Raw genomic sequence first — 230686 nt, forward strand, 5'->3', positions numbered from 1 at the left:
GTATTGGTTTATCTTCATTACCAGCAACAACAAAAGACCCATTATTAAATGTATTTCATGCTGTATCGGAAACAATGTTCCGTGTAACACACATCATCATGAAATATGCGCCAGTGGGTGTATTTGGCTTAATCGCTGTAACTGTTGCAAACTTCGGTTTTGCTTCGCTTATTCCATTGGGTAAATTGGTTGTATTGGTTTATGGTGCAATCTTATTCTTTGCTTTAGTGGTTTTAGGTATTACTGCAAAAATGTTCAGCATCAATATCTTTACTTTGTTTAAGATTTTGAAAGACGAATTAATTTTGGCGTATTCGACTGCAAGTTCGGAAACAGTTTTACCGCGTATTATGCAAAAAATGGAAGCTTATGGTGCGCCAAAAGCGATTTCTAGTTTCGTAATTCCAACTGGTTATTCATTTAACCTTGACGGTTCTACGCTTTACCAAAGTATCGCAGCAATCTTTATTGCACAGCTTTACGGCATTGAAATGTCAATCAGCCAACAAGTGATTTTAGTTGTAACGTTAATGATTACTTCTAAAGGTATTGCAGGTGTTCCTGGGGTATCATTTGTTGTGTTATTGGCGACATTAGGTAGTGTTGGTATTCCTGTAGAAGGCTTAGCATTTATTGCTGGTGTTGACCGTATCATGGATATGGCTCGTACTGCGTTGAACGTTGTAGGTAACGCGCTTGCTGTACTTGTAATCAGTAAATGGGAAAAACAATACGACTATGAAAAAGCTGCTGCTTATGAAGCATCTCTTAAGTAATAGAGAAGTTTTTTAGTCGAAAAAAACCCGCGAACATCGCGGGTTTTTTTATTGGGTTATTTCAATACACTTTGATATAGCTCAAGGGTTTGGTCACACATATCTTTTAAACTAAACATTGTCACAGGAGCGACTGTTTGCGGTTGTTCAATATGATTCTTTACTGTTTCTACTAAAGCTTTTTCATTTTCTGCTTCAACAAGGCCTTGCGGGTACACATGAGATAAAATCTCGGCAACACCGCCACGGTTCCAGCTAATGACCGGCGTGCCTACCGAAAGGGCTTCCAATGCTGTTCTACCGAATGTTTCTGCTTGATTGGATAGAGAGAGCACTATATCGCTAAAAGCGAGCCATTCGCGTATATCTGAGCGATGTCCTACAAAGGTAATTTTATCTGCAAGTCCTTTGCTTTGAATGGTGTTTTGCAACTCACTTAAATAGGCTTGTTTTTTTACATCAGCCCCACCCACAACAACAGCATGCAGTTGAGGATATTGTTCACCTAGTTTTTGCATCAGTTCAATTAAACTTTCATGTCCTTTTAAACGAGTAATACGGCCAGGTAGGCAAAGTAAAAATTTATTTTCGAGTTCAGGAAAGTCATTAAAGACTTGGTTAAACCACTGTGCTGAAGGTTGGTAGTTATGTGGAAAAGCGGTGGGGTCAATGCCTCGATAAATCCGGACAATATCTTGTGGTGGACAGTTTTTATAATGGTCTGTGATGTATTTAACTACGCTGTCAGAAACAGCGATCACTTTTTCTGCCTGAGTCATGATCGCACTATAACGATTAACTGAATAGAAACCATGTACCGTGCTAATGAGGTGAGGGCGTTTATTCGCTGGTATTTTTCTTAAAGCGAAGTGGGTTAGCCACGCAGGTACGCGAGAGCGCACATGTACAATGTCTGGTTGGTGCTCTTCAATAAGCTGACGTAATGGTCGAATTTGCCATAGGCTTGATAAAGACTTTTTATGGATAGGTAACGTTAAGTGAGTGGAACCTTCAGCTTCAAGTTGTGAGACTAAACGCCCGCCATTAGACACAACCAGAGAATGATGACCTTGTGCAACCAGTGCACGTGCAATTTCCAGTGTGCCGCGTTCTACGCCACCGCTATTAAGTTCTGGGAGAAGTTGCATCACTTTCATTGTTTTTTGCCTTATACGTTCATAAAAGATGGATCATCCATAGATACATCATCTCAAACTAAATCATTATCCAGAGTTTACTATCGTGATAGCGACATGGATGACGCTGTTGCGTTGTGTTACAAGGATGTAACATCAGCGGAACAAAGGATTTTTGCTTACTTTTTATCCCTAAAAAGTAAGGTCTGCCTATCCGAAAGTATTTGAATATCACTTTAAATCGAGGCTGTGCCTATTACTAATCTAAAATTATTACAGCCTTATCTTAATAAATCTCTTCATATCCCTCAGGACGTGTCTTAAAACGACGGTGAAACCACATATATTGAGTTGGTGCGATACGAAGCTGGTTCTCAATAATCTTATTCACACGCGTTGCATCATCGACTTCATCTTCACTTGGCATATTGTCAACCGCAGGTTCAATCAAAATATGATATTTAGGGTCTTGTACATTGCCATGACGATAAAAATATAAAGGAACAGCAACCGCCTTCGAGATTTTTAATAAACGACGGTGAGCGGTTACAGTGGCAGCTGGGACTCCAAAAAATGGTGCCATAACACCTTGTTTAAGCCCAAAGTCTTGATCGGGACTATACCAAATTGCATCACCCTCTTTAAGATGACGAATCAAACCACGCATGTCATCATGATCAATTTGTGCTTTATAAATTGTGCCGCGGCAACGATAAATTAGCATATCGAGGAGGGGGTTATTTTGAGGGCGATACACAACATCCGGCTCGAAATATTGGGCACATACATAACCACCTGCATCGAGTAAAGTACTATGTGTACCAAGCAATAAAACACCTTTGCCTTGAGCTTGAGCATTGGTAATGTGTTCTAAGCCTTCAATAGTGACACGGTTTTTAAACCAGTAAGGCTTATACCATGCGTTTAAAGTTTCAAATACCCCAAGCATCATATCCACAAAAACTTGTTTTGCTTGTTGCTGTACTTTTTCAGGTGTCCATTCTGGAAAGCAAACTTCTAAATTACGAATTGTGGTTTTACGACGAGATTTTAAATATTTCCAAGCGATATTTGCCAACCCGTGAGCCAAACGCCATTGAATTGCCCACGGTAAAATAGCCAAAAGCATCAGGAAAGTAATCGCAATCCACACACCCCAATATTTAGGCAACAAAAAGGACCATTGAAACTCACCGGGCGTATAAGGCTGCTTTTGGCTCATAACGATATAAAGAATTTAAAAAGTTAAAACTGCCAAAAGTGTATCACGAACTGAATTTATCGTCGTAATACACAGGAGTAAATTGAAGGTTTAGACGCGATAAAGAAAAATAAAGCGGGTTATCGGCGGTGTTCTAGAAGAATACGAACCGCAAGGCCGGCTAATACTGTACCCATGACCCAGCGTTGAATGCTTGCCCAAAGTGGTTTTTTTTGTAGAAAAAGAGCAATGCTACCAGCAGAAAATACAATCAGCGCATTTACTGAAACGCTTACAAAAATTTGTATAGTCCCGAGTTGGATAGACTGCGCTAAAATACTGCCTTGTTGTGGGTGAATAAACTGAGGTAATAAAGATAAATACATAATCGCAATTTTAGGATTAAGTAAATTAGTCAAAAAGCCCATTAAAAATAACTTTAATGGTGAGTCAACCGCTAAATCTTTAACATTAAAAATAGGTGTGGCATTGGGGCGTAAAGCTTTCCATGCTAACCAAAGTAAGTACATCGCACCGGCAATACGAATAGTGTCATAGGCATATGGAACTGCGACCACAAGTGCCGTAATCCCGAAAGAAGCGCAGAGCATATAAAATACAAAACCAACCGCAACGCCACCGAGAGAAATAAAACCTGCGAGTTTGCCCTGACTAATGGAACGAGAGATAAGATAAATCATGTTTGGGCCAGGGGTGAGTACCATCGCCAGACAAATGAATCCAAATGCCAAAATTTGAGAGAGATCTAGCATGGAAATATCCTTAAATATTATTATACTGATAGGTATAACATAATTGTTTTGTATACAGCGAAACTTTATTCATTGTCTTTTTGAATCAAAAAATAAGAATAATTCAGTATGATATGAATATCTTGAATTTATAGAAATTTATGAGAAATCTCCATATTGATGCCACAAAAGGTGTCTTAATTTTTCTGGTTGTATTGGGTCATTACCTTGAAAGGTTAATTGGCTGGAACGAACCTCTAAATCAAGCGATTTTAGGGAGTATTTACTTTGTTCATATGCCCGCTTTTATTTTTATATCGGGAATATTTTTTAAAGAAGAGAAAATCCTAGAAAAGTTAATTTACTTTTTATCGTTATATTTACCGTTTCAGCTTTTATTTCAATTGCTTGATGCTTTTTATAATGGAAGTCTTTGGAATGGAACATTTCAATTCTTATGGTTTGCTAAACCTTATTGGGTGCTTTGGTATTTATTTAGCATGGGAATTTGGACGCTTTTAGCTTTTTTCCTAAAAAAGACAGCATATCCAGTTCTATTTTCTATTATTTTAGCTTTACTTATTGGATTTTCACCTATCAATAATTATAGTTATTCAATAGGTAGAATTTTCGTATTTTTACCTTTTTTTATGACTGGGGCGATCTATGGTAAAACTATTTTTCAGTATATTCCGCAGTTACCTTATGAAAAATTATTTGCTGTTATCACATTATTAATAATTACTATTGTAGCCGCTATAAGCCATTATAGTTATTATTGGTTATTTGGGAGTCTATCTTATATTCAGTTACATGTAGATTTATGGCAAGGAGTGCTGATCCGCAGTGTAATTATGTTGCTATCGGCTATGGGTGTTTTGAGTTTATTTGTATTCACTCAAAATTTTAAACAACCTTGGATTGGTTTAGGTCAAAAAACACTGCCAGTTTATATATTGCATGCTTTTGTAATTATTGTTTTGACCCATCAGTTAAGCATTAAATATTCGGTAGAGATTAATATTTTCATTAGTCTTGTTTTGGCTGTCCTAACTTGCATGGTTTTACAGTTACAGATATTTGAACGTTTAATTCGCTTCATCTCTTTATTTGTATATAAGCCTTTTATGAAATTACTAGAAATTCTAAAACCAAAAAAAGGGCTTTAATTAAAGCCCTTTTTATTGATTAACTGCCTTTACTCATTTGCTCAAGTTCATCCCAGCGCTCTAACTTTTCAAGGAGTAATTCTTCAATTTCTGCTAGACGCTGGCTTGCTTTGGTTGCCGCATCGGCATCCGTTACGAACCATGACCCGTCAGCAAGTTTGTCAGAAAGTTCAGCTTGCTCATTTTCTAACTTTTCAATTTCTGCCGGTAATTGCTCAAGTTCACGTTGATCTTTGTAGCTTAATTTGACCTTTTTTACGTTCGTTTGAGCTGCATTTTTTTCAGCTTCTGCTTTAGCCTGAGCTTTTTTTACATCGCCTTTTTGGTCAACGACTCTCTCGTTTGGACGCTGAATCAAATAGTCCTGATAACCACCGATATATTCTGCAATACCGCCTTTGCCATCAAATACCCAAGTTGATGTCACAACGTTGTCCATAAAAGCACGGTCATGGCTAATTAGGAGCAAAGTACCTTTATATTCAGACAACATCTCCTCAAGTAGCTCAAGTGTGACCATATCTAAGTCATTCGTTGGCTCATCCATTACAATCAGGTTCGATGGCTTGAGCAATAGTTTTGCTAACAGGACACGATTACGCTCACCACCAGAAAGTGCTTTTACCGGTGTACGAGCTCGTTCCGGAGAGAATAGGAAGTCTTGTAAGTAACTGAGAATATGGCGACGTTGACCATTTACATCAACGAAATCTGAACCTTCAGAAACGTTTTCAGAAACCGACTTTTCAAGATCAAGCTGATTACGTAATTGGTCGAAGTAAGCAATTTCAAGCTGAGTTCCTGTTTTGACAACACCTTCGTGCTGAACTTCGCCTAAGATCGCTTTAATTAAAGTAGTCTTTCCTACGCCGTTATCACCGACCAAACCAATGCGGTCACCGCGCATAACAATGGCAGAGAAATCTCTAATGAGGGTTTGTCCATCGTAGCTTACGCTTAGATGTTCAATATCAAATACAAGTTTGCCTGAGCGTTGTGCTTCTTGAACGCCCATATTGACTTTGCCTTGTTGGAAACGGCGAGCTTTTGACTCTTCTCGTAATGCTTTAAGGGCACGAACACGACCTTCATTACGTGTACGACGTGCTTTAATACCTTGACGAATCCATGCTTCTTCTTCGGCAAGTTTCTTTTCAAACAAGGCATTTTGTTTTTCTTCAGCTTCAAGTTGCTGAGCTTTGAGGTCAAGGTAACGAGAATAGTTTCCTTCATAGCTGCGTAATATGCCGCGATCCAATTCCACAATACGAGTTGCAAGGCGGTCTACAAAAGAACGGTCATGCGAAATAAAGAGTAAGGTTAAATTATTTTGATCAAGCAGGAATTTCTCAAGCCACTCAATACTTTCAACATCTAAGTGGTTAGTTGGCTCATCGAGTAATAACACATCTGGTTGGGTAAGTAGGGCGCGGGCAAGTAAAACACGACGTTTACGACCACCCGATAGGTCGGCTAGATCTGCATTCGGATCTAACTCCATTTTACCTAAAATCGTGTTGACCTTATTTTCTAATGCCCATCCATCAAGTTGGTCAAGTTTATGCTGTAAAGATCCCATACGATCGCAAGCTTCCATGTCACCAAGTACACAGGCATCACTTGCTTCATGATAGGCTTTAAGTACGGCAGCAGCTTCTCCTGCACCTTCTGCTACAATATCTGCAACTTTGCCCGATGACATTGGAACATCTTGGGCTAACATAGAAACAGTTAAACCATTTTGGACAGAAACTTCACCAGAATCTGGTAGTAGGCTTCCCTCAATGAGTTTAAGTAAAGTAGACTTACCTTCACCATTACGACCAATTAAACAGACTCGTTCGCCACGTTCTAGGTTGAAGTTCGCGCCATCGAGCAGGGCAGGTCCGCCAAAAGCAAGTTGGACATCCCTTAAAGTAATATAGGCCATAATGTTTTCCAAAATCTCAAATGAGGACTTAAATGACTAAACCACCATATCATGATGATCAAGCGTCATTTTCCGCACCCATTGAAGATTTGCAAGTGCGAATTGCATTTTTAGATGATTTAGTTGAGGAATTAAATCAGCAACTCGCGATTCAAACTCTAGAAATAGCTGATTTAAAAAAACAAATGCAATTACTTTATCAACGTGTGGAATCTGCAGATTTATCAGAGGGTGTTGCACCTTTTGATCCATTAACGAATAAACCACCGCATTATTAATTAAAATGGCAAGCGTTAAGCTTGCCATTTATTTTTCAAAAGTACGACTTAAAATCCGTGTAAAACGATTTTCCCTTTGGTTGAACCACTTTCAATTTGCTCATGAACCTGTGTTAAGTTTTCAGCATTAATTGGGCTTAAAACCTGAGTCACAGTTGTTTTGATTTTACCTTCATCCACCAGTTTACTGACTTCATTTAGTAGCGCACTTTGTTTTTCCATATCTTCCGTTTGGAACATTGAGCGCGTAAACATAAACTCCCAGTGGACTGAGACAGACTTAGATTTAAACGGTTTAATATCTAACTGATCAGGGTCATCAATAAGTCCAAAATGACCTTGTGGAGCAATTAACTCTACGATATCTGATAAATGTTGATCTGTTTCAGTGGTTGAGAATACATATAAAGGTGCACTTAAACCTAATTGTTTAATTTGTGCAGCTAAAGGCTGACGGTGGTTTAATACATAGTCAGCACCTAGTTGTTCTACCCATTCTTTTGTTTCGGGGCGTGAAGCTGTAGCAATAATCGTGAGGTTAGTTAATTGCTTAAGAAGCTGAATGGTAATTGAACCTACCCCACCAGCTCCACCAATCACTAAAATAGTCGTATTAGCAGGCGCAGTCTTTGGAACTTGTAGACGATCAAATAACATTTCCCAAGCTGTGATTGCTGTTAAAGGAAGAGCCGCAGCTTCAGTTGCTTCTAAAGTTTTTGGTTTATGACCGACAATACGTTCATCAACTAATTGCAATTCACTATTACTGCCTTGGCGATTTAAAGCACCTGCATACCAAACCACATCACCAATTTTAAATTGAGTAACTTTATCGCCAATCGCTTCTACCGTGCCTACAGCATCCCATCCAAGAACTTTCCAGCCAGATTGTTCAGCACTTACATTTTTACGTATTTTGGTATCGACTGGATTTACTGATACAGCTTGAACACGAACAAGTAAATCATGTCCTTTAGCTACTGGAGTGTCGAGTTCAATATCTACGAGTGCCTCTGGCAATGTAATAGGCCCCGCTTTTTGATATGCCACAGCTTTCATAATCATCATTCCTCTTGTTGAGAGTTTGATCATAACGTAAGCTTAAAAATAGTGACTACAGACAAATAACGCTCATAGTGTCAAAAAGGATACTGTAAAATGGCAAAAGCTCGACATTCAAGTTTTGACTGCTCACCAGGTTGTTCAGTTGAGGCCGCAATCAGTTTGATTGATGGCAAATGGAAATGTGTCATTCTTTGGCATTTATTAAATGAAGGAACTTTACGATTTAATGAAATTCGTAAACGAGTTCCAAGCATTACACAAAGAATGCTGACCAATCAGCTTCGGGAGTTAGAACAAGATGGCATTATTCATCGTGAGGTTTATCCTCAAGTGCCTCCTAAAGTGGAATATTGTCTAACTGATTTAGGGCGCGGGCTTGAGCAGATACTTCTTGCTTTAAAAACTTGGGGAGATGCGCATCTGGATCAGTTTGGTAAGTTAACTACTCTTGAAACTGAAAAGAGCGCCTAAATATTCTGCCTAGATTGTTAAAAATATCTATGAGGAAATGTTGTAGTTTTTAGCCTTGTCGGTTAATTGGACATTATTTTTATGATGTAACTTGCGTTTTCTGGTCAGCTTATGCAACTCTAATAAAAGAGATTAATAGGTTTTGCTATGGACAATATCGGAATTTGGGTTACCGTTATCATTGTTCTTTTCGTGCTAGGCTCCATTTTTGGTTTAAGAGTGAGTCCACGTGAAAAGGCGCTGGGAATTATGCGAGACAAAGCCCGCAAAATGGGGCTACATCCACGCGTAATTGCTGCACCTGAATGGACACATGTCCCGATGGCAACTGAAAAGCGTGCCAGCATGGTTGCTTACTATAGTGTATTGATCCCCGATGCTCGTTTACCGCTCATGCGTGCTCGCGTTATAGACGGAAAATTAAAAGTTGTGCAAGGCGATGAGAAATTTAATGATTCTCCCATTGCATTAAAAGGGATTTATGCTATTGATATGCAGGCAAACTGTGTAGGCCTTTATTGGGATGAGGAATCGGACCTGAAAGCTACGCAATTAGATGAGATGAAGGCTTATCTGTTGGCCTTGGCTGAAGCCTGATTTTTAAATTTATTGGTATAGGAATAACATTTTATATGGCGAATACCTCGCGCTCTGCATCTCAAAGCACAGCATCTTCTGCCTCTGCTGCACATAAACGTGCCTTAGTGATTGTGGAGTCGCCTGCCAAAGCGAAAACCATCAACAAATATTTAGGTTCGCAGTACATTGTTAAGTCTTCTGTAGGTCACGTACGTGACTTGCCAACAGGCGGCAGTAAATCAACAGAGAAAAAGCCGGCTGCCCGGACAAAACTCACTGAGGCTGAAAAAGAACAAAAAGCGAATCAGGCTTTAATCAATCGTATGGGCGTCGATCCGGAACATGGATGGCAAGCGCATTACGAAGTTCTGCCTGGCAAGGAAAATGTTGTTGCTGAACTCAAGAAACTTGCTAAAGATGCAGATGCAATCTATCTCGCAACGGACTTGGATAGAGAAGGGGAAGCAATCGCTTGGCACTTACGCGAAGTGATTGGTGGTGACGATAGCCGTTATCATCGTGTGGTATTTAACGAAATTACTAAAAATGCCATTCAAGAAGCATTTAAACAGCCAACACGTCTCGACTTAAACCGTGTTAATGCACAACAAGCACGTCGTTTCTTGGACCGTGTAGTAGGCTTCATGGTTTCGCCATTACTGTGGGAAAAGATTGCCCGTGGTTTATCGGCAGGTCGTGTACAGTCTGTAGCGGTAAAGCTTGTTGTTGAACGTGAACGTGAAATTCGTGCTTTTATTCCAGAAGAATATTGGCAAGTCTTTGCAGACACTAAAGCTAAAAAAGATGACATTCGTCTTGAGGCTGTAAAACAGGCGGGTAAAACGCTTAAATTAAAAAATAAAGCTGAAACAGATGCCCTGTTAGATGTATTAAAAGGCGCTGAATATAAAGTTGCCCAACGTGAAGATAAACCAACTAAGGTGAATCCAAGCGCCCCATACATCACTTCGACTTTGCAACAAGCTGCAAGTACACGTTTAGGTTTCTCTGTAAAGAAAACCATGATGTTGGCGCAGCGCTTGTATGAAGCTGGTTTCATTACTTATATGCGTACTGACTCAACGTTTTTGAGTGATGATGCTGTAAGTATGGTACGTGCGCATATTGAAAGCCAATATGGCGAAAAATATTTACCAGCTAAGCCAAATCGCTATGGTAATAAAGCAGGTGCTCAAGAAGCCCACGAAGCTATTCGTCCATCAAATGTTGCGCTGACTGGTGATCAACTTGCTGGTGTAGAACGTGATGCACAGCGTTTGTATGATTTAATTTGGCGTCAGTTCGTAGCTTGCCAAATGACTCCGGCAGAATATTTATCTTCAACTTTAACAGTTGAAGCTGGCAATGTGGAGTTAAAGGCAAAAGGCCGTACGCTTGTATTTGATGGCTTTACTAAAGTTCGTGGTGCCAACAAATCTGATGACGATATCATTTTACCTGCAATTAAAGTGGGTGAAATTTTAAAGCTAGAAAAGCTAGATCCAAGTCAGCATTTTACCAAACCACCAGCTCGTTTTACTGAAGCATCTTTAGTAAAAGAACTTGAAAAACGTGGTATTGGTCGTCCGTCGACTTATGCTGCCATTATTTCTACGATTCAAGAACGTGGTTACGTTAAGTTAGAAAATCGCCGTCTCTTTGCCGAGAAAATGGGTGAGATCGTAACAGATCGTCTTGATGAAAGTTTTAATAACCTAATGAATTATGCATTTACCGCAGATTTAGAAGGTCAGCTCGATAAAGTTGCAACAGGTGAGCGTAACTGGAAGGAATTGCTAGACACATTCTATGGTGATTTTAAAAAGCGTTTGACCAATGCTCAAGGTGAGCAGGGAATGCGTCGTAACCAACCAGTTGAAGTACCAGCAGTACATTGTCCCGAATGTTCGCGTCCAATGCAGATTCGTACGGGCACTACAGGCGTATTCTTAGGGTGTTCTGGCTATAACTTGCCGCCTAAGGAACGCTGTAAAGGGACCTTGAACTTAACGCCAGTTGAGTCTTTAGCAGCGTTATCTGATGACGATAGTGCTGAAACAGCAGACTTGATGTCAAAACATCGTTGTCCGAAATGTGGTACAGCAATGGACAGCTACGTCATTGATGGTGGCCGTAAGTTACATGTTTGTGGTAACAACCCGGATTGCGATGGCTATGAGCTTGAAGAAGGCGAGTTCAAGATCAAAGGTTATGATGGCCCAACCATTCCTTGTGATAAATGTGATGGTGAAATGCAGCTTAAGACTGGTCGCTTCGGCCCGTATTTTGCTTGTACAAGCTGTGACAATACTCGTAAAGTCTTGAAAAATGGTCAACCTGCACCACCACGTGTAGAACCAATCAAGATGGAACACTTGCGTTCAACCAAACATGATGATTATTTTGTGTTACGTGATGGCGCGGCTGGTCTGTTCTTGGCTGCAAGTAAGTTCCCGAAAATTCGTGAAACACGTGCACCAAAAGTTGCTGAGCTTCGTAGTGTAGCTGATCAACTTGATCCAAAATACCAGTTTATTTTACAAGCTCCAGATGTAGACCCTGAAGGTAACCCAACCATTGTGAAGTTTAGTCGTAAGAACCAATCACAATATGTGGGTTCTGAAACACCAGAAGGTAAACAAACCAAATGGAGCCTAATTTATCAAGACGGTAAATGGATTGAAGGCTAAATAAGACAGAAAAAAATGCTAGCTCAGCTAGCATTTTTTACATCTACAACAATAAAAGAAAATTTTAGTTTTTATGGGGAAAAAGGATGTGGAAAAACATTCGGATTTTATGTCTATTAATTGTTTTATTAATCGTTGCAGTTCAAGCGTGGCGTGACCAAAACCAAGACTGGAATCAGCCTATTGTGGTGGTATTACACCCAATAAATGCAGATGGCTTACAAACCACACAAGCTTATATTCATCAGTTACAAAACACTGACTTTCAGACGCTTAAAAGCTATTTAAGTGAATGGTCGCAACATTATCGGGGGCAATCAGCAAACTTTGAAATACGTTTGGGGCAACAGTTACAGCAGCGTCCACCTGAGGTGCCACAAAATGCCGGTATTTTTCATGTGGTTTGGTGGAGTTTAAAGTTTCGTTTTTATGCATGGCGACAACAACAGCCTGAAGATAATGGAGCATCGCTCAAACTTTATTTAAATTATTATGATCCCAATTATCAAAAAGTTTTGGTGCATTCGACTGCTTTAGAAAAGGGCCGTATTGGTAGTGTTAATTTGTTTGCTACACGTGGGCAAACATCACAAAATCAGGTTGTAATCGTTCATGAACTATTACATGGCTTTGGGGCAAAAGATAAATATGATTTAAAAACAGGTCAGCCCATATATCCATTAGGATATGCACATCCTGAAAAAGTACCTCTTTATCCACAAAAGCGAGCAGAAATCATGGGTGGTCGAACACCATTATCTGAGCAGACCAGCAAAATGCCAAGTGATTTACAAGAAACTGTCATAGGTTTACCAACAGCTCAAGAAGTGGGGTGGCTGAAATAAAATTGTGGATAAATACTGTTTTATCCACATCAATTGTTAATAAACGATGCACATCTTATACAGACAATAAATGTGAAGTACATCACTATAATGACATTATATAAACTTCCTAATACCTGATAATAAGAGTCGCCGTCATGAAAACTGTAGGTAATGATTTGGTTCGTAATCAGCTACATGCTGATCGTAAATGGTATCTAATATTAGGCTTTGTGCTCATTATTTTCGGTTTGGTGTTATTTAGCTCACTGCCATTTGCCACATTTTCGGTTGTTTTTCTGTTTGGTATTTTAATGATGGTGGGCGGTGTATTGCATTTAATTGCTGCCTTAAGTGTATTTAAAGGCGGTAGCCGATGGCTGTGGGCACTTTTTGGCGTGCTGTATTTAATGGCAGGCTATTATGCATTTTCTACGCCTGTTACTACGGCTGTGGTTTTAACAAGCTTATTATCAATTGCTCTGATTATTGCGGGTGTAATCCGCACTATAAATGCATTTTTACTAAGACCAATTGCAGGGTGGGGCTGGACCTTATTTTCAGGATTATTAACCCTCGCTACAGGTATTTTAATTTTAGTTTCTAAAGATTCTCCGTTTTGGGTGTTAGGAATGTTTTTGGCAGTAGATATTTTATTTCAGGGCATTAACTTTTTAGGACTCGCTTCTGCGATTAAGCATTTACCTTCTAGCTCAAAAACAGTTTCTTAAAATAAATAACGAACAAAAGAGCACTTAGGGTGCTCTTTTTTGTTTTTAGTGAGCGAAGGTCCATCTCATGGCATGGGTCTGTTAAACTAAGCCTTGGTGTTTTAGCGATATGTGTTATGAGTCTTGCAAAGTTAATTAATGAATTAAATGCTCAGCAAAAAAAGGCAGCAACGACTACGGCTCAAAACTGTCTGGTTTTGGCTGGAGCAGGCTGTGGCAAGACTAAAACTATTGTTGCTCGCGCAGCTTATTTAATTGATCAAGGTTTGCCTGCAAATCAAATCCAGATTTTAACGTTCACGCGCCGTGCTGCGAGTGAAATTGTGGCAAGGGTTGAACAGCATGTTGGGGCACAAGCCAAGGGCCTACGAGCATCAACCTTTCATACCTTTTGCATGTACTTGCTGCGTCGTAATCCACAAGCGTTTGGTTTAACCCAATTTAGTATTATTGATCGTGATGATCAGTTACTCATGTTTCGCTTATTGAGAGGCAAAGACAAAGATAATGTTTTGCCTAAAGCGGCAGAGCTGTGTGATTTATATTCTTATGCCCGAAATACGCAATCTAAGCTTTCTGAAGCGTTACTCAAGCAATTACCTGAAGCATATGAATATAAATCGCAAATTGCTGAGTTAATGAAAACCTATGAACAGCGTAAAAGAGAGCGTAATTTTTTAGACTATGATGACATTTTGTCGATCGTTGCTGTTCATTTACAAAACTCCGAAGCATTGACAAACTGGGTTGCTGGTTTCTGCCAAGCTTTGTTAGTTGATGAGATGCAAGATACCAACCCTTTACAGTGGGCACTTTTGCAGCCACTGATTGGTAAGGTGAAATTATTTTGTGTGGGAGATGACGCCCAGTCGATTTACGGTTTCCGTGGGGCCGATTTTGAAAACATTCATTCTTTTAAAGAACGTATTCCAGATGCAGTGATTCATACTTTAGATTTAAATTACCGGTCGACTCAAGAAATATTAGATTTATCAAATTGGTTACTCTCCCACAGTCCAATCGATTATCAAAAACAGTTACAGGCTCATCGTGGCAAAGGACAAAAGCCACAACTCCATTTGTTTGGTAATGAATTTGAAGAAGCCAACTGGATTGCACAAGACTTAATAGAGCGACACCAACAGGGTGCAAATTGGTACGACCATATGGTGTTAGTCCGCTCAGGCTATAGCGCACGCTATTTGGAAGGAGCATTTATTGCCGCTGAAATTCCGTATCGTTTTATTGGTGGCGTAAAGTTACTTGAATCAGCGCATGTAAAGGATGTGCTCAGTTTATTACGTATTGTGAGTAACCCACAGGATGACTTGGCTTGGATGCGCTTTTTAACCTTATGGGATGGTATTGGAGATGTGGGTGCCAGCAAGTTAGCGCAAGAGTTAATGAGCATTAGTGAGGTCGAAGAGCGTTGTCAGCGTTTGGAGCGTCATGGAAAAGTTCCTTTACAGGCCATTTTGATTTTGAAACAGCTTGATGTGCTACAGCAGCATGTTGAGGCAAGCATTGGTCTAGCACTAGATGCATTAAGTGAACAGTTAGAGCAAAACTATAAAACTAAAGACTGGCCACGTCGTGCTAGGGATTTCGACCTAGTTAAACAACTTGCGCGTAAACATGCATCTCTTGGTGAGTTTCTTGAAGAATATGTGCTTGAACCAATTTCAATTTCTGAAATTGAAAAAGCGGGTGATGATGATTTAGTGACCTTAATTACAATTCACTCCGCTAAAGGTGCAGAACAGAAAGTGTGTTATGTGCCACATGTCTCACCAAACCAATATCCCTATGCGCGTGCACAGGGCGATTTTGATGAAGTCGAAGAAGAGCGCAGAGTATTGTATGTTGCATTAACACGTGCGGAAAATGAATTGATTTTGACGAAGCAAAATCTCAATACATGGTCACAAGACACGTATGACGAACAAGGCCGCAAAATCGAAAGCTATTTTCTAAATGATTTACCTGCTCATCTGGTTCAGGCCAAAATTCATCGTCAGGTGCCACAGCCATTTGCCAAAAAGCAATGGAATACTTCACGAACAGTAAACTTAGGTTTTGGTATCGATCTTGACTAAATTACTGTATAAGACACTGTGAATACTCAAATGTATATTGGCCTTTCTTTTGATGGTCAATGAAGGTTGGAAAATGAAAATATTAGTTCGTAATTTAGATCGTTCAGTGACTGAAGCTGAAGTTTTAGAGCTGTTTAAAGCTTATGGTAAAGTTGAGTCTTGTGTCGTTGTAACCGATAAAGATACGGGTAAATCAAAGGGCTTTGGCTTTGTCGAAATGCCGAATCCGCGTGAAGCCATTAAAGCAATCAAAGGACTAAATACACTTAAAGTAAAAGGTTACGGTATTCGGGTTAAGGCAGCTGAAGAGTAAGGCTTTTATGCAACAATTTTTAGCTCTTTCTGTGGTTGCTCCAAATGGAACACGTATAGCTCAGGGAATAAAAACACTTGAAGTTCGTTCATGGGTCCCTGCACAGCTGCCTCTTAAAGATCTATTCATTGTTGAGAACCAAAATTTTTTAAAGAATGATGGTGATGAGGGATAACGTAAAATTTATCAAGTCTCTCTGGATTTACCATAAATAACGTTGATTTTATCAATGGAGTCGTTAAGCTAAGAATAGCCATATAGATGGCAATTTTAGAACAGGAAAGTTTAGTTATGTCACGTGTTGCTCGTTATCATGCCGATCGTACCAATCAAAAACTCTATTTTGCACGCTTAGCGTGTCAACAAGCAGAGCAAACTGATCATGTACAGCAGGTACAAGCGTATCGTGAAGCAGCTGTATTTCATTTACATGGTGCAATGTTGGCATTTTTGCAAGAATTGGTACGTTATTACCGTTTAAATGACTTGCAACCGACATTAAAATCTATTGAAGAGCATATGGCGGCAAAAGGACAAGTTTCTCCGGAAGTTTCTGTTTTGCAGCAATTGGCAAAAGATGGCTTCGTTGCAGAATTAAAACGTGCTTACCGTATGTGCCAATATGCACCGGAACCTACTGAACCGACACCGGAAGAAGAAACTTCTTCTAATTTGATCATTAAAGTGACTCAGGGACCACAATCATGGTTACCTGATGTGAAAATTTTGCGTGAATGGCATAGAGAGTTAAGTCATTTAATTGATGGTTTTCGTAACGAAATGGTCGAGTTCTAAAATTAAACTATCTGAGCGCTTGAAATTTAATCCCAGTGCGCCTATATAAATAAGACGAGAGATGCAAAGTGCAAGGGTGCTTTGCCACCATGTTGAAACATGGAGGAAGTATATGTCTATACAGCAATTGAAAGAGTTATTTGGAAATCAAGAAGCAGTGTTGGAATTAGTCCAACTAGAAGGTGGTGAGCTCGCCTTGCGTAATGCTGGTTCTGAAAAAGAGCCCTTGGTTAAAATTCAGTTTAGTGATGAACTAAAAGCAATATTAGGTGAACAGACGCCTATAGTTGCACAACATATGATTCAAGCTGCTTTGTTTGGGCTGTTAGAAAAGCAGGTCAATGAATGGCAGGCTGAAGTTGTGGATGAGCAGCCTAAATTCTTAAGTTAAAAAAAGCGTACTCTTGAGTACGCTTTTTTTGTATGCATTAATGATGTGTAGACTGATGCGCAAGTTCGATTTGATTTAAAATATGATGGCTCATATTCTTAGCCATTTCTTCTTTCGCATAGAATACTTCACCAATGTGTTCGTCTCTAATCACTGCGGCTTCTTCTTTACTTTCTGCACAAATTAAAACCTGAATTTGAGGATTCAATTGCTTCGCAATATCTACAATGCGGTGAATATCTAAGATATCCATAGGCGAAATTACTAAGAGTCGTGCGTGCATGATATGTGCTTGAATTAAAACGCCAGGTTCGGTTGCTACACCACTTACAGCCGCAATATTTGCCTGACGTAGTTTTTCTACGATTTCACGATTCTCTTCTGCAATTACGACTTTAATATTTTGATTAATTAAATTTTCAGTAATACGTCGTCCAACGCCACCATACCCTACAATCACCACTTGATCGCGTAGATAAGATTGATCGACTTCATCTGGCAGCATAGCTAATGGGTCGCCACTACGTTCAAGAAGTCGTGCTAAATGAGAGCGTTCACGAATCCAACGTTGTACCGGCTCAATTGCCGAGAAGATGAAAGAGTTCAGTGTAATTGAGAATAATGCGCCTGCTAAAATCAGGTTTTGAGCTTCTAACGTTAATAGACCTAAAGAAACACCAAGGGTAGCCAAAATAAATGAAAACTCACCAATTTGAGCAAGGCTGGCCCCGACTGTTAAAGCAGTATTGATTGGATAGCGGAAGAATAAAACTAAGGCCATTGCAGCAAGTGTTTTACCCACCATAATAATCGCGATAACAGCCAAGATATGTAGTGGACGTTCAATAAGGATATGTGGATCAAACAACATTCCTACTGAAACGAAAAATAAAATCGAAAAAATTTCACGTAGTGGTAGCGTTTCTTCTTCTGCGCGATGGCTAAAATCTGATTCTTTAACGACCATTCCGGCAAAGAATGCCCCTAATGCCATTGAAACTCCAAAGATGGCATAAGAACCATAGGCAATCGATACAGCCGCAGCGACTACAGTAAGTGTAAAAAGCTCTCTTGAACCTAAGCGAGCAACAAACTGCATAATAATAGGCACAACGCGCTTACCGACAATCAGCATAAAGGCAATAAAGCCAATAACCTTTAATAGAGTGATTCCAAGTGTTAGCCAGATGTTACCTTCTGCGCCTGCTGGAGCTTTTCCACCCAGTAAAACAGCTGTAGCTGGAAGAAGTACTAAAACAAGTACCATGACTAAATCTTCAACTAATAGCCAGCCCACAGCAATTTTGCCGTTTACAGAATCTAGAAGACCACGGTCTCCCAAAGCTTTTAATAATACAACTGTACTCGCACATGACAGGCTTAAGCCAAAAACGAGTGCGGAGCCAAAGCTCCAGCCCCATAACATTGAAACGCCAATACCCAGTAAAGTTGCAACAGCAATTTGTAAGATTGCACCTGGCAAGGCAATGCGGCGAACAAGTAAAAGATCATTTAAGGAAAAATGCATACCAACGCCAAACATGAGGAACATTACACCGAGTTCAGCAAGTTGGTTTGCAAGATGAATATCTGCTTCAACACCAGGAGTATTAGGACTAATAATAATTCCGGCAATGAGATAGCCAATAAGAGGGGGAAGTCGTAGTCGGGCGGCAATATAGCCAAAAAACAGGGCAACGCCGAAACCAACAGCAAGTAAAATAATTAAATCTACGTCATGCGGCACTAAAAACTCCTTTTACGTGAGTTAGGCTAAAGACAAGCATAAGAAATGCCAAGGCGGAATATGTGGAAAGTTTAACAAAAAGGCAGGTATAAAAAAAATGCAAAAAAAAAACGACTTCATAAAGAAGTCGTTTTTTTTCGAGGCTAAAATTATTTGATTTTAGCTTCTTTGAAAATCACGTGTTGACGGATTTTTGGATCAAATTTTTTGATTTCCATTTTTTCCGGCATAGTACGTTTGTTTTTAGTCGTGGTATAGAAGTAACCTGTACCAGCTGAAGAAACGAGGCGAATCTTATCACGCATTGCTCAGACTCCTTAGATCTTTTGACCTTGAGCACGAAGGTCTGCAACAACCTTTTCGATACCCAATTTGTCAATAATACGCATACCTTTAGTGGTTAAACGAAGACGTACAAAACGTTTTTCGCTTTCTAACCAGAAACGGTGGTGGTGCAGGTTCGGCTCGAACCGGCGCTTGGTTTTGTTGTTGGCGTGTGAGACGTTGTTACCAACGACTGGACGCTTGCCGGTAACTTGGCAAACCTTAGACATGGTGTAACTCCATTGATTTAGCCAACAGCAAATCTGTGGCCAGTCATACTAAATGTAAACGGATGAATTCATTCAAGGGGCGTTTTATACCAAAAATACGATTAAAAGACAAGCGAAATTGGTAAAAACGAGGCATGATCTAGTATAACAGATCATGCCTTGATCAGTTAACGCAACAAGGTTTTCGAAATGAAGCGATGAATCGGTTTATTGAACGGTGGAAGAATATATTTCAAGCTATAAAGTTTTGGATTTGACATGACCGAACGTTCATGCGAAAGCCCAAAAAAGCCCTCCGGTCCGTGATATTTACCCATACCTGACGCACCAATACCGCCAAAAGGTAAATCATCTTGTGCTACATGGGTAATCACCATGTTAATTCCGAAATGCCCTGAATGAGTATGCTGAGAGATATAATCGGCGCGTGCCTGATCATAGTCAAAATAATACATCGCCAAAGGACGTGGTCGACTATTAATAAATTCGATGACTTCTTCGATTTGGTCATATTCTAAAATTGGTAGAACAGGACCAAAAATTTCATTTTGCATAATATCCATTGCAGTTGTTACACCAGTAACCAGAGTCGGTGCAATTTTGCGGACATCATCTAAAATTTCATTTTGAGGATTAATTTCAATAATACGAGCACCCTGATCACGGGCATTTTCTAGATAGCCCTGAATACGGTTGTACTGCTTATCATTAATAATAGATGTGTAGTCTTGATTGTTACGGAAATGAGGATACATTCCAGCCACAATCAATTTAAAGTTTTCAATGAACTCGGCAGTTTTACCACGCGGCAAGAAAATATGGTCTGGCGCAACGCAAGTTTGGCCTGCATTCCATAATTTACCCACAGCAATACGCTGTGCGACATCTTTCATGTCTACGGAAGCATGTACAAGCGCAGGGGATTTACCACCCAACTCAAGAATGACTGGCACAAGGTTTTGAGCTGCAGCCGCCATGACTGTTTTACCGACAGAAGTCGAGCCTGTGAAAATCATTTTGTCAAAAGGCAGGTGACTAAACGCATCAGAGATCACACCACCGCCATTAACCACAGCAACCAATTCTTGTGGAAAAGCTTCAGAAAGAGCATTTTCAAGAACCTGTCCAAAATTTGGAGAAGCACTCGAAATTTTGATCATGGCATGGTTACCAGCCGCCAAAGCACAGATGAGTGGGCCAACGGAAAGTAGTAATGGATAGTTCCAAGGTGTAATAATGCCAATAACACCCATTGGTTGATATTGTACCCAACCTTTTGCTGGCTGATGTAATACACTGATATGGCGTTTTGATGGTTTCATCCATCCGGTCAGGTTCTTACTGTAATACTTGATTTGTTCAAGACAGGTAAGTAACTCACCAATTTTGGTTTCCATAATGGCACGATTGCCATAATCAAGGTTAATTGCTTCGGCAATCTGATCTTGATATTTTACCAAGACTCTTTTAAGACGAGCTAAACGATCAATACGCTCTTTAGCAGTGGGTACCGGATGACGTAAGTAGGCAATCTTTTGCTGCTCAAGCAAATCATGTAAATGCTTAACATCATAAGGAACCTGAGTCTCTGGATTTGTTTTTGTTTGACTGTTCATCGGTACTTACCAAATATACTGATATACTTATTTTTTAGAGTAAATACTCTAAAGAGTCAAGTTGGTTTCTGTGTGCAAGTCTTAACCATATGAATTAACGAAGGTTATTAAAATGTCTCTACCTAAAGCTCTGAAGACAAAAGACCGGATTTTACAAATCAGTTTGCAGCTTTTTAATGAGCGTGGCGAACGGTCTGTCACTACCAATCATATTGCTGCAGAGTTGGGGATTAGTCCTGGAAACTTGTATTACCACTTTCGAAACAAGCATGAAATCATTAAGGAATTAATGCACCAATATCAGGTTGAGACTTTAGAAATGCTCTCTTTACCTGAGGACAGACCATTAACGACCAATGACAAAATTAATTATTTTCAGGTACTCAGTGGTCAGCTATGGAACTATCGTTTTATCCACCGCGATGTTTATCACTTAGTTGAAAGTAACGAAGACTTTAAAAAGATCTATCCTCGGTTTGCAGGGCAGGTCATGCAGCAAGGGCAAAGAATTTATCAGGCCTTTGTTGATGCCGGGCTTATGAAAATGACACCTTCGGAAATTGAAGCGCTCATTATTAACCTCTGGATTGTCTTAACGAACTGGACCAACTTTCTATATATGTCCGGACACATTAGTGACAATAACCACCTTGAAGAAAAATGGGTTTGGCAAGCTTTACGTCAAATGGTTTTTTTAGAAGGCCCTTATTTAATGGGGGAAAGCCGCGCGACTTATGAGCAATTATTGGAGTCACTTGGACCTTCTGATCTTTTTGCCAGCTTATCGTCCCTAAAAGATGAATAGTTGTGCTTGTTTATTTAGAGCGCTAGAATACTCGGCTTATCAAAATTTTGTCTCAATTAAGTGATATTAACCAAATGAATATGACCACTGCCAATACAGCCCGTTTACTGATTACTTGTGAAGACAAGCCTGGGATCGTACAGGCTGTATCGAGCTTTTTGTACCATCAGGGTGCAAACATTACCGCGCTTGATCAGTATGCGACGGAAGCTCAAGGCGGACGTTATTTCATGCGTGTTGAATTTGAACTTGATCATTTACAGTCTCGTAAAGATGCTTTAATTCAGACTTTCGCAGCAAATGTAGCGGAACGTTATGGCATGCAATGGCGTCTTGCTTTTGTTAATGATATTAAAAAGGTTGGTATTTTAGTTTCTAAAGTTGACCATGCTTTGCTTGAGCTATTATGGCGTCATGCACGAGGTTCTTTACCGTGTGAAATTACTCACGTAATTTCTAACCACGAAGATTTACGTGAAGCAGTTGAAAACTTTGGTATTCCATTTACAGTCATTAAAGTAACCAAAGACAATAAAGCAGAAGCTTATGCTCAAATTCATGAAATGATGCAAGGCAATGACTTATTAGTTCTTGCACGTTACATGCAGATTTTAAGTGAAGATTTCGTTTCTAAATGGGAAATGAAAATTATCAATATTCACCACTCATTCTTACCTGCTTTTGTGGGCGCAAACCCATACAAGCAAGCATATGAAAAAGGTGTAAAGTTGATTGGTGCAACAGCTCACTATGTGACTGCTGACCTAGACCAAGGCCCAATTATTGAGCAAGACGTTGAACGTGTGAGCCATGATTATAATGTTGAGCAGTTACGTGAGCTTGGCGAAGATGTTGAACGTAATGTATTAGCTCGTGCTGTTAAATGGCATTTAGAAGACCGAATTATTGTAGATGGCAATAAGACTGTTGTTTTCTAACAACTTATATTCCTTTAAAAGCATGCTTTTGAGCGTGCTTTTTTTATGGCTAAAATAAATTTAAAATGTTATAACATAACTAGAGTCTGTTGCTCTATAGATTACTTTTAATATCTAGCTACTTAATTATTTTTTAAGCTGAGCGCGATCTGATAAGTGAAAATAGGGAACTTACAAATTTTAGTGCGTTGTCTAAGCATGAGAAAACTAAGGTGATATCACTTTATCAAGTTAGACCTCGCGATAATGAGGAATGTTTTCATAAAAAAGTAGTTGCAAATGAAAACACTTCTCATTTATTATTGTGGCACTTTATTGTTCTATCCGATGTTTGAAATCGTTTCTATAAATTGAAAGCCGAAATCATCATCCATTAGGTAATTAGATTCTTATGAGTCAATCTTCCGCAGCCTTAAACTCTCCCAATCCGATGAAAAAGAAAGTCATCACGGCACTAATTGCGGTTGCAATTGGTCATATCGGGGTCTTATGGGCAGTCAGCCACATTAAGCCTGCTGAACTAAAGCCAATTGAAAAGAAACCTTTACAAGTCCGCTTTGTAAAAATTCAAGAGCAACCAAAACCTTTACCACCAAAACCAAAAGAACCGCCTAAAAAGCCGGAACCTAAAAAAGAAGTGAAAGAGGTTAAAGTTGTTGAGAAACCTGTAACTCCACCTAAGAAAGTGGAAAAAATTCAGCAGGTCAAAAAGGCTGAAACACCTAAAGAAACAGTAAAAACAGAACCTAAAGTTGAACCGAAAATAGTAACGCCAGCGACTACTGTGACTGAAAAAGTCGTTGAAAAGCCAAAGCCAGTGGTTCAAGAAGCACCTAAAGCTCAACCTGCTCCAGATCCATCGCCAAAACGCGTTTCAATTGGTGGTTCGGGTGTACAGTGGAGCCGCTCACCACGTTTGACTGTTTCACCAAAAGATTTACAGGGCGAAGCACGCTCGGTTGTTGTACTTATTGAAGCCGATGAGAAAGGCAAGATTACTAACGTGCGCGTAACCCGTAGCAGCGGTATTCCAAGTCTAGATGACAAGGTAGTCCGCGCTGTACGTAGTGCAAAATTTAAACCTTATATGGAAAACGGTGTTGCTTATCCAATTAAAGCAGAGCAACCGTTTGACTTAACCCCTTAAACGAATTTGAGTCCCAACGGCTAACCTTAATCAGGAGTTCGAATATGAACTTTTCAATCTATTGGCAACATGCAGATGCAGTGAGTAAAACCCTGTATTTCATCTTATTGGCAATGTCGATTGCTACCTGGACAGTTTTCATCTTACGTTTGATGGGGACTCGCCAACTAAAACAACAAGCTTATGCTCAACTCTCTCAGGCTATTACTTCGCTCAAAGCAAAGTTACAACCTTTGAGTTTTGAACAACGTAAAGCAGTTGCAGAGCAAGCATTATTGCGTCAGATTTCTGCTGAGAAAGCCAATGCTGATAAAGGTATTTCAGTTTTAGGAACAATTGCTTCAATTGCACCATTCGTTGGTTTGTTTGGTACAGTATGGGGTATTTTCCACGCGTTAGTTGCTGTTGGTAAGAGCGGACAGGCAGGTTTAGCTCAAGTGGCTACACCGGTAGGTGAAGCACTTATTATGACTGGTCTTGGTCTAGCAGTTGCGATTCCAGCGGTATTGGCTTATAACATCTGTGTACGTGCGAATCGTGGCCTTGCTCATGATTTACAAGATCAAGCACACAGTTTGTTAATCGACACCATGTTGCAGCAAGACTCAACTGTAAAGTCTGATGTTAAAACTGCACAGCAAAGTTATGTTGGAGGTCAAGCTTAATGGCTTTTCAATTGGGTGAAGACCACGATAGTGGCATGAATGAGATGAATCTCATTCCGCTAATCGACATTATGTTGGTGTTAATGATCATCTTTTTGGTCACAGCAACAGTTGCCAACCCATCGATTCCATTAACGCTTCCTAAAACAACTGCTGAAATTATTGATCCACCACCAAAAGCAATTACGATTAGTATCAATGCAAATGGTGAAGTGGCTTGGGATACTCAAGTAATTAGCCTTGATGAGCTTCAAAAACGTTTCCAAGAAGCAGGTCAAGGTGCGGTTAAACCGACAGTTCAACTTCGCGCTGATAAAGAGTCGAAGTACGATACTGTTGCTCAGGTAATGTCTCGCGCCAGTGAAGCCGGACTGAGCGATATTGCCTTTGTAAGTGAAAACTAAAATCTAGTTTCACGTAATAAAAAAGCAACCAATTCGGTTGCTTTTTTATTTTCTCATTTATTAATTTTTCATGAGATGTTGGAATTTACTATGTAACTTTAACAGTTTAGGGGGAATTGCAAAGTTGCAGTAACCTTGTGAAGGGTTCTTTTCATAGTAATTTTGATGATAGTCTTCTGCTGGATAGAACGTAGGAGCAGGAGATAATTCAGTCACAATATCAAGATCGTCATCTTTTAACGTCTGAATGGTGTGTTCTGCTGCCTGCTTTTGCTCTTCATTAAAATAGTAAATAACAGAGCGGTATTGAGTACCAATATCATTACCTTGGCGGTTTAAAGTCGTTGGATCATGCGTTGCAAAGAACACATCAAGTAACTGGGAATATGTAACTTGTTGTTCATCAAAGTCGATAAGAACCACTTCAGCATGCTGAGTGTCACCTTGACATACTTGCTCATAAGTTGGGTGAGTTGTATGCCCACCAGCATAACCACTTGTTACTTTTTCTACACCACGTATTTGTAAAAATACGGCTTCGACGCACCAAAAACAGCCGCCGCCAAATAATGCCTGTTGCATTGTTTTTTCCTCTATTTCCTGCCTATTACAATAGGGTTTATCTAGTTAGATTACAAAGTAAAGCGTGTATAAAAAAGTAAAGAAAAGTGCATTACTTATTTCATTTTACTTTAGGTAAACCCTGTCGAACAATTTGAGAGAAATGCTCACTGCTTTGGTCTGCAAATTGTTCAAAATGTTCAGTACGTGGGTTAATGTGTGCAATTTGATACCACTGTTTCAAGCTAATATTTTGATCGAGTGCTTTAAGATCATATAAATAATTAGGTAAGTAACCAGAGGCAATTAACCGATAATCTTTAGGAAGCTGATATGGGTTAATGGCTTGAACCATATCAAAAATTAAAGTTGTACAATTACTTGTGAGGGTATTGTACCACTTTGGTTCTGCGCGTAGTTCATCTGCTTTTTTAAGATATTCTAAAAATAGCGCTTTTTGCTCAGAGCGAGGCATATTGACCGGGAAATTATAAACTTGCTCTTTACGGATATTGCTACGCGTGTAGACAATATCTTTTTCATCAGATGCAATTAAGCTCAGTTCATATTTTCTAAAGAAGCCGCCAATTGCTGAAAACTCTTCAGTCTTTTCTTTTCGAATTTCGATCGAAAAAACTAAAGGTTGTTGATTTTTAAATTCGAAACTGACTAGCGTATGGGCAATTTGTGGCCCCATCCAGTAAGAAGTAATAATATTTATGCCATTTAACTGGTTCAGGTCAAAAGTACGGGTTTCCCAGCGAACATCATAGGTTCCATCAGGATGCCAGTTGAAGTTACGGACATTATGCAAAGTAATAACATCGCCGTGTTTTTCGTAACTTAGCATATTGGCAACTTCAGGGTTCCAGTCACGGTCTTGACGTGCAGTAATCGAAAAGTACCAAACCAAAGAGCAGGCAAAAGCTAACAGGTAGATTAAAACGTCTGTACGACGGCTAATGATATGCCCATTAAAATATAAACCCGCCATACTTAAAGCAAAGGCAATCCATATGCCAATAATAATACGGCTGCCTAACCAGCCAAAAGGTTGTTGGACCCATAGGGCTAAGCATACCCAAATGCTGGAAAGCACAATAAACAACGTGAATAAACTATGTAAAGCGCCGAAGAGGAGAGCGATAATAAATTCACGTGTTCCGATATTGTGCATAGGCGACCAGAAAATTATTTTTTATAAGTGGCAAATTCGAATGAAGTTCCTGATTTTTCATCTACTTGCTGTTCGCTTGCAGTTTTGTGAAATTCACTCGGTATTGTTGGATAATGTGCATCACCTTGTACATCTAAGTCAACATGAGTGAGCTCAAGACGGTCTGCAATTGACAAGGTTTGCTTAAAGATTTCACCACCACCAATAATGAATAAAGCTTGCTTTTCGGTGTTTTTGGCATCTTCTAAAGCAGCATTTAAAGCATCTTCAATTGAATACGCAATTTTTACGCCGTCAAAATGCCAGTTAATGTCACGGGTAATCACCCAGTTCACACGGTTCGGTAGAGCACGACCCATGGACTCAAGCGTTTTGCGGCCCATGATCACCACACCACCTTGTGTGATTTCTTTAAAATGTTTTAAATCGGCAGAGATATGCCATGGCAACGCATTGCCTTTACCAATACAGTGATTTTTGTCCATTGCGACAACGTGGACAACTTCTACATTTTGCCATGCCATAATCTTATTCTCTAAACCGTAATCTAATGAAATTTAAGCCGTCGTTATACTGCAACTGGTGCTTTAATTGCCGGATGTGACTCGTAACCTACAATCTCGATATCTTCAAATTTGAAGTCGAAAATATCTTTAACTTCTGGATTAAGTTTTAATTGGCAAAGTGGTAATGGCTCACGCGTCAATTGTAGTTTTGCTTGCTCAAAATGGTTGGCATAAAGATGAGTATCGCCACCTGTCCAAACAAAATCACCAACACCTAAGCCACACACTTGAGCAATCATATGGGTGAGTAGGGCATAGCTGGCAATATTAAATGGCACGCCTAAGAATACGTCAGCACTACGTTGATAAAGCTGGCATGACAACTTGTTGTCTTGTACGAAGAATTGGAAGAGCGTATGGCAAGGCGGTAAAGCAACTTGTCCGGCCTCATTTGGGTTCCAGCCAGAGACAATTAAACGGCGTGAATTTGGGTTAGTTTTAATTTCATTAATTAACCATTTAATTTGGTCAAAACCATCTTGGTTATAAGTACCATCGGCATTTTTTGTTGCGCCGAAATTACGCCATTGATGGCCATAAACTGGGCCAAGCTCATGTTCTGGGCGGCCGAAACGGGCAGTTTGTTCTGCTGTTGCCCATTCATCCCAAATGGTGACTTTATTGTCTTGTAAGTACTTAACGTTAGTATCGCCTTTTAAGAACCAAAGTAACTCAATCACGATAGAACGAAAGTGAACTTTTTTTGTGGTGAGTAAAGGAAAACCCTTAGAGAGATCAAAACGCATTTGATGACCAAATACAGAACGGGTTCCTGTGCCTGTACGGTCGCCTTTGTCACCGCCATTATCAAGGATATGTTGTAGAAGGTCTAAATATGCACGCATAACACTCTCGAGTTCGGATTAATTTCCATAAAATAAAAGGGGAGACGGTTCATGGATTAATAAACCGTGGAAGATAATAGCATGCTTTAACGATAGGTGTAAGCGTCCGCTGAATCCCATACCTATTTTTTAATTCGATTTAGGTTTCCAGCAGTGCGGCAGTAACTCTTCAATCTGGGTCACTTTATGTGTCGGTAACCTTTTCAGCACATCACTTAAATAGGCATACGGATCCAGCCCATTCAGCTTTGCTGACTGGATTAAAGTCATGATGTTTGCCGCTCGCTGACCACTGCGCAGCGAACCTGCAAACAGCCAGTTCTTGCGCCCCAACGCCCAGGGACGCATCTGATTCTCTACCCAATTGTTGCATATCGGTAGATTGCCATCATCCAGATAGCGGCTTAAGGCTGGCCAACGCTTCAGAGTGTAATTGATGGCCTTGGCGGTGGGAGAACTCGATGGCACTGTCAGATGATGTTGGTTGAGCCATTCATATAGTTGTTGCATCACTGGTTGACTATGCTGTTGTCGGTATTCGCGGCGGTCTTCCGCTGTACCATCGGTCTTTTTCCTGAGTTCTGCTTCTATCGCATACAGTTTCTGAATCAGCACCAATGCCTGTTCAGCGACCTGACTTTTCCCGGTCACATGCAGTTCATGGAATTTACGACGTGCATGGGCCATGCAGCCGACCTCTATGACCTGGCCTGATTTAAAGCGTGCTTTATAACCACTGTAATCATCACAGACTAGATTGCCCTGCCAGCCTTTCAAGAACTCTGCAGCATGCTGGCCTGAACGACTATCCTGAAAGTCATAGATCACCGCCTGAACTGGATTGTACTGTGTGGTGGCATAGGCCCAGACATAACCTTTCTTCGGTTTTTTCTCATTCTCACCCATCCGCATGATGGTGACCGGTGTTTCATCTGCATGCAGCACCCGCTGTTGCAGCACCACCTCTTTTAAGGCATTGGCCAGAGGTTCCAGTTCTACACCGCAGCGACCTATCCAGTCAGATAAAGTTGATCTAGAAAGTTCGATTCCCGCCCGCTGATAGATCAGACGTTGACGGTACAGCGGCAAATGATCGGCATACTTCGATACCAGCACATGGCTGAGCAATTCAGGTGAAGCAATGCCTTTATCAATCACATAGGCGGGCATCGCTTGCTGAGTCAGAGTGTCACACTGATCACAGACCCATTTACCACGCACATGCTGTTCCTTATAGAACTGTGCCGGTCTGAAATGCAGTTTCTCACTGACATCTTCGCCGATACGACGGAGTTGGCATCCACAAGTGCATTGGGTTGATGCAGGTTCATGCTCAATACGGATGGTGTGTAGATGATCTGGCAGTGGTCGACGTTTAGGTTTATTGGTTTTGGCTTTCTGTGTCGCTGCATCGGTTTTATCTGCATTTAATCGTTCTAATTCCAGATCAACAGCAGCAATATCTTCTTCAACCGCTTCATCCCATAGGTGGATTTGTTTTGCCGTTAAGTGTTCATTCTTTTGGGCGAATTTGTGCTTTTTAAACAGCGCCAGTTCATGCTCGTATTTTTGATTGAGAATAGAAAGATGTTGAACTTTGGCATCCAATTGTTGGTTTGATTGTGCTAGAGACTGATGCTGCATCGCCAACTGTCTGGTGAATTCCAGCAGTTGTTCATGGGTCAGTTGGCTTAAGTCAGGCAGCGTATTCATGACCGCAGTATGCCTGAGGTCATGAAGAGAATGAAATAGAACGTTTGGAGGATGGCAGAATGGTCGAGCTTGGTTTAGAGCATATTCACCACTTGCTGCAATCCAATTCTCTGCCAGGGCAAACCTTGGATTAATGCCTGTAACTGTTCCGGGCTGAGGGCCACGGTTTCACCTTGGTGAACTTGAGCCCAGTGAAATTTACCCTGTTCCAAACGCCGGGCACACAGCCAGATGCCCAGTCCATCATGTACCAACACTTTCATACGATGACCACGTTTATTACAGAACAGGTAGGCGCAATGCGGTTTGATGTAGCCAAAGGCTCTCACCACCTGAGCCATGACAGTATCCATTCCTGCTCGCATATCCATGGGCTGGGTAGAGAGCCAAATTTCATTGATACGGATCATGTTGCCAGTGCCTTGAGTAATTCTGCCAAGGCAGGTATTTCTGATGTCTGCCATTTTAGCTGAATATCATTATTCGTATGAGGCACGGTGATACACAACGTGATCCTCTCATCAATAGGTTGGCTGATTGCAGCAGTGTAAGGCAAAGCAATAAATGCTGGATTCACATGAGTAGGATCCTGCACGGCACCCTCATGATGGCTGAAGATCCTGATCCAACGACTGACAAGGTTGGCATTAATACTATGTTGCAGTGCGACCGAAGCGATCGAGGTATTAGGATTTTTACAGGCATTGACAATACTGAGTTTGAATTCTTTGCTGTATGTTCTGCGTTTTTTAGCAACAGGAGGTGTTGCTGAATATATATCCATGTTCATGGATTAAGTCCCCACTTGTTTTTAGGTGGGAACTAAATTAAGGCTTATAGGACCGCTTGGTAAGGCTGTGTTAGCCGGATGCTTACCGATAGGTAGGAAAGAGAGCTACATTTACTGTTTAAAAACGTTTGGCCCGATTTTGATAAATCGAAACAAGAAAAAATCCAACCAGTACAAAGCCTAAAGCTTGTAGTGTTGCGATCCAATTGTGTTGAGGGGGCAGTAACCACATTATAATAGCAACAATAATGAGAGGGTAAATTCTAAGCAGAAACTGGAGCTTAAGTTTATATGAACTGTGCTCTGGAATTTTTGTTTGTAAATATTGCCCGAAATGAAGCCCGAATCCTAACACGAGACTAAGAACAGTGTAAGTCGGCGATAAAGGCTGTACTTGATTGGCTGCATAAATTGCAGCACAAACGACAATAATGAAGATGAGTTTGATGTGACGCGGTGCGTTATACCAATAAGCCAACATAAAAATGAGCCTATTTGTTAAATAACGATTGGGGTGAAAAAATAAAAGCAGCAAGCGCCATAAATGCGATTCCTTGAACGCCCCAGATCAGTAAGTTAGGCATGGTTTTTACAAAAATAAGTGCAAATAAAAGAGCGATAGGAACCCACGTAAATAGGCGGTAAAGTAAACCAGTCGGGTTACTTTGAGCAAAATGCAATTTAAAGTAACGGCAGATTAAAAAAATAACCCCAGTCCCTGTAAACATTAAAATGGTATCTAAAGGCAATGGTTGATATTGATATAACCCAATACAGATTAAGAGGGTAATAATTAAAATGATTAATTTTTTAAAAGTCGGGACTTGTGTATTAAACCAGAATTCCAGCATGGCGAATCTTCTTTCTTGGGAGATAAAAACTGTAGCATAAAAAAGAGGAGCCGAAACTCCTCTGATTTAGATGTTAACTGTTCTTTTGAGGGCCCCAGTCATAAATTTTCTTTTGGTAGGCATACCACATCATCCAAAGACCTATCAGTAGCATTGGAACGGTGAGGATTTGTCCTTTCGTCATCCAGCCAAACAAGATGAAACCTTGGTCGGCATCCGGCTGACGGAAGAATTCCATCACAAAGCGTGCAACACCATAACCCATTAAAAATAGAGCAGATACAGCCATACGTGGGCGTGGTTTTGAGCTAAACCACCACAAAATAATAAAGAGTAATAGCCCTTCGCAAAGCGCTTGGTAGATTTGAGAAGGGTGACGAACCAGATGTAATGGATCGGTTGGGAAAATCATTCCGAATGGATAATTCGGATCTGTAACCGCACGACCATATAACTCTCCGCCAATAAAGTTACCAATACGTCCGAACATTAAGCCTGTCGGTACACATGGGGCAACAAAGTCGAGTGTCTGGAACCATGTTTTTTGATATTTTTTACACCAGAATAGCATTGCGATCATGACGCCTAAGAAGCCGCCGTGGAAGCTCATACCACCTGTCCAGACTTGGAATAACCAGATTGGGTTTTCAAGGAATTTATCAAACTCATAGAAAAGCACATAGCCGATACGTCCGCCGAGTACAACACCTAAGGCGCCGTAAAACACCAGATCGGAAACCATGTCCGATGTCCAGCCATCACGCTGTTTGGCACGGTAGGAAGCAAGCCCCCAAGCACATAAAAATGCCAATAAATACATGAGTCCATACCAATGGACTTGAAGAGGTCCTAGATGTATTGCGACCGGATCGATATTAGGATAGGTCAGCATTGCTGCTCCTTGATCTTACGTTTTGACAGATTGTAGCGGAATGATGTGAAAAATGTTGTACATTCAATGTGTAAACATAGGGAACAAGAATCAATGTGTATTGTGGCTTTAGCATGGCATGTTCTGGATGATATGCCCTTGTGTCTGATTTCAAATCGTGATGAATTTTATCATCGACCAACCGCATTGTTGCATCAATGGGAACATACGCCAATCATTGCAGGGCAAGACTTACAGTCGGGTGGTACTTGGATGGGTGTTACGCCGCAGGGCCGATGGGCTGTGTTAACCAATTTCCGTGATGGACGTGATAAAAAACAATATGAGACCTCTCGTGGTCATTTGGTTCAGGCTTTTTTAGAGTCTGATTTGTTACCGATTCGCTTTGCTCAGCAATTAGAACAACAGCAACAGAACTTTGCTGGTTTTAACCTGTTTATGGGAACTGCTGATCAGGCGGTCTATATGAGTAACCGCGGTGAGGCTCCTCAAGTATTAGCCAACGGCGTATATGTGGTTTCGAATGGTTTAATGTCCGATCACTGGGAAAAAACCAGACATTTACGTACACGTTTTACGCAAGAGTTCCTGCCTATGCATCAGCACAAAACAGAAGAGTTAAGTTTGCAGCATGCAGCGTGGGATATTTTAGAAGATGAGCGTAAGGTCACCACAGCATTGTTGCCAAACACGGGCATTCAGCCGGAAATGGAAGAATTATTGTCATCGACTTTTATTCAAAGCCCCGTATATGGAACACGGTGTTCGAATTTTTTAAGAATGACCAATAATGAATGGATATGGTTGGAAAAGACCCAGCAAGGTGAACATAGTGGTCAAATTGTGCAGCAACAGGTGCTTTTAAACCGTTAGAAAAATGCCGATCAAGTGATCGGCATTTTTTTGGTAAATCAATTAACCGGCAATAACGCCGCCATCTTTACGGGTAATCACAACAGTTGCTGAGCGTGGGCGCGCAGTTTTATTGCTTGGGTCTTTTTGTGTGGCAGGCCAGTTACTTTCTGGTTTCGCGTAACTTGGTGAATCTTCACCAGGGTGCTGAACATTAATGAAAATTGCTTTGTAGTCAGGAGTCATGGCAATACCAGTAATTTCACATTGCTTTGGTCCGACTAAGAAACGACGTAATGTTGCGTCTGTAACTTTGGCACCTGTTATGGTCTGCTGACCATTTGAAGTTGTTACTTTACCACCATCACCGATTTGACCCGGCAGAGCTGCAAGCATCATACAGTTAGTAACATCAGTGTAAGCGCCGTCATCGGTTTCAATCCAGAGAACACCGCGTGGGTCAAACCACATACCATCCGGAGATGAAAAATCATTGTTATCTGTTAAGCCGGATAAGTTGATGTTTGAAGCCATTGCTGCTTCTGCGCCAAATAAATAGATATCCCATTTGAAGGTTTCAGCAGTTGTTTTGTCATCAGTTTCTTTAAAACGGATGATATGACCGTTTACGTTTCCTTTTTGTTCTTTTGTGCCTGCATATAGGTCTGTGTAGTTACGTGGATTGGCTGCATCAGTTGCATAGTCTTTACCACGATTTGAGTTATTGGTGAGTGTGACATAGATTTCACCGTTTACTGGGTTGACCGTACACCATTCTGGGCGGTCCATTTTTGTTGCACCTACAGAATCCGCTGCTAAGCGTGCAAATGTAACAACATCTGCCTGTGACTTAAACGGGTAAGTAGTGTTGCTTTCATTTAAGCCATTTTTGCCATAAGCAAGTTCAACCCATTGACCTGAACCATCGTTATTAAACTTAGCAACATACAATTTGCCTGCATTCATGTATTTGTCGCCAGCTGTATAACCACCGTTTATATCTTTGGTGTCCCACACAGCGGTTGAAACGAATTTATAGATGTATTCACCACGAGAGTCATCACCCATATAAAATGCTAATGGTTGACCTACTACGGCACGGCAAGCACTGTCTTCATGTGCGAAACGGCCTAATGAAGTACGTTTAACCGGATTTTGGCGTCCATCAAATGGATCAATCTCAACCATCCAGCCAAATGTATTTGGCCCATTTCGGTAATCTTGGGTAGCTTGAGCTGCTTTTACATCGGCATTCCAGCGATCATACAAGTCTTGTGACTCTACTTGACCAATTGCTGTTTCCCAGCCATAACGCGAACTTGATCCTGCTTTTAAACCATAACGTTTAAGCGCAATAATTTCTTCGGGAGTGCGTAGAGTATCATCAGTCGTACTGCGGGCAAAGTAACCAATAAAGTTTTCTTCAGTGGTTAAATAAGTGCCCCAAGGTGTATAACCGTTACCGCAGTTATTATGAGTGCCACGTGTTTGACGTCCAGCAGGTGAGAAGCGAGTTGCAAGCAGGCTTGAACCCGCTGCAGCACCTGCAAACTCCATAACTGTAGAAGCTGTAATACGACGGTTAAAAATAGAGTTTTTAATAATTTCTACTTTTTGAGTGGTTGGATCTTTTTTAATATGAATTACAGAAACCCCATGTGCATTGGTTTCACGAATGACTTCATCTTCAGGGCGGCGTCCATCCACTTTTGTAGGACCTTTGGGATGAAGGAAGGTCTGATTAATATATTCGTGATTCATCACCAACAAACCTTGTGCTGACACAGTCTCATCAAAGCGGTTTGTTGATGTGTTTAAGCCAAAATAATGCATGCCGTCATGGCAGTCGCCAGAGCGAAACTGGAAGCTTGGACCAGATGGAATATTATTGTCGTCCCAATCTCCAACTCTTGGATTGATTGAGTCACCTAAAGCGTAGATAACATTGGCTTCATAACCTTCCGGTACAGTCACAATATCATTTAAATTTTTAGCTACGGGCGTAAATGTAAGTTTTTCCGGTTTTTTATTTGGGTCTACAGGTGTGGTTCCACCATTATTAGAGCCAGAGTCATCATCGTTATCATTACAGCCAGTTAAAGTAGAAGCTAAAGTCAGTGCTACTGCACCGCTTGCTGCTTTGGTGATTAAACTACGACGACTGATGTGTTGTTCTAAAATGTCACGAAAGTGGATATTGTCAGAAGTATTATTGTCCAATTCTTGGTCTTCATGATATGGCGTCAGCTCTGTCATGGGAAATTCCTAAGTTAATAAAGAGATTGTTCTAAAAGTCTTCATGAGCTTAGTTTGTGAATGTGACGAGGCTTTGACGTTTTGATGATAAGTTAATGAAATATTTGACCGTTTAGTGAAAGGTTGAAGGAATTTTATTTTTTAATGAGACTTTAAAAATAAAAGAAACCTGCATAAAGCAGGCCTCTTTTATAGTGTTGAAAGAAATTATTTCTTCACAACAGATGGTGCAATTGGGTCGGCAGTGATATAGCCAACTGCTGCTGCAAATTTATTACTGTAATTTGTATTAATTGCAGTATCAATTTGAGCAAGTAAATCTGCGCTAATACCAGTACGAACACCATCTTTTTCTTTATAGAAACGGTTCCATTCGTCTCCAGGATGCTGGAAGTTACTCATGATGTAAGTCCAACCATTTACCTCGTCGACTGCATGTAGACCCGTCGATTCAGCACCTGCCGGTGTAGATAAAATACGGATGAGCTGTTTGGTATCAACGTTATAAGCCCATAAGAAGTTATTTAAGTGGTTACCAGAGTCTTCGCCGATAAATAAAGTGCGAAGTTTTTCTGAGAACTTCAAGTTATCAGGGCTAGCAATTTGCTCTGGGTCAGCGGTGTTCCCTAAGCTGTCAAAGCTAATATCTTTACCTTTAATGAGAAGGTTAGATTGGCTAGGTACCCACTCACTATTGATTGCAACATTTGAGCTGTCTTTCTGGCCACCAGTTAATGTGTGCTCCAAAATACCACCAGCAGTGATTTTCGGGAATTTAACGTTGTGCTCAGCAAGATAACCGCTACCACCTTCAACCATTGAATCGACAATATTAGCTAAAGCCGAATAAGCTTTTTTATCTGCAATATTTACTGTTGTGCCTTCGTTTTTGGTCAATGCCATTGAAGCACCCATGTAAGCAGCATAACGGTGTGTTTCAAGGAAAGCCGCTGCAAGTTTAGTTCTGTCGCTATTATCTTTAAGCTTGAGATATACACCAGTTTTACTTAAATAAGTAAATTTAAAACCTTGAGCGTCCAATTCTGCTTTTTGGGCAGCTTGTTGTAGTTTTAAACGCTCTTTTGCAGCTTTGGCTAAAGCTTGTTGTTCAGGAGTACCTTTGTCGCCTGCATCAATAGCCTCTTTCTCTGCTGTTGTTGCATCGCTTGGATATTTAGCAATTTGTAGAACTGACTCAAAAATATCAGTTCCTTTAATGCCGCTCTTGATGAGGTTTTCAATCTCGGCACTTGTTGCATGACCAAGTCTGATCCAAGAAATCTGACCAGTCGTTGTATCACTAAGTACTGTTGTATATTTTGCAACGTAGAGTGTACCTGCAGATAAATCTTTCTCCTTATCTGCAACGAACATAAATAGGCCGCCGTTGGTATAGTCATCACCCATTAACACAGTGCGGTTATCCGGGAAAACCTGTACAAGTTCGTGTGAAATACGGCCTAAACAATAGTGCTTTGTAACGCGACCAGTACCATCTGCATTTACGGTAATTTCTGGCAAGTGGCCATAGTTATATGGATTGGCAATGTTTTCATCGCCATATATATTTTTACTGAAGGCTTTAAGTGTTGAAAGTGATTGACCTAATTTTTGGTCAAAAGCATCTGGTTCGTATTCTTCACTAGAAAGATGAGTTCCCCATGGAGATAAACTTGCACCACAAGTAATCCATAGCCCATGTGCACTTGAAGTATCAACGTTATGGTATTTAATTAAAGTTAAGTGACCTGTCTTTGGATCTTGATCTAAAGTCAAGACAGCAATCGGAGATGATAATTTACCGTAAGTATCACCACCATTTTGGTCTTTTGATAAATATTCAAATTGAACCACATGGAACACTGGGTTACCGGTTACACCTAATGCTTTCTTGTCAGCATCTGTGAAATCTTTGCCTGTTGCTTGTTTGAAACTAATGAGAGAACTACCATCTGGGCAGTCAGAGAAGAATTGACGTTCTTTACCTGCAACTGATTTATCAATAATTGGCTTATTATTAATATCGTAATAACCACCCGCGATGACTTTTCCTCCTTTACCATCAGGCACTTCTGTACCTGTTAAGAAGAATGGTTTGTAAGCGAGTTGATATTCTGTTTTGCTGCCGTCTTCCCATGAAATAGCAAGTTTTGATGCACATGCTGTTGTGGCAATATCTGCTACCGTTGAAGGAGCTGGCATTGAAGTGAACGTTGCATTCTTAAAGTTAATTGGCTTTGACGGAGTGACAATAGATGAGTCGTTATCGCTATCGTTACAACCTGCTAACGTTGCTGCCGTAGCCATCGCACCTAATGGAAGAAAAGGGATCCCCGTAAACCATTTTAAAATATCGCGACGTGTTGGGTGGTTAGAAGCAGTGGTCATAATAAATCCGTAACTTTTGTGTGTATATTTGTTGAGTCGATTCTATGGATTGAGAATGACACTTTTCTTACATTTTTAAGTCACTTTGAAGACAGTTTATTGCTTTGTAGATTAAAAAGCGTTCTACATAAAAAAGCCTGAACTTAGAAGTTCAGGCTTTTTTATATTATTTTTATTCAGCAGAATGGGTTTTTCTCTTTTCAAGAATTTTGCCGAAGAGTAAGCCTATTTCGAAAAGTAGCCACATTGGAATTGCTAGCATCACCATCGAAATCGCATCGGGTGGGGTAATGAACATCGCTACAAAGAAACATCCTACAATAATAAAACGTCTTTTTTCAGCAAGGCTTTGCGTATTTACCACACCAATCAAAATGAGTAGCAAGGTCGCGATAGGAATTTCAAAAGTGACACCAAACACTAAAAATAGCTTTAAGCAGAAGCTTAAATAACTATTAATGTCGGTCATTGGTGCTACTGTTTCAGGTGAAACGCTAATAAAGAAATGTAATATGGCAGGCAGGGTAATGTAATAAGCAAAAGCGACACCTGCATAAAATAAAATAATACTACCAATCAGTAACGGCAGCGCTAAATGACGCTCTTTTTGATAAAGCGCCGGGCGAACAAAAGACCATATTTCATAAAGAATAAATGGCATTGCCAGCATGAGCGCAACAAATAAATTAAGTTTAAATGGCGCCATAAAGGTTGCTGTAACATCCGTTGCAATCATGGAAGATGAGGCAGGAAGTTGTAACCTTAGAGGCTCAGATAATAATTGATAAGTATGATTTCGAAAGGGCAGTAAACAAAAAAATAAGAATAATGTTACCCCTACAATCCTAAATAAATGACGTCTTAAAACCACCAAATGATTCATGATTGGCATTTGGTCTAGGTTTTCTTGACTATTTACAGCGGTTGAAGGCAGTTGGTTCATACGGCAATCTTCAATTCAACAGGAGATGTTTCTGAAATATCAGTTTGAGGAGCCAAAGGCGTAACTTTAGTCAGATACGGCACTTTGTAATGGCCCGATATAGGAGTACATTTCCAAATAGGCTTTTGTGTTGTTTTAGCTGTTTCAGTTGTTTCTAAAGTTTCTGAAACCTGCTGTTTTTGTATTTCTTCAAGCTGTTGTTGTACTTTACGTTCCAATGCTTCAATACGGTTAAGTTCCTCTTGCATTTCTTTGCGGAACTCAGACAGACGTAGCTCCTGATCAATCTCGTTTTGCAGATTCGTAATATAGCGTTTTAGTCGAACATACCAGCGACCTGCAAAGCGTGCAGCTTCCGGAAGCTTCTCTGGACCTAAAACTAAAATTGCAATAATTGCAAAACAGAGTAACTCTGTCATTCCTACATCAAGCATGGGTCAAACCTTTAGCTTTTCACTGATGTGCTTTCAGATGTTTTAACTTGTGCATCAATTGTACGAGGGCTATTTAAAGATGCAGCTTCGTCTTCTTCACGAACTGACTTTTTAAAATCTCTTACTGCACCGCCTACATCTTTACCGATATTTTTTAGCTTAGATGTACCGAACAATAAAATAACGACAATTGCGAAAATAACGACATGCCAAATAGATAAACCAGCCATGATTTTATACCTCTTTTTAGTTCGCTTTATATCAACAGGTTGCCATGACAGGAATGTGACATTTATATTTCATTTTTAAGACAATATTTATAAGTAGACACTTACGATCAGATTTTTAAAAATATTTTTTGGGAGGATTTTTAAATTTTATCGAGCTTCGTTCTTAGACGAATTTACTTGAAATAGATCATACATTTCAAAATCAAAAGGTGTAGCATAACAAGCTGATTTTGACGAGCGAGAGGAGAGAGCGTGGCATTATTACTGCCTGTATTGGCATTTATCACAGGACTTCTACTTGCTCAGACCTCCATTTCAGAAACCGTAAAACCTATTCTCTCAGCTTGGCTTGCACGACTCCTGATTCCGATTGTGATTATTTACAACATGGTCTTTTATCAATCGGGGAGCTTGAGCTTAATGCTTTTTAGTTTTGGTTCGGCGTTCATTATTTTCTTTGCTTATTTGGCTTTATTTAAAGACCGCTTATTGGCGCTTTGCGTAAGTTATACCAACATGGGGTGGCTTGGTTTTCCTTTCGCTATGGCTTTATTCGGTCCTGAAGCAACTGCTCCAATTGTTGCTTTATATATTGGAATGTCGCTTTTTGGCAATGCTTGGGCTGTGACTGCCGTTACTACGGCACCGCAAAGTAAGCTCAATATATTAAAAAAGGTTTTAACTTCTCCGCCTTGTATATCGATATTCTGTGCTGTTGTGCTCAGACTTTTAGGGGCCCAGCATATCGAAAGCTCTGCTATACATTGGGTTTATGAGGTTGCTAAATTTGCAATGACTTTTGCAGGTATGTGTGTGCTTGGAATGTGGCTGCGCCGTACCAGAGTTTATACAAAAGATTTAATTTACAGTACAAAAGCTCAAGCATTTAAAGTGGCCTGTGGATTTGTACTTTGTGGATTAAGTTATAGATTTTTGCCGATTCCAAATATAAATCAGCACATCGGTGTAATGTTTTTAATGTTCTGTCTGCCGCCAGCAGCCAATATTGTAGCTCTGGAAACCCATTATCAAGGCACGGGTAGATCTGCGGCTTATATCGCTTCAGGGACGATTGTGAGTTGTGTGTGTATTGCGATTTATGCAGTGTTTTTACATCTTTATTTCTAAGTAAGATGTTTAGATCAGACAGCCTTTTAATAGTGGTTATATGCTTATTTTGTGTATATAGGCAATATTTACTTTTGTTTCGTCAAAAGTAACAAAACCATTTGTCGAACTGACGACACATCCTTGATGTCGCAGTTCGACGGGCGACATCCATGTCGCCTAGCACGATAGCAAATGGCTTTAACGTTAAACTAAATAAATGCTATATAAAGTTTTACTTCTGCAAGCTCTCTCTAAATAACTGCATCGCTTGTCCACGATGACTAATCTTATTTTTTTCTTCTTTAGACAACTCAGCGCTAGAAACTTGTAGCTCAGGCAACCAGAACAGTGGGTCATAACCAAAACCATTTTCACCACGTGGCGCTTCTAAAATTTCACCATGCCAGATGCCTTGGAAAATTTGTGGCAATGGATCTTCCGCATGAGTCACTAAAGCAAGTACGCACACAAACATACCTTCAATCGCTTCACCATTTTTACGAAATGGCAAAAGGTCATTTAATAATTTGGCATTATTCGCTGCATCGTCACCATGTTCTCCAGCATAACGTGCTGAATAAATACCAGGTGCACCCCCTAAAACCGGAACACAAATACCGGAGTCATCAGCCATAGCAGGTTTCCCTGAAATTTTAGAGGCATAACGCGCTTTAATAATGGCATTTTCAATAAAGCTTAAGCCGTCTTCAATGGCGTCGGGAATATTAAGGCGACCTTGAGGAATAATTTCTACAGGTAACTTGAGCTGTTCAAAAAGTTTTTCAAACTCTGCGACTTTACCTTTGTTGTTACTTGCAAGGACTAAAGAGCCCTGATCAAACCAATGTGGGGTAGACATAAGATAAACCGATCTAAATTTTGCGTATTTTAACCCATTTTAAAAATTATATAGCTGAATTATGAATATGATTGAATAGAACATTTTTTCCTATTAAAAATGATTCGGGCTGTATAGTTTTCTGTCTCGATCAAAGATGTTTGTTGTGGGAGCTTACTTTTGCAATCAAAAGTTACACCTCCAAAAATTGAAGGGAGATTGAAGTCAATATAAGAGATAGGGTAAAAATGCTCTTGGGAATAAAGAGGGAGTTGAAAATGAAATTTATTGTTTGACTTTATTTGTATATCACTGATTTCGGTATCTGTATTCTTTCTGAGTGTTGGTAGCATCAAGATCGTTTCACGTTGTAGATGGGTTGTGATAAACGGGAAAAAGTAATCAGACTCATACATCCCATAAGCTGCTGAATTTATTTGTTCTAACTCTTTCATGAAATCCTTTTGTGTATAGCCATTTTTATAAGAAGTAATTTGAATCGTGAAATTTAACATTTGAGAATGATCGAAAAAGAATGGCTTTAGTATCTGAAATATAATAAGACCACTAACTATAATAAAAATACTGATATAAATTGACAGTTTAAATTCATTCTTATTAAACATTAATTTTCTATTCTCTATAAGTACTGATTTAACAGCAAAATTAGCCTTACGGTTTTTTATATGATACAGAAAAGAACTATCGCAATAAAAAAACCGACTCTCACAAGTCGGTTTTTAGATCTTTCAATAGATCTAAGCAAGATTATTGTGCTTGAATCCATTTATCCGCGCGGTCACGTGCCATACGGATTTGCTCTTGAGTTAAGTTTGCAGCAAGAGCCGTCTTTTTACCTTCAGATAAGCTAATCACTTTATTGTCGAGCATGCCATCACGAGTTGAAAGTTCATACCACTGGTAAGCACCTACGTAGTTTTTCTTTTGCTCTTCCATCATCGCAAGGTTATAGCTTGCACGGTTATCGCCGTTACTTGCCGCTTTTTCGAAATATTTACGAGCCATAGCTTCGTCTTTCTTAACGCCAATACCATCTGCATACATACGGCCAACATTTAATTGCGCAGGTGAAAGACCTTGATCAGCAGCAGCTTTAAACCATGCAAATGCTTGTTTATCGTCTTTTGCTACATCTTTGCCGTATTGATAACGTGTACCAAGATAAAACTGTGCTCCAGCTTGACCAGCTTGAGCCGCTTTTTGAAGGTCATGAATCCCCATTGTGGAGAAGCGCGCAGCTTGGCTCGCAACCGATTGTGGCTGGGCGATATAATCTGCATGAGCCTGCATACTTAGCAGTCCTGCAATTAGTGTGCTAAATAATGTCTTTTTCATAGTGCACTCACTCGATAAATAGCGACTTCACCAAACAAATTCGGAACATGTTTGCTTAACAGGCTTCCCTGCTGGTTTCCATTGACGGCGAGTCGATTAATAATTTGTATTTGATTTTCCGCACATAGTGCTTCGAAATCTTTAAACGTACATAAATGAATGTTGGGGGTGTTATACCACATATATGGTAGAGCATCCGATACAGGCATCATCCCTTTTAATGCTAGAAAAGAGCGAGTCTTCCAATGCGCAAAGTTTGGAAAAGTAATAATAGCCTGTTTACCCACACGCACCATGTCTCTTAATAAAACATCGGGTGCATCTACGGCTTGCAAAGCCTGTGCCATAACCACATAGTCAAAAGACTGGTCGGCAAAACGGCTCAAACCGAGATTCAAATCTTGTTGAATAATATTTAACCCGCGACTGACGGCAATTGCAATCTTTTCTTGATCAATTTCTAAACCATAAGCACGAATTTGATGCTTTTGGCTCATATGAGCGAGTAATTCACCGTCACCACACCCTAAATCGAGTACGCTAGAGCCGGGTTTAATCCACTTTTCTGCCAGTTGTTGATCAATACGCATTAGCTTGCCTCCAGTGATGTCGATTTTAAATGTTCTTCACCGCCTAAGAAAGCGCGCAGTGTTTTGACATACAGTGGAATCGGGAATAAAAACGAGTCATGACCTTGTTCAGCATCAATATCGAGGTAACTTACCGGCTTATGATTGGTAATGAGTGCATCTACAATTTCTTGTGAACGGCTTGGTGCAAAACGCCAGTCAGTGGTGAATGAGACAATCAGGAACTGACATTTGGTCTTACTCATCGCTTCTGTAAGCGAATGGCCGTACTCACGCGAAGGATCAAAGTAATCCAAAGCTTTGGTCATAATTAGATAAGTATTGGCATCAAAGTTACGGCTAAACTGTTCACCTTGATAACGCAGATAACTTTCAACCTGAAACTCGACATCAAAACCATACATAAACTTGCCGGATTTTAAATCACGACCAAATTTTTGTTTCATGGCTTCTTCAGAAAGATAGGTAATATGGCCGACCATACGAGCTAAAATCAAACCACGTTTTGGATAGCTATCATTTTCCAAATAACGACCATGATGGAAGTCCGGGTCAGACAGAATTGACTGACGTGCCACTTCGTTAAACGCAATATTTTGTGCTGAAAGCTTTGGCGCACTGGCAATAACGACACATTTTTGTAAACGGTCAGGGTAATCTACCGACCATTGTAGTGCTTGCATGCCCCCTAATGAACCGCCAACGACTGCATACCAAACGCTTATTCCTAAACGATCAGAAAGCATGGCTTGAGTTTTAACCCAGTCGCGTACCGTTACTAATGGGAAATCTGGTCCATAAGGGCGATTGTCATTTTCAGGATTTGGTGAAGTTGGACCGGTCGATCCGCTACATCCACCAATATTGTTGAGTGCAACTACAAAAAATTTATTTGTGTCGATTGCCTTACCCGGGCCAATACAGCTATCCCACCATCCAGCTTTTTTATCATCTTCATGGTGATAACCCGCTGCATGATGATGTCCGGAAAGGGCATGGCAGATTAAAATCGCATTTGATTTATCTGCATTTAAAGTGCCGTAAGTTTCAACCATTAACTCAAAGCGCGGTAAAACACGGCCACATTCAAGATGTAAGGGTTCTTCAAATTGGAACTTTTGCGGAGTGACTAACCCCACTGAGTCAGCTGGAAAAGACACGGGAACATTTCGCCTTTTAAATCTTTCAGGAATAAAAAGAAAGGATACCAAGCTAGGTATCCTTTCCAAAGTCTTTTTTTTAATTAAACAGCGGCGGCAACAACCTGATCTGTACTTAAAACACCTTGATCAATCAAACGGTTGGTACATGCAATAATAGCTTCAATAGATGAAGTGATTGTGTTGTCGTGAACACCTGCACCAAATGAGCCTCTGCCTGTACCTTTCACTTGAAGTTCAATTAAGGTTAATGCTTTGGCATTTGCACCTGAACTAATACTGCGTTCTTCGTAGTTCAATACATCAATTGGTAATTGAAGTGCATTTAAGAATGCAGAGATAGGACCATTACCTTCGCCACGTAATTGTTGAGTTTCACCTTCAACATCAATCTCAAGTTCAATAATTTGAGTACCATTAATGTCAGATAACTTATAATTTTTGACCGTGTAATGATGGTTTTTCACTTCAACATACGTGTCTTTAAATAAAGTCCAGATTTGTTTAGCACTAATCTCTGTACCATTCTCATCAGTATATTGTTGAACAACCTGACTAAATTCGATTTGTAAACGACGAGGCAATACAACGTTATAGTTTGATTCTAATAAGTAAGCGATACCGCCTTTACCAGACTGACTATTTACACGAATGACAGCATCATAGTCGCGGCCCAAATCTTTCGGGTCGATTGGTAAGTAAGGCATATCCCAGATTTCTTCGTTTTTCTGGTATTCAAAGCCTTTTTTGATTGCGTCCTGATGCGAACCAGAGAATGCAGTAAATACCAAGTCACCTGCATATGGATGACGAGGGTGTACAGGTAAACCAGTACATTCTTCAACCGTTGCAATGACTTCATTAATATTAGAGAAATCTAATTCTGGCGCTACACCTTGGGTGTACATGTTCAATGCAATTGCTGCAACGTCAACGTTACCGGTACGTTCGCCGTTACCAAATACGCAGCCTTCCACACGGTCGGCACCTGCCATAATGGCAAGTTCTGATGCAGCAATACCACAGCCACGGTCATTGTGACAGTGAACGGAAATAATCACGCCATCACGACGTGCCAAATTACGATGCATCCATTCGATTTGGTCTGCATAAACATTTGGTGTGGAAACTTCGACAGTCGCAGGTAAGTTCAAAATAACTTTATGATCTGGGCGTGCATCCCAAATTTCTGTAACCGCATCACAGACTTCTTTTGCTACTTCTAATTCAGTTGCAGAGAAGCATTCTGGGCTATACTGGAAAATCCAGTCAGTTTCAGGATATTGCGCAGCATATTCTTTCACTTTCTGAGCTGCATTCACCGCCAACTGTTTTGCGCCATTAACATCTACATTCAACACTTTTTGACGGAAGGTTGGAGAGTTAGAGTTATAAATATGCACAATTGCACGCTTAGCACCTGCTAAAGCTTCGAAAGTACGCTCAATTAAATGGTCACGTGCCTGAACCAATACTTCAATGTATACGTCATCAGGAATATGATTTTCTTCGATCAACATACGAGTAAAATCGAAGTCAATTTGAGATGCAGAAGGGAAGCCGATTTCAATATGTTTAAAACCGATTTTTACAAGCATTTTGAACATTTTGAACTTTTGTTCCATGTTCATCGGTTCAAAAATTGCTTGGTTACCATCACGTAAATCCGTGCTCATCCAGATTGGCGCTTTTGTAATTTCATTATTTGGCCATTGGCGGTCTGGTAAATCGACTCGCTGGTACATACGGCGGTATTTTTTGCTAGGGTCAGCCAACATCATGAGAAAACTCCTTATCTCGTAGCACGGTTGCGTTAAGTATCGTGTGAAAGGCAACGTCTACAGTTATATATGGTATCTAATACAGAAAAATTAAAGGGAATTTGAAAAGGTCTGCTCTAAAATACAGACAAAAATTTATACGCGCGCGAGGCGCAGCATCAGGAGTTCGAGATGATGTCTTGCTTGAGTAGGCTGGGCAAACAAGTAATTCGTTTTCATCTATAGACCATGAAATAGTAAGTTTGGTGGTTTGCAAATATGCTTATTGTTTAGATATACCACATCTAAACGATGATTACACGTTGTGCAAAAGTCTTATAGAGATTTTAATTTCAGTGTTTAGAAAATAATTTTCTAATTTTGCATTGTTTTATATTTTGTCGAAAATAATTTTCATTATTTTGCCTTATTGAGATAAAAATAATTAATTAGCTCAAATAAGGCAAAAATAAATAGTGTTACAGCTCTGACCACATACGGATTAGGTTGTGATAAATATTAGTTAATTTCATGACTTCAGAATAGCTATCACCATGTGATTTACGGAGTTCACGAATACTTTCATCTAAACTAAATAAAAGATGCCGTTTACTATCGTCACGTACTAAACTTTGAACCCAGAAAAAGGAAGCAAAACGAGTACCTTCTGTAATACTACTCACTTCATGTAGACTGGTAGATGGGTAGAGAACTACGTCACCAGCAGGTAATTTAACTTCGTGATAACCATAGGTATCTTCAATAACCAGATCACCACCTTCATATTCATCTGGCTCACTTAAAAATAATGTACATGATAGATCTGTACGAATTTGTTCCGCTGTACCACGAATAAGGCGAATTGAGTTGTCTACATGAAAACCAAAACTTTCATGTTCATCATAACGATTAAAAAGCGGTGGAATAATTTTGTGAGGCAGGGCCGCGGCCTGAAACAAAGGATTTTGCCAAATTGCTTTGATGACGATATCACTTAAATGATGAGTAAGGGGGTCTTGTTCTGAGAGTTGCTGATTTCTTTTCACCGAAGCAGACAAGGTGCCAGCAGTCACTTTTCCACCTACCCAATTGGCTTCTTCCATGAGCTTACGAAACTCGGCAACTTGCTCTTTGCTTAAAACATTGGGGATATGATGAATCACGGCAAACACCTTTTTAATAGATACTTCATTTGTAAAAATAGCCTCATGACGAGGCTATTTTATATGAACTTTAATTAATTCCATAAATAAATTATGGAATTTATCCTTAGTATTTAAAGTTAATCGCTAAGACAGCATTACGACCATTACCTTCAAATGCGTAGTGAGCTGCATGCGCACTAGTGAAATAGCGCTTATCAGAGATATTGTTGATATTAAGCTGCAAATTCACATTCTTATTAACATCATATTTAGCCATAGCATTGTAAATGGTATAGGTTGGCAGATATTTCGGAGCAGTTGTGTTCACAAAAACTTGATCGCGATATTCAACACCAGCACCTAGAGTCAATTGAGGCATTACTCGGTAAGTAGACCATAGGGTAGCGCTGTTTTTCGCTACAAATGGGAGAGGTTTACCTTCTTGAGCAACTGCATTATAGGCAGCTTCGGTAATTTCACTATCTAAATAGCTATAGCCTGTAGAAACATCCCACTTATCGGTAATTTTTCCGTTCAGACTAATTTCAAATCCATCAACTTTACTTTTACCTGCATTGGCAGTTGTAGTAGGGTCAATTTGGATACGTGTATTTTGCTTTTCAGTACGGAAAACTGCTGCTGTTAAGTTCGCACGGTTATTAAATAAGTCCCATTTTGTACCTAACTCGAAAGTACGTGCTTCTTCTGGCTTGAGAGCATTTGCACTCGCACTTGCAGTACCTGAGTCGCTAATAGAATCTGAACCTGTGTCACCCTCAGCAAGCACACCTACTGGGTTTGCTGACGTAGCATAGCTTAAATAAATACTACCATCTTCTGTTGGTTTAAAAACTAAACCAGCTTGGTAAGAGAAGTAGTCTGTATCGCTTTCTAATTTATCACCAGCTTTATGAGGAGTACGTCCATCTACATCCTTATTATATTTTTTCTCAGTTTCAAATTTATCCCAACGCACACCTAAGTTAAGTAACCATTGGGGATTAAATTCAATACTGTCTAAAGCATAAATGCCTACATTGTGACTACGAGTGGTCGATTGTGCTGTGATAGATCCACGCTTATCTGTGAAGGCACCATTGCCTGGATTATTTAAACTTGTACACCAGCCATTTGCCACAGCAGCAGCTGAAGTACAGTTTTGAATATTGCTGTCTAAAATGGTCGATGTGGTTTCACCAGCAGCATTAGTAAAAGTATGTACACCTTGATCTGTTTCTTGGAAGCTCCATTCAGTACCGACATTAAAAGAATGCTTTAATGAACCAGTATTAAATTTGCCTCTTAGGGAAAGTTGATCACTATATGCATCGGTATCGAGAATACGACTTAAAGCACGACGAGCAACCGTACCTCTATAAATGTTACCTTTTGAGTCATCTGCGTTGGTATAAACATAATCTGATTTAGATTTGTTGTAAGTCGCTATATTCGATAACGTCAGGTTTTCATTAAAGTCATGTTCTAATTTAAAGGTACCGATATGGTTTTCACGTTTGTCAAAATCACGTGCTTTCCAACCATAATAAGTTCCAGCTTTTACATCAACAGGCTTACCATCCCCAGGTGTTACTGTAACCCCAACAGGAGGCTTTGCTGGGTTTGCATTGTTAAAAGGAATGCCTGCATCAGGTTCATCATTGCTACGTAAATAATAGTAGCTTAGTGTTCCGCGTGTTGCTGTATCTAAGCCAAAAGTAATACTTGGAGCAATACCTACACGTTTATATTCAGCACCATTACTTTGGCCGGCTTTCTCATTTTCGTGGCCCATAATTACTACACGGCCAGCAATACCGTTACCAAAATCTTTGTTCGCATCTAATTGAATATGACGATAGTTGTCGGTACCGCTTTGAACACTACCTTGATATACATCACCTTCATGAGCAACTTTAGGGATGAGGTTAATACTGCCCCCAACGCTACCACCACCACCAAGAGCAGAAGAAGATCCTTTAATGACTTCAACTTGCTCAATAGCAAACATATCTCGATTCTGAGAAGTTGTATTACGAACACCATCTACATAAATAGAAGATTGACCGCTATAACCACGAATGTAAGGCATATCTGTAAACGGGGTACCGCCTTCACCAGCACCTAATGTAATACCAGGTTCATAGCGTAACGCTTCGAGTAGGGTATTAGAGTTTGTATCTTTAATTAATTTTTGAGAAAGAATAGAGACTGATTTTGGTGTGTCTTTTAGAGGAGCTACGAATTTAGAGTTTGCAGACTGATCTACTTTTAAAGATTCTTCTTGAGTCGCTTTAGTATGAATTGTTGGTAATTGTGAAACTGCTTCTTGCGCCATGGCTGTTGTTGCTATCATCGAGAGAGATGAGGCGATTGCAGAGGAAACAATTTTTTTACGTGTTCTAATCAATGACATGACTTTCAGGACTTAAATATAAACGTTATGCGAATAATAATTCTTATTTATATGTACAGTTTGTGTTAATTGGATTTGCCGATAGAATTGTGAAGGAAATGTGAAAGTTTTAATCACTTTTAGTTGCAAAATAGCTCTAATTGATTGATTAAACTTAACTGTTTGCAAAAACGATAACTTTATTAAAATTAATTGTAATTTTAGATTTGTAAAGAATAGTTAAAAAATTACTTTTGCTTAACGTTGCATTAAAAAAAATTAAAAAATCATAAAATTACTCTGAAATTTCCTAAAAATACGTCCTTCAATTTTATGATCTGATCGGTTAATTTTGTATATCTTAAAAGTTGTCATATAATACAGCACTTTTTTAAAAACTGTTCCTACTAACTAATTTTTATCGAGGAAGCCATGCAAGTAACGACTGAAGCGGTTTCGGGCGTTGCCCGTCGTTTAAATGTTTCTGTACCGACGAGCCGTATTAACGAGCAATTTGAAGCTCGTTTGAAGCGCACTGCCAAAACTGTGAAGATCAACGGCTTCCGTCCGGGCAAAGTACCTGCAAACGTTGTTCGCCGCGAATACGGTGCAAGTATTTATCAAGAAGTTGTGAATGACATCATTCGTGACAGCGTATTTGAAGCAATTCAACAAGAAAAAATCAATGCGGTAGGTATGCCGAACATTGAGAAAGTTGAACATAAAGAAGATGCTTTAGTTTTTGAAGCAACTGTAGAAGTTTATCCTGAAGTTGAAGTAAAAGCATTTGACGGTTTGGAAGTTGAACGTAAAACAGCTGAAATTAAAGACGCTGACGTTGACACTATGATCGAAAACTTGCAAAAGCAACGTCAAACTTGGGCTGTAACCAAGGGTATGGCGAAAAAAGACATGCAAGTGACTTTTGACTTCGAAGGTTCTATCGACGGTGAGAAGTTCGAAGGCGGTTCTGCTGAAGACTTTAAACTTGTGTTAGGTTCAGGCCGTATGATTCCTGGCTTCGAAGACGGCATCATTGGCATGAAAGCTGGTGAAGAGAAAGTTATTGATGTAACTTTCCCTGAAGATTACCAAGCTGAAAACTTAGCGGGTAAAGCAGCTCAGTTCAAAATCACTGTGAAGCAAGTTGAAAAGCCTAAACTTCCAGAGATTGATGCTGAATTCTTAAAAATCTTCGGTGTTTCTGAAGAAGAAGGCATTGAAAAATTAAAAGCTGACGTTCGTAAAAACATGGAACGTGAAGTTCGCAATGGTTTACGTAACCAAGTTAAACAAGCTGCATTTGATGCTCTTGTTGCTGCTAACGAAATTGAAGTTCCAGCTGCAATGGTTGCTCAAGAAATTGACCGTCAACGTCAACAAATGGTTCAACAGTTCACTCAACAATTTGGTGGTGCAGGCGCGCAATCTTTTGACAAGAGCATGCTTCCTGACGAATTGTTCAAAGAACAAGCAGAACGTTCTGTTAAGCTTGGCGTATTGGTAAGCAAAGTATTAGCTGATGCTAAACTTGAAGTTGACCAAGCACGTGTTGATGCTTACATCGACGACATGGCTTCTTCTTATGAAGATCCAACTGAAGTGATTGAATACTTCAAAAATGATGCTCAACAACGCGCTCAAATTGAAGCTGTTGTGTTAGAAGATCAAGTTGTTGATCACATCTTAGCTTCTGCTAAAGTGACTGACAAAGCAGTATCTTACGAAGATTTATTGAAAGAACAACAAGCTCGCCGTATGGGCTAATCTTTTGAGAAGTCAGGAAAAGGCGCTTTAGGCGCCTTTTTCATTTTTAGGTATATGGTTAATTTGAGTACGTCTTAAGTACTTAGGTATAAATAATATAATATTTCAGTGCGAACCTTTTGCAATTTGAGAAATTATCCCGCATATTGTTGCCATAGGTTAAGTCACAAAAAATTTAGGAATAAATAACGTATGTATGTTCCAACAATTGAAAATGCTTTAGTTCCTGTTGTGGTTGAACAATCTTCTCGCGGCGAACGTTCTTTTGATATTTATTCACGACTTTTACGTGAGCGCGTCATTTTTCTAACTGGTGAAGTTGAAGACAACATGGCAAATTTGATTGTTGCCCAAATGTTGTTCTTGGAAGCTGAAAACCCAGATAAAGATATCCATCTTTATATTAACTCGCCAGGTGGTTCGGTCACTGCTGGTATGGCGATTTATGACACGATGCAATTTATTAAACCTGATGTAGTGACATACTGTATGGGGCAGGCTGCATCTATGGGCGCATTCTTATTAAATGCTGGTGCTAAAGGTAAACGCTATTGCCTTGAAAATGCACGTGTAATGATTCACCAACCATTAGGTGGATTCCGTGGTCAAGCATCAGATATTGAAATTCATGCTCGTGAAATTTTATTTATTAAAGAGCGCTTGAACCGTTTGATGGCAGAACACAGTGGTCAAGACTATGACACGATTGCTCGTGATACCGATCGTGATAACTTTATGACTGCACAAGCAGCAAAAGAATATGGCTTGGTCGATCAGGTATTAAGTAAGCGTCCATAAGGGAAAATATTAAGTGGCTTGAGTTGTTGGAAAACGCCTCCATATAGTCATTTAACCCTATCGCTTGCCCTCATATTTAAGATTCTATTTGTGGAGAGAATATGTCCGAACATCCTCAAGGACAAAAACATTGTTCATTTTGCGGTAAAACGCAGTCTGAAGTCGGGAAACTGATTGCGGGCGAGGACGCATATATTTGTAATGAGTGTGTAGATGTCTGCTTAGACCTTGTACAAACCAGCCAACAGGTTGAAGCAGGTGACTGGGCGAGCAAGGCATTGCCAAAACCACATGAAATACGTGCTGCGCTTGATCAATATGTAATTGGTCAGGATCTTGCCAAAAAGACATTATCTGTTGCCGTTTATAACCATTATAAGCGTTTGAAAGTCGGGCAATCTGGTCATGTGTCTAAAGATGTGGAAATTGCTAAAAGTAACATTCTACTGATTGGGCCTACCGGTTCAGGTAAAACATTACTTGCTCAAACATTGGCTCGTTTGTTAGATGTGCCGTTTGCAATGGCAGATGCGACTACTTTGACGGAAGCGGGTTATGTTGGCGAAGACGTTGAAAATATCGTACAAAAGCTTTTGCAAAAAGCAGATTACGATGTAGAAAAAGCTCAAAAGGGCATTATCTACATTGATGAAATCGACAAGATTACACGTAAATCTGAAAATCCGTCGATTACTCGTGACGTGTCTGGTGAAGGTGTACAACAAGCTTTGCTTAAGATGATTGAAGGTACTGTAGCCTCAATTCCACCACAAGGTGGACGTAAGCATCCACAGCAAGAGTTCATTCAAATTGATACCTCAAATATCCTATTTATTTGTGGTGGTGCGTTTGCTGGACTGGAAAAAATTGTACAACAGCGTCAAGAGAAAGGTGGAATTGGCTTTACGGCTGATGTTAAAAACAAAGATGAAACCAAAAAACTTGCTGAATTATTCCGTCAAGTTGAGCCAACTGATTTAGTTAAATTTGGTTTAATTCCAGAATTCATTGGCCGTTTACCAGTGATTGCAACGCTTGAAGAGCTTGATGAAGAAGCATTAATGCAAATTCTAACTGAACCGAAAAATGCATTAACTCGTCAGTATCAATACCTGTTCAATATGGAAAATGTTGACCTCGTATTTGAAGATTCAGCTTTACGTGCAGTGGCTAAGCGAGCGCTTGAGCGTAATACCGGAGCTCGTGGCCTACGTTCGATTTTGGAAAATGTTTTACTTGAAACGATGTATGACTTGCCAAGCCGTACAGATGTAGGAACAGTTTTCATTAATGAAGCAGTCATTAATGGTGAAGCTGAACCTGTTTATAAGTCAGAACGTCAGCCTAAAGAAGCAGTAACACATGAAAGTGTTGCTAAGGCAGATTTAAAAGTAATTGATTCGAAGTCTGCTTAGATTTCATTCATCTAAAAAGCATGAATTGCCTCGGTGATTCATGCTTTTTTTGTTTTCAATTCATGTAGGTGGTGTTAATCTAAAAAAACAAAATACGCATAGTTTTGCGATATAGAAAAATCAAAAGAAAACGCTTTGAGGGATGTCATGCGTTATTTAATTATTGCTTTAAGTTGTGCCGCATTACTTGCAGGTTGCCAAAGTTCATCACACTTAGAAAAGAATTCAGGTGAGCTGACCGCCACTTTACCTAAAGTTGATGTTGATAAAGAACCCGGTTTATTGGATCAATATCGTTTAGGGGGCTTCACTGTAGGGGGATGGGTAAATCAAAAGTTAGGTCAGACATTTGCGCCAGTTAAACCTCAAAATGAGCAGGCAGCAGTTGTCTATCTTTACCGTCCAGACACGAAATGGAATCGTCAAGAAATTGCAGCCATCAATTTATTTGTAAATGGTAAACGAATTCCAAGTTTATTGCATAACCATTATTACTGGATTGAACTGCCAGCAGGAACTTACCGTATTTCAGCAAGCCGCCCTTTGTTGGGGATTCATTTTCAAGAACCTAAATATATCGATATTACGGTAGATGCAGGCGCATCTTATTATTTGAAGTATGATGAAGAAAATAAAATGGACCGTAGTGAGCACACGGGTCCATTTATGTTAATGCAAGATAATATTGGTCGTAGAGAAATTGCATTTACCGAGCTTAAATCTTCTAGCTACAATTTTGTTGCTGAAGATGCTTCAGGAAAAATACGTCATAAGCCCCAAGAATTAAAACCTGCTAAATATAATGAAAAGTCAGATGTACATCTGATAAAACCATTTAAATTGTGGAACCCTTTAACGTGGTAACAATTTGAGGTCGATAAAGAAAAGTTAAGACTTTTCTTTATCTTTCATTAAGGGTGCAATAATTTTTAGCATTTCTTCTTGCATATGATCTCGTGCTTTAGGGTCATTAAAAGTTTGCTGTCCTAATTCCATCATATATTCTGAAATTTGCCCCATAATCTGTACATTTTTACGGGTAATTGATTGACCTTCTGGGGTTTTCAAAAACTTTAAATTTGCTTGGATTTCTTCTTCGGTATACGTTTTTAAATAAATATCTTGTAAGGCTTGAGTCGTTTTAGGGCTGCTAATCAGCTGGTTACTCGAATCTTTTAAAAGTAAGCCTAACTTTTTCGCTGCCTCTTTTTCTTTCGGGCCTAAAGTTTTGATGCCGGTAATATTGCTAATGATCTGTTCAGCTTGTTGATCATAGTAAGGCGTTAACTCATTGATTGATTCTTTCAATAGATAATCAATTTGGCTCATTTGCATGAGTTCTTTTACTGAACTTAACTTGGCAGGAGAAGCAAATAAGCTTGTGGTAATACAGCTTAGGCAGAGACTGATTGAAAGATTTTTAAGAATAGGGCGAATAGTCATGAAATGACCTATATGCAGTGTAGGGCGGGTGGGTATATTCATTAATAGCACAGATTGGCGAACCAATTGTTACAATTCTTTTCAATTTCAAAAAAATATTAAAAGGCATAAAAAAAGCACCGAATCCGGTGCTTTTCTTGATTAGCCAGCTGCGGCATCGACTACTGGAATTTTACCAATTTTCGCTTGCCAGATTTTTGGAGCTACTGCGTGAATTGATGTACCGTTTACATCAACTGCAACAGATACAGGCATATCTTCCACTACAAATTTGTAGATTGCTTCCATACCCAAGTCTGCAAATGCAACCACTTCAGCTTCGCGAACAGCTTTAGATACGAGGTAAGCTGCACCGCCAACTGCCATAAGGTAAGTTGCTTTGTTGTCCTTGATTGCTTCAATTGCTGTAGGACCACGATCAGCTTTACCAATCATACCGAATAGACCAGTATGCTCGAGTACTTTACGTGTGAATTTGTCCATACGTGTAGCCGTTGTAGGACCCGCAGGACCAACCACTTCATCACGTACCGGATCAACAGGACCAACGTAGTAAATAAACTTACCTTTAAGATCAACCGGTAATTCTTCACCGTTGTCGATCATTTCAACCATACGTTTATGTGCAGCGTCACGACCTGTGTACATTGTACCGCTAAGAAGTAATGTGTCGCCCGGTTTCCAAGAATCCATTTCTTCTTGAGTAATGGTATCAAGGTTTACACGTTTAGATTGTGAAGCATCCCAAGTTACAGATGGGTAGTCTTCAAGTTTTGGTGCTTGAATATGCGCTACACCTGAACCATCAAGCTGGAAGTGAGCGTGACGAGTCGCAGCGCAGTTAGGAATCATACCTACTGGTTTGCCAGCAGCGTGACATGGGTAGTCTTTGATTTTAATATCAAGAACAGTGGTTAAACCGCCAAGACCTTGTGCACCAATACCAAGAGCGTTTACTTTTTCAAAGATTTCGATACGAAGTTCTTCGATTTTGTTCTCTGGTCCACGGCGAAGTAATTCGTCCATGTTGATTTCTTCCATGAGTGCTTCTTTCGCAAGCATCATGGCTTTTTCAGCAGTACCACCAATACCGATACCGAGCATACCAGGAGGACACCAACCTGCACCCATAGTTGGAACAGTTTTAAGAACCCAGTCAACAATCGAGTCAGATGGGTTAAGCATCGCAAGTTTAGATTTGTTTTCTGAACCGCCACCTTTAGCAGCAACTGTAATATCTACTTTGTTACCTGGTACGAGTTTGTAGTGAATAACGGCAGGGGTGTTGTCTTTTGTATTTTTACGACCAAATGCAGGGTCAGCAAGAACAGATGCGCGAAGAACGTTGCTGTTTTCAAGGTAACCTTGGCGAACACCTTCATTTACTGCATCGTCTAAGCTCATTGTTAAATCAAATTTAACATCTAAGCCCACTTCAAGGAAAACGTTAACAATACCAGTATCTTGGCAAATTGGACGATGACCTTCCGCACACATGCGAGAGTTAATTAAAATCTGTGCAATTGCATCCTTTGCAGCTTTGTTTTCTTCGCGATCATAAGCACGGCTCATCGCTTGGATAAAGTCTTGCGGGTGATAGTACGAAATAAACTGTAGGGCGTCCTTGATTGATGTAATCAAGTCATCTTGTTTGATAATCGTTGTCATACCAAAAAATCTCTTGAGCGGGCTGTTAGCTAGCGGGCTAAATTATATGACAAAAAGACAATCTTGTGGGGGATTGGTTGATCTTTTGACCGAAAGTCGAATAACACAAAGGCTAAGTTATTTAAAATTAAGAACAACCTAGAATCAGGCTTATTTCTTAAAAAATAAAAAAAGCCATTTGAGCGGATATCAAATGGCGAGAGGTAGAAAAGATTAAATGATATTAATTATTTGGCAGCAGCTTGCTGCTCGGCCTGAATGGCTGTTAATGCGATAGTAAAGACGATGTCATCTACTAAAGCACCACGAGACAAGTCATTGACTGGCTTATTTAGGCCTTGCAGCATTGGGCCAACGCTAACTACATTTGCTGCACGTTGTACTGCTTTGTAAGTCGTGTTACCCGTATTTAAGTCGGGGAAAATAAATACATTGGCACGGCCAGCAACGCGTGAGTCTGGCGCCTTTTGGCGTCCTACACTTTCAACTGAAGCCGCATCGTATTGTAGTGGACCGTCAATCAGTAAATCAGGCCGGCGTTGCTGTGCAATTTGAGTTGCTTGTTGCACTTTTTCAACATCAGCACCAGTACCAGATGTACCAGTTGAGTAGCTGATCATGGCAATACGTGGGTCAATTCCAAACGCTTTTGCAGAGTCAGCAGACTGAATCGCAATTTCGGCAAGTTGTTCGGCTGTAGGGTCTGGGTTAATTGCACAGTCACCGTAGACATAGACTTCATCCGGTAAAAGCATAAAGAAAATGGATGAAACCAGTGAGTACGCTGGAGCGGTTTTAATCAGCTGGAACGCTGGACGCACTGTATTGGCGGTTGTATGAACTGCCCCCGAAACTAATCCATCCACATGATCTAGAGCTAGCATCATGGTGCCGAGAACTACAGTATCTTGTAATTGCTCTTTAGCTTGTAGGTCGTTGAGTTTGCCTTTGCGGAGTTCAACCATTGGTGCAATATATTGGTCACGGATCTGATCTGGATCAATAATTTCTAACCCGGCTGGTAACTCGATACCACGTGCTTTTGCTACGTCATGTACAGCTTCTGGTTTTGCTAACAAAATACAATGCGCAATACCACGAGCCTGACATATAGCAGCAGCTTCAATAGTGCGTGGCTCATCACCTTCTGGAAGGACAATCCGTTTTTTAGCTGCAATCGATTTTTGTACCAGTTCATGACGGAATGCAGAAGGGGAAAGGCGTGGTGTAGCACCGTTATTACTATGCTGTTTAAGCCATTCGACATCTATGTGACTTGAAACAAATCGGGTCACTTGTTCGGCACGTTCAGTGTCATCGGTTGGAATTTCATTACCAAAATCGGATAGGCGCTGCGCAGTTTCTAGTGTATTTAAATGGGTATGTAAAATTGGCAACCCTTGTTTGATAGCACTTTGGCAAAACTCTAAAAGCTTGGGAGCAGGAGCTTCACGCTCAGTCAATACCAAGCCTGCCAGTGGAATGCCATTACTGGTGGCGAGACTACTTGCCAGTAATACATCGGTACGTTCAGAGGCGCTAATGATCAGTTCGCCGGCAATGAATTTATTCAGTTCATATTCAATGCTTGAAGCAATTAAACTTGAGTGCAAAATACGACGTGTTTTTGCTTCACCTTGATTTACCCATTGGCCATCAATCACGCTGGCGATGTCTAATGTTCTAGGTACACTTAAGGTATTACTAAACGGAACTAGACCAATAATTGGTAAATCGCTTGATCCAAAGTAGCGGTTATATTTTTGCAATTCTGCCGTAAATTTTGCGATGTCTTCGGTTGGACGTAACGACGGGTCAAATGCGACAGGTATTTGAGCTGTTTCTTCAGACAACCCGCGTGTACGCATAAAGAGTACGCCAGCTGTTCGGTTAGAGGTTGCACCGCCAAACTGCCGTAAGTGAGCTTCAACTTTCTCTGCTGTTTTACGTGGGTTTTGAATATCTGCTGTACTGACTAAAACCACTTCAGCATCAAGCGCTTGTGCAAGGCTTGCATTAAGTTCACTGGCAAAATGGTCTTGCCCATTTGGTAATAAGCCTTCAACAATAATCACATTATTATCTGCTGCGATACTGCGATGAAGACTTACTGCTTCTTCAAGTAACTCATCGACTTCACCAGCCGCAATGCGTTGGGTTAGCTTTTCATGAGAAATGGATTGAACAGTTTTGCTTTGAAATAAATGACCAAATAAAGAGGTAGTTCGGTCTAAATTTTCTTGATCTACCTGAGAGAACGGTTTTAAAAAGCCTGCTTTAATCCCATTACAATCAAGTGCATAAATCATACCTAAGCAGGCAGAGGTTAAACCAACCCCTTCACCTGTAGGAATTAATAAAATTGTATTCATATAAACCTATAAATAAATGAATAGCGTTTTTGACTTCTGTAATTAAGCAAGGCTAACTTCAGGAGATGTATTTTGTGAAACCTCTACAACCTGACGAGTTTCTTTGGCAATACGGCCTTCTTCATCGGTTGGAATCACCCAGATTTGTGGGCCTGTGCCGCTATCAATACGGCCTTCTGTACCACGTTTTAAATTGTTGTTCTGGTCTTTATCGAGCTGTAAACCGAAATGAGGTAAATAAGCTAGAGTTTTTTCACGAATATAAGCAGAGTTCTCACCAATACCGCCTGTAAAGATCAAGCCATCAATACTTGGTAAACCACAGCTTAGGGCAGCAAGTGATTTTGCAAGGCGATAGCTAAATACTTCAATCGCAAGGCAAGCATCTTCATTGCCATTTTCAGCAGCTTCAATCACTGTACGCATATCGTTAGAGAGTTGTGATAAGCCAAGTAATCCACTTTCGTTATTTAAAACTTTATCGATTTTTGCTAAGTCCCAGCCAAGATTTTTAGCAAGGAAGCTGTGTAAGCTTGGATCGACATCACCACTACGTGTTCCCATTACAACACCTTCAAGTGGAGTAAGGCCCATAGAAGTATCAACACTTTGTCCATTCCACACTGCACAAGTCGAGCTACCATTGCCCAAATGTGCTGTTAACCAACCGCCTTTTTGGAATTTTCCTGCCAGTTCACTGCCGCGGTCAGACACATAAGCATGGCTTGTACCGTGGAAACCATAGCGACGAACATTATGTTCTGTATATAAAAACTTAGGGATTGCATAACGGTATGCATGTGCAGGCATAGTTTGATGAAATGCGGTGTCAAATACGGCAACTTGAGGTAATTCAGGGAATAGGCGCATCGTTGCTTCAATCCCGATTAAGTGAGCAGGATTATGAAGCGGTGCAAGCGGAGTGGCTGCACGAATACGTTCTACAATTTCAGGGGTGAGTAATTCAGCTTTGGTAAGGCTTCCACCATGTACGACACGGTGACCGATTGCTTGAGGTTTATAGTTTGCAAGACGTGCAAGTAAAGTTTCTAAAGCTTTGGCGTGGTCAGCATAAGGAATTGAAAGCTCTAGCGGTTCTCCACCGACGGTAATCCCTTTAATACGAGCATCAGCTGCCCCTAAGTTTTCTGCTAAACCGTAAATACGATCTTCACGACGCTCTGAAACCAGTGCGTATTTAATAGATGAAGAACCGCAATTAATAACTAATACTGATGTAGCCACGTTGAAATACCCAAGTCCTGATATAAAAATAGTTTTCCTAACTTCCTGATCAAAAGGCATTAATTGTGTGATGCATTAAGAGCAGGTTGTGATGTTTTAACATGTGTTGTTTTTCTGTCCAAGATAGACTTTAGCCCATTAGACTTAAGCACTATCGACCATTAAATTTTTTATAACTAATATTCGCTCAGTATAAAGCTTAACCACTGTATTTATTGTTTTTTTGTAGAAGAATTAAACAGTTTTTTGTATATATTTATGAAAGGTAGATTTCTATTTAATGTATTTTTCAAATATTTGGTATAAATTTTTTAAGAAAAAAGAAGTGCTGTTATTTTAATCAAACTAGAGGGGAGTATTACAAATAATATACGTAAATGAAATTAAATTTTAATCGTTTATATATAGGTTAAAATGAATAAATCATAAACATTTTTAATATAAAACTTAGTATAAAAAAGTCGGTATTAATACATTTATAAGAATATTTTATTGCTTTGATATTATGAGAATTTTCTCATAGTTAATAGAGGCAGATATACCAATAAATATAGTCAAAAATAAAACCAGCTTCTCGTTTAAAACTTAAACATAATTTGTATTTAATACCGATGCTCGAGTATTACCGTAAAGTTGACTAGGGCTTGCATGTCGCTTTTTGCCTTAATAATATTGTTCCTTCCCCTTATCAAATGATGATGAAATATATCATTTGGTCTATTTTTATGTTCCGGCTTATCCGGTTGTACAGGAGCGTCCAGCATGGACTTGCCGAATCCAGTATTGGCAAAAGTTACTGAACGTGTAATTGCGCGTAGCCAAAAAACTCGTTCTGCATATTTACAACGTATTGAACATGCGCAAGGCAAATTCCCAGCTCGTGGTGCACTCTCATGTGCCAACCTGGCTCATGGTTTTGCTGGCATGGAAGATAATGAAAAATTAATTATTAAAGTTGGCCGTGAACCAAATATTGGCATTGTGTCTTCATATAATGAAATGCTTTCAGCACATGCCCCATATAAAACATTCCCTGACATTATAAAAACAGCTGCACGTGAAAATGGTGGTGTTGCACAGTTTGCGGGCGGTGTACCGGCAATGTGTGATGGTATTACTCAAGGTAATGCCGGTATGGAATTATCACTATTTTCACGTGAAACCATTGCGATGGGGACTGCGATTGCACTTTCCCATAACATGTTTGATGCCGCATTGTGTCTCGGGGTATGCGATAAGATTGTTCCGGGCTTACTGATTGGTGCTTTGCAGTTTGGTTATCTACCAACCATTTTTGTCCCTGCGGGGCCAATGAGTAGCGGTTTGTCGAATGATGATAAAGCTAAAATCCGCCAGCAATTCGCGACAGGTCAAGTAGGACGCGATGCCTTACTTGAAGCTGAATCGGCTGCCTATCATGGTCAGGGCACATGTACATTCTATGGTACTGCGAACAGTAACCAAATGTTGATGGAAGTGATGGGCTTACATTTGCCAAGTGCGGCATTTGTTCATCCTCATACCCCATTACGTGATGCTCTCACTGCCGAAGCTGCTAAACGTGTACTTGACTTAACTGCCGAGCGAGGCAACTACACGCCGATTGGCCATGTTATTGATGAAAAAGCCATTATCAATGGCATTGTGGCTTTATTGGCTACAGGCGGTTCAACCAACCATACGTTGCATCTTATTGCGATTGCACGTGCGGCTGGCATCTTAATTGACTGGGATGACTTTGATGAGTTGTCTGCTGTTGTTCCATTGCTCGCAAAAATCTATCCAAATGGCAAGGCCGATGTAAACCATTTCCAAGCTGCGGGTGGGGTAGCCTTCCTTATTCGTAACTTACTTGAGGCTGGTTTGTTACATAACGATGTGACGACTGTCGCTGGTAAAGGTTTACTGCATTACACCAAAGAACCGAAATTGATTGACGGTAAGCTCACTTGGGTTGACGGGGTAGTTCAAAGCCTTGATGACAAAGTACTCCGTAGCATTGATGCGCCGTTTCAGCCAGATGGCGGCTTGCGCTTAATGCAAGGTCGCCTTGGCCGTGGTGTTATCAAGATTTCTGCGGTTGCGCCAGAGCACCGTAAAGTGAAAGCACCGGCAATTGTTTTTGACTCGCAAGAAGCGGTACAGGCAGCGTTTGATCGTGGTGAATTGCACCGAGACTTTATTGCGGTTGTTCGTTTCCAAGGTGCGCGTGCTAATGGTATGCCTGAGTTGCACCGCTTGACTCCTGTGTTGGGTGTTTTACAAGATCAAGGCTTCCATGTTGCATTAGTAACTGATGGCCGTATGTCTGGTGCTTCAGGCAAAGTACCGGCAGTCATTCATTTGTCTCCAGAAGCATTATTGAACGGCCCGATTGGCAAAGTTCAAACTGGGGATATGTTAATTATTGATGCTGAAGCTGGTGTACTCGATATTGAGTTAGATGAGCAGACTTGGCAATCACGTCCTGTTGCTCAACCAGAACATCAGGCAGAAAACGAAGTTGGTTTTGGCCGTGAATTATTTGGTGTGTTCCGTGCGGCAGCAGCGCCTGCTGAACATGGCGCATCTGTGTTTGGTGCACTTGTTGGCGAAGAGCCACAAGGGCAGATTTAAGACAAAGGAATTACAAAGTAATGAGCAAGATTGAAGATGTTGTCAAATTAGGTCCAGTAATTCCGGTGTTGGCTTTTGACTCTGCCGAACAAGGTGAACATGTATCACGTGCGTTGCATGCTGGTGGTGTAAAGGTACTGGAAATTACTTTACGTACAGCAGCTGGGCTTGCTGCCATTGAACGTGCATCTCAGTTAGCAGATGACATTGTGGTGGGTGTGGGAACAATTACCAAGCCTGAGCATTGTGCACAAGCTAAAAAAGCTGGTGCTAAATTTGGGGTATCACCTGGTTTGACCAAAGACTTGCATTTGGCTGCACAAGATGCAGGTTTACCTCTTTTACCAGGCGTAATGACACCGAGTGATCTCATTCAAGCGATTGAGTTGGGCTACGACATTGTGAAGTTTTTCCCTGCTCAACAGGCAGGTGGGGTTGAGATGCTAAAAGCATTTTATGGTCCATTTCCAAACTTACGTTTCTGCCCAACAGGTGGAATTACAGCAGAGACAGCTCCAGATTTCTTAAAGCAACCTAATGTGGTGTGTGTAGGTGGGTCATGGTTAACGCCTAAACCTGTTGTCGCTGCACAAGATTGGGCTGAAATTACCCGTTTAGCCCAAATTGCAAGTCAGTTGTGAGTTTTACGAAAGTAATTGTGGTTTAAAAATCTAAAGTGTCTTTTAGGTGCTTTAGATTTTTTGTGATGCTGTGACTGGCGGTTGCCAGTCATACTAAATATAAAAAATGAGTGCTTCAACAATGAGTATATCTCTGGTTGAAGACCTTTATTTAGGCAGTGCCTAGATAACATTATTCCAAGGAGAAAGTGTCACATGGAGACGGTTCAGGGTGGCATGTTGCTTGTCTATACTTTAATTGCGATCATTGCTTTGATTGTCATGATCGCGAAGTTTAGAATTTACCCCTTTTTAGTTCTTATTATTGTTTCTCTTGGTTTAGCTCTTGCAGTTGGCATGCCAATGGACGGGATTGTTAAATCATATGAAGCAGGTACCGGTAAAACACTAGGTCACCTTGCGATTGTGATTGCGTTAGGAACCATGCTTGGCAAGATGATGGCTGAGTCAGGTGGTGCAGAACGAATAGCAATTACTTTAATTAAATGGTTTGGTGAAAAACATATTCACTGGGCCATGATGTTCATTGCGTTAATTGTAGGGCTTCCGGTATTTTTTGAAGTTGGTTTTGTACTTCTTATTCCAATTGCATTCAATATTGCCAAACGTACAGGTAAATCATTATTAATTGTTGGTTTACCTATGGTTGCGGGTTTATCGGTCGTACATGGGTTGATTCCACCGCATCCAGCCGCTTTGCTTGCGGTACAGGCTTACCATGCCGACATCGGTAAAACCATTATGTACAGTTTGTTGGTTGGCGTCCCGACGGCGGTTGTTGCAGGTCCATTGTATGCATTATGGATCAACAAATATGTCAAATTGCCTGAAAATAATCCTTTAGCAAAGCAGTTTGTTGAAGCAGATGCTAACAACACACGTGAATTGCCGAGCTTTGGGATTACCTTATTTACGATCATGCTACCGGTTGCATTGATGCTAGTTGGTAGTTGGGCAGATGTTTTCTTTGCACCAAAAACGTTCCCAAATGAGTTATTACGCTTTATTGGTACTTCTGATATTGCATTGCTTATTGCTGTTTTGGTCAGCTTTATTACTTTTGGCACCATGCAGGGTTTTAACCGTGAACAAATTGAAAAATTCTGTGGTGGATGTCTAGCTTCAATTGCGGGTATTTTGCTGATTGTTGGTGCTGGTGGCGGTTTCGGCGGTATTTTAAGAGACAGTGGAATTTCTAATGAAATCGTCTCTACTGCTTTAAAAGCAAACCTTTCACCATTGTTATTAGGATGGCTTGTTGCTGCTCTCATACGTCTGGCAACAGGTTCGGCTACTGTTGCGATGGCCACGGCTTGTAGCATTGTTGCACCTATTGCGGCAGCAGCAGGTGTAGTCGTTAGACCTGAACTTTTAGTATTAGCGACAGGTTCTGGATCATTAATTTTCTCGCATGTAAACGATGCTGGTTTCTGGCTAATCAAAGAATATTTTGGAATGACAGTTGGGCAGACACTGAAGACTTGGTCTGTACTGGAAACAATTATTTCGGTACTTGGTTTGTCTTTCACATTGTTGCTTAGTGCTGTTTTGTAATTAGAGGTAGGTAATCCATGATAGTGATAGCAATGGGTGTTTGTGGCACAGGGAAAACCCTTATTGGTGAGTTGTTATCAGAGCGTTTGGCTTGTGAGTTTCTTGATGGCGATACGCTTCATTCAGCTGCAAATAAAAGTAAGATGAGCCAAGGTATCCCTTTAACCGATGAAGACCGCTTGCCGTGGTTGCAAGCTATTCGTCAGGCAATTGAAGCAAAACAAAGAGATGGTGAAACGGCTGTGTTTACATGCTCATCTTTAAAGCGGATGTATCGCGATATTTTAAGAGGGCAGGACCAGAATGTTAAGTTTGTATATCTAAAAGGTTCTTATGAACTATTACAGCAAAGACTTGCAGAAAGATCTGGTCATTTTTTTGATCCGGCATTGTTACAAACCCAACTAGATACATTAGAGGAACCTGATGTGAATGAAGCAATTGCTATTGATATTGCTCTCACACCAGAACAGATCATTGAACAGGTTATCCAGAAGCTAGGGGTAACTGATAGTGTGTGTCGGGGGTAAATTCAACTAGAAAATATCGAAACTATCCATGCTTTAAGAATTCACCTTGTGGTCTACGGTTCAAGCAAGGTGAGTACTGATAATAATAGTGGTATTGATCCGAAGAAGAACTGATTACAGTGTACGGTTCGGGGATATATAAAGACATACAAATAATAAGGTATTAAGAAGAATGAATCAGTTAAATAATTTACAGCATAAATTTCCAGTAGTGGACGGTATTCCTGAAAGTGTACGTTTGCCATCTCAAATTCATCAGCGTGTTTCACTCGTGGATGGTGAGTTGAAGTTATGGGCTGGTGCAACCAAGAAAACATTATCTCCGATCTGGATTCAGCAGCCTGACGGTAGCCTAGAGCAAGTTGAACTTGGTAGTTATCCAGTCATGGGCGAAAAGGAAAGCGATGAAGCATTAGAAGCAGCGGTACGAGCTTATAACAATGGTCGTGGCGAATGGCCAATGATGAAGGTTAGTGAGCGTATTGCATGTATGCAAAATTTCATTCAGCGCATGGTAGAGCAACGAGATCTGATTATTAAGCTGATCATGTGGGAAATTGGCAAGAGCTTGGCTGATTCAGAGAAAGAGTTTGATCGTACTATCACTTACATGCGTCAAACCATTGATGCCCTGAAAGATCTGGATAATGCCAACTCCCGCTTTGTAATTGCTGAAGGCACCATTGGTCAAATTCGTCGTACTCCATTAGGTGTTGTGTTGTGTATGGGACCATACAACTACCCGCTGAATGAAACCTTCGCAACCCTGATACCGGCTATGCTGATGGGTAATACTATTATTTTTAAACCACCTCAATTTGGAACTTTACTATTTGAACCATTGTTAGAGGCATTTCGTGATTCATTTCCAAAAGGGGTGATCAATACCATTTATGCACCAGGTTCTCTAGTGGTGCCGCATTTGCTGGCATCTGGGCAAATTAATGTACTGGCACTGATTGGTTCTAGTAAAGTGGCTGACCACTTGAAAAAACAACATCCAAAATCTCACCGTCTGCGTGCGATTCTGGGGTTGGATGCAAAGAATGCAGCTATCATTTTGCCAGATGCTGATTTGGACCTGACAGTGAAAGAGTGTCTGTTGGGTGCATTGTCATTCAATGGTCAGCGTTGTACAGCTTTAAAAATGCTAATGGTGCACCGCTCGATAGCCGATGAGTTTGTTAACCGTTTAACGACGGAGCTGGCTAAACTGAAAGTAGGTATGCCGTGGGAAAAAGGTGTATCTATTACGCCGCTACCGGGCATGCACCGTACAGCCTACATGACTGAAGTGATTGAAGATGCGGTGGCAAAAGGAGCAAAAGTGGTTAATCCGGAAGGTGGTGAATTCTGCAAAACCATGTTCTATCCGGCCGTAGTTTATCCAGTGACTGAGGGGATGAGACTGTATCGCGAAGAACAGTTTGGTCCAGTGGTACCAGTTGCTGTTTATGATGATATTGAAACTGTATTGGATTATGTCACTACTTCTGATCATGGTCAGCAGGTGAGTATTTTTGGTAGTGACCCAGCGCAAATTGGCCATTTAGTAGACACACTCGTACATCAAGTTTGTCGTGTAAATATCAACTGTCAGTGTCAACGTGGTCCTGATGTATTCCCATTTGGGGGTCGTAAAGATTCTGCAGAAGGTACACTTTCTGTGCATGATGCGCTTCGTGCATTCTCGATCCGCTCTATGATTGCGGCTAAACAGACGGATGACAGTAAAGGTATGCTGGCTTCTATGGTGTCTGAGCACTATTCGAAATTTGTGAATACCGACTTTATTTTCTAATTGATCTATGGTTAAAAAACCAGCCTTCGGGCTGGTTTTTCTGTGGGAAATAACAAAATAAAAACGCCTGATATGGATCAGGCGTTTTTATTTAAGTAGGAGGCTTATTGACGAATTTGACCGTCACCTAACACAATCCATTTTTGAGAAGTTAAACCTTCTAAGCCAACAGGACCGCGTGCATGAATCTTATCTGTTGAGATACCAATTTCAGCACCTAAACCATATTCAAAGCCATCGGCAAAACGAGTTGATGCATTAACTACGACGGAGCTTGAATCTACGCGAGCCAAGAACTGACGTGCCAAAGTATAGTTCTCTGTCACAATGGCATCGGTATGATGCGAACCATATTTGTTGATATGGTCAATGGCTTCATCAATACCGCTCACCACTTTAACTGCAAGAATCGGCCCTAAATATTCGGTATACCAATCTTCTTCTGTCGCAGGTTTGACAGTAGTACCCAAAATACGACGTGTTTCTGGGCAACCACGTAACTCAACTTGTTTTTCAGCATAAAGCTCAGCAATGTGTGGTAAGAAAACTTCTGCAATTTTTTCATCGACAAGCAGAGTTTCCATTGCATTACAAACGCCGTAACGATGTGTTTTAGCATTCAAGGTAATTGGTAACGCTTTTTGTAAGTCCGCTTGTGCTTCTACAAACACATGACAGTTACCATCAAGATGCTTAATCACAGGAATGCGAGCTTCGTTGGTTACACGCTCAATTAAGCTTTTACCACCACGTGGAACAATGACATCTACATACTCAGCCATGGTAATGAGGTGACCAACCGCTGCGCGGTCAGAAGTTTCAATCACTTGTACTGAGTGCTCAGGTAAACCAGCAACTTTTAAGCCATGCTTCACCGCTTCTGCGATTGCTTTATTTGACTCAAGTGCTTCTGAGCCACCACGTAAAATAATGGCATTGCCCGATTTAATTGCTAAAGATGCAGCTTCAAGTGTGACATTTGGACGTGATTCGTAAATCATACCAACGACACCTAGAGGTACACGCATTTTCCCAATTTGAATGCCTGTGGGGCGATATGCAAGATCCGTAATTTCCCCAATTGGATCAACAAGCGCGATCACATCTTTTAAACCTTGCAACATCCCTTTAAAACGTGCGGGCGTAAGCTCAAGACGATCAAGTAAGGCGCTGTCGAGCTGGTTGCTACGGCCTTTTTCCATGTCGATTTGATTCGCCGCCAAGATAGCTGCTTGGTTGTTTTCCAAAGCAGTATAAATAGCAGAGAGTGCATGATTTTTAAGTGAGGTAGAAGCACTTGTTAAGACGCGTGAAGCATCACGTGCTTGTTGCCCAACTTTTTGCATATATTGTTCAATTGAATCTTGCATAGCATTTTTTAATCATTTACCAATGACTACGATAGTAGCAGTCAAATGCGGAACAATGAATGGCTTTTTTTCAAAAATGTGACCGCTATAAAAAAACATTTAAATATTTTGCAAACTATTCGCGGCTTAAACAGGATGAGCGGTCAATTCAGCGATTGCGTATATTTCAGACAATTGTTTAGAATGGACTTGTGCAATACAAACTAATACAAATTTTAAAGATTTGTGCATAAAAGATTACATGTTCAAGAAGGAACTCTTGCAGCATAAAAAAATTACAGCAAGGAGGAAGCAAGGATATGAATTCCATTATTCAAATGGATTCGGAGATAAACCAAGCTTATGCCGGTTTTGGGTTTTTCGATATCTACCATAGAGATAGTTTTAAACAGCCAGCTCGTACCACATGGATTGACGGTTGGAAAATTGAATACATGGCGATTGCAGACCCACAAACGATTCACAAAACACCGATTGTGATTGTTGGCGGTGCTTTTCAAAATTTTAACTCGTATAAATATTGTGTTGAACAACTATTTGAAAGTGGCCCGGTGATTTTAATTGACTTGCCATCTATGGGCGCAAATCAACAAATTACCAACCGAGATACCGGAATTTCTGCTGGAACATTAGAGCTTCCCGATTTGTCGGAAATGTTAGGACGTTGGCTAGATATCGTCGGAATTCAAAAAGTTTCTGTAATGGGAATGTCGTTGGGTTCAGTTGTTGCTTCTTGTTTTGCTTATCATCGTCCAGATTTGATGGACCGTATGATTTTAATGGGTGTCATGCAAAAGACCCGTAAAAGTTGGCGGATGATTCTGGAAGAGTCGCTCAAACTCATGCAAGAAAATCGTATGGAAGAGTTTGGGCAAGCGGTAATTTTATATTTGGTGAATCATGCCAAATTAGATAAAACACGTATGTCGCCTACAGCTAAAAAATTATTTTTTAGGCAAATGGCAGAGTTTACGGGTACTGAACGAGAGCGTTATGAAATTAACTGTAATCGCCTTTTGCGTTTAACAGATGTACCTATTCCAGAATGTAAGACACTGGTCGCAGCAGGGCAGTACGATAGTTTTACTTTGCCTCATGAAAATGCCAATTTTGCTTTGCAATGTCCGGATATGGAATTTGCTCTGATTGCTAACGCTGACCATGTGCCGCAGCTCCAGCGCCGTAAAGAAACTATGAGTTTGTTCACTTCATTTTTGAAGGGTGAATCTATCCAAAATCTGGATGGCATTATTCCAATGACGCGTGAGCAAATGCAAAACATGGAACGCCGAGGTGAAGAGCGTATAACAGTTCTCCAGCCTAAAACGAAACTGAGCCACCGTGAATGTGAAACAGAGGTGCCAGTAACAATTGTTGACGTGACTTTCTTTGGGATGTATTTGAAGTTAGATGATGTAGCACAGCTTGAGTTTGTAAATGAATACCCACGTGATTTGGCTTTACATTTAGAAGATGAAGAGGGTGCTTTCTCGATTGAGTGTTTAATTTTTGAAGCTACTGAACAAGGAGTCCGTGCCTTATTTAAACATGGTAGCTTTGAGCTTGCTGACCGTTTAAGCCGCTTCATTGCTCGCCAAAAGCAAGCAGCTTAACCTTTAATTCTTTTATGATTTGGAAGCCTCAAAACTCACGAGGCTTCCATTTTTTTACTTTAATTGAGCATGGATAGTCCAGACTAAGTCACCTAAATGCTCTTCATCGCTGTCTTTAGAAACTTGTCCAAAGAATATTTGCGGTTGTTCAACGTTAACTTGACTAAAGCCTGCATCTTTAAAAAAGTCTTTCACTTCTAGTGGAGTCTTAAAATGAAAACTAAATGAGCTTCGAGACATAAGTTTAAGTAATTTACTACTGTTCCAGATAATACTAGCAAGTTTGTTTTTAACGGGTTCAGGATACAGGTCGGTTAAATAATGAAGCTTTTTAAAGGAAGCACCATAGTGGGCAATGGATTGGATCAGTTGCTTTAATAAGTCTTTATCAAAATAGTTAATTAAACCTTCACTAATTACAACCAGTGGGCGGTTAGAGTCAAACACTTCAAATGCTTGAGCAAAGGCTTCGGTAAATAAATCGACTGATAAAACCTCAGGTGCATTTTTTTCAATTTGTTGTAGTGCATTTTGTTTTGTTTGAGCCATATCAGGTAAATCAAGCTCTCGATAGCTAATGGAAGGATAATGCTGCCTAAACCACCAACCACGTGGTGATAAACCACAAGCAATTTCAAGCACCTGTAAATCAGGGTTTTCTTGAATTAACTTCTCTAAATCATGATCAAGCATGGTATGGCGCTGTTTAAGCGTCGTGCGCATGCTGCCGCCCACATATTTCTCTGCCCAAGACTCTAATGGGTGAACTAAATATGCCAGTGATTTGCCTTTACTGGTGGCAAGTGCTTCATGTGAGATCCCCATTTGATACCAGATATAGCCTGTATAGTGGGCTGTAAAAGAAATGTGGCGGTGTTTTGAAAGGTGTTGTGTCATTCGTCCTGAACTCGATTTATTGTTTTTGTGTGATCTTCATTATTAATAACAATGAAGAGGTTCTAATGCATTGATGGTGAATGAACCTGCATGACGGAGTCCTGTCAATTAGGTTGGCATTCTGGGATGAACTTTCAGTTGGAGTTACTTTTCTTTCGGGAAAAGTAACCAAAACCATTGTCATACGCAAAACCTGTTCACTTTCTGCATCTATCAAATATATTGAAGCAATCAATATCCTTCAGCAGATGAGCAGGTTGCGTATGACTTATCCGCGTATCAGATAGTGAATAGGTTTTTGTAGCCAATTAAAATTTTTACTAACTTAAATCGAATTCTTAAACTCTTCAATGGCTGTTTTGACAGCTTGCCAGTCATTTCCAAGCGATAAAGTTTCACCCACTTGGATTTGTGGAATTCGACCACGCATACGTTCTAAACGCTCTTGATTTGGTAGTTCTAAGTTTGCAATACCATCGAGTGCTGTACATGCTGCACTACGGTCATTACACACTAGCCCCATATCACAGCCTGCTGCCAGAGCTGCTTGAATACGCGCATCTGCACCCCCAGCGACACAAGCAGCTTGCATGCTTAAGTCATCGGAGAAAAGTACGCCATTAAATTTCAAGCGATTACGAAGGACTTCTTGAATCCAGAAAGGTGAGAAACCTGCCGGATTTGGGTCAACCTGATCGTAAATTACATGTGCCGGCATGAGCGCATCTAGCTCAGGCATAAGCTTGATAAAGCTTTGCATGTCATGGTTATAAATTTCGTCATAGCTACGGCTATCGATTGCAGCTGCGACATGTGAGTCAGCTTTTACCGATCCGTGACCAGGGAAGTGCTTACCGGTATTTGCCATGCCGGCTTTTTTCATACCGCGCATAAATGCACCAGCAAGTGGAGCGATATCTTCGATATTTTTAGAGAAGCCACGGTCACCAATTACATCGCTAATTGCATTCAGATCTAAAACTGGCGCAAAACTAAAATCGATCCCCACAGCCAAAACTTCAGTTGCCATTAACCAGCCGCACTGTTCAGCTAATTCAAGTGCTTTTTGAGGTTGAGTGATATAGAGCTCGCCAAAACGGCCCATGGCTGGCAATAATGTAAAGCCAGATTTTAGACGTTGAACGCGACCACCTTCTTGGTCGACAGCAATCAAAATATCTGGGCGAACTTGGCGCATATGGTCGGTTAAAGCACGGACTTGTTGTGGTGATTCAATATTTCGTGCAAATAAAATCATGCCACCGACTTGCGGAGCTTGTAATAGTTCAATATCTTCTTGAGTAAGTTCTGTGCCGGCTATGTCCAGCATCAACGCGCCAATCATATTGGTTCCATTTGAATTTTGATTGAAAAACAATAAGCGAATTTTGCAATGATTTGCTACATTTTGTCAGTACAGAATATGATAAAACTACACGGTATAAACAATTTAGTTGGTTAAGATGTTGAATCTGCTTAGTTCATATCGAAAACAGAGCGTGTAAGATACGAACACCCAAGGAAGTATTAAGAATTTATGAAACTTCAAACTATAGCTTGTGCAGTAGCAATCGCGACTGGCGGTTTATTCTTCTCTCATACGATGAACGAAGCAAGAGCAGCAACCAATACTGCTGCTGTTTCTCAATCGATCCAGCCAACGCAAGAGCAAGCCTTGGTGGCTCGTCAACTGGCAACTTTAGTAGACCGCCAACATTATTTAAATATGCGTCTGGATGCGAACACATCTAACCGTATTCTTGATATGTACTTAGACAGTCTTGATCCGGACCACTCATTATTTTTAGACGCTGAAGTTCAAAACTATAAAAAGCTCTATGGTTCAAATTTTGGTGCTTCATTAAAAGCGGGGAATTTAACTGGGCCATTTGCTATTCACCAGCAATATCGTGAGCGCTTAAAACAGTTTTATGAGTTCATGCTTGCTGAGTTGAAGAAACCACAAAACTTAAAACAGCCAAATACTTTTATTGAAGTAGATCGCGAAAAAGCACCGTATTTTAAAACTTCAGCTGAGCAGCAAAATCACTGGCGTAAAATGCTGGTTTCTCAGTTAATTAATTTAACGATTAGCCGTGAAGAAGAGCAGGCGAAACAAAAGGCGTTAAAAGAAAACCCTTCACTTGCTGATGGTCAAGACTTAACAGGCCCAGAAGATTTAACGCCAGCTCAGACTTTGACTAAGCGTTATACGCGTCAGCTTGAAAGAATTAGTCGTGTGAAAAGCGACGATGTGTTGGATAAAACATTAAATGCAATGTTGGCAACTTATGATCCGCACAGTAACTATTATCCGCCAATTGATGCGATAGAGCTGAACCGCCAAACAACCTTACAACTTGAAGGTATTGGGGTATCGATTCGCCCAGAACGTGGTAATGAAGATTACACCAAGATTGAAACTATTGTAGAAGGTGGTCCTGCAAGTAAGTCTGGTCAAGTGAAATCAGGAGACCGAATCGTTGGTGTCGCTCAAGAGGGCGGCAAAATGATCGATGTGGTCGGCTGGTCGAGTTCGGAAATTGTTGGGTTGATTCGTGGTAAGCGCGGTACAAAAGTAACGTTGAAGCTTCTTGGTGCTGGTGCATCAATGAGTCAAGCACGCAATGTGACTTTGGTACGTGATGTTATTCAAGAAGAAGATGCCGGTGTTCGTTCACGTACAGTTGAAGTGACACGTGATGGTAAAAAGCATCTATTAGGTGTGATTGAAATTCCATCGTTCTATTTTGACTATCGTTCACGTCGTGCTGGTCAGCAATATCGCTCAGTTTCTGAAGATACTGCAAATGCGTTTGAGGCATTAAAAGCCAAGAAAGTTGAAGGTATTATTATTGACTTGCGTAATGACCCAGGTGGTTCATTAGAAGAAGTTGCACGTATGCTCGGACAAGTGATTAAGTCAGGTCCAGTTGTGCAAATTCGTGATGGCAATGGCAACGTAAGTGTATTTGAAGACAACGATGGTGGTCAGCAAATCTATACAGGTCCACTCGCTGTATTGGTGAACTTGGCATCAGCATCTGCAAGTGAAATTTACTCTGCTGCAATTCAAGATTATGAGCGTGGCATTATCATTGGTAGTACAACCACAGGTAAAGGTACAGCTCAGGTTCAACTCGATACTTTGGCATATGGTCAAGCAACCTTAACTCAGCGTAAATTCTACCGTGTAACGGGTGGTAGTACACAAAACAAAGGTGTAGTGCCAGATATTAAGCTTGTTGATATCTACAACGAAGAGTTTGGTGAGCGTAAATCGAAAAATGCGTTGAAGTGGGATACGATTCCGACTGCACCATTTAAGCGTGAAGGTTCAGTGCAGCCATATGTAGCGAAGCTGTCTCAACTTTCGGAACAACGTGTTGCTGTTGATCCACAGTTTAAGTATTTAAATAAACGTACGGCAATTGCGAAGGTTACGAGTGACCAGAAACAAGTTGTGCTTGATATTGATAAGCGCCGTGCAGAGCTTTTGAGTTTAGAAAAGCAAACTTTAGATGCTGAAAATGAACGTCGTATAGCAACAGGTCAAAAACCTTTCCCTAACTGGGAAAGCTATCAGGCTTCTCTAGATGCTCTAGCTGAATCTCGTGCCAAAATGAAAGCTAATCAACGTCCTGCGTTGCCAGAAGAAGAAACGTTCGTAAATGAAGCTGCGAATGTATTGATGGATTATGCGAAATTGCAGAACCGTTAAGTTCTCTTGTCTGCTTTATGAAAAAGCACGCTGTTCTCAGCGTGCTTTTTTAATTTTTATGTCAGTAAACTGTCATGCATTTATCATCAAAGTGTCAAGAAAGCTGCTTAATCTTTAAGCATGAAAATAAATATACTGATGGATGGCGCTATGCAAGGCTCATACGCGACAGCACTATTAAAACAACAGCAACTTCCTGAAAGCTTCCAATTCTATTTTAAACAAAAACAGCATTTGTCTAATACTCAGGAATTGCACCAACTTCACGAGTTGGTTCGTCCTCGTTTAAAAATTGCGATTGTGACAGAAACATGGCCGCCTGAAATTAATGGTGTAGCACTCTCTTTGTTGCAGTTATGCCAAGGTTTACAGAAACAAGGGCATAAAATTCTACTTGTTCGACCTGAGCAAAAAGCCAAATGTCATGATTTTTTGCCAGAACAAGAATGTCTGGTCATGTCACAAGCGATTCCAAAATATCCAACTTTGCAATTTGGCTGGCCCCAATATTTAAAAGTTTCAAAAGCTTTTGAAAAATTTGTGCCAGATGTCGTACATATTGTGACTGAAGGACCGTTAGGTTTAACAGCCATGCAAGCCGCAAAAGCCAAAGATATTCCGGTCTCTAGTGGTTTTCATTCGCCGTTTCAAGATTTTAGCAGGTTCTTCGATTTGGCCTTTTTGGTGAAGCCGATTCAAAAATACCTTTGCTGGTTCCATAACAATACTCAAGTGACCTGTGTTCCAAGTAGAGATACGGAAGAGGCTTTACGCGGTTTTGGCATTACATGTCCTCTAGTTGTTGTTGGGCGAGGAGTGGATACTACTCGGTTTTCACCAAAACATCGCTCAGAAAACTTACGCCAGCAATGGGGCGTTGATTCCGATACACGTGTCATGTTGTATGTAGGTCGTTTATCACCGGAAAAAGAAGTCCAGCTGATCGTTGAGAGTTATGCAGCTATGCAAAACATTCAGCAACAGAAAACTAAACTGGTTGTGGTGGGAGATGGCCCGGATCTTGCTCGATTAAAAGCACTACCTGAAGCGAAAAATATTATTTTTACGGGTAGTTTGCGCGGGCACGATTTGGCAGTCGCATATGCAAGTGCCGATGTCTTTGTATTTGCAAGCCAAGTTGAAACGTTTGGTAACGTAGTTTTGGAAGCAATGGCGAGCGGTTTGCCAGTTATCGCGTATGATTATGCATGTGCACACCAGTATTTAATACATGGCGTAAACGGTTGGTTAAGCCCGCTTGGGCATAAGAACCATTTTATACAACAAATTTATCAGCTTCCTTCAATACAACAACTTAGAGAAATGGGCATACAAGCCTGTCATAAAGTACAGCAAAGCGGTTGGCAACTTCCGGTACAGCAATTAGAACAGGCATTTTATCAGGTAGTGAAGGAACCCTCGGCGGACTTCACCTAAGTATCCTAAAATAGGAGAACAACCATGAAATTTAAGAATGCAAAAATAAAAATACTCGATCTCGATTTACGAGGCTGCTTATATCTCAATAATTTCTCTCATTCACAGCGTGTGGCATTATTCTTCAAAATTATTAGCCGTGCTGGTGACGGACCTTTTTGGTACCTCATGTTGGCGATTGTATGGGGAATGCAGGGCATTACCTATAGCTTGCAAATTATCTATTTGCTACTTGGTGGTTCGGTTGGAACAGCAATTTATAAATTCTTAAAACATAAAACCACGCGTCCACGTCCTTACCAAGTACATCAGGTGATTGTTCTCGGTGAAAGACCACTCGATCACTTTAGTTTTCCATCAGGTCATACGTTACATGCTGTCATGGTGACAATTGTGTTGGGGTATATCCAACCTGTGTTGCTTGCAGCGATGTTGCCGTTCATGGTGCTTGTGGCATTGTCTCGTATGGTACTTGGACTTCACTATCCGAGTGATGTGATTGTGGGCGCACTTATTGGTGCAGCAGTAGCAAGTCTGATTATTTTTGTCGCGCCATTATTGGGCATTGCTTTATAACGAACAGTAATTTTTATCAGCTTAAGCTATCGATTAGGTTTGTGGATTTGCTAAAGTACGCAGTTCTTGATTTAGCAGATTAAACAGATAGGAGCCGCTATGGGCTTACGTTGGACAGATACGATTGATATTGCCATTGAATTGTCAGAAGCACATCCAGAAGTTGATCCGCAATGGATTCGTTTTACCGATTTACATGCATGGGTTTGTGCGTTACCAGACTTTAGTGATGACCCAAATAAATCAACCGAAGGATTGCTAGAAGCTATCCAAATGGCTTGGTTGGATGAAGTTCGCTAAAAACAGTAGAAAAAATCGCAACTTTTACACATTCAAAGCTGATTATTGCCTATGACATCGGTATAATGCGGCAAATTTTTTAAAGTTTAAATCTTAAAATAAAGGAGCCACTCATGGCAATTGAACGTACTTTGTCTATCGTAAAGCCAGATGCTGTGTCTAAAAACCACATCGGTGAAATTTTTGCTCGTTTCGAAAAAGCGGGTTTAAAAATTGTTGCGACTAAAATGAAACACCTTTCTCAAGCTGATGCTGAAGGTTTCTATGCAGAGCACAAAGAACGCGGTTTCTTTGGTGACTTAGTTGCATTCATGACTTCTGGTCCAGTTGTTGTATCTGTTCTTGAAGGTGAAAACGCAGTTCTTGCTCACCGTGAAATCTTAGGTGCTACAAACCCTAAAGAAGCGGCTCCTGGTACTATCCGTGCTGATTTCGCTGTAAGCATCGATGAAAATGCTGCTCACGGTTCTGACTCAGTTGCTTCTGCAGAGCGTGAAATTGCTTACTTCTTTGCTGACAACGAGATCTGCCCACGCACTCGTTAATCGAAAGCATTCAAACCAGATAAGTGGTATACTACTTATCTGGTTTTTTTATTCTCTCAAGAGCATATTGTTTGATTCTTGAACAATATATTCTTTTTTTGACATGGTTTAGGTAAATACACATGAGTTCTGCAGTGGTCGTTTCATCTGAAAATCTTGATGGACAGCAGCAATCTTCGTCCACGCCAGCATCGCCTGCTGCCGAAAAAGTGAATTTACTCGGCATGTCACGTGCTGAATTAGAAAAATTCTTTGAAGATATTGGTGAGAAAAAGTTTCGTGCCGGTCAGGTTATGAAATGGATTCATCAATACTTTGTTACTGATTTTGCTGAAATGACCAATATTTCAGGTAAATTACGTGCAAAGCTTGAACAAATTTGTGAAATTAAAGCCCCTGAAGTGGTACACCGTCATTATTCAAAAGACGGAACACGTAAATGGGTGTTTCGCGTAGGTGAAGGTTCTGGCTCTTTAGTAGAAACTGTATTAATTCCTGCCGAAGATAAAACAGGTTCACGCAAAACTTTGTGTATTTCTTCACAAGTGGGCTGCGCATTGGACTGCTCATTTTGTTCAACAGGTAAGCAAGGTTTTCAGCGCGATTTAACGCCAGATGAAATTATTGGGCAACTTTGGATGGCAAACTATTCCTATATGGAAGAAGTGCCTGTTGCTGAGCGTGAGCGTTCAGTGACCAATGTCGTGATGATGGGTATGGGTGAGCCATTGCTCAACTACGATGCCGTATTAAGCTCAATGCACATTATGCTCGATGACTTTGCTTATGGTATGTCAAAACGTCGTGTGACTTTGTCAACGTCAGGTGTTGTGCCAAAAATTGACCAACTTGCGAAAGATATTGATGTTGCTTTAGCAATTTCCCTACATGCGCCAAATGATGAATTGCGTAATGAACTTGTGCCTATTAATAAAAAATATCCATTGGCTCAGTTGATTGCGGCATGTCAGCGTTATATTGCCAAAGATGGTAATGAAAGCGCACGTAAACATGTGACCATTGAATATGTCATGTTAGAAGGTGTGAACGACCAACCTGAACATGCACAGCAGTTGCTTAAATTACTTAAAAACTTACCAAGTAAAATTAACTTGATTCCATTTAATCCGTTCCCTCATGCGCCATATGGACGCTCAAGTCGAAATCGTATCATCTCTTTCCAAAAAACTTTGTCTGATGCAGGATTTGTGTGTACGATTCGTCAAACACGTGGTGATGATATTGATGCCGCATGTGGACAATTGGTCGGCCAAGTTGCTGACCGTACGCGTCGTGCTGAGCAGTGGCAAAAGAAAGTGGCTCAACGACAAGAGATTTTACGTACACAAGGATAATATTGAGGGCAGACTTTGAGTACTCCGAAGTTGAAGATCATGTTATGTATGGGGGTTGCTGTTGCACTTTTGGCAAGTGGTTGCCAGACTTCGCAAACGGTTAAAAAGGACCCGGAAAAAGCAGTAAAAGTGCGTACGCAGCTTGCTGCCGAATACATTCGTTCTGGTGACTTGGATTCTGCAAAGCGTTCTCTTGACCAAGCGTTAAGTGTCGATAGTCGTGATGCAACGGCAAATATGATGATGGGTATTTTATTGCAACAAGAAGGCAGTAAATCCAATTTAGAAAAAGCGGAACATTACTTTAAGCGTGCAATTTCGTCTGAACCAGACAATGCTCAGGCACGTAATAATTATGGTACGTATTTGTACCAAATGGAGCGTTATAATGATGCTATTGAGCAATTTCGTATTGCTGGTGCAACATTAGGCTATGATCAACGTTACCAGGCTTTAGAAAATCTGGGGCGAATTTATTTAAAACTAGGCGATATTGCGAGTGCTGAAAAAACATTCAAACAAGCACTTCTTGCTAACCGCGACTCTTACATTTCAATGTTAGAGTTAGCAGAAATTTTTTATTTGCAGCAGCAGATTCCGGCTGCTACACAAATGTATGAACAATATGTTCGTACAGTGGGGCAGAAAAATCAGGGTGCACGCGCACTTTGGATTGGTTTAAGAGTGGCTCGAGCCAATGCGGATAAAATGGGAATGCAAGTTTTAGTAAACCAGTTACGTGCTTTATTCCCGGAAAGTCCAGAATATCAACGTTATTTGCAATTACAGTATAGTACTGAGGCCGTATGGAAATAAATCCTAATTCACAGCAGCCAACTGGCTCAAGCTTACCGACTTCTGCTTTAGGAAATATTCAACGTCCTGGTGAGTATTTACGTCAAATTCGTGTTTCTCAGAAAAAAGAATTAGAGCAAGTATCTTCAGATTTAAATATGCCGCTGAAAACGCTTAATGCGTTAGAGCAAGACGACTATAAATCTTTGCCAGAAGCGACTTTTATCAAAGGCTATTATCGTTCTTATGCGAAGTATTTAAATACTGATGCAACTGCAATTATCCAGCGTTTTGATGAGATTTATGCAAACGATACTGGGCTTTTGCCAAATCATGCTTTAAACAACTCACCAATTAAAATCATGGGTAAATTACCGGGTTCTAATAGTGATCGTAACAAAAAATGGTTAAAGCGCGCACTGCTTGCAATTTTGATTATTGCTGTCGTGTCATTAATTGTGATGGGTGTCCTAAAATGGACCTCAAACAAAGAAGATGCTGAGCTGCCAAAAGCAAATCAGTCTAATGTTGAAGTTTTACCTATGAAAGGGAATGCCTCTGCAACAGTGGGTGACCAATTGGTGTTAAACTTTAACCGTCCAACTTCTGTTCATATTGTAGATGCAACAGGGAAGGTTTTAGCGACGGGTCGTCAGGCATCGACTTTAACCTTAAATGGTGAGTCTCCATTCCAGATTCGTCTTGATGATGCAACGGCTGTGTCATTAAGTCTAAACCAAGAACAGATTTCATTGTCTCCATATACGGTAAACGGTAAAGCTGAATTCCGTTTATCCCGCTAATACCATGAGTTGAGCGATACAATGATAGAGAACCCAATTAAACGTCGACCAACACGTAAAATCCGTGTTGGTTCGGTCTATGTCGGTGGCGATGCACCTATTAGTGTGCAAAGTATGACAAATACCGAAACTTGCGATGTTGACGCAACTGTGGCTCAGATTGAGCGTTGTGTTGATGCAGGTGCAGATATTATGCGTGTTTCAGTGCCTTCTATGGAAGCTGCTGAAGCCTTTGGTGCAATCCGTAAGCGTGTTTCAGTTCCATTAGTAGCTGATATCCATTTTGACCATAGAATTGCTTTGGCAGTTGCAGATTATGGTGCGGACTGCTTGCGTATTAACCCGGGCAATATCGGTTCAGACCAGAAAGTACGTGAAGTTGTGGCTGCGGCACGTCATCACGGTATTTCTATGCGTATTGGCGTGAATGCGGGTTCTCTAGAAAAAGATTTACAGAAAAAATATGGCGAGCCTACAGGGCAGGCACTTCTTGAGTCAGCTTTACGTCATATTGATATTTTAGACCGTCTTGACTTCCATGAGTTTAAAGTCAGTGTAAAAGCATCAAATGTGTTTTTAACCATGGATGCTTATCGTTTACTCTCTCAACAAATTGATAATCCATTACACCTTGGAGTGACTGAAGCTGGTATTTACCGTACAGGTACTGTGAAATCAGCGATTGCTCTTGGTGGGTTATTGATGGAAGGCATTGGCGATACGATGCGTATTTCGCTTGCTGCTGAACCTGAAGATGAAATCAAGATCGGTTTTGATATCTTAAAATCGCTTGGCCTACGTTCTAACGGTATTAACTTTATTGCTTGTCCAAGTTGTTCTCGCCAAGAATTTAACGTGATTCAGGTGATGCAGGCTTTAGAAGAGCGTTTAGAAGATATCCGTACACCAATGGACGTTTCGGTTATTGGCTGTAAGGTAAATGGCCCAGGTGAAGCAAAAGAAGCAGATATCGGGGTCGTTGGGGCTGCGCCTCGTTCATTGGTTTATCGTAATGGTGAGAAAAGCCATTTAATTGATACCAATCAATTGGTTGATGAAATCGAAACTATGGTTCGTCAACGTGTTCAAGAGCTTGAAGAAGCTAAATCTAAAGAAATTATTCGTAGTTCATCATGAGTTCAATTGTCGCAATCAAAGGTTTTAATGACGTTTTACCAACGCAAACAGCAGCGTGGAGACGTCTCGAGCAGCATTTAGCATCTTTAATGGATGCTTATGGTTACCAACAAATTCGTTTGCCGATCGTTGAACAAACGGGACTGTTTAAACGTGCTATTGGTGATGCTACCGATATCGTAGAAAAAGAAATGTACACATTCTTCGATAAAGGAAACCCACCTGAATCACTGACTTTACGTCCGGAAGGAACAGCGGGTTGTGTTCGTGCGTTGGTTGAACATAACTTGTTGCGTGGTGCTACGCCACGTGTGTGGTATATGGGACCTATGTTCCGTTATGAAAAACCACAAAAAGGCCGTTACCGCCAGTTCCACCAGTTTGGTGTGGAAACTTTTGGTGTAGCGACTCCTGATATCGACGCTGAATTGATTATGTTGACTGCCCGTTTGTGGAAGCGTATGGGTGTTGATCACATGGTTCAACTTGAGTTGAATACTTTGGGTGAAACAGATGAGCGTACGGAATATCGTAATGCTTTGGTTGCGTTCTTAAATGAACATAAAGATGCTTTGGATGAAGATTCACAGCGCCGTTTAACAACAAACCCATTACGTATTTTAGATTCTAAAATTGAGTCGACTCAGAAAATTCTGGAAAATGCGCCGAAATTACATGACTTCTTAAAAGAAGACAGTTTAAGCCACTTCCAGCAATTACAAGATTATTTGACTGCCGCAGGCATTAAATTTGTAATTAACCAAAAATTGGTACGTGGTCTAGATTATTACAATAAAACTGTTTTTGAATGGACAACAACAGCATTAGGGTCGCAAGGTACAGTATGTGCAGGTGGACGCTATGATGGTTTGGTTGGCCAGTTAAAAGGTAAGGCTGATCAGTCTGTTCCAGCGGTCGGTTTTGCAATGGGGATGGAGCGTTTATTGCTTCTACTTGAGCAAGTTGAACAGGCTGAAATTGTACGTGACTGTGAAGCGTTCTTGGTTGCGGAGCCTGCTTATCAATCTAAAGCTTTAGTTCTAGCAGAACAATTACGTGACCAGTTAGAAGCTGCGAATAGTAACATTCGCATTAAAACTGGTTCACAAGGCAGCATGAAGAGTCAGATGAAAAAAGCTGATCAGGCTGGGGCTGTTTACGCCATAATTTTGGGTGAACGTGAGTGGGAAGCACAGCAGCTTGCTGTAAAAGAGTTGGCAACAGCTGAGCAATCACAAGTTGCGTTGGCTGAACTCGTACCATTCTTAATTGAAAAATTTACAAAATAAACTGAAACATCTGGAAAAGGACAATCACATGAGCTTAAGTGATGAAGAACAATTCGACAGCTTAAAGTCGTTCGCCAAAAAATATGGTTCTGCCATGATTAGCGGGATTCTCATTGCATTGATTGCCTTTTTCGGGTGGGAATATTGGCAAAAAAGAAACCTTGCAACGAGTCAGACAGAAACTGCAAAGGTACAGCAGTTAATGGATGAAGCGAATGCAACAGCTGATAACCCAAATGCTTTAGCTTCAATAACAGCTTCGGCAGATAAGATTGTAAAAGACGATATTGATTCAGTTCAGGCGATACAAACTCAATTTGTATTGGCAAAACTTGCATATGAAAAACAAGATTATGCTGCTGCTGAAAAAGCTTTGAAAAAAGTTGAGAATTCAAAAGTAAAAGATGAAGGACTGATTCAGGTTGTAAAATTGCGTTTAGCAGATGCACAATTGGCGCAAAACAAATATGATGAAGCTCTAAAAACCTTGTCTGGTGATGTCGATCCGGCATTTAAAGCAACAGTAGAAGAGTTACGCGGTGATATCTTTGTTGCTAAGAAAGATATTGATTCTGCTAAAAAAGCATATCAAGCTGCATGGGATTCGTTACTGGAACGTAAACAAGAGCGACAAATTTTACAAATTAAACTCGAAAGTGTTGGCGTTTTAGTTGAAGATCCACAGATTGAGCGCCCAATTTTGGAAACACAGGTGGAAGAGTCTTAATGAATCAGAAATTCAAACTGCCTTTGGCAATTGCAATCGCATCGGCTGTATTGGTCGGATGTTCTAGCAACAAAGTAAAAGAAGCAAAACCAAATCCACTACCGAAATTGACTGAGTCAAATAAGAGTTTGGTGCCCGTGTTTTCACGCAGTGTTTCTTCTACGAATAAGGCAGATCCATTACGTTTACAACTTGACGCTAGCGAAGGTGTTGTTTTTACCCTTGATCCTAAAGGTGAAGTTGCTGCATACCGTGGTAAACAACGTCTTTGGGAGAAAAAAGTTAGTAAATTGGGCTTAAGCTCTGGTGTTGAAGCAGCTGAAGGTATTGTTGTTGTTGGTAACAGTAAAGGTCAGTTATTTGCTTTAGATCAGGCAACGGGTGAACAAAAATGGACTGCACAATTATCTGGTGCTTTATTAAGTCCTTCTTTAGTTCAGTCTGGCCGCGTGATTACAATTGCAAATGACGGTACTGTATTTGCACATGATGTATCATCAGGACAACAAGTTTGGGCATATAAATTGCCAAATGTTCAGTTCAGTTTACGTGGTCAACCATCGCCAGTGAGTCTTGACCCTCGCACGGTTTTAATTGCTTCTGCAAATGCATATGTTTATGCAATTGATACGATTAGTGGTATTCCGCGCTTCCAACGCCGTGTTGCAGTAAGTGAAGGGCGTTCTGATATTCAGCGTTTAATTGACATTGATGGTGATCCGGTTGTTGCGGGTCAACTCATGGTAACAACTAGTTTCCAAGGCCAAGTAACTGTTACTGATCTTGCTTCTCAACGTGTGGTTTGGAGTGAAGATTCAAGTAGCACCAAGCGTCCAGAAGTTTATGATAATAAAGTGTTTGTTTCGTCAACTGATGGCAAGCTTACTGCTTATGACTTAACAACAGGCGAACAGCTTTGGCAAAATGATAGTCTCTTAAACCGTCATTTAAGTAATCCTGTCGTCTTGGGATCGGACCTTATTGTTGGTGATTTGGATGGTGTTTTACACCTAATCGACCCGACAACAGGTAAGTTGATTGGTCGTTCTAAAACAAGTGGTGAGGTCAATACATTACGTGTGATTGAGAATCAGCTCTATGTTTCGACCCGAAAAGGCGATTTAAGTATTTGGCAGAATCGTTAATTTTGTTCGCTTGTGCTAAAATAGCCGCTTAACAAATTACGCTGTTAAAAATATCGGGGTGTTTGAATTAAATCAGTTCAAAGCCCCGTCTTTTATTATGGTCATATCTGACCTTAAAATATATCTCCTGTACTGTTTCTAATGCTCATGCCATGAGATATGGCTGGTCTTGAATTAAGGTTATTGTATGAAACCCGTTATTGCGCTCATTGGTCGTCCGAATGTCGGAAAATCAACGTTATTTAACCAGATTACCAAGAGTCGTGATGCACTTGTAGCCGACTTCGCGGGTTTGACTCGTGACCGTAAATATGGTGATGCGACTTATCAAAATAAGTCTTTCATTGTTGTTGATACTGGTGGTATTGGTGAAAGTGAAGGCGGTATCGATAACTACATGGCCGAGCAGTCGAAAACAGCCATCAATGAAGCAGATATTATTATTTTTGTAGTTGATGCGCGTGCAGGATTGTTAGCTTCTGATGAGCAAATTGCCCGTGAATTACGTACTTTAGGCAAGAAAATTTATCTTGTTGCCAATAAGGTTGATGGTGTTCATGCTGAAGCTGCTTTGGTTGAGTTCTACAAGCTTGGTATGGGTGAACCATTACAAGTTGCAGCGAGCCATGGTCGTGGCGTACAACAAATGCTTGAGGATGTACTTCAAGATATTCCAGAAGATGAAAACCCTGAAGAGCATGACAAAGATACCGGATTGCGTCTAGCAATTATTGGCCGTCCGAACGTGGGTAAATCAACGTTAGTAAATCGCTTACTTGGTGAAGACCGTGTGGTAGCGTTTGACCAACCAGGTACAACTCGTGACTCTATTTATATTCCGTTCGAGCGTGAAGGCCGTAAATACACTTTAATTGATACAGCAGGTGTACGCCGTAAAGGTAAAGTTGATGAAATGATTGAGAAATTCTCAATTGTGAAGACTTTACAAGCGATGAAAGACGCACATGTGGTGGTGGTTGTAGTTGACGCCCGTGAAGGTATTGTTGAGCAAGACTTACATTTAATTGGCTATGCGCTGGAAGCTGGGCGTGCCATGGTCATTGCGATCAATAAATGGGACAACATGAGTGAATACGACCGCAAGCAGTGTAAGCTTGATGTTGAGCGCCGTTTTGACTTTATTCCTTGGGCTCGAATTCACCTTATTTCTGCTCTACATGGTACTGGGGTAGGTGAGTTATATCCATCAATTCACCGTGCTTATGAGTCTGCAAACTTAAAGGTATCTCCTGCGAAATTGACGCAGATTTTGAATGATGCAACTGATCAGCATCAGCCGCCGACAGTTCAAGGCCGTCGTATTAAAATGCGTTATGCGCACATGGGTGGGCAAAATCCACCGACTATTGTGATTCACGGTAACAAGGTGGATAAGACTCCTGCAGATTACCGCCGTTATTTAGAGAATGTGTTCCGTAAGGTTTATAAGCTTGAAGGTACACCAGTTAAAATTGAATTTAAGACTTCTGAAAACCCGTTTGAAGGCCGTAAGAGTCAGGTCGATGAGCGTACTGCTGCACGTCGTCGTCGTTATATTCAGAAATTCAAAAAAGCAGAAAAGAAATTTAAACGTTAATCTGTTTTTAATTGAAAAAGCCCAAAGTCTTCTTTGGGCTTTTTATTGTATTGTCTAATCAGGTATCAGTAAGGTTTTAATGCTAGCTGTGAATTATGGATGGTTCGGATTAATAAAATGAATAGTAAACATGTGGACATTTATATAGGAAAACTCAATGATTTTTTAAATCGAAAACAACACGACTTTCCCGACTTTCGTTCATTTAATCATTATAAAAAACAACAAATAAAGAGTGTCAGAAATAGACTGATTGCAGAGAAACTACAACTCACTTCAATGGAATTGGAGTTTGCCAAGCATAAACATGGCAAACCTTACTTACTGGACCATGCTCTGCATTTTAATCATTCACATAGCCAACAATATTATGCTTTAGCGCTGAGTGAGCGAATTAAAGATATTGGTATAGATGTTGAAGAGCTTGATCGTAAAGTACGTCTGGATAGTCTGGCACAACATGCTTTTCATCCTGATGAATATGCAACGTGGCAAAGTCTAGAACAAGATAGAGAATATTGGTTTAAAGTCTGGACGACTAAAGAAGCTGTTTTAAAAGCATCGGGTCTGGGTATACGTTTAGATTTAAATACCTTAAACACCCAAGCACATCCTACAAATCATGGCGGATTATGTTCGCATGAGCTTATTGGGACATTTGCCTACCAAAACTTTGTGTTAGGTAATATGATCTTAACAGTCGCATGGCGTTCAGAGCAATCATGCCGTGGATTCCAGTTTCCTTCTATTCAGATTCATTCACTTGACCGTTAAATCTAAATTACTCCCATAAAAAAACCGCGAATTACGCGGTTTTTTGAGTTTAGGGTAAGCTATAAAATTAAGCTTGACCTTCAACAGCAGCAGCTTGAGCACGTTGCATGTTTGCTTCGAACTCTGCATCAAAGTTGATTGGAGTAAGAAGTAACTGTGGGAAGCTACCTTTTGTTACTAAGTCGTTTACTGCTTCACGTAAGAACGGGAACAAAATGTTCGGGCAATAAGCACCTAAAATGTAAGGTAAACGGTCTTCTTCGATATTATCGATTAAGAAAATACCAGATTGAGTTACATCTACGATGAACGCTGTTTCATTGTCGTTATTGGCTTGAACCACAACTTTTAAAGATACTTCAAAGTGAGTTGGGTCAATCTTTTCAGCAGCTGAAGAAAGATTGATGTTAAGTTCAGGTTGCCATTGTTTAGTGAAAACTTGTGCCCCTGGAACCTCAAAAGAAATATCTTTTGTATAAATACGCTCTAAAGCTAATTGTGGTTGAACTTGTTGTTCTTCGCTCATTGTTTTTTCCTTAATATGGATGCGATGTTAAGCCAATAATTCGTCGAGTTTACCTTCACGCTCTAAAGCATAAAGTTGGTCAAAACCACCGATAAACTGATCATTAATAAAAATTTGTGGAACAGTACGATGATTTGTACGTTGCATTAATTCAGCACGTACTTCTGGCGCTTCAACAGAAAGATTTACTTCTTTGTAAGCAACACCTTTACGCTCAAGTAATTGTTTCGCGCGAACGCAGTACGGGCATACAGAAGTTGAGTAAACAATGACATTTGCTGCCATAACAATTCTCCTTAAGCTTTTGGTTTGCTTTTAACGAGAGGTAAGCCTTGAGCTTTCCAGTTACTGATACCACCATCAAGGCGGTAGCTGTCATGGTGAGCGACTTTCTGTAAAGCGCTACCAGCAACTTGCCCTAGGTTGCAAATAAATACCAATGGACGGTCACTTGCTTTTAATTCATCAGCATGACTTGCAATTTGGCTATAAGGAATATTGCGGCTACCACTAATGTGACCTTCGCGGAAGTCTTTGCTATCGCGTAAGTCAATCAAAAGAGCATTTTTCGCTTTCACTAAAATACCAAGCGACTGTGGAGAAATTTTACGACCGTTACGTTGACCTTCAAAAATGAAGAACAATACGATCAAGACTCCGAGTGTACCAAACAAAATGGGGTGATTCCCCATAAACTCTAACCAGCGTTCCACAAGTCACCTAAAAAAATTAAAAACAAAATTGACCTAGAGTATAGCGTATATAGATGGTGATCAAAATCACCACTTCAAGGGCAAATGGGGCAGAAAATTAGTTTTTTTGCTGCGCTTCTTGAATCTCATCGATTAAACGTAAAAAGCTGTCTAGGCGCCGTGGTAAAATTTCACCTGCTTCAACAGCCTGTTTTAAGCCACAGTTCTTTTCATGAGTATGAGTGCAATTACGGAACTGACACGAACCTAAATGTGCTTCGATTTCAGGGAAGCCCATACGAATTTTATCTAAATCGAGATGCCAAAGCCCAAACTCGCGAATTCCCGGTGAATCAATTAAGGCGCCATTTTTACCAAAGTTGATTAAACGAGTAGAAGTCGTGGTGTGCTGTCCAAGTGCTGAGTTTTCAGAAATGATATTAGTTTTTTGTTCAGCATCTGGAATGAGCACATTAATAAGTGAGCTTTTCCCAACCCCTGACTGACCTACAAAAGCTACTGTCTCGCCATCAAGACGCTGGGACAATGCTGAGATGTCACCTTTAGAATGACAAATCATGACTTCATAGCCTAAATTTTCATACTCTTTGAGCATGTCGAGAATCGGATCATTTTCAGTGAGTAAATCTGATTTATTAAGCACTAAAAGAGCCGGAATATTCGCATCTGCACATGCCACTAAGTAGCGGTCAATCAAAGTAGGTGCCGGTTCTGGCAGTGGGGCAAAAACAATAACGATTAAGCTGATATTCGCAGCTACAGGTTTTACTTTGTGATAGCGATCCGGGCGTGTAAGTAATGAAGTACGTGGATGAATTGCGGTAATAATCCCTAAACCTGTATTAGGGTCAGCTTGCCACTTCACTCGGTCACCAGTGACCAGTAATTCAAGGTTTGTACGGGTGTGACAGCGCCAAACGCTATTTAATTCAATGGGTTTCCAAAACGGTTCTGGTTCGCCTTCGGCGACTTGCGGTTTTTCTGGGTGATGATCGGGTACAGAAAGTGCCTGTACTTCAAGTTGACGTCCATAGTGCTGTACAACCAGCCCATCTAGATCTTGTGAAGTATCGACTTCTTCTTGGCGAGTTTTATGCTGTTTTTCAATACGACGTTGCTGTTGCTCAGTTAAACGACGCTTACGAATTAGAGCCATTCATATCCCAAAAAAACCATTGTTTGAAGACCGCAAAAATAGCACGAAGCTGGTATGGAATTACAGCGCAGAAGCAAGAAATTTGCTACTATTGATGTTTTTACGGCACTTTAGAACGTACATTCATGAGCAGTACTTTAAATACACGATTAATTTGGATTGATCTGGAAATGACAGGTTTAGATACCGACAACGACCAGATTATTGAAATTGCAACAATTATTACAGATGATCATTTAAATGTACTTGCCGAAGGTCCGGTTTTGGCTATTCATCAACCTGATCGTATTTTAAATGCAATGGATGAGTGGAATACGCGTCAGCACGGCCAGTCAGGTTTAATTGAACGAGTTCGTCGTAGTAAATTGACCGCTCGTGATGCTGAGTTACAGACTTTAGAATTCCTAAAAAAATGGGTAAATCCAAAAGTTTCACCAATGTGTGGTAACTCGATTTGTCAGGATCGCCGTTTCTTACATCGTCTTATGCCTGAACTAGAGCAGTATTTCCACTATCGTAATCTTGACGTATCAACAGTAAAAGAACTCTCAAAACGCTGGCGTCCTGAAATTATGAGTGGTCTGAAAAAAAATGCATCACATTTGGCGATGGATGACATTCGTGATTCCATTTCTGAGCTTAAGTATTACCGCGAATACTTCTTTATTATGAATACTGACGGTAAAGATTGATTAGGTTATTCAAGTAAGAAGAAAAGGGGGCGAAAGCTCCCTTTTTTATTATTTAAAGGACATTGTTACAATAATGCCAAGTGGGAATTTGGCTTTCATATTCATTTTGCTTAAAATGATGTTTTAAGTTTATTTATTATAAAAAGAGAGCATTTATGCAAAGTAATAACCCGATACTGACACGCGTTGAAACGGTCAGTGACTATAGTCAACCGATGACCGTGCAAGGTGCGATTCAAAAATCTGTTATGTTGACCATCATTGCTGCTGCAGTGGGTGTCGCTTTATTTTTCTATGCAGCCTTTACTGCAAATGTTGGTATTGCTTATGCGGCTTCAATTGTGGGTGCAATTGGCGGCTTGGTTTTAGCTTTAATTACGACTTTTAAACCAACGACTGCACCAACTTTAGCAATTCCTTATGCTTTATTTGAAGGGGCTTTCTTAGGTGGCATTTCTTTTACTTTCCAGTTGAAATATCCGGGCGTTCCTCTTCAAGCGTTATTGGCAACTTTCGTCACGACTTTGGTGATGTTTGGTCTATATAAGTTTCAAATCATACGCGCAACTGAAAAGTTCAAATCAGTTGTGATCTCTGCATCTTTGGCGATCTTTATTGTATTTATCGTGCAGATGGTGATGCGTTTAGCGTTTGGCTCAAGCATTCCTTATATTTTTGAAAGCAACTGGTTAGGTATTGGTTTTGCTGCGTTTGTTGCAGTGATTGCTTCACTGAACCTAATTTTAGATTTTGATTTGATCGAAACTAATGCAGCATATCGTGCACCAAAATTCATGGAATGGTTGTGTGGTATTGCCTTACTTGCAACTTTAGTATGGATGTATATCTCGTTCTTACGTTTGCTTGGCTTATTGTCTGACGACTAAAAATGAGTTGGTAAAAAGTCGCTCCTAAATCGGAGCGATTTTTTTTCGTGCGATTTTTGAAAAAAGATGCATTATGCAATTTCGAAAAACGTTGAATATTGGCATTATGCTGAAAATTGTTTTGAGTGAGATCGGCATGACACAAGGACTTTTAGCAGGTAAACGCTTTTTGATTGCAGGCGTTGCTAGTAAATTATCAATTGCTTATGGTATTGCACAAGCATTACACCGTGAAGGTGCTGAGCTTGCATTTACTTATCCAAACGAAAAATTAAAAAAACGTGTAGATGAGTTTGCTGAGCAATTCGGTTCTAAGCTTGTGTTTCCATGTGATGTTGCCGTTGATGCTGAAATTGATAATGCATTTGCGGAACTTGCAAAACATTGGGACGGCGTAGACGGTGTTGTGCACTCAATCGGCTTTGCACCTGCGCACACGCTTGATGGTGACTTCACTGAAGTGACTGACCGTGACGGTTTTAAAATTGCTCATGACATTAGCGCATACAGCTTTGTTGCAATGGCACGTGCTGCAAAACCTTTATTACAAGCTCGCCAAGGTTGTTTATTAACTTTGACTTACCAAGGTTCTGAGCGCGTTATGCCTAACTACAACGTAATGGGTATGGCAAAAGCATCTTTAGAAGCTGGCGTTCGTTACTTGGCATCAAGTTTGGGTGTTGACGGTATCCGTGTAAACGCAATTTCTGCGGGTCCAATTCGTACTTTAGCTGCTTCTGGTATTAAATCTTTCCGTAAAATGTTAGATGCTAACGAAAAAGTTGCACCGTTAAAGCGTAACGTAACCATTGAAGAAGTGGGTAATGCAGCGTTATTCCTTTGCTCACCTTGGGCTTCAGGTATTACTGGTGAAATTCTATATGTAGATGCTGGTTTCAATACTGTAGGTATGAGCCAATCTATGATGGATGATGAATAAGTCTTAAGATTTATTCAGACATAAAAAAAGCCGTAGTTGAAGGACTACGGCTTTTTTACTGGGCGCAAGTTATTGCGGCAGTTCTTTTACAGGTGAACCGCCTAATGCCTGCATAAGGGTGACATAAGCGTTGTATTGGCTTTGTTTGGTTTCAACAAGACTCAAGCGCGCAGTACGTGTAGTTTGCTGTGCATCAAGAAGTGTTTTTAACGCAACAGCGCCATAACGGTAGCGGACTTCAGTTAAACGTTCAGTTTTTTCTGCAAGTTCGACATTACGCTCTTGTAACGCTACTTGTTTGTCGAGTTCTGTGCGGCTTGATAACGCATTTTCTACATCAGCAAAAGCCTGATAAAGCGTTTGGCGATATTGAATAATCGCTTTTTCATAATCTAAGTTGCTAATCGCGATATCTTTTTTCATATCGTTATATTGTAAAAACGGTAAGCTTAAACTCGCTCCAAGCGTAAGGGCAGGGTTACGTAATAACTCCGTTAGAGATGTACTGCTTGAACCTAAACTACTGGTTAAGCTAATTGACGGATAGTAGCTTGCTTTAGTCGCATCTTTGGTTGCTAGTGCTTTTCTCAAGCGAAGCTCGGCTGCTTGCAAGTCTGGGCGACGTGACAAAATATCCGCCGGTAAACCCGCACCAATAGCAGGCAGCGCTGTACGTGGTAAACGCTGTGGCTCTTGAATATTGAGTTGCTGTACTGGCTCATGCAATAACACAGCAATGGCTGTACGCGTTTCAACAAGCTGTTGCTCAATCTGGCTTAAACTTGCTTTTTGGCTTTGAACAGACTGCTCGGCTTGCGTAAGGTCTAATCCTGAAACTGCACCTGCTTTATACTGAGTTTGAACCAATTGATAAAGCTTTTGTGAAGTGGCTAAGCTTTGCTGCGCAGTTGCATAACGTTCATTTAAATAGCCGAGTTGCCAGTAGAGTTTCGCAGTAGTGGCAATCAGACTTTGACCAGTAGCTTGAAGATCTTGTTCGGTTGCTAAGGCTTCCCATTTACTTGCTTCAGTTTGACGAGCAAGCTTGCCAAACAAATCAAGTTCATAGCTCACCCCAGCACTCATTGATAAACCTTTCGCGCTGTCATCTCCCGAGTTTAAGTCGAAAGAATGTCCTGTAGAAACACTAGAGCTAGTCCGTAAGCCTTGTTTATTCGCGGTTAAATCAGCTTGCAAGCGTGCTTGCTTAAGTGTGATTCCCGCAACAGCCAAATCACTATTGCGCTCTAATACATTAGTTACGAGTTGGTTGAGCTGTGCATCTCCAAACAATGTCCACCAATGGTCAGAATATTGCTCAACCGATGCTGTTTTAGCTTTAGCCTTATCGTACTGAAAACTGCCTGGAACTTGTACAGCTGGTGCTTGGTAAGGTGTTTTTACTACAGCGGCACATCCCACAAGAGAACTAGTGAGGAGAAGTGCTGCGCTAAGTTTAGTCATAGAAAAAGACATGCAATTTTCCTTATTCTCGTGATAGTGCTGCAACAGGGTCAAGTTTTGCTGCATTCTTGGCAGGTAAGAAGCCGAATACGACACCAATCAATGTTGAACACACAAACGCAGCAACAATTGATGTGGTTGAATAGGCGACAGCAAAGTTGCCACCGGCAAACTTATTAATCAGTTGTCCTAAGCCAAGTGATAGCAGTACGCCAAGTACACCACCAATCAAACATACTAAAATTGCTTCAATCAGGAACTGCTGCAAAATATCACTTTGTCGAGCACCCACAGCCATACGCACACCAATTTCTTGCGTACGTTCAGTCACCGAAACCAGCATAATATTCATTACCCCGATACCACCAACTACCAGAGAAATTACAGCAATTGCTGATACTAAGAGAGTCATAGTACTTGTGGTTTTCTCAATGGTTTGTCGGATACTGTCACTGTTCATGGTGAAAATATCTTGGGCACCGTGGCGTTGGGTTAATAAGTTAACAATGGCGTTTTCAGCAGCACTGGTCGAGTATTTATCATTAATACGTACGACAATATTACGGACATGCGCTTGCCCTAACATACGGCTCATGACCGTGGTATAAGGCATATATACATTCAGTGTGTCATCCGAACCCATTCCGCTGGTCTGAGGTTCTACAATGCCGATAATACGAGCTGGCACACTACCCAGTAACACGACTTGCCCGATTGGGTTAGTACCATCGCTAAAGAATTGTTTTTGTGTATTGGTATCAATCACCACATCTTGTGAACGGTCGCGGACACTTCGTTGATCAAAGGTTTGACCGTCTTTAAAGACTAGACCTTTTACATCAAAATAATCGTTACTTACACCGTTAATAGTCGCATTTGCTTCATTTTGTTGATAACGCATGGTCTTGGATGTACTGACCATCGGACTAACTGCACTGACATAAGGCTGTGTCATTAATGCATCGGCATCGGCAGGAACCAGCGTTTTAAAATTGGCTGTCTTGGAGTTATCACCAAAACCACGACCTTGGAATACCGTAATTGTGTTGGTGCCTAAACTGCTAATGTTGCTCAAAATCTGTTGTTGAGAGCCATTACCCAGTGCGACCACCGTTACGACAGAGGCAATACCAATAATGATCCCCAGCATGGTTAAGAAAGTACGCATGCGGTGGGCATTCATGGACAGTAAAGCCATTTGAAAGGCTTCGGATAAGCGATCTAGGGTTGAACGCCAAGCTGAAATACTTTTGCCTTTTTTCTGCTTATTTTGTAAAGCAGGTGCTGCATCTGGATCAGATTTAACTTCTTCTAAAGACTGGTCTGGAACGTTAGGACGGTCACTAATAATTTCCCCATCACTAATTTCGATAATGCGCGTTGCATTCTTTGCAACTTGCATATCGTGGGTTACCAAAATAATCGTATGGCCAGCCGCGTTGAGTTCACGCAAAATTCGCATCACTTCAACGCCGCTATGTGAATCGAGTGCCCCTGTTGGTTCGTCGGCCAAGATCACATCGCCGCCATTCATTAAGGCACGTGCAATTGATACACGTTGCTGTTGACCACCTGAAAGCTGGCTTGGTCGGTTTTGCGTTTTAGTACCTAAACCTAACTCCGTGAGCAGGGCAGTAGCTCGCTGTTTACGGTCTGCTGGAGTAACACCAGCATAAACAGCCGGAACCTCAACGTTACCTTCAGCTGATAAGTCACCCAGTAAATGATAGCGCTGGAAAATAAAACCAAAATATTCACGGCGTAACTGCGCTAACTGGTCGGGCTCTAGCTTACCGGTTTCTTGACCATTAACCTTATAACTACCACTTGTTGGGCGGTCCAGACAGCCCAAAATATTCATGAGCGTTGATTTACCAGAGCCGGACTGGCCAACAATAGCAACCAGCTCACCCTCATAAATGGTCAGGTCAATACCTTTTAAAATTTGAATCGTGCTTTCGCCAGCAGGGAATTCCCGGACCAGATTGCTGACTTCAAGCAAAGCTTGTTTTGTCATGCTTACATTCCCATTGGGCCACGGCGGCGGTTATTACCACTGTTTGCAGAAGCTGCAGAGTTTTCTGAACTATCGGCAATTACAACTTGGTCACCTTGTTTTAATCCGGCAAGTACTTGCGCATTTACACGGTTATTAATACCTACCAAAATTTGTGTTGGTTTAGTCGTACCATCTGCTTGTAAAACGCGAACTACACTCAGAGTTGCTTTGCCTTGTTCAATAAGCTGTTTTTGTTCAGGAGTTAAATTTAAGCGTTCTAAACGGGCGCCGTTACCTTGATGCTTGCGTTCTGCACTTGGAGTAGAACTTGCTTTATCTGCTGATTGTCCTTGTTGTTTTCTTTGGCCAGAAAATTGTTTGCTACTTAACGCAGAAGATGGAACCAGTAAGGCATTTTTTGCTGAATTTAATACGATATAAACTTGTGCAGTCATATCAATACGCAATTTGCCGTCCGTATTTGGAACATCAAATAAAGCGTTGTAGTAAACAGCTGAGCTTGTTGTTGAACTTGTAGTGCTGTTTGATTCACTAGAGATTGAATCTGGAGCAGGTTCAATTTGACGTAAGGTTGCATATCGCTTGGTTTCATCACCTAAGGTCGTGAAATAGACCTGCTGACCTTTTTCCACTTTCATAATATCGGCTTCACTCACCTGTGCTTTAATCGTCATATTTTGAAGTTTTGCAATTTTGACGATAGTTGGAGCGCTTTGGTTTGCGTTTACCGTTTGACCTTCTTCAGTCACAATCGCAACAACCGTACCATCAGTTGGCGCAACAATACGTGTATAGCCAATATTGGTTTGTGCTGTTGAACGCGTTATTTTTGCAGACTCAATTTGTGCATCTAATGCTTTAACTTGTGCCTGAGCTGTTTTATAAGCAGCTTCAGCCGACTCTAAATCTGCACGAGGTGTTGCATCTTGAGCATACATTTGTTGTTGACGACGATATTCGAGTTGTTTCTCGTTTAAAGAAGCGATTTGCTGAAGACGCTGTGCTTCTAGATTTTTAATATTGGCATCAGATGTTTTTAAACTGTTTTCTTGGGTGGTCGAGTCAATTTGTGCAATAAGTTGACCTTGTTTTACTTGATCACCAAGCTGTACATACATCTTTTTGACCTGACCAGATACCTGAGCACCCACACTAATAAGCTTGGTCGCATCAAGTGTACCGGTTGCAAGTACATTATTCTCAATATCCCCGCGAGTTACCTCTGCTGTAATATATTGAGGTTGCTGTTGTTTAGGCTTTAAGAATTTCCAAGCTAAGACAGCAATAATGGCGATACAGACGACAATAATTACGAGTTTAATTGGCTTTATTTTTGGCATGGCGAGAGGTCGAAAAGTCTAAAATTTAACTTAGTATAAGAGTCAAATGAGGATAAAACGTGAATTTTTATGATATTTCAATAAAGCAGGCAAATGATTTGGCTGCCCTAATGTATAAATAATGTTTTTCCACACAGCTCGGCAATGGCTTGTTGCATTAAATGTTGGGCATTCTCATTTGACATGCCTTTGATTGCGGCATCAATTTGTAAAAGTAGAGCAGACCATCCCAAAAATTGCTGTGGATTGAGTCTTCTTAATGCTTGTTGATATAAGCTAACTTTTGTTTTCCATATACCTAGTTGTAATGCATTATGTGGTTGTTCAAACAACTGCATTAATAAACGCATTTCTTTACTTAATGTCCATAAGATCAAGCTTTCCGGTTCACCGGAACCGATTAAATATTGAAAGATCTTAATGGACTGAGCAAGATTACCTTCTAATAACGCATCGCTTAAATCGTAAGTGGTGTAACGAGACTGATCTTGTAGACACGCATATAACTGTTCAATTTGAATTAGTTTCTGGTCTGGAAAAGTATCTCTTACCCGCATCAAGCTATTTTTAGCAGCGAGCAGGTTATGCTCATGATGCTGCATGAGCCACTGCCAAGCATCATTGTCGAGTTGAATTTCTAACTTCTCAGCCTCAGCGGCTAATATTCGTTGGCGGTCTTGCGGATAGTTAGCAGTAAGGGCAACAACCACACCGTTCGCTTCAACAACTTGGAAAAAAGCAGATTTTAAGCTGCTACTGTCTTGTTTGGGTAAAACAATTAACAGCAGGTTAGTTTCATTATGTTGGATATAACTTTTTAGTTGTTTTAAACCATTGGCATCGGGCTTGATATTGCCGTGAACTTCAATCGCAAGTTGCTGAGAAAATAAAGATAGGCTGTTCAGTGCATTAAAGACATTTTTCCAGTCACTTACACTACTAATATCGTAGCGCTGTCTTTCAATGTCTTGTTGCTGCCAGCTTTTGCGAAAAGTGTCGAGTAAATTTTGTTCTAATAAAGGTTCCTGTCCATGCAGGATCCACGCACCCCGAGCTTCCGGAATGCGTTTGAGGGCTTGTAAATAGTCAAGTTTCATTACTTAAGAAAAGATATGTCTATGGTTGAGCTTTTGGTAAGCGATTGGCTGAAATTTGACGAGTAATTTGCTGTGCAAGGTCATCAATTACAATACGTTGCAAGTAACTCTCTTGCTGGTTCTCAGTGTTGACCGTTGCCAAATCATATTGATAACTACGAGCTGCGGTTAAAGTACGCGGCTCTGTAATTTTATTACCTTGACGGTCTTCAATTTGGAAAGTTACAGTCAAGCGTAATAATACTTCTGTAAGTTTACCATTTAGAAGCTGACGACGAGGCGTGTATTCTAAAACACGAAGAACATAGGCGTCGTTGTCATTGCTGAGTTGAACACCATTTGCCGTTAAATACACTTTTAATTGTGTTTCAAGGTCATCGGTTTTTGCCGGTAACTCAAGGCTTAATTTTTTATAAACAAGTGGAGTCGCAGTCGGGTTGGTTCCTTTTAAATGGAAACCACACCCGACTAAGCCTGCACTAAGGCCTAAGGTTAAAACAACAGCGGCTAAACGTTGGGCTAAGTGCATGCTTGATCCTCTCATTAATACCTGTAATTAAACCACGAGGTTAACCAATTTGTTTGGAACCACAATCTCTTTTTTGGTTGGTCCTGTTAAGAACTGCTGAACTTCTGGTAATGCTTTCGCTTGAGCTAATAACTCATCTTTAGAAATATCAACAGAAACTTCAAGTTTACCGCGAAGTTTACCATTTACTTGTACAACAATCGTTTGAGTATTGCGGGTTAATGCAGAAGCATCAACTTCAGGGAAAGTTGCTTCTGTTAAGTCCGTACCAAACTGAGCCAATAAAGTCTGGCTTAAATGCGGAGCAAATGGAGCAAGTAAAGTTAACAATGTGGTGATTGCTTCACGTTCTACAGCAACGTCATTGTCATCTTTTGCTTCAAACTTATTGCTTGCGTTTAACAATTCCATCAATGCAGCAATTGCAGTATTGAACGCATGACGACGCTCAATATCATCACTTACTTTTTGAATGGTTTCGTGTGTCTTACGACGTAAATCTTGAGCATCTTTAGACAAGTTTGCTTTATCAATTGCTGTTGCAGAGTTTCCTTTTTCAAGGAAGCTTGCTGCCAGACGCCATACACGTTTCAAGAAACGGTTTGCACCTTCAACACCTGCATCAGACCATTCTAAAGATTGATCTGGTGGTGCAGCAAACATCATAAATACACGAGCTGTATCTGCGCCGTATTGATCAATAATGGCTTGTGGGTCAATACCGTTATTTTTCGACTTGGACATTTTTTCTTGTCCGCCGATAATCACTTCTTGACCGTCACCTGAATATTTTGCAGAAATGATGCGGCCTTTCTCATCACGTTCTAATTCGATATCAGCAGGGTTGAACCAAGTTTTCTTACCATTTTCTGCTTCACGATAGAAAGTATCTGCAAGCACCATGCCTTGAGTTAACAAGTTGGTAAATGGCTCATTACCTTGTACAACACCTTCATCACGCATTAATTTGTGGAAGAAACGTGCATAAAGTAAGTGAAGAATCGCGTGTTCAACACCACCAATATATTGGTTTACAGGAAGCCAGTTTTTAGCTGCTTCAGGTTTTACCATACCACCAGTAAAGTCTGGAGATGCATAACGTGCGTAGTACCAAGATGATTCTACGAATGTGTCCAATGTATCTGTTTCACGGCGTGCATCGCCACCACAGCAAGGACATTTCGTTTCATAGAATTCAGGCATTTTATTTAGTGGATTACCTGAACCATCTGGAACAACGTCAGTTGGTAATACAACCGGAAGTTGATCTTCAGGAACTGTGACTTGACCACAAGTATCACAGTTAATCATTGGAATTGGACAACCCCAGTAACGTTGACGAGAAACACCCCAGTCACGTAAACGGAATTGAACTTTAGAATTTGCTAAACCTTGTGGTTCTAATTTTGCAAGGAATGCATCGAATGCAGCTTGGAATTCTAGACCGTCAAATTCGCCAGAGTTAACAAGTTTACCTTCTTTAGAACCGTACCATTCTTGCCATTCAGTTGCAGAGTAGTCTGCATCGTCAGCACCTTTGGCATCAATGACTTGCTTAATTGGCAAGTTGAACTTGTTAGCAAATTCGAAGTCACGTTCGTCATGTGCTGGTACAGCCATCACTGCGCCAGAACCGTAAGACATTAATACGTAGTTCGCAATCCAGACAGGGAGCTCTTCGCCAGTTACAGGGTGTTTTACAAACAAACCTGTTGCCATACCTTTCTTCTCGGCTGTAGCCAAGTCAGCTTCTGCAACTGAACCCATGCGGCATTCTTCAATAAATGCAGCCAATTCAGGGTTATTTTCAGCAGCTTTAAGCGCAAGAGGGTGTTCTGCTGCAACGGCAACGTACGTCACACCCATAAGTGTGTCGGCACGTGTTGTATAAACAGTTAAGCCGTCAGCATAAATTTCAGTATTGGCAGATGGGAAGGTAATTTCCATACCTGTAGAACGACCAATCCAGTTACGCTGCATGGTCAACACTTGTTGAGGCCAGCCGTCTTGTAGAGTGTCTAGGTCGTCTAATAATTCTTGTGCATAGTCCGTAATACGGAAGTAGTACATTGGAATATCGCGTTTTTCAACCAATGCACCTGAACGCCAGCCACGACCATTTTCAACTTGTTCGTTTGCCAAAACTGTTTGGTCAACCGGGTCCCAGTTTACTGTTGAAAGTTTACGGTAGATTAAACCTTTTTTATAAAGCTGAACGAACAACCATTGTTCCCAGTGATAGTACTCTGGTGTACACGTTGCAAATTCACGGTCCCAATCTACAGATAAACCTAATTTTTTTAATTGGTCACGCATGTAAGCGATGTTTTCAAATGTCCATTTTGCCGGAGCAACTTTATGGGCAATTGCAGCATTTTCTGCTGGTAAACCAAATGCATCCCAACCCATAGGTTGTAATACGGTTTCGCCTTTTAAACGGTAAAAACGGCTAATTACATCGCCAATGGTATAGTTACGCACATGACCCATGTGCAGTTTGCCACTTGGGTAAGGGAACATTGACAGGATGTAGCGATGTTTACCTTCGACAGTGTCGGCAACTTTAAAGACTTTACGATTTTCCCAATCTTGTTGGACTGATGGTTCAATCGTGTTTGCTTGATATTCTGGGTCAATGTGAGAAATAGTCATAGACGTAAGCTATACAACGAAAATTGAAATGAAAGATTGCTGCACAGCATAGCGCAAAATAGAGGAAAATGTCAGTTTTTAGAGCAGGATTTTATCTTTTAATCTGCGCTATAAAATTTCCCAATCTATTCTTGTTTATTTTAAATAATCGAAGAGTGGTAAAAATATTCACCACTCTCATTTTAATTATCTTGGTGCCGATACAGACGGGGCAGGTGGGACCGGGACAGCAGGTGCACCTTTTTCCACTGCTACGTTAGTTACTTCTTGCACGACTTTATCTTTATCCTGAGATGGTTGTTCTGAGTTTGATGTTGGATTTTTCAACAATGGTTGACTGCCGTAAGTCGAAACTTTGTTCAAATGTTTTGCTCCTTTAGGTGGTGGCGTCGTGGTGTAATGTGTCGAGCCACTTTGATCCATCCATTTATAATATTGCTGTGCCTGACTTTGACTTGAGCAAAGTAAAATTGCTGTTGTAGCGGCTATATACAGGCTTGTTTTTAAATAAGATAAATTCATATCAGTTCTTCCCCAATGTAAACTGATTATATTTAAATAAACTTTATAAATAAGCAATTTAGAATGGATCGTTTTATATAAAAATAATGAATTTTTAATAAATAATGAGCTAAGAAGAGTAAATTCGCGATTTAATATTAGATTAAAAAAGCAGCAGCTAAATTTTTTTATGGAAAAACCTTTTCTTTATTCTTGACTTTGTATATAGAAACAACAAAAATGCTTTCTCTAGTTTTATATGCATTTACTCGATCACCCTTCGAATAACTGTCATGTTTTGTAATAGACATTCTCTCTAGCCGAGAGATTGATTTTACTAAAGTATGTATATCCAGACATGCTTTATTAATGTTAAAACAGCTTATACGGCTGAAAAACAGAAATTTTTCTATTGCAACGAAAACTAGACAATATGTGTGCTATAACAGTGCAGACAATTCAATGAATGAAACACTATTTATGCCTTCCATAAAATAGTGATATAAGATTTTAGGGTGAATCACGTTGGAACTTTTATCTGGTGGTGAAATGCTCGTTCGCGCTCTTGCGGACGAAGGCGTTGAACATGTTTTTGGTTATCCAGGCGGCGCAGTATTACATATTTATGATGCGCTATTTCAACAAGACAAAATCAATCATTACCTCGTGCGCCATGAGCAAGCTGCTGGTCATATGGCAGATGCCTACTCGCGTGCTACAGGTAAGACAGGCGTAGTACTGGTCACTTCTGGTCCAGGCGCAACCAATACAGTAACTCCAATTGCAACAGCTTATATGGACTCAATCCCAATGGTGGTTTTGTCTGGCCAGGTTGCATCACATCTGATTGGTGAAGACGCTTTCCAGGAAACTGACATGGTTGGTATTTCACGTCCTATCGTGAAACACAGCTTTCAGGTCCGCCACGCAAGTGAAATCCCTGCAATTATTAAAAAAGCATTCTATATCGCATCAAGTGGGCGCCCTGGTCCAGTTGTAGTCGATATTCCTAAAGATGCGACTAACCCTGCAGAAAAGTTTGCATACGAATACCCTGAAAAAGTGAAGATGCGTTCATATCAACCACCTTCACGCGGCCACTCTGGTCAAATTCGTAAAGCAATTGATGAATTACTAACTGCAAAACGTCCTGTTATTTATACAGGCGGTGGTGTCGTACAAGGGAATGCTTCTGCGTTATTAACCGAACTTGCACATTTACTTGGTTATCCGGTAACTAACACACTTATGGGGTTAGGCGGATTCCCGGGCGATGACCCACAGTTTATTGGCATGTTAGGTATGCACGGTACATATGAAGCTAATATGGCAATGCACCATGCAGACGTAATTTTGGCGATTGGTGCGCGTTTTGATGACCGCGTAACAAATAACCCAGCCAAGTTCTGCCCGAACTCAAAAGTGATTCATGTCGATATCGACCCTGCAACCATTTCAAAAACGATTATGGCGCATATTCCGATCGTTGGTGCAGTAGAGCCAGTTCTTCAAGAAATGTTGGCACAGTTAAAACAATTAAATGTGTCTAAACCAAATCCTGAAGCAATTGCAGCTTGGTGGTCTCAAATCAATGAATGGCGCAAAGTTCATGGTTTGAAATATGAAAATCCATCTGATGGCACGATGAAGCCACAGCAAGTTGTTGAAACTTTATATAAAGTGACCAATGGCGATGCCATTATTACTTCTGACGTAGGTCAACATCAGATGTTTGGTGCACTTTATTATAAGTACAAACGTCCTCGCCAATGGATCAACTCAGGTGGTCTTGGCACCATGGGTGTTGGTTTACCTTATGCAATGGCTGCGAAGCTTGCTTTCCCAGACCAACAAGTTGTTTGTATTACGGGTGAAGCTTCAATTCAGATGTGTATTCAGGAACTTTCAACCTGTAAACAATATGGCTTGAACGTAAAAATCTTGTGCTTGAACAACCGTGCATTAGGTATGGTGAAACAATGGCAAGATATGAACTATGAAGGTCGTCATTCAAGTTCTTATGTTGAGTCATTACCTGACTTTGCCAAGTTAATGGAAGCTTATGGTCATGTAGGCATTCAAATTAATCATGCCGATGAACTTGAATCTAAGCTTGCAGAAGCAATGGCAATCAATGATAAATGCGTATTTATCAACGTTATGGTTGACCGTAGCGAACACGTTTATCCAATGCAGGTTGCAGGTCAATCTATGCGTGATATGTGGATTTCTAAAGGGGAGCGCATTTAATGAGACACATTATTTCTGTACTCGTTGAAAACGAAGCTGGTGCGCTTTCTCGTTTGGTGGGCTTATTCAGTCAACGTAACTACAACATTGAAACACTTAATGTTGCACCAACCGAAGATCCGACATTATCGCGTTTGACGTTAACGACTTATGGCGATGACCATAAGATCGAACAAATTACGAAACAGCTCAACAAGCTTGTTGAGGTGGTAAAAGTAGTTGATTTATCAGAAGGTTCACACATTGAGCGTGAACTCATGCTAATCAAAGTAAAAGCATTAGGTGCTTCACGTGCCGAAATTAAACGTACTGCGGATATTTTCCGTGCGCAAATTGTAGACGTGACACCAACGACCTATACCATTCAAATAGCAGGGACAACTGAAAAATTAGATGGTTTTATCGATGCGCTTGCAGAAAACACCATTCTTGAAGTCGTTCGTTCAGGTGTATCAGGTATCGCCCGTGGCGAAAAAGTTTTAGCCATTTAATTTTTTAAAAAGTATTTTAGCGGAGAACACAAATGCAAATTTTTTACGATAAAGACTGTGACTTATCAATCATCCAAAGCAAGAAAGTTGCGATTATTGGTTACGGTTCTCAAGGTCATGCTCATGCACTTAACCTTAAAGACTCAGGTGTAGACGTAACTGTAGGTTTACGTGCTGGTTCAGCTTCTTGGAAGAAAGCTGAAAACGCTGGTCTTAAAGTTGCTGAAGTCCCAGCAGCAGTTAAGCAAGCTGACCTCGTAATGATTTTGACTCCAGATGAATTCCAATCACAACTTTACCGTGACGTGATTGAGCCAAACATCAAAGAAGGCGCGACTTTAGCATTTGCTCATGGTTTCTCTGTTCTATATAACCAAGTTGTTCCACGTAAAGACTTAGACGTAATCATGGTTGCGCCTAAAGCTCCTGGTCACACTGTACGTTCAGAATTCCAACGTGGTTCAGGTGTTCCTGACCTAATCGCAATTCACCAAGACGCTTCTGGTAATGCACGTAACGTTGCGCTTTCTTACGCTTCTGGCGTAGGTGGTGGCCGTACAGGTATTATCGAAACTTCATTCCGTGAAGAAACTGAAACTGACTTATTCGGTGAGCAAGCAGTTCTTTGTGGTGGTGCAGTTGAACTTGTGAAAATGGGCTTCGAAACTTTGGTTGAAGCTGGTTATGCACCAGAAATGGCTTACTTCGAATGCTTACACGAACTTAAGTTAATCGTTGACTTGATGTTCGAAGGCGGTATCGCTGACATGAACTACTCAGTTTCTAACAATGCTGAGTACGGTGAATACGTAACTGGTCCTGAAGTAATCAATGAACAGTCTCGTGAAGCAATGCGTAATGCATTAAAACGTATTCAATCTGGTGAATACGCGAAGATGTTCATCCAAGAAGGTGCGTTAAACTACCCATCTATGACAGCTCGTCGTCGTCAAAATGCTGCACACGGTATTGAACAAACTGGTGCTAAATTACGTGCGATGATGCCTTGGATTCAAGCGAACAAAATCGTAGACAAAGAGAAAAACTAATTCTCTTTTCTATTGTTTTTAAAAGAACCCTGCTAAATGCAGGGTTTTTTATTTTTATTAGCCCTAAAACAAGTTTAAAAAAACATCATTAAGGTCAATTGACCTAGACTTAAGAAATCCTATATTTTTCATATAATTGGATGCTTAATTTTTGTTTACTTTATTGATTTCTAAAGTAAAAAATACTTGACCAAATGTTAGATAATGTTATTGTTTATAACTGACTAAAAAAGTCGAATTTACTAATTTTTCTTTAACGTGTTTAATTGTATTTTGTGCAATGAGTTGAACAAAATAAAAAAAAGTATTGAATAATCATGGAAGTCCAATATGGGTCATGTTGATTACGATAGCACATTGATCGTCGGCTCTTTTATTGCGGCTGGCGCTATTTGCTATATTGTGATTTCCATGGAGCAGTTAATATTTAAGCAAACTTATAAAAAGATTGAGCCGTTTATTTTATTACTCAATGGATTATTACTCGCAGCAGCGATTAGTATTGTCCATATTGTCGGCATGCATGCTTACCATTTATTTGAAGCAGCTTCCTCGAACGTTCCTTTAATTACACTGGCTTTTGGCATTAGTGCTGTACTTTCAAGTGTCGCAATTTGGCTGACTTCTCGTTTTACACTTCCTATATTTAGACTCATTTTAAGCTCAGTCATTATGGGAATTGGAATTTCTGCTTCTTATTATGTAAGTATGTTAGGCTGGAATATTAATATTTATAAGAAAGACTACACTTCCTTTCTTATTTTATTTTCTGTCTTAATTGCCATGAGCGGGTCGGGGTTAGCTTTCTTGCTGGCCTATAAATTAAAAGAAAGTGAACGTCACCGTATAAGTTTAAAATTAGCCTTTGCAGTGATGATGACCCTAAGTATTATGGGGATGCACTATACGGCACTTATTTCGACAAATATTACCGATAAGTTTGTAAGCCAATATCAGGCTGAACATGACTTGCTGCTATTTACAATTATTTTGGTTACCTGTCTGGTGCTGGTCGCGAGTTTTATTGTTGCCGTGCTGGAACAACGACTGAACCAGCGAAATCTAGAACTGCGTAAAGCCAATAAAGAATTAGCCAACCTCTCTATTCAAGATAACTTAACTAAATTACCAAACCGACTTTATTTAGTGGATTACGCCGAAGTCCTCCTGTCAGATCACCGTTATAAAGACCAAAAAATTGCTTTTCTCTATATTGATTTAGACCGTTTTAAATCGGTAAATGATGCGTTTGGACACCACATTGGTGATCAACTGCTTATACAAATGGCCAATCGTTTACATTGGCAACTCAATGAAAAATGTAAATTGCTTAGAATTGGTGGGGATGAGTTTTTACTAATTGCTGAAAACACTGATACTGAAGAGGCAATGCAACTTGCTGAAAAAGTATTACATCTTATTCAAGACAGTTACCAAATTTCCGGTAAAGAAATTAATATTTCAGCAAGTCTAGGTATCGCACTGTTCCCTGAACATGGGCAAAATGTTCAAGACCTGCTGATGAATGCCGATGCTGCCATGCTGATGTCTAAAGAGCAGGGCCGCAATACTTATACCGTCTTTAGTTATTCTACCCATCAACAAGAAACAAGAAGTCAGTCAAAACTGATCAATGATTTATACAAAGCAGTCGAAGAAAAACAATTTGTTCTCTACTATCAGCCAAAATTTAATACCAATCTTGAGATTTGTGGGGTAGAAGCACTCATTCGCTGGAACCATCCATCTTTAGGTATGCTGACACCGCATATGTTTATTGGTGGCGCAGAAAAGACAGGTTTAATTATTCCAATGGGATATTGGGCGCTTGAGCAAGCTTGCCAACAAATTCAGGAATGGGAACGTAGCAATACGCAGTTTTATCCAATCGCAGTCAATTTATCTGCTTTGCAGTTCGAAAATAAAAAGCTCTTTAGTACTCTCGAAGGTTTGTTAAAAAAATACCAAATTCAGCCTCATCACCTCATTATTGAAATTACCGAATCAACCGCAATGCGGCATATCGACTTAAGCATTCGTGCTTGTGAGCGACTGCGCGATATGGGCATTCGTGTGGCAATTGATGACTTTGGAACAGGGCACTCAAGCTTCTTATATTTAAAAGATTTACCAGTTGATGAACTTAAAATTGACCGTGGTTTTATTGTCGATTTAAAACCGGGCTCAAAAGAAGAAGTCATTTTAGAAAGTATTATTCATTTGGCGAAAAAGTTAGGTTTAACCGTAACAGCCGAAGGGGTGGAAACACAGCAACAAGTTGAGATTTTAACGCGCTTGGGCTGTCAGCAGTTCCAAGGTTATTTGTTGGGTATGCCTGTAAATGTAGGGCAACTGATTCAGTCGCAAGGTGCTCATTTTGTTTAACCCAGATATTTGGTTAAATTTAAAAACTACTACTTAATATAATATCTAAAATAATAATTTAGTTAATCTAATGAAAAATAATAAGAATTTTTAAAACTTGTCATAAATTCCACATTGACACTTGTAAACTCTCAGATTATCCTTTGCCTGCTGGCCTACATTGCCAGCCGGTTGTCGCAGACCGATTAGTAAAGGCATCAGATTATTCCCTCTGAGGAGTAGTCTTGTGTGTACAATCGTCCCTCGCTCGTTGCGGTAGGACGAGTGAGGGACACCTTTGGGTGTGCTGATTCTTTACTATCAGTCTGCGAACCCTTGCTCGTTCTGCCACCATAATCTTTTATTAATGCTTTGGCAGAACTCCCCAAATAAGGAGTTGGCTATGCATACTATTTTTACCCCTCCCAGTTAGTCTTTATGCAGTTTGATCACCTTTAGGTTTTCAGGCGTCAGTTCTTCACGACTAAAAAATCATATCAACAATAAAACTTGAGATGCGTTAGGGCAGTCTTTGGGGCCTTTGCATGCTTTTTTTTGCTTAGAGCAAAAGTTGCAGCCGTTTTATCTCATTTATACACAACAAGAAATTATTTTATAACGGTAACTATATGCCATATTCAGATCTCTCATTTCGCGCGTTAAGCGTGCTCCATAAGTCTCGATATCTTTTTAATAAACATGGTTTTCATAACGTAGGAGTAGACCGCATTGTGCGAGAAGCAGAGGTGCCAAAAGCTTCGTTTTATAACTATTTCCACTCTAAAGAACGGCTTATTGAAATGTGCCTAAACTTTCAAAAAGACGTCTTAAAAGAACAAGTGCGCTCAATCATTTACATACAAAAAGATTTAATCTTGCGTGAAAAACTCAAAAAGATTTTCTTTTTACATACTAGTCTGGATGGTTATTACCACTTGCTATTTAGGGCTATTTTTGAAATTGAGAAACTCTATCCCGCAGCTTATCAAGTGGTTGTACAATATCGGCATTGGTTAACTACTGAAGTTTATAAATTGCTTTTAACTGTGAAGAAAGACACTACGAAAAGCGATAGCGATATGTTTTTATTTACATTAGATGGTGCCATTATTCAGCTGCTAGATGAAACTAGGGGTGATACGAGAGAACTGTTATTCGCTTATATTTTAAAGGGTATTTTTCTTAAAGATTAACTTATTAAAATCTATATGTTTATTAATTAATATATTTAGAATAACTAAATTTATATAAAGTTCAGACGGTTATGCTTTTAAAACATATCGGCCTGAACTTTATATTGAACCAGATAAAAAACAGATCTGATCACCTGATAGAGCAGGTATTACAGCTCCTCTCATCTTCAAAATAAAACTTATAATATGGTAAAGGTCCGTAATAATTAAATTTTTTTAAGCGGCTTCATATTTTTGTTTTGTTTCAAGCTCAATGAGTTTATTTATATAAGACCATGTTTCTTCTGAGTTAATTTCTGGTTTGTTAATTGTCCCGTCAATAATAAGCCCATCTATAATGTTAAGAAAAAGACTGCTTAATACTTTTGGATCTTCAATTTCTAACTCTAAAAATATAGATAAAACTAAACTGTAAATCCATTCACGGTATTTATTTACTTGTTTTTTAATAGAAGGATAGAGCTGCAGAACTTCTATCGTTGCTTTTTTAAATAAACAACCACTAAAATCTTCAGTGTTAATCCAGTCGATATACCAATTAAAAATACTTTTCAGTTTATTTAATGGGTCATCTGCACTATTAACTTTATCTAATAAAGAAGTTTGGACTTCTAAAATTCTTCGGCGAAGACACTCTTCAATTAAAACTTCTTTAGAAGAGAAGTACTTATAAAAAGTCATTTTTGCAACTTTAGATTCAGCAATAATTTTGTCTACCCCAATAGAGGTATAACTTTTCTGATTAAAAAGGGTCATTGCTGTTGTTATAATCGTTTCTCTTTTTGACATTGGTTGCCCCGTCATAGATATTTTTTGATTAACTTTGCTATTGTAAAGTATGAAAGCTTAAATAAAACTTATTTAATGATATTTAAAAAATTATATTTATTCAATAGCTTGGTTTGCCTTGATAAATAAAGAAATAAATATTTTATTGGCAATAGTTTACTTTTTTAAATAATATTAATTAATCCATTGATTTGTTGAGATAATAAACATAATATCAATTCGTTAAGTATGGGTATACGGAATTTATCCTTTTTACGTTCGAATACGTAATGGAAATAGAGGGATAGCCTTTAGCTTAACTATAAGAAAAACTTTTTATTGAGAATGATTATGTCAAAAAAATTTGAAGACTTTAATAATCCAAGAGAAAAAGCATTGCAGGGGATGAAAGATAGTATTCCCGCTTCACAATGGGAAGAAAACTTACAGTTTCTCAAACAATTAAGGAATAAAATTGCGCAATTACCAGTAAGTAAACACCCTGCAATTGAAATATTAAATAACGGTTATCTTGATAAACAAACCCTGACTCGTATTCATTTAGAATATCGTCATGCCATTGTTCAGATTTTTACCGATGCTTTATTAAAGGCGCAGTTTCTGACAAAACAATTGGAACCAAAGCTTCACTCGGGCGCTAAAATGTTTCCACGGGTGTTGTTGAGCTTAAATATATTAGATGAATTTGGTTTTCGACCGGGTTTAGATAAAGATAATTATTATTTAGGCAACCCTGAATATGCACATTATCCATTATATGAAGATTTGCTAAATGACTATGGTTTGACTGAGGCTGACCGCCGTAATTATAAACCTTCAAAAATTGCAGATCAGGTGAGAACATTTTTAGAAGCTTCTTACGATCGTTATATTAATGTGGTGGCATTATTGGCGGTGGCAGAAGAAGAAGTTATTCTTTTTAGCCCACCATTGCGACAAGCAACCAAGTTTGTAAATATCGATGTTGAGGGTGGTGGTTATTACCATGTACACGGCGTTTCAACAGATGAAACAGCTGAAGCTGCTGATGATGACCATCAGGATGACCTTTGGTTTGCGTTGGCTCAAGCCATTACCAAAGATGATTATGAAAGCTTGACTCAACTATGTCTTGATTATTGTGCACTGTGGACTGAGTTTTGGGATGCACAAATTGCCGATGTCCAATTTATTGAAGAAAAGAAATTAGCATAAGCGTCTAAGTTTATTCATAAAAAGCCTGTTGATATTGAACAGGCTTTTTTAATGGCTTAATAAAAATATTCCAAATATGAAAACACGGATAGACAACTCAACAATCTCTAAACAGTACCTATAAATCTGCTACAATTACGCCAATTTTTATTTTGATCGACTTTAGATCTTTGGCACTGCAATCTCCGCAGTAGGTGTATTTCATGAGTTTTAAAGATGAGTTAGCGGCACAGGTCGCTGAAGTATTGAGCTTTTTATTTTAGTGTATGGATAGGTTGTCCGACTAGCCATTAACATTGCAATTGATATAAAAAATAGACAGATCTGTACGCATTTTATAAAATATAATCGATTAAGTCTCAATTTATAACAAACGTAATGTTTAATAATATTTCCCAAGTTTTAGAGAGTATAGGTTTTCTCTCACAGCATCGTTCGGTGTATCTCCAGTTTTCAGATGCATCCCTGAATAGTCAGGTTTTTTTACAACGTATAGATGGGCAACATTATCTTAATCAGGGCATGACAGCCGAGCTGATTTGTTTATCAACCAATGCTCATATTCCACTCAAAACATTTATTGGGTTGCAGGTTGCGGTTGATCAGGTCACAGATCAAGGCCAACAGTTTCGTACTACAGGGATTATTACTGGAGCATCACAAGGACAGAGTGATGGTGCTCTAACCTTATATAAACTCACGATATCTGATCCAACTTATCTCTGGCATAAACGCAGAAATAGCCGTGTGTTTATGAACAAGAGTGTGAAAGAAATTAGTGAAATTCTGTTTCAAGAATGGCAGGGGAAAAGTCCATTATTTGCATCTAGTCTGACTTTAGATTTGAGCGGCTTAAAACAGACCTACGATGTCCGTCCTTTTGTTATGCAGCTCAATGAAAGCGACTATGACTTTTTAACTCGCTTATGGCGTAGTGAAGGTATTAGTTGGCTCATTGATGAAGCAGAGCTTACCGTGGCGAGCAATACGGACAATATTCAGCCACAAAAATTACGCCTTATTGATGACAATAGCCAGTATCAGGCACTGACTAGAAGGACAATCCGTTACCATCGTAGCAGTGCAACTGAACAGTTTGACAGTATGACCAGTTTGATCGCTGGACGTCATTTGCAGCCGACTTCTGTTTTTGTGCAGCGTTGGCAGTCAGATGTATTACAACAAACAGATGGGGCAGGCAGTGTACAAAGTACACATCAGCATAGCGCCAGCTATGACAATCAAAGTTTAAGCCTTGAAGATGCATGGCATTTCAGTCCGGCATGGATGCAGGATTTAAACGGCGAAGATGGGGCAACCTCAGCAAGTAATCAACAACTGGAAAAATTTAACCAGAACTTAAGCGCTTACCATGATGCTCAATCCAAGCAGTTTGTTGCTCAAACCACAGTACGGGATACACAAGTTGGTTACTGGTTTGAACTGAATGAACACCCTGAAATTGATCTGCATAGTGGGGCAGATAAAGAGTTTCTGATCATTGGTAAGCATTACTACAACCAAAATAACTTACCGAAAGACTTAAACCAGCAAATACAAACTTTAATTACACAAAGCCATTGGCAATCTAGTCATACAAAAGAGCGTCAAGGCAATCAACTGATTTTACAACGTCGCCATATTAAGACAGTTCCTGAATATCAGCCCTTACAAGATCGTCCTCAAGCCGCTGTACAACGTGCCCGTGTAGTCGGACCTGAAGGTGAAAGTATCTATGTCGATCAGTGGGGACGCATTAAAGTTCGTTTCTTGTTTACCCGAGCTAATGACCATAGCCATGATGGAGGCGCGGGGAGTAACGACAACGATACTGATTCGGCTTGGGTCGATGTTGTAACCCCGTGGGCTGGAAAAGGGTATGGTGCACGCTTCTTGCCACGTGTTGGTGAGATTGTGGTTATCGACTTCTTTGACGGCAATATTGACCGTCCGTTTGTAGTGGGACGTATTCATGAAGCCGAACGTCATCCAGCCCAGTTCGACCAGAAAGGGCAGCTACCTGACACTAAAAAACTCAGCGGTATTCGTTCAGAAGAAGTTGATGGCAAAGGCTTTAACCAGCTACGTTTTGATGATACGACTGGGCAAATTAGTGCACAGTTACAAAGTAGCCATGCGGTCAGTCAGTTAAACTTAGGCAACTTAAGCCATCCAAAAGATAAGGCCGAGAGTGATGGTCGTGGAGAGGGCTTTGAACTCAGAACTGACCAGTGGGGCGCGGTTAGAGCAGGTAAAGGTTTACTTGTTAGTACCCATAAACAGGACCAAGCTCAAGGCACACATTTAGATGCAGCCGATGCCAAGCAACAAATCGAAGGTGGTCTTAATAATGCTAAGGCACTGAGTGAAGTTGCTAAAAACCAGCAAACTGATCCATTGGAAATGCTTGAGAACTTAAAAACGTTCATAGAGCAAATTGAACAGCAAGATAAAGAAAAGGCTGCTGCATTTAAGCAAGCCTTGATGATCTTAACAGCACCAAACAGTATTGCAGTCGCCAGTAATGAAGACATACACCTAAGTGCAGATGGTCAGTTAAGCCAAACTGCTGGGGACAGCATTAATATAAGCACTCAGAAGAATTTGATTGCACATGCTCAAAATAAGTTAAGTCTATTTGCTGCCCAACAGGGTGCACGACTTTATGCGGGCAAAGGTAAAGTTGAGATACAAGCGCAAGGCGATGGAGCAGATTTAATTGCCCGTAAAGGTATCCAGATTATTTCTACAGAAGACAAAATAGAAATTAATGCTTCTAAAGAAATTGTGATTACCTCGGGTAGTTCCCAAATCAAGATTAATAGCTCAGGTATTTTCCCAGTCACGGGCGGCAAATTTGAAGTGAAGGCGGGGCAGCATGTGTTTATGGGGGGAGGAAGTGCTTCGAGTACTTTACCAGCTTTGCCTCAGTTGAATATACCGCCTAAAGAGCTTGAACTTAAGTACGTGTATGACGACCTAAAGCCCGTTGCCCAAGCACCTTACAAACTTATATTTCAGGATGGCTCAATGCAAGAAGGTATTCTGGATAGTAATGGTTATGCAAAAGTCCAAGTCCCTGCTGATAAAGTCCAGCCAAAGGTTTATTACGGTTTTAGCAATATGGAGGCTAAACCTGATCAGCCCAAACAGCAGAATAGCTTTAAAGATAAAAAAGTGATGAGTATTGTGGAAGCAGAACAATTGATCGAACAATATAACAAGCAAGAACTTGACCACTTATTAGATGAATATTTCCCTGATGAAATACAAGCCATGATCGATGGGCAGGGTGTTGAGTATGATGACCATATCAATGATTATGTGGAAAAAGATTTAGAACAACAAAATAATCCGGATGATGCTATTGCGGATCAAGCAGAAGAAATCCCATTGAATAAACAATCAACTCCACATTCTGGTTTTGGGGAGGGTATATGAGTACAGCCGTTGCAAAATCACCAGCCAAAACCATTCGAGTCACCCAAAAAGGAGAACAATCGGCAGCAGACTGGATAAAAGGTGTGCTAGACGGGAGTGGATCAAGCCCGGCACAAATTATTGTAGCTGTGGTGATTGGTTGTATCCCTTTTGTTGGGCAGGGTGTTGATGTTGGTAATGTAATCGTTTCAATTGTCAAAATTGCAGAAAACCCGAATAACAAAGATAACTGGTTTGATCTGGTCTTTAACTTAATTGCGTTTGTTCCTGTTGCCGGAGATGGGCTTAAAATTGTATTTAAGCAATTGCGCTCTGGTAAAGCGATGGGGGCAATATTAGATGCAATCCCAAGTAAAACCATGCGTGGCAATGTTGAAAAATGGTTTCGTAACTTAAACTGGAATGCTTACACCAAAGAGTTGCAGACTACCAGTAATAAAATAATTGATGGCTTAATTGATGTTTTTGATAGCTGGATGACTAGAGCGGTCTTGGGACAAGCTCGATTAAAGACTCTTGTAGTGCAACTGAGAAAAATGAAAACTGTTGCGAACAGGCAAATTGAAATGGTGATGAAAGACCTGCAATTAGCGCATAAAAAAGCTTTGGCAACCCCTTATCCTAATACCACAGCGAAGGCTCCCATCCATAAAACGGGTTCAAAGCCACTTAATCGAACTTCGGCGCCTCATACACAGCAAAAGGGTCAGGTTCTTAAAAATACCAGTGGCAATACCGCCAAGACAGGAAGCAAGAATACATCAACCAAAAGAACATCAAAAAAGCGCAGTAATAAGGAATTAGGTTCGGGTGGTGAACACATCACGGATTATTACTTTGTGAAGCGGAAAAAGAGTCGTACCAAAATTAATAATAATGGTGTGCTGTATGAATATCACGATACTGGACATGATGGTATTGACCATGCTTGGTATAGCAATAGTATTGGGCATAAGTACCGAATTACAGATAGTAAAGCGACGAATTTAGCCAGTCATCGAAAAATCATGACTCCGAAAGCAGCAATGGATGCTTTAAGCATGGGCTTGGATGTTTATGTAAAGTCTTCCAAAGAGAAAAAAACTAAAGGTGCATTAGGTAAAACAGTCAGTGATGGTGCACAAATGTCACATCTTTGGATTGCGAATAAAATTGGTAGCGCAAAGATTACGTCTAGTCATAAAGTTAAATTACTTGAGCAGATTGAAGCTTGGAAGCGTGTCGAATTTAAGCCTGCATCTGAAAGAGTTTTTAAAAATGGGAAAGGACAAACTGTTGCAGTGAAGTGCCCTTATGACCGAAGTTTAGTGACGATAACGGGAAATCAATTTGACCACCATAGTCAATGTAAAGGTCTGGATGAACCGAAATGTACCCGTTCAGTGACCTCACATGCGATTACTTTAGAGTTTGTCTTGCCGAATGAAATGCTACGGGAGTAATGAAATTGGAATATCAAGTTAATGATCAAGAAATAGATTGGCAGAAATGGTTTGATCAGGAAAACAAAGATTCGGATAGTTATAGGGATAGTTTTCTAGAAACAGAAATGTATCAAAGAAGATTTAATACTTTTCTAAATGGCATTTACTCAGTGACTGATGGGTTCCGAAAATATAAAACTAGTGCCAAAGCTGGAAAAATGATGAGCGCAGGGCATCAACGTTTACAAGATGTACTGAATTTAATGTCATTGCAGTATTCAGCGGGTGGGGATATTAGCTTTATTAAAGAGCTTTATCCTTACTTACTGCATTGGATGGAAGAATATGCAGAAACTCATGCAGCTTATCACCAAACAGAAGAAGCTGGTGGACGTTACGTTTGGCATATTAGTTTAGGTACAGAAGACTACTGGTATATTGCTTTACGTTTGATCTGTTTTGGTTTGTTAACGGGCTATGCAGACCAAATGGCACGGATTATGCCGATTATTGATTATGTTGAGGCAACTCCTGAAGGCCAAGAAAAAGATGGTTTAATCGAGCGTCTGGTTGCTCCATTTGTAGCAGACCGTGGCACTCCACCAGATGAAGCCAGAAGACATTTGCCTTATCGAAAGTTAATCAAGGTGTTTAATGCTGCACCTGAACAACGCCCAGCTTTAATGCTGCAATATTTAGAAAGTTGGTATGAGGCGAGCCGTCGGGAACCTTATTACAACCAGCATCCCCAAGCAGATATAGATGAAGGCTTTTTGTATTATGGCTACTGGTCATGGGAAGCGGCAGCGGTGACATGGCTGTTAGATATAGATGATGCTTTATACCGTGAGCATGAGTTCTACCCAAAAGACTTAGTTGATTTTGCGCGTACACAATCAAATGTGGTTCCAAATGAGGAACAGCCAGAACGTATAAAAGTAAAAGGTGGCGAAGCTTGTATTAAAACAGGTCATTGGATTACTCCAGCTAAACCTGATACACGATTGTATTTTACGCAAGGTACAATCTTGCCGATCCTTTCAGAAACAGACTGGGGTGAAGTGTATTGGTATTGGGATGGTGAGAATTAATAGAATGCCCGAAAGGGCATTTTATTTTTGTTTAAAAGTTGGGTAAAAAAACTCTGTAAGAACACATGGAAAGATGCGATGGATGTTGAATTGAAGCGTTGTAAGTAATAGAGAGTAGTGAAATGAACCAAGAAGATATTGATTACTTTTATGAGAAATATGGTCAGCCAATTGATAAAGTTGAAGTGACAGAGGACATCATAAAAAAATATCGGGGTAAACTGCCTGAAAGTATTTTAGAGCAATGGCGTTTATTTGGTTTTGCTGGTTATTTGAATGGTTTGTACTGGATTACTAACCCAGACGATTACGCTGAAGTGATTTATGACTGGTTAGAGGAGACACCATTGCCTGATGATGATGCCTATCATGTTTTGGCCCGTTCTGCATTTGGTGAGCTGTTAATTTGGGGCGAACGTAATTGTGGTAGATACTACATTAAAACAATGGAAGGTATCTTACATGACAATGGAGAACAGTTAGAAAGTGCTGAGTTTTATGGTAGTGATTTTTTCTTTTTACCTAAAAAAAATTATCTAGATTACACAGACAAAAACGGCAATAAACTATTTGATCGAGCTGTAAAAAAATTAGGGGTTTTAAAGGCAGATGAAATGTATGCCTTTGAGCCTGCTTTGGCATTAGGTGGGGAAGAATCATTACAGTACCTAACAAAAGTTAATCTTCCTGTTCACATGAAGCTACTAAAACAGGTAACTCCATTAAGATTGAGAACTTTTGAGGATCTTACGGCTGCTCTATATGGTACATCGTATAGTGTGGACGATTTAACAAGTGGACAAGATGCTGAGTCACAATATCAAGAATCTGTTCAAGCTGGAGAAGTTTGTCCTAGAACAGGTTACTGGACAACGCCTGCACAACCCAATACACGCCATTATTGTAAGAAAGGTGAAGTTCTTCCTGAAATTAAGGAACAAGATTGGGGTGAAGTGTATTGGTATTGGGATGGTGAGAACTGATTAAATGCCCATAAGGACATTTCTATTTAGATATTTACAATTTCAACTGACATGTACCCGTACCGTGACCTCACATGCGATTACTTTAGAATTTGTAATGCCAAATGAAATGCTGGAGCGTTAAGAATGTCAATAACAGTCAATGATCAAGAAATAGATTGGCAAAAATGGCTAGACTTGGAAATTACTGATGAGAGCAATTTTAGAGATAATCATTTATTAAAACAGGATTATCATGAAAACTTTGATGAGCTTGTAAATGGATTGTATTCGGTTACTGATGGCTTTAGTAATTATAAGAATGAAAAGAAGTTTGGTGGATACATTGCTGCGGGTCATCAGCGTTTAAGAGATGCTTTAGATTTGATGTCTTTGCAATATTCAGCGGGTGGGGATATTGGCTTTATTAAAGAGCTTTATCCTTACTTACTGCATTGGACTGAAGAATATGCAGAAACCAGTCATTTATATAATTTAAGCCCTGATGCTGGTGGGCGTTATGTCTGGCATATTAGTTTAGGTACAGAGGACTACTGGTATATTGCTTTACGTTTGATCTGTTTCGGTTTACTGACAGGCTATGCTGACCAAATGTACCGGATTATGCCGATTATTGACTATGTTGAAGCTACACCTGAAGGGCAAGAAAAAGATGGGTTAGTTGAGCGTCTGGTTGCTCCGTTTGTAGCAGACCGAGGCACACCACCAGATGAAGCCAGAAGACATTTACCTTATCGAAAGTTAATCAAGGTGTTTAATGCTGCACCTGAGCAACGTCCAGCGTTAATGCTGCAATATTTAGAAAGCTGGTATGAAGCAAGCCGTCGAGAGCCTTATCATGATCAACATCCACAAACTGATCTTAGATCGGGCGTTAGCTATTATGGTTATTGGTCATGGGAAGCAGCAGCGGTGACATGGTTGTTAGGTATAGATGATACTTTATACCGTGATCATGAGTTCTACCCAAAAGACTTAGTTGATTTTGCGCGATCACAATCAAATGTGGTTCCAAATGAGGAACAGTCCGAGCGTATAAAAGTAAAAGGTGGTGAAGTTTGTATTAAAACAGGTTATTGGATTACTCCTGCTAGACCTGATACACGACTTTATTTTACGCAAGGTACGATATTGCCAATACTTTCAGAAACAGACTGGGGGGAAGTATATTGGTATTGGGATGGTGAGAATTAATAGATGCCCGAAAGGGCATTTAGTGCTCAGTTTTTGAAATATATGGACAAGTCTGGAGTTGTCCACAAAGTCGATAAAAACAATTTATAAATCTGCTACAATTACGCCAATTTTTATTTTGATCGACTTTAGATCTTTGGCACTGCAATCTCCGCAGTAGGTGTATTTCATGAGTTTTAAAGATGAGTTAGCGGCACAGGTCGCTCAACGACGCACATTTGCTATTATTTCCCACCCCGATGCCGGTAAAACCACCATGACAGAAAAACTGTTGTTATGGGGTAAAGCGATTCAGGTTGCAGGGATGGTAAAAAGCCGTAAATCTGATCGTGCAGCTACATCTGACTGGATGGAAATGGAAAAAGAACGTGGTATTTCGATCACCACGTCTGTTATGCAGTTCCCATATAAAGGTCACACGATTAACTTACTCGATACACCGGGGCACGAAGACTTCTCGGAAGATACTTATCGTACCCTTACTGCTGTTGACTCTGCACTGATGGTGATTGACGGTGCAAAAGGTGTCGAAGAACGTACCATCAAATTGATGGAAGTGTGTCGTATGCGTGACACACCAATTATTTCATTCGTCAACAAAATGGACCGTGAAATTCGTGAGCCACTTGAGTTGTTAGATGAAATTGAAAACGTCTTGAATATTCGCTGTGTACCAATTACATGGCCACTTGGTATGGGTCGTGACTTTGCTGGTGTATACAATATTCTTGAAGATAAATTGTATGTCTACAAAGCAGGTTTTGGTTCAACCATTACTGATATTGAAGTACGTGATGGCTATAATCACGCCGATATTCGTGAAAAAGTTGGTGAGTTAGCTTGGGCTTCTTTTGAAGAGTCACTTGAGCTTGTACAAATGGCAAATGAGCCATTAGATCGTGAACTTTTCTTACAAGGTAAACAAACACCTGTTTTATTTGGTACAGCATTAGGTAACTTTGGTGTTGACCACGTTCTCGATGCATTTATGAACTGGGCACCTGAACCTAAAGCACATCCAACGCAAGAGCGTATGGTTGAAGCAAAAGAAGAAGGTTTCTCTGGCTTTGTATTTAAAATTCAAGCCAACATGGACCCTAAACACCGTGACCGTATTGCCTTCATGCGTATTTGTTCAGGTAAATACGAGAAAGGCCTGAAAATGAATCACGTACGTATTGGTAAAGAAGTTCGTATTAGTGATGCGTTGACTTTCCTTGCAGGCGAGCGTGAGCACTTAGAAGAAGCATGGCCGGGCGATATTATTGGTTTACACAACCACGGTACAATCCAGATTGGTGATACTTTCACTAGCGGTGAAAACTTGCACTTCACAGGTATTCCTCACTTCGCGCCGGAAATGTTCCGCCGTGTACGTTTGAAAGACCCATTAAAGTCAAAACAGTTGCAAAAAGGTTTGAAAGAGTTGTCTGAAGAAGGTGCAACTCAGGTATTTATGCCACAAATTAGCAATGATTTGATCGTGGGAGCTGTGGGTGTACTTCAGTTCGACGTTGTTGCTTACCGCTTGAAAGAAGAATATAAAGTTGACTGTGTTTATGAGCCAGTAAGTGTAAATACGGTACGCTGGATTCATTGTGATGATGAAAAGATTCTTAATGAGTTTAAGAAAAAGGCACATGACCAACTTTCTATTGATGGTGGCGGACACTTAACGTATCTTGCGCCAAGCCGAGTGAATTTGCAGATTATGCAAGAGCGTTGGCCTGATATTGAGTTCCGTAGCACACGTGAACACTAATCATGTAAATGTGACGAACAGCTTCGAATAGAAGCTGTTTTGTTTTGAAAAATAAGAAAGGATGATGAAATGAACTTGAGTAAAAAGACAATTATTGCGCTTGTGGTTGCAGCCATAGCTCTAATTTTGGCTATTTGTGTATTTGTCTGGAAAAAGCCTCAGTCTTCATCATCTTCTCAAGAAAATTCAGCTTCTACTCAAGACCATCCGGTTGAGAAAGCAGAGGTTTTACCTTATTTAAATTTGACCGAAACCAAAGCAAGTTATGCAGTGCCGTTTTGTGAAAAGAAAAATTGTATTGATGTCGATATTCAAACCATAAAAACCCAAGATGCGTGGTTAAATAGCTGGATTGAAAAAAATCAGGCGAAAGTTATTCAGGCTCAAATTAATTTGAAAAAAGATTTAAGCCTTCAACAAGCGATTAATGCTTACGTGAAAAAGTCGGATGAATGGCAAGATAAGTATTCTAAAAATCGTGCTTATGAGTTACACATTCGTACACGCATTGCCTCGCAGCGTAACCAGTATGTGTTATTGCAACTGGCTTTAGACAGTAAACAAGAAGAAATCACCATAAAAGACCGTTATTATTTTTTCGTGGCTGATCGTAAACTGCATAAAAACTTAACGTTGCTTGATGTGCTTAAAAAAGACCAGCAACCGACAGTACATCAAATTGTTCAAACCGCGTATCAGGACTGGTTGAAAAAGCAAACTGCCGATGTCAAAAAACAGGCCCCAAAAACTTTATATTGGGGACAAGCTGACTGGTTCTTTGATGGTGAAGGGGTGGGTTTGCACTATCAGGCAAATCAGATTACGAAAGATGCGCCTCAACTTGATATTTATTTAACAACAGAACAAACGAAAAAAATATTGCAACCTCAGGTTTATGAACAAATGTTTTAAGTTGGTAGCAGAATTTGCAACCTACTTGTAGATGCGCTAACTTCATATGAGTTATGCATAATCTTCTCAGAATAAAGGCAAAATATGATGTTAACTTCTAAGGCTTCGCTACGTTTAACGTTACTTGCTTCTGCGATATTTTTGGTGGCATGTCAGCCTAAAAGTGATCCTAAAGAGTCGGAAGATCAGCAAAAACCGGCTGTGGTTGAACAAAAGCCTGTAGAACTGACTTTGAAAGGAGAAACAGTTCCAAGTAAAGTGACTTTACCGGATTGTGATGGTAAAACTTGCCCTGAATTTACGGTAGAACGCCTACAAAGTAATTTCCCTTTTATTGATAAGATTATTGATCAACAAGTTTTAAAAGCACTCGGACAGATTCTTGAAATTGCAGAACCAGATGCAAAAGCAGCACAAGCTGATAAGAAGACAGAAGCTTCAGTAGCTGCCGCTACAGAGCAACAAGATAGTTTCGATGCTCAGGTTCAGCGCTATGCAAATTCATTTATTGATTTGGACAATGAATTAAAGGCTCTAAGTAGTAATCACCAGATTAATCTGTTGGTGAAACCTAAAATCATACAGTCTCAAGGTAAAGTCGTAACTGTTGTTGTAAATAGTAGTAGCTATTTAGGCGGGGCACATGGCTCGGCAGCGCAGCAATATTATAATTTTGACTTAAAGAAAGAAAAGCAGGTCAAGCTTGAAGACTTATTACGTCCAGAGAAAAAAGCGGCTTTAGAAAAATTAGCACATGAAGCATTTAAAGCTTGGGTGACAGACTCAAAACTTGCAAATAGTGTGAGTGAATATGAGCAAGCTTGGCCGTTTAAACTCACAGAAAATTTCCTGTTAGGTGACCAAGGCTTGATTCTTCAATATGGCGAATATGAAATTGGACCTTATGTGGTCGGACTACCTCGTTTAGTCATTCCATATGACCAATTACAAGATGTATTGAAAGAAGAATATTTGCCGCAGCCTAAAGCCAAACCAGCTTCGACACCTGCCGTAAAAAGTACCAACTAATGCATCTGTTTGATACTCACACCCATTTTGATGTTGCCGATTTTGATGAAGATCGGCAGCAATTAGCACTTGAAGCTAAAAAAGTGGGTGTGGATGCTCTGGTGTTAATAGGCTTTTTACAGTCACGTTTTGATGAGTTGGTACACACTCATTATCAGCTCAAGCAGTGGGAGAATGTACCTACTTCTTATTTAGCACCGGGGTTGCATCCGTTTTATATTGAGCAGCACAAACCAGAGCATCTTTCTCATCTTGAACAGATTTTGCAGCAAGAAGAGTGCGTCGCAATAGGAGAAATCGGCTTAGATACCTTCTTAAAGGAACACAAGCAGCCCAATATATATGCCAAGCAAAAACAGTATTTTGCTGATCAGTTAGATCTGGCAACTCAATACCAAAAACCGGTGTTGCTTCATATACGAAAAGCACATGGGGATGTGCTCGCTCTATTAAAAGCTCAAAAATTTAAATTGGGTGGCATTGCTCATGCCTTTAGTGGTGGAGTAGAGGAGGCAAAAGGCCTGATTAAGCTTGGTTTTAAAATTGGTGTGACGGGGCAAATCACGAACCCCAATGCGAAAAAGCTTCATACGGTTGTGCAGGCTATAGGTGCCGAGCATTTAGTGATTGAAACAGACTGTCCTGATATGACGCCACTTTGCTGCCAAACTTCAACTGAGCAGCGTACTCGAAATACGCCTGTGAATTTACCTTATGTACTAAAAAGTTTGGCTGAAAATTTAAATATGGCAGAGCCAGAATTAGCAGATTTGCTGTGGAAAAACTCTTTATCTTCTTTGAAATTATCGTAATAAAAATCAAAGATTAGAAATAGTAACTAAAACAAAACACAGCGATTAAAAAAGAAGCTTAAAGTAAGAAAACAACATGTAAAAACGTGAAAAATAACATTGCCAGACATGGGAGGATAACCCAATGGCTAAGTATAGCAATATCAATAGTTTTAATGCTTTACAGACGCTAACAGTAGGTTCCAGCAATTATCAGATTTTTAGCTTAACCCAAGCCGAGAAAAAGCTAGGTGACATTGCCAAACTGCCGAAATCATTAAAAGTACTGTTGGAAAACTTATTACGGTTTGAAGATCAGCACAGTGTTAAAACAGAACACATTTATGCTTTAGCTGAGTGGCTAAAAACCCGTACCTCAGATCAAGAAATTCAATATCGACCTGCACGGGTTTTAATGCAAGATTTTACCGGCGTTCCGGCAGTCGTTGACTTGGCCGCAATGCGTGCTGCAATGGCTGAAGCGGGGGGTGACCCTGAAAAAATTAATCCGTTATCACCTGTAGATCTGGTTATTGACCACTCTGTGATGGTAGACCATTTTGCCGATGATCAGGCTTTTGAAGAAAACGTTCAAATTGAAATGCAGCGAAATGGCGAGCGATATCAATTTTTGCGTTGGGGACAATCTGCATTTAATAACTTTAGTGTCGTGCCACCGGGTACTGGTATTTGCCATCAGGTCAATTTAGAGTATTTGGCTCAAGCAGTGTGGTTAGGTGAAGACAACGGACAGACCTTTGCTTTCCCTGACACCTTAGTAGGTACAGACTCACATACCACCATGATTAATGGTCTAGGGGTATTAGGTTGGGGCGTTGGGGGTATTGAAGCAGAAGCTGCCATGTTAGGCCAACCTATTTCTATGCTCATTCCTGAAGTGATCGGTTTTAAACTGACTGGAAAATTACAAGAAGGGATTACGGCAACTGACTTGGTGCTTACCATTACTCAAATGCTTCGCCAAAAAGGTGTAGTGGGTAAATTTGTCGAGTTCTATGGAGATGGCTTAGCCGACTTACCACTTGCTGACCGTGCAACCATTGCCAATATGGCGCCTGAATATGGTGCAACTTGTGGTTTCTTCCCAATTGATGAAGTGACTTTGGGTTATTTGAAATTAACAGGTCGTCAAAGTGACCGTATTGCATTGGTGGAAGCATATAGCAAGGTGCAAGGTTTATGGCGTAATGCGGGTGATGAACCTGTGTTTACAGATACGTTAAGTTTAGATATGAGTACGGTTCAGGCAAGTTTGGCAGGTCCAAAACGCCCTCAAGACCGTGTGCTTTTATCGGAAGTACCTAAAACGTTTAATGCGCTCATGGAATTAACCCTTAAGCCAGCCAAAGAAGCGAAAGAACGTTTAGAAAATGAAGGCGGTGGCGGTACGGCTGTAGAAGCGACCAAAGCCAATATTCAGCATGAAAGCCCATCTTGTGTGATTGAAGGGCAAGAATATCCGTTGAATCATGGTGATGTCGTCATCTCAGCAATTACTTCATGTACCAATACTTCTAACCCAAGTGTCATGTTGGCAGCCGGTTTACTTGCTAAAAAAGCCATTGAAAAAGGCTTGCAGCGTAAACCGTGGGTAAAAAGTTCACTTGCGCCTGGTTCTAAAGTCGTGACCGACTATTTATTGGCGGCTGGGCTTACGCCGTATTTAGATGAGTTGGGCTATAACTTGGTTGGTTATGGTTGTACAACGTGTATTGGTAATTCAGGTCCTTTACCTGAACCAATTGAAGATGCAATTCAGTGTCATGATCTAAACGTGGCATCTGTACTTTCGGGTAACCGTAACTTTGAAGGGCGTGTGCATCCATTAGTTAAAACCAACTGGCTTGCCTCACCACCACTTGTGGTTGCCTATGGTTTAGTTGGGAATATCCGTACCGATTTAACGACTCAACCAATCGGGCAAGGTAAAGATGGGCAACCTGTTTACTTAAAAGATATCTGGCCAAGTCAGGCAGAAATTGATGCCGTCTTACAAAAAGTAAATACCGACATGTTCCACAAAGAATATGCTGCGGTGTTTGATGGTGATGAAAGCTGGCAAGCAATTCAGATTCCAAAAAGTAAAACTTACGAATGGGCTGATGACTCGACTTATATTCGCCATCCGCCGTTCTTTGAAGGTATTGGTGAGCCACCAAAACCAATCAAGAATATTGAACAGGCACGTATTTTGGCAGTGCTTGGTGACTCGGTAACAACCGACCATATTTCACCAGCGGGTAATATCAAAAAAGACAGTCCGGCAGGTCGATATTTACAAGAGCAAGGTGTTGAGCCAAAAGACTTCAACTCTTATGGTTCACGACGTGGTAACCATGAAGTCATGATGCGAGGTACCTTTGCCAACATTCGTATTAAAAACGAAATGCTCGGCGGTGAAGAAGGCGGTAATACCATACATGTGCCAAGTGGTGAGAAGCTTGCCATTTATGATGCGGCAATGCGTTACCAACAAGAACATACACCGCTTGTGATTATTGCTGGTAAAGAATACGGAACAGGTTCTTCACGTGACTGGGCTGCCAAAGGAACGAACTTGTTAGGTGTAAAAGCTGTCATTGCTGAAAGTTTTGAACGTATTCACCGTTCAAACTTGGTGGGTATGGGCGTGTTGCCATTACAGTTTGTTGATGGCCAAACCAGACAGTCCCTCAACTTAACGGGTCATGAAGTCATTTCGATTCGTGGTTTATCGGATGGTATTCAGCCTCATGAAATTCTTGAGGTTGATGTGAAAGGGCCAAATGGAGTAGCTAGTCATTTTAATGTGTTATGTCGAATTGATACGTTAAATGAGGTTGAGTACTTTAAGGCAGGTGGTATTTTGCATTATGTACTTCGGAATTTGATTGCTTCATAAATGTCTATTTTTCAAAAGCTATATAAAAAAGCCTTATATTCATGAGGCTTTTTTATTGTCTTTATTTAATGGATAAGCTAAATATAAATAAAATAATTTTTGTTATAAGAAGAAGCAATTATGGGTAGAGATACAGTATTTTTAAAAGTTGAATCTCGATTGGGATATGATTTTTCAGGGGATATAAAAATAGGAGGTAAATATACCTCATTAATTGAACACGCTGGACTTGTATTTATTAGTGGTCAAATTCCAAGAGTGGGAGATACGGTACAGATTTGTGGAAAAGTTGGATTAGATGTTGATTTATCAGATGCACAGCTTGCTGCAAGTATTAGCACCATGAGAGCTTTAGCAATTTTAAAACAGCACTATGGGACTTTAGATGTTATTGGAAAAGTTTTACAAATGAATGTATTTGTTCATTCAACGTCATCTTTTATACAGCAAAGCGAAGTTGCTGATGGAGCATCTGAAATACTTTATGAAATTTTGGGTTTAGATACGGGACGGCATACACGTACATCGGTCAGCGTGTACCAACTTCCAAAAAATGCATCTGTTGAAATCAACTTCATTTTTGCTTTGAAATAAAAGTAAGTTGGTGGAATTCAATTATTGCAATTTTACTGGGTATTTTTATTTGTAAGAGCGGCAAGACGCACTACGTAAAAAACAGTAAAATATATGGTTTGATTTTTTAGAGAAAGCCATTTCCATGTCCGATTTACCACAAAATGATGAATATGACCGCCGTTTTGCAGGTGTAGCCAAAATTTATGGTGATTCATCGTTCCAGCACTATGAAAAAAGTCATGTGATGGTGATTGGTATTGGCGGGGTCGGCAGTTGGGCAGTAGAAGCTTTAGCGCGTACAGGTATTGGTGAGATCACATTAGTCGATATGGATGTGGTTGCAGCGTCAAATGTAAACCGTCAGCTACCTGCAATGACCTCAACTCTGGGCTGTGAAAAAGTTGAGATTATGGCGGAGCGTTGTCGCCAAATTAACCCACGCATTAAAGTCAATATTATTGATGACTTCTTAACACCAGAAAATGTTGCAGAACTTTTAAACCCTGTACCGGACATTGTTTTGGACTGCATTGATGACGTTAAAGCAAAACTGGCTTTAATGCTCCATTGTCGTTTTAATAAAATTCCTTTAATTGTGTCGGGTGGGGCAGGTGGTAAGCTCGATCCACTTAAAATTCGCGTGGCCGATCTATCAAAAACAGAACAAGACCCAATGTTAGCGAAGCTACGTAGTCAGCTTCGTGCTCGTGGCATCTGTAAAAAGCCAAAAGAGAAATTTGGCATTACCTGTATTTACTCAATCGACAATCCATTTTCAAGCGCAGATGTCTGCCCATCGGCTGGGTTGCGCTGTGGTGGCTATGGTTCAGCGGTGGTGGTGACTTCAAGCTTTGCCATGATTGCTGTGGCTGAAGTTTTGAAAAAGCTCGATTTAAAAAAAGCCTAATTTAAATATGGAAAAGGCATGCGCTTAGGTGAGGGCATGCCTTTTGTTTTGGGAAAACTATTTAATCATATAGCTCTATATTGTCTTGTTTGGGCTGTGTGGGTAGTTGCTGATCATAAAATTTAAAGCACCATAAAATTAAAATAACGATGGTGCATATTGCGAAACCTTTTAAATACTTCATGAAGAATTCAATCAAGTGAATGGCCTTGATTAAAATTCTAGCGAAGGAGATCTATCTAATCTAATATAGAAAATAGACTAAATGATCTAATTTTGAGATGGTAATGCTCACATTAAAACAATTCCAATATTTCATAAAAATTGTTGAAGAGGGGAGTTTTATTGCTGCTTCCGAAAAGTTATTTATTGCCCAGTCTGCTTTAAGTCGACAAATGAAGCTATTAGAAGAAGAAATTGATTTTCTGTTGTTTGATCGCACGGATAAAAGAGTAAAACTTACGGTAGCAGGAGAGGTCTTCTATAAGAAAATAAAAGATAACTTGCTTTATTTAAATGAAATTATTGACCTGTCTAAAAGTGTTTCGGAAGGGAAAAATCGACAGATTAAAATTGCTCATTCCAGCAGTATTGTCGTGGATAATACAAAGGTGCAGATATTAAAAGAAGTTAGCTTAACGCAGCAGTTGAGCTTTGAGATTAATACCTTATCATCCGAGCAGCAAATCTTAGCGTTATTAAATGGTGAAATTGATATCGGTTTGATCCGCCCACCAGTTCGGCATACTTTAGATGGTATAAATACTCTTAAGTTATATGAAGAGCCTTTAATGGTGGCTGTGCATATTGATCATGCCAAGTTTTCTAAATCAGAAAAGGTTTATTTAAAAGACTTAAAAGATGAGTGTTTTGTATCAACACCTCATGCCGAAAGAGGAGGCTTAAGTTATTTGGTCGCAAATCTGTGTTTAGCCGCAGGATTTACCCCACAAAAAGCCTCCATTCAGTCGCGTAAGATTTCACAGTTACAGCTCGTGGCGGCAAATTTAGGGGTAGGTATTGTTCCTGCGGAGTTTCAACAAATCTTACCTGCCAATGTAAAACTAATACCTTTGGAAGATTCCCTATCTCTTTCGGAAGTTTTACTGGTCTATAGAAAAGGCCATGATGAAATCATTCAGCATTGTGCCGAGCAAATTCATCAAATGTTTCTATCTTAGAAGTGAATTAGCCTAATCTATAGTAAGTATAGGTGACGTTATCATCTTTATAGACGTCATAACTACTTTGTTTAAAGTCCGACACCCATTCGCTTCCTGTGTAACCAGCGATATGACCGTAAATATGGTTGCGGGTTCTGTGAATGATATAAATGTCGCCTTCTTGTGGCTTATCAAAGGCTGGATTTATTTCTTTATAGCCAATTTTCTTGAGGGTATCGCCCCAATCAGATGCTGCAATCGGATGATTTTCAACATCGGCACCAGCAGACTCAAGCGCAATACGGATGCTACGTGCACAACGCGCTTTACTGCGTCTAGAGGTAATACTTTCTAATTTAGCTACGAATTTTTCTACATCAATGGCTGGAGGAGTGTTGGTTTCAGTGGAGTGATTATTGGGTTTCATGGTGAATGGATAAGGGAGGCTTGGTGTGCTGTGGGATACAACAATGGCTGCCTGATTTGAATCCTGATACATATAGTTATCAGCTACTTGTCCGTCATAAATAATCATCGTGAAATCTCTACCCGTACTACCTATATCCGTATTTAGAAAATCACCACCTACCTGTGGCGTTCAGAGATACTAATGGCCCAAACTTAAAAGTTTTGTTTATGTTATGTAATAACGTATCTTTTTACCAGTTTTTATTTCTGGCTATGGAAAAAAGGTTAATTAAAAGAGCTTTTGAAATCATACAAATTAAGTTTTTGATATTATTGAATATAAATAATTAATCAGAGCTTAATTTTGAATATTTCGAGCCAACATTTGCGAATATACTCAAAATCTAAGTCTCTGATTTAAAATGCCACATTTTCTTACAATTTTAGAAACATGGGCTGGCTTAAAATTGGTGTTCCTTTAAATACTCTTCAGTACGGATAATGGCAGCTTGCATATTATGAATTGCATTCTCGACATCAGTTAAAGTTTTTGCATTTCCACCACTTAGGGCTTGTCGCCATTTGCGAGCGCCCGGTAAATTTTGGAATAAACCTAAAATATGACGCGTAATGATAGAGAGTGGTGCACCTTCAGCTAGACGTTGTTCAATATACGGTAGCATTTGTTCCATAATATCGAAACGATCTGGCGCTTCTAGGTTCCAAAGTTGGCCGAGCTCAGCAAGTAAGTAAGGGTTGTGATAGGCTTCACGGCCAATCATGACGCCGTCAACGTGCTGTAAATGAGCTTGAGTTTCGGCAAAAGTTTTAATACCGCCATTAATTTCAATAGTCAGATGCGGGCGTTCTTGCTTTAAACGGTAAACATCTTCATAGCGTAGCGGTGGTACTTCTCGGTTTTCTTTCGGAGACAAACCTTTCAATATTGCAATACGGGCATGTACGACAAAGTGAGTACAACCTGTTGCTGCTACAGTATCTACAAAGTGCAGCATTTCTTCGTAAGACTGCATGTCATCAATACCGATACGGTGCTTAACCGTTACCGGAATATTCACCGCTTTTTGCATGCTGTGAATACATTCAGCGACCAAGTCTGGTTCTGCCATTAAACATGCACCGATTTTATTGTTCTGTACACGGTCACTTGGGCAGCCTACATTCAAGTTGACTTCGTCATAACCCCAGTCTTCAGCCATTTTTGTGCAAGTGGCAAGCTCTTGTGGGTTTGAGCCGCCAAGCTGCAATACGATTGGGTGTTCTTGAGCGTTATAGTCCAAATGGCGTTTCGCATCGCCAAATAGAATCGCGCCCGTAGTCACCATTTCTGTATAAAGCACAACGTTCGGGTTAAACAAGCGCGCAAAGAATCGATAATCCTTTGTAGTCCAGTCCATCATTGGAGCTACACTGATTCTTGGGGATTTAATAGTTTCAATGGTTTTATCAATAGTCATTAAAAATCATGCCTTTAATCAGTGTTTTGCAACATGTTTGAATCTGTGGGAACTCATATTTAGCTGCGTTAATCGATTTGCATTTACACCAAAATTTACACCATAATGAAAAAAATGGTTCATGGTGTAAATTTATGGGGTCAATTACTGCCAGAAAAGGTGCAGATGGAAACGTTAGTTACCGAGCTGCTATCCGGATCAACAAAAAGGGCTACCCAGCTTATTCTGAAAGCAAAACATTTCATTCAAAAAAAGTGGCAGAAAACTGGCTTAAAAAAAGAGAAGTCGAGATTCAAGAAAATCCAGATATTTTACTTGGCAAAGAACAACTGATAGACCTAACTTTGTCAGATGCCATAGATAAATACTTGGATGAAGTTGGGAGCGAATACGGAAGGACGAAACGCTATGCTCTACTCTTAATTAAGAAGTTGCCAATCGCGCGCAATATTATCACAAAAATACATTCAACACATTTGGCTGAGCATGTTGCCCTAAGACGGAGAGGTGTGCCGAATCTTGGTTTAGAACCTATTGCAACAAGTACACAGCAGCATGAACTTTTACATATTAGAGGTGTGCTATCTCATGCATCTGTTATGTGGGGTATGGAAGTTGATTTAAGTACCTTTGATAAGGCTACAGCACAGCTTAGAAAAACTCGCCAAATATCTTCTAGTAAAGTTAGAGATAGGCTTCCCACAAATGAAGAGTTAGTTACTTTAACGAAATTTTTTGCTGAGCGTTGGAAGTTAAATAAATATGGCACTAAGTATCCAATGCATTTAATTATTTGGTTTGCAATTTTTTCATGTAGACGTGAAGCAGAACTAACACGTTTATGGCTACAAGATTATGATTCCTACCACTCTTCATGGAAAGTTCATGATTTGAAAAATCCGAATGGTTCAAAAGGCAATCATAAGTCTTTTGAAGTGTTAGAGCCATGTAAAAAAATAGTTGAGCTTTTATTAGATAATGAAGTACGAAGCCGTATGCTCCAATTGGGGTATGATGATCAACTTTTATTGCCTTTGAATCCGAAAAGCATAGGAAAAGAGTTCCGTGATGCTTGTAAAATGTTGGGGATTGAAGATTTGCGTTTTCATGATTTAAGACATGAAGGTTGTACGAGACTTGCAGAACAAAGTTTTACTATTCCTGAAATTCAGAAAGTCAGTTTGCATGATTCTTGGAGTAGTTTGCAGAGGTATGTTTCTGTGAAATCAAGACGGAATGTAATTCAATTGGAAGAGGTGCTACGCCTCATTGATGAAACGTAGCAAAGTCTTTAGCAGCTTCAGAATACTTTTTGTCTAAAATACCAGCCAAGTCTTGAACGTGTACCAGAAATGGTGCACGTTTACTTGAATCTATTTTAAAGACCGAGAAAGGAAATTCTTGATTATTTGCCTTTCTCAGCGCTTCCGCCTTACTTAAATGAGGGTAGTATTCTTGTACTACCGTCATAAGTTCAACAGTCATAGTGCGATATTTCATGAACAGGTAATCATTAGTAGTTAACTGAAATACTCCCATTGTGAAATCGCTCCTGAACTAACTAGTTTTAAATTTAGAATACAAAACATCAAAAGTAGGCTGCGTATCCCAGATTCGAAGGATTGTATCGGTACCAACTAGATACGTTTTAAGCAACTTAATAAGGTCTTTGTACTTTGGATCACCTTTGAAAAAGCGATTAGTTGGCATAAAACCGTTTAATGGCCTAGGTACAGGATATGCTTTGCAATTAAACAGGCCTTCCAGATTACCTTGTAGGGCAATGAAAGCATTTTCATTAGACAAACCAACAGGATCATCTATAAACTGACGTTCAAGTAAGAACACCAGTCTGAGTGCTAATTGTCCTTGGGGTGTAAGTTCCCATTTGGAAAATACAGCAAAGATCTCATTACTCCCACACTCATTAAGGAAAGCGGCGATCATGTCTTTTTTCTGCTGATCTAAATATTGCTGTTTGGAATACGTTGTTGTATTCGCTGAAAGCGTAAATAGCATTGGCAGATATAGCTCATGTGTCTCGAAGCCAGAATAGTCCTTGGTTATAGTCTTCATCGTTGAATCAAATAACTCTTCAGTACGAGCTTGTTCTGCATCCCAAGCCGATGACTCCTCATTAACCTGTCTAGTATTGAGCGTATATTGATAGCCCATGATTTGATTCGAAAAATATTGATCGTTACAGTAAATTCCAACATTAACCATAGGTCCTATCTGTTTAATAAATTGAATAAACAGCTCATTCTCAGATCTTAGACGAACGGGTAACCTCCCATTAGTGACAGGGGAGCCTGTCACTAATGGATACATGGACCTAATCAATTCAACAGGTTTACTGAGAGATAATGCTTCATTACTATTTTGAGACTGTTGCTTTGCAAACATGCTCGTGGTTTTTGATTTCCCAAGCGCTTTTGCTGACTTCTCAGAGCCAATTAGATCGTAAGCATAAGTAAGTTGAATGCTGCATGATAAATGTGTGGCTGCAAGTAAAGCATCTGATGCATACTTAGTCATGTTACAGTCCTCCTTCTTGAGCATCATCTGATTGATCAGATTCTAGAAGGTTAAGCTGTTCAAACTTACGTGAGCGACCAAGCTTTGTATCTGGCACGTCAGGTAATTGGCTTATGCGGAAACTACGAAGTCTCTCCTGAACAGTAAAGGCAAAGTACTGATCATTTTTACATATATAGTCAAATGTAGCTTTGAGGTTCTCAAGCATTTCATGGTCGTTATAAGCGAGAATGCCCAAAGCGCGATAGCGGTACTCATTCTTTTTCATATTGCAAATAAAAGCAGAGCCAAGATTGTTTGTAGCAACTTTCCATTTCTCAGCAATATATTGCCCCCACGTAATGTCTTCACGATGGTCATTGGCATTAAAGAAGTAGTAACAATGGCAATGCAGCCCTTTGGCTGGCGTGTATTCAAGACGCTGGATGTACCCAATCGCATGCTTAAGCTGATTGTGTTTAGATGCTTCATAGAACCGAACTATAGACTTTTGCATAAACTCACTATCGTGCTCAGCCTGAGCAAAATCAGGTGAAATAGCGCGTTCCTGAAGCTTGGCTGGATCACGTATCAGTCCTAGGTCTACTCGAACAACGAGGATTCTAGAATGGATTTTTAGTAGCGTGTCAACTAGTTGAATACAACGCTCTTTAGGACGACGTCGATTACTAGCACGATTCGAAAGCTGTTTTCGAATTGAAGCACTTTCCATTTTTGCTGCAAACAACTTCTGAAATTTAATCAAAGCCGCAATATAGGCCTGAGCTTGTTCAGATGTATAACATTGATTGATCAGAGCAAACTCATAAAGGGCATATTGTTCTTCCTTTGATAGTTCTGAGAAAGTGTCCTGAAAGGCTTGTAATTCAATGCCCATTTTGTAGTTGCTAGAGTGAATAGATACAAAGATTGTCGCAATTTGGTTCTTCAGTGAAGGTGGAATATCCTTGGCATATTCAACACACAGTTGCTCTTTACCCTTAAAACTTTTAATAGATTTAAGGGTTGCGATTGGACGCTCCTTCACCAAATACGTAATGAGCTCAACACGACTGAGTATTGTTTCAAGTTCGTGGTTTATACTCATTCTGAATATTTCAGCCTTACCGTTTTCTGTCATATGTTCATGAGTTGAAAAATCTTCCTTGAGTTGTTCTAGGAATGCATCTCTATCTGCACCTGAGAACTGTGCGATAGGTGGAAGAGTTGGTTTAGCTAAGGTGTTGGTGTTCAAAGATTTCATAATATACCTACATACAAATAATTAATTACGTATCAGGCGTCATGAGTACAAAGCTCTCCCTATGGACATCTTTTAGAAATGTCCATTAGGGTAGGTATAGAGTGGGTATTGGCTAGTCTATCTGGAGTGTATTCATCTCACATGGATACACACTTAAATCAATCTAATCCATAAGCAGTATTTGCTAAGGCATACTGCTTATGACAATAAGTATCTAGTAGATTAATTACATAGTAAGCGTCCGCTGAATCCCATACCTATTTTTTAATTCGATTTAGGTTTCCAGCAGTGCGGCAGTAACTCTTCAATCTGGGTCACTTTATGTGTCGGTAACCTTTTCAGCACATCACTTAAATAGGCATACGGATCCAGCCCATTCAGCTTTGCTGACTGGATTAAAGTCATGATGTTTGCCGCTCGCTGACCACTGCGCAGCGAACCTGCAAACAGCCAGTTCTTGCGCCCCAACGCCCAGGGACGCATCTGATTCTCTACCCAATTGTTGCATATCGGTAGATTGCCATCATCCAGATAGCGGCTTAAGGCTGGCCAACGCTTCAGAGTGTAATTGATGGCCTTGGCGGTGGGAGAACTCGATGGCACTGTCAGATGATGTTGGTTGAGCCATTCATATAGTTGTTGCATCACTGGTTGACTATGCTGTTGTCGGTATTCGCGGCGGTCTTCCGCTGTACCATCGGTCTTTTTCCTGAGTTCTGCTTCTATCGCATACAGTTTCTGAATCAGCACCAATGCCTGTTCAGCGACCTGACTTTTCCCGGTCACATGCAGTTCATGGAATTTACGACGTGCATGGGCCATGCAGCCGACCTCTATGACCTGGCCTGATTTAAAGCGTGCTTTATAACCACTGTAATCATCACAGACTAGATTGCCCTGCCAGCCTTTCAAGAACTCTGCAGCATGCTGGCCTGAACGACTATCCTGAAAGTCATAGATCACCGCCTGAACTGGATTGTACTGTGTGGTGGCATAGGCCCAGACATAACCTTTCTTCGGTTTTTTCTCATTCTCACCCATCCGCATGATGGTGACCGGTGTTTCATCTGCATGCAGCACCCGCTGTTGCAGCACCACCTCTTTTAAGGCATTGGCCAGAGGTTCCAGTTCTACACCGCAGCGACCTATCCAGTCAGATAAAGTTGATCTAGAAAGTTCGATTCCCGCCCGCTGATAGATCAGACGTTGACGGTACAGCGGCAAATGATCGGCATACTTCGATACCAGCACATGGCTGAGCAATTCAGGTGAAGCAATGCCTTTATCAATCACATAGGCGGGCATCGCTTGCTGAGTCAGAGTGTCACACTGATCACAGACCCATTTACCACGCACATGCTGTTCCTTATAGAACTGTGCCGGTCTGAAATGCAGTTTCTCACTGACATCTTCGCCGATACGACGGAGTTGGCATCCACAAGTGCATTGGGTTGATGCAGGTTCATGCTCAATACGGATGGTGTGTAGATGATCTGGCAGTGGTCGACGTTTAGGTTTATTGGTTTTGGCTTTCTGTGTCGCTGCATCGGTTTTATCTGCATTTAATCGTTCTAATTCCAGATCAACAGCAGCAATATCTTCTTCAACCGCTTCATCCCATAGGTGGATTTGTTTTGCCGTTAAGTGTTCATTCTTTTGGGCGAATTTGTGCTTTTTAAACAGCGCCAGTTCATGCTCGTATTTTTGATTGAGAATAGAAAGATGTTGAACTTTGGCATCCAATTGTTGGTTTGATTGTGCTAGAGACTGATGCTGCATCGCCAACTGTCTGGTGAATTCCAGCAGTTGTTCATGGGTCAGTTGGCTTAAGTCAGGCAGCGTATTCATGACCGCAGTATGCCTGAGGTCATGAAGAGAATGAAATAGAACGTTTGGAGGATGGCAGAATGGTCGAGCTTGGTTTAGAGCATATTCACCACTTGCTGCAATCCAATTCTCTGCCAGGGCAAACCTTGGATTAATGCCTGTAACTGTTCCGGGCTGAGGGCCACGGTTTCACCTTGGTGAACTTGAGCCCAGTGAAATTTACCCTGTTCCAAACGCCGGGCACACAGCCAGATGCCCAGTCCATCATGTACCAACACTTTCATACGATGACCACGTTTATTACAGAACAGGTAGGCGCAATGCGGTTTGATGTAGCCAAAGGCTCTCACCACCTGAGCCATGACAGTATCCATTCCTGCTCGCATATCCATGGGCTGGGTAGAGAGCCAAATTTCATTGATACGGATCATGTTGCCAGTGCCTTGAGTAATTCTGCCAAGGCAGGTATTTCTGATGTCTGCCATTTTAGCTGAATATCATTATTCGTATGAGGCACGGTGATACACAACGTGATCCTCTCATCAATAGGTTGGCTGATTGCAGCAGTGTAAGGCAAAGCAATAAATGCTGGATTCACATGAGTAGGATCCTGCACGGCACCCTCATGATGGCTGAAGATCCTGATCCAACGACTGACAAGGTTGGCATTAATACTATGTTGCAGTGCGACCGAAGCGATCGAGGTATTAGGATTTTTACAGGCATTGACAATACTGAGTTTGAATTCTTTGCTGTATGTTCTGCGTTTTTTAGCAACAGGAGGTGTTGCTGAATATATATCCATGTTCATGGATTAAGTCCCCACTTGTTTTTAGGTGGGAACTAAATTAAGGCTTATAGGACCGCTTGGTAAGGCTGTGTTAGCCGGATGCTTACTGCATTGATGGCTTGGGACTAAGATAGTCATATTTTTCCTCATATGTGAATTGCTCGTGAGGAATGTAAATGACTTAAATTTTCTTTCGTACTGCTCTGCAGTGGACTTTCATTCAATAAAATTTTAAGAGCTATTAAAATATAGTTTTATTGTTTAATTAGACTCTTAAGATATTGGTATAAATCGGGTCTGTCTCTTTTGAGCCATACCTCAGAATTAGCTACTATATTTAAAGCTTCTTCAGTTTCTGGACTAATCCTAGTAGCTGTTCCCTTTTTATTAGCATATGTCTCTAAATAAAGATGGTATAAATGGACGTACTTTTTAAAATCTATATTGGCTTTCCTTCTTCTTTCCCGATATAGCTCTCTTGTTTTTTTTAGGGTTTGTTGAGAATAGCCCGCGAAAGAAGAATAAATGATAGGACTATGTTTGTTCTTTTTGACGGTTGGGTCCTTAAGTCTTGACAAAAAATCTGCAACTTCATCGAATTTTATTCTATATATTATCTTCTCATACCAATTTCTATGGATTAAATATTCTAAAATGTAGGGTATAAGCCTTTCGTTTAAATCTATGATTAAGAAGTCCATATGGGTGTATGTATTTAAGACCCTGCCATTGATTAAGCAGTTTACTAGAGCGAAATATATACGTTTTAATTTTTGAAGGTCTTTATGCTTTCTTTTTGCTTGTTTAGAGTTATGGATCTGCTTTTGAACATCTTCTGGGAGGGTGTGCCAATAGAATGAGCAGTCGTAATGTTTTGAATAAAGACGAAATGCTAGATTAAAGTATTTTTTTGCCTTTTTATACTGATTTTGATCGTTTTCTGTAGATAGTACGGTTTTAAAATTTCGAATTTGAGTAGCTACTTCACTATAGTGACGGGGATATAGATCTTCTTCTAGAATCAAGATTTCTTGATCGCTTGCACCTTTTAATAGAGGTAATTTCCATATCTGTTCACGTTGTTTTTGTTTTTCAGGCGATTCATTTAATAGACCTTGGTCAAGCTGTTCATAAAACCACTTTCGGTCATTCTCCGTTATTTCTTCACTGACAGGTTCCATTTGCTTGGGTAGATAAGCTTTGTAGTATTCGGAGTAGGCTGATGGAGAACCATAAGGAAATTTATATCTTCTAATAATATGTTCCTCAAGTTGGTCAATTAAGCCAGTAAGTTCTTGGAGGTTGTCATTAGAAGAAGTTTCTTTTTCAGTATTAGCATTTTTTTTAGCAGTAGTTGCCATGTACTCAATTTCACTTATTCATTTTAAAGAAGTTTAATTATTATAACTCGTAACTGCTTAAAATTTAATAATGATTTAGCTTAACTTGAGAAGAAGTTGTGGGTATTGAGGAAGGGTATTAGCTCTTAAACAACACACCCTTTATGTACCGACTTGTGATGATTCTGTACCGACTTGTGATCTTTTGATTGAAAAATAATCAAAATTGGGTTCTGGTTTTGAGTTGTAATTGTTGGGTTAAAATTGTAATACGATGAATTATTTCGCTGGATTATAAACCTATTATAGGCTGAATCAAGTGCTGAAAATCACTTATTATTGCTTGGTTAATAGTGTTGTCTTGGTTTCGACAAAAAGATATTAAGAGTGTTTCATTAATTGCAATGCAAGATTGTAGGCTACGGTTTTAGAAATTGACTGTGCTACAAAGAACTCTTGGGGCGGTGCAAAGTCTAAAGTCTGTTTACGATAAATCGTCTGTTTTTCTGTCTGTTTGTCTTTAAAAATAAACTCATCATGTGCATGAGAATATTCTTGTCCATACAGGGGACCACCAAGACACTTTAACCGAAACACTGAATCATCCTTAAATTTACTGAATGGTTAGTTTAATGGGCTAATCTAATGAAAAACAATAACAATCAGTTTACGACTTAGTCGATAGATCATTGACACCTTAAATGTTGCACATTATGCTTTACTTGCTGGCCTACATTGCCAGTCGGCTTTGACAGGCCGAATAGTAAAGTGCATTGAAAACTTGTTTTTCGATGTAGATACACCCGTCCCCCTTTTTGTTGCGGTAGGACGGAAGGGGGACGCCTTGTGCGTGCTGGTTCTTTACTATCAGTCTGTCAACCCACTTTCGTTCTGCCACCATAATTCTAAATTAATGCTTTGGCAGAACTCCCAATATAAAGGAGTTGGCTATGCATATTCTTTTTACACCTCCCGATTAGTCTTAATAGGGTTTGATGAACTTCTGGTTTCTCAAGCTTTAGCTTTTTTCGTCTAAAAATTTAACTTAATCAATATGTCATGTGGGCTATACCGTGGCAGGGCTTATTGTTGCCTAAAAAAGCCCAAGCTGCATGACCATGTCACTGGATATAACGATGAAAAATAAAATTTTGATGAGTGTGGTGGGTGTCAGTGTTCTAATTATAAATGGCTGTTCTTCACAGTTTGAAAGGGGAGTTAAACAGGGCTGTTACAACATGGGTGGCAGTCGTAGCTACTGTTCCTGTGTCTATGACAAGGTCGAAGAACACTATGGTCGCAAGGTTATGCGCCAGATTGAACGTATGACCTATCTCCCAAATGACCTAGACCGTGTGATGTATCAGTCAGGTCAACAATGTGTAGACAAGCTCTAACCCCCGATATTTAAAGCTTTACGCAAATCATTGAATCACTCATTTCCTGTTGCCTGTCTGGGCAACGGGAAGGGGTTATGCAACTCAATTTAGGAATATTGATCATGAAACATCCATTTTTTACCTTTTATTTCACGATTGTGATTGGCTACTGGCTGTATTGCATTTGGGAATATCCGGGACAATCTGGGGCTTATTTACTTGGCGGTGCTTTGGTCTGGCCTGCTGCACTTATACGCTGGTTCTTCTAGAGGGCAAATAGTGATGAGAATAGATGAGCTGATCCAGCAGAGCCAGTGGACGCCTTTATTAAGGAGTAGCGACAATATTTATTTTGCCCCCGTCATTCCCAATAAAAAGTTACAAGGTGCTATGAGCTATCTACCTCATGGTGTAAATCCTAGTGAAGTATTGATGCTGATTGACGATACAGTATTTGGTAGTGCTAAGGTCGGGATGTGTCTAACAGCAAAGGGGATATTTTATAAAGCCAGTTTTGAAGATGAAAAAGCCTATCTGTTTGAACACATCCAGCAGATAGAGGCTGATATTGGAATGATCACCAGTTCGATCTTGATCAATGGTCAGGATGAGCTGAGCTTTAGCCAACTCGATAAAGGTGCGATTCGTGCTTTGGTCGCATTCTTAAATGAACTTTGTCAGGGTATACAAGCAACCAAGCAAACGATTGTAAACATTGATGCCGAGATGCAGATCATGATTGATCTGTTTGCTTACTTCATTACTTTTAGTGCAGGGCAATGGAATAACCGATCAAAAGAAGCTGTATCCGATCATTTTACTAAACTGAATGATAAGGCAGTGCATCAGTATGTTGAGAAACTACTGAATGTACAGATGCGCTTCGATTATGAAGACTTGTTGCATCGTCTGGCAGATATGAAGGACAAGCTTGCCTATAACTTCCGTAGGGAAATGATTGAGCAACTGGTCTATGCCATGGCACTGGGTCAAGTTGAGCAGAATCAGGCTGACCTTTTCATGACCCATCTGTGCCGTGTATCCAACGTCTCTAGGGCTGTCTTTCCAGACCTCGTCAAAATTATCTATCAGTGTCTGGCAGGGGAAATGAATCAGAAAAAAGTTTCTGATTTGACTCAGGAACAATTACAGGCATGTCAACTTCTTGAGATTCAGCCCGAACTATTGAATGAGCAAACCCTTCAAGCTGCCTACCGAAAAAAGATGGCCGACTTCCACCCAGATAAATACCAGAGCTTACCCGAATCAGTACAGCAGCTTATTGAACAACAGGCCCAGCAACTCAATCAGGCCAGAGCTGTATTAAAAGCCTATTTGGGAGTGTAGCTGATGAAGATCAATACTGAGCGGCTCAAACGGCGCTGGAGATGGTATGTCGCTTATATCGTAATTTTTATCCTGTCCTTTGCATTGTTTTATGCCTATGACCATGCTCAGGATGAACAAACCGAACAGATGCTTGAAGCGGCTCGCAGTCATTCAGTCAGTCCTGATAATACAGTAGTGACAAGCATTAATGCCGGAGATGAAGCCCCTGCTTTTGATCAAGCTGACCTCAATCTAGAAAACCATAAATAAAGAAATTTTAAATACATATTACCCAAATGAGAGAGCTGCCGAATTGCTCTCATTAATGAAGCAAATTCATGAAACCGAAAGGGGGAAGCATGATGACATCACAACCTAAGAATACCCATACCCAGACTTTTATTATCGGCGTTTTATCTGCACTGGTAGTCGTACTTGCAGGATGGGTCGGCTATGACAAGTTACTTAAAACTAAATCAGAAGTGAAAGTTCCCACACAAATTGTTGAGAAAGCCACAATATCTGAACCTGTGAATGAAGTGAGTGAATCTGAATTTGTGGCAGAACCAGAAACCAAAAGTGAGCCGATTAAAGTCAAACATGTTTCTAGTCAGCTCAATGGAAATATTCTGCAAGGTAGTGGAACTGGAGAAGTCTATCCTGAACTGGGTTTTCCTGACTTTACAGCCCCAGGGTATAAGAAACTCAATAATGCTCAACTTCTTGCACAAATTGATGCTGAGTATCATGAAGGCTTGGAGATGACAGATGATCCTACTGCCTATGGTTTACAGCGAGTTGATCAAGCACCTGCAACTGTCAAGAAAATGTCTGCTTTTATACAAGCCAATCTGCCTACCTTTGCCAATGAAGTTTTTGCTCGACCAAATGTATCGGATGTTGTGGTTGCTATGGAAGGGTGGATGGATCTCGGCAGCGATGGATACTTATATCGTGCGGTTGTTACCTCGGCACGATATCAATGTAGTTGGTATCAGGTTGTAATTAATAAGAAAACAGGTAAGGAAATCTATGAAGAATTTATCCCTTGCTATCAACCAAATCAAAAAGAAATTTAATGACTTATTCGATAAAGAGAAATTGAAATGAAAAAACTATTTCTAGGTATTGGATTTGCAGCCATAAGCATTTCAACTTATGCATTAGATTTACAGTCACATGAAGTACCTGCCTATTTAATTCAACAACAAGGCTATTCTGGGCAAGTAAACTGTACGTATCGTGGCGTTTTAAAAAGTGGAGTCCAAAGAACATTTACGGTGTCTATGTTCAATGAGTGCGAACAGGTTTTAGCACTGAGTAATGCGACTGTCCATAATGCAATGAGTGAGGCAAGAATTCCATATAGTAGTCATCGAACTTTTGTCCGATTTATTGGGGTAAAACCTCGAAAGTTTGGAGGTATTTATATTCCGGGGCGAAGTGATCCTTGTCACCCGAGTTTACGTTCTATTCCACAAGCAGTTGCTGACTGTAAAAATAAACAGCGTGCTCATTAAATAAGAAAATCTTATCCAGACATAAAGAGCCAGCGATTTCGCAGGCTCTTTTTTTATGCCTTTTATTAGGAGGAAATACATGCACCAGTGTCCTTACTGTCATTCATTACATATCACATTACTTCGTCAGACGGAGCCTAGTTCAGGTGTATTTGCAAAGCTTTCATCATTTTCACCGATGTCTCTGGCAGCAGCCTGTATGCAGTTGTCAAAACGTAGTCCCGTTCACCCTTTGGTCGGTGGTTTTGTTGGCTTGGTGATTGGGGGCATGTTTCTGCTCTATGTCCAGCATCAGGACAATATGGTGACGCTGCATTACCAATGTGAGCAATGTGTGGAACATTTTGAAATCCAGCAATCAGGCTTCGCGTAATACTCATCTTTTACAGCATTCAAATTATTTAAATCACTTAAAGGAAACTAATCATGGCACATCAAATAGAAACTATGGCATTTGTTGGTCAAACCCCTTGGCATGGTTTAGGTAATCAACTCCCTCAAAATCAGCCGATAGAAATCTGGGCACAGCAAGCGGGTATGGACTGGCGAATAGAATCATCCAATGTGAGTTATATGGCAAAGAATGAAAGAGGACAAAGTATCATTCTGCCTTATGAAGAGCAGCGAGTGCTTTATCGTTCAGATACTCATGCACCACTTTCGGTAGTGAGTCAACGCTATCAGGAAGTACAACCCAAAGAGATTCTGGAGTTTTATCGAGACCTGACTGAGCAATCGGGTTTTGAACTGGAAACGGCGGGTGTACTCAAAGGTGGACGCAAGTTCTGGGCATTGGCAAGAACAGGTCAATCGGCAGCACTGAAAGGTAAGGATGTCAGTAATGGTTATATTCTGCTAGCAACAGCATGTGATGGCACACTGGCAACCACGGCGCAATTTACCTCAATTCGTGTGGTGTGTAATAACACTCTAGCGATTGCCCTACGTGGGCAGAATAGCAGTGCAGGTGTAGTGAAAGTTCCACACAGTACCAAGTTCGATGCTGAAAAGATCAAACAGCAACTAGGTATTTCAGTTCGTGCATGGGATGAACACATGTATGAAATGAAGCAGCTCAGTCAACGTAAAGTCACCCAGCAGGAAGCAGCAGCCTACTTTGATGCCGTGTTTAATAACACGAACTTGAGCATTGCCGAACAGGATGAAAGTATCATCCAGTTCTACCGTAATGTGGCAAGACCTCAACCAATTCATTCATCCAAAGCCGACAATAGAACTGAACCGAATGGACGTGCTATGTCTAAGGTCATGACTATGTTTAACGGACATGGACGTGGTGCAGAATTAGCTTCAGCCAAAGATACAGCTTATGGTTTACTTTGTAGTATTACTGAGTTTGCGGATCATGAACGCCGTGCAATGAGTCAGGATCATCGATTGGATTCAGCATGGTTTGGAATGGGAGCCAACATTAAACAACGTGGGCTGGAACAGGCATTAAGAATGGTGTCTTAATTTTTAATTTAAACGTTTTAATAGTAGGAGCTCTCTATTTAGAGAGCTCAATTTTAAAATTAAAAAATAAATATAATTTTTTTTTACTGTTTTAGAAGATTTTATCTTATTAAAAGTTCTATTAAATAAAACGGTAATACAGTTACTAGAAAAGAATGGCCATTTTACGATTATCAATCAAATATAAGGGAAGGCGAGTTAGATTAAAGAGCAATTGTTTCTTGCAAAGTTGGTTTCGCCCAGCTTATCGTACTCATTACAATAGGTAGAAGTAAGATACAGCTTATCTTCTTCCATGAAGTCATTATTTGATTCTCCTCTCATTCGATACCTACTACTGTCGTGATATAACCAGTCGTTAAAAGAATTAAAAGGCCTAAAGACATCTCAAATAAAATGGCATAACCCAGTTGTTTAGCAAATTTCGGATCTTGCAAGCGAGGAGTGAAATACCATTTATTAAACGCGGCTAATAACAGAATACTTAGAACGAATAGGATTTTAATGATAAATCCATGCCCATAAGGAGTATTTAGCAGAGTATTGAAATCTTTAATCAGTAACAGAGCAATGCTGGCACCACAAGCAAGTAATATCCCCACAACAAAAGCTGCAATGCGTCCAAACAAATGCATGCGTTCTTTTAATGGTAAGCCAATAATTCTTTTACTGGTTTTCCATAAAGGATAAAGTGATCCCATCCATAAAGACATTACAAGTACATGTATTGACAATAAAAATTGAGCGAATAATGGTAAATTCGTAACGTGACCTAGTTGGGAAAAGCTAAAAACTATTGGTATGAGTAATATGGCAAATATGGTTCCTTCAATTTTCGAAACTTGAATAGTACCTTTACTCAGTTTTATGATCATAAATAGTAGTAACAATGCAAAACTGATTGACCGGATGATATGGATATGTCCAATAGGAGTATTGATCAAAATATTTATGTAGTTACTGTCCCACATGCCGGAAAGACCTGTATTGGCGAAACTCCCTATAAGAATGAAGAACCCTAAAACACTTGAAAACAAGCCTAAACCAGCACCTATAGTGATGTATTTAAGAATCGTTTCCTTAATTTCTACATAACGGTCAAGTAAGAAATAGCAGAAAGCACCTCCGATAACAGATGCAATTCCTAAATATAGAATGACTTTAATTAGCCATGTTGCATATATCCAAGTTTCAGGAACCATATTTTTCTCCCCTTTTTATAGCAATATGCCAGCAAGCTGCTGGCATATTGCTATTTACTTTCTATTGTTATTTTGCAGATTTAATAGTGAAGTTATATTCACCATTCATGTTGTGGCCATCTGTACCCATTGTGGTCCAAACCACCGTATATTTTCCTTGTTTGAGTTTTGGTATTGCTACTTCGAATGATTTTTTCAAATCATGATTTACTTGATAATTTAAAGGGATGTCTTTGCGTTGAGCATCAAGTAATTTAACGTTCATGAGCATGACCGGTTCACCAAAATTTAACGTTATATTTTTTGGCTGGCTTGCTACCGTAGTATTAATTGCAGGAATTGCACTCTCAAGTTTGACATGTGCAAATGCGCTTGAAGCAGCAGCAACCATAGTTGCGCCTACTAGAACGTTACGTAGAGCTGACATTTTATTTTGAAAAATTTTCATTTCTTCATCCTCTTTAAACTAATACTTGAATAAGTAATGACCGAATGAAAATCATAGTTTGGAAGCTTGGTCATCACCTTGTAGGTCTATTATTAAAGAATGAGAGAAACACTCCGATGACTTCAAAATTACATTTTTGTCATTTTTAAAATTGAAAAGGTACAAGTGTTACACTGACCTTATAGAAAATAATGTTCATTAAATGAACAAATAAGAGAAGATTTAGTACGCCTTAATCAGCCCTTTATTTTAAGAATTAAACATGAAGGAGGTTTTATATGAACCATCATCATCATGAAGAAAAAGCTGGCAACAATGCATTGACTGATCCTGTTTGTGACATGGCTGTAACAGATACTTCTAAATTTTTTGAAAAAATTGAGAATAAAACTTTTTACTTTTGCAGTGAAAAATGTCACTCAAAATTTAAAAGTGATCCTGATTTTTATATAACTAAAGCAGAAAAAACAGCGACAGTTAAAGAACCCGATAAAAAGATCAATTCAGATTTAAATGAAACTAGCCAGCCGGTTAATGTTAATACTTCTACAATTTATACTTGTCCAATGCACCCGGAAATACGACAAAATCATCCTGGTAACTGTCCTATCTGTGGTATGACTTTAGAGCCTTTACTTCCGAATCTAGACGAATCCGACGAGAATACTGAGCTTAAAGACTTTAAGAGAAGGTTTTGGTACACCTTACCCTTGACTATTATCGTAGTTTTTTTAGCAATGTTTGGCCACCGTTTTAATTGGTTCGACATGCAAGTGCAAAGCTGGATCGAGCTCTTCCTAACTTTGCCTATTGTCTTTTGGGCTGGCTGGCCTTTTTTTGTTAGATGTTGGCAATCAATTCTAAATCGTAGTCCAAATATGTGGACTTTAATAGGAATCGGAACTGGGGCAGCATTTATTTACAGTTTGGTTGGAACGGTAGCACCTCAAGTATTCCCGGCTTCATTTATATCTATGGGGCGTGTTGCAGTATATTTTGAAGCGACGGCTGCAATTATTTCACTGACCTTATTAGGTCAAGTCCTAGAGTTGAAAGCACGATCACAAACCTCAGCAGCAATAAAATCACTACTTGGATTGGCTCCTAAAACTGCAAGAATAATAAGAGATGATGGTACGGAAGAAGATGTTCCACTATCCCATGTGCACGTAGGTGACTCATTAAGGGTACGCCCAGGGGAAAAAGTCCCTGTTGACGGAGTCATAACAGAAGGTACAAGTTCTGTAGATGAATCAATGCTGACAGGAGAACCTGTTCCCGTTACAAAACGTGTGGGTGATCAAGTCATAGGTGCAACGATGAATATGAATGGTTCATTAGTGATCCGTTCGGAAAAGGTTGGATCTTCAACAGTACTTTCTCAAATAGTTCAAATGGTAGCTCAAGCCCAACGCTCTAAAGCTCCGATGCAACGGATGGCAGATCACGTGGCAGGATGGTTTGTCATGGTGGTTATTGCTATTGCTATCCTTACATTCTTTGGGTGGGGAATATTTGGACCAGATCCAAGTTGGGTTTATGGACTCATCAATGCAGTTGCAGTCTTGATTATCGCTTGTCCCTGTGCTTTAGGACTAGCTACTCCAATGTCGATTATGGTTGCAACAGGGCGTGGTGCATCAAATGGGGTGCTTTTTCGTGATGCAGCTGCGATAGAAAATCTTCGTAAAGTTGATACGTTAATCATTGATAAAACCGGCACGTTAACGGAAGGACAACCATCTTTTGATAAGGTTATTGCACTTTCTGGATATGAAGAAAATGAGATTCTTCGCTTAGCTGCCAGTTTAGATCAAGGAAGTGAGCATCCTTTAGCTGATGCTATCGTACGAGCAGCCCGTGAAAGAAAACTTTCACTAATGAAGCCCTCATCTTTTGAGTCGGGATCAGGTATTGGTGTTAAGGGCGAATTAAATGGACAACATTTAGCTTTGGGCAATACGGCATTGATGGAACAACTTGGAATATCTGTTGATGCCTTTATTTCTCAAGCAGAAAAGTTAAGAGCTGAAGGTGCTAGCGTTATGCATTTAGCTGTTGACGGTAAACTTGTAGGGCTATTAGCCGTTTCTGATCCAATCAAAACGAGTACTCCTGAAGCTGTACTTTTATTGAAAAACTCAGGTTTGAGAATTGTGATGGCTACCGGAGATGGTCTAACAACAGCAAAATCAGTTGGTACTAAATTAGGGATCAATGAAGTTTATGGTGAGGTTAAACCAGCAGACAAACTAGAATTAGTGAATAAATTACAAAAAGAAGGACGAGTGGTTGCCATGGCTGGCGATGGGATCAATGATGCTCCCGCTTTGGCCCAAGCTGATATTGGAATTGCAATGGGTACTGGTACTGATGTTGCAATGAATAGTGCTCAAGTTACCTTAATTAAAGGTGATTTACGTGGTATCGAAATTGCTCGCTCCTTATCAGAAGCTACAGTAAAAAATATGAAGCAGAATTTAATGTTTGCTTTTCTTTATAATGCTTTGGGCATTCCTCTAGCGGCTGGAATATTGTATCCGTTCACTGGATGGCTGCTTTCACCAATGATTGCTGCATTAGCAATGAGCTTAAGTTCTGCCTCGGTTATTGGTAATGCATTACGATTACGTAATTTCAAATAATCAGTACCGGCTACTCACAAACTAATTTTAAAATGAGTAGCCTATAATTAATTTTTAAAGACAATTTTAAAGATAATGCGTCCATCTTCATAAGTTGCTTGAATCGTAGCTCCATGAACATCAAGAATAGACTTGGTAATTGCTAAGCCTAAACCAGTACCTTCTTCGACACGTTGTCTTGAAGCATCAGTTCTATAAAAACGGTCAAATAGTCGATTCAGCTGATCTGATGATAACGGTGAGCTTTCATTTTCAATTGTAAAAACAGTCGTATCAAAGTTTTGTTGATATTTGATTTTGATTACTGAATCTGTTTTTCCATATTTGATTGCATTTGACAATAAATTGCTTAGAGCACGACGTAACATAGATGGATCGCCTTTAACAGAACCGTATCCCGTTTGTTCCAATAACATACCCTTTTCAGCAGCAATCGCATCGTAAAAGTCAAATAAAGCAGAGACTTCTTTTACTAAATTAACTTGCTGTAAATTTGGTAAATGTAACCCGTGCTCAGCCTTCGCAAGGAATAGCATATCGGAAACCATCCGAGCTAAACGTTCAAACTCTTCCAGGTTGGAAAAGAGGACCTCCTGATAGGTGTTAATATCTCGACTACGTGATAAACAAACTTGGGTTTGAGTCATCAAATTGTTAATAGGTGTTCTAATCTCATGAGCGAGGTCTGATGAAAAATCTGAGAGCTTTTCTACCGCTGTTTCTAAACGATCTAACATATCGTTAAAAGCTATAGCCAGTGATTTTAGTTCAGTTGGAGTGTTTTCAACTTCTAGGCGTTCAGAAAGATGTTGAGCTGAAATACCTTCTGCTACTTTTGCCATCTTTTGAACTGGACGTAATCCCTTCCATGCAGCAAACCAGCCAAGGAACATTAAACAAATAGTGCCTAAAACGCCGATATATAATAACTGTCGTCTAAAATCATTTAAAAAATGTAGATGCTCTGATGTATCTATTCCAACAATAATTTGAGCTGACGGAATACTCTTATTTCTATCAAAAGACTTTTTATAAACTAAACCACGGTATGTTTTGTTCTGAATCTCCCATTCTATCCATGGAGTATGTCTAGATTTGACTAAAGCTTGAGTTTTAATCACTGCTGGTGCTGAACTAAAAATAATTTGTCCAGTTGGGCGCTCTATCTGAACAATGAGGTCATGATGACCAATTAGTGCATCTTTTAAATATATATTTAATTCATCTGTATTGGCTGGGTTTTGCTCAAGAAGGTTTTCTACAAGTTGAATTTTACCTTCTAACTGTGTGCGGTCTTGAGTTTCGAAATGATGCATTACAAGTTGATGAATAACCAACCCCATAATCATTAAAATGATGACGGTAGAAAGAGAGAAGATAATTGCTATACGGAAACTGATAGCATTAAACAGTTTATGAGTCATCTTCTACCTCTAGCACATAGCCCATTCCACGTATGTTCTGAATAAGCTTAGGGCTAAAATTGCTGTCTATTTTACTTCTTAACCGCTTAATAGCGACTTCCACTACATTGGTATCACTATCAAAATTCATGTCCCAAATTTGAGAGGCAATGAGAGCACGAGGTAGAATTTCTCCTCGTCTTCGCATAAATAACTCCATTAATGCAAACTCTTTGGCTGTTAGATCAATACGCTGTCCAGCCCGAGTCACACGACGTTTACGGAGATCAAGTTCAAGATCGGCAATCGTAATAATATTGCTGTCTTCTTTTTGTAGACCCCGACGAAGTAAACTTTTTATTCTTGCGAGTAGCTCAGCAAAAGCAAAAGGCTTGACGAGATAATCATCGGCACCTAACTCTAAACCTTTAACTCTATCTTCAATTTGATCACGCGCTGAAAGAAAAAGAATAGGCATTGTTTTTCCGCTTTTACGGATGTCATTAATGATATTCCAGCCATCTAACTTTGGTAGCATGACATCTAAAATAATTAAGTCGTATTCTTCCGAAAGAGCTTGGTGTTTACCAGATAATCCATCCGTAACCCAATCTGTAATATATCCAGCTTCAAAGAGGCCCTGTTTAAGGTAATCACCTGTTTTTTGTTCGTCTTCAACTAGTAAGATTCTCATTTAAAAAATCCCATACCCTTTATTAAGACCATAATAACGTTATAAATACGCAATTCGGTCTAGATTACAAAAATGTCATTTTCAGGTCACATTGATGTTCGGTGAGAGCCTATAAGGTAGATACATAAAGTTAGTTTTTGGAGCAAACAATGAAATCTCTATTCCGTCGTGGTTTAACTACTCTTCTATGTGTTGGGACTTTAGTTGCTGGAACTCAATCTTGGGCAGCAGATGCTAAACAGGCAAATAGTGCAAGTACAGAAGTCAAGGTAAATCCAAAAGCGCAAGAAAACTGCAAAAAGCCTTGTGACATGAAGAGTGAAGAGAAAAATCAACAAGATCATAGTCAACATGATCACGGTAAGATGACAGATATGTCCCAAATGGATCACTCTAAAATGATGAATATGGATCACTCTAATATGAGTGACATGGATCATTCTAAAATGATGAACATGGACCATTCTAAAATGAACATGTCAAATAAATAACGAATACGATAAATCAAAGATTGAGGGTGAAGTGAAAAATAAACCTACTTTAGCCCTCAACTAAATATTAGATAGGTGAAATAAATGTCTAAAAAGTTAAGTCATGTCCTATTGATAGGAGTGGGTTTATTTTCATCAACTTGGGTTATGGCAGCGGTTAAAGAATATGATTTAACAATTGCTGAGCAAACGGTGAATATTACTGGTAAGCCTCTAAAGAGAATTACAGTAAATGGTAAGTTTGTTGCACCTCTTCTTGAATTTGAGGAAGGTGATGATGCGGTTATTCGTGTCCATAACAAATTAAAAAACCAAGACTCTTCTATTCACTGGCATGGCTTAATCTTACCCGGCATCATGGATGGGGTACCAGGATTTAATCAGTTTGATGGTATCGCACCAAATAAGACTTATGAATATAAATTCAAAGTTCGTCAAAATGGTACCTATTGGTATCATTCGCACAGTAAAGGCCAAGAACAAGATGGCTTGTATGGGCCTCTCGTTATTTATCCAAAGAATAAAGTGCCTCTAACAGCTGGAGAAAAAGCTGATAGAGACTATGTTGTCTTACTCTCTGACTTTCATAACTCTACTAGTGGTCAGATTATGAGTAATCTCAAAAAAGAAGCTGATTATTATCAAAATCGAAGAGAAACTGTTTTTGATGTTTTTAAGCAAATTAAAAGGGATGGTTTAAAAGCTACGTGGCAAGATCGTTCCATGTGGAATCAGATGCGAATGCTGAAGACAGATATGTCTGACGTAACAAATTATACTTTCTTGATGAATGGTAAAACTCCAGAACAAAATTGGACTGGAAACTTTAAAGCTGGAGAGAAAGTTCGTCTTCGGTTCATTAATGCCTCGGCAATGTCTTTCTTTGATGTAAGAATTCCTAATCTGAAAATGACCGTAGTAAGTGCAGATGGCCAACCCGTAAAACCTGTGCCTGTTGATGAGTTTAGAATAGGAACGGCTGAAACTTATGATGTTATTGTGGAACCTAAACAAGCAAATTATCAGATAGAAGCTGAATCTATTGATCGCAGTGGATTTTCTGTTGGCACACTACACGATGAAAATACTACACCTGTAAAAAATATTGTGATGCCAAAACCACGCCCACGTTCCCTATTAACAATGGAAGATATGGGAATGGATCATGACATGTCTTCGATGAAAGGCATGGATCACGATATGTCTTCGATGAAAAGTAATTCAAAAGACCAGTCAATGTCTGGAATGGACCATGACATGTCTTCAATGAAAGGCATGGATCACGATATGTCTTCGATGAAAAGTGATTCAAAAGAGCAATCAATGTCTGGAATGGATCACGATATGTCTTCGATGAAAAGTGATTCAAAAGAGCAGTCGATGCCTGGAATGGATCATGACATGTCTTCAATGAAAGGCATGGATCACGATATGTCTTCGATGAAAAGTGATTCAAAAGACCAGTCGATGTCTGGAATGAACCATGATATGTCAGCAATGAACACAAACACTTCTGAAACAAGTGATGTGGTGTATGGATGGGCAAACGCATCGACTCCAGTTGGTCAAAGAGCATTGAAGTATAGTGACTTACAATCTTTGAACCCTCAACAAGATACACGTGCTCCGGAACGCGAAATTGAAATTCGCTTGGGTGGAAATATGGAGCGTTATATCTGGACTATTAATGGTAAGAAGTTTAATCAAACAGAACCATTTAAAGTCAAATATGGTGAGCGTATACGTTTAAAATTCATCAATGACAGTATGATGGCCCACCCAATGCATTTGCATGGCATGTTTATGCAGCTTGAAAATGGTCAAGATCCTAGCAATATGCCAAATAAACATACAGTGATAGTTCCACCAGGTAAAACAGTGACAACTTTACTTACTGCTGATGAGTTAGGTGAATGGGCTATCCATTGCCATTTGCTATATCACATGTCTGCTGGAATGATGAATAAACTTATTGTGGCAAATGTCGATAGCAATGGTACTGATATGAAGGATGTTGTTGCTCAACCTAAGACAAATGATAAGGGAGTAAATCAACATGCGCACCACTAAGAAATTATATTCAAAGACACTTTTATCTATCGCTTTAATCGGATTGTCAGGTGTGGTTTTTGCAAATGATGGTTCTACTGAGAACATAGACAATAGTGTAAGTCCTACTCAGTCAGAAGGTATCAATATCCTATTAAAAGAGCCTGGTGGTTTAGGATATGTTGAGCGTAATGTTTATCAGAAACCATCTACTGACAATGATAAAGGTAAAACCAAAGCTTCTGAAAACCTCATGCTTAATCAGAACCACGATAAGCATCTTAAAGAGCATGGTGGACAAATTTTTCAATCAACAAAGTTTGAAAATGAGTGGACTGTGGATGAAGATGGTAAAGGAGCTTTAGGTTCTAAAATAGAAACATTGATAGGAACAGATGAAAATCGTCTTTTCATTGAAGCCAATTTGGATAAGACAGAAAGTAATGATCCAAAATACGATGTGTCAGCACTTTATAGCCGTAATGTAGCACCGTTTTGGGATGTACAAGCTGGGGTAAGATACAGTGAAGATAAAAATAACAGCAACAGCGATCGAGTTGATGGTGTTATTGGTGTATTAGGATTAGCTCCTTACTTCTTTGAAACTCAAGCTTATTTATACGGTGGTGAGAATAATTTTTGGGGAGCAAGTTTTGAGGTCGAGCGTGATTTCTTATTAACCCAGAAATTGATTACACAGCCTTATCTAGAAATGGATGTGGTATTCAGTGATGACTCTGACTATGCTGCAAAATCAGGTTTGTCAGAATTGAAAACTGGTATCAAAACCAGATATGAGATTACTAAGCGTATCAGACCTTTCATTGATGTTGCTTATCAATATGAAAAAGGACAAAAAGCTACTTCTATGCAAGAGGCTACTGAGTCGTAAGCGTCCGCTGAATCCCATACCTATTTTTTAATTCGATTTAGGTTTCCAGCAGTGCGGCAGTAACTCTTCAATCTGGGTCACTTTATGTGTCGGTAACCTTTTCAGCACATCACTTAAATAGGCATACGGATCCAGCCCATTCAGCTTTGCTGACTGGATTAAAGTCATGATGTTTGCCGCTCGCTGACCACTGCGCAGCGAACCTGCAAACAGCCAGTTCTTGCGCCCCAACGCCCAGGGACGCATCTGATTCTCTACCCAATTGTTGCATATCGGTAGATTGCCATCATCCAGATAGCGGCTTAAGGCTGGCCAACGCTTCAGAGTGTAATTGATGGCCTTGGCGGTGGGAGAACTCGATGGCACTGTCAGATGATGTTGGTTGAGCCATTCATATAGTTGTTGCATCACTGGTTGACTATGCTGTTGTCGGTATTCGCGGCGGTCTTCCGCTGTACCATCGGTCTTTTTCCTGAGTTCTGCTTCTATCGCATACAGTTTCTGAATCAGCACCAATGCCTGTTCAGCGACCTGACTTTTCCCGGTCACATGCAGTTCATGGAATTTACGACGTGCATGGGCCATGCAGCCGACCTCTATGACCTGGCCTGATTTAAAGCGTGCTTTATAACCACTGTAATCATCACAGACTAGATTGCCCTGCCAGCCTTTCAAGAACTCTGCAGCATGCTGGCCTGAACGACTATCCTGAAAGTCATAGATCACCGCCTGAACTGGATTGTACTGTGTGGTGGCATAGGCCCAGACATAACCTTTCTTCGGTTTTTTCTCATTCTCACCCATCCGCATGATGGTGACCGGTGTTTCATCTGCATGCAGCACCCGCTGTTGCAGCACCACCTCTTTTAAGGCATTGGCCAGAGGTTCCAGTTCTACACCGCAGCGACCTATCCAGTCAGATAAAGTTGATCTAGAAAGTTCGATTCCCGCCCGCTGATAGATCAGACGTTGACGGTACAGCGGCAAATGATCGGCATACTTCGATACCAGCACATGGCTGAGCAATTCAGGTGAAGCAATGCCTTTATCAATCACATAGGCGGGCATCGCTTGCTGAGTCAGAGTGTCACACTGATCACAGACCCATTTACCACGCACATGCTGTTCCTTATAGAACTGTGCCGGTCTGAAATGCAGTTTCTCACTGACATCTTCGCCGATACGACGGAGTTGGCATCCACAAGTGCATTGGGTTGATGCAGGTTCATGCTCAATACGGATGGTGTGTAGATGATCTGGCAGTGGTCGACGTTTAGGTTTATTGGTTTTGGCTTTCTGTGTCGCTGCATCGGTTTTATCTGCATTTAATCGTTCTAATTCCAGATCAACAGCAGCAATATCTTCTTCAACCGCTTCATCCCATAGGTGGATTTGTTTTGCCGTTAAGTGTTCATTCTTTTGGGCGAATTTGTGCTTTTTAAACAGCGCCAGTTCATGCTCGTATTTTTGATTGAGAATAGAAAGATGTTGAACTTTGGCATCCAATTGTTGGTTTGATTGTGCTAGAGACTGATGCTGCATCGCCAACTGTCTGGTGAATTCCAGCAGTTGTTCATGGGTCAGTTGGCTTAAGTCAGGCAGCGTATTCATGACCGCAGTATGCCTGAGGTCATGAAGAGAATGAAATAGAACGTTTGGAGGATGGCAGAATGGTCGAGCTTGGTTTAGAGCATATTCACCACTTGCTGCAATCCAATTCTCTGCCAGGGCAAACCTTGGATTAATGCCTGTAACTGTTCCGGGCTGAGGGCCACGGTTTCACCTTGGTGAACTTGAGCCCAGTGAAATTTACCCTGTTCCAAACGCCGGGCACACAGCCAGATGCCCAGTCCATCATGTACCAACACTTTCATACGATGACCACGTTTATTACAGAACAGGTAGGCGCAATGCGGTTTGATGTAGCCAAAGGCTCTCACCACCTGAGCCATGACAGTATCCATTCCTGCTCGCATATCCATGGGCTGGGTAGAGAGCCAAATTTCATTGATACGGATCATGTTGCCAGTGCCTTGAGTAATTCTGCCAAGGCAGGTATTTCTGATGTCTGCCATTTTAGCTGAATATCATTATTCGTATGAGGCACGGTGATACACAACGTGATCCTCTCATCAATAGGTTGGCTGATTGCAGCAGTGTAAGGCAAAGCAATAAATGCTGGATTCACATGAGTAGGATCCTGCACGGCACCCTCATGATGGCTGAAGATCCTGATCCAACGACTGACAAGGTTGGCATTAATACTATGTTGCAGTGCGACCGAAGCGATCGAGGTATTAGGATTTTTACAGGCATTGACAATACTGAGTTTGAATTCTTTGCTGTATGTTCTGCGTTTTTTAGCAACAGGAGGTGTTGCTGAATATATATCCATGTTCATGGATTAAGTCCCCACTTGTTTTTAGGTGGGAACTAAATTAAGGCTTATAGGACCGCTTGGTAAGGCTGTGTTAGCCGGATGCTTACACTGAGTCTGAAAAAGGGTGGAAATATGGTGCAGGTATCGAATTAGTTTTCTAGAGAATTTTGCTATATGACTAGTAGCGTAAGATGCTAGTCATATAGCAAAGAATTAAAAGTAATTCCATTTATAAATTAATAACCCTCAAGTTATAGCTAATTTAGTTTCATAATCTCCAATTTCTTTTAGAACACCACATTTATCTACTGTACATAATCCATCACATGTTCGTCTAATATCTAAGAGTTGCTGAATTAATTTTTGTTGAGAATTTATATTTTCTTTCTCTGTACACGATAAAAATAGATAACTCATTGAAATAATGTCATAATAATTGTTTTCTAACGACGAATACTATGACACATCTCAATGAGTTATATCTTATCTTAAACAAATATCTAAAATGGAACAAGTCACATTTAAAGTGCTTTGCGCTCATCATGCTTGTGATTATTTTAAAGCAAACATGTAATCTTTCTTCTGCATCTAAAGCCTTGCCCATCAAGTGCTTACCACAATCATTTTATCGACGTATGCAGCGCTTCTTTGCAGGTCAGTATTTTGATTATCGTCAAATTTCTCAGTTGATTTTCAATATGTTTTCATTCGACCAAGTGCAACTGACTTTAGATAGAACCAATTGGAAATGGGGAAAACGAAATATTAATATCCTGATGCTCGCAATCGTTTATCGTGGAATAGCGATACCTATCCTTTGGACATTGCTTAATAAACGTGGAAATTCAGATACGAAAGAGCGTATTGCTTTGATTCAACGCTTTATAGCCATTTTTGGTAAAGACCGTATTGTGAATGTGTTCGCAGACAGAGAGTTTATCGGTGAGCAGTGGTTTACATGGTTAATTGAACAAGACATCAACTTCTGCATTCGTGTTAAAAAAACTTCATTGTCACCAATCATTTAGGAAAGAATCATAAAATTAGTGATTTATTTCGCCATCTTAAAGTTGGTCAAATTGAATGTCGTAAACGACGGATTTTGGTTGGTCGGGTGAAACTATATATAAGTGCACTACAGTTAGAAAATGGAGAGCTTTTACTCGTCGTTTCTCCTCAGTTTAATGCCAATGCTATTCAGGATTATGCATTACGCTGGGAAATTGAAACCTTATTCAGTTGTCTCAAAGGACGCGGGTTTAATCTTGAAAATACGCGCTTGACAGACCCTAGACGAGTGAAAAAATTGATTGCGGTGTTAGCTATAAGCTTCTGTTGGTGTTACTTAACGGGTGAATGGCAACATGATCAAAAAAAAGCGATAAAAATAAAGAAGCATGGACGACTCTCAATGAGTTTATTTCGCTATGGTTTAGACTATGTTCAAATGGCGATTCAGCGTTTAATTGGTTTTGGGAAAAAAGAAGAGTTTAAGGAAATTTTGGCAATTTTAAGAAGGCAGAACCCTGATAGGATAAGGGTTCTGTGAAATTTGTCGTGTACAGAGATTTTCTTTAATAATTTTTATATGAGAGTCAACAAGATGATTGATGCTTGAACAATTCTGATTCGGTGTGTCTTTATACGATAGTAATTGTTTTATCTCACTTAAATTCATATTAAGTGTACGGCAGTTTAGAATGAATTTTAGGCGATCTATATAATCCTCATTATACAGCCGATAGTTCCCTTGAGTTCTTTCGGGAGATGGAATCAATCCTTCTTTTTCATAGTAACGGATAGTTAAAACAGAGCACGATACTTTTTTTGCTAATTCACCAATTTTTAAAGACATATCAATATCTCTAATTTTCATCTTGACTCTATAGTAGCTATAGGGTTTTTAATATGCAATAAATTAAGATCTGACTATAGGCACATTAATGAGTGGTTGCGGTTGTAATAAAGGAAGTTCTTGTGACGACACTAAGCAAAATCAACCTGAATCAGAAATAGATTCTTGTAAGGGTAAAGATTCAGCTACTGAAGAAAATAAAAGTTCTTGTTGTGGTAATAAGGTAGAAAAAGTACCTAATTATGATGAAAAAGATTCTTATGGTAGTGATCAGCCGTGTTCTGGGGAATTGAATTCGTGCTGCGGTCCAGATTCTTTAAAGTCACCTGAATTAGTTAATGGGGATAAACCTATAGCGACTTTCATCAGTGACTATAACATTCCGAAAATGGATTGTTCCGCAGAAGAACAAATGGTTCGGATGACTTTATCTTCTTTAGTGGATGTTAAGAGATTGGTTTTTGATTTGCCAAACCGGAACTTAAAAGTTCTGCATAATGGTGAAAGTAAAGAAATCACTGCAAAACTCGAAGCTCTTGGATTTGGAGCGAAGTTAAATAAAACTGAATTTTATGAAAATAAAGAGCATGCGCAAGAAGCCAGTACTTTTTTAATTCCGAAGATGGATTGTTCGGCAGAAGAGCAAATGGTAAGAATGGCCCTTTCTCCCTTGCATGAAGTTAAAGGTTTATCTTTTGATTTAGCACAAAGGAAGTTAGTTGTTTTCCATACAAATGGGATTAATGAAATTACTACAAAACTTGAAGCCCTCGGTTTTGGTGCAAAAATTGTTGAAACGGTAAAAGCTACAGGAGAATTGCCCGAGACACTTGACCCAAATAATCAAGCGAAAGTTCTAAAATTATTATTAGCAATCAATGGTGTTCTTTTTCTTATTGAATTCATAAGTGGAATTATTGCAGCATCAACGGGGCTTATTGCGGACTCTCTTGATATGTTTGCGGATGCTGCCGTTTACGGTATAGCACTTTACGCAGTAGGGAAAGCCTCTAAATATCAATTAAAAGCAGCTCATTTTGCAGGATGGATTCAACTTTTATTAGCTTTGATCGTTATTGTTGATGTTGTCAGACGCTTTATGTTTGGTAGTGAACCTGAGTCAGATTTGATGATCCTTATTGGCTTCTTAGCACTTATTGCTAACGTATCGTGCCTGTATCTCATTTCTGGACATAAAGATGGTGGAGCTCATATGAAAGCGAGTTGGATCTTTTCCGCTAATGACGTGATCGTAAATATGGGAGTTATTTTAGCAGGTGTGCTTGTTGCATGGACTGGTTCAGCTTACCCAGATTTGATTATTGGCATCCTTGTTTCTCTGTTTGTGCTTAATGGCGCTCGAAAAATTTTGGCGTTGAGATAAGAGGCAGACAATGAATTTATTTCAAGTAAAGCAAAATCAGACCGTAAAAATCATTGATCTTAAAAAAGGCTCTCAGTTTCAAGATAAAAGTGATCCTGTTCTTGAACGTCTAGAACTGCTTGGCTTTCGAGTCGGTGAATCCTTACAAGTACTTGCGAAAGGGCTTTTCGGTGGTGACCCAGTACTGGTCCAAATCGAAACTTCACGTTTTGCATTAAGAAAAAATGAAGCAGAACGAATTTTTGTAGAGATTATCAATGAACACTAAAAATATTGCACTTATTGGTAATCCCAATTGTGGTAAAACCTCTCTTTTCAATACACTCACAGGTACTCGTCAAAAAGTTGCTAATTACGCGGGAGTAACGGTTGAACGAAAGGAGGGTTTTTTTAAATTACCTTCTGGCGATACTATTCGAGTATTGGATTTACCTGGGACTTACAGTTTAAAACCAAGTAGCTTAGATGAAGAAGTAACTAGAGCTGTTTGTTTTGGCGAATTAAAAGGCGAAGTCATACCTGATATTTTTGTATGTGTTGTTGATGCTACTAACCTTCATCTTCATTTAAGCCTTGTACTTGAAGTCAGAGCATTAAACAGGCCTATGATACTTGTTCTCAATATGATGGATGAGGTTAGAAAGCGTGGAATTTCAATTGATACAACGAAGCTATCTCAGCTTTTAGGCATTCCTGTCGTTGAATCGGTAGCTGTAAAAACAAAAGGAATTCAGGGGCTATTGACCCAGTTAGACCAAAAGAAATTATTTGTTGCCCCTTATCATTCTGACCTAAGTCACTTCGACCAAATTAAGTACATTACAAAACAGGTCATCTTGAAAAATGATAATGGTGACAAAAGGACTGCTTTCTTAGACAAAATATTCTTACATCCAATTTTTGGATTATTAATATTAACCTTTACCATGTTTGTAATGTTTCAGGCAGTCTTTATTTGGGCCCAACCATTAATTTCATTTGTTGAAGATTCGATTACATGGTTTGGGGGGGTAATTGGGCCATTGATCTCTCATTCACTTTTAAGAAGTTTGATTGTTGATGGCGTAATTGCAGGTGCTGGTAGTGTACTTGCTTATATGCCTCAAATTCTGATCTTATTTTTCTTTATTCTAGTTTTAGAAGAATCAGGGTACTTACCTAGAGCTGCATTTTTGTTAGATAAATTGATGTCCAAAGCTGGCTTAAGTGGACGTTCATTTATTCCATTACTTTCAAGCTTTGCTTGCGCAATTCCCGGAGTTATGGCGACAAGAAGTATTAGTTCTGAAAGAGATCGTTTAGCAACGATTATGATTGCACCTTTGATGACGTGCTCTGCACGATTACCTGTATATGCTTTACTGATATCAGCCTTTATTCCAAACAAATTAGTTTATGGTTGGCTCAGTTTGCAAGGTTTAGTTCTATTCGGGCTTTACATGTCAGGAATCGTATCAGCTTTATTGGTTTCTTTATTTCTGAAATTAGTAAGAAAAGATAAAACTGAAAGTATTTTTATTTTTGAATTACCAACATACCGTATTCCAGATGTTCGAAATGTAGCTTTGGGGCTTTATGATAGAGCAACTATATTCTTAAAAAGAGTTGGTGGAATTATTGTCGCACTTTCTATTTTGTTATGGTTCTTGGTAACATTCCCCTTACCTCCAGATAATCCAACTATGCCTCCGATCAATTATAGTATCGCTGGACAGTTAGGCCATTTAATCCATCCAATATTTGCGCCGATTGGATTTACATGGGAAATTTGTATTGCTTTGATTCCTGCGATGGCAGCTCGTGAAGTAATTATTGCTGCGTTAGGGGTAATTTATGCAATGTCTGGTGATGAGGATGCAGTTACTCAGACCTTATTATCTCAAATATCAGGCCCGGATGGTTGGAGTCTAGCGACAGGTTTGTCTTTATTAGTCTGGTTTATTTTTGCTCCACATTGTTTAGCAACATTGGCTACCATAAGAAGGGAAACTGGCAGTTGGAGACAGCCTATCATTATGGCAACTTATTTATTCTCTCTTGCTTATCTCTTTTCATTTATCACTTATCAAGTGGTGAGTAGAGTTACATAATTTAATAGTGAATATAAATTTTTATATAAACAGTTAATTAGGAATAGTAGTGTAAGTTACTATTCCTAAGACCTCACGATTGCTATTTTCATTAGAATCTGTAAAACTAAAAAAGTATAAAATTTGGTCTTATCTCTATGCAGTGGTTAAAGACATGCCTATCGCTGTTTTTATCGTTTGCTATCCTCTTTGTAGGATCGGCAGCAGCTGCTGCATCTGTGCATAAAAAATGTTTAATGTCTTCAGAAAAGATGCAATCTATGCAAATGATGCAATCACCTGAAAATAATCAGGTAAATGCTGCGCATATGGATTGTATGAAGGCGGACTCAAAAATCAAAAAAATAACGGTTCATGATTCTTCTTGTATGTCTGAACCAGATTGTATTGCTTCATTTGCAAAAATTGCTTTTCCCAAAGACTCTTTAGTCCCTTTGCCGGAAATAGCAGGACCTTTATTAGATCAATCTAATTTTACCTCTCCTAATCAACAACTTCCCCCATCCATTCTTTATAGTTTATGGCGACCCCCACAAGCCACCTAATTTGATGACCTTTTAATCATTCATAGTTGATCTATGGGTGTTTTGCATATTCGTATGCGCATCATTTTAGGATGAGAATTATGTCTCACTATAGAAAATTGCCGTCCAAAGTATGGGTAAGGCAATCGTTAAGCATTGTGTGTCTATTATTTTTGTATGGTCATGCAAATGCAGAAATACTGACTTTAGAGAACGCCTTAAAGCGTGCTGAGGAAAATGCACCTACTTTAAAAGCAAATTATGCTCAGATTGAAGGTGCAGAGAACAATGTACTCGCTTCAGGCATTTTACCTAATCCCAAACTATTTGTTGGATTAGATAATTATCCAGTATCTGGAGATTCTGCTTGGTCAGTCACCCAAGAGGGTATGACTATGCAGAAGATAGGCGTTATGCAGGATTTTCCAAATAAGGCCAAAAGAAAGGCCGAAGTTGAACTTGCTCAAGCTGAACTCGGAGTTGCAAATAGTCAAACACAAATTCTTCGAATTGATCTACGGCAACAAGTCGCTACAGCATGGTTTAAGCGCTTTTATCTTGAGCAAAAGCTAGCGCTGATAGATAAGTTACTTGCAGAAAACGGGCTGCTTGGAAAACTGACTCAAACACAAATAATTTCAGGTCAATCGTTGATCGCTGATGCAATGGCACCTAAACAAGAATATACGGTATTACTTGATCAAAAGGATGATTTATCGCGAGATCTGACAAAAGCAAAGCTGGAGTTGCATCGTTTAGTCAGTGCAAATCCTTTGGAAAACTCCTCTCAGATAGAGACCTTACCAACTCAGGCCCCCAACCTGCGAGTTGATACCGCGCAACTATATCACCACCTACATCAACACCCTGAACTGAAGGCATTTCAAGCACAAAAGCAAGTCACTGAATCAAAGCTGAAACAAGCACAAGCTTTACAGAAGCCAGATTGGGGAATAGAGGTGGCTTACCAGCATAGAGCTCCAGAGTTTGGAGACATGATTGGAGTTCAGTTGACGACAGAAATACCAGTATTCTCAAGAAAACGAAGTGGTCCCCTCATTCAAGCCGCGTTAGCAGAGCAAAATCGAGTCACTGCGGATCAAGAAGCAAAATATCGTGAGCATTTAAGCATGTTGGATGATGGACTTGCAGATATTGAAGCTCTTAATCAGCAAATTAAGCGGGCTACTCAAATGAGTATTCCTTATGCAATGCAAAAAGAGCGGTTACAGCTCGCGAGTTATCAGGCAGGAAAAGCCAAATTAACTGATGTAATAGCAACACGTCAGGCACTACTTGAACAACGAATGCGTCTTATTGATCTTCAACAACAACAATCAATGATAACGGCTCAACTGTACTTTAATTTTGTTGAACCCACTCAAAACCATACCGAGGAGTAATCCTAATGTTAAGAAATAAGTTGGCATTTGCAATGGCGGGACTTGTCGGTGTGAGTTTGGCAGTTGGTGGTGGTGCCGGTTATTGGTTTGCCCATAAAAGTGAAAAAACACAATCGGACAGTACGCAGAAGACAGCTAAGGTTTTGTATTGGTACGATCCCATGAAACCTGAGCAGCATTTTGATAAGCCAGGTAAATCACCTTTTATGGACATGCAGCTGGTTCCTAAATATGCTGATGAAGGTGATGCAGGCGCTACTGAAAGTACAGTAGTAAAGATTGATCCCTCTATTCAGCAAAATCTAGCTATACGTTATGCCATGGTTGAACAAGCAATGGTAGGAAGTAACTTGCTGACCAATGGCATATTGCAGGCGAATGAGCGTCAAGTTGCTATTTTACAAACAAGAGCAAATGGATTTGTTCAGCGTGTCTATGGCCATGCCGTTGGAGATATTGTGTCTCAAGGTAGTCCGATTGCTGAGGTTTCTATACCCGAGTGGACGGGTGAACAAACAGAATTTCTGGCTGTGCTTAGAATGGGTGATCGTTCTTTAATTCAGGCAAGCAGACAACGGTTACAGCTTTTGGGAATACCGCAAGATGTGATCCAGCGTGTTGAGAGGACACGTAAAGTTCAGTCCACTATGACTTTGAGCGCTCCTGTGAGTGGATTTATTGATTCACTAGAGGTGCGTAGCGGAATGGCCTTAAGTATGGGACAAACGCTTGCCACAATTAAAGGCTTTAACCCGATTTGGCTAGAAGCTGCGGTTCCCGAAGCTCAAATTGCAACCATAAAACAAGGAAGTAAGGCCGAAGTAACATTGGCTGCCTATACAAAAACAGTTACAGGTAAAGTTATTGATATTCTACCAACACTCGATACCACAAGCAGAACCATAAAAGTTCGTATTGAATTACCCAATTCAGATGGTCATTTAAAACCGGGTATGTTTGCTAGCGTAAAATTCCTTAATAATCCCCAAGCAAATCTAGTGATTCCAGAGCAAGCGGTAATTCGAACTGGTACGCGGAATGTCGTCATTGTGGCACATGAGCAAGGACGTTTCGAACCTGTTGTCGTGCAGTTGGGGCAAAGCGACGGTCATAAAGTAGCCATCTTACAAGGGCTAAAAGTTGGGCAAAAGGTTGTGATTTCAGGACAATTCCTGATTGATTCTGAAGCAAATTTACAAGGTGTACTCGATAAGCTTAATACAGGAAAAGCTATTTCCACCTCTCAAACTCAAAATCCTAAACCATCCCTATATCAAGGTATTGGTAGAGTCGAAAAAGTTACACTTCAGGAAATTACAATCTCTCATCAAGCGATTGCAGGACTTGGTTGGGGGGCTATGACAATGAGCTTTAAACAACCTGCAAAGCCTTTTACTCAAATTCGGTCAGGTGATCAGGTTAGTTTTAGCTTTAAACAAGTTAGTGATGCTTATGTCATTTCTAATATTTCCAAGATATCTAACAATATGTCCATGGCATCTATGCCGAGTGAAAAGGGAGATCCATCATGATTGCCCGTATTATTCGGTTCTCAATTGCAAACCGTATTTTTGTATTGCTCGCAGCTCTCGTTTTAGCAGTATGGGGTACATGGGCAGTTAAGAATACACCTATTGATGCTTTGCCAGACTTATCTGATGTACAGGTTATTGTACGAACGAATTATCCTGGTCAGGCGCCTCAAATTGTTGAAAACCAAGTGACCTATCCGCTTACAACAACCATGTTATCTGTCCCTGGTGTAAAAGCGGTGAGAGGCTATTCATTTTTTGGTGATTCATTTGTTTATGTCATTTTTGATGAGCATACAGATCTTTATTGGGCTCGATCGCGTGTATTGGAATATCTCAATCAGATCCAAGGCCGGATGCCACCAAATGCAAAATCTTCTTTGGGACCAGATGCAACAGGCGTTGGCTGGATTTATGAATATGCATTAATTGATCCGACTGGGCAGCATGACCTTTCCCAGCTTCGTAGTTTACAAGATTGGTTCTTAAAATATGAGCTCAAGACATTACCCAATGTGGCAGAAGTCGCCACCATTGGTGGAATGGTAAAGCAATACCAAGTTGTACTAGATCCTACAAAAATGGCTGCATTGGGCATTACCCAGCGCAGCATTATTGATGCAATCCAAAAGGCCAATCAGGAAACTGGTGGCTCGGTATTGGAAATGGCTGAAACTGAATACATGGTGAGAGCATCTGGATACCTGAAAACTTTGGAAGATTTTCGTCAGATTCCCTTGCGCACCAATGGTTTCGGTATTCCTGTTACATTGGGCGATGTCGCAACAATTCAGCTCGGGCCTGAAATGCGTCGAGGGATCAGTGAATATAATGGCCAAGGAGAATCTGTTGGTGGTGTCATCATTTTACGGGCAGGCAAAAATGCACGTGAGACGATTGCAGCTGCAAAAGAGAAACTTGCTGAGTTACAACGGAGCCTACCGAAGGGCGTACAGATTGTTCCGGTTTATGATCGAAGTCAACTCATTGACCGGGCTGTAGAGAATCTAAGTCATAAGCTGCTGGAAGAGTTTATTGTTGTAGCGTTGGTATGTGGTTTATTCCTATGGCATTTACGATCGGCTATGGTGGCGATCGTTTCTTTACCATTAGGTGTTTTATCGGCTTTCCTTGTTATGCATTATCAAGGTCTCAATGCCAATATTATGTCACTAGGCGGTATCGCCATTGCCATAGGTGCAATGGTTGATGCGGCAGTGGTCATGGTTGAGAATGCGCATAAACATATTGAAGCTTGGCAGCATGAACATCCTGATCATATTTTGGATTCACAAGAGCGCTGGTCTATTATTGCCCGTTCTGCCAGTGAAGTTGGTCCAGCTTTATTCTTCTGTCTGCTTATTATTACTTTATCCTTTATTCCTATTTTTACCTTACAAGCACAAGAAGGTCGGTTATTTTCTCCATTAGCTTTCACAAAAACCTATGCTATGGCCGCGGCTGCTGGATTATCCATTACCTTGATTCCAGTTTTGATGGGTTATTGGATTCGTGGAAAGTTACCTTCGGAACAACGTAATCCGCTCAACCGTTTTCTTATAAAAATATATCGACCAATGTTGGATAAAGTTTTGGAGTATCCAAAGTTTACGTTATTGGCAGCATTAATCGTATTTATTCTGAGCCTTTTTCCTCTCACTCGTTTGGGTGGGGAATTCCTACCGAACATGGATGAAGGCGATTTACTTTATATGCCTTCTGCTTTACCGGGGTTATCTGCTGCCAAAGCATCTGAACTACTCCAGCAAACGGATAGGATGATTAAAACCGTTCCGGAAGTTGCGACTGTATTTGGTAAGGCTGGTCGTGCTGAGTCTGCCACCGATCCTGCACCACTTGAGATGTTTGAAACGACGATCCAGTTTAAGCCCCGTTCTGAGTGGCGTTCGGGAATGACGCCAGAAAAACTGGTCAAAGAACTCGATAAGGCTGTTCAGGTTCCTGGATTGACGAATATTTGGGTACCACCTATTCGTAACCGGATTGATATGTTGGCGACAGGAATCAAAAGTCCAATTGGTATTAAGATTTCTGCGAGTAGCCTTGGCGAGATTGATCAGGTCGCACAGCAAGTTGAACAAATTGCTAAAAAGGTACCGGGGGTCAGTTCTGCTCTTGCCGAAAGATTAACGGGTGGACGTTATGTTGATGTTGATATTAATCGACTTGAGGCTGCCCGTTATGGTCTAAATATCAATGATATTCAACAGATTGTTGCATCAGCGATTGGTGGAGAAAATGTTGGTGAAACCGTAGAGGGTTTAGCAAGATATCCGATTAATGTTCGTTATCCGCGGGAAATTAGAGACTCATTAGAAGCTCTCAGAAATCTACCTATTCTTACTGAATCAGGTCAGCAAATTATCTTGAGCAGTGTTGCGGATATTCAACTTACGGATGGCCCACCCATGTTGAAAAGTGAGAATGCTCGTCCAAGTGGTTGGGTCTATGTGGATGTACAGGGCCGCGACTTAGCTTCTGTGGTTAAAGATCTGAAGCAGTCTATTGACCAACAGGTGAAACGTTCCGCTGGTATGAGTATTAGCTACTCGGGTCAATTCGAGTTTATGGAACGGGCAAATGCTTGTTTAAAAGTGGTTATTCCAATTACTTTGATGATCATTTTCCTTCTGCTCTATCTGATTTTTAGGCAAGTACAGGATGCGGTTCTAATTATGGTCACTCTACCATTTGCTCTAATTGGTGGTATTTGGGCGATGTATCTGAGTGGTTACAATTTTTCAGTCGCTATTGCCGTTGGTTTTATCGCCTTGGCTGGAGTTGCGGCTGAGTTTGGTGTTGTCATGCTGTTTTACCTGAAACAAGCGATAGAACACACTCAGGAGAAATTACATTCGTCTGAACAATCCTTAAATGAGCAACAACTAAATGATGCAATTCGTACAGGGGCAGTATTACGGGTCCGCCCTAAAGCAATGACGGTTGCTGTGATTTTGGCAGGATTGTTGCCAATTCTTTGGGGAACTGGAACCGGATCTGAATTAATGAGCCGTATTGCTTTACCTATGGTTGGAGGCATGATTTCAGCTCCACTTTTATCAATGTTTGTTATTCCAGCTGCATATCAGCTTTTAACCAAAAGAAAACTATCAATTCATTGATGGTTTTATTTCTTATCCAAAAGAGGTTTTTATTATGTTGAAAATTATCAAAGTTATGGCATTTGTTGCGACTGTTACTGCACTCAGCGCTTGTAGTAAAAATGAAGCACCAAAGCAAGAAAAAAGCGAAGCACCGATGGAACAGATGAGTAAAGACACAGCTAAGGCTACTTCTGCCCAAGCCGTCGGCGTCATTACTGCAATTGATACTAAGGAAAACTTACTGACCCTCAACCATGAGGCTATTCCTGCAATTAAATGGCCTGCCATGACAATGGGATTTAAAGTTGCTGATCCGGCATTGTTAAATGGTTTAACTGTAGGACAGCATGTAGAGTTTGAGTTAAAAGCTGAAGGCGAAACTTACACAGTAGTAGCTGTTAAGATAAAAAAATAGAATGTTTAGTAGGTAGCATTTTTATAGTAATAAGGTCCTTTTCAACAGGACCTTATTACCTTTAAAAGTATTAATAAAGCTGAATATATGGAGTTGCATATATATGCTAATTCGCATATAAAGATATGGTAAAATATTAACAGAGTCTAATTCGATGACAATTTCAGTAGATGTGAAGATTTATCACAATCCAGCTTGTGGAACTTCTAGGAATACTTTGGCTTTGATTCGCAATACAGGAATTGAGCCAACAGTTATTGAATATTTAATTACACCACCTAGTCATGACGAATTAGTTAAATTGATTAAAGATGCAAAATTAACGGTAAGAGAGGCTATTCGCCAGAATGTAGATCCTTATCGGGATTTAGAACTTGGTCGTAACGATTTAAGTGATGAACAATTACTTGGTTTTATGCTTGAACATCCAATTTTAATTAATCGACCATTTGTGGTGACTGAAATAGGCACCCGCTTAAGCCGTCCATCAGAAGTTGTCTTAGAAATTCTACCATTACCTCAAAAGGGTAGTTTTACTAAAGAAGACGGTGAAAAAGTAATTGATGAAAATGGGCAACGAGTAAATTAAAAATTTTACTTTTTGTATGTGATTATCCGTATATCCAGATAAGTGAGTGGGGTAAGAATGGATCAAGTTAATTTTTTTAAATGTTTATCAGATGAAACCCGACTCAATATTGTGACTTTAGTAGCTGTGAATAAAGAACTCTGCGTTTGTGATCTAACCGAAAAGTTGCAATTGAGTCAGCCAAAAATTTCTAGACATTTAGCATTATTGCGTTCTTCTGGTCTATTACAAGACAGAAGACAAAGCCAATGGGTGTATTACAGCATTAATCCGCAGTTACCAACTTGGTGCCATGATGTCTTAAATTTCTTGGTTAATAGTCAAACCCTAACAAATCAAGATTCCCAAACTATCCAAATAAATAGTTATTGTGAGTAATAGATTATGAAATTTCTTTTTTTGTGTACCGGAAATAGTTGCCGTAGCATTTTGTCTGAAGTGCTTTTTAATAGTCGTGCACCTGAAGGTTGGAAAGCATACAGCGCTGGTAGTAAGCCATCTGGACAAGTGCACCCATTGACCATCGAGACTTTGGAAAATTTAGGTCTTTCAACAGATGGTTTATGGAGCAAAACCATTGATGACTGTGAGCAATATCATCCTGATGTAGTGATTACTGTATGTGATTCAGCAGCTCAAGAAGCTTGTCCGCTTTATTTGGGCGGAGCGATTAAGGCACATTGGGGCTTAGCTGATCCATCACATTTAGACCTACCTAAAGAAGAAAAATTAAAAGCTTTCCAAGTAACAGTAGATCATATTAACCGCCGTCTAGACGCTTTATTTGCACTTGATACAGAAAGTATGTCTCGCCCTGAATTGATTGCTGCAATTAATCATATATCAGATATTGAATGAGAACATCATGGCTCAACAAAGACTGTCATTTTTAGATCGGAATCTCACGCTATGGATTTTTATTGCCATGGGGTTGGGGATAGCGATAGGTGTTTTTTTACCTCAAGCTTCCGTTGCTTTAAACAAAATGAGTATTGATTCCGTCAATATTCCAATTGCGATTGGCTTGATTTTGATGATGTATCCCCCTTTGGCTAAGGTGGACTATACTGCCTTACCACAGGTGTTTAAAGACAAAAAAACATTAACATTGTCTTTGGTTCAAAACTGGATCATTGCCCCTGTATTGATGTTTGCATTAGCGATTATTTTTTTGCATAGCTATCCAGAGTATATGACAGGCTTAATCTTGATTGGATTAGCACGCTGTATTGCAATGGTTTTGGTTTGGAATGGTTTAGCTTGTGGGGATAACCAATACGTTGCTGCATTAGTTGCATTCAATAGTATTTTTCAGATTCTATTCTTTAGTACGTATGCATGGTTATTCTTGAGCTTCTTACCACCATATTTTGGTATTGCGGGACAAGTTATTAATGTCGATTTCTGGACTATTACTCATGCAGTATTAGTTTACTTAGGAATTCCATTTTTCCTTGGCTTTATGACACGTTTGATATTGGTCAAATCTAAAGGAATTGAGTGGTACCAAAATACGTTCTTACCTAAGATCGGTCCTTTAAGTTTATTGGCTTTATTATTTACTATCGTCGCGATGTTTAGTCTTAAAGGTGGTGATGTAGTAAGTCTGCCTTTGGATGTTATTCGAATTGCTATTCCATTGACTATTTACTTTATCGTGATGTTCTTTATTAGCTTCTTTATGAGCAAGTGGATGGGCAATGATTATGCTAAAACTACAGCAATCTCCTTTACTGCTGCGGGTAATAATTTTGAGTTAGCACTAGCCGTAGCTATTGCAACCTTTGGTTTAGCATCACCTGTGGCATTTACTACAGTCATTGGGCCATTAGTTGAAGTACCAGTTTTGATTGCTTTGGTCAGTGTCTCTTTATGGTTACGAAAAAAGTATTTTGAGTCGGTGTAAATCTATGAATCTCCCAAATGTTGATATGAATCTTCTTGATCATCCTACTTTAGAAAAAGTTCAAGCTAAAGCTCTAGATCATGCACCACGCATTTTGTTGTTATATGGTTCGAATCGTGAACGTTCTTATAGTCGTTTAGCGGTGATGGAAGCAGGGCGTATCTTGGAGCAGTTTGGTGCCGAAGTAAGAATCTTCCATCCTAAAGGTTTACCTTTACCTGAAGATGCGGACACTGAGCATCCAAAGGTTAAAGAGTTGCATGATTTACTTGCCTGGTCAGAAGGTATGGTTTGGTGTTCACCTGAACGCCATGGTTCTATGAGTTCAATCTTCAAGTCACAGATTGATTGGATTCCACTTGCTGGTGGAGCAATTCGTGCAACTCAAGGAAAAACCTTAGCACTTATGCAAGTTAGTGGTGGTTCACAATCATTTAATAGCGTTAACCAGATGCGTATTTTAGGGCGTTGGATGCGTATGATCACAATCCCGAATCAATCTTCAATTCCTAAAGCTTTTTTAGAGTTTGAAGAAGATGGGCGTATGAAAGCATCTTCCTATTATGATCGTATTGTGGATGTCATGGAAGAACTCTATAAATTCACGCTACTGACACGTGGACAAAGCCAATATCTAACTGATCGTTATTCTGAGCGTAAAGAATCGGCAGAAGAATTATCTAAGCGTGTAAATCAGAGGAGTTTGTGAATTTTTAAAAAATTAAACTCGCTTAAAAAAGAGAACTATTAAAGTTCTCTTTTCGAATTCATTTTATTCTAAAACTGTCAACTGACTTCGGCGTCGTAGTGCCTCTAAATTTTGATATTTAGAAACCAGATTAAAGGTAAGATTACTAATCTCTTCTAGAGTTAGACATACGTCATTTGTCAGTTTAGATAGATCAAAGTTTTCTTGAGCTAAAACTTTGAAGACTTTATCTAGCAAAAGTGATGATTCATGGGCAATTGGATTAGGTTCATTATTTCGCCCTCTTTGAGCTAATTGTTTATAGATGCTAGTTGCATTCCAATCAGTAATAATCCCTAATTTATTATAGCGATAAGTTAATGCAGCAGCAGAAACTTGCCATATTTCTTTTTTGGACAAAATACTTCTTAAAGAGGGGATTTTTAAAGGATCAGCTAACAAGCTTCTACGAGGCATTAGAAATGCTGAAGCAAAAGCATTTGCTTCTTGTTCTATATGGATACCTTCAATTATTCCATGCTTATGCATAACTAAATGACCTAACTCATGTGCTAAGTCAAATCTACACCTTTCAGCAGTTCTAGAAGTATTTAGAAAAATAAAAGGGCGACCACTGGTCCATCTACAGCAGGCATCTACATCTTGTGCTTCATCAGTAAGAGAGAAAACTCTGATACCTTTAGATTCTAAAAGTGCAATTAAGTTGGGTATAGGCTGCTCCCCTAATCCCCATGCTTTTCTTACAGTATCCGCACATGCTTCAGGGTATGAGTATTCAAGATAATAATTAACTTCATTGTCAGTAGCCTCATCTATTGATTCATTAGTAATAGCATTTGAGAAATCACTTCTTAATTCATGTAGATCAGGAACATTAGGGGGGGGCAACTCAAAGTTCTGATCAATCCAATCACTGATCATTTCAGCTAAAATAGTTTGGCTAATTGCCATATCTCTTTTTTTAGCTGTCATTTTCGTAAGAGCCCTAAAACTGACAGATTCAGCATGAATTTTTTCTACGTCGCTTCCATAAAAGAAACTAAGAGGAAAATCGAGAATCTCAGCGGCTTTTTCTAAAATTCTCTCATCAATTTCTTGATTGTTGTACCAGTTTGAGACAGTTCTATCGGTTACGTCTAATCGATGAGCCAAATCTCTCTTAGTCAAACCACGACGTTGACGAGCGAGATCGAAACGACCCATATTGAACATATTATTGCCTCTTAAGCATTCTTGCGTCTGATTTCGAAATCAATCGACGGAGGGGTTGGTGCAGGGGAACGAATATTATCAAATTCAGCCTCGGGGTCGAAACTAATTTCTTTTAAAATAATTCGCTCATGATATTCTGCAAAAAATTTACCATTGTCCGTAAGTTTTGACGGGCATGATAGTTCACTCCTAATAACTTTATTTTTATAATCAATATAGTACATTAGAACCCAACACCAAGTATCTATATCTGAATGTGTGGTTAACATATCACCGAGTAATTGAGGATTGGCAATTCTCGAAAACATACTTCCTTTTGGATTTTTATTACGAGCAATTTGATCGACTTTTAAGCTTTCCGTGTTGGATGGAACTTGTCCTTTTAATCCAACGCAAGCATTTCCCGTCATGAAGCTAATTAAAATACCTAATTTTTCATTACGAACCCATTCTGAGTTCCCTTGAGTGTATTTTGAATAACCCTTAGTTAATAGCCGCTCTCTTAAAAAAGCAGTTCCTTCAGCAAAATGTCTATAACCGCCATAAATTTTTGGGTGATTATTTGTTGTTTCATTGCGGGCAGTAAATCCATCTTCTATGACTCCAAGTAGAACTTTTGAGTCAAAACCAAAAACTTCTTTTATTCGGTTTTGGGCATGATTTGGATCATCAATGGTTAAATATAATGGTTGCATAAAATTAGATCTATTAAGTTTTTCATCCATACAGCATACATAGTTTTCGGTTGAAAAAATAGAAAAGAACATAATTTTGAGTTAAAAAAATAGAAAACAAATTGTTTCAAGATGTGTGAAAGTACTAAGTGTTGAGATAGAACCTTTTATAATGAACCTTATTTATGGATAAATTTATGTTTTATTAACAAGAATAAAACTTCTTGTTAACTAAAGAATGGTGAGATTTAAAAATTATTTTTCTTTTTTTACACTAAATTTACACCATGATTTTTATTTTTCTTATTAAGTGTTTAATATTAATAATTATTTTATATTAGTTGATCCTATCCATCATTGGGGCTACTGAAATACGAGGTTGTAACGATTGAAGTGATTGCATAACCGAAAGACCCAAAAGTCGCTAAATTAAAGAAAGGGCAGCATTATACGGGGTTTAGCCCTGAATCGACAGTGGCATTTAACTGCGTAATTTATAACCGCCCTAATGTTAGATATAGTAAGATGATTTTTAACAAATTACCTTATAGCTAAGCCATTTGCTTTTTTTGTAAGAAAGCATCAATCATGCTAAATAAAATACAAAACACAACGAGTCCTACACCTGCAAGGCAAGTCATGGTCCATCCACCACGATTCCATGCAAAAATCCCTAATGCCGAGCCAGCTGCACCACCAATAAAGTAAGTAGTCATATAAATAGCATTAATACGAGATTTAGCATCGGGACGTAAACGGAAGATAATACTTTGGTTGCTAGTGTGAACAAGGGCAAGTGCCAATTGAATTAAAGCAAAACCAATAACATAAGTTGAAAGTAGAGTTTGTCCGAAATAGAAACAAATCCAGCTTACCAAAAATAGCCCGCAACCCATCCAGGTGAGTAAACGTGTGTAGCCTTGGTCGGCATATTTGCCGATATAACGTGTTGATAACGCACCAAAGATACCGACTAAAGGTACCAGTCCAATAAATAGATCGGGTAAATGATGTGCCGAGGTCAGTAGTAACGCGATTGTTGAATACAAAATACTCACTGACGCAAAGGCGAATGCACCTGTAAGCGCTCTTAATAAAAGTCGCTTTTCCTGCTTTAAAAGCTGAGCCATGGAAACAAAAATTTGTCCATAGTTCAGTTTCATACGCATGACATAAGGTAGGCGGCTTTTTAAGGTATAGGCCAACAGAAGCATTAATATACCACTTATGGCATAAACGACTTTCCAGTGGAAAAGGTTGGAAAATAAGCCAGCCAGACTGGTAGAGAGTAAAATCCCGACCAATAAGCCACTCATTAAAAAACCAATAATCTCACCAGTTTTTTCAGGTTTAACCGTCATTGTTGCAAGAGGAATAAGCACTTGAGCTGCAACTGAAAACAAACCCGCTAAAATTGTACCGATCCAGAGCATAGGTAAGTTAACAGCAAAAGCAGAGGTAAATAGGCCAACTGCACAAAGCATCATTAAAAACGGAATAGCTTTGGCTTTATTGACGATATCCCCCATTGGCACAATAAAGAGTAAACCTAAGGCATAAGACACCTGAGCAAATGTTACTGTTAAAGCAGCTTGTGCTTGAGTTACAGCAAAATCTTGCTGAATAGAGTGAATAAGGGGTTGGCAATAGTAATTCACACCTGCACATAGGCCACATGCTGCTGCCATCAACCAAAGTAAAGGTTTATTTTGACTGATATCTTCAGGGGTAGACATGATGTTCTCTCGATTTTATTAAGTGTATGCCGTTGCTTCGACTTCAATGAGCATATGTTCTAGTGCAAGACGCGGCACAGGAATGAGTGTGCAGGCTGGAAAAGGGTGATTTTTCCATAAATCCTTCATAATTTTAATCAAAATCTGATGTTTTTCTACCGAATGGTCAACAACTAGAATTCTTAAAACAGCGATATCCGTAAGCTCTGCATTGGCAGCCACTAACGTATAGTTAATATTTTCAAATGCTTGTAGGACTTGTTCACTGAAATGAGAACTTAATTGACCTTGTTGGTCTTCGCCACCTTGACCTGCAATATGAATAATATTGTTAAAATTACTTACTACAGCGACATGACTATAAGCGTTAGGTGTTGGGTCATATAAAGTAGAAGGATTTATGATTTTAAAAATTTCTTTGTTCATGGAACTCAACCGTTTAATAAAATTTAGATGAGTATCCAACCTCAACTTAAGTTGAGGTCAAGAGCATTTAGTGTTTTAGTCTTTTCTTTCTTAAAGTAATCATCATTACACCGACTATATTGAGGAAACAACCGACCCATTGCCATATATTTAGGTGTTCATTTAAAAAAGCAACGGCAAGCAAAATCGTTAAAACTGGTCCGATCGAAGCAATCATTGCAGATTGAGATGCTCCGAGTCGCTCAATGCTTTGCATAAGCATAACGGTAGGTAAGACAGTGACTAAAAAACCTAAGCCAATCCCGTACCAAATTACACTTGAGGGAAGTTGTAATAGAAGTTGAATCGGGTGAGGGGTACTTAAAGTGTAATGGGTTAATGTACCTATACAGGCAACTGTTAAAGCTAAGCCTGTGAAATTCCAAGAACCAAATTTTTTAATTAATGGCGGAGTCAGCAGTAAATAACCGGCAAAAGCTACAGCGCTAGCAAATACAAAACTTGTTCCGAGCCAAAAGTTGCCCTGAATTGGTGCATTGTTGTGCTCTTGCAGCATCACTAACACGGTTCCACCATAACTAAGAAAAATGGCGAATAAACTTTTTACATCTAATTTTTGTTTGTAGAGCAGACTTGAAGCGATCACGGTAAGTGTGGGATATAAAAATAGGATGATTCGCTCTAAAGAAGCGCTAATAAACATGAGGCCCATGAAATCGAGCCAGCTGGCAAAGTAGTAGCCTAATAGACCAGCAAAAATTAAAATTAGCCAATCCTTCTTTTTTATGCCCTGATTATGATGCCTATTGAACCAGCAAATTAATAGAAAAAACGGTAAAGCGCTTAACATCCGTAAAGCCATCAGGACTGTACCGTCTACTAATGGAGAAAGGGCATAAGTTTGTTTAATAAAAATCGCTTTTGTGCTGAATAGAAAAGCAGAGCAGAGCGCAAAAAAAGACCCAATTTGAAACGAAGATAAAGAAATTTTCATATACAGGACTGTATAAGAGAGACTATTGTCTGCAAAAAAAAGAAAAATCCTCCTATATTACACCTCATGTCAAATATCGTGAATCATCAGTTCAAAATATGGGTATTTATTAAATAAATAGTGGGTGGTATTTTCAAAAAGTTCAATTAGAATCCAAATTCTGTACAAAGAATACACATGGGGGAAACATTGCGGGTTGCAATGTTTTTGACAATGAGAAATTAGCTTGAGGAACGCTCATGCAGATCGGAATCCCAACCGAAACTGTCGTCGGTGAAAATCGTGTAGCTGCTACGCCAGAGACAGTAAAGAAGTTGATTAGCGCTGGTCATAGCGTTGTGATTGAACGTGGTGCTGGTGTAAAGGCTGCGTACATTGACAGTGCTTATGAACAGGTCGGTGCAACCATTACGGATGATGCCTATACAGGTAGTCAAATTATTTTGAAAGTTCGTGCGCCACAAGGCGGGGAAATTCAAAAACTTGCAGCAAATACAACTGTTGTAGCAATGTTTGATCCTTATCGTAATACCGAGCTAGACCAATTTGCGAATCAGCAAGTGTCTGCTTTTGCTCTGGAATTGCTTCCTCGTACGCTTTCTCGTGCACAAAACATGGATGTGTTGTCTTCTCAAGCAAACTTAGCTGGTTATAAATCAGTTTTGCTTGCAGCTGCTGAATATCAACGCATGTTCCCAATGCTTATGACTGCTGCTGGTACTGTAAAGCCTGCACGTGTTGTGATTATGGGTGTTGGGGTGGCAGGCCTTCAAGCGATTGCTACTGCAAAACGTTTGGGTGCAATTGTTGAAGCAACAGATTTACGTCCAACGGCAAAAGATCAGGTTGAGTCTTTAGGCGGTAAGTGGTTAGACGTACCAATGTCTGAAGAAGAACAGCAACGTGCAGCAGATGCAGCAAAAAATGGTTATGGCTGGATGCCGGGTGAGCAATACATCAAAGACCAAGCTGCGATTGTAGATAAAGCTGTATCGAATGCCGATATCGTGATTACAACAGCATTGTTGCCAGGCCGTGATGCACCGCGTCTGATCAAAGCTGAAACTGTTGCCAAAATGAAACCAGGCTCTGTCATTTTAGATATGGCAGTTGAAACAGGCGGTAACGTTGAAGGTTCTAAAGTTGGCGAAACTGTTGTCACTGAAAATGGTGTAAAAATTTTGGGTATTCCAAATATTCCAGCCACTGTTGCGACAGAAGCTTCTGCATTATATGCACGTAACGTTTTTAATTTCGTAGAGACTTTATTCGACAAAGAGAAAAACTTTGCGATTAATCAAGAAGACGAAATCCAAAAAGCCCTATTGGTCACTCATGGCGGTCAAGTGCTGCTTAAGCGTGGTTAAGGAGATTTCTCATGGTTGAAACTATTACAATTTTCGTCCTTGCCATCTTCGTAGGTTATTACGTTGTTTGGGGTGTTACACCAGCTTTGCACACGCCACTTATGGCGGTAACCAACGCATTGTCATCGATTATTGTTGTTGGTGCGATGTTACAAACAGTTGGCCTGCCTGTACTTGGTGTAGATGCAAATGTTGCATTTCAAAGTGTGAATGTTGTGAGCGTACTTGGTGCGATTGCAGTATTTTTAGCAAGCATTAATATTTTCGGCGGCTTCGCAGTAACTGCACGCATGTTGGAAATGTTCAAGCCTAAGCAAAAGAAATAAGAGGGCTTTGACATGGAATTTATTCAAGCAAATGCAAACTGGTTGTACCTTGTAGGCGCAATTCTCTTTATCTTGACGCTTCGCGGCCTATCTGGTCCTAAAACAGCAATTCAAGGTAACCGTTACGGTATGATCGCAATGGCGATTGCAGTTGTAACAACCTTCTTTGTTGCCAATAACCCAGTTATTTGGATGATTGGTGGTGCAATGGTGCTTGGTGCGATTGTGGGTATTGCACGTGCACGTACTGTACCCATGACTCAAATGCCTGAAACTGTTGCACTTATGCACTCATTGGTGGGTTTGGCTGCGGTTTTGATTGCAGTTGCAGCAATTTTGCATAACAACCAGCTTACAGCATTGTTTGCTCAAAATGAGGCAGCATTAACAGCGGCTGGCGTGCAACATGCACACATGAGTAAGGTTCACCTATTTGAATTGTTTGTTGGTTGTTTCGTTGGTGCGATTACCTTTACGGCATCTGTGTTTGCTTACGGTAAATTGGCTGCGAAAAAATGGGCTAAAACAATCTCTGGTGCATGGGTTAAACCTGTTCAAGCACTTATCTTTGTTGCGATGTTGGCTTGTGGTTTCTACTTCTTCACAACTGGCAACATGACTGCTTTCTGGGCAATGACCGCACTTGCACTTGCATTTGGCTGGGTATGGATTGCACCGGTAGGTGGTGGTGACATGCCTGTAGTGGTATCGCTTCTTAACTCGTTCTCTGGTTGGGCAGCAGCAGGTATTGGTTTTACCCTTGAAAACAACATGTTGATCGTTGCGGGCTCACTTGTGGGTTCATCTGGTGCGATTCTGTCATACATCATGTGTAAAGCAATGAACCGTTCAATCATCAACGTATTGTTTGGTGGTGCAATGGGTGGTGCAGCAGTTTCTACAGCTGCTAAAGGTGAACAAGTTCAGCGTAACTACCGTTCAGGTTCTGCTGATGATGCTGGCTTCTTAATGTCAAATGCAGACAGCGTTGTGATTGTACCGGGTTATGGTATGGCGCAAGGTCGTGCACAAAATGCTGTAAAAGAGTTATGTGAAATTCTAAAAGAACAAGGTGTTCGCGTCCGTTTCGCAATTCACCCGGTTGCAGGTCGTATGCCTGGTCACATGAACGTATTGCTTGCTGAAGCAGACGTAGCATATGAAGACATCTTGGAAATGGATGAGATCAACTCAGACTTCCCAGCAACTGACGTAGTACTTGTTATTGGTGCAAACGACGTTGTGAATCCTGCTGCAAAAGATGACCCAGGTTCACCAATTTATGGTATGCCGATTCTTGAAGCACATAAAGCACGTACAATCATGGTGATTAAACGTTCTATGGCGACAGGTTATGCTGGACTTGATAATGACTTGTTCTATAACGAAAAAACAATGATGATCTTTGGTGATGCTAAGAAAGTTGTTGAAGATATGACGAAAGCAATTAACGGTACAGGCCACTAAGTTGCTTTGATATAAAAAACCACCTTCGGGTGGTTTTTTATTTTTTGAAGGTTAGAGGAACTTTTCCACTAGAGTCATAGATTGCTGATAGAGGTCGCGTGCTAATTGCTGGTTTTTGGCATGAGAAGATTTCCAGTCAGGCATATGCGCACTGACATATTCACCATTGCGGTTTTGCCATGTGTCGCCAGTCGCCATTTCTGTAATGAGCTTTGCAGGAACCGAGGTTGGAACTAAACCTACTTTCATGGCTGCATAAACTGGTTTTGGTAAATCGCGATAAATATCGGAAGCAACACCACCGGGGTGTAATGCATTATTGGTAATTGAACTATCTGCTAGTTGTTCAGCTAATGCATTGCTGAACAGTAAGTTTGCAAGCTTGGATTGTCCATAATAGAACAGGGGATTGTAAAAACCTTCCGCACGAAATTTATTAGGCTTAATTGAGCCAACCCAGTGAGCAATAGACGCTAGATGAATAATACGTGCTTGAGGAGACTGCTTTAAAACGGGGAGTAGTTTTTGAGTTAATAAAAAGTGACCTAAATAGTTAACGCCAAATTGCTGTTCAAACCCATCTACGGTGAGTTGCTTTGTTTTTGAAAATAGACCGGCATTATTAATAAGTACATCAAGGCTACCATATTTATCTGTAATTTCTTCGGCAGCTTTTTGAGTTAATTCAAGGCTATTTAAGTCAAGAGAAACGACATCGACTTGTCCTTGGTCGAGTGAGCGTAGTTTGTTTTGTGCCTCTAACGCTTTTTGAGAATTTCGGCATGCCAAAATGACATGTTGTCCTTGTTTTACAAGTTGTTCGGCTGTGGCAAAGCCAATTCCTGTATTGGCGCCTGTAATGAGTATCTTCACTTTTTAGTGCTCCGGTTATGCTATTTATTGATGAGACTATAAGAATTGGTATAGTGCTGGAATTCTGACAATTTGTCATGTCAATTTTAAATAAGAGTGATGACTTGCTTGTTAGTGTTATTAAAGTTTTGTTGAGTTAACAGCTTTTCATAGGAAGTGAGAGTAAGGGTGGCTGTTTAAATAATAAAAGTTTGAGTAAGTATATAAACAAAAAGCGGCTCAAAAGAGCCGCTTTTTTTAAAAGCAAAATTTTATGCGACCGACTCTGGAGCAGTACGCCATAAGCTTTCTAAATCATAGAATTTGCGGGCAGTTGGTAGCATCACATGTACTACAACAAAGCCAAGATCGATTAAGATCCATTCGGCATCTCGTTCGCCTTCAACGCCAATCGGGCGGAAACCAGCTTTTCGAGCTTCTTCTGCAACATTGTCAGCAAGTGCTTTGACGTGACGAGTAGAAGTACCACTCGCGATGACAATAGCATCAGCAACATTGCTAATAGAACTAACATCTAACTGTAGAATATCTTTTGCTTTTACATCAACTAAAGCGTCATGGACGACTTTAAGACAAGCTTGTACGTCTTTATTTGAGGTGTTCATTGCGAAATCGTGAGAATTAGACACGCTGGGCGATGGTTCTAAATTCATATAGGGTATATTTTCCTGACAATTACTCACTATCTAATATAGTGGTTTTCACTCAGAATTTCAAACAAAACTAGTAACAGTTTATATATTTACATCATCGGAAAAATATTTCTTTTTCCATGTAAATGACTGATTTGAGCCATTTTTAGGTTTATATTCTGCCGCAATATAGCCCTCATAAGCACTTTGCTTAATCCATGAAAAAATTTGCTCATACGGTATTTGAGCTGTATCGGGTTCATGGCGTCCCGGACAATCTGCAAACTGAATATGGCCAATCTGGTGAATATTTTCTTGTAACCCTTCAAGTACATCTTCACCCATCATTGCCATATGGTAACAGTCATATTGCATTTTTAAGGCAGGGTGATTGACTGCTTCTAGCATTTCTTGGGCTTGGGCAATGTTCTGTACCAAAAAGCGTGGCATATCTGTGCCATTAATCATTTCAAATACAGGTTCAATATCGTGTTCTGTCAGTAAATCACAGGCTAATTTTAAGTTGCTTGCAAGTGTCTTAAGGCAAGGAAGTAAGTCAGAGTCTTGAGGTTGCTTGCCTGCCAAAATGTTAACACGTGGTACTTTTAATGCTGTGGCATAGCGAATTGCTAACTGTAATGCTTCACGAAATGCTGCCTCTTGACCCGGTATACCTGCTAAGCCATTTCCACCTTGCATAAGGTCACCAGCAGGAACGTTAATTAAACATAAATTTAAGTTGTAACGTTCAAGTTGGTCTTGAATATCAGAAATGGCAAGCTCGTATGGGAATTGAATTTCTACATGTTCAAAGCCCTCTGCATGGGCTAATGCAAAGCGTTCAATTAAAGGAACTTCGGTAAAAATCATGGATAAGTTAACGGCAAGACGACCCATACACAAACTCCGTTTATTATTGCTCTACTACTTGAATCATAGTAGCTAAATCTTTCTCAGCAAAGCCATTTTTTTGGTGAGTTTGTAGCTGTAATAGAGCTTTTTGTGCAACGGGGATGTCTAAATTAACATTGTTAGCCAATGTTACTGCGTTGTTAAGGTCTTTCGATAATGTTTGAACTTTCCACTGAACAGGTTCGAAAGTATGAGTCGCCATACGTGGTGCCAGTATTTGAAAAGGTTTTGAGTCGGCAAATCCGCCAGCTAGGGCAGGAGCGAGTAAAGTGGTATCTACGCCCGCCCGATCTGCCAGTGCAACTGCTTCGGCAATCAAGGCGCTGTTTGCTGCCACAATGAGTTGATTGCAAATTTTAGTTGCTTGTCCTGTGCCTGTATCTCCCATTCTTGTGACACGTTGGGAAAGAACATTATAAACAGGACTTAAAGCTTCAATAGTTTGAGCATCGCCACCTGCAAAAATGACTAGCGTGCCTTGTTCTGCCCCAGCTGTACCGCCTGAAACAGGGGAGTCAATCCATATCACATCTTGTGAAGCAGCAGCCTGAGCAAGTGCTTTTGTCGCAGCAACAGAGAGACTTGAGAAGTCGACAATGACCTGACCCGCTTTTAAGTTTGTTTGAATTTGATCAAATACTGCTTGCACAGCTTTATCGTCGGCTAGGCAAGTTAAAATGAGTGGGTACTGTCCGATGTTGGAAAGATCGAGTGCATGTGCGCCAATATCAATAAGTTCTTCACAAGCAGATGCTGTTCGATTCCATACTGCGACCTGAAAGCCGGCTTGTATAAGACGGCTTGCCATACGGCTTCCCATAAGACCTATGCCTAAAAAAGCAATAGGAGTATTACGATCAAAATTCATAATAAAGCTCTTATCTATATTGGCGTGGTAAAAATTTAACTTCCGGATGTTTGTCTTTTTTACGAGCAAGTTTGCTATTTTTACCAAGTAATAATTTAAGTTGCCAGATTTTTTCTAAGCGTAATGATTTTTCTGGTTGATGTTCCATTGCATCTAGTACACGTTTTGCAGCAGTCAATGCATCAGGTGAGCGCTGTAACATTTCCGAAGCGATCGCATTTGCTTTTTCTAATGGGTTCTCACTTAAGTGAGTCACAAGTCCAATATCTTTTGCATAATTTCCATCAAAAACACGGGCAGTTAAAGTCAGCTCTTTTGCAAGGTCAACTCCAATCAAGCCTTTGAGCGAACGGGTAAGTCCCATATCGGGTACTAAGCCCCAGCGGCTTTCCATAATCGACATTTTAGTGTCTGGGTGGGCAATGCGGATATCGGCAGCTAGTGCAAGTTGCATACCTGCCCCAAAACAATAACCTTCAAGAGCGGCAATAACAGGGACGGGCAAATTTTGCCAAATAAGAAAGGCTTTTTGGAAAAGACTTTGTCCTGGTTTAACAAGTTCCCAAATGGCAAATGCAGAGTTCTTAGGATTGTTTAAGTCAGATAAATCAATACCAGCACTAAACACTTGTGCTTCACCCGTCAAAATTACACAGCGGATATCTCGGTCTTTTTGTATAGCTTTAGCCGTTGTTACGAGTTCTTTGAGTAGAGCAAAACTCATAGCGTTACGTTTATCAGGACGGTTTAGATAAACTGTTGCAATGCCATTATTTTTCTCAATACGTAATAGTGCCATGAAATTCCCGCTTATTTTTTTATCGATAAGCGGAGCATAGCATGGCTGGAAATTGGAAACATGACAGGTCAGTCATGCCTATTTAGCAACTATTATTTAATCTGGTATGACTAAAATTTGATGAGCTGCACTCTCAACTTCTTTAATGACGAGACCTAATTCATCGAAACGTCTCATGACTTCTTCAATGAAGCCATCGTCAGCTCTACGGCGTTCTTTGCGTAGCGTAGAAATAAATTGTTCAAAGTCACCTGTCACTTGTTGAAGTTTTGGTGTGCCTACATAGCGTGTAGCACCATAAAGACGGTGTAGTACATGCTCAAGCTGAGGAAAGTCTTCAAGCTCAATGAGTTGTTGCATTTCTTCTAGCTCGGTTGGGAAGCTATCTACCAACATTTTGAGAAGATCTTGAGCTAAATCTTCTTTGTTTGCTGCCAGTTGTAAACTTTGCTGCCAATTTAAAATTTCTGGATCTAATGCTTCTGCAACCACATGATGATCTTTAGCTAGATTTTGCGCAGTAAAGTTGTTTTTCGTCCATTGCGTTAAAATTTGAATGATTTGCTCCATTTGAATTGGTTTGGTGACATAGTCATTCATACCAACTTTAAGAAGCTTTTGCTTTTCATCTGCAAGCGCGTGGGCTGTTAGAGCAATAATTGGAAGTTGCATTTCCCCATCTAAAGTGGATTCTAAAGAGCGGATCGCACGTGTGGTATCAATGCCCGACATAACCGGCATTTGAATGTCCATAAATACCAAATCAAATGGTTTAAGTTTCTGATCAATTCTTTCTTGAATAATATTAAGCGCTTCTTGTCCACTTAAGGCCTTAGTAGTTTTGACATTTAACTCACCTAATAATGCTTCTAAAACAATTAAGTTAGGTAAATGGTCATCAACCGCCAAAATATGTAACCCCTGTCCATTAAAGTCTTGTTGTTCCTCTTCAAAGATAGGTTGGTCACTTAATAATTGAATGAGGCCACTGCGGCTTAATGGTTGATAAAGTGGGCGAGCGCGATATTCGGTGAGCATGTTTGGCTCAAGCGTCATTTGATAGCCGTAAACTGCTAAGTTACCTTGATAGCGGCTACGAATTTCTTTGAGTAGAGCTTCAGTATCACCACTATGATCAACAATGAGCCATGTATTGTCTTTCTGGTCGAGATGTTTTAAGCGGCTAAACAAGTCCAGAATAGATTGAGTTTCAATATGTGGTACTTGATAATTTTCAAGATAGTAGCGTAAAACACTCGCTGTTGCAGGGTGAGCTAAATAAGACACCACTTGTAAATGTTCGAAGTGAGGATGTTCAATCTCATGTTCTTCATCTACAGCAAACTGTGCAGTAAACCAGAATGTTGAACCTTTTTCTGTTGGAGCACGTTCTTGGTTATCTTCAAAGCCAATTTGGCCATGCATGAGATGAACCAATTGTTTAGAAATTGCCAGACCTAAGCCTGTACCACCAAATTGGCGGGTAACAGATGCATCGCCTTGCGAAAACGACTCAAATAATTTTTTACGGTCTGTACCACTTAAACCAATACCACTGTCCTGAACACTAAAATGAAGCAAGCACTGACCGATGTCATCATGTTCCATACGTACACGAACAATAATTTCACCGTCTGGCGTGAACTTGATGGCATTGGAAATCAAATTGGTCAAAATTTGCTTAAAGCGTAAAGCATCACCAATTACCTGTTGAGGAATGTTATCTGCATAATAAAAAGCCATGGCAATATGCTTTTGTGCAGCCAAAGGTGACAACATATCCATGACATCAAATACAGCTTCTTCTAAGTCAAAAGGTGCTGTTTCAAGTTCCAGTTTACCTGCATCAATTTTTGAGAAATCTAATACATCATTAATTAATGCTAATAAATGGGCGGAGGACTTGCGAATAGTTTGTAAATAAAGGTTCTGTTCGTTACTTAAATTTTGTTGGCGAAGTAATAAATGAATAAAGCCATCAATACTATTAAGCGGTGTACGAAGTTCATGACTGATATTGGCAAGAAAAACCGATTTTGCCTGATTAGATGAAATGGCTTGGTCGCGTGCTTGACGGTAAGTAATGTTTTGAACTTCTAAAGTATCTAAAGTTCTGCGTAAGTCTTCTTCTGTTTGCTCGGTATGTTCTTTTAACTCTAAAAAACTAAAGTGTAAGCGTTTCACCACGTTTGCGATATCGCGCTGGAGTAATCTTAACTCACCGGAACTGTTAATCACGATGTGTTGGTCTAAAGTGTCTGCATTGAGACGCTGTAATTGCATACGTATTTCATACATGGGTGCAATCCAGCGGCGAGAATAAAAGTTAAGACAGAGCAAAAGTAATAATAAAGTCATCAGGCCAGTAATGACTAAAGCAATCAAAATGCGATAACGCGCTAATTCAAGTGGTTGATTATCCATTTCAATCAAGAGCCAGACAGGGGGCTTCCCTGCGGTATCAATGATACGGACTCCATAAATATTATTATGGTTATAAGAGATCGGACCAAAAAAGTTATTGTTTTGTGTGAAGTTAGGCCAGTAACGATTATCTCGATAACCGATACTTAAATAAGTCTGACCATTACTATCAATTAAAGCAGCACGCTTTAGATTTTTCTCGCTAAACATACTTTGCATAATATGTTGAGCATGATCATATTCGTCTGGTTGTAGTTCTACTAATGTGTAGAGATCTTTAGCAATTTGATTGTAGCGTGCCAAAATCGCTGAGGCATGATGCAATTGTTGTTGCTTTGCAGAACGTGATGTTTCAGTTAAAACCAGAAAAGCCCCAACACACGTTAAAATCATAATGGGCACAAAAATAAGAGCAATTAATTGCCCATATGCATGATTCAGACGTAAGCGTTTCGATAAGGTTTTATTGAAATTAGACATAGCTACATCAGATTGATCTCTCTGTAGGGCATATTATCACGCTTTATTTTAAAACAGACGGCATTTTATAACTGACTGGGCTTTAATCACTTTCATTAAAAAGCATAGTGAAATGGATGCAGTACCGATCATTTTTTCATACAATAGTGCCACCCCGATTTAGGTGTTGATCATGAGTAATACACAACCTGATTTTTTAGCCGACGAATTTTTGTTAGATCACTATGTAGGTAAAACACCTCTGGTCCGTTTGCAGCGCTTGGCTTGTCATACGCAGGCAACGGTTTTAGCAAAATTGGAAGGTAATAATCCAGCAGGTTCTGTAAAAGATCGTCCTGCATATAACATGATTATGCAGGCTGAAAAGCGTGGTCAAATTAAACCAGGTGATACATTGGTTGAAGCTACCAGTGGTAATACCGGTATTGCTTTAGCTATGGTTGCAGCGATGCGCGGCTATAAAATGAAACTGATTATGCCAGGGAATTCAAGTCAGGAGCGTAAGGACGCCATGCGTGCTTATGGCGCAGAATTGATTGAAGCGCCGAATATGGAAGCTGCACGAGATATGGCTTTGCAAATGCAAGCTGAAGGTCTAGGTTTAGTCCTCAATCAGTTTGGCAATCCAGATAATGTGGAAGCTCATTACCTTACGACTGGTCCTGAAATTTGGAAACAAACAGGTGGAAAGATTACCCATTTTGTAAGTTCAATGGGTACAACCGGTACCATTATGGGTGTTTCTAAGTATTTAAAAGAACAAAATCCAGATATTCAAATTATTGGTTTACAACCTTCTGAAGGTTCAAATATTGCCGGTATTCGCCGTTGGCCACAAGAATATTTACCTACAATTTTCGAACCAAAGCGTGTTGATCAAATTATGGATATTCCGCAAATTGAAGCGGAAAAAACGGCTCGCCGTTTAGCACGTGAGGAAGGAATTAGTGCAGGTACATCTTCTGGCGGGGCGGTATGGGCTTCAGTAAAAATTGCAGAAGAAAATCCAGATGCTGTGATTGTTTGCATTATCTGTGACCGTGGTGATCGCTACTTGTCTACAGGCCTGTTCTCAGTACAGGACTGATGACTCATAATTGAGAGAAAAAATGCGTTTTCCTACTTTAGTTTTTGATATTGAAACTTTAACTGATTTAAAAGCGGGAGCGCATTTATATCATCTTGATTTGCCAGAGGCAGATGTTGAACAGGCACTCACAAAAATCCGTCGCCAAGAATCCGGCATGGATTTTCAGCGTTTGCCTTTACATGAAATCGTTTGTATTTCTGGTTTGTGGATTGATGAATCAGGTTTCAGATTATTTTCTTTTAGTCGGGAACACTATTCGGAAGCTGAAATTTTACAGAAATTTTTATCCATTTTTGATAAGCGTCATCCAACTTTAGTGAGCTGGAATGGTTCGCAATTTGATTTGCCCGTCATTTTGTTCCGTGCCATGTATCATGGTCTTTCGGCACCCGGGTTATTTGATCAAGGCGAGCTTGATAGTCAGAAGCGTTTTAATAATTACCAAAACCGTTATCACCACCGTCATATTGATTTAATGGATGTTATGGCAATGTTTAATGGCCGTAATTTCCAGAAACTCGATGATGTAGCCTGTATTTTAGGTTTACCAGGTAAACGTGGTGAGTCGGGTTATTATGTGCCTGAATATGTACGTACAGAACAATGGTTAAAGTTAACCAGTTATTGTGAAGGTGATGTGCTCAATACATGGTTTATTTATTTGCGTTGGCTATTGCTCAAAGGCCAAATGAATGTAGATGAGCATAACCACTGGATTAGTTCGAGTATTGAGTATTTACAGACTATGCCTCAGCAAGCCGATTTTCTTGAGGTGTGGCAACGTACATCGAAACATACCGAATTTACGTTCCACTATTTTAATCCTTTAAATTTTTAGGTTCATTCTTTGAAACAGCAAGCCAAATCTCGTAAACCTCAACAACCCGAATATATTTTTCAGGTTGAAACTCTTTCTCATGAGGGGCGGGGAATTGCGCATTATGGTTCTCATCCAGACCATCCAGCAGATAAGCATGGTAAAAAAGTGTTTATTCGTTATGCGTTGCCTGGAGAAACAGTAAAAGCCCAAATTACGCATGAGGCTAAGCGGCTTGAAGAAGCTGAAATGGTAGCGCTTTTAGCAGAACCTTCAGCAAATCGTGTAGAGGCAGTTTGTCCTCATTATGGTATTTGCGGGGGGTGTAGCATGCAGCACATCCACCCTGATGAGCAGATCCGTTTAAAGCAAAATGTCCTTCAGTCACACTTGCAACACTTTGCTGGTATTCAGCCTGAACAATGGTTAGAACCAATTCGTTCTTTGCAAAGTGATTATCGCCGTCGTGCTCGAATAGGTGTGCGCTATTTACCAAAACAGGACCGTTTGATTCTAGGTTTCCGTGAGCATCATAGTAATCGTTTAACATCTATCCATACTTGTAGCGTTTTGGATAAAAAGTTATCAGATAGTCTGCCAGAATTGCGTAATTTACTCCAAAGTCTAAAAGGCAAAGCGCATATTGGTCATGTAGAATTAGCAAAAGGTGATCATGAAACATCTTTATTAGTTCGCCATATCGAAAAACTAAACAATGCTGATGTCAACCAATTAAGACAATTTGCGTTACACAAAGGCTGGCAGTTGTATTTGCAACCTAAAGGATCCGAAAGTCTTCGTCGTATTGATGAAGAACAAGGAGCTATGCGATTACATTATGCTTTAAATGCATTTGATGTAAATTTTGCTTTTTCGCCATTGGATTTTACGCAGGTCAATGCCACAGTAAATGAACAAATGGTGCAATTGGCATGTGAATTGCTTCAATTGCAACAGGGTGAAAGAGTACTAGATCTGTTTTGTGGGTTAGGTAATTTTTCGCTTCCACTTGCACGATGTGTTGGTGCAAAGGGTCAGGTTGTAGGTGTGGAAGCAAGTGAAGAAATGGTGCAGCGGGCAACAGATAATGCAAAGCGTAATAATCTGGTGCAAGCAAGCTTCTTTTCACAAGATTTAACAAAAGATTTTTCGCATCATTCTTGGGCAAATCAAGGATTTGATGCATTATTGATTGATCCTCCTCGTGCTGGTGCATATGAAATTATGCAGTATGTACCGAACTTTGGAGCAAAAAGAATCGTTTATGTATCATGTAATCCAGCAACATTAGCAAGGGATGCAGGTGTTTTGGTTCAACATGGTTACCAGTTAAAAAAAGCAGCGGTTATGGACATGTTTACGCACACAGAACATGTTGAATCGATTGCTTTATTTGAGAAAATTCAAGAGATAAACGATTAAAAACATGAGTTACATATCCAGGAGAATGGTATGGTCACAGTACGTGAACAGTTACCTGAACAACTAACTGAGTTGTCAGAGGAAACGACTGTAGAGCATGCCGCCGAAACACAAGTCGGTTTAGCCTCATGGTTGGATCGGGTTCGTGAAATATTAGATGGGGCAGAGCTTAAACAACTCGAAGAGGTTGCGCATTTAACCCTACAAAAAGAGTTAGATTCAACGGTTAATCATCGTTCCAATACATTTGCTACTGGTGTTGGAATGGCTGATATTCTGGCGCATTTACATGTAGATGAAGATACTTTATCTGCTGCAATGCTTTATCGTAGTGTTCGTGAGGACATTACTGATATAGAAGAAGTAAAGCGAAAGTTTGGTGAGCAAGTTTATAACCTTGTCAAAGGTACTTTGGCAATGGGTAAGCTTTCAGAGCTTATTGAAAAAAATAAACGACTAGAAGACCATTTTAATAACAACCAACGGGAACATTTAAGCGGCATTTATAAAATGCTGATTTCAGTGACCGAAGATGTTCGTGTCGTTTTAATTAAGTTAGCTGAACGTACTTACTCTTTACGTGAGTTGGCAAACTCATCACGTGAACGTCAAGAGCGTGTGGCGCGTGAAATTTTAACTATTTATTCGCCATTAGCGCATCGCCTTGGTATTGCACAGCTGAAGTGGGAACTTGAAGACTTAGCGTTTCGTTATTTGGCGCCAGACCGTTATAAAGAGATTGCTTCATTACTCAATGAAAAACGTCTTGAGCGTGAACATTATATCCAGTTCGTGATAGACCGTTTAAAAAGTGAATTGGCGGCGCATGGTATTGAAGCTGAAATTACAGGTCGAGCAAAACACATTTATTCGATTTATCGAAAAATGAAAAGCAAAAACCTAAGTTTCGATCAGCTTTATGATATTCGTGCTTTACGTGTATTGGTGAATAGCGTACCTGAGTGTTATCACTCATTAGGTATTGTTCATCAGATTTGGCGTCATATCCCACATCAGTTCGATGACTATATTACTAACCCGAAAGCCAATGGTTATCGCTCATTACATACTGCTGTTATTGCTGAGAATAAATCTTTAGAGGTACAAATCCGTACTCATGAGATGCATGACGAAGCAGAGTTAGGGGTATGTTCGCACTTTAACTATAAAGAAGGTTCAAAGAATACCGACCACTCTTTTAACCACCGTTTGCATTCGCTTCGTGCTGTTTTGGAACATTATCAAGAACGTAATGAAACAACAGTACATCAAAATGAAGATGAGACGGAAGGTTTTGATCAGCTTCAAGACTTTGAAGGTTTTGAAAAGATTTATGTCTTTAGTCGTGATGGTGATATTAAAGAACTACCACGTGGCTCAACAGTTTTAGACTTTGCTTACCATGTGCATACAGAGGTTGGAAACAAATGTTATGCAGCGCGTGTTAACCAGCGCTATGTACCATTAACCTATACGCTAAAAACAGGTGAGCAGGTTGAGATTTTAACCAAGAAAGATCGTGAGCCTAACCGTGACTGGTTGGTGAACTCTTTAGGTTATATCAAGACAGCTCGTGCCCGTGACAAATTACGTCATTGGTTCAGACAGCAAGACCGTAGTAAGAACCTTGAAGTTGGTCGTGAGTTACTCAACAAAGAATTGTCTCGATTGGCGATTCACCCTAAGAGTATTGATCTCAACGATTACTCGTCACATTTTAATGTGAAAACAGGGGATGATATTTTGGTTAGTCTGGTCAGCGGCGATATTAGTTTGCATGCCCTGATTAATCAGATTAATCGTCAAATGCATCTGGACCAGGATGAGCCTGAACTGGTACTTAAACCAACATTAAACCCACGTGCCAGCCATACTCTGTCTGCGCATGGCATCTTAATTGATGGTTTAGACAATGTTGAGCTACATATTGCGCAGTGTTGCCAACCAGTTCATGGTGAATCAATTGCCGGTTATATCACGTTGAACCGTGGGGTAAGTATTCATAAAGTCTTGTGTTCTGATTATCAACGCATGATCAAGCAAGAGCCAGAACGTGCTGTTGAAGCGGATTGGGAAATGCAGCCAACTCGTGGTCAAAGTGTTCAAATTGTAGTTGAGGCTTATGATCGTCGTGGCTTACTCAAAGACTTAACTCAAGTGATTTTCTCTGACCAGATTAATATTCGTCAGGTGAACACAATTTCTGAGGCAGATGGTATTGCTAATATGAAGTTGCTCATTGAGGTCAAAGGCTTGGCTCAGCTTTCACGTTTGTTAGCTCGTTTAGAGCAACAACCGGGGATTATTAGCGCACGACGCATGATACAAGGTGTTTAACTAAATTGAGAAAAAGGCAGTCAATTGACGGCCTTTTTTATAAGCTACTTTCTTGATAGATAGATATTCGTCAAGCGATTTAAAAACTGGGGACTTATTGTTGAGAGTTGATAAAGCAGTTTGGTTTTTATACCAACTGGAGTGTGAGTCGGTGTCCAGAAATGAGCTTTTTTCTCTACAAGTGAAAGTACCTGTTGAGCAATATCATTAGGCGTTAAATCGACTCCCATGTTTTGAATAGAGCCTGCATCCATATTGTTGACCATTGCGGTTTGTACAAATAAAGGCATCACATCTAAAACACGAATACCGTATTTTTTCCATTCCACATCTAAACCTTCGGTAATTCCTCTCACTGCAAATTTACTGGCCGAATAAGAAATGAGGTCAGCTTGCCCGTAAATTGCAGAAGCTGAAGAGAGATTAATGACTCGTGCAAAAGAAGCTTGCTTTAAATAAGGGAGTGCAGCATGGCAACCATTGATTACGCCGTTTACATTAATATTGATTGTTCTTTGGTGTGACTTGATATCGATATTTTCAAAGGCTCCGGAATATAAAATCCCTGCGTTATTCACCAAAATATTAAGCTCGCCAGCCCAGTCGGTAAATTCTTTTAATATATGTTGCCACTGGCTGTAGTCACTGACATCTAGATACCCTGCGCATGCATTCGGCCCTAATTCCTGCGCTAAATTTTGAGCAAGCGACTCATTAATGTCATAAATGCCGACTTTATAACCCCGCTGATAAAATACCCGTGCAATTTCTGCTCCAATACCTTGAGCTGCGCCACTAATCAGAATGCTATGTTTCATCTTTTTTTCTCTTTATCGTTACAATATGACGAATGATTTGCCGCTTTAATTTTGATCATAGCAAATTAAGATTTTAAAGTTACTGACCAATTTTTTGAACTTGAGGGTTACATGGATAAATTGCTTAAAATTATGCAAGAGCTACGTGAAAAATGTCCGTGGGACCAAGAGCAAACTCCAATGTCACTGACTAAATATGCGATTGAAGAGGCATATGAAGTCGAGGCTGCCATTCGTCAAGGTGACATTAATGAAATTCGGAATGAATTGGGTGATCTGTTATTACAAGTGGTATTTCAATCGCAAATGTTTAGCGAGCAGGGGGCGTTCAATTTTCAAGATGTGGTTGAGGCAATTAGCGAAAAATTAGTACGACGCCATCCGCACGTTTTTCAAGCAGACCAATTTAACAACTTAACACCAGAACAAGTAAGTGAGTTATGGAAACAAATTAAACAACAAGAAAAGCAAGGAAAACCACAATCAAGATTAGATGAAATTAAACATGGACCAGCACTATCTCAGGCGCAGGAAATTCAAAAAAATGTTGCAAAAGTTGGGTTTGATTTTGAAACGGTAGAAGATGCTTATACAAAATTAGAAGAAGAATTAGATGAGTTTAAAGAGGCACTTAAAAATCAAAATAGTGAAGAAATTCAAGATGAATTTGGAGACTGCCTGTTTTCATTAGTCAATGTAGGACGTAAACTTGGCATTTCAAGTGAAAGTTCACTTTTATCAACCATACATAAATTTAGAAGTCGTTTTGCTTTTATTGAAGAGCAAGCCATAAAACAGCAAAGAACATTGGAAGACATGACCTTGTCCGAAATGGATGAATTGTGGAATCAGGCAAAACGACAATTAAAATCAGGGGAAAAACCACATGCAATACAGCATGAGATTTTGGAAAAATAAGTATTTTGTTTTAATAATTTTGTGCTTGGGAGTAATTTCACCTTCGGTTTACGCTCAATCTTTTGACAAAAACTTTCAAGAATGGAAGGCTAAACAGCAGATGTATGACCAAAAGTTAAACATCTCTAAGTTTTCTCATTCTAATGGTTCTAAAATTTCTCAAACTAAAAATTTTAATGACTCTACAGGGCAAATTCATTTGAATCAGGCGAATGTAAATGAGTTTCAGCAGTTAAAAGGTATAGGTGAGAAAAAGGCTCAAGCGATTGTAGAATACAGACAAAAGAACGGTAGCTTTAAAAATATTGACGAAATTAAAAACGTTAAAGGAATTGGACCAGCCATTTTTGAAAAAAATAAATCACGTTTAGCCTTATAAAAGTTCTATTCGTCAATTATCATTTCCTGCGCAATCTAAGAGAATCAAATTGCCCTTTGTGTGTGTTAGAGCTATGATTAGCGACAACTTGTTATTTACGTCCTGACGTAGGAGACAGCGTCTTTTGCAAACCTTGCGAGCGTCAAAATGTGGTTTGTCCACAGCCCAACTTCCTTCTTCGATTTTAGATGTGATCGATAGCCTGACTAAAGCAGGCTATGAAGCTTATATTGTTGGGGGTGGTGTCCGTGATTTAATGCTAGGACTCAATCCTAAAGATTTCGATGCAGTCACCAATGCAACACCTTCTCAAATTAAAGAAGTTTTTGGCCGTCGATGCCGAATTATTGGCCGTCGATTTGAATTGGCACATGTCTATTCAGGACGTGAGCTAATCGAAGTTGCCACTTTCCGTGCTCCTCCTAAAAAAGCGGTGACCAGTGCTTCGGGCATGATTTTACGTGACAACAACTGGGGAACCATCGAACAGGACTTTGCTCGACGCGATTTTTCTATCAATACTCTGTACTACCAGCCGCGTAAGGGTATTGTGCTCGATTTCTGTAAAGCAATTGATGATGTCAAAAGTAAGACTTTACGTTTATTGGGCGATCCTGTGCAACGTTTTGAAGAAGATCCGGTGCGTATGCTTCGGACATTACGTTTTGCAGCTAAACTCAACTTTAAAATTGATCCGGCAATTCTCGACATTTTTGATGTTGAGATGACGCAATTACTTCGTGATGTTTCACCACACCGTTTATACGATGAGTCTCAAAAGCTTTTCACAATGGGGCATTTGGCACGCGTATTACCAATGTTGATTGACTTTGGCGTGTGGAAACAGCTTTTTGCTGATATTCGTCCGGATCTCACTCCATTTATTCAACGTGCAGCAAAAAATACTGATCAACGTATTCAGGTGGGTAAAACGATTAATCCGGCATTTTTCTATGCGGTTTTATTGTGGCAGCCATTTTTAGAGCGTTGTGATTTTTATTTATCAAAAGGCGTTGTTCCGGCCGAAGCACGTGCTCAAGCAGGTTTGGATGTTTTAAAACGTCAAGCAACACGCACAGTTATTCCTCGTTTTGCCGAAACTTTTATTCGTGAAGTTTGGGAAATGCAAACCCGTTTGCTTAATCCAAAACCACAGCAAATTGAAGCATTGGCAAGCCATGCTCGTTTCCGCGCTGGGTTTGACTTCTTATTACTTCGTGAAAAGTCAGGTGATGACACAACACAGGGAATGGGAAGCTGGTGGGAAGCTTACCAAGAAATGTCAAACGACGAAAAAGAAGCTGCGATTAGCCAATATAATCGTCAGAAGGCGAAAAGTCGTCGTAAGGTTGCTGCTGAGCCTGTTGAAAGCAATAAAGTTGATACGGAAATTGAGCCTTTGGTTGATGTTCCAGAGCCTCGAAGCCGTCGTGGTAAAAAAGAGCGTGCACGACAAGAGCAGTCTATTGACCGTTTTATTGAAAAATCTTCCGCAGCACAAACGAATGTGATGAGTGATCATCCAATTTTAAAGCGCAAGCGGGTACAACGTGATTTGAGCCAAGTTATTTTTGGGCCGACACAATGACAGTAACCACATATATTGGCTTAGGAAGTAACCTAGGTGATTCACGCCAGATTCTATCTGAAGCGATAACCAAACTTAAATCTCTTGGTGAAGTGAAAGTATCTAAACTTTACCAAAGTCCCCCTATGGGTCCCCAAGATCAGCCGAATTATCTAAATGCAGTCGCTCAGCTAAAAACCGAATTACTTCCGCTGGACTTACTTGACCAGTTACAGCGTTTTGAGCAGGAAGCTGGGCGGGTGAGACTCCGTCATTGGGGGGAGCGAACTCTAGATCTTGATCTACTAATTTATGGCAATGAAAAAATACAAAATGAGCGCTTAACGGTGCCGCATGTAGGAATATTACAACGAGATTTTGTTGTGATTCCTTTATTAGATTTAGATGCTGGTCTACATATTAATGATCAGCCACTTAAAAATTTAGAACTCATACAGCAGCCAACGCTGACTGTACTTGCTGATGAGTCTTGGGCTTAAAGCCGGACTTATTACGTTCTGCAAACTCCTGTAGAGGATACCATCATGATTAGTCTAAGTGACTTAAGAAAATTTAAAGCCGAAGGACGTAAGTTCTCTTGCCTAACTTGTTACGATGCAAGTATGGCAAAAGCAATGGAACTTGCTGAAATTGATACGATCTTAATTGGTGATTCTCTTGGAATGGCAATTCAGGGGCGTGACTCAACTTTACCTGTAACTGTTGAAGACATGGCCTATCATACAGCGGCAGTCCGTCGCGGTAATCAGCATGCTTTAATTATGACTGACTTACCATTTATGAGTTATGCCACTTTAAACGATGCTTTGCAGAATGCGAAAACAGTTATGCAAGCTGGTGCCCAAATGATCAAAATCGAAGGTGGTGCATGGCTAAGTGAAACTGTCCAAGTGTTAACACGTAATGGTGTGCCTGTATGTGTACATTTAGGTTTAACCCCGCAGTCTGTACATGTATTTGGTGGCTACAAGTTACAAGCTAGAACGCGCGAAGCAGCCGATCAGCTTATTGCCGATTGTACAGCGGTGGTTGAAGCGGGCGCGGCAGTTTTATTACTTGAATGCGTTCCGGCACAATTAGGTCAAGAAATTGCCGAATTGTTCCCAAATACTCCTGTGATCGGTATTGGGGCAGGTAATGCGACTGATGGCCAGGTATTGGTTGTACAAGACATGTTAGGTCTAACGTTTGGTCGAGTTGCGCGTTTTGTACGTAACTTTATGAAAGAACAATCTGGTGAAACAGCGATTTTAGATGCTTTTAAAGCTTTTCATGCTGCTGTACAAGATCAGTCGTTCCCAGCTAAAGAACACACTTTCCAAGTTGAGCTGTAATTCATGAAAACAGAAACCACTATACAAGGCTTAGCTGCTTCTTTAAATCCTGCTAGAGCTGCACGTAAAATCATTGGTTTTGTCCCAACGATGGGAAATCTACATGAAGGCCACCTCACTCTTGTTCGTGAAGCGAAAAAGTTATGTGATGTTGTGGTTGTGAGTATCTTCGTGAACCCAACACAGTTTGGTCCGGGTGAAGATTTTGATAATTATCCGCGTACGTTAGAGCAGGATAGTCGTTTACTTGCAGATGTTGGCTGTGACATTATTTTTGCACCATCAGTTGAACAAATGTACGGTACACAACCTCGCTTAACTAACATTAGCGTCAGTCAAATTACGGATGATTTATGTGGAAGCTCACGTCCGGGGCATTTTGATGGCGTGGCACTGGTTGTCACCAAACTCTTTAATATTGTGCAACCGAATTATGCTTTCTTTGGTCAAAAAGACTACCAGCAATTAGCAGTGATTCGCCAGTTTGTACAGGATTTGAATATTCCGTTAGAAGTTATTGGCGTACCAATTGTTCGTGCAGAAGACGGTTTGGCACTGAGTTCAAGAAATGGTTACTTGACTCCTGAACAGCGTCAGGTTGCACCAGTCATTTATCAAGGTTTAAAACAAGCCGAAGAGCAATTACACCAAGGTAAAGATTTACAACAAGTCTTGGCAGATTTGAAAACACTGTTGACAGACAATGGTTTTGTTGTGGATTATGTGGAGGCTCGTCAACCTAATTTGTTAGCTGCTTCTCAATTTGATCGTGATATTGTGTTGTTTGTCGCGGCAAAATTAGGTGGAACGCGCTTAATTGATAATCTACAAGTTGCCTTTACACCTCAATAATATATAAAAGGACAGCCATGCCATGAAGCGTATACTTATCGTGACAGGACAGTCTGGTTCAGGAAAATCTTCAGCTCTTCAAGTATTAGAAGATTTGGGCTACTACTGTATTGATAATTTACCTTTGGCATTGCTGCCTGAAATTGTGGCAAAGCTAGATCATGAAAATAATCTTGAGCAGCTTGCTTTAGGGGTGGATGTACGAAGTACTCGGGCAGATATGCAAGAGTTCGACCATGTTTTTGAGCAATTACAAAAACATGGTACGGTTGATGTGATTTATCTGACGACACAAGATCAAGATTTGATTGCACGATTTAGTGCTTCACGTCGTCCACATCCGTTAGCAAATCGTTTCAAAAGCCTTTTACAGTGTATTCATGAAGAAAAGCAGTTGCTGATTCCAATTCAGTTTCGTGCCACTGTTCACATTGATACCACAGATAAAAGTGTTCACGATTTAAAACATATCTTGCTATCAAAACTAGGACAGTCAGATAATCTGATTGTTATATTGCAGTCATTTGGTTATAAACATGGCATTCCTTTAGATGCCGACTATGTTTTTGACGTACGGCATTTACCAAATCCGCATTGGGATTTAGAATTACGCCGCTTTTCTGGTTTAGACGAGCCAGTTAAACAATTTTTAGAAGCAAGTCCACAAGCAAATGAAATGTTTGAGGACATTCTCCACTTCTTAAAAAAATGGCTGCCGGCATTTGCTGAAGGGCATCGTCACTATATGACGATTTCAATAGGTTGCACAGGCGGCCAGCATCGTTCAGTTTATATGGTAGATAGACTAAAACAAGCACTTGAGGCAGAATGGTCTGTTCAGGTCTTACACAGAGAAATGAAGCACTGGTCATGATAGACACAACTGTTGATGTAATTAATAAACTCGGTTTACATGCACGTGCATCAGGAAAACTGATAGAGGTCACTACAAAGTTTCGTTCGTCAATTCAAATTGGTAAGGGCGATCATTTAGTAGATGCAAAGAATATTATGTCGTTACTGATGTTAGGTGCAGGTAAAGGGACTACTTTACGTTTAGTCATTGATGGCACTGACGAAGAACAGGCATTAAATGAAGTACAGGCGTTATTCGCCGCAAAATTTTATGAGGCAGATTAATCGTGGCACGTCGTCCCAAGCGTTATACTGAAGAAGATTTTGATTCTTTAGAAGGACGTGCAAGTAAAACCGAACAGAAAAAAGCAGTTCAACGTATGGCTGCTTTAGGTGAGCAGTTAGCACAACTTTCTATCAAACAAATTCAAAAACTTCCTGTTGATGAGCGTTTAATTGATGCTCTTTTGGAAGTTCAGAATATTAGTTCATTCGAAGCGCGCCGTCGTCAGTTTCAGCGTGTTGGTAAACTCTTGCGCAATGAAGATGAGACAGTCATTTTATCTTATTTAACTCCTCAGCAAGGCGCGAAAAAACAAGCTCAACTCATGCGTTGGGTAGATCGTATGATCGAGCAGGGCGACCCTGCAATCAATGAATTTAGCAAAATCTATAATGCATCCGAGCGACATACTTTACGTCAGCATGTGTTAAGAATTAATCGTGATAAAACCCAGCAAGTTGCAGAAGCAGATCTTGAAGCAACTAAAATGAAATTTATTAACTATGTACAACAGGTTGCTCTATTGTCAGATCAAGGTTAATACAGTTTTAAATAAAAAGCGGCGTTAGATACGCCGCTTTTTTATTTTTATAGAGTTCAGGTTAAGCACGTTCTTTTGCCCATTCGCGCAAGATGAATTTTTGCAATTTACCTGTTGAGGTTTTTGGAATTTCAGTAATCACCACATCTTTAGGAACTTTAAAGCGCGCAAGTTCTTTTTGACAATGCTCAATAATTTCTTCAGGCGTGACACTAGCCCCAGTTTTTAATTCAATAAATGCGCATGGTACTTCTTGCCAACGTTCGTCAGGTTTTGCCACAACAGCGGCTGTTAAAACTGCTGGATGTTTATATAAAACGTCTTCGACTTCTAAAGATGAAATATTTTCTCCACCTGAAATAATAATATCTTTAGAGCGGTCAGTAATTTTTGCATAACCATCTGGGTGGCAAACCGCTAAGTCTCCAGTGTGGAACCAGCCACCTGCAAAAGCTTCCTCAGTTGCCTTTGGATTTTTTAAATATCCTTTCATGACAATATTGCCACGGAACATGATTTCTCCCATGGTTTCACCGTCATTTGGAACTGGCTGCATCGTTTCAGGATCTAACACCCGCATACTATCTTGTAAAGGATAAGGTACACCCTGACGAGAGTGTAGTTGCGCTTGCTCGGTAATGGAGAGGTCGCTCCATCCCGCTTGAGAAGCACAAAGCGCAGATGGTCCATAGGTTTCGGTTAAACCATACACATGGTTGACATTAATTCCAATATTTCGCATACCTTCAATGACAGCGACAGGTGGAGCAGCACCTGCCACCATAACTTCAACATGATGTTCTATGCTTGGCTGCTTTTCCTTAGGCAGATTAATAATCATAGATAGGACGATTGGAGCACCACAGAAGTAATCAACCTTATGTTTTGCAATAAGCTGCATCACCAGTTCTGGGTCAACTTTACGTAGACAAATATTGGTTCCGCCACTTGCTGCAATACTCCATGCAAAGCACCAACCATTACAATGAAACAGAGGAAGTGTCCATAAATAAACGGCTCGAGGTTTCATGCCACAAGCTAAAATATTACTAGCCGCATTTAAATAAGCACCTCGGTGATGATAAACCACGCCCTTAGGATTTCCAGTGGTTCCAGAGGTGTAATTTAAACTAATTGCATCCCACTCATCTTCAGGTAATTGCCATTCAAAATTGGCATCACCTTGAGCTAACCATTCCTCATATTCGAAAGAACCAAGGAATTGGTTTTCGCCTTCATATTCTTCATCAGCAACATCAATCACAATAATATGTTGGTTAGGAATGAGCGATAAAGCTTCTCTTGCTAAATTAACAAACTCGGGGTCAACTAAAAGCACTTTAGTTTCAGCATGCTCTAGCATAAAAGCGATGGTTTTAGCATCTAAACGGGTATTTAGGGTATTAAGAACAGCACCCGCCATTGGTACAGCAAAATGTGCTTCAATCATTGCTGGTACATTTGGTAGTAAAACTGAAACCGTATCATTTTTAACTATGCCTAATTGTTGAAGCTGAGATGCAAATTGACGGCAGCGCTGATAAGTTTGTTTCCATGAAATCTGACGGTTGCCATGAATAATAGAAGCTTGGTCTGGGTAGATATAAGCTGCGCGCTCTAAATAGCGCAGAGGGGATAACGCAACAAAGTTTGCGGGTGTGCGTGGTAATTCGTTATAGGCACTAACCATGTGAAACAACTCCATGTTCTATTTTTTAATTCATTCTTTGAAAATATGGCTTAATAGTAATCAAAGCATTAATGCTTTAGTCTTAAAGAGAAATACCTCCCAGTCAGAAAATGAGCAGAAATGCTATTTTCAACATCTTAAATCAGTTCTGATGAATAATTATCCTATTTATGTATTTCTGAAAATTTAGCTAGGTCTTTATTAAAGTCATTTATTGCTGTTTACCGTATAAGCAAAATGTATTTATGATTTTATGAGTACAAAGGTTTTCACTTGGCTTGAACAAGTGTAAAATCTTTCAGGTTTTTTAATTTTGATTTACACCGTTTTTATATTTTGAGGCTTGCCTCGATCATAATCTCGCGGTGAAATGCTCCTTCGTATAGGGCATCACTCCTTAAGGATTTTTTTATGCCAATTATCACATTGCCAAATGGCGATCAAAAGAGTTTTGATCACCCTGTATCTGTTATGGAAGTCGCTCAAAGTATTGGGCCTGGTTTAGCAAAAAATACCGTTGCTGGACGAGTAAATGATCGCTTAGTTGATGCATGTGACTTAATTACCGAAGACTCGACCTTACAAATTATCACTCCAAAAGATGAAGAAGGTCTTGAGATCATTCGCCACTCTTGTGCACACCTTGTAGGGCACGCAGTAAAACAGCTTTTCCCTGAAGCAAAAATGGTGATTGGTCCGGTCATCGAAGAAGGTTTCTATTACGATATCTGGATGCCACGTCCTTTTACACTAGATGATATGGCTGCGATTGAAGAGCGTATGAAAAAGCTCATCGATCAAGATTATGACGTTATCAAAAAAATGACACCGCGTGATGAAGTCATTAAAGTATTCACTGACCGCGGCGAAGAATATAAATTACGTCTTGTGGAAGACATGCCTGAAGAAAAAGCAATGGGCTTGTACTACCACCAAGAATATGTAGATATGTGTCGTGGTCCGCACGTACCGAACACAAAATTCTTAAAATCATTCAAGCTTACTAAAATCTCTGGTGCTTACTGGCGCGGTGATGCGAAGAATGAACAGCTTCAACGTATCTATGGTACTGCCTGGGCTGATAAAAAACAGTTAGCAGCTTACATCAAGCGTATTGAAGAAGCTGAAAAGCGTGATCACCGTAAAATTGGTAAAGCATTAGACTTGTTCCATATGCAAGAAGAAGCACCGGGTATGGTGTTCTGGCATGCAAATGGCTGGACTATTTATCAAGTACTAGAACAGTACATGCGTAAAGTTCAGCAAGACAATGGTTACCAAGAAATCAAAACTCCGCAAATCGTAGATTTTACGCTTTGGGAGAAATCTGGTCATGCGGCAAACTATGCAGAAAACATGTTTACGACTCATTCTGAAAGTCGTAACTATGCTGTAAAACCAATGAACTGTCCTTGTCACGTTCAAGTGTTTAACCAAGGATTAAAGTCTTACCGTGATTTACCAATTCGTTTAGCTGAGTTTGGTTCTTGTCATCGTAATGAGCCATCTGGTTCTTTACACGGTATTATGCGTGTTCGTGGTTTTACTCAAGATGATGCGCATATCTTCTGTACTAAAGAACAGATCGGTAAAGAAGTTGCAGACTTTATTAAACTCACTTTAGATGTTTATAAAGACTTTGGCTTTGAAGAAGTTCAAATGAAATTATCTACTCGCCCAGAAAAGCGTGTAGGGGATGATGCACTTTGGGATTTAGCTGAAAAATCTTTGGCAGATGCTTTAGATGCAGCTGGTCTTGAATGGGAATTGCAGCCGGGTGAAGGCGCATTCTATGGTCCAAAGATTGAGTTCTCTTTAAAAGACTGTCTTGGTCGTGTATGGCAATGTGGTACCATTCAGTGTGACTTCAACTTGCCAGTTCGTTTAGATGCTTCTTATGTAACTGAAGAAAACGAGCGTGATCAACCTGTCATGTTGCACCGTGCAATTCTTGGTAGTTTTGAGCGTTTTATTGGTATACTAATTGAACACTACGCTGGTTTTATGCCGCCTTGGTTATCGCCTGTACAAGCATGTGTCATGAATATCACTGACTCTCAAGCTGAAGCAAGTGAGCAAGTTGTGGCAAAACTCAAGGAAAATGGTCTTCGTGCTATTTCTGACTTGAGAAATGAAAAAATCGGATTTAAGATTCGTGAGCGTACTCTAGAGCGCATTCCTTACCTGTTAGTTCTTGGTGATCGAGAAGTTGAAGAAGGTACAGTGAATGTACGTACTCGCTCAGGAAAAAATTTAGGTACTATGTCAGTGGATGCTTTCATTGACTTAGTGAAATCTGCCGTCGCCGAACGTGGCCGGTATATTGTGGAGTAAGAAAGATTAAACAGCCTGACCGTAACCAACAACAAGGTGCAAAGAGTAACCGTCCAGCAATTAATGATGAGATCCGTGCAAAAGAAGTACGCCTTGTCGGTGCTGATGGTGAGCAAAAAGGAATTGTTTCATTAAATGAAGCACTGCGTGCTGCTGAGGATGCAGATCTTGACCTTGTTGAGATTGTCGCAAACGCTGAGCCGCCTGTTTGTAAAATCATGGATTACAACAAGCACTTGTTTGACCTGAAACAGAAGCAAAAAGATGCCAAGAAAAAACAGCATCAAGTGCAAGTGAAGGAAATCAAACTACGCCCAGCAACTGATGTAGGTGATTATCAAGTTAAGCTTCGTGCTATTCTGAAGTTCCTTGAAGAAGGCAACAAAGTTAAGATCACCTTACGTTTCCGTGGTCGTGAAATGGCTCACCAACAACTTGGTTTAGCTCAATTGCAAAAAATTGAAGCAGACGTAGCTGAGTTAGGGGTCGTAGAGCAAGCACCGAAAATGGAAGGTCGACAAATGGGTATGTTACTTGGACCGAAAAAGAAAAAGTAACACTCAAAAAAAGCACTGCAAAAGCAGTGCTTTTTTATGCCTCTCATCTTTTAGCTCTATTTTCTTAAACTGACGTTTAATATCGTTTTAATCCAAAGTTATTCTCAAATTTTATGTGTTTTTTGGTGTTGGAAATATCATTGTATTACCTAAAACATGATATAACGCAAGACGCAGTCATGATAACGATGAATAGGAAAATAGAATGATTGATCTATATTATTGGGGCACACCCAATGGACATAAAATCACAATTGCCTTAGAAGAAATGGGACTGGATTACACCCTTTACCCAATTAATATTTTAGAAAATGATCAATTTCAACCAGACTTCCTGAAAATTTCTCCGAATAATAAAATTCCTGCCATTGTTGACCAAGATGGTCCACGTGGTGAGCCAATTTCAGTATTTGAATCAGGCGCGATTTTGCAGTATTTAGGACGAAAAACTGGATTGTTCTACCCGACAGACGAGCAAGAGCGAGTTGAAGTGGAACAATGGCTTATGTGGCAAATGGGTGGCTTAGGTCCTATGTTAGGACAAAATCATCATTTTAACCGCTTTGCGCCAGAGAAAATTCCCTATGCTATAGACCGCTATGTAAATGAGACTAAGCGTTTATATGGTGTGTTGAATAAACAGCTCATTGGACAGAAGTTTGTTGCAGGGGAATACTCAATTGCTGATATGGCAATTCTACCTTGGATTTTGCGTTATGAATGGCAGGGGATTCAATTAGAGGATTACCCGTATGTACAAGAATACATTGTTCGCTTAACAGCACGCCCTGCAGTACAAAAAGCATTATCAATTAAAGTCATCTAAGTTTATTGGTAGGGTAATGAATAAGGTGAAAGGTGATTTGGTCTAATTTAACATGCTAAGTTACTTTTTACTTTTTCTGAGTGCTTTTGGGGCGGCTACCTTATTACCGCTACAATCAGAAGCTGTACTCGCTGCTTTATTATTAAAAAATCAACATTCAGCTTTTCTTCTCATTTTGATTGCTACTTTCGGAAATGTATTGGGCTCATGTATAAACTGGTGGTTAGGTTTAAAAATAGAACAGTTTAAACATAAAAAATGGTTTCCGGTTTCTGAAAAACGTTTAGAACAAGCCCAACGCTTTTATCATAAATATGGTTTTTATACGCTGCTTTTAAGTTGGACACCTGTGATTGGTGACCCTATTACTTTGGTTGCTGGCTTATTCAAAGAAAATTTTTGGCGTTTTTTATTTATGGTCCTTATCGCTAAGGCTGGGCGTTATATCTTCATTTATTGGGTAATTACAGGTTTTATTTAAAATAAAAGCATCCGAAGATGCTTTTATTAAAATGATTTAACTAATCTTCTGAGCTTTTAGTAATATCGACTTTAAAAAGATCATTGGTTTTTAGCCAACAGAAGGTTACTACTGCAAGAGTCATACAACCACCAAAAATAGTCGCTGCAATAGTTCCTAAATATTTGGCAGCTAAGCCTGACTCAAATGCACCCAGCTCATTACTTGATGAGACAAACATTCCATTTACAGCCGCTACGCGACCACGCATATTTTCTGGTGGGAATATTTGCAAAATGGTTTGTCTAACTACCACCGAAATACTGTCGCAAGCACCCGTCATCGCCAACGCAAATAGTGATAACCACATGTTGTTCGAGAACGCGAAAAGGATTGTAAATACACCAAACCCTGCAACTGCAAGTAGCATATTACGCCATGCGTGCTGAGTTGGCGGAAAACGAGTTAAAGCAATCATAGTAATGAGCGCACCAATAGAAGGAGCTGCACGCAAGTAACCCAAGCCTTCAGGACCGACTTTTAAAATATCTTCGGCAAAAATAGGGAGTAGAGCGATTACACCACCAAATAAAACAGAGGCAAGGTCTAAAGAAATCGCCCAAAGAACTATTTTGGTTTTCCAAATAAAGCGAAAGCCATCGCCTAAGCTTTCTATAACATTGGCAGTTTCAATTTTAGGAAAGCTACGTTTATGTAATAAATTAATGAGAATAAAGCAGATACTAAGTAGACCGGCAACACTAAAAAGACTGGTTTCTCTGCCTAAATAAGCGAGCATGAACCCACCGAGCATAGGTCCAATAATTACACCACTCTGCCAACCAATGGTTGTCCATGTTGCACCATTTGCATAAAGCTCACGTGGAATTAAAAATGGTTTTAGGGACGTAGCAGAAGGGTTATAAAAACCACGTATGGTGCCCAAACCAAAAATAACTGCATAAATACCCCAAGAAAGGAAATTTACACTGATATGACCCAACCCATGCAGATGGAACAGTAACCATAAAACTAAAGGAAGAGGTACTGAGAAAAATAAACAGATTTTCATGATGACCTGTTTATTAAATTTATCAGCAAAATAACCACCCCAAAGCGATAGGGCAATAAATGGAATGGCTTCTGCTAGTCCAATTAAACCTAAAGTTAGAGGGTCTTTGGTAATTTGATAAAGTGAATAGGCAACAATAATTTCTTGAATCAAAATTGCTAATGTTAAGCAAAATTGATTAATGGTGACAATTGAGAAATCTCTATAGCGCAGGGCAGCGAATGCATCATGTTTCTGCATTTGAAATATCGTATGTTGATAATTTGCTCATATTATAGGGGTAAATAAGCAGCGATGCTGAAATTATTGCCGATTATATTCATCTAAAAAAGAGATAGGTTTTTCTCATTTCTAAAGGGATTAATTTAAAAAAATTCTAGGAATAGTTTTAATTTTAGTCAGCATACTATAAAATACGCGCTTCCTTACCTGCAGGTCGATTTTGCAATGGTGCAATCGTGCCGAACAGGTGCCCAAAAGAGGTTACTATGGCTAAGTTAAAAACTCGCCGTGGTGCAGCTAAACGCTTCAAAGCGACTGCAAACGGTTTTAAGCGCAAACAAGCATTCAAGCGCCACATTTTGACCAAAAAATCTGCTAAGCGTATCCGTCAATTGCGCGGCTGTGTAATGGTTCACGTAAGTGACGTTGCTTCAGTTCGTCGTATGTGCCCATACATCTAAGGAGATTATAAATGGCTCGTGTAAAACGTGGTGTAGTGGCTCATCGCCGTCACAAAAAAATTCTTGCTCGCGCTAAAGGTTACTACGGTGCTCGTTCACGCGTTTACCGCGTAGCGTTCCAAGCGGTAATCAAAGCTGGTCAATACGCTTACCGTGACCGTCGTCAGAAGAAACGTCAATTCCGTGCTCTATGGATTGCGCGTATCAACGCTGGTGCTCGTCAAAACGGTTTGTCTTACAGCCGTATGATCGATGGCTTGAAAAAAGCTCAAGTGATCATCGACCGTCGCGTATTAGCTGACATCGCTATGCATGATGCAGTAGCATTTGCTGCTTTAGCTGAAAAAGCTAAAGGCGCATTAGCTGCATAAGCTTAGAGATTCAAAAAAAAAGACCGCTTTTTAGCGGTCTTTTTTATTTTTAGTGGTTCTATTTTAAAAAAGAAAATAATCAGTGATAAATGATGAAAGACGAAAAATTTCTAAATGACTTAATTCAAAAAATACAGCAAGGTCACCAGTTCAAATATTTATATTTCTGGGGACATACTCCTAAGAAAGCTAATCTTATTGATAAAAGCTGTTTTAGCCAGTGGTTTCCTGCGCAATTTAATGTAGAAGGTATTGAATACTTTACTGCTGAGCACTATATGATGGCGCAAAAAGCAAAATTATTTAATGATAAAGAAATTTTTGCACAGATTTTGCAGGTTAAACATCCGAATGAAGCGAAGCAATTAGGCCGTAAAGTACGTAATTATGATGAACAGATATGGCGAGAAAAACGTTTTGACATAGTGGTGCAGGCGAATTTTGCTAAATTCTCGCAGCATCCTGAGTTAAAAAAATTCTTATTAGCAACGAAAGACCGTATTTTGGTTGAAGCATCTCCAGTCGATAAAATTTGGGGTGTTGGTATGGCGCAAGACCATCCACACATTCAAGATCCATCTCTATGGCAAGGACTAAATTTGTTGGGTTTTGCTTTAATACATGTTCGAGAGTTACTTTTAACTGAGTAGGTTAGTACGAGACAAATTAATGCTTCACTCTAAAAAGTAGTGACATGAGGGAAGTGAATTGAAACCATTAAATGACACAGATATTCGTATAGCATCATTTAAGGATGCATTGTCTATTGCAGAAGTACATGTACAGAGTTGGAAAGAAACCTATACAGGTATGATTAAGCAAGAAATACTGGATGAGCTTAACGTACTAGATAAACAACAGCTATGGAAAGAGATAAGCAGAAGTCCTGATCATAAGTTATTTATCTATACTGAAAATGGAGTAGTGAAAGGCTTTCTCGATGGTTATTTAAATCCAGAAAATAATATTGCTGAAATTCGTGCTTTTTATTTATTAGGAGAAATTCAAAGAAAAGGAGTAGGGCGTGCGTTATTCCAAAAGTTCTATCAATGCGCTTTAAATCAAGGTTATGCTTTTATTCGTTTAGAAGTTTTTAATAAAAATCCAAGTCGCTTCTTCTATGAAAAAATGGGAGCCAAATTAACTGGTGAAGCCGAACTACCAGAGTTCGGCTTTGGAATAATAGAACTATTTTATGAATGGCAACTTTAATCTTGATTAAAGACCAAAATAGTATGCCAAAGCACAAATAATTATTGTCAGAACAATAAGCTTGATTACCCCTGTTCCTCCAGCCTTATGATGAGGTGCTTTTAAATGAGTTGGGGACTCATTCGTTGCATCAAAAGGAGAAGGTTTTTCAACAGGTTTTAATTGAGCTGTTTGATAATGATTGGCTGCTTTCACAATGAGCTTTGCAAATAGATCATCGGCTTTGTGGGTGAAATTTCTTAAGTTAATAATTTGTTCTTGGTCTAAGTCTTCCCCTAAAGGATCATTTGCGGTGCGTTTTTTCTGCTCTAAATAGTCGGATAAAGCTTGGGTGCGATAGAGGAGTTGATGCGCACAATCTGCTGGGTAGTTTTCAGGTATAAGTGCAAGTGTTGGTTGATGATCTACCGAAATTTGATGTGTTGACCCATCAAAATATTTTTTCTGAAATTCGGGTTCTTCAAAACCTGCTGCATACTTACTCCGAAATAACTCGGTTTCCATAAAGTCAGCAATTTCATCCCATTGAGGTGCCTTTAAGTCAGCTTCAACTTTCTTAGATAATTTTTCATTCAACTCAAAACGCCAGAAAGTCTCTAAGCGTAAATCGCTGCGTTGAGTCAGAGGCGGCTCAAACTCGTTATCGCTGCTGTACCATTCGGCAAGCTCATGTCCAAAAATCCATGCGATTTTCTTATTGTTTTGATGACTTACAATAAAATGAGCATAAGGTAAAAGCTCGACATTACTATTCGGGTTTTGCTCTTCATTTAAAATAGTAGATAGGTGAAGAGAGATTTGAGTCGTCCCTTGTTTTTTGAGTGCTTCTAACCAAACTTGGAAATGTTGAGCAAGTAAATGTTGTGAAATTAAGTCACGAAATTGAAAACTATGCTGGTCAAAAATATGATGTTGTCGCCATTGGCTAAAACTTAAATTCTGACGTAGGTATTCATTACCATAGGTCACAAGTGTAAGTTGTTGTTTCCAAATTTGATTAAGCGCCATAATAATTGATCTCATTGACGATGCTATTATTTTATACGTTTTATCTTTTTGTTGCCTAATACATTTTTCATGATGGATAAACTTCATCAATACGGTGAAAAACTGTTAGAATGCAGTGTTTTATTATATTTTTAAATTTGTTGCTTTGAGAGTTACTATGTCACTGGAAGCCCTGACCACAGAAGCGCTTGCTGCCATTGCAGCAGCTCAAGACCTTGTTGCACTTGATCAGGTGCGTGTGCAATTTACAGGGAAAAAAAGCCAGCTTGCAGAACAATCGAAAGCATTAGGGAAAATGGACCCTGAAGAACGTAAAGTACAAGGTGCTGCGATTCATGCTGTTCGAGAAACAATTAATAACGCTTTAACTGAGCGTCAAACAGCATTACAACAAGCTGCACTGGCGCAAAAATTAGCAAGTGAAACCATTGATATTACTTTGCCAGGTCGTGGACAGCGCGTTGGTACAGTTCATCCTGTTACTCAAGTGCAAGAACGTATTTGCCAGTTCTTTACTAAAGCTGGCTTTACGGTTGCTACAGGACCAGAAGTTGAAGATGACTATCATAACTTCGAAGCCTTAAATATTCCTGGGCACCATCCTGCACGTGCTATGCATGATACTTTCTATTTCGATGCAAACCATTTGTTGCGTACGCATACTTCTGGTGTGCAAATTCGTACTATGGAAACAAGCCAGCCGCCAATTCGTATTGTATGTCCGGGTCGTGTATACCGCTGTGACTCAGACCAAACGCATTCGCCAATGTTCCATCAAATTGAAGGTTTGTACGTTGCTGAGAACACCAGCTTTGCTGAATTAAAAGGTTTATTGATTAACCTATTGAATGAATTCTTTGAGAAAGATTTAAAAGTACGTTTCCGTCCATCATATTTCCCATTCACAGAGCCTAGTGCGGAAGTGGATATCATGGATGAGCGTGGACGTTGGTTAGAAGTATTAGGCTGTGGCATGGTACATCCAAATGTATTGCGTGCTGCGGGGATTGATCCTGATAAATACAAAGGCTTTGCTTTTGGTTTAGGGGTAGAACGTTTTGCAATGTTGCGTTATGGCATTAATGACTTGCGTATGTTCTATCAAAATGATGTGCGTTTCTTACGCCAATTTGCCTAACATTTTTTCAGGATTAAATAAGGTTTTATAAAGATGAAGATTAGCGAAAATTGGTTACGCACATGGGTTAACCCAGCAATTGATAGCGATACATTATCTGATCAGTTGACTATGCTTGGTCTTGAAGTAGATGAGCTGGCACCTGTTGCTAAGCCATTCACTGGCGTTGTAGTTGGTGAAGTCCTAACAGTTGAGCAGCACCCTGATGCAGACCGTCTGCGTGTAACAACAGTGAATATTGGTTCAGGTGAGCCTTTACAAATTGTATGTGGTGCTCCTAACGTTCGTGCTGGAATGAAAGCACCTGTGGCAACTATTGGTGCAGTATTACCGGGTGATTTTAAAATCAAAAAAGGTAAGCTTCGTGGTGTCGAGTCACAAGGTATGTTGTGCGGTGCTTCTGAAATTGACCTTGAAGATAAAATCGATGGTTTACTTGAGTTATCTGCCGATGCTCCAGTAGGGGTAAACATCCGTGAATACTTAAAACTTGATGATAATGTCATCGATATTAGTATTACACCAAACCGTGGTGACTGCTTTAGTATTCGTGGTATCGCACGTGAAGTTGCAGTGATTAACCAACTGCAAATGAATGAGCCTGAAATTAAATCGGTTGATGCGACAATCACCGATGAGAAAAAAGTAGTCATCAATACTGATGGAGCTCCACGCTACTTAGGACGTGTCATTAAAAATGTAAATGTTAAAGCTGCTACTCCTGAATGGATGGAACAAGCTTTAGCACGATCAGGAATTCGTACTCATAGTATTTTAGTTGATGTAACGAATTACGTCCTCATGGAATTGGGTCAGCCAATGCATGCTTTCGATTTAGCTAAAATCGAAGGAGCTGTACACGTTCGCCAAGCTAAGCCGAAAGAAAAGTTACAGCTTTTGAATGATCAAGAAGTTGAGTTGCAAGAAGATGTGATGGTTATTGCTGATGATCAGAAAGCACTAGCAATCGCTGGTATCATGGGTGGTCTAGCATCAAGTGTAACTGATGATACGACTGATATCTTCTTGGAAAGCGCATTTTTTGCTCCGCTTGCGATTGCTGGACGTGCTCGTCGCTTTGGTTTACATACAGATTCTTCACAACGTTATGAACGCGGTGTAGATTTTGAATTGCCGTTAATTGCGATGAACCGTGCTTCTCAGCTTATTCAAGAGTTGGCGGGTGGTGAGTTCGGTCCAATTACTGTAGCTGAAAAAGCTGATTTACTTCCGAAACGTGAAGCGATTGAACTTAAGCAAGCTCAAGTAGACCAGTTGTTGGGTTACAAAGTAGCGGCAGAGTTCATTACAGATGCATTAACTCGATTAGGTTGTGAAGTCACTGTTCAAGCGGATGGTGAATGGAGCGTAGTTCCACCATCACATCGCTACGATATGGCAATTTATCAAGATTTGATTGAAGAAGTTGCACGTATTAATGGTTATGACAATATTCAGATCAGCTTACCAAGTATGGATGTTCAACTTGCTAAGTACCAAGATCGTTTTGAAATCGTACAGTTACGTCAAACGGTAGTCACTTTAGGGTATCAAGAAGCGATTAGCTTTAGCTTTGCTGATGCAAAACTTGAAAAGCAATTGAACCCGCAAGTAAATCCGTTAATGTTGGCAAATCCAATCTCTAGTGATTTGGCTGCAATGCGCAGCACATTGCTTTCGAGCTTAATTCCTTGTGTACAATATAATTTAAACCGTCAGCAAAGCCGTGTACGTTTCTTTGAACTAGGTTTGCGTTTTGATTATCAAAATGCTAATTCTATTCAGGATCTGAAGCAAATTCCTACATTGGCTTTAGTTGCCGTAGGTTCTCGTGAACCTGAATCATGGCATGCTAAGCCACAGCCAATGGATTTCTTCGATTTTAAAGGTGAAGTAGAAGAGATTTTAGCTGCTGGACGTGTCAAAGTTGAGTATGTACGTTCAGAGCGTCCATGGTTGCATCCAGGGCAATCTGCTGAAATCTTAGTTGATGGCCAATCAATTGGTTACCTAGGCCGCTTGCATCCATCTTTAGAAAACGAACTAGATTTGAGCACAACTTGGGTTGCCGAGCTTGATCAGGCTGCCGTTTTGCAATCTTATGTATCTAATTTTACAGAATTATCACGTTTTCCTTCGGTTAGACGTGATATTGCGCTTTTAATCTCTGATAATATAAATGTTAGAGATATTCAGCAGTTAATCGAAAAAACTGGTGGAGAGCTTTTAGGCTCTACTTGGTTATTCGATGTGTATACGGGGCAGGGTGTCGAAGAAGGTAAACGCTCATTAGCGTTTGCGTTATTATGGCAACATCCTTCACGTACGCTTGAAGATGCTGAAATTAAATCTGGTATGGACAATATAATCCAAGTGTTGGAAAACACTTATCAAGCGACATTGAGGGCCTCATGACAGCATTAACTAAAGCAGACATGGCTGATCATTTAAGTGAGTTAACCAGCTTAAATCGCCGTGAAGCAAAACAAATGGTCGAGTTGTTCTTTGACGAAATTAGCCAAGCGCTTATTGCGGGCGAGCAGGTTAAGCTTTCTGGTTTCGGTAATTTCGAGCTTAGAGATAAACGCGAGCGTCCAGGACGTAATCCGAAAACTGGCGAAGAAATTCCGATTTCTGCACGCCGTGTAGTTACCTTCAGAGCGGGTCAGAAATTTAGACAACGCGTTGGAAATGAGCAGATCGATTGATCTGCTTTTTTATTTATGACTTTAAATAAATCTAGAATAAATTTTTCTTAATATTAGAAAAGTATACTTAGCCATTAATACATCAAATCTATTTTAATGTGTAAACATAAAATTTAGGCATAAAAAAAGAGGACAAAATGTCCTCTTTTTTATCTAATCTAGAATCTAGATTATTGTGCAGCAGAAGCAGCAGCAACGTCAGAAGCAGCAGCAGCAACGTCAGAAGCAGCAGCAGCAGTTTCAGCAGCAGCAGCGTCAACAGCTACAGCAGCTTCAGATGCAGCTTCAGTAGCTTCAGAAGCAGCAGCTACTGCTTCAGAAGCAGCAGCAGCAGCTGGAGCTTCTTCTTTCTTAGAACAACCAACGAAAGCTAAAGTAGCAGCAACAGCAGCAGCAACAGCGAATTTTTTGAATAACATGGCATCACTCTCACAAAAAAGATTTGAGATTAAAAAAACCTAAGTTGGACTGTTTTGCTTTTATTATTCCTAAAACGTAGCTAGGTAACAACGCATGGAGCAGTCTAACTGGTCTGCCGCTATGCTATCACTGCAAATGTTGAAATACTACTGTTAGCTGTCAAAAAAGATCGGGAAAAGAGTGAAAAAAGTCTGTTTTTTAACAGAAAAAAACAATTAATCAGCTGAGATATATTGGAAAAGGTATAAGTAAGCTACTAAAAAACATGGCTTTTTTATATTAAAAATATTTGTTTTCAAAAGCTTATAAATAATTTTACATAGAAATCAGCAAAATGTATTTTTGTGTAAAGCTTGTCAACCAAATAAAAAAGCCACTCAATAGAGCGGCCTTTTTTTAGAATAAATAATATGATTATGTTGAAGCTTTACGTTTCATCTGATCAAAGAAATCATCATTTGTTTTGGTTTCTTTCATACGATCAAGTAAGAACTCCATAGCTGCCAACTCATCCATAGGGTGAAGAAGTTTGCGGAGAATCCAAACTTTACGTAATTTATCTTCATCCATTAAACGTTCTTCACGACGTGTGCCAGATTTCTTAATATTCATGGCAGGGAAGACGCGTTTTTCAGCAATACGGCGATCAAGTGTAATTTCTTGGTTACCTGTACCTTTAAACTCTTCGTAAATTACATCATCCATTTTACTGCCAGTCTCAATAAGAGCAGTAGAGATGATTGTTAAAGAACCGCCTTCTTCGATATTACGAGCAGCACCGAAGAAGCGTTTTGGACGTTCTAAAGCATGGGCATCCACACCACCAGTTAATACTTTACCTGATGAAGGAATTACTGTGTTGTATGCACGGGCTAAACGTGTAATGGAGTCAAGTAAAATCACGACGTCCTTTTTGTGCTCAACAAGACGTTTTGCTTTTTCAATGACCATTTCTGCAACTTGTACGTGACGTGCTGGTGCTTCATCAAATGTTGAAGCAACGACTTCACCGCGTACGGTACGCTCCATCTCAGTTACTTCTTCTGGGCGCTCATCAATTAATAAAACAATAAGGAAAACTTCCGGATTGTTTCTCACAATAGATTGAGCAATGTTTTGAAGTAACATTGTTTTACCCGCTTTTGGCGGAGCGACAATAATAGAACGTTGACCTTTACCGATTGGCGCAACTAAATCGACTACACGCGCGGTCAAGTCTTCTGTTGTACCATTACCAAGTTCCATAACCAGTTGTTCGGTCGGGAAAAGTGGGGTTAAGTTTTCAAATAAAATTTTGTTACGTGAATTTTCTGGTGTGTCATAGTTAATTTGATTAACTTTGAGCAAAGCAAAATAACGCTCACCTTCTTTTGGTGGACGAATGGTACCTGTGATGGTGTCACCTGTACGCAAGTTAAAGCGTCGGATTTGTGAAGGGCTCACATAAATATCATCCGGACCAGCTAAATACGAACCTGCGGCAGAGCGCAAAAAACCAAAACCATCAGAGAGAATTTCAAGAACGCCGTCACCAAAAATTTCTTCGCCATTCATCGCATGGCGTTTCAAGATGGCAAAGATAATATCTTGCTTTCGGTTACGAGCCATACCTTCAAGGCCCATAAATTCAGCAATTTTAATTAGTTCGCCGATTGGTTTTTTCTTGAGTTCAGTTAAGTTCATAAGGGTCAGAATTAGGAAAGAGTAGAGTGTGGTTTAAAAAGAAGAAAAATCGCTCGCATACAAAAAAGAGTATCGCAATTGTATTTACACAATAACAATTCAGAAGTCTGATTAACTGTTTCGAAGAGAAATGTGAAAAAACAATTTCTGTTGCCGAGTGGCGATCTTTATGTTTGTGTCTTGTAAGAAGCCGGACAGAAGACGATTCCCTTCAGTGCCTCTTGAGCATGCAATATAAGTGAGATCAGCTAATTTGTCAATTTATAGCCGAAAAAAATACGCTATAAAGGTATAGCGTATTTTCATCTGTAACGTTACGTCTTAAACATTTTCGTCAATGAAGCTAACGAGTTTAGAACGAGGCACAGCGCCGATTTGCTGAGCTACTACTTCACCATTTTTGAAAAGTAATAGAGCAGGAATATTACGGATATTGTATTTCACTGCCGTCTCTTCACAAGAAGTCACGTCGACTTTAACGATTTTTACTTTACCCGCATATTCACTTGATAAATCTTCAAGAACAGGTGCAATTGCTTTACAAGGTGCACACCAACCTGCCCAAAAGTCAACAAGTACAGGTGTTTCAGCATCTAGAACATCTGCTTGGAAGTTATCATCAGTTGTATTTACAATAGTCGCAGACATGGTACGGCTCCAATTTTTAGAAAAAAGTGCTATCACTATAGGAGGAGATAATCTCTATCAGTATTACATAGCTACTTAGTTCAATGTAAGGGTTTGATGCTATTATTCAAGGCTTAAGTAAATTTGTCTAATGGATGCTCACGATATTCATCATCGGCTTGTACAATCGTTTAACAAATAGAAAAATATCAAAGGCTATTAATTGTTGATGAAAATGGCTTTTCAATTGCATTCTTGTGAATTACTCTAGGCGTGAATTGTTATGGGTTTAGTTCAATAATGTCTGACTTTCTGATTGATGAAGAATTACTTGCTGCCATAGATATGGGGTCGAACAGTTTTCACCTTGCCATTGCACGGGTAGATCACGGTGAAGTTAAAAAAGTGGCTTCAATGTCAGAAAAAGTACAGCTTGCAGCTGGTCTTGATGAAAATAAAAACTTAACAGAAGCAGCACAGCAACGTGGTTTAGCCTGTTTGGCTCGTTTTGTTGGGCGTTTAGGCTCAGTTCAACCTAATCGTTTAAGAATTGTGGCGACGAATGCTTTGCGTCAGGCTAAAAATGGCCATGAGTTCATTCAAAAAGCTGCTGAAATTTTACCCAAACCTATTGAGATTATTGCAGGCCGTGAAGAAGCACGCCTGATTTATCTTGGTGTATCACATACGATGGCCAATGGTGGACGCCGCTTAGTGGTTGACATTGGTGGTGGATCTACCGAGTTTATTATTGGCGAAGAATTTGAGCCAATTTATACTGAATCATTACAAATGGGTTGTGTAGCCTATACAAAAGCATATTTTGCCGATGGTGAAATCACACAAAAAGCATTTGATAAAGCAGTTGTTGCTGCGCGTAAAGAGCTTTCAGCAATCGCCACCACTTATAAGATGGAAGGGTGGGATACTGTTGTAGGTTCAAGTGGAACCATTAAAGCTTGCCGTCAGATTATGGTGAATATGGGGTTAAGTGACGAGCAAGAAAATGTCACTCGTGAAGGTCTCCATAAACTTAAAGATAAGTTACTTAAGTTCAAAAATATTTCTGAAATTGATTTTGAAGGACTTCGAGAAGACCGACGAGCAGTTTTGCCAGCCGGATTGGCAATTTTGTACGCTGTTTTTGAAGTTTTAGAAATTGAACGTTTGGCATATTCTGATGGTGCATTACGTGAAGGAGTCATGTATGACCTGTTAGGCCGTTTTAAGCATGAGGATATCCGCGACCGTAGTGTACAAGCATTAATGGGACGTTATAACGCCGATCCGAAACAGGCAGAACGAGTTGTAAATACGGCTCAACACTTATTTGATAGTGTTGCTAAACCACTTAATTTAACGAGTGAAGACAGTGACTTACTGCGCCGTGCAGCATATTTACATGAAATTGGTTTAGCGATTAGTCATGGTGGCTATCATCGTCATGGTGCTTATTTATTGCAACATTCCGATATTCCTGGTTTCTCACAAATTGACCAAAATCATCTTTCACATTTGGTTGCTCATCACCGCCGTAAATTGCGAAATGATGTAAAAAATGAAGTTTTGAAGGCTGGTGGTCATAAATTAGTTTATTTAAGTTTGTTACTTCGCCTAGCAGTTTTACTCAACCATAGCCGCAGTGATCAGATGCTTCCTGCCATTGAATTGACCATCATAAATGATCAACAATGGCAACTTAGTGTTTCTGGTGATGCCAAACAATGGCCATTGTTAGTTGCCGACTTGCATGATGAGCAAGAGCAGTTTAAGCATTGGGACATTGAATTGAATATTCAGTCGGAAAAATTTATCGATTAAAGGGATAATATTCGACCTATGAAAAAAGCTACTCAGTCCAAAGCGTGGACAACGGTTCAAATTGCACGTCATCCTGAACGTCCGCAGTTTCTAGATTATGTCGGTGAAATCTTTACAGAGTTTGATGCATTGCATGGTGATCGTTTGTTTGGTGACGATGGTGCGATGGTAGGTGGTCTTGCTCGTTTTGACGGTCAACCTGTGATGGTCATTGGACAACACCGTGGTCGTAGTACCCGTGAAAAATTAAAGCACAACTTTGGTATGTGTAACCCAGAAGGTTACCGTAAATCTCAGCGCCTTTTAGATATGGCTGAGCGTTTCAATCTACCAGTTTTCACCTTTATTGATACTATGGGTGCATATCCGGGTGTTGGTGCTGAAGAACGTGGTCAGGCAGAAGCAATTGCTACTAGCCTTGCTCAACTTTCAAGTCTAAAAGTGCCTGTAATCGCAACAGTACTTGGTGAAGGCGGTTCTGGTGGTGCTTTAGGTATTGGTGTTGCTGACAGAGTAATTATGTTGTCACATAGTATTTATTCTGTGATTTCGCCTGAAGGCTGTGCATCTATTTTGTGGAAAACTGCTGAGAAAGCAGCTCAAGCGAGTGAAGCTTTAGGTTTAACAGCAGATAAACTACAATCGCTAGGTATTGTTGAATATGTAGTAGATGAAGGTGAAGGTGCGCATTTAGATCCTGAGCGTGTGATGCAAAACTTAAAAGTAGTTTTAAAGCAGGCTTTGGATGAATTGCTACCAATGGATGCAAATGAACGATGCGAAGCACGTTATCAACGTTTAATGAAGTTTGGCAGCGAAAATTTAGGCATGGCGTCTTAAAGCAAGCTCAAAAGTTCTCTGAAAAAAGTTCTTTTCTTATTGGATGTAGTGGTGGCATGGATTCAATGCTACTACTACATTTAATGGCTCAAATTTTCCCTCAAAAGATCCGAGCAATTTATATTGATCATCAACTGCAAGATCAAAGTGCAGAGTGGGCGGAAGTGGTTGCCACACAGGCAACAATATTAAATATTCCTTATATTATTCAAAAAGTTCAGATTGCAAACGGCAATCTGGAAGCTCAAGCACGTCAAGCGCGTTATCAAGCATATCAGCAACATTTACAAGAAAATGAAATTCTGTTGCTTGCTCATCATCAACAAGATCAGGCAGAAACAGTTATTTTGCGGTTATTGTCAGGTGCGGGAGTAGATGGGCTTGCTGCGATGCAGGCTATTGATTACCGTAAAGATATGACAATTTGGCGCCCCTTTTTGGATTTAACACGTGAGCAAATCGCTTTATGGACTGCTCAGCTTGAAGTTAAATATATTGACGATCCAATGAACTATGACACCCATTACGATAGGGTATGGTGTCGTGAAGCGCTGTGGCCATTTTTAACAGGCCGTTTTCCAAAAATGCAGCAAGCTTTGAGTCGAACCAGTTATCTGATGCAAGATGCTTCTGAAATTTTAGAAGAAGTTCTTAAAGATGATTGGCAATATTCTGGTTCAGCTGACTATTTAGATTTAACGAAATTATCCGAGTTATCTTTTGCGCGGCAGCGCCAGTTACTTTCTGCGTGGATGAAAGGCCAAGGGCAATATCGACCTGCATTTGAAATGGTCGAGCGTCTAAGAACAGAAGTTATTGAATCTAAATCAGATGCTCAAGCCGCTTTACACTGGAACCAGTTTTACTATGTCCGTTATCAAAATATACTCTATAGGTTGAGTAGACAGGTTTATCTCGCTGAAACTTTAAATCCGGTTGCTGCTGAACTAGAGCATTCATTTAAATTAGAAGAAAGATGGCAGGGCGCAGCTGGACTATTCCATGTTGAGTGTAAAAAATTTGGTTTAAGTCATTCTTTATTGAATAAAAAATTAAAAATCATTCGACGTCAAGGTGGGGAAAAGATTCACCTATATGGTCGTGTTGGGCAATGGCCTTTAAAAAAAGCAATTCAAGAAGCACATATTTTGCCTTGGCTTCGTCATACAATTCAAATATTAGTCTTAGATAATGTTATGCTTGGGGTTTTTACACCGAAAGGATTTTGGTTGGCTCAGTCTCCATATTGTGAGGAAGGAGGGTGGCAACCAGATTTAATTTCTCATTCTTGTAATCTGGTAAATGGCGAATATAGTTATGGCAACAGCAGTGAATTGTAATATCTGTTTTATTGGTGGTGGTAATATGGCCCAAGCATTAATTGGCGGGCTCATTTCAAGAGGATTACCACCAACACGTATTACCGTTTCAGATCCTGTCGAACAAATTCGTCAACTATTGCAAGAAAAAGAAGTTCATGTAACTCAAGATAATACGGCTGCTATCCAGAATGCCGATGTAGTTGTTCTTGCTGTAAAACCACAAGTTCTGGCAAATGTTCTACGTCCGTTAAAAGGTTTATTATCGGATAAATTGGTTATTTCGATTATTGCCGGTGCGGAAATTAAGACAATATCAAATCTGATTGATAGTGAACGTATTGTGCGAGTTATGCCAAATACACCTGCATTAGTTCAAACTGGTGCTCATGGTATTTACGCGACTGATGTGGTTGATGCCTCGGACCGTGAATTAACGAGTCAGATTTTAGCAGCAACTGGTTTAACAATTTGGGTAAACTCCGAAGCTCAAATTGATGCAGTAACGGCGGTTTCAGGTTCAGGCCCAGCTTATTTCTTCTACCTCATGGAAAGTATGATTCGTGCAGGTAAAAATTTAGGCTTGGATGAAAAAGTTGCAACTGCTTTAACTCTTCAAACAGCATTAGGTGCAGCTCAAATGGCAATTACGAGTTCAAATACTCCGTCTGAGCTGCGTAAAAATGTGACCTCACCGAATGGTACAACCCAAGCTGCACTTGAAGTTTTTGATCGTGCACAAATCTCTCAAAATATTCAATCTGCATTAGCTGCTGCACAGAAACGTAGCCAAGAATTGGCTCAAGAACTGAGTGACAGTGCAAAATAGCTTTAATAGGATAAGACAACTATGGGTGCAAATTCTGCGCTAATTTTTGGAATTTTAATTAACGTCGCGATTTTATTGGTCTTTTTCCGTTTTTTAATGCAATTGGCGGCAGTAAGTCCTTATAATCCTGTGGTTTTATCGACAGTAAAGGCGACTAAGATTGTTGATATTTTTGGCCGAATTTTTCCAACGGTCGCAAAAGGCCGATTCAATCTGGCAGCGTTGGTTCTTTTAATTATTTTATATTTACTGAAAATTTTCGGTGTAATGTATCTTTCGGGTTCCATGCCAAATAGTCCGGTTCATTTAGTGATTTTGACTTTTGTGACCATGATTCAGGATTTGATTCGTTTCTGCCGTTACTTAATTTTTGCAACAATCATTTTGAGTTGGGTCGTTATGTTTACTCAATCTCGTTCACCTTATATTGAGGTGATTCAAGATTTAGCTGAACCGTTACTCGTCCCATTCCGTCGTTTATTGCCTAATATGGGGATGATTGACTTATCTCCAATTCTGGCATTTTTGGCACTCTATATTGCCGAGATCTTAATGAATGAAGTCGCTAAAGTTTTATTAACTGGACTTTAATTTTGTAAGATTAAAAAAAGGGCTGTATTACAGCCCTTTTTTTATTGTTTTATCGATAAATTAATGGGCATCATCCCAGTTTTTACCTTGGCCTACTTCTACGACTAACGGTACAGAAATTTCCAGAACAGACTGCATGACATCCGCAATTTGTTTTGAAAGTTCATCTGCAATGTTTGAATCAACTTCAAACACCAATTCATCGTGAACTTGAAGTAATAGTTTTGCTTGATCTTTTGGCAGGATTTTATCTACTTCAATCATTGCTAACTTAATAATATCAGCAGCACTACCTTGTAAAGGTGCATTAATTGCAGCACGTTCAGCAGCTTTACGTACCATCACATTTCGAGCGTCAATATCCGGTGTATAAAGACGGCGACCTAAGATAGTTTCAACAAACCCTTGTTCCGATGCTACTTGGCGAGTACGTTGCATGTATTCGTAAATGCCAGGATAGCGCTGGAAGTATTGTTTGATATAGTTTTGCGATTCTTCACGAGTAAAGCCAAGTTGACGAATTAAACCAAACTCGGACATGCCGTAAAGTAGACCGAAATTCACAGCTTTAGCCTGACGGCGCTGATCATTGGTCACATCTTCAATTGCAATACCTAACACTTCTGCCGCTGTTCTACGGTGTACATCTTGACCATGTTGGAATGCATGAACTAAGGCATCATCTTGAGAAAAATGAGCCATTAAACGAAGTTCAATTTGCGAGTAATCGGCTGCTAACAAAACTCGTCCTTCCGGTGCAATAAATGCTTTACGGATTTGACGGCCAATCTGTCTACGAATTGGAATGTTTTGTAAGTTAGGATCAGAAGAGGATAGGCGACCTGTTGCCGTTAGTGCTTGATGATAGCTGGTATGTACACGATGGGTGTCATTATGCGACTGCTCAATTAAACGGTCAGTATAGGTGCTCTTTAATTTTGCTAATCCACGGTGTTCTAAAATAATTTCCGTTAAAGGATGCTCAATTTTTTCAAGAACACTTTCACTGGTGCTGTATTGTCCAGTTGCAGTTTTTTTACCACCTTTAATGCCTAACTTATCAAATAGAATTTCACCTACCTGTTTAGGCGAAGCAATATTAAAAGTTTCACCTGCAATTTCCATGGCCTGATTTTCAAGGTCTTCCATAGTTTTCGCAAATTCAACACTTAATTTATCTAAGAAAGCATGATCTAAACGGATTCCATCTTCTTCCATACCCGATAAGATTCGAGCAACTGGCATCTCAATGTTATATAAAATATTTTCTAATTCAGGATGTGCTTTAAGTTTATTTGAAAGTACTTCATATAAACGATAGGTCACATGTGCATCTTCTGCTGCATAATGTGCTGCAACTTCAATCTCAATTTGATTAAAAGTCTTCTGTTTTGCACCTTTGCCAGCAATTTGCTCAAAAGTAGTGGTCAAATGGCTTAGGTAAACACGAGCAACATCATCCATGCCATGACGAGTAGCTGCTGCATTCAGTACATAAGATGCCAGCATGCTATCGAAATACCAACCTTTAAGTTCAATACCGTGATTAGCAAAAATGTGCGCATCATATTTAAGATGATGACCGATTTTTTTAACTGCTTCATTTTCAAGTACAGGCTTGATTTGCGCTAAAACTTGTTCACGGTCCAGTTGTTGTGGCGCATTTTCGTAATTATGTGCCAAAGGAACATAGTAGGCATCTTTCGCATCAAATGCGATTGAAAAACCAACCATCTCGGCAATACGGTAATCAAGACTTGTGGTCTCTGTATCAATAGCAAAATGATCGGCATTCTGCATGCGTTGCCAGAGCTGATCCCATGCTTCTTGTGTTAAAACGGTGTGATAGTTTGCAGTTCCAAGCTGGTCATCTTGACTAGTCAAGCTTGCTTGATCTTCTGTTTCAATCGTTTGAGCAGGTTTAACTTCATTTTGGACAATAGTTTGTGAAGCTTGCTGCTTATAGCTTGAGCTATTTGGATTGTTTGGATGATCGAGAGACTGTAACTGGTTTCTAAACTCAAGCTCTGTATAGAGATTGCGTAAGGCATCTACATTTGGATCAGTAAGTTTTAATTCATGCCAGTCGAGTTCTAAAGGAAGGTCACAGACAATGCTTGCCAACTGGTGATCAAGCTTAATATTGTCTAAATTATCTTTAATATTTTGGCTCAGTTTGCCTTTAAGTTGGTCTACATTGGCAATGATATTATCCAATGTCCCATATTCGGTCAGTAATTTGGCAGCCGTCTTTGCGCCTACGCCAGGTACACCCATAATGCCGTCAGATGCATCACCCATAAGGGTTAAGTAATCGATAATCTGGTTTGGCCAAACGCCAAATTTTTCAAATACGCCGTCGGTGTCTAATACTCGATCTTTAAAGCTATCTTCAAGTTTTACATAGTCATTAACCAGCTGGGCCATGTCTTTATCTCCGGTTGAGATAAGCACATGATGACCTTCTTTTACGGCGCGTTTAGCGAGAGTCCCGATAATGTCATCGGCTTCTGCACCCGGAAGACTATATAAAGGAATCCCTTGAGCCTTAATCAATGCATGTAAATATGGAATCTGTTGAGACAATTCTTCCGGCATAGTCGGGCGGTCACCTTTATAAATAGGTGAAAGCTTATGACGGAAAGTAGGCTCAGGCGTATCAAAAATGACGGCCATATGTGTTGGCTGCATACGGCGCATTAATTTTTGAATGGCAGAAATTGCCCCACGTATTGCATTGGTATGTAACCCTGTAGAGGTCGTCAATGGTGGTAATGCATGATATGCACGAAATAAAAAATAGGACCCATCAACCAAGACAAATGGTGGCATTGAACAATTCCTTAATCTGAATTACGGGTATTTTACGTGAAAACGGCTATGAATGCAGGTTTATGATTTTTGCAGTATTTTGTATGTATAAATATACGCTTGTATTGGCTTGAAGTAAGATGACCTGTAATGAAGGTGTCATATTGCTAAGCCCATGTATAAAAAAGACAAACAGGGAATGATCATTGTTTTGATCGCTTTGACTTTGTTTTTAGCCATTTCAATTGGTTTTAAATTTCAGAGTGCTGTTATTGCTTTATCTATTGCACTTACTGTCATTCTAGTTCAATTAATGTCAAATCTGCATCAACGTTTAACTCATTTAGAACAACAGTTTTCTCACCAGACAACGCCACTTTATTCTATTCATATGCAAAGAACGGTAATTTATACCGCCGCTTTGGTTGCATTAGTTGCTTATATCAATCATTGGATGTGGATTGCTGGTGGGGCATTACTGGTTTTACTGTTATGTTTGATTCAAACCATCAGTGCATTTCATACTCGTTTATTGTTCCTCGAGACAGCCAAGCAAACAGTAAATGTAAATGAATCTATACATACAGAAGTGATAACGCCTGTTTTAGAGCAAGTTGATCCAAACAATATTACCGAGCCAGCTTTACCTGAAACAACAGCGTTAAATCAAGAAGAACAAATAGTTCGTACACAGACCACCGCATGGTGGCAACCAGCAGTCGATTGGATGATTCATGGTAATCCAATTTTAAGGGTTGCTGTTGCTGTGCTTATGGTTGGGGTAGTGCTCTTACTGCGTTTTGCAAGTGAGCACTGGCAGTTGAGCTTAGGTGTAAAACTTGGTTTTATTGCGATTGCAGGAGGTGTATTAACAGCATTTGGATATACCTTGCAAAAGAAAAATCAGCTATTTGCTGTGGCACTGCAAGGTGTAGGGTTAGCTGTTGTCTTTCTAACGCTTGTGTTCTCACATCATTTTGGTGTAATCACCAGCCTAACTACAGCCAGTATTCTATTTACGATTTTATTAGCAATTACAGTATTCCTGAGTTTAAAACAACAAGCTATTTATTTGGCAATACTCGCACTGGGTATGGCGTATGCGGCTCCTTTAGTTATTCCGCAATATCGTCCTGATGTGGTTTTTTTATTTAGTTACTATCTTGTTATTAATCTTGCAGTCGCTGCGGTTAATTTTATTCAGCCTTGGAAAATCCTAAATCAGATCGCTTTCTTTGCCACAATGTTTATTGGCGGTAGTGCAATCGCATTTTATGCAGAGCCAGCAAAATTTGACACATTAGACTGGATTTTATGGCTCCATATAGCGCTATTTATTTGGTTAAGTGTTCGTTATAGCCAAAATATCTCTCGGGTTTCAGAACATGAAAAACAAGAGGGGATCCGTTTACCTCCGCTCTTAGATGTTGGTCTTATTTTTAGTGTACCTGTACTAGGCTTTACGCTTCATGCCTATTTAGTTCATGAGTCTACACAAGCTTTAACAATTGGTGCTGTTGTTTTAGCAGGCACTTATGCGGTGTTAACGTTCTGGATTAAAAAAACTCATCCCCAGCTTTCGGTCCTTGCAAAAAGTTTTTTCATTCTCGCGGTTGCTTTTTTTGCCTTAATTTTTCCACTCGCAAAAGGGGCGCACTGGACTGCTATTGGCTGGGTTGCACAAGGAACGGCTTTAATCGTTTGGGGAGTAACTGAACGCTACCGTTTAAGCCGATATATCGGTGTGATTTTAGTTTTACTCAGCTCCCTTGCACTGTTTTATCAGGTTTGGGCAAATGAAGAGTTTCCAACACTAAGCACTAGTATTTATGCAATTGCCCAATTCATTTCGGCCTTTTATTTATTGCAATACAACAGCAAAGAACAACGCTATTTTAGCGCAAGCATGTTTAGCGGTATTTTTTTATGCTTAGGCATGTATGCGGGCGCCGTAGCAGGTGTAGAAATAATGGCATGGCATCATCATGCTTTAAGTCCGTATTTGATCTTCGCCGTAGCCCTAATCGCAATATTTAGTGCGATTGTTCACTATAAACTTCGTGTGCAATGGCAAAGTTTGCAGTTAATTTTAATTAGCCTGTTACTGTTATTAGTTTTGGGTGAGGCTTTTATGAGTCAGGTCTTCACTCTGTTTAAATGGGTAGACTCATTACAACAAACTACTTTCCTAGTCTCTACCATTATTCTTAGTGGCTTATTTAGTATGGCTCAACCGCAGTCAAGTCATTTGGGCTACGTCAAGGTATGGGCGGGTTTAAGCTGGTTAGCGTTAGCGATAGTTGGCGTGGCTATTTTCCCAAAAATGCCAATAGTCGCTTTGGCTTTTGTTCCTGTGATTTATTCGCTTTGGGCTTATAAAACTCATAAAACGACACTATTGCATCAAATTCCGGTGTGGTGTTTAAGCCTCATTTGGTTGCTTGTAGTGAGTGTTGATGTTCATTCTGCTGAATACCTTTACTTTGTTCCTTTAATTAACTTAACTGACTTCTTTTCAATTTTGGTATTCGCTGGCCTACTCTTTATTATTTATCAGCATGCTTTTGATCAAGATAAATCGCTGGAATGGACTTTTAAAATTACAACAATTTTAGTGGGCTTGCTGGTATTTAGTAGTGTAGTCGTCAGAGGCTTGCACTATTACTGGGCAACACCGCTATGGAGTGCTTCAATTTGGACAAATGGTGTAGTACAGCTAAGTTTGACGTTACTTTGGGTTATATTGGCATTTATTTTGACTACATACTCTAGTCGAAAAATGATTCGTCAACTCTGGTTCGTAGGTGCTGCACTTTTAGGGATTGTTGTATTAAAACTAATTTTGCTTGATCTATCACAAAGCGCGACATTAACTCGGGTCATTTCTTTTATTGGAGCAGGTGGGGTAATGTTGATTATTGCTTATCTTGCGCCATTACCACCGTCATCTTCTGTACAGAAGAATCAAGAGCCTAAGCTTTAGGCTCTCGTTTTAACTCTTTTTGATTGCTGTATTGATCGATATCATCTTCTGCAAAAGCAGTAGATGGTCGATCAATTAAGCCCATTTTCGGAACAGGAATTTCAATTTGGTTATCTAAAAAACCATTTCGGATACGTTCTTGCATTTCATCTCGAACTTTTAAAGAGTTTTCTTGACGACACCACATTGCAAATAAAAGCTCAATCGATGACTCCCTGAAGGCAGTAACTGTAACAGCAGGTTTTGGATCATCTAACACGAGTGGGTAATTCGCTGCGACGTTAAGTAGAACCTCACGGACTTTAATAATGTCTTCATGAAAGTTAATTGCCAAAGTAATTGGAATACGCCGTATGGGATACTTTGATAAGTTGTGTACAGGAGCACGAATGAGTTGTTCGTTTGGTAAACGAATATAGACGTTGTCGAGTGTAAGTAACTTTACCGAAAGCAAATCAATTGAGATAACTTCGCCTTCGATTGTATTCCCGCGAATAAGTGTAATTTGAATCGTATCACCGACCTCAAATGAACCTTCACCAATCAAAAATAAACCACTAATCAAGTTACTGGCAGATGTTTGTGATGCGAAACCGAGTGCTACTGTTAAGATCCCCGCTGCCCCCAGAAATACACTAAGTTTGAACCCGGCTTCTTTTAAACTCGTCATAATGAAGAGTAAGAAAATAAAATAGAAAATACCGCGGCGCCATACCAGACGCTGGTGAGCATTAAAACGTGAGCCAACGGTTCTAATAAATGTATTTGAAATAATACGGGCAAGGACAAAACCAATAAAACAAAGCACAACACCGACTAAAATTTCACTAATTCGTTCGGTATTGATATTGGTAAATATGCTTTTGAGGCTATCAGCGATATCTTTTGGAATACTTGAATCGGCCATAAAACCCCCTTAAAAGAATGAATCAAACATATTAAATAGCGCACCACCCGGTGAACGTGGTGGGTGAACATAAGTCACTTCACCTGCCAGAGGGGGAGTACGGTTTTCAATACGAATACGGGCTGGGCGGTCAGAGCCTTCATAGTAGACTTTGATTTGTGATGTCCATAAACGTCCCGTACTTTCACTATAAAATAGCGGTAGGGCGGTAACCGGTACATTCATACGATCAAAGCGTAATTGATGATTACTGGTATTATGGAAATCAATCGGCGTAACTGCACGAAAAGCACGTGGGGTTAATAGATTTAAATCGGTACGACCATCAACAGAGGTTGCATAACAAATTTCACCTTGCTGGGCATTGGGACCAAACCATGTATCTTTGGGTTGAATTACAGGAATCTCAAATAAAGGTTCATGCTGACTTTCA

Annotated in this window: 215 protein-coding genes and 5 pseudogenes (2 of these 220 running past the window's edge); 129 read left to right on the plus strand and 91 right to left on the minus strand. The window is 39.9% G+C overall.

The genetic code is table 11. The features are described from left to right. Positions 1–776 carry the 3' portion of a glutamate/aspartate:proton symporter GltP gene (gene gltP, locus EGS71_RS15335; RefSeq protein ID WP_000787677.1) on the plus strand. 511 nt of this gene lie to the left of the window's left edge, so 776 of the gene's 1287 nt are visible here — the last part of the coding sequence; its start codon lies off the left edge, out of view; it ends in the stop codon at positions 774–776. 56 nt (positions 777–832) lie between these two features. Here the strand turns inward: gltP and EGS71_RS15340 are convergent, their stop codons facing one another. From EGS71_RS15340 to EGS71_RS15350, 3 genes are all read right to left on the minus strand, one after another. Then, positions 833–1933 carry a glycosyltransferase family 4 protein gene (locus EGS71_RS15340; protein ID WP_031946096.1) on the minus strand — a complete coding sequence of 367 codons (1101 nt, stop codon included), beginning with the start codon at positions 1931–1933 and terminating at the stop codon, positions 833–835. 265 nt (positions 1934–2198) lie between these two features. Continuing rightward, positions 2199–3134 (minus strand): lauroyl acyltransferase, encoded by a 936-nt coding sequence (locus EGS71_RS15345; protein ID WP_000078868.1) that lies wholly within the window; start codon positions 3132–3134, stop codon positions 2199–2201. 119 nt (positions 3135–3253) lie between these two features. Then, on the minus strand, positions 3254–3886 hold the full coding sequence (locus tag EGS71_RS15350; RefSeq protein ID WP_000886290.1) for a LysE family translocator: 633 nt from the start codon (positions 3884–3886) through the stop codon (positions 3254–3256). Positions 3887–4026: 140 nt separating this feature from the next. Here EGS71_RS15350 and EGS71_RS15355 point away from each other — a divergent pair, with 140 nt between their 5' ends. Further along, a complete protein-coding gene (locus EGS71_RS15355) occupies positions 4027–5034 on the plus strand; it encodes an acyltransferase family protein (protein WP_001245077.1) in 1008 nt (335 codons plus the stop codon). 19 nt (positions 5035–5053) lie between these two features. On the opposite strand, the gene EGS71_RS15360 is transcribed toward EGS71_RS15355, so the two are convergent. Continuing rightward, positions 5054–6964: an ATP-binding cassette domain-containing protein gene (locus EGS71_RS15360; protein ID WP_000323469.1), complete on the minus strand. Its 1911-nt coding sequence runs from the start codon at positions 6962–6964 to the stop codon at positions 5054–5056. A gap of 32 nt (positions 6965–6996) precedes the next feature. Between EGS71_RS15360 and EGS71_RS15365 the strand changes: the two genes are divergently transcribed. Continuing rightward, entirely contained in the window at positions 6997–7242 is a 246-nt protein-coding gene (locus tag EGS71_RS15365; RefSeq protein WP_000165735.1) for a SlyX family protein, read from the plus strand. A gap of 48 nt (positions 7243–7290) precedes the next feature. Here the strand turns inward: EGS71_RS15365 and EGS71_RS15370 are convergent, their stop codons facing one another. Then, on the minus strand, positions 7291–8301 hold the full coding sequence (locus EGS71_RS15370; protein ID WP_000648637.1) for a zinc-binding alcohol dehydrogenase family protein: 1011 nt from the start codon (positions 8299–8301) through the stop codon (positions 7291–7293). 99 nt (positions 8302–8400) lie between these two features. Here EGS71_RS15370 and EGS71_RS15375 point away from each other — a divergent pair, with 99 nt between their 5' ends. The 10 genes and pseudogenes from EGS71_RS15375 to EGS71_RS15420 all read left to right on the plus strand — a co-directional run bounded on the left by EGS71_RS15375 (position 8401) and on the right by EGS71_RS15420 (position 17197). Then, positions 8401–8778: a winged helix-turn-helix transcriptional regulator gene (locus EGS71_RS15375; protein ID WP_001029768.1), complete on the plus strand. Its 378-nt coding sequence runs from the start codon at positions 8401–8403 to the stop codon at positions 8776–8778. 147 nt (positions 8779–8925) lie between these two features. Further along, complete coding sequence (locus EGS71_RS15380; protein ID WP_000368721.1) at positions 8926–9375, plus strand: hypothetical protein; 450 nt, start codon at positions 8926–8928, stop codon at positions 9373–9375. Positions 9376–9410: 35 nt separating this feature from the next. Further along, positions 9411–12047: a type I DNA topoisomerase gene (gene topA / locus EGS71_RS15385; RefSeq protein ID WP_000024268.1), complete on the plus strand. Its 2637-nt coding sequence runs from the start codon at positions 9411–9413 to the stop codon at positions 12045–12047. 86 nt (positions 12048–12133) lie between these two features. Next, positions 12134–12892 (plus strand): hypothetical protein, encoded by a 759-nt coding sequence (locus EGS71_RS15390; protein WP_000265773.1) that lies wholly within the window; start codon positions 12134–12136, stop codon positions 12890–12892. A 137-nt stretch (positions 12893–13029) separates the two neighbouring features. Beyond that, positions 13030–13602 carry an HdeD family acid-resistance protein gene (locus EGS71_RS15395; protein ID WP_000859452.1) on the plus strand — a complete coding sequence of 191 codons (573 nt, stop codon included), beginning with the start codon at positions 13030–13032 and terminating at the stop codon, positions 13600–13602. Between the two features lie 116 nt (positions 13603–13718). Continuing rightward, complete coding sequence (locus EGS71_RS15400; protein ID WP_000050370.1) at positions 13719–15698, plus strand: ATP-dependent helicase; 1980 nt, start codon at positions 13719–13721, stop codon at positions 15696–15698. Between the two features lie 73 nt (positions 15699–15771). Further along, the gene (locus EGS71_RS15405) at positions 15772–16011 is read left to right on the plus strand and encodes an RNA recognition motif domain-containing protein (RefSeq protein ID WP_000699342.1); all 240 of its coding nucleotides are present in this window, start codon (positions 15772–15774) and stop codon (positions 16009–16011) included. A 7-nt stretch (positions 16012–16018) separates the two neighbouring features. After that, a pseudogene (locus EGS71_RS15410) lies at positions 16019–16180 on the plus strand (ASCH domain-containing protein); the annotation flags it as partial. A 122-nt stretch (positions 16181–16302) separates the two neighbouring features. Beyond that, positions 16303–16806 carry a DUF6586 family protein gene (locus EGS71_RS15415; RefSeq protein ID WP_002027464.1) on the plus strand — a complete coding sequence of 168 codons (504 nt, stop codon included), beginning with the start codon at positions 16303–16305 and terminating at the stop codon, positions 16804–16806. Between the two features lie 112 nt (positions 16807–16918). Next, entirely contained in the window at positions 16919–17197 is a 279-nt protein-coding gene (locus EGS71_RS15420; RefSeq protein WP_000027403.1) for a hypothetical protein, read from the plus strand. Positions 17198–17234: 37 nt separating this feature from the next. Here the strand turns inward: EGS71_RS15420 and EGS71_RS15425 are convergent, their stop codons facing one another. The 4 genes from EGS71_RS15425 to EGS71_RS15440 all read right to left on the minus strand — a co-directional run bounded on the left by EGS71_RS15425 (position 17235) and on the right by EGS71_RS15440 (position 21114). After that, positions 17235–18944 carry a cation:proton antiporter gene (locus EGS71_RS15425; protein ID WP_001119808.1) on the minus strand — a complete coding sequence of 570 codons (1710 nt, stop codon included), beginning with the start codon at positions 18942–18944 and terminating at the stop codon, positions 17235–17237. A 149-nt stretch (positions 18945–19093) separates the two neighbouring features. After that, positions 19094–19249, minus strand: a complete 156-nt coding sequence (gene rpmG / locus EGS71_RS15430; RefSeq protein ID WP_001205031.1) for a 50S ribosomal protein L33 — start codon at positions 19247–19249, stop codon at positions 19094–19096. A 12-nt stretch (positions 19250–19261) separates the two neighbouring features. Further along, positions 19262–19498 carry a 50S ribosomal protein L28 gene (gene rpmB / locus EGS71_RS15435; protein WP_000048256.1) on the minus strand — a complete coding sequence of 79 codons (237 nt, stop codon included), beginning with the start codon at positions 19496–19498 and terminating at the stop codon, positions 19262–19264. 167 nt (positions 19499–19665) lie between these two features. Continuing rightward, positions 19666–21114 (minus strand): coniferyl aldehyde dehydrogenase, encoded by a 1449-nt coding sequence (locus EGS71_RS15440; RefSeq protein WP_001088254.1) that lies wholly within the window; start codon positions 21112–21114, stop codon positions 19666–19668. Between the two features lie 112 nt (positions 21115–21226). Here EGS71_RS15440 and EGS71_RS15445 point away from each other — a divergent pair, with 112 nt between their 5' ends. The 5 genes from EGS71_RS15445 (at position 21227) to EGS71_RS15465 (ending at position 25073) form a co-directional block, all read left to right on the plus strand. After that, positions 21227–21919 (plus strand): TetR/AcrR family transcriptional regulator, encoded by a 693-nt coding sequence (locus tag EGS71_RS15445; protein ID WP_000056618.1) that lies wholly within the window; start codon positions 21227–21229, stop codon positions 21917–21919. A gap of 74 nt (positions 21920–21993) precedes the next feature. Continuing rightward, complete coding sequence (gene purU, locus EGS71_RS15450; RefSeq protein ID WP_001057506.1) at positions 21994–22857, plus strand: formyltetrahydrofolate deformylase; 864 nt, start codon at positions 21994–21996, stop codon at positions 22855–22857. A 391-nt stretch (positions 22858–23248) separates the two neighbouring features. Beyond that, entirely contained in the window at positions 23249–24004 is a 756-nt protein-coding gene (locus tag EGS71_RS15455) for an energy transducer TonB (protein ID WP_000083585.1), read from the plus strand. 44 nt (positions 24005–24048) lie between these two features. Beyond that, on the plus strand, positions 24049–24669 hold the full coding sequence (locus EGS71_RS15460) for a MotA/TolQ/ExbB proton channel family protein (protein ID WP_001011664.1): 621 nt from the start codon (positions 24049–24051) through the stop codon (positions 24667–24669). Continuing rightward, on the plus strand, positions 24669–25073 hold the full coding sequence (locus tag EGS71_RS15465; RefSeq protein WP_000885431.1) for an ExbD/TolR family protein: 405 nt from the start codon (positions 24669–24671) through the stop codon (positions 25071–25073). The genes EGS71_RS15460 and EGS71_RS15465 overlap by 1 nt, the downstream gene beginning before the upstream one ends. Positions 25074–25133: 60 nt before the next feature. On the opposite strand, the gene msrA is transcribed toward EGS71_RS15465, so the two are convergent. From msrA to lgt, 10 genes are all read right to left on the minus strand, one after another. Further along, the gene (msrA, locus tag EGS71_RS15470) at positions 25134–25655 is read right to left on the minus strand and encodes a peptide-methionine (S)-S-oxide reductase MsrA (RefSeq protein WP_001183413.1); all 522 of its coding nucleotides are present in this window, start codon (positions 25653–25655) and stop codon (positions 25134–25136) included. A gap of 100 nt (positions 25656–25755) precedes the next feature. Beyond that, the gene (locus EGS71_RS15475) at positions 25756–26811 is read right to left on the minus strand and encodes a DUF4105 domain-containing protein (RefSeq protein WP_000551512.1); all 1056 of its coding nucleotides are present in this window, start codon (positions 26809–26811) and stop codon (positions 25756–25758) included. Positions 26812–26825: 14 nt separating this feature from the next. Further along, positions 26826–27335, minus strand: a complete 510-nt coding sequence (locus EGS71_RS15480; protein WP_000312548.1) for a dihydrofolate reductase — start codon at positions 27333–27335, stop codon at positions 26826–26828. Positions 27336–27379: 44 nt separating this feature from the next. After that, positions 27380–28222 (minus strand): thymidylate synthase, encoded by an 843-nt coding sequence (gene thyA, locus EGS71_RS15485; RefSeq protein ID WP_001203170.1) that lies wholly within the window; start codon positions 28220–28222, stop codon positions 27380–27382. A gap of 129 nt (positions 28223–28351) precedes the next feature. Beyond that, on the minus strand, positions 28352–29935 hold the full coding sequence (locus EGS71_RS15490; RefSeq protein WP_001094424.1) for an IS66-like element ISAba25 family transposase: 1584 nt from the start codon (positions 29933–29935) through the stop codon (positions 28352–28354). A gap of 74 nt (positions 29936–30009) precedes the next feature. Continuing rightward, positions 30010–30345: an IS66 family insertion sequence element accessory protein TnpB gene (gene tnpB / locus EGS71_RS15495; protein WP_000619347.1), complete on the minus strand. Its 336-nt coding sequence runs from the start codon at positions 30343–30345 to the stop codon at positions 30010–30012. Next, on the minus strand, positions 30342–30725 hold the full coding sequence (locus EGS71_RS15500) for a transposase (RefSeq protein ID WP_001055589.1): 384 nt from the start codon (positions 30723–30725) through the stop codon (positions 30342–30344). The genes tnpB (EGS71_RS15495) and EGS71_RS15500 overlap by 4 nt, the downstream gene beginning before the upstream one ends. Before the next feature lie 118 nt (positions 30726–30843). Then, the gene (locus tag EGS71_RS15505; protein ID WP_000881940.1) at positions 30844–31206 is read right to left on the minus strand and encodes a hypothetical protein; all 363 of its coding nucleotides are present in this window, start codon (positions 31204–31206) and stop codon (positions 30844–30846) included. A 10-nt stretch (positions 31207–31216) separates the two neighbouring features. After that, on the minus strand, positions 31217–31576 hold the full coding sequence (locus EGS71_RS15510) for a hypothetical protein (protein WP_000889270.1): 360 nt from the start codon (positions 31574–31576) through the stop codon (positions 31217–31219). A gap of 73 nt (positions 31577–31649) precedes the next feature. After that, positions 31650–32468, minus strand: a complete 819-nt coding sequence (gene lgt / locus EGS71_RS15515) for a prolipoprotein diacylglyceryl transferase (RefSeq protein ID WP_000959085.1) — start codon at positions 32466–32468, stop codon at positions 31650–31652. Positions 32469–32561: 93 nt separating this feature from the next. Here lgt and EGS71_RS15520 point away from each other — a divergent pair, with 93 nt between their 5' ends. After that, positions 32562–33341, plus strand: a complete 780-nt coding sequence (locus tag EGS71_RS15520; RefSeq protein ID WP_000335019.1) for an NRDE family protein — start codon at positions 32562–32564, stop codon at positions 33339–33341. Between the two features lie 42 nt (positions 33342–33383). Here EGS71_RS15520 and EGS71_RS15525 read toward each other — a convergent pair whose 3' ends face one another. The 5 genes from EGS71_RS15525 to EGS71_RS15545 form a co-directional block, all read right to left on the minus strand. Then, a complete protein-coding gene (locus EGS71_RS15525; RefSeq protein ID WP_000137980.1) occupies positions 33384–35576 on the minus strand; it encodes a PhoX family protein in 2193 nt (730 codons plus the stop codon). 207 nt (positions 35577–35783) lie between these two features. Next, positions 35784–37964, minus strand: a complete 2181-nt coding sequence (locus EGS71_RS15530) for a PhoX family protein (protein ID WP_000205460.1) — start codon at positions 37962–37964, stop codon at positions 35784–35786. Positions 37965–38136: 172 nt separating this feature from the next. Further along, positions 38137–38907, minus strand: a complete 771-nt coding sequence (gene tatC, locus EGS71_RS15535) for a twin-arginine translocase subunit TatC (RefSeq protein ID WP_001072722.1) — start codon at positions 38905–38907, stop codon at positions 38137–38139. Continuing rightward, positions 38904–39341, minus strand: a complete 438-nt coding sequence (gene tatB, locus EGS71_RS15540) for a Sec-independent protein translocase protein TatB (protein WP_000887767.1) — start codon at positions 39339–39341, stop codon at positions 38904–38906. The genes tatC and tatB overlap by 4 nt, the downstream gene beginning before the upstream one ends. Before the next feature lie 11 nt (positions 39342–39352). Then, positions 39353–39571, minus strand: a complete 219-nt coding sequence (locus EGS71_RS15545) for a Sec-independent protein translocase subunit TatA (protein WP_000908081.1) — start codon at positions 39569–39571, stop codon at positions 39353–39355. 252 nt (positions 39572–39823) lie between these two features. Between EGS71_RS15545 and EGS71_RS15550 the strand changes: the two genes are divergently transcribed. Further along, positions 39824–40699 carry an AEC family transporter gene (locus EGS71_RS15550; protein WP_001196411.1) on the plus strand — a complete coding sequence of 292 codons (876 nt, stop codon included), beginning with the start codon at positions 39824–39826 and terminating at the stop codon, positions 40697–40699. Between the two features lie 214 nt (positions 40700–40913). Here the strand turns inward: EGS71_RS15550 and rdgB are convergent, their stop codons facing one another. From rdgB to EGS71_RS15590, 8 genes are all read right to left on the minus strand, one after another. Then, a complete protein-coding gene (rdgB, locus tag EGS71_RS15555) occupies positions 40914–41540 on the minus strand; it encodes an RdgB/HAM1 family non-canonical purine NTP pyrophosphatase (RefSeq protein ID WP_000106727.1) in 627 nt (208 codons plus the stop codon). A 59-nt stretch (positions 41541–41599) separates the two neighbouring features. Beyond that, entirely contained in the window at positions 41600–41974 is a 375-nt protein-coding gene (locus tag EGS71_RS15560; RefSeq protein ID WP_223237490.1) for a hypothetical protein, read from the minus strand. Positions 41975–42287: 313 nt separating this feature from the next. Beyond that, complete coding sequence (locus EGS71_RS15565) at positions 42288–42875, minus strand: tetratricopeptide repeat protein (RefSeq protein WP_000751692.1); 588 nt, start codon at positions 42873–42875, stop codon at positions 42288–42290. Beyond that, complete coding sequence (gene metW, locus EGS71_RS15570) at positions 42872–43465, minus strand: methionine biosynthesis protein MetW (protein ID WP_001217230.1); 594 nt, start codon at positions 43463–43465, stop codon at positions 42872–42874. The genes EGS71_RS15565 and metW overlap by 4 nt, the downstream gene beginning before the upstream one ends. After that, on the minus strand, positions 43465–44625 hold the full coding sequence (gene metX, locus EGS71_RS15575; protein ID WP_000009640.1) for a homoserine O-succinyltransferase MetX: 1161 nt from the start codon (positions 44623–44625) through the stop codon (positions 43465–43467). Before metX ends, metW begins: the two co-directional genes overlap by 1 nt. An 83-nt stretch (positions 44626–44708) precedes the next feature. After that, positions 44709–46406 carry a 2-isopropylmalate synthase gene (gene leuA / locus EGS71_RS15580; protein ID WP_000978840.1) on the minus strand — a complete coding sequence of 566 codons (1698 nt, stop codon included), beginning with the start codon at positions 46404–46406 and terminating at the stop codon, positions 44709–44711. A 458-nt stretch (positions 46407–46864) separates the two neighbouring features. After that, positions 46865–47548 carry a Fe2+-dependent dioxygenase gene (locus tag EGS71_RS15585; RefSeq protein WP_000581256.1) on the minus strand — a complete coding sequence of 228 codons (684 nt, stop codon included), beginning with the start codon at positions 47546–47548 and terminating at the stop codon, positions 46865–46867. Between the two features lie 106 nt (positions 47549–47654). Next, positions 47655–49943, minus strand: coding sequence for a TonB-dependent receptor (locus EGS71_RS15590; RefSeq protein ID WP_002013915.1), 2289 nt, complete (start codon positions 49941–49943; stop codon positions 47655–47657). Between the two features lie 411 nt (positions 49944–50354). Here EGS71_RS15590 and tig point away from each other — a divergent pair, with 411 nt between their 5' ends. The 4 genes from tig (at position 50355) to EGS71_RS15610 (ending at position 54766) form a co-directional block, all read left to right on the plus strand. After that, entirely contained in the window at positions 50355–51689 is a 1335-nt protein-coding gene (tig, locus tag EGS71_RS15595) for a trigger factor (RefSeq protein WP_001198432.1), read from the plus strand. Between the two features lie 192 nt (positions 51690–51881). Continuing rightward, the gene (gene clpP / locus EGS71_RS15600; RefSeq protein WP_000289452.1) at positions 51882–52487 is read left to right on the plus strand and encodes an ATP-dependent Clp endopeptidase proteolytic subunit ClpP; all 606 of its coding nucleotides are present in this window, start codon (positions 51882–51884) and stop codon (positions 52485–52487) included. Between the two features lie 101 nt (positions 52488–52588). Beyond that, positions 52589–53902, plus strand: coding sequence for an ATP-dependent Clp protease ATP-binding subunit ClpX (gene clpX, locus EGS71_RS15605; RefSeq protein WP_001289250.1), 1314 nt, complete (start codon positions 52589–52591; stop codon positions 53900–53902). Between the two features lie 147 nt (positions 53903–54049). After that, positions 54050–54766, plus strand: coding sequence for a DUF2846 domain-containing protein (locus EGS71_RS15610; RefSeq protein WP_001269736.1), 717 nt, complete (start codon positions 54050–54052; stop codon positions 54764–54766). A 24-nt stretch (positions 54767–54790) separates the two neighbouring features. On the opposite strand, the gene EGS71_RS15615 is transcribed toward EGS71_RS15610, so the two are convergent. The 4 genes from EGS71_RS15615 to EGS71_RS15630 form a co-directional block, all read right to left on the minus strand. After that, entirely contained in the window at positions 54791–55345 is a 555-nt protein-coding gene (locus EGS71_RS15615; RefSeq protein ID WP_000155519.1) for a DUF2059 domain-containing protein, read from the minus strand. Between the two features lie 141 nt (positions 55346–55486). Beyond that, the gene (locus tag EGS71_RS15620; RefSeq protein ID WP_000207468.1) at positions 55487–57013 is read right to left on the minus strand and encodes a fumarate hydratase; all 1527 of its coding nucleotides are present in this window, start codon (positions 57011–57013) and stop codon (positions 55487–55489) included. Between the two features lie 227 nt (positions 57014–57240). Continuing rightward, positions 57241–59385, minus strand: a complete 2145-nt coding sequence (gene pta / locus EGS71_RS15625; RefSeq protein ID WP_001092293.1) for a phosphate acetyltransferase — start codon at positions 59383–59385, stop codon at positions 57241–57243. 42 nt (positions 59386–59427) lie between these two features. Further along, positions 59428–60630: an acetate/propionate family kinase gene (locus EGS71_RS15630; RefSeq protein WP_000236000.1), complete on the minus strand. Its 1203-nt coding sequence runs from the start codon at positions 60628–60630 to the stop codon at positions 59428–59430. A gap of 762 nt (positions 60631–61392) precedes the next feature. Between EGS71_RS15630 and edd the strand changes: the two genes are divergently transcribed. The 5 genes from edd to EGS71_RS15655 all read left to right on the plus strand — a co-directional run bounded on the left by edd (position 61393) and on the right by EGS71_RS15655 (position 67772). Then, entirely contained in the window at positions 61393–63246 is a 1854-nt protein-coding gene (edd, locus tag EGS71_RS15635; RefSeq protein ID WP_000365484.1) for a phosphogluconate dehydratase, read from the plus strand. Between the two features lie 20 nt (positions 63247–63266). Further along, on the plus strand, positions 63267–63887 hold the full coding sequence (eda, locus tag EGS71_RS15640; RefSeq protein WP_000034283.1) for a bifunctional 4-hydroxy-2-oxoglutarate aldolase/2-dehydro-3-deoxy-phosphogluconate aldolase: 621 nt from the start codon (positions 63267–63269) through the stop codon (positions 63885–63887). 195 nt (positions 63888–64082) lie between these two features. Continuing rightward, positions 64083–65441: a gluconate:H+ symporter gene (locus EGS71_RS15645; protein WP_000450957.1), complete on the plus strand. Its 1359-nt coding sequence runs from the start codon at positions 64083–64085 to the stop codon at positions 65439–65441. A gap of 17 nt (positions 65442–65458) precedes the next feature. Continuing rightward, entirely contained in the window at positions 65459–65971 is a 513-nt protein-coding gene (locus tag EGS71_RS15650) for a gluconokinase (RefSeq protein ID WP_001978744.1), read from the plus strand. Positions 65972–66143: 172 nt separating this feature from the next. After that, the gene (locus tag EGS71_RS15655; RefSeq protein ID WP_001072699.1) at positions 66144–67772 is read left to right on the plus strand and encodes an NADP-dependent glyceraldehyde-3-phosphate dehydrogenase; all 1629 of its coding nucleotides are present in this window, start codon (positions 66144–66146) and stop codon (positions 67770–67772) included. 104 nt (positions 67773–67876) lie between these two features. On the opposite strand, the gene EGS71_RS15660 is transcribed toward EGS71_RS15655, so the two are convergent. Continuing rightward, the gene (locus EGS71_RS15660; RefSeq protein ID WP_001154159.1) at positions 67877–69142 is read right to left on the minus strand and encodes a glutamate-5-semialdehyde dehydrogenase; all 1266 of its coding nucleotides are present in this window, start codon (positions 69140–69142) and stop codon (positions 67877–67879) included. A 299-nt stretch (positions 69143–69441) separates the two neighbouring features. On the opposite strand from EGS71_RS15660, the gene EGS71_RS15665 reads away from it, so the two are divergent. Continuing rightward, positions 69442–70755 (plus strand): alpha/beta fold hydrolase, encoded by a 1314-nt coding sequence (locus EGS71_RS15665; protein WP_001084489.1) that lies wholly within the window; start codon positions 69442–69444, stop codon positions 70753–70755. Positions 70756–70809: 54 nt separating this feature from the next. Here the strand turns inward: EGS71_RS15665 and EGS71_RS15670 are convergent, their stop codons facing one another. Continuing rightward, a complete protein-coding gene (locus EGS71_RS15670) occupies positions 70810–71652 on the minus strand; it encodes a class I SAM-dependent methyltransferase (RefSeq protein ID WP_000191936.1) in 843 nt (280 codons plus the stop codon). A 325-nt stretch (positions 71653–71977) separates the two neighbouring features. Next, entirely contained in the window at positions 71978–72997 is a 1020-nt protein-coding gene (nagZ, locus tag EGS71_RS15675) for a beta-N-acetylhexosaminidase (RefSeq protein ID WP_000578583.1), read from the minus strand. 192 nt (positions 72998–73189) lie between these two features. Here nagZ and EGS71_RS15680 point away from each other — a divergent pair, with 192 nt between their 5' ends. The 14 genes from EGS71_RS15680 (at position 73190) to EGS71_RS15745 (ending at position 87853) form a co-directional block, all read left to right on the plus strand. Continuing rightward, a complete protein-coding gene (locus EGS71_RS15680) occupies positions 73190–75373 on the plus strand; it encodes a carboxy terminal-processing peptidase (RefSeq protein ID WP_000776302.1) in 2184 nt (727 codons plus the stop codon). 138 nt (positions 75374–75511) lie between these two features. After that, a complete protein-coding gene (locus EGS71_RS15685; RefSeq protein ID WP_000348499.1) occupies positions 75512–76810 on the plus strand; it encodes a glycosyltransferase family 4 protein in 1299 nt (432 codons plus the stop codon). A 24-nt stretch (positions 76811–76834) separates the two neighbouring features. Beyond that, positions 76835–77386, plus strand: a complete 552-nt coding sequence (locus EGS71_RS15690) for a phosphatase PAP2 family protein (protein ID WP_000669565.1) — start codon at positions 76835–76837, stop codon at positions 77384–77386. 99 nt (positions 77387–77485) lie between these two features. Further along, the gene (gene iscX / locus EGS71_RS15695; RefSeq protein ID WP_000524329.1) at positions 77486–77686 is read left to right on the plus strand and encodes a Fe-S cluster assembly protein IscX; all 201 of its coding nucleotides are present in this window, start codon (positions 77486–77488) and stop codon (positions 77684–77686) included. Between the two features lie 113 nt (positions 77687–77799). Beyond that, on the plus strand, positions 77800–78231 hold the full coding sequence (gene ndk / locus EGS71_RS15700) for a nucleoside-diphosphate kinase (protein WP_000963851.1): 432 nt from the start codon (positions 77800–77802) through the stop codon (positions 78229–78231). Between the two features lie 122 nt (positions 78232–78353). Continuing rightward, positions 78354–79586 (plus strand): 23S rRNA (adenine(2503)-C(2))-methyltransferase RlmN, encoded by a 1233-nt coding sequence (rlmN, locus tag EGS71_RS15705; RefSeq protein ID WP_000093084.1) that lies wholly within the window; start codon positions 78354–78356, stop codon positions 79584–79586. Between the two features lie 15 nt (positions 79587–79601). Next, positions 79602–80402: a type IV pilus biogenesis/stability protein PilW gene (gene pilW, locus EGS71_RS15710; protein ID WP_001984465.1), complete on the plus strand. Its 801-nt coding sequence runs from the start codon at positions 79602–79604 to the stop codon at positions 80400–80402. Beyond that, entirely contained in the window at positions 80393–81184 is a 792-nt protein-coding gene (locus tag EGS71_RS15715; protein ID WP_002009608.1) for a helix-turn-helix domain-containing protein, read from the plus strand. Before pilW ends, EGS71_RS15715 begins: the two co-directional genes overlap by 10 nt. 21 nt (positions 81185–81205) lie before the next feature. Beyond that, complete coding sequence (gene ispG / locus EGS71_RS15720) at positions 81206–82321, plus strand: flavodoxin-dependent (E)-4-hydroxy-3-methylbut-2-enyl-diphosphate synthase (RefSeq protein WP_000572095.1); 1116 nt, start codon at positions 81206–81208, stop codon at positions 82319–82321. Then, entirely contained in the window at positions 82318–83610 is a 1293-nt protein-coding gene (hisS, locus tag EGS71_RS15725; RefSeq protein WP_000095254.1) for a histidine--tRNA ligase, read from the plus strand. Before ispG ends, hisS begins: the two co-directional genes overlap by 4 nt. 28 nt (positions 83611–83638) lie before the next feature. Next, complete coding sequence (locus EGS71_RS15730) at positions 83639–84337, plus strand: YfgM family protein (RefSeq protein ID WP_000058788.1); 699 nt, start codon at positions 83639–83641, stop codon at positions 84335–84337. Continuing rightward, positions 84337–85482, plus strand: coding sequence for an outer membrane protein assembly factor BamB (bamB, locus tag EGS71_RS15735; protein ID WP_001072119.1), 1146 nt, complete (start codon positions 84337–84339; stop codon positions 85480–85482). The genes EGS71_RS15730 and bamB overlap by 1 nt, the downstream gene beginning before the upstream one ends. 187 nt (positions 85483–85669) lie before the next feature. Then, positions 85670–87079 (plus strand): ribosome biogenesis GTPase Der, encoded by a 1410-nt coding sequence (gene der, locus EGS71_RS15740; RefSeq protein WP_000805592.1) that lies wholly within the window; start codon positions 85670–85672, stop codon positions 87077–87079. A gap of 117 nt (positions 87080–87196) precedes the next feature. Continuing rightward, positions 87197–87853, plus strand: a complete 657-nt coding sequence (locus EGS71_RS15745) for a 4'-phosphopantetheinyl transferase family protein (RefSeq protein ID WP_001085074.1) — start codon at positions 87197–87199, stop codon at positions 87851–87853. Between the two features lie 67 nt (positions 87854–87920). On the opposite strand, the gene secB is transcribed toward EGS71_RS15745, so the two are convergent. The 4 genes from secB to rsgA all read right to left on the minus strand — a co-directional run bounded on the left by secB (position 87921) and on the right by rsgA (position 90248). After that, a complete protein-coding gene (gene secB, locus EGS71_RS15750) occupies positions 87921–88379 on the minus strand; it encodes a protein-export chaperone SecB (protein ID WP_001288260.1) in 459 nt (152 codons plus the stop codon). Positions 88380–88406: 27 nt separating this feature from the next. Continuing rightward, positions 88407–88664, minus strand: coding sequence for a glutaredoxin 3 (grxC, locus tag EGS71_RS15755; protein ID WP_000729828.1), 258 nt, complete (start codon positions 88662–88664; stop codon positions 88407–88409). An 11-nt stretch (positions 88665–88675) separates the two neighbouring features. Beyond that, on the minus strand, positions 88676–89092 hold the full coding sequence (locus EGS71_RS15760) for a rhodanese-like domain-containing protein (RefSeq protein WP_000443006.1): 417 nt from the start codon (positions 89090–89092) through the stop codon (positions 88676–88678). Between the two features lie 97 nt (positions 89093–89189). Beyond that, positions 89190–90248: a ribosome small subunit-dependent GTPase A gene (gene rsgA / locus EGS71_RS15765; RefSeq protein ID WP_001173998.1), complete on the minus strand. Its 1059-nt coding sequence runs from the start codon at positions 90246–90248 to the stop codon at positions 89190–89192. A gap of 125 nt (positions 90249–90373) precedes the next feature. Between rsgA and orn the strand changes: the two genes are divergently transcribed. The 3 genes from orn (at position 90374) to EGS71_RS15780 (ending at position 92767) form a co-directional block, all read left to right on the plus strand. Next, positions 90374–90940 carry an oligoribonuclease gene (gene orn, locus EGS71_RS15770; protein ID WP_000099436.1) on the plus strand — a complete coding sequence of 189 codons (567 nt, stop codon included), beginning with the start codon at positions 90374–90376 and terminating at the stop codon, positions 90938–90940. 155 nt (positions 90941–91095) lie between these two features. After that, entirely contained in the window at positions 91096–91827 is a 732-nt protein-coding gene (locus EGS71_RS15775; RefSeq protein ID WP_001191562.1) for a Bax inhibitor-1/YccA family membrane protein, read from the plus strand. A 136-nt stretch (positions 91828–91963) separates the two neighbouring features. Beyond that, positions 91964–92767, plus strand: a complete 804-nt coding sequence (locus EGS71_RS15780) for an enoyl-ACP reductase FabI (RefSeq protein ID WP_004735881.1) — start codon at positions 91964–91966, stop codon at positions 92765–92767. Positions 92768–92836: 69 nt separating this feature from the next. Here EGS71_RS15780 and adeC read toward each other — a convergent pair whose 3' ends face one another. The 7 genes from adeC to EGS71_RS15815 form a co-directional block, all read right to left on the minus strand. Further along, a complete protein-coding gene (gene adeC, locus EGS71_RS15785) occupies positions 92837–94231 on the minus strand; it encodes an AdeC/AdeK/OprM family multidrug efflux complex outer membrane factor (protein ID WP_161795023.1) in 1395 nt (464 codons plus the stop codon). Positions 94232–94253: 22 nt separating this feature from the next. Next, on the minus strand, positions 94254–96248 hold the full coding sequence (locus EGS71_RS15790; protein WP_000165905.1) for a MacB family efflux pump subunit: 1995 nt from the start codon (positions 96246–96248) through the stop codon (positions 94254–94256). 2 nt (positions 96249–96250) lie between these two features. Further along, positions 96251–97591: a MacA family efflux pump subunit gene (locus EGS71_RS15795; RefSeq protein WP_001124217.1), complete on the minus strand. Its 1341-nt coding sequence runs from the start codon at positions 97589–97591 to the stop codon at positions 96251–96253. A 107-nt stretch (positions 97592–97698) separates the two neighbouring features. Further along, complete coding sequence (holA, locus tag EGS71_RS15800) at positions 97699–98688, minus strand: DNA polymerase III subunit delta (RefSeq protein ID WP_000762831.1); 990 nt, start codon at positions 98686–98688, stop codon at positions 97699–97701. A gap of 19 nt (positions 98689–98707) precedes the next feature. Beyond that, the gene (gene lptE, locus EGS71_RS15805) at positions 98708–99217 is read right to left on the minus strand and encodes an LPS assembly lipoprotein LptE (RefSeq protein WP_000549819.1); all 510 of its coding nucleotides are present in this window, start codon (positions 99215–99217) and stop codon (positions 98708–98710) included. A 27-nt stretch (positions 99218–99244) separates the two neighbouring features. Continuing rightward, positions 99245–101869, minus strand: coding sequence for a leucine--tRNA ligase (gene leuS, locus EGS71_RS15810; RefSeq protein ID WP_000155770.1), 2625 nt, complete (start codon positions 101867–101869; stop codon positions 99245–99247). 186 nt (positions 101870–102055) lie between these two features. Then, complete coding sequence (locus EGS71_RS15815; RefSeq protein WP_001054458.1) at positions 102056–102391, minus strand: DUF4124 domain-containing protein; 336 nt, start codon at positions 102389–102391, stop codon at positions 102056–102058. 504 nt (positions 102392–102895) lie between these two features. Here EGS71_RS15815 and EGS71_RS15820 point away from each other — a divergent pair. The 5 genes from EGS71_RS15820 to EGS71_RS15845 all read left to right on the plus strand — a co-directional run bounded on the left by EGS71_RS15820 (position 102896) and on the right by EGS71_RS15845 (position 109717). Then, a complete protein-coding gene (locus tag EGS71_RS15820) occupies positions 102896–104620 on the plus strand; it encodes an acetolactate synthase 3 large subunit (protein WP_000422094.1) in 1725 nt (574 codons plus the stop codon). After that, entirely contained in the window at positions 104620–105111 is a 492-nt protein-coding gene (gene ilvN / locus EGS71_RS15825; RefSeq protein ID WP_001215920.1) for an acetolactate synthase small subunit, read from the plus strand. Before EGS71_RS15820 ends, ilvN begins: the two co-directional genes overlap by 1 nt. Positions 105112–105143: 32 nt before the next feature. Beyond that, complete coding sequence (ilvC, locus tag EGS71_RS15830) at positions 105144–106160, plus strand: ketol-acid reductoisomerase (RefSeq protein WP_001165443.1); 1017 nt, start codon at positions 105144–105146, stop codon at positions 106158–106160. A gap of 330 nt (positions 106161–106490) precedes the next feature. Then, a complete protein-coding gene (locus tag EGS71_RS15835) occupies positions 106491–108545 on the plus strand; it encodes a GGDEF domain-containing phosphodiesterase (protein WP_000510217.1) in 2055 nt (684 codons plus the stop codon). Between the two features lie 608 nt (positions 108546–109153). Then, positions 109154–109717 carry a TetR/AcrR family transcriptional regulator gene (locus tag EGS71_RS15845; protein ID WP_001146946.1) on the plus strand — a complete coding sequence of 188 codons (564 nt, stop codon included), beginning with the start codon at positions 109154–109156 and terminating at the stop codon, positions 109715–109717. Positions 109718–109933: 216 nt separating this feature from the next. On the opposite strand, the gene EGS71_RS15850 is transcribed toward EGS71_RS15845, so the two are convergent. Beyond that, entirely contained in the window at positions 109934–110506 is a 573-nt protein-coding gene (locus EGS71_RS15850; RefSeq protein WP_000043984.1) for a TetR/AcrR family transcriptional regulator, read from the minus strand. Positions 110507–110836: 330 nt separating this feature from the next. On the opposite strand from EGS71_RS15850, the gene EGS71_RS15855 reads away from it, so the two are divergent. From EGS71_RS15855 to EGS71_RS15915, 14 genes and pseudogenes are all read left to right on the plus strand, one after another. Next, positions 110837–111700, plus strand: coding sequence for a hypothetical protein (locus tag EGS71_RS15855; RefSeq protein WP_000037374.1), 864 nt, complete (start codon positions 110837–110839; stop codon positions 111698–111700). Between the two features lie 378 nt (positions 111701–112078). Beyond that, positions 112079–115141: a DUF2345 domain-containing protein gene (locus tag EGS71_RS15860; RefSeq protein ID WP_004735888.1), complete on the plus strand. Its 3063-nt coding sequence runs from the start codon at positions 112079–112081 to the stop codon at positions 115139–115141. Then, positions 115138–116583, plus strand: a complete 1446-nt coding sequence (locus EGS71_RS15865; RefSeq protein WP_000102029.1) for a hypothetical protein — start codon at positions 115138–115140, stop codon at positions 116581–116583. Before EGS71_RS15860 ends, EGS71_RS15865 begins: the two co-directional genes overlap by 4 nt. Positions 116584–116588: 5 nt before the next feature. Next, a complete protein-coding gene (locus EGS71_RS15870; RefSeq protein ID WP_002009530.1) occupies positions 116589–117656 on the plus strand; it encodes a PoNe immunity protein domain-containing protein in 1068 nt (355 codons plus the stop codon). Positions 117657–117778: 122 nt separating this feature from the next. Further along, positions 117779–118639, plus strand: coding sequence for a type VI secretion system immunity protein, TaeI family (locus EGS71_RS15875; RefSeq protein WP_001070893.1), 861 nt, complete (start codon positions 117779–117781; stop codon positions 118637–118639). 52 nt (positions 118640–118691) lie between these two features. Continuing rightward, a pseudogene (locus tag EGS71_RS22940) lies at positions 118692–118763 on the plus strand (hypothetical protein); the annotation flags it as partial. A 2-nt stretch (positions 118764–118765) separates the two neighbouring features. After that, positions 118766–119833 (plus strand): PoNe immunity protein domain-containing protein, encoded by a 1068-nt coding sequence (locus EGS71_RS15880; protein WP_000029182.1) that lies wholly within the window; start codon positions 118766–118768, stop codon positions 119831–119833. A gap of 169 nt (positions 119834–120002) precedes the next feature. Continuing rightward, complete coding sequence (locus EGS71_RS15885) at positions 120003–121595, plus strand: peptide chain release factor 3 (RefSeq protein WP_000008538.1); 1593 nt, start codon at positions 120003–120005, stop codon at positions 121593–121595. 69 nt (positions 121596–121664) lie between these two features. Then, positions 121665–122507: a hypothetical protein gene (locus tag EGS71_RS15890; RefSeq protein ID WP_001054080.1), complete on the plus strand. Its 843-nt coding sequence runs from the start codon at positions 121665–121667 to the stop codon at positions 122505–122507. A gap of 87 nt (positions 122508–122594) precedes the next feature. After that, entirely contained in the window at positions 122595–123536 is a 942-nt protein-coding gene (locus EGS71_RS15895; RefSeq protein WP_000958107.1) for an RsiV family protein, read from the plus strand. Further along, the gene (locus EGS71_RS15900; RefSeq protein WP_000550009.1) at positions 123536–124348 is read left to right on the plus strand and encodes a TatD family hydrolase; all 813 of its coding nucleotides are present in this window, start codon (positions 123536–123538) and stop codon (positions 124346–124348) included. The genes EGS71_RS15895 and EGS71_RS15900 overlap by 1 nt, the downstream gene beginning before the upstream one ends. 124 nt (positions 124349–124472) lie before the next feature. Continuing rightward, positions 124473–127229: an aconitate hydratase AcnA gene (acnA, locus tag EGS71_RS15905; RefSeq protein ID WP_001151972.1), complete on the plus strand. Its 2757-nt coding sequence runs from the start codon at positions 124473–124475 to the stop codon at positions 127227–127229. Between the two features lie 120 nt (positions 127230–127349). Further along, positions 127350–127823, plus strand: coding sequence for a RidA family protein (locus EGS71_RS15910; RefSeq protein WP_000532213.1), 474 nt, complete (start codon positions 127350–127352; stop codon positions 127821–127823). Between the two features lie 124 nt (positions 127824–127947). Beyond that, positions 127948–128712, plus strand: a complete 765-nt coding sequence (locus EGS71_RS15915) for a ThiF family adenylyltransferase (RefSeq protein ID WP_001281713.1) — start codon at positions 127948–127950, stop codon at positions 128710–128712. 61 nt (positions 128713–128773) lie between these two features. Here the strand turns inward: EGS71_RS15915 and EGS71_RS15920 are convergent, their stop codons facing one another. Continuing rightward, complete coding sequence (locus EGS71_RS15920) at positions 128774–128896, minus strand: hypothetical protein (protein ID WP_001984446.1); 123 nt, start codon at positions 128894–128896, stop codon at positions 128774–128776. 97 nt (positions 128897–128993) lie between these two features. Between EGS71_RS15920 and EGS71_RS15925 the strand changes: the two genes are divergently transcribed. Next, positions 128994–129893 carry a LysR family transcriptional regulator gene (locus tag EGS71_RS15925; protein WP_000245239.1) on the plus strand — a complete coding sequence of 300 codons (900 nt, stop codon included), beginning with the start codon at positions 128994–128996 and terminating at the stop codon, positions 129891–129893. A 7-nt stretch (positions 129894–129900) separates the two neighbouring features. Here the strand turns inward: EGS71_RS15925 and EGS71_RS15930 are convergent, their stop codons facing one another. Beyond that, entirely contained in the window at positions 129901–130410 is a 510-nt protein-coding gene (locus EGS71_RS15930) for a hypothetical protein (RefSeq protein WP_000587863.1), read from the minus strand. 334 nt (positions 130411–130744) lie between these two features. Then, positions 130745–131761, minus strand: coding sequence for a tRNA dihydrouridine(20/20a) synthase DusA (gene dusA, locus EGS71_RS15935; RefSeq protein WP_000151025.1), 1017 nt, complete (start codon positions 131759–131761; stop codon positions 130745–130747). A 134-nt stretch (positions 131762–131895) separates the two neighbouring features. On the opposite strand from dusA, the gene EGS71_RS15940 reads away from it, so the two are divergent. Then, on the plus strand, positions 131896–133044 hold the full coding sequence (locus EGS71_RS15940) for a tyrosine-type recombinase/integrase (protein ID WP_000534870.1): 1149 nt from the start codon (positions 131896–131898) through the stop codon (positions 133042–133044). Here the strand turns inward: EGS71_RS15940 and EGS71_RS15945 are convergent. The 8 genes from EGS71_RS15945 to EGS71_RS15980 all read right to left on the minus strand — a co-directional run bounded on the left by EGS71_RS15945 (position 133028) and on the right by EGS71_RS15980 (position 140096). Further along, the gene (locus tag EGS71_RS15945) at positions 133028–133300 is read right to left on the minus strand and encodes a pyocin activator PrtN family protein (protein WP_000538011.1); all 273 of its coding nucleotides are present in this window, start codon (positions 133298–133300) and stop codon (positions 133028–133030) included. The genes EGS71_RS15940 and EGS71_RS15945 overlap by 17 nt on opposite strands. Before the next feature lie 18 nt (positions 133301–133318). Further along, positions 133319–134299 carry a hypothetical protein gene (locus EGS71_RS15950; RefSeq protein WP_000170390.1) on the minus strand — a complete coding sequence of 327 codons (981 nt, stop codon included), beginning with the start codon at positions 134297–134299 and terminating at the stop codon, positions 133319–133321. Position 134300: 1 nt separating this feature from the next. Then, the gene (locus tag EGS71_RS15955) at positions 134301–135542 is read right to left on the minus strand and encodes a YagK/YfjJ domain-containing protein (protein ID WP_000838834.1); all 1242 of its coding nucleotides are present in this window, start codon (positions 135540–135542) and stop codon (positions 134301–134303) included. A 264-nt stretch (positions 135543–135806) separates the two neighbouring features. After that, positions 135807–137390, minus strand: coding sequence for an IS66-like element ISAba25 family transposase (locus EGS71_RS15960; RefSeq protein ID WP_001094424.1), 1584 nt, complete (start codon positions 137388–137390; stop codon positions 135807–135809). 74 nt (positions 137391–137464) lie between these two features. After that, complete coding sequence (gene tnpB / locus EGS71_RS15965; protein WP_000619347.1) at positions 137465–137800, minus strand: IS66 family insertion sequence element accessory protein TnpB; 336 nt, start codon at positions 137798–137800, stop codon at positions 137465–137467. After that, positions 137797–138180, minus strand: a complete 384-nt coding sequence (locus tag EGS71_RS15970) for a transposase (RefSeq protein ID WP_001055589.1) — start codon at positions 138178–138180, stop codon at positions 137797–137799. The genes tnpB (EGS71_RS15965) and EGS71_RS15970 overlap by 4 nt, the downstream gene beginning before the upstream one ends. 233 nt (positions 138181–138413) lie before the next feature. Continuing rightward, positions 138414–139520, minus strand: coding sequence for a hypothetical protein (locus EGS71_RS15975; protein ID WP_000246041.1), 1107 nt, complete (start codon positions 139518–139520; stop codon positions 138414–138416). Between the two features lie 360 nt (positions 139521–139880). After that, positions 139881–140096 carry a hypothetical protein gene (locus EGS71_RS15980; protein ID WP_000489163.1) on the minus strand — a complete coding sequence of 72 codons (216 nt, stop codon included), beginning with the start codon at positions 140094–140096 and terminating at the stop codon, positions 139881–139883. A 539-nt stretch (positions 140097–140635) separates the two neighbouring features. Between EGS71_RS15980 and EGS71_RS15990 the strand changes: the two genes are divergently transcribed. The 8 genes from EGS71_RS15990 to EGS71_RS16020 all read left to right on the plus strand — a co-directional run bounded on the left by EGS71_RS15990 (position 140636) and on the right by EGS71_RS16020 (position 145203). Continuing rightward, positions 140636–140896 (plus strand): hypothetical protein, encoded by a 261-nt coding sequence (locus EGS71_RS15990; RefSeq protein ID WP_000790982.1) that lies wholly within the window; start codon positions 140636–140638, stop codon positions 140894–140896. A gap of 104 nt (positions 140897–141000) precedes the next feature. Next, entirely contained in the window at positions 141001–141147 is a 147-nt protein-coding gene (locus EGS71_RS22485) for a hypothetical protein (RefSeq protein ID WP_000682270.1), read from the plus strand. Between the two features lie 13 nt (positions 141148–141160). Then, a complete protein-coding gene (locus EGS71_RS15995) occupies positions 141161–142225 on the plus strand; it encodes a hypothetical protein (RefSeq protein WP_001217095.1) in 1065 nt (354 codons plus the stop codon). 3 nt (positions 142226–142228) lie between these two features. Continuing rightward, entirely contained in the window at positions 142229–142477 is a 249-nt protein-coding gene (locus EGS71_RS16000; protein ID WP_000700887.1) for a hypothetical protein, read from the plus strand. Positions 142478–142566: 89 nt separating this feature from the next. Next, the gene (locus EGS71_RS16005) at positions 142567–143286 is read left to right on the plus strand and encodes a hypothetical protein (protein WP_000989038.1); all 720 of its coding nucleotides are present in this window, start codon (positions 142567–142569) and stop codon (positions 143284–143286) included. A gap of 27 nt (positions 143287–143313) precedes the next feature. After that, a complete protein-coding gene (locus tag EGS71_RS16010; RefSeq protein WP_000732629.1) occupies positions 143314–143727 on the plus strand; it encodes a hypothetical protein in 414 nt (137 codons plus the stop codon). A gap of 79 nt (positions 143728–143806) precedes the next feature. Then, complete coding sequence (locus EGS71_RS16015) at positions 143807–144100, plus strand: hypothetical protein (RefSeq protein ID WP_000553829.1); 294 nt, start codon at positions 143807–143809, stop codon at positions 144098–144100. Positions 144101–144153: 53 nt separating this feature from the next. Then, positions 144154–145203, plus strand: coding sequence for a DUF932 domain-containing protein (locus EGS71_RS16020; RefSeq protein WP_000951115.1), 1050 nt, complete (start codon positions 144154–144156; stop codon positions 145201–145203). A gap of 320 nt (positions 145204–145523) precedes the next feature. Here the strand turns inward: EGS71_RS16020 and EGS71_RS16025 are convergent, their stop codons facing one another. Then, positions 145524–146405, minus strand: a complete 882-nt coding sequence (locus EGS71_RS16025) for a copper resistance D family protein (protein ID WP_000248861.1) — start codon at positions 146403–146405, stop codon at positions 145524–145526. Between the two features lie 67 nt (positions 146406–146472). Further along, the gene (locus EGS71_RS16030; RefSeq protein ID WP_000689218.1) at positions 146473–146853 is read right to left on the minus strand and encodes a copper resistance CopC family protein; all 381 of its coding nucleotides are present in this window, start codon (positions 146851–146853) and stop codon (positions 146473–146475) included. 278 nt (positions 146854–147131) lie between these two features. On the opposite strand from EGS71_RS16030, the gene EGS71_RS16035 reads away from it, so the two are divergent. Next, complete coding sequence (locus EGS71_RS16035; RefSeq protein WP_001015465.1) at positions 147132–149498, plus strand: heavy metal translocating P-type ATPase; 2367 nt, start codon at positions 147132–147134, stop codon at positions 149496–149498. A 47-nt stretch (positions 149499–149545) separates the two neighbouring features. Here EGS71_RS16035 and EGS71_RS16040 read toward each other — a convergent pair whose 3' ends face one another. Together EGS71_RS16040 and EGS71_RS16045 are read right to left on the minus strand one after the other, a co-directional pair. Next, positions 149546–150922: a heavy metal sensor histidine kinase gene (locus tag EGS71_RS16040; RefSeq protein WP_000149044.1), complete on the minus strand. Its 1377-nt coding sequence runs from the start codon at positions 150920–150922 to the stop codon at positions 149546–149548. Next, positions 150912–151595, minus strand: coding sequence for a heavy metal response regulator transcription factor (locus EGS71_RS16045; protein ID WP_001221577.1), 684 nt, complete (start codon positions 151593–151595; stop codon positions 150912–150914). Before EGS71_RS16045 ends, EGS71_RS16040 begins: the two co-directional genes overlap by 11 nt. Positions 151596–151744: 149 nt before the next feature. Here EGS71_RS16045 and EGS71_RS16050 point away from each other — a divergent pair, with 149 nt between their 5' ends. From EGS71_RS16050 to EGS71_RS16060, 3 genes are all read left to right on the plus strand, one after another. Next, entirely contained in the window at positions 151745–152086 is a 342-nt protein-coding gene (locus EGS71_RS16050; RefSeq protein WP_000838338.1) for a hypothetical protein, read from the plus strand. Between the two features lie 84 nt (positions 152087–152170). Then, positions 152171–154156 (plus strand): multicopper oxidase domain-containing protein, encoded by a 1986-nt coding sequence (locus EGS71_RS16055; RefSeq protein ID WP_000038720.1) that lies wholly within the window; start codon positions 152171–152173, stop codon positions 154154–154156. Continuing rightward, positions 154143–155027, plus strand: coding sequence for a copper resistance protein B (locus EGS71_RS16060; protein ID WP_125275255.1), 885 nt, complete (start codon positions 154143–154145; stop codon positions 155025–155027). The genes EGS71_RS16055 and EGS71_RS16060 overlap by 14 nt, the downstream gene beginning before the upstream one ends. A gap of 27 nt (positions 155028–155054) precedes the next feature. On the opposite strand, the gene EGS71_RS16065 is transcribed toward EGS71_RS16060, so the two are convergent. From EGS71_RS16065 to EGS71_RS16075, 3 genes are all read right to left on the minus strand, one after another. Further along, on the minus strand, positions 155055–156638 hold the full coding sequence (locus EGS71_RS16065) for an IS66-like element ISAba25 family transposase (protein ID WP_001094424.1): 1584 nt from the start codon (positions 156636–156638) through the stop codon (positions 155055–155057). 74 nt (positions 156639–156712) lie between these two features. Continuing rightward, positions 156713–157048: an IS66 family insertion sequence element accessory protein TnpB gene (gene tnpB, locus EGS71_RS16070; RefSeq protein ID WP_000619347.1), complete on the minus strand. Its 336-nt coding sequence runs from the start codon at positions 157046–157048 to the stop codon at positions 156713–156715. Then, complete coding sequence (locus tag EGS71_RS16075; protein WP_001055589.1) at positions 157045–157428, minus strand: transposase; 384 nt, start codon at positions 157426–157428, stop codon at positions 157045–157047. Before EGS71_RS16075 ends, tnpB (EGS71_RS16070) begins: the two co-directional genes overlap by 4 nt. A gap of 437 nt (positions 157429–157865) precedes the next feature. On the opposite strand from EGS71_RS16075, the gene EGS71_RS16085 reads away from it, so the two are divergent. Continuing rightward, a protein-coding gene (locus EGS71_RS16085; RefSeq protein ID WP_085940413.1) for an IS4-like element ISAba1 family transposase occupies positions 157866–158956 on the plus strand; the annotation gives its coding sequence in 2 pieces (ribosomal slippage) (positions 157866–158406 and positions 158406–158956; 1092 coding nt in all). Positions 158957–158959: 3 nt separating this feature from the next. On the opposite strand, the pseudogene EGS71_RS16090 reads toward EGS71_RS16085, so the two are convergent. After that, a pseudogene (locus EGS71_RS16090) lies at positions 158960–159262 on the minus strand (MerR family transcriptional regulator); the annotation flags it as partial. Positions 159263–159350: 88 nt separating this feature from the next. Between EGS71_RS16090 and EGS71_RS16095 the strand changes: the two are divergent. From EGS71_RS16095 to arsH, 13 genes are all read left to right on the plus strand, one after another. Continuing rightward, entirely contained in the window at positions 159351–160646 is a 1296-nt protein-coding gene (locus tag EGS71_RS16095) for a cation transporter (RefSeq protein ID WP_000012074.1), read from the plus strand. 10 nt (positions 160647–160656) lie between these two features. Then, positions 160657–160914 carry a FeoA family protein gene (locus EGS71_RS16100; protein WP_001048221.1) on the plus strand — a complete coding sequence of 86 codons (258 nt, stop codon included), beginning with the start codon at positions 160657–160659 and terminating at the stop codon, positions 160912–160914. Next, complete coding sequence (feoB, locus tag EGS71_RS16105) at positions 160904–162736, plus strand: ferrous iron transporter B (RefSeq protein ID WP_001093284.1); 1833 nt, start codon at positions 160904–160906, stop codon at positions 162734–162736. Before EGS71_RS16100 ends, feoB begins: the two co-directional genes overlap by 11 nt. A 137-nt stretch (positions 162737–162873) precedes the next feature. Further along, positions 162874–163281: a hypothetical protein gene (locus tag EGS71_RS16110; protein ID WP_001198643.1), complete on the plus strand. Its 408-nt coding sequence runs from the start codon at positions 162874–162876 to the stop codon at positions 163279–163281. Positions 163282–163361: 80 nt separating this feature from the next. Further along, positions 163362–164663: a TolC family protein gene (locus EGS71_RS16115; protein ID WP_000020277.1), complete on the plus strand. Its 1302-nt coding sequence runs from the start codon at positions 163362–163364 to the stop codon at positions 164661–164663. A 5-nt stretch (positions 164664–164668) separates the two neighbouring features. Further along, positions 164669–166195: an efflux RND transporter periplasmic adaptor subunit gene (locus tag EGS71_RS16120; protein ID WP_000945692.1), complete on the plus strand. Its 1527-nt coding sequence runs from the start codon at positions 164669–164671 to the stop codon at positions 166193–166195. Beyond that, entirely contained in the window at positions 166192–169338 is a 3147-nt protein-coding gene (locus EGS71_RS16125) for an efflux RND transporter permease subunit (protein WP_002009555.1), read from the plus strand. Before EGS71_RS16120 ends, EGS71_RS16125 begins: the two co-directional genes overlap by 4 nt. A 34-nt stretch (positions 169339–169372) precedes the next feature. Then, on the plus strand, positions 169373–169735 hold the full coding sequence (locus tag EGS71_RS16130; RefSeq protein ID WP_000912561.1) for a copper-binding protein: 363 nt from the start codon (positions 169373–169375) through the stop codon (positions 169733–169735). A gap of 154 nt (positions 169736–169889) precedes the next feature. Next, entirely contained in the window at positions 169890–170324 is a 435-nt protein-coding gene (gene arsC / locus EGS71_RS16135) for an arsenate reductase (glutaredoxin) (protein WP_000156165.1), read from the plus strand. Between the two features lie 57 nt (positions 170325–170381). Then, positions 170382–170702 (plus strand): metalloregulator ArsR/SmtB family transcription factor, encoded by a 321-nt coding sequence (locus tag EGS71_RS16140; RefSeq protein ID WP_000373082.1) that lies wholly within the window; start codon positions 170382–170384, stop codon positions 170700–170702. Positions 170703–170708: 6 nt separating this feature from the next. Then, a complete protein-coding gene (locus tag EGS71_RS16145; RefSeq protein ID WP_000670217.1) occupies positions 170709–171182 on the plus strand; it encodes an arsenate reductase ArsC in 474 nt (157 codons plus the stop codon). A 7-nt stretch (positions 171183–171189) separates the two neighbouring features. Further along, on the plus strand, positions 171190–172230 hold the full coding sequence (arsB, locus tag EGS71_RS16150) for an ACR3 family arsenite efflux transporter (protein WP_000068657.1): 1041 nt from the start codon (positions 171190–171192) through the stop codon (positions 172228–172230). A 4-nt stretch (positions 172231–172234) separates the two neighbouring features. After that, entirely contained in the window at positions 172235–172939 is a 705-nt protein-coding gene (gene arsH, locus EGS71_RS16155; RefSeq protein WP_001052986.1) for an arsenical resistance protein ArsH, read from the plus strand. Between the two features lie 63 nt (positions 172940–173002). Here arsH and EGS71_RS16160 read toward each other — a convergent pair whose 3' ends face one another. From EGS71_RS16160 to EGS71_RS16180, 5 genes are all read right to left on the minus strand, one after another. Next, positions 173003–174151 (minus strand): helix-turn-helix domain-containing protein, encoded by a 1149-nt coding sequence (locus EGS71_RS16160; protein ID WP_000482798.1) that lies wholly within the window; start codon positions 174149–174151, stop codon positions 173003–173005. A gap of 11 nt (positions 174152–174162) precedes the next feature. Beyond that, a complete protein-coding gene (locus EGS71_RS16165; RefSeq protein WP_001182925.1) occupies positions 174163–174846 on the minus strand; it encodes a hypothetical protein in 684 nt (227 codons plus the stop codon). A 530-nt stretch (positions 174847–175376) separates the two neighbouring features. Beyond that, the gene (locus tag EGS71_RS16170) at positions 175377–176561 is read right to left on the minus strand and encodes an MFS transporter (protein WP_000106693.1); all 1185 of its coding nucleotides are present in this window, start codon (positions 176559–176561) and stop codon (positions 175377–175379) included. 18 nt (positions 176562–176579) lie between these two features. Continuing rightward, positions 176580–176987 (minus strand): RidA family protein, encoded by a 408-nt coding sequence (locus tag EGS71_RS16175; protein ID WP_001031024.1) that lies wholly within the window; start codon positions 176985–176987, stop codon positions 176580–176582. A 67-nt stretch (positions 176988–177054) separates the two neighbouring features. After that, positions 177055–177981 carry a DMT family transporter gene (locus tag EGS71_RS16180; protein WP_000703579.1) on the minus strand — a complete coding sequence of 309 codons (927 nt, stop codon included), beginning with the start codon at positions 177979–177981 and terminating at the stop codon, positions 177055–177057. A gap of 239 nt (positions 177982–178220) precedes the next feature. On the opposite strand from EGS71_RS16180, the gene EGS71_RS16185 reads away from it, so the two are divergent. Genes EGS71_RS16185 through EGS71_RS16195 form a run of 3 tightly spaced genes read left to right on the plus strand, consistent with a single transcriptional unit; the run spans position 178221 to position 181141 of the window. After that, on the plus strand, positions 178221–179348 hold the full coding sequence (locus EGS71_RS16185) for a Re/Si-specific NAD(P)(+) transhydrogenase subunit alpha (RefSeq protein ID WP_001165468.1): 1128 nt from the start codon (positions 178221–178223) through the stop codon (positions 179346–179348). 11 nt (positions 179349–179359) lie between these two features. Next, positions 179360–179674, plus strand: a complete 315-nt coding sequence (locus EGS71_RS16190; RefSeq protein ID WP_000230434.1) for a proton-translocating transhydrogenase family protein — start codon at positions 179360–179362, stop codon at positions 179672–179674. Positions 179675–179686: 12 nt separating this feature from the next. Next, the gene (locus EGS71_RS16195) at positions 179687–181141 is read left to right on the plus strand and encodes an NAD(P)(+) transhydrogenase (Re/Si-specific) subunit beta (RefSeq protein ID WP_000394402.1); all 1455 of its coding nucleotides are present in this window, start codon (positions 179687–179689) and stop codon (positions 181139–181141) included. A gap of 51 nt (positions 181142–181192) precedes the next feature. Here EGS71_RS16195 and EGS71_RS16200 read toward each other — a convergent pair whose 3' ends face one another. The 6 genes from EGS71_RS16200 to EGS71_RS16225 form a co-directional block, all read right to left on the minus strand. Beyond that, a complete protein-coding gene (locus EGS71_RS16200; protein ID WP_000697832.1) occupies positions 181193–182014 on the minus strand; it encodes an SDR family NAD(P)-dependent oxidoreductase in 822 nt (273 codons plus the stop codon). A gap of 251 nt (positions 182015–182265) precedes the next feature. Beyond that, positions 182266–182667, minus strand: a complete 402-nt coding sequence (gene rsfS / locus EGS71_RS16205) for a ribosome silencing factor (RefSeq protein ID WP_001047580.1) — start codon at positions 182665–182667, stop codon at positions 182266–182268. Between the two features lie 81 nt (positions 182668–182748). After that, positions 182749–183543, minus strand: a complete 795-nt coding sequence (locus tag EGS71_RS16210; protein ID WP_000532984.1) for a hydroxypyruvate isomerase family protein — start codon at positions 183541–183543, stop codon at positions 182749–182751. Positions 183544–183559: 16 nt separating this feature from the next. After that, the gene (locus EGS71_RS16215) at positions 183560–184426 is read right to left on the minus strand and encodes an NAD(P)-dependent oxidoreductase (protein WP_001008365.1); all 867 of its coding nucleotides are present in this window, start codon (positions 184424–184426) and stop codon (positions 183560–183562) included. Between the two features lie 10 nt (positions 184427–184436). Then, positions 184437–185225: a crotonase/enoyl-CoA hydratase family protein gene (locus EGS71_RS16220; RefSeq protein ID WP_001196726.1), complete on the minus strand. Its 789-nt coding sequence runs from the start codon at positions 185223–185225 to the stop codon at positions 184437–184439. 96 nt (positions 185226–185321) lie between these two features. After that, positions 185322–188129: an ATP-binding protein gene (locus EGS71_RS16225; RefSeq protein ID WP_000064534.1), complete on the minus strand. Its 2808-nt coding sequence runs from the start codon at positions 188127–188129 to the stop codon at positions 185322–185324. A gap of 172 nt (positions 188130–188301) precedes the next feature. Between EGS71_RS16225 and cysM the strand changes: the two genes are divergently transcribed. From cysM to EGS71_RS16245, 4 genes are read left to right on the plus strand one after another with little or no spacing between them, the layout of a single operon-like run. Continuing rightward, positions 188302–189216 carry a cysteine synthase CysM gene (gene cysM / locus EGS71_RS16230; protein WP_000072604.1) on the plus strand — a complete coding sequence of 305 codons (915 nt, stop codon included), beginning with the start codon at positions 188302–188304 and terminating at the stop codon, positions 189214–189216. A 22-nt stretch (positions 189217–189238) separates the two neighbouring features. Beyond that, on the plus strand, positions 189239–190057 hold the full coding sequence (locus tag EGS71_RS16235) for a 3'-5' exonuclease (protein ID WP_001212166.1): 819 nt from the start codon (positions 189239–189241) through the stop codon (positions 190055–190057). A gap of 9 nt (positions 190058–190066) precedes the next feature. Next, on the plus strand, positions 190067–191458 hold the full coding sequence (rlmD, locus tag EGS71_RS16240; protein ID WP_000813068.1) for a 23S rRNA (uracil(1939)-C(5))-methyltransferase RlmD: 1392 nt from the start codon (positions 190067–190069) through the stop codon (positions 191456–191458). A 30-nt stretch (positions 191459–191488) separates the two neighbouring features. After that, on the plus strand, positions 191489–193795 hold the full coding sequence (locus EGS71_RS16245) for a RelA/SpoT family protein (RefSeq protein WP_000259109.1): 2307 nt from the start codon (positions 191489–191491) through the stop codon (positions 193793–193795). A gap of 44 nt (positions 193796–193839) precedes the next feature. On the opposite strand, the gene EGS71_RS16250 is transcribed toward EGS71_RS16245, so the two are convergent. After that, the gene (locus EGS71_RS16250) at positions 193840–194613 is read right to left on the minus strand and encodes an SDR family oxidoreductase (protein ID WP_000682841.1); all 774 of its coding nucleotides are present in this window, start codon (positions 194611–194613) and stop codon (positions 193840–193842) included. A gap of 111 nt (positions 194614–194724) precedes the next feature. Between EGS71_RS16250 and mazG the strand changes: the two genes are divergently transcribed. The 9 genes from mazG (at position 194725) to yjgA (ending at position 201363) form a co-directional block, all read left to right on the plus strand. Beyond that, positions 194725–195531 carry a nucleoside triphosphate pyrophosphohydrolase gene (gene mazG, locus EGS71_RS16255; RefSeq protein WP_000359485.1) on the plus strand — a complete coding sequence of 269 codons (807 nt, stop codon included), beginning with the start codon at positions 194725–194727 and terminating at the stop codon, positions 195529–195531. Beyond that, the gene (locus EGS71_RS16260) at positions 195500–195910 is read left to right on the plus strand and encodes a ComEA family DNA-binding protein (protein WP_001200146.1); all 411 of its coding nucleotides are present in this window, start codon (positions 195500–195502) and stop codon (positions 195908–195910) included. The genes mazG and EGS71_RS16260 overlap by 32 nt, the downstream gene beginning before the upstream one ends. Positions 195911–196034: 124 nt before the next feature. Further along, complete coding sequence (gene pcnB, locus EGS71_RS16265; protein WP_001194201.1) at positions 196035–197498, plus strand: polynucleotide adenylyltransferase PcnB; 1464 nt, start codon at positions 196035–196037, stop codon at positions 197496–197498. Then, on the plus strand, positions 197495–197977 hold the full coding sequence (folK, locus tag EGS71_RS16270) for a 2-amino-4-hydroxy-6-hydroxymethyldihydropteridine diphosphokinase (RefSeq protein WP_000219221.1): 483 nt from the start codon (positions 197495–197497) through the stop codon (positions 197975–197977). Before pcnB ends, folK begins: the two co-directional genes overlap by 4 nt. A gap of 45 nt (positions 197978–198022) precedes the next feature. Next, a complete protein-coding gene (gene panB, locus EGS71_RS16275; protein ID WP_000624763.1) occupies positions 198023–198832 on the plus strand; it encodes a 3-methyl-2-oxobutanoate hydroxymethyltransferase in 810 nt (269 codons plus the stop codon). 3 nt (positions 198833–198835) lie between these two features. Continuing rightward, a complete protein-coding gene (gene panC / locus EGS71_RS16280) occupies positions 198836–199684 on the plus strand; it encodes a pantoate--beta-alanine ligase (protein WP_000846362.1) in 849 nt (282 codons plus the stop codon). Between the two features lie 22 nt (positions 199685–199706). Further along, entirely contained in the window at positions 199707–200558 is an 852-nt protein-coding gene (gene rapZ / locus EGS71_RS16285; protein WP_000821671.1) for an RNase adapter RapZ, read from the plus strand. Next, positions 200555–200824 (plus strand): HPr family phosphocarrier protein, encoded by a 270-nt coding sequence (locus tag EGS71_RS16290; protein WP_000567533.1) that lies wholly within the window; start codon positions 200555–200557, stop codon positions 200822–200824. Before rapZ ends, EGS71_RS16290 begins: the two co-directional genes overlap by 4 nt. A gap of 2 nt (positions 200825–200826) precedes the next feature. Further along, entirely contained in the window at positions 200827–201363 is a 537-nt protein-coding gene (gene yjgA / locus EGS71_RS16295; RefSeq protein ID WP_000124014.1) for a ribosome biogenesis factor YjgA, read from the plus strand. 61 nt (positions 201364–201424) lie between these two features. On the opposite strand, the gene EGS71_RS16300 is transcribed toward yjgA, so the two are convergent. Next, the gene (locus EGS71_RS16300) at positions 201425–203053 is read right to left on the minus strand and encodes an acyl-CoA synthetase (RefSeq protein WP_000253052.1); all 1629 of its coding nucleotides are present in this window, start codon (positions 203051–203053) and stop codon (positions 201425–201427) included. 411 nt (positions 203054–203464) lie between these two features. Here EGS71_RS16300 and thrS point away from each other — a divergent pair, with 411 nt between their 5' ends. The 4 genes from thrS to EGS71_RS16325 all read left to right on the plus strand — a co-directional run bounded on the left by thrS (position 203465) and on the right by EGS71_RS16325 (position 207251). After that, the gene (gene thrS, locus EGS71_RS16305; protein ID WP_001121792.1) at positions 203465–205387 is read left to right on the plus strand and encodes a threonine--tRNA ligase; all 1923 of its coding nucleotides are present in this window, start codon (positions 203465–203467) and stop codon (positions 205385–205387) included. 5 nt (positions 205388–205392) lie between these two features. After that, entirely contained in the window at positions 205393–205944 is a 552-nt protein-coding gene (infC, locus tag EGS71_RS16310) for a translation initiation factor IF-3 (protein ID WP_012297364.1), read from the plus strand. Positions 205945–206149: 205 nt separating this feature from the next. After that, positions 206150–206770, plus strand: a complete 621-nt coding sequence (locus EGS71_RS16320; protein WP_000566575.1) for a glutathione S-transferase N-terminal domain-containing protein — start codon at positions 206150–206152, stop codon at positions 206768–206770. 52 nt (positions 206771–206822) lie between these two features. Next, a complete protein-coding gene (locus EGS71_RS16325; protein ID WP_000954157.1) occupies positions 206823–207251 on the plus strand; it encodes a YqaA family protein in 429 nt (142 codons plus the stop codon). A 40-nt stretch (positions 207252–207291) separates the two neighbouring features. Here EGS71_RS16325 and nreB read toward each other — a convergent pair whose 3' ends face one another. Next, a complete protein-coding gene (gene nreB, locus EGS71_RS16330; protein WP_001169059.1) occupies positions 207292–208542 on the minus strand; it encodes a nickel resistance MFS transporter NreB in 1251 nt (416 codons plus the stop codon). A 129-nt stretch (positions 208543–208671) separates the two neighbouring features. Here nreB and EGS71_RS22810 point away from each other — a divergent pair. The 5 genes and pseudogenes from EGS71_RS22810 to EGS71_RS16350 all read left to right on the plus strand — a co-directional run. Beyond that, positions 208672–208803 (plus strand): annotated as a pseudogene (locus EGS71_RS22810) (hypothetical protein); the annotation flags it as partial. Then, positions 208791–208985, plus strand: coding sequence for a 50S ribosomal protein L35 (rpmI, locus tag EGS71_RS16335; protein ID WP_001096359.1), 195 nt, complete (start codon positions 208791–208793; stop codon positions 208983–208985). The pseudogene EGS71_RS22810 and the gene rpmI, both read left to right, overlap by 13 nt. Before the next feature lie 11 nt (positions 208986–208996). Next, positions 208997–209356, plus strand: coding sequence for a 50S ribosomal protein L20 (rplT, locus tag EGS71_RS16340; protein WP_000124858.1), 360 nt, complete (start codon positions 208997–208999; stop codon positions 209354–209356). A 92-nt stretch (positions 209357–209448) separates the two neighbouring features. Next, a complete protein-coding gene (locus EGS71_RS16345) occupies positions 209449–210006 on the plus strand; it encodes an NADAR family protein (protein WP_000650941.1) in 558 nt (185 codons plus the stop codon). A gap of 58 nt (positions 210007–210064) precedes the next feature. Continuing rightward, complete coding sequence (locus EGS71_RS16350; protein ID WP_000803547.1) at positions 210065–210568, plus strand: GNAT family N-acetyltransferase; 504 nt, start codon at positions 210065–210067, stop codon at positions 210566–210568. A gap of 6 nt (positions 210569–210574) precedes the next feature. Here EGS71_RS16350 and EGS71_RS16355 read toward each other — a convergent pair whose 3' ends face one another. Further along, positions 210575–211576, minus strand: a complete 1002-nt coding sequence (locus EGS71_RS16355) for a hypothetical protein (protein ID WP_002009346.1) — start codon at positions 211574–211576, stop codon at positions 210575–210577. Between the two features lie 157 nt (positions 211577–211733). Here EGS71_RS16355 and pheS point away from each other — a divergent pair, with 157 nt between their 5' ends. Genes pheS through EGS71_RS16370 form a run of 3 tightly spaced genes read left to right on the plus strand, consistent with a single transcriptional unit; the run spans position 211734 to position 215422 of the window. After that, a complete protein-coding gene (pheS, locus tag EGS71_RS16360) occupies positions 211734–212714 on the plus strand; it encodes a phenylalanine--tRNA ligase subunit alpha (protein WP_000050953.1) in 981 nt (326 codons plus the stop codon). A gap of 33 nt (positions 212715–212747) precedes the next feature. Continuing rightward, positions 212748–215129: a phenylalanine--tRNA ligase subunit beta gene (gene pheT / locus EGS71_RS16365; RefSeq protein WP_000703087.1), complete on the plus strand. Its 2382-nt coding sequence runs from the start codon at positions 212748–212750 to the stop codon at positions 215127–215129. Further along, the gene (locus tag EGS71_RS16370; RefSeq protein WP_000126166.1) at positions 215126–215422 is read left to right on the plus strand and encodes an integration host factor subunit alpha; all 297 of its coding nucleotides are present in this window, start codon (positions 215126–215128) and stop codon (positions 215420–215422) included. The genes pheT and EGS71_RS16370 overlap by 4 nt, the downstream gene beginning before the upstream one ends. Before the next feature lie 170 nt (positions 215423–215592). Here the strand turns inward: EGS71_RS16370 and EGS71_RS16375 are convergent, their stop codons facing one another. Beyond that, positions 215593–215841 (minus strand): hypothetical protein, encoded by a 249-nt coding sequence (locus EGS71_RS16375; protein ID WP_000897676.1) that lies wholly within the window; start codon positions 215839–215841, stop codon positions 215593–215595. 94 nt (positions 215842–215935) lie between these two features. Here EGS71_RS16375 and EGS71_RS16380 point away from each other — a divergent pair. Then, positions 215936–216061, plus strand: a pseudogene (locus EGS71_RS16380) (hypothetical protein). Between the two features lie 195 nt (positions 216062–216256). On the opposite strand, the gene rho reads toward EGS71_RS16380, so the two are convergent. Continuing rightward, positions 216257–217525: a transcription termination factor Rho gene (gene rho, locus EGS71_RS16385; protein ID WP_001054522.1), complete on the minus strand. Its 1269-nt coding sequence runs from the start codon at positions 217523–217525 to the stop codon at positions 216257–216259. Positions 217526–217846: 321 nt separating this feature from the next. Continuing rightward, positions 217847–218173 (minus strand): thioredoxin, encoded by a 327-nt coding sequence (gene trxA, locus EGS71_RS16390; protein ID WP_001276875.1) that lies wholly within the window; start codon positions 218171–218173, stop codon positions 217847–217849. A gap of 279 nt (positions 218174–218452) precedes the next feature. Between trxA and ppx the strand changes: the two genes are divergently transcribed. Genes ppx through EGS71_RS16415 form a run of 5 tightly spaced genes read left to right on the plus strand, consistent with a single transcriptional unit; the run spans position 218453 to position 223552 of the window. Beyond that, complete coding sequence (gene ppx, locus EGS71_RS16395) at positions 218453–219973, plus strand: exopolyphosphatase (RefSeq protein ID WP_001279273.1); 1521 nt, start codon at positions 218453–218455, stop codon at positions 219971–219973. A gap of 18 nt (positions 219974–219991) precedes the next feature. Next, positions 219992–220813, plus strand: coding sequence for an acetyl-CoA carboxylase carboxyltransferase subunit alpha (locus EGS71_RS16400; protein WP_000710403.1), 822 nt, complete (start codon positions 219992–219994; stop codon positions 220811–220813). Next, on the plus strand, positions 220750–222153 hold the full coding sequence (gene tilS, locus EGS71_RS16405) for a tRNA lysidine(34) synthetase TilS (RefSeq protein ID WP_079261089.1): 1404 nt from the start codon (positions 220750–220752) through the stop codon (positions 222151–222153). Before EGS71_RS16400 ends, tilS begins: the two co-directional genes overlap by 64 nt. Next, entirely contained in the window at positions 222125–222961 is an 837-nt protein-coding gene (gene proC / locus EGS71_RS16410; RefSeq protein ID WP_171057187.1) for a pyrroline-5-carboxylate reductase, read from the plus strand. The genes tilS and proC overlap by 29 nt, the downstream gene beginning before the upstream one ends. Positions 222962–222982: 21 nt before the next feature. Next, positions 222983–223552, plus strand: coding sequence for a YggT family protein (locus tag EGS71_RS16415; RefSeq protein WP_000501184.1), 570 nt, complete (start codon positions 222983–222985; stop codon positions 223550–223552). Positions 223553–223612: 60 nt separating this feature from the next. Here the strand turns inward: EGS71_RS16415 and polA are convergent, their stop codons facing one another. Next, positions 223613–226384, minus strand: coding sequence for a DNA polymerase I (polA, locus tag EGS71_RS16420; protein ID WP_001134663.1), 2772 nt, complete (start codon positions 226382–226384; stop codon positions 223613–223615). Between the two features lie 154 nt (positions 226385–226538). On the opposite strand from polA, the gene EGS71_RS16425 reads away from it, so the two are divergent. After that, entirely contained in the window at positions 226539–229346 is a 2808-nt protein-coding gene (locus tag EGS71_RS16425; protein WP_000276853.1) for a DUF2339 domain-containing protein, read from the plus strand. Here the strand turns inward: EGS71_RS16425 and EGS71_RS16430 are convergent. Together EGS71_RS16430 and EGS71_RS16435 are read right to left on the minus strand one after the other, a co-directional pair. Beyond that, a complete protein-coding gene (locus EGS71_RS16430) occupies positions 229336–230253 on the minus strand; it encodes a mechanosensitive ion channel family protein (protein WP_000785635.1) in 918 nt (305 codons plus the stop codon). The genes EGS71_RS16425 and EGS71_RS16430 overlap by 11 nt on opposite strands. A 9-nt stretch (positions 230254–230262) precedes the next feature. Next, positions 230263–230686, minus strand: the 3' portion of a protein-coding gene (locus tag EGS71_RS16435) for a hypothetical protein (protein ID WP_000462733.1). The gene runs 398 nt beyond the window's last position; only the last 424 of its 822 coding nucleotides appear in the window; the start codon falls outside the window, past its right edge — the gene reads right to left on this strand; its stop codon occupies positions 230263–230265.

It is taken from the genome of Acinetobacter sp. FDAARGOS_559 (assembly GCF_003940475.1).
Taxonomy (GTDB): domain Bacteria; phylum Pseudomonadota; class Gammaproteobacteria; order Pseudomonadales; family Moraxellaceae; genus Acinetobacter; species Acinetobacter baumannii.

Coding starts and splice junctions, on each gene's coding strand:
- EGS71_RS15990 (WP_000790982.1), top strand. CDS start 140,636: ATGAAAAATAAAATTTTGATGAGTGTGGTGGGTGTCAGTGTTCTAATT.
- EGS71_RS16055 (WP_000038720.1), top strand. CDS start 152,171: ATGTCTAAAAAGTTAAGTCATGTCCTATTGATAGGAGTGGGTTTATTT.
- purU (WP_001057506.1), top strand. CDS start 21,994: ATGAATATGACCACTGCCAATACAGCCCGTTTACTGATTACTTGTGAA.
- clpP (WP_000289452.1), top strand. CDS start 51,882: ATGTATGTTCCAACAATTGAAAATGCTTTAGTTCCTGTTGTGGTTGAA.
- der (WP_000805592.1), top strand. CDS start 85,670: ATGAAACCCGTTATTGCGCTCATTGGTCGTCCGAATGTCGGAAAATCA.
- nreB (WP_001169059.1), bottom strand. CDS start 208,542: ATGCAGAAACATGATGCATTCGCTGCCCTGCGCTATAGAGATTTCTCA.
- EGS71_RS15420 (WP_000027403.1), top strand. CDS start 16,919: ATGTCTATACAGCAATTGAAAGAGTTATTTGGAAATCAAGAAGCAGTG.
- EGS71_RS16425 (WP_000276853.1), top strand. CDS start 226,539: ATGTATAAAAAAGACAAACAGGGAATGATCATTGTTTTGATCGCTTTG.
- rsfS (WP_001047580.1), bottom strand. CDS start 182,667: ATGAATTTAGAACCATCGCCCAGCGTGTCTAATTCTCACGATTTCGCA.
- EGS71_RS15645 (WP_000450957.1), top strand. CDS start 64,083: ATGGAGACGGTTCAGGGTGGCATGTTGCTTGTCTATACTTTAATTGCG.
- EGS71_RS16370 (WP_000126166.1), top strand. CDS start 215,126: ATGACAGCATTAACTAAAGCAGACATGGCTGATCATTTAAGTGAGTTA.
- rlmN (WP_000093084.1), top strand. CDS start 78,354: ATGAGTTCTGCAGTGGTCGTTTCATCTGAAAATCTTGATGGACAGCAG.
- EGS71_RS15445 (WP_000056618.1), top strand. CDS start 21,227: ATGTCTCTACCTAAAGCTCTGAAGACAAAAGACCGGATTTTACAAATC.
- EGS71_RS15860 (WP_004735888.1), top strand. CDS start 112,079: ATGTTTAATAATATTTCCCAAGTTTTAGAGAGTATAGGTTTTCTCTCA.
- EGS71_RS15345 (WP_000078868.1), bottom strand. CDS start 3,134: ATGAGCCAAAAGCAGCCTTATACGCCCGGTGAGTTTCAATGGTCCTTT.
- EGS71_RS16065 (WP_001094424.1), bottom strand. CDS start 156,638: ATGAATACGCTGCCTGACTTAAGCCAACTGACCCATGAACAACTGCTG.
- edd (WP_000365484.1), top strand. CDS start 61,393: ATGGACTTGCCGAATCCAGTATTGGCAAAAGTTACTGAACGTGTAATT.
- EGS71_RS15910 (WP_000532213.1), top strand. CDS start 127,350: ATGGGTAGAGATACAGTATTTTTAAAAGTTGAATCTCGATTGGGATAT.
- thyA (WP_001203170.1), bottom strand. CDS start 28,222: ATGCGTGCATATTTAGACCTTCTACAACATATCCTTGATAATGGCGGT.
- EGS71_RS15875 (WP_001070893.1), top strand. CDS start 117,779: ATGAACCAAGAAGATATTGATTACTTTTATGAGAAATATGGTCAGCCA.
- EGS71_RS15490 (WP_001094424.1), bottom strand. CDS start 29,935: ATGAATACGCTGCCTGACTTAAGCCAACTGACCCATGAACAACTGCTG.
- ilvC (WP_001165443.1), top strand. CDS start 105,144: ATGCAAATTTTTTACGATAAAGACTGTGACTTATCAATCATCCAAAGC.
- panB (WP_000624763.1), top strand. CDS start 198,023: ATGATTAGTCTAAGTGACTTAAGAAAATTTAAAGCCGAAGGACGTAAG.
- EGS71_RS16290 (WP_000567533.1), top strand. CDS start 200,555: ATGATAGACACAACTGTTGATGTAATTAATAAACTCGGTTTACATGCA.
- EGS71_RS16355 (WP_002009346.1), bottom strand. CDS start 211,576: ATGGCGCTTAATCAAATTTGGAAACAACAACTTACACTTGTGACCTAT.
- EGS71_RS22485 (WP_000682270.1), top strand. CDS start 141,001: ATGAAACATCCATTTTTTACCTTTTATTTCACGATTGTGATTGGCTAC.
- EGS71_RS16415 (WP_000501184.1), top strand. CDS start 222,983: ATGGGTGCAAATTCTGCGCTAATTTTTGGAATTTTAATTAACGTCGCG.
- rho (WP_001054522.1), bottom strand. CDS start 217,525: ATGAACTTAACTGAACTCAAGAAAAAACCAATCGGCGAACTAATTAAA.
- EGS71_RS16245 (WP_000259109.1), top strand. CDS start 191,489: ATGGTCACAGTACGTGAACAGTTACCTGAACAACTAACTGAGTTGTCA.
- EGS71_RS15955 (WP_000838834.1), bottom strand. CDS start 135,542: ATGAAATCTTTGAACACCAACACCTTAGCTAAACCAACTCTTCCACCT.
- EGS71_RS16225 (WP_000064534.1), bottom strand. CDS start 188,129: ATGTCTAATTTCAATAAAACCTTATCGAAACGCTTACGTCTGAATCAT.
- EGS71_RS15920 (WP_001984446.1), bottom strand. CDS start 128,896: ATGAAGTATTTAAAAGGTTTCGCAATATGCACCATCGTTATTTTAATT.
- EGS71_RS16320 (WP_000566575.1), top strand. CDS start 206,150: ATGATTGATCTATATTATTGGGGCACACCCAATGGACATAAAATCACA.
- pta (WP_001092293.1), bottom strand. CDS start 59,385: ATGAATACAATTTTATTAATTCCTACAGGTGAAGGGGTTGGTTTAACC.
- lgt (WP_000959085.1), bottom strand. CDS start 32,468: ATGCTGACCTATCCTAATATCGATCCGGTCGCAATACATCTAGGACCT.
- EGS71_RS15815 (WP_001054458.1), bottom strand. CDS start 102,391: ATGAATTTATCTTATTTAAAAACAAGCCTGTATATAGCCGCTACAACA.
- EGS71_RS16125 (WP_002009555.1), top strand. CDS start 166,192: ATGATTGCCCGTATTATTCGGTTCTCAATTGCAAACCGTATTTTTGTA.
- EGS71_RS15415 (WP_002027464.1), top strand. CDS start 16,303: ATGTCACGTGTTGCTCGTTATCATGCCGATCGTACCAATCAAAAACTC.
- orn (WP_000099436.1), top strand. CDS start 90,374: ATGAGCAGTACTTTAAATACACGATTAATTTGGATTGATCTGGAAATG.
- secB (WP_001288260.1), bottom strand. CDS start 88,379: ATGAGCGAAGAACAACAAGTTCAACCACAATTAGCTTTAGAGCGTATT.
- EGS71_RS16165 (WP_001182925.1), bottom strand. CDS start 174,846: ATGCAACCATTATATTTAACCATTGATGATCCAAATCATGCCCAAAAC.
- EGS71_RS15790 (WP_000165905.1), bottom strand. CDS start 96,248: ATGACAAAACAAGCTTTGCTTGAAGTCAGCAATCTGGTCCGGGAATTC.
- clpX (WP_001289250.1), top strand. CDS start 52,589: ATGTCCGAACATCCTCAAGGACAAAAACATTGTTCATTTTGCGGTAAA.
- EGS71_RS16095 (WP_000012074.1), top strand. CDS start 159,351: ATGAGTGGTTGCGGTTGTAATAAAGGAAGTTCTTGTGACGACACTAAG.
- EGS71_RS16400 (WP_000710403.1), top strand. CDS start 219,992: ATGAAAAAAGCTACTCAGTCCAAAGCGTGGACAACGGTTCAAATTGCA.
- EGS71_RS16190 (WP_000230434.1), top strand. CDS start 179,360: ATGGTTGAAACTATTACAATTTTCGTCCTTGCCATCTTCGTAGGTTAT.
- EGS71_RS15835 (WP_000510217.1), top strand. CDS start 106,491: ATGGGTCATGTTGATTACGATAGCACATTGATCGTCGGCTCTTTTATT.
- EGS71_RS16210 (WP_000532984.1), bottom strand. CDS start 183,543: ATGGGTCGTCTTGCCGTTAACTTATCCATGATTTTTACCGAAGTTCCT.
- EGS71_RS15680 (WP_000776302.1), top strand. CDS start 73,190: ATGAAACTTCAAACTATAGCTTGTGCAGTAGCAATCGCGACTGGCGGT.
- dusA (WP_000151025.1), bottom strand. CDS start 131,761: ATGACTATTGATAAAACCATTGAAACTATTAAATCCCCAAGAATCAGT.
- rplT (WP_000124858.1), top strand. CDS start 208,997: ATGGCTCGTGTAAAACGTGGTGTAGTGGCTCATCGCCGTCACAAAAAA.
- hisS (WP_000095254.1), top strand. CDS start 82,318: ATGAGTTCAATTGTCGCAATCAAAGGTTTTAATGACGTTTTACCAACG.
- rpmI (WP_001096359.1), top strand. CDS start 208,791: ATGGCTAAGTTAAAAACTCGCCGTGGTGCAGCTAAACGCTTCAAAGCG.
- ndk (WP_000963851.1), top strand. CDS start 77,800: ATGGCAATTGAACGTACTTTGTCTATCGTAAAGCCAGATGCTGTGTCT.
- EGS71_RS15975 (WP_000246041.1), bottom strand. CDS start 139,520: ATGGCAACTACTGCTAAAAAAAATGCTAATACTGAAAAAGAAACTTCT.
- EGS71_RS16075 (WP_001055589.1), bottom strand. CDS start 157,428: ATGAACATGGATATATATTCAGCAACACCTCCTGTTGCTAAAAAACGC.
- EGS71_RS15520 (WP_000335019.1), top strand. CDS start 32,562: ATGTGTATTGTGGCTTTAGCATGGCATGTTCTGGATGATATGCCCTTG.
- EGS71_RS15505 (WP_000881940.1), bottom strand. CDS start 31,206: ATGTTGGCTTATTGGTATAACGCACCGCGTCACATCAAACTCATCTTC.
- EGS71_RS15440 (WP_001088254.1), bottom strand. CDS start 21,114: ATGAACAGTCAAACAAAAACAAATCCAGAGACTCAGGTTCCTTATGAT.
- EGS71_RS15460 (WP_001011664.1), top strand. CDS start 24,049: ATGAACTTTTCAATCTATTGGCAACATGCAGATGCAGTGAGTAAAACC.
- EGS71_RS16215 (WP_001008365.1), bottom strand. CDS start 184,426: ATGAATTTTGATCGTAATACTCCTATTGCTTTTTTAGGCATAGGTCTT.
- EGS71_RS16005 (WP_000989038.1), top strand. CDS start 142,567: ATGATGACATCACAACCTAAGAATACCCATACCCAGACTTTTATTATC.
- EGS71_RS15890 (WP_001054080.1), top strand. CDS start 121,665: ATGAACTTGAGTAAAAAGACAATTATTGCGCTTGTGGTTGCAGCCATA.
- EGS71_RS16050 (WP_000838338.1), top strand. CDS start 151,745: ATGAAATCTCTATTCCGTCGTGGTTTAACTACTCTTCTATGTGTTGGG.
- EGS71_RS16100 (WP_001048221.1), top strand. CDS start 160,657: ATGAATTTATTTCAAGTAAAGCAAAATCAGACCGTAAAAATCATTGAT.
- EGS71_RS16015 (WP_000553829.1), top strand. CDS start 143,807: ATGCACCAGTGTCCTTACTGTCATTCATTACATATCACATTACTTCGT.
- EGS71_RS15340 (WP_031946096.1), bottom strand. CDS start 1,933: ATGAAAGTGATGCAACTTCTCCCAGAACTTAATAGCGGTGGCGTAGAA.
- EGS71_RS15730 (WP_000058788.1), top strand. CDS start 83,639: ATGAGCTTAAGTGATGAAGAACAATTCGACAGCTTAAAGTCGTTCGCC.
- EGS71_RS16170 (WP_000106693.1), bottom strand. CDS start 176,561: ATGTCTACCCCTGAAGATATCAGTCAAAATAAACCTTTACTTTGGTTG.
- EGS71_RS15545 (WP_000908081.1), bottom strand. CDS start 39,571: ATGGCTGGTTTATCTATTTGGCATGTCGTTATTTTCGCAATTGTCGTT.
- EGS71_RS15745 (WP_001085074.1), top strand. CDS start 87,197: ATGAATAGTAAACATGTGGACATTTATATAGGAAAACTCAATGATTTT.
- msrA (WP_001183413.1), bottom strand. CDS start 25,655: ATGCAACAGGCATTATTTGGCGGCGGCTGTTTTTGGTGCGTCGAAGCC.
- ilvN (WP_001215920.1), top strand. CDS start 104,620: ATGAGACACATTATTTCTGTACTCGTTGAAAACGAAGCTGGTGCGCTT.
- leuA (WP_000978840.1), bottom strand. CDS start 46,406: ATGATGTTGGCTGACCCTAGCAAAAAATACCGCCGTATGTACCAGCGA.
- EGS71_RS16260 (WP_001200146.1), top strand. CDS start 195,500: ATGCAATACAGCATGAGATTTTGGAAAAATAAGTATTTTGTTTTAATA.
- EGS71_RS16195 (WP_000394402.1), top strand. CDS start 179,687: ATGGAATTTATTCAAGCAAATGCAAACTGGTTGTACCTTGTAGGCGCA.
- EGS71_RS16300 (WP_000253052.1), bottom strand. CDS start 203,053: ATGGTTAGTGCCTATAACGAATTACCACGCACACCCGCAAACTTTGTT.
- EGS71_RS16025 (WP_000248861.1), bottom strand. CDS start 146,405: ATGGTTCCTGAAACTTGGATATATGCAACATGGCTAATTAAAGTCATT.
- EGS71_RS15665 (WP_001084489.1), top strand. CDS start 69,442: ATGAATTCCATTATTCAAATGGATTCGGAGATAAACCAAGCTTATGCC.
- EGS71_RS15795 (WP_001124217.1), bottom strand. CDS start 97,591: ATGCCAAAAATAAAGCCAATTAAACTCGTAATTATTGTCGTCTGTATC.
- grxC (WP_000729828.1), bottom strand. CDS start 88,664: ATGGCAGCAAATGTCATTGTTTACTCAACTTCTGTATGCCCGTACTGC.
- EGS71_RS15995 (WP_001217095.1), top strand. CDS start 141,161: ATGAGAATAGATGAGCTGATCCAGCAGAGCCAGTGGACGCCTTTATTA.
- metW (WP_001217230.1), bottom strand. CDS start 43,465: ATGCGTATTGATCAACAACTGGCAGAAAAGTGGATTAAACCCGGCTCT.
- EGS71_RS15900 (WP_000550009.1), top strand. CDS start 123,536: ATGCATCTGTTTGATACTCACACCCATTTTGATGTTGCCGATTTTGAT.
- EGS71_RS15355 (WP_001245077.1), top strand. CDS start 4,027: ATGAGAAATCTCCATATTGATGCCACAAAAGGTGTCTTAATTTTTCTG.
- EGS71_RS16220 (WP_001196726.1), bottom strand. CDS start 185,225: ATGGCACTATTACGTATTGAGAAAAATAATGGCATTGCAACAGTTTAT.
- nagZ (WP_000578583.1), bottom strand. CDS start 72,997: ATGATTGGCGCGTTGATGCTGGACATAGCCGGCACAGAACTTACTCAA.
- EGS71_RS15895 (WP_000958107.1), top strand. CDS start 122,595: ATGTTAACTTCTAAGGCTTCGCTACGTTTAACGTTACTTGCTTCTGCG.
- ispG (WP_000572095.1), top strand. CDS start 81,206: ATGATAGAGAACCCAATTAAACGTCGACCAACACGTAAAATCCGTGTT.
- EGS71_RS16375 (WP_000897676.1), bottom strand. CDS start 215,841: ATGTTATTCAAAAAATTCGCTGTTGCTGCTGCTGTTGCTGCTACTTTA.
- EGS71_RS16115 (WP_000020277.1), top strand. CDS start 163,362: ATGTCTCACTATAGAAAATTGCCGTCCAAAGTATGGGTAAGGCAATCG.
- EGS71_RS15915 (WP_001281713.1), top strand. CDS start 127,948: ATGTCCGATTTACCACAAAATGATGAATATGACCGCCGTTTTGCAGGT.
- EGS71_RS16175 (WP_001031024.1), bottom strand. CDS start 176,987: ATGAACAAAGAAATTTTTAAAATCATAAATCCTTCTACTTTATATGAC.
- EGS71_RS15885 (WP_000008538.1), top strand. CDS start 120,003: ATGAGTTTTAAAGATGAGTTAGCGGCACAGGTCGCTCAACGACGCACA.
- EGS71_RS15565 (WP_000751692.1), bottom strand. CDS start 42,875: ATGAAAAAGACATTATTTAGCACACTAATTGCAGGACTGCTAAGTATG.
- EGS71_RS16185 (WP_001165468.1), top strand. CDS start 178,221: ATGCAGATCGGAATCCCAACCGAAACTGTCGTCGGTGAAAATCGTGTA.
- polA (WP_001134663.1), bottom strand. CDS start 226,384: ATGCCACCATTTGTCTTGGTTGATGGGTCCTATTTTTTATTTCGTGCA.
- EGS71_RS15525 (WP_000137980.1), bottom strand. CDS start 35,576: ATGACAGAGCTGACGCCATATCATGAAGACCAAGAATTGGACAATAAT.
- EGS71_RS15620 (WP_000207468.1), bottom strand. CDS start 57,013: ATGACAACGATTATCAAACAAGATGACTTGATTACATCAATCAAGGAC.
- feoB (WP_001093284.1), top strand. CDS start 160,904: ATGAACACTAAAAATATTGCACTTATTGGTAATCCCAATTGTGGTAAA.
- topA (WP_000024268.1), top strand. CDS start 9,411: ATGGCGAATACCTCGCGCTCTGCATCTCAAAGCACAGCATCTTCTGCC.
- EGS71_RS15560 (WP_223237490.1), bottom strand. CDS start 41,974: ATGAAAGAGTTAGAACAAATAAATTCAGCAGCTTATGGGATGTATGAG.
- EGS71_RS15715 (WP_002009608.1), top strand. CDS start 80,393: ATGGAAATAAATCCTAATTCACAGCAGCCAACTGGCTCAAGCTTACCG.
- EGS71_RS16180 (WP_000703579.1), bottom strand. CDS start 177,981: ATGAAAATTTCTTTATCTTCGTTTCAAATTGGGTCTTTTTTTGCGCTC.
- EGS71_RS15395 (WP_000859452.1), top strand. CDS start 13,030: ATGAAAACTGTAGGTAATGATTTGGTTCGTAATCAGCTACATGCTGAT.
- EGS71_RS15950 (WP_000170390.1), bottom strand. CDS start 134,299: ATGACTAAGTATGCATCAGATGCTTTACTTGCAGCCACACATTTATCA.
- EGS71_RS15925 (WP_000245239.1), top strand. CDS start 128,994: ATGGTAATGCTCACATTAAAACAATTCCAATATTTCATAAAAATTGTT.
- EGS71_RS16030 (WP_000689218.1), bottom strand. CDS start 146,853: ATGAAAATTTTTCAAAATAAAATGTCAGCTCTACGTAACGTTCTAGTA.
- thrS (WP_001121792.1), top strand. CDS start 203,465: ATGCCAATTATCACATTGCCAAATGGCGATCAAAAGAGTTTTGATCAC.
- EGS71_RS15590 (WP_002013915.1), bottom strand. CDS start 49,943: ATGTCATTGATTAGAACACGTAAAAAAATTGTTTCCTCTGCAATCGCC.
- arsH (WP_001052986.1), top strand. CDS start 172,235: ATGAATCTCCCAAATGTTGATATGAATCTTCTTGATCATCCTACTTTA.
- EGS71_RS15510 (WP_000889270.1), bottom strand. CDS start 31,576: ATGCTGGAATTCTGGTTTAATACACAAGTCCCGACTTTTAAAAAATTA.
- bamB (WP_001072119.1), top strand. CDS start 84,337: ATGAATCAGAAATTCAAACTGCCTTTGGCAATTGCAATCGCATCGGCT.
- EGS71_RS15850 (WP_000043984.1), bottom strand. CDS start 110,506: ATGTCAAAAAGAGAAACGATTATAACAACAGCAATGACCCTTTTTAAT.
- EGS71_RS15360 (WP_000323469.1), bottom strand. CDS start 6,964: ATGGCCTATATTACTTTAAGGGATGTCCAACTTGCTTTTGGCGGACCT.
- EGS71_RS15530 (WP_000205460.1), bottom strand. CDS start 37,964: ATGACCACTGCTTCTAACCACCCAACACGTCGCGATATTTTAAAATGG.
- EGS71_RS15365 (WP_000165735.1), top strand. CDS start 6,997: ATGACTAAACCACCATATCATGATGATCAAGCGTCATTTTCCGCACCC.
- EGS71_RS16035 (WP_001015465.1), top strand. CDS start 147,132: ATGAACCATCATCATCATGAAGAAAAAGCTGGCAACAATGCATTGACT.
- EGS71_RS15865 (WP_000102029.1), top strand. CDS start 115,138: ATGAGTACAGCCGTTGCAAAATCACCAGCCAAAACCATTCGAGTCACC.
- acnA (WP_001151972.1), top strand. CDS start 124,473: ATGGCTAAGTATAGCAATATCAATAGTTTTAATGCTTTACAGACGCTA.
- EGS71_RS15855 (WP_000037374.1), top strand. CDS start 110,837: ATGTCAAAAAAATTTGAAGACTTTAATAATCCAAGAGAAAAAGCATTG.
- tnpB (WP_000619347.1), bottom strand. CDS start 30,345: ATGATCCGTATCAATGAAATTTGGCTCTCTACCCAGCCCATGGATATG.
- EGS71_RS15615 (WP_000155519.1), bottom strand. CDS start 55,345: ATGACTATTCGCCCTATTCTTAAAAATCTTTCAATCAGTCTCTGCCTA.
- cysM (WP_000072604.1), top strand. CDS start 188,302: ATGAGTAATACACAACCTGATTTTTTAGCCGACGAATTTTTGTTAGAT.
- EGS71_RS16430 (WP_000785635.1), bottom strand. CDS start 230,253: ATGGCCGATTCAAGTATTCCAAAAGATATCGCTGATAGCCTCAAAAGC.
- EGS71_RS16345 (WP_000650941.1), top strand. CDS start 209,449: ATGAAAGACGAAAAATTTCTAAATGACTTAATTCAAAAAATACAGCAA.
- EGS71_RS15465 (WP_000885431.1), top strand. CDS start 24,669: ATGGCTTTTCAATTGGGTGAAGACCACGATAGTGGCATGAATGAGATG.
- tnpB (WP_000619347.1), bottom strand. CDS start 157,048: ATGATCCGTATCAATGAAATTTGGCTCTCTACCCAGCCCATGGATATG.
- EGS71_RS15880 (WP_000029182.1), top strand. CDS start 118,766: ATGTCAATAACAGTCAATGATCAAGAAATAGATTGGCAAAAATGGCTA.
- EGS71_RS16250 (WP_000682841.1), bottom strand. CDS start 194,613: ATGAAACATAGCATTCTGATTAGTGGCGCAGCTCAAGGTATTGGAGCA.
- EGS71_RS15930 (WP_000587863.1), bottom strand. CDS start 130,410: ATGATTATTTATGACGGACAAGTAGCTGATAACTATATGTATCAGGAT.
- rpmG (WP_001205031.1), bottom strand. CDS start 19,249: ATGCGTGATAAGATTCGCCTCGTTTCTTCAGCTGGTACAGGTTACTTC.
- tnpB (WP_000619347.1), bottom strand. CDS start 137,800: ATGATCCGTATCAATGAAATTTGGCTCTCTACCCAGCCCATGGATATG.
- EGS71_RS15610 (WP_001269736.1), top strand. CDS start 54,050: ATGCGTTATTTAATTATTGCTTTAAGTTGTGCCGCATTACTTGCAGGT.
- rdgB (WP_000106727.1), bottom strand. CDS start 41,540: ATGTCTACCCCACATTGGTTTGATCAGGGCTCTTTAGTCCTTGCAAGT.
- arsB (WP_000068657.1), top strand. CDS start 171,190: ATGGCTCAACAAAGACTGTCATTTTTAGATCGGAATCTCACGCTATGG.
- tatB (WP_000887767.1), bottom strand. CDS start 39,341: ATGCTTGATGTAGGAATGACAGAGTTACTCTGTTTTGCAATTATTGCA.
- adeC (WP_161795023.1), bottom strand. CDS start 94,231: ATGACTAAACTTAGCGCAGCACTTCTCCTCACTAGTTCTCTTGTGGGA.
- EGS71_RS15685 (WP_000348499.1), top strand. CDS start 75,512: ATGGATGGCGCTATGCAAGGCTCATACGCGACAGCACTATTAAAACAA.
- EGS71_RS15845 (WP_001146946.1), top strand. CDS start 109,154: ATGCCATATTCAGATCTCTCATTTCGCGCGTTAAGCGTGCTCCATAAG.
- rapZ (WP_000821671.1), top strand. CDS start 199,707: ATGAAGCGTATACTTATCGTGACAGGACAGTCTGGTTCAGGAAAATCT.
- EGS71_RS16235 (WP_001212166.1), top strand. CDS start 189,239: ATGCGTTTTCCTACTTTAGTTTTTGATATTGAAACTTTAACTGATTTA.
- EGS71_RS15775 (WP_001191562.1), top strand. CDS start 91,096: ATGCAAAGTAATAACCCGATACTGACACGCGTTGAAACGGTCAGTGAC.
- tig (WP_001198432.1), top strand. CDS start 50,355: ATGCAAGTAACGACTGAAGCGGTTTCGGGCGTTGCCCGTCGTTTAAAT.
- EGS71_RS15655 (WP_001072699.1), top strand. CDS start 66,144: ATGAATCAGTTAAATAATTTACAGCATAAATTTCCAGTAGTGGACGGT.
- EGS71_RS15350 (WP_000886290.1), bottom strand. CDS start 3,886: ATGCTAGATCTCTCTCAAATTTTGGCATTTGGATTCATTTGTCTGGCG.
- pheT (WP_000703087.1), top strand. CDS start 212,748: ATGAAGATTAGCGAAAATTGGTTACGCACATGGGTTAACCCAGCAATT.
- EGS71_RS15405 (WP_000699342.1), top strand. CDS start 15,772: ATGAAAATATTAGTTCGTAATTTAGATCGTTCAGTGACTGAAGCTGAA.
- EGS71_RS16140 (WP_000373082.1), top strand. CDS start 170,382: ATGGATCAAGTTAATTTTTTTAAATGTTTATCAGATGAAACCCGACTC.
- trxA (WP_001276875.1), bottom strand. CDS start 218,173: ATGTCTGCGACTATTGTAAATACAACTGATGATAACTTCCAAGCAGAT.
- ppx (WP_001279273.1), top strand. CDS start 218,453: ATGTCTGACTTTCTGATTGATGAAGAATTACTTGCTGCCATAGATATG.
- EGS71_RS15375 (WP_001029768.1), top strand. CDS start 8,401: ATGGCAAAAGCTCGACATTCAAGTTTTGACTGCTCACCAGGTTGTTCA.
- EGS71_RS16000 (WP_000700887.1), top strand. CDS start 142,229: ATGAAGATCAATACTGAGCGGCTCAAACGGCGCTGGAGATGGTATGTC.
- EGS71_RS15940 (WP_000534870.1), top strand. CDS start 131,896: ATGGGGTCAATTACTGCCAGAAAAGGTGCAGATGGAAACGTTAGTTAC.
- tilS (WP_079261089.1), top strand. CDS start 220,750: ATGCGAAGCACGTTATCAACGTTTAATGAAGTTTGGCAGCGAAAATTT.
- EGS71_RS15670 (WP_000191936.1), bottom strand. CDS start 71,652: ATGACACAACACCTTTCAAAACACCGCCACATTTCTTTTACAGCCCAC.
- EGS71_RS16060 (WP_125275255.1), top strand. CDS start 154,143: ATGCGCACCACTAAGAAATTATATTCAAAGACACTTTTATCTATCGCT.
- EGS71_RS15960 (WP_001094424.1), bottom strand. CDS start 137,390: ATGAATACGCTGCCTGACTTAAGCCAACTGACCCATGAACAACTGCTG.
- EGS71_RS16010 (WP_000732629.1), top strand. CDS start 143,314: ATGAAAAAACTATTTCTAGGTATTGGATTTGCAGCCATAAGCATTTCA.
- holA (WP_000762831.1), bottom strand. CDS start 98,688: ATGAAACTTGACTATTTACAAGCCCTCAAACGCATTCCGGAAGCTCGG.
- tatC (WP_001072722.1), bottom strand. CDS start 38,907: ATGAACCAACTGCCTTCAACCGCTGTAAATAGTCAAGAAAACCTAGAC.
- EGS71_RS16145 (WP_000670217.1), top strand. CDS start 170,709: ATGAAATTTCTTTTTTTGTGTACCGGAAATAGTTGCCGTAGCATTTTG.
- EGS71_RS16160 (WP_000482798.1), bottom strand. CDS start 174,151: ATGTTCAATATGGGTCGTTTCGATCTCGCTCGTCAACGTCGTGGTTTG.
- panC (WP_000846362.1), top strand. CDS start 198,836: ATGAAAACAGAAACCACTATACAAGGCTTAGCTGCTTCTTTAAATCCT.
- mazG (WP_000359485.1), top strand. CDS start 194,725: ATGGATAAATTGCTTAAAATTATGCAAGAGCTACGTGAAAAATGTCCG.
- EGS71_RS15475 (WP_000551512.1), bottom strand. CDS start 26,811: ATGCACAATATCGGAACACGTGAATTTATTATCGCTCTCCTCTTCGGC.
- EGS71_RS15500 (WP_001055589.1), bottom strand. CDS start 30,725: ATGAACATGGATATATATTCAGCAACACCTCCTGTTGCTAAAAAACGC.
- EGS71_RS15390 (WP_000265773.1), top strand. CDS start 12,134: ATGTGGAAAAACATTCGGATTTTATGTCTATTAATTGTTTTATTAATC.
- eda (WP_000034283.1), top strand. CDS start 63,267: ATGAGCAAGATTGAAGATGTTGTCAAATTAGGTCCAGTAATTCCGGTG.
- EGS71_RS16110 (WP_001198643.1), top strand. CDS start 162,874: ATGCAGTGGTTAAAGACATGCCTATCGCTGTTTTTATCGTTTGCTATC.
- EGS71_RS16020 (WP_000951115.1), top strand. CDS start 144,154: ATGGCACATCAAATAGAAACTATGGCATTTGTTGGTCAAACCCCTTGG.
- rsgA (WP_001173998.1), bottom strand. CDS start 90,248: ATGGCTCTAATTCGTAAGCGTCGTTTAACTGAGCAACAGCAACGTCGT.
- EGS71_RS16040 (WP_000149044.1), bottom strand. CDS start 150,922: ATGACTCATAAACTGTTTAATGCTATCAGTTTCCGTATAGCAATTATC.
- EGS71_RS15380 (WP_000368721.1), top strand. CDS start 8,926: ATGGACAATATCGGAATTTGGGTTACCGTTATCATTGTTCTTTTCGTG.
- arsC (WP_000156165.1), top strand. CDS start 169,890: ATGACAATTTCAGTAGATGTGAAGATTTATCACAATCCAGCTTGTGGA.
- folK (WP_000219221.1), top strand. CDS start 197,495: ATGACAGTAACCACATATATTGGCTTAGGAAGTAACCTAGGTGATTCA.
- rpmB (WP_000048256.1), bottom strand. CDS start 19,498: ATGTCTAAGGTTTGCCAAGTTACCGGCAAGCGTCCAGTCGTTGGTAAC.
- EGS71_RS16130 (WP_000912561.1), top strand. CDS start 169,373: ATGTTGAAAATTATCAAAGTTATGGCATTTGTTGCGACTGTTACTGCA.
- EGS71_RS15650 (WP_001978744.1), top strand. CDS start 65,459: ATGATAGTGATAGCAATGGGTGTTTGTGGCACAGGGAAAACCCTTATT.
- EGS71_RS16045 (WP_001221577.1), bottom strand. CDS start 151,595: ATGAGAATCTTACTAGTTGAAGACGAACAAAAAACAGGTGATTACCTT.
- iscX (WP_000524329.1), top strand. CDS start 77,486: ATGGGCTTACGTTGGACAGATACGATTGATATTGCCATTGAATTGTCA.
- pheS (WP_000050953.1), top strand. CDS start 211,734: ATGTCACTGGAAGCCCTGACCACAGAAGCGCTTGCTGCCATTGCAGCA.
- leuS (WP_000155770.1), bottom strand. CDS start 101,869: ATGACTATTTCTCACATTGACCCAGAATATCAAGCAAACACGATTGAA.
- EGS71_RS15945 (WP_000538011.1), bottom strand. CDS start 133,300: ATGGGAGTATTTCAGTTAACTACTAATGATTACCTGTTCATGAAATAT.
- EGS71_RS15455 (WP_000083585.1), top strand. CDS start 23,249: ATGAGTCAATCTTCCGCAGCCTTAAACTCTCCCAATCCGATGAAAAAG.
- EGS71_RS16120 (WP_000945692.1), top strand. CDS start 164,669: ATGTTAAGAAATAAGTTGGCATTTGCAATGGCGGGACTTGTCGGTGTG.
- lptE (WP_000549819.1), bottom strand. CDS start 99,217: ATGCACTTAGCCCAACGTTTAGCCGCTGTTGTTTTAACCTTAGGCCTT.
- EGS71_RS15480 (WP_000312548.1), bottom strand. CDS start 27,335: ATGGCATGGCAAAATGTAGAAGTTGTCCACGTTGTCGCAATGGACAAA.
- EGS71_RS15780 (WP_004735881.1), top strand. CDS start 91,964: ATGACACAAGGACTTTTAGCAGGTAAACGCTTTTTGATTGCAGGCGTT.
- EGS71_RS15660 (WP_001154159.1), bottom strand. CDS start 69,142: ATGCAAGATTCAATTGAACAATATATGCAAAAAGTTGGGCAACAAGCA.
- EGS71_RS15370 (WP_000648637.1), bottom strand. CDS start 8,301: ATGAAAGCTGTGGCATATCAAAAAGCGGGGCCTATTACATTGCCAGAG.
- EGS71_RS16325 (WP_000954157.1), top strand. CDS start 206,823: ATGCTAAGTTACTTTTTACTTTTTCTGAGTGCTTTTGGGGCGGCTACC.
- EGS71_RS15690 (WP_000669565.1), top strand. CDS start 76,835: ATGAAATTTAAGAATGCAAAAATAAAAATACTCGATCTCGATTTACGA.
- EGS71_RS15400 (WP_000050370.1), top strand. CDS start 13,719: ATGAGTCTTGCAAAGTTAATTAATGAATTAAATGCTCAGCAAAAAAAG.
- EGS71_RS15970 (WP_001055589.1), bottom strand. CDS start 138,180: ATGAACATGGATATATATTCAGCAACACCTCCTGTTGCTAAAAAACGC.